Below are 227,185 nucleotides of genomic sequence, written 5' to 3'. Positions count from 1 at the left end.
TTAGCGGCACTCGCCTACCCACACCTGCACACCAAGAAAATACCTGGATAAGCGGGAAAACGCACCCTATCCTGAGGGCATGCGCGGAGGCCTCGAGCGATGGAAGCGAGGTGTCGAGTCCAGAGGGGTTCGACAGGCGATCGGCTACGCGCTCAAGGGCACCTGCGATGCTCACCTAGAGCACTCCCCCGGCTTTGACGCGCTCGAAGCGTACAGTGCCGCCTCCCGTTCGACCGTCTCGCGGTTCATCGTGGCGAACGGCGTCATCACCTCCGACGAGCTCTCTGCCGGCGGCCTTCGTGTCTGGCTCACCGGCCACGACCCAGTCACCGGGGAAGAGCATCGAGGTCGTCGAGCTGCAGCATCGGCGCTCGCGCGCACTGGACCCGCACATCCACCGTCACCTCTGGCTGAACATCAAGGTGCTCGGCGCGGACGGCAAGTGGTCGAATCTCGACTCGCGCGTCGCGATGAAACTCCACACCGTCGTCAACGCCGAGGGTGAGCTCGCCGCCCGCACGGATCCCGCCTGGATCGCCGCGCTCGCACGGCACGGTTACACGGTCGACGAGACTGGCGAGATCGCCGAACTTGCCGGCGCCGTCCGACCCGTCTCGCGTCGGTCGGCGCAAATCGAAGGCAACCGCGCGCGCCTGATCGCGGAGTGGTCGGCGGCGCACGGAGGATCTGCGCCGAGCGTGGAGGTGCTGCAGCAGATCGATCGCCGCGCCTGGGCGGTGTCGCGTCTGAACAAGCCGACCGATCTCGATGAGGCGGCTTGGGAGGCCCGCGTCCGCGACGAGATCACAGCAGTCGATCCGAGCCTGGTCACCCCGCGCGCACCCATCCAAGTCGCTTCAATCGATCCGCATGCCGTTGACCTGGATCTGCTCGCTGCACAGGCGGTCGTCGACGCGGACGAACGGTCCACATCGAGCGGCGGGAGGTTCAGCAGCTTCGACATCCGCGCGGGCGCAATACGCGCGCTCTCGCGCACGGGCGTCGTTGCAGAGCGAGACAGGCTCGACGGCGTGATCGCCGAGATCACGGAGCGCGCCACGCGTGCCGTCTACCGGCTCGTTGCGGAAGACCCGCCGGCGCACGTGAAGGCGTTCATGGCAACCGAAACCGTACGCGCCAAGGTGCGTCTCGCCGGCCGCTTGGACGTGCTCGCCCGGCCCGTGCGCTCCCTGCTGTCGGGCGAATTGAACCGGCTCGCTCCGAACGCGGATCTGTCGGCACTGGATGCCTCACAAGGCGCCGCCGCCTGCGCCATCGCCGGCACGGATGGGCTCGTAACTGTGACCGGCCCCGCCGGCACGGGCAAGACCACGATGCTGCGCGCCGCGTTCGCGGCGCTCACGTCGCAACGGCGGCGGATGCTTGTTATTGCTCCCACGCGAAAGGCGGCATCGGTGGCTTCTCGCGAGGTCGGGGCCGCGGCATCCAGTATTCATGCCCTTCTCTTGGACCACGGCTACCGATGGGCCACCGACGAGGCCGGCTCCAAGGTGTGGACCAGGCTTCGAGTGGGAGAAGTCGATTCCAGCACGGGCACCGCGTTCGGCGGGCCAACCCAGTACGTGTTGCGTTCTCGCGATCGGATCGTCGTCGACGAAGCCGGCATGGTCGACCTGCAGACGGCGAACGTCCTCGTCGAGCTCGCGATCGAGCAGGGTGTCGGGCTGGCGTTCGTGGGTGACACGCATCAGGCGTTGCCGGTCGGACACGCGGGCGCGGTGGGTTCTGCGATCCGGCACGCGAACGCTGCGATCGAGCTCGACACGGTGCACCGGTTCCGCGATCCCGACTACGCGGCGCTCACACTGCGGCTCCGGGATGCGTGTGATCGCGAGCGTGCGCTGGTGGTTGCGGGCGAGCTTGCCGAACACGGTCACGTCGACCGGGTCAACCATCACGACGCGGCCCGTGAGCGGATGATCGGCGCCTACTCCGACTGGCACGCACGCGCCAAGCGGGTGACGCTGGTATCCGGCACGAATGCCGAGGCGGATGCAATCAACGACGCCATCCAGCAGCGGCGAGTCGACCAGGGCGAGCTCGACGACTCCGTCGCCGCGTGGGGAATCGGGCAGCAGCGCATCCTCGTCGGCGACACCGTCCAGACGCGTCGCAACGACCGACTCACGGGCGTAGAGAATCGCGCGCAGTGGATCGTGCGCGGCATCCGCGACGAGTACTTGTCGCTTGTCTCCGTGAGCGACAGCGGCGAGGTGGCGCGAGTGTCCAGCGAGTACGCGCGCGAGCACCTGCAGCTCGCCTACGCGTCCACTGTGCACGGCGTGCAGGGCGACACCGCCGACGCGTCGATGGTCGGGCCGGACGTCGACGCCGCGGGGCTGTACGTGGGCCTCACGCGCGGTCGGCTGAGCAACGTCGCGATCGTTGTAGCACGGACCGATGCCGCGGCCCGCGAGTGCCTTGCCGAGTCGATGCAGCGCGGCACTCCGGAGTTGACGATGCAGGATGCTGTGCGCGCGGCGGAAGCAGAGGTGCGGCGTGCGGCGAGGAACCGCGAGGCGGCGATGGCGACAGGACCGGTGGTCGGGCCGCCGAGTACCGGGCGCGCGATCGGGATATAGAGCCCATCAATCGCGGTGAAGGGCTGGCCCCCGCGCGGGAACAGACGTGCGTCGGGCGATGGTCGGGCGTTCAAGGAGGAGAGACTCGGGCGCGCTATTCGGGCGGGATCAGCGCGGGTCTCGGCCTCGCTCATAGGATCTCCTCGTCTGTTGCCACGAACGACGGACTTTCGACGCTGCAAGCGCCTTCGATCGGTCGGTGAACTGGCAAGCTGGACCGGCTAAGTCCACGTGCCGGGTGCTTCGAGGGGATAAACAGTGAACCAGGAAGACCCAAGCCACGCGGAGCTTCTCGAAGGCGCGCTCGAAGCAATTAGCGATAGAAAGAGCGTTTCGGAAGCAGCCGACGCACTGCGTCGACTTTTGCGCGAAGACCAGTCCTTGCCAGCTCTGGCCGTCCTCTATGGTTTCAGTTTCATCCTGGTGCTCGAGAGGGACGGACAGCTACTAACTAGACCTGCCTTCGAACCTCGGTACGAGACGGCGGCGGGTGACTTTCCACCACCCATCGCGGAATGGGACGAGGGCGTTGAAGAGTTACTAGCCGAAGCTGCAGTTCATCCGAACGCGAGTGTCCTTGCTCGAGCACAGTTGGGCCATACACTTTGGCGGCTTAGACCCAGCGGTGCCAATCGACCATTAGCGGAAAGCGCTCTGGCCTCCGCGATAGAGTTCGGCACTGATCCTGGCTCCGAGATCTGGGAACGATATCGAATTCTTGCGTCCGCGCTTGACCTCGCCCGCCAGTTGAACGATGACGCGCGTCGTGCTCAAGCGCTGGCCGCACTGCTCGCGGCCGCGGATTCGGTGATTGAGCAGTCCAACCTGGTCGGACGTGGAAGCGGTACTGCGCACGATCTCCTTCGGTTGTTCCTCAGCAATGGTGGCGCGGCAATCCAGGCCGTGCCCCTAATCGAAACCGCGATCGTTGAGTTCCACGATCAATCGCGAGGACGAACGGAACTCGCAATGCTGCTGGAATCGACGGCTCCGGACAACGAAACGCGCAAGGCGGTCATGTCAGCGGAACTCGATCGCCTGATCAGCGAGGCTGACGAACATGCGGGACTCGTGAAAGACCAGCTCCTACGCGAGGCACAACAACTGGCGAGAACCCGCGGCCTCTCCGATCACATCCGTGCGATTGGGGTGCGGCTGGCCCAGCTGGAAGTGGCCGACTTTGATCTCCGCGAGCATGACATCCACATCGAGATTCCTGGGGAGGTTTACCGGTCCGTCATGGCACCGCTCGAAGTGGGACAGCCAGTGGAGGAGAGCCTGCGCAGGCTCGTCGGCTTGTTTCCCCCGTTCGAGCCGGCGGGAGAATCACGTGAGCGGTCCATTGTTGAACTGATCGCCTCACCGGTCCAGATCAGCCGACAGGGGCTCGTTACGCGTGCTCCTTCCTCGGCAGATGAACTTAGGGACTATTGGGAGCGCCACGACGAGGACACCTTGAGTCAGTTCTACGTGGGATTCCTAGACGCGGCTCTTCAAAAGGTCGTCACACGCGACGACTTTCTTGAGTTCGTATTCCTTCTGCTCGATGGCTGCGATCTGTTCAGCGCGAAGGGCAAGGAACGGGTGCGTCGAGCGCTCGCGGCCTACATCGTGGGCGAGTGGGATGTCGTCCTCGACACCTTGCCGACCGTAGAAGCAGCAATACGGGAGATGGCCAGACAACAGGGTGCGCTGACCGTGAATCCGGCCGGATCCTCCGGCAGCATGGCAAATCAGCAGAAGCTTCTAGGAGGGCTTCTTGAGTCCCTCATGAACTCAGTCCCGTCCTGTCGTCGCCTGTTTCGATACTGGGAGTTCATGCTTGTAGATCAGCTTGGGTGGAACATCCGTAACAACTACCTGCACGGTCTCGCCGAAGAAGGAACACGCGCAACAGCGGGTGTCTTGGTGCATATCTTCATTCAACTTCTCGTCCCCCTTCGCTAGGGGCCGTGCGCGGTGCGCGTCTCACATCGCGCACGCGTCAAGCAAGTCCAGCATCGATCCGAAAGTCTGCTCACAGATCCGTGGGCGACTAGCTTGACCCTGCCGCCGTAGAGGATGGCGCAAACTTGCCACATGCCATGCTCGGGCTGAGTCCGATTTCACACAGGCGGGTGCTTGAGAGCCCGCCCGCCAACATGATGAGGAGACCGAGAATCAGATGGGCTACGAGGACTTCACGAGTCGCTTTGCCGAGGCGAGAACGCAGTACAACGTGATGGCGTTGGTCGGCAATGGGTTCGATATTCAGGTCCTATCTGGCCTTGGGGCTCCAACAGACACGCGATACGAGTCGTTCTATCACTTCCTGAAATATCGAAAGTTTGAGCCCACCAATCTGATCCTGGAGCAGATGGAGTCGCTCCAAGCCGCTGGCGCCGAGAATTGGAGCGATGTCGAGAACGCCATCGAGACACTTCGGAGCGACGGCGGTGTCCCGGCGGGGCAGATCGTTGCCGACGTGAGGAAGATCCAACGAGAGTTCGCGAGCTTCCTCGACCAAGTCGCCACGCCGGACGTGCTCTCCAGGCTGGGTGACATCGCAGTGGCGCGCGAGTCGACCATCAACTCCTACATGGAGTTTCTGGGGGACATCGAAGACGCGGACGAGTACCACAAGATGAAGCTGACCCAGCGGGTGGACATCGGCGATATCTTCAATTTCCAGTTCATCAACTTCAACTACACGACACTGCTCGACGACTTCGTCTACCTCGACCAGGAGCAGTTCGATCCGCACCCGCACCGATGGTCAGACCGCAACATCAACTTCCATCCAAATCCTCGAGGACACTCGGACGCACGCGAGCGAGCATCGTTCTACATGGTCGCCAACCTCATATCCGATGTGGTCCATCCGCACGGTGTTCAGTACACGCCGCGATCACTGCTATTTGGCATCGATGAAGCGGACGGTGACGCACGCACGCTCTCCAAGCCGTACTGGGCACAGAACAAGGTGAAGTATGAAGCGCTGTTCCCCGAGAGTGACCTCTTCATCATCTTCGGCTGCTCACTCGGAGCCACGGATCGGTGGTGGTGGAGGGCGATCATCGATGGCTTGCGCGCCAATGGGGACGCTGACCTCATTCTTTATTGGCGACGCGGAGCGCACGACGCGACCTTGACGGCCGACGAGCTCAGAACAAGGTTCTCGGACGCCGCGGGATATGGGGCGGATGCGGGTATGCTCGCGCTCCTCAGGGAGAAGATGCGCGTGGTGCTTTACGACGATTCGTCTGAGCGGGCGTGGCTTAATACAAACTCTCTCACCGCGCCGAGCTGGGTCCTCCCCTAACCGTCCCGCGGCGGTTCTACGAGCGGGAAAATCGCGCTGCGCGGTCGCGGAGAGCCAGCCCTGACGCAGCCGTCCTCCAAAATCGCTACATACAATCACGAACCTCCATCTGTATGCGGAGATGATGGTCTCCCGTAACCCGCGACCTCGTCGAGCGGCACCATCGAGGACACGCCGTCCTCGCCGGCCCCGATGCGGGCGTCGAGCGCTGCAGCGATCGCGTGTGTCATCCGCGCTTCAACAAGCAATTCGGGCACGGTTTCGAAAGCGGCTGCTCCCGGCCGGCGGACTTCGATATCAGCGAGAGTACGCGGCGAGCCTTGCGTTTCCTGCGTAGACCAAGCGGTCTACGAGTTCCAGCCACGCGTTCCCGCTCCCGCGTGTGTCGGCCTCCACTTTGATGTCTACGAGCCACTCGTCCATGGGGTCATAGCTGACAATCTGACGGTCAGTCCGGGCCAGGCACAGGTCGCCAACCCAATCCAATCCCTCACTTAGTTGTTTCTCGATGGATAGTTGGCGCAAGAATCTGACGAGTTCGAGCAGACACGCACGCCTTCCCGCGGCATGGAGGAGCCACCGCGGAATGAACTTTGCGAGATCCTCCGGGCGCACCCATGCGAATGTCTGAAGGCCGATCTCGCCATGCATTGACTGTGTTGTCTCGGGGTGGTTCGGAAGAAGGTTGCCTAGCGCGTAGCCGACGAACGCATCAGGTTGGTCATACACGGCCCCGTTCTTCTCAACTTCGTCCAGCGCATGCTTGAACACGGTTGGCCACACCGTTCTTGCCGCGTCGGCGAGTTCCTGGGTCTCCGAGCCGACTACCGCCAGATCCTGCAGAAAGGAACTGAAGACGTGAGCCGTGGGGGTGATGGTCGTGATGTAGTCGAGCAGAAGCGCGTCGGCTGCACCCGTGTGCGAGGACCTGAGTAGCAGAGCGCGGGCAGCGGTTTGAGTTTGGGCGCCACGGTCATCGGCGAAGTAGATGTGCTCGGAAGATTCGAGCGCTGTCATCGCCTTCGCTTGCGCTCGGAGAAGTGTGTCCAAGTCTCCGTGGGCGGTCCTGGCGACGCAAGCGCTTGATGTCGCGGCCCGCCCGACTGCCCGGATGGTTGCGCTCAGGCGAGCGGTGTCGAGGCGGTGCGGCCGCACTTGGGGAATGTGGAGCATGACGTCGCCGACCAGCGGGACGTCTACAGCTTCCTGGAGGTCCTCATCGAATTCGCCGATCTCGCAGAAGCGCGCGAGGTCGAGCGCCCACTCATAGGCGGTCAGGTGAATGCACGGGTCACCTGTGCACAAATGGCTCCAGACGAGGTCACAGCCTCGAGCGAAGCTCAGGCATGTCTCGGTCGCGGCGAGCGGTCCGAGAGCATTGGCGGCTCCGGCGACGTCGTCCGAGGTCACGCTCGTCGCGGTGAGACTGTCCGTCAGCTCAGGAAGGAGCAACCATGGGATGGCTTCTGCCGCGGCTCGGCGCGTTCCGATGTCCGATTCATAGATGCGGGCATCGGGGTCGTCCGCGGCGTCGTCCGCGGCTTGCTGGAGTATCCCGATGACCGAGGTGATTGCGAAGGAGACTTGCTCGCCGAGTGCCTCGGCGTGACCCGTGACAGCGCTGCGGATGGCCTCTGCCGCGACGTGGGCGAGCGCAAGAGTCGGTTCGGTCCCAGAGTGCATAGGCGGGTTGTCGTGCAGCTCTTTGATCTGAGCGAGGTCCTGCGCAATCTCGGCCGCGGTCGGTGGCGTCCAGCCGGCCTTCTGCTCTCGTGGCGGAATCCAGTACTTGTTCTGGAGCCCAAGGAGAGTGTCGCCGCGCGCCAGGTCAGCTCGCACCGGGGCGAGGCCTCGCTCGATATCGTCCGGCTCTCTGACCGAAACCTGTACGCCACCCTGAACTCGCTCTGTCATCAAGTTATCGGCGTCGAATAGCAGTGCCCATCGCCGCATGGTGCTCTCTTCGACATCGAAGCGGGCACTGTTCTGGATAAGTTGGTCGCCCAAGCCTCTTAGCTCGTCGCGGCGCGAATCGTCCGCGTAGAACGCAAGGCTCGGGACCAGGTTGGGGAGATGCCAGGCGCGGCGGTCGGGGTTCGTGATCCCGTCGTCGGGTGAACGCATGAAGCCGATGGCTTCCTTCGTGGCGCGGTACTGCTCAAACTGCCAGACAAGAGGCTCCACTAGGTAGCGGTCGAGCGCCCGAGGGTCGTCGCCGAAGTGGCGGATGGCGGCGCCTACGACAAGGGCGGGCATCGCTAGGTTGTCGCAACCCTTCAGCAGCGCCGTGGCAACCGTCTCAATTGACGTTCCAGCGGCAACCGTTCGGTCAGCCCACCGTTCGACAGCCTGGAGCGCGCTGACGCAGGGGTACGGGCCGCCGGTGTTGCCTCTGTACCAGCCCCACACATTGCCATCGCCGACATAAGTCCGCTCGGTGCCGTCGATAGCCAGCGTGAAAGCGTAGTCTGACTCGACCGACCCCGAACCGTCTTCTGCGAGGCATTGGACATTCGCCGCGTGGTTCAGTATCCGGTTCACGACGGGGGCCCAGTCCGCGACGAGACAAAACTCCATCAGGACCCAGAACGACCCGTGTGTGGGGCCGTTGAGAGCGCGGGCGCCACGGGTCTGGTGGTGGCGGATGCCATTCCAAAGGGTGCCGCCACGGTCGTCTCGACTGTCGATGTAATAGGACTCGGTCAACTGAAGCAAGAGCGTCGGGTCGTGCAGGCTAATACCTAAAGCGCTCCAGTCGAGGTCGACAGCTGGTTGCAGACGTGACGGGGCGTGTACGGCGACCTCGGACAGGCAGGCGCTCACGTCGTCGTCGATGTCAGGCCCGAGCAGCGCGAGCAACCGGATGTACCGCTCGTGAGTTATCTCCCGGCCAAGCACTCTCGGTTGCCGGTGAGGTCTCGAGTAGTTGTCGAAAACGCTGTAGACGGTATCGTCGGCAGTCTTGCGAGATACCCCGTTCTCGGTCCCGGGAAGACGGTGCTTTCGCCAATGGTCGAGCAATCGTCCTCGTAGTGCCTGCCGAGTTGACTGACCTGCAGGCAGCCTCGCGAGCAGGGCGGAGTTGAGCCACTCGCAGACCAGCCGGAACCCGTCATCGTCTTGGTCCCACAGCTCGTCATTCTCCTCAACAAGGAGTCGCACGACTGGCTCACCCCGCGACACATCGACCATGCCGTCGTGCCGCTGATGAAGTGAGACCAATCTAACCAACTTCGCAAGATTGGCGGCGGACTGTCCCGAACTCGCATCTAGCATGTGCCGCAGCAGGTTATAGGCGTCCGACATCTCGAGCACCGCTTCGAGCGGCACATCTCGCCAACGCCCCGTCGACATGTCGCCGAGCGCGTTGAACTGGGTAACGAGCCCCGCGAGTTCCGCGTTCGCGTCGCTGGCGCCTGCGAGCAGGCCTTCGCATGCGAGCTTGGCTGCTGACATCGACCATCGCTTAGGCCCCGATGCCGTCAGCGTTTCAGTGATGGACGGGGCTCGCACCAGGCGCACAGCCGTCGCGAAGCGGCGGACCTCGTCGTGCGCGAAAGCGGGTTCCGCTTTTCTAAGGTCCTCGGGCGACACCAGACGGTCGGTTCGCAGCGCGTCGAGCGCGGCATACTCGACCCGAGAGCGTCGATCCGTCTCCGGTAGTTCGAGCTCTTCCTCGCTGATCGCGAGGAGAGTCTCGGTGCGCGCCGCAGCCGGGCTCCCAGGGGTAGCCCGGCCGATGAGTTTCGTCCAGACCAGCTGAAGGCAGTCCCAGTTCCCCAGTGGCTCCGTCACCTTGACCCCAGTGAGGGCAAGAAGATCCACGACCGCCAAGCGCCGGTACATCGACCGGGGCGGCAAGTTCTTCAGGGCACCAGCAATCGCCGGCACCGCCGTGCCCACGACACGTAACTCATCGTCATTGAGTCCCGCAATCTCGAACTTATCAAGTGCCGGGTACAGGTCATTGACGTAAGTCGCCACATCCTCGACCGCCGTATCTGCGGTCACCAGAACCAGTCCGAGATCGGCAGCGCGAGCCGCTACAGCGAGTTCGCGCAACAGCGCATGCCGCCCCTCGACGGCGGCGTCGGCGGCGTCAACAATCAGGATACGAGATGGTGCCGTCATCTCGCTGAGTACAGCGTGAAACGGCATTCCGAGGTCGGATGACAGCCCTGACACTGATTCACAGACCCGCCGCAAATTCATGGCTACGCACTGGAACTCGCTTGGTGTTGCGGCGAGTTTCTGCGCGGTCGATAACGTCAGAGCGCTCTTGCCCGTGCCAGACTCGCCAGTGATGAGCACGGCGCTCTTCGTCAGTCCCGCCTTGGCGAGCTCAATCTTGACTCTCGTCCGCACCTCAGTGCGTGGCAGTTCGAGTCCTCCAGCAATCGCATGGCGGACCGCGACCAGTGCCGAACGCTGTTCGACCTCCAACTTCGCCCATGCCTCCGATGACCGTCCTGCATTCGGCGCGAGGACAGAATGAGCCCTGCGTCGAAGAAGGTCACGGTCCACTTCCGTGCCCTTCTGGTCGAACTGGGCGGCAAGAGAGTAGAGATGGTCGCGCACCTCGCCGCCGCTCAATCCGGCCCGCGCGAGAGTGGTGAGTCGATTGCCAATAGCGACCCAGTCGGTCTCGTCGTCGGACTCGACGCGGAAGTCGAGTAGCCACAGGCGGCTGAGGAGCAACCAGACCAATGTTCGAAGCTCACTCGAGGACGACGTCGGTCGCGCTCTCCCAACCAGAGCGGTCAGGTGTTTGTACCGACCGGCGTAACCTGCGTGACGTCCCTGCTCGTGGACCTGGCCATGAAACGCGTGTTCGGAGGCGTTATCCCGTGCCAGCGACGCAAGCCCCTGGACCTCCCTGAAAGCTGGCGTCATGCCTGTAACCGCGACCGCGACGTACCTGCGTTCGTCGCTGCCGAAGAGCTCTACCTGATCCAACAAACTCCCGATGAGCGCCGCCGTCTTCTTGTGGCTTTCGACGAACTGCGGGGAGCGTCGAGCGGCAACATGAACTACGACCCGCGACGCCCCCTGCGCGGCCTCCACTCGCAAGTCATCGATGGGGTCTGTCGGGTTGGTCTGAAAGGAAAGCCGGACCACGGGTAGCTCATCGGTCTCGGGACGGCCAGCCGCGAGAAGCATGTCGGCGAGGTAACTCGTGGCCACCCGATGACCGAGCGTGCTGCCCCCGCCGCCGCCGGCATATGGGCTCACCACCGCCACGTGTTCGTCGGGGGCAGCCTGCTCGCGCGCGCCGTGGGCATCGGTCATGTGTCAAGTTTCGCCTGAGAGGTAGGCGTAGGGGAAATGGCCGAGTTGTCGACGAGCGCTGTGCATTCGACCGCGCGCAAGGGCACAGGGATCATCGACTCCTGGGATCAGAACTCCCGCTGCGTCGGGAGGCGCCATGGTGAGTTGTAACCCGCGCGGTTCACCGATGCGATTTGCGGTGACCCTACAAATCTGCTCGCGTTCTAATCTGCTGTGGTGACTGATGATGCGGCAGCAGAGGAGCCTCTCGGCGATGCGGACGACGCCGACCGCGAGGAGGGCAACGCCGACCGCGACGAGGACGATGAGGAGGACGGCGGCGTCGAGCTAACACCGGAGCAGGCGGAGAGTCTACGTCGCACCTTCGCGATCATCCGACAGGGGCTGACGTTTGATCCGCCGGCGGTCAAAATCCCCGAGGCGTTCCTGACAGGTCTCGTCGATGTCGCCAGAATTGTTGAAACGCAGCAGAAGATGCTCGCCACCTCGATCGAGCCAATCATCATCGCGCACGCGAACATTCGAGAGCAGATGGCAAAAGCCATCAGCAGCGATGCCGTCAGGAGCATCGTCCTGGCGCGAGCCGAGATTGGTCGTACGGTCGAGCAGCTCACTCGGAACATCGACTTCGCGGGTATCGCCGCGAAGGTCTCCCAATCCTTCGCCGAGGAGCAGTTGGCACTGCTCCAGAATCTCGGCCCGGCGCTCGAGGCGATGCGGGCAAGCTTCTACCCGCCCAATCTCAGGGAGATCTCCAAGCTCAAGATCGAGGCGGTCAACCAGGTTGTCATGGCCGAGGGAATCGCGCTGTATGGTCTGCCGCGCAGCTCAACGGCCGAAGCGCTTGTCCAAGCCAAGAATGCGCGGGCTCGCCGAGAAATCCTTGGTCGCCGCTGGAAAATGATCTCGGCAGACTGCCGTGCAGCAGTGCTGAGCTGTACCTCGGCTGCCGTAGCGCCCTATGTACCGTTCGCCGTGGCGGCGCTAGACGCTCTCGACAGCGGGCATTCAGCCGGTGCGCAGGCGCTGACCGGTTCGCTTATTGACGCGGTCGTAACAGGCTACTTCGGCAGGGACCGGTACAAATACACGCCGAACAAGAAGACGCCCACGAATGACGCGTACAACGAGTTTACGATTCGAGAGTTCATCGCGTTCGCGCCAATGTGGCAGGCGTATCAACAGTTCTACGTAAGTAACGGCGACAAGGTGCCGTCGACGTTCAGCCGCAACGCGACCGCACATACTGTGAGCCCTCGGCAGTTCAGCCGACGGAACGCTGTCCAGGGGTTGATGCTCGCATGCAGCCTGCTGTACCGGCTTGATGAGGAAGCCTCGTATGTCTAAGGACGCGTTGCCGCGGTCCACTCGGCGGAGGCGCCGGTGCACGCAGACAGTCTCGCTTCGTTCCGCGTCCGGTAGCGGATCAGCCGGTCGTCCAAAACAATGGACAAGACGATCAAAGGTTCTCGGACTGAATCCACGCCAGCAGCCCGCTGGTCACGTCGGACCCTCCACAGGCAGTAAGTCCCGGCGCCACGTGAGTATTCCGCGAGACCGTCCGCGGAGCCTCCAGACACTTTCACGCCGCCATGATCAGACCTTGGGTCAGGTGTGTGCGCCCCCTCAGCTACGGCATAACCCGCAGGCCCTGGCGACATGGCCCCCGTCAACGTACGATAGTTGACATATATGTCAACCGAGGGTTGGAGGAGTCGTGTCAGGAGACGGCGAGCTAGAAGTGATCGGTCAACCGGTGAGCGTCAAGAAGCTCGACAAGCGGACGGTCGCGCTGACCAACTTCGAGGCAGCGAAGACGACGATCCGCCTGCTCATCGACACGGAAGCTGGTGTGTACGAGGTTCAGGTGACCGGCGGGCTCGAGACCGCTCTGCAATCGGCCTTCACCTCCGGTTGGGCAGCACCTACCGGGCTCGCGGAGCTAGCGCGCGCGGCCAGTTTTAGACAAAGCAAGGCGGACGCCATACGAAGACTGCTGGAGCACGCGAAGCGCCCGAAGCGATCCGACTCTGGACTGAGCCAGTGGGACGACCTCATTGGGCCGTTCTACAAGGCGTCGGCGATTGCGAAGTGGCGCAACGAAACGCGGCAGAACGTGAGCAAGCTTACCGGGACCGGCTCGCTGCTTGGGCTCCGAACCTCAGACAACGCGCTGCTGTACCCGGCGTTCCAGTTCGATGAGGAGGGGCGACTTCCCCCACGCTTCAAGGAGCTCCTCCGCCTGCTCCGGAGCGAAATCACGGACGACTGGACCGTCGCGCTTTGGTTGAACAATCCACAACACACTCTCGACGGTCGTACCCCCATCGAACTCATGCGAGACCCCCAACAGGCCGACCGGGTCTTCGCCTTCGCGCACGACGAGATCGCGCGGCGGTCCGCGTGACTGGTGGTCGAGAGGAAGTGGCGCAGAAACCGCCGAGCATCCCGCTTGACGGATTCCCCATAGCGGAACTTTCAGTGGTCGATACGCTCTGGCGCGCTCATGGATCAGCAAATACGCCCGGTTGGTTCTCCTCAAGCGGGGAGGGGCGGTTCGATCTGGCCGCCCCGAGCGGAACCTGCTACCTGGCAGATTCGATGGGCGCCGCGATTCGAGAACGGCTTGGAGGCGCGATCACGCCGGGCGGTCTAGTGACTCAGTCAGATGCGGAAGGAATGACGGTAACGGAGATCGCCGGGCTCACCGGCTCCTACGGCGACGTTTCCGCGCAAGGGGCCGCCGACTTCGGCGTGACATCAGAGTTGACGTCCATGACTCCCTACACCGTCCCCCATGAATGGGCTGCCGCGTTCTCTTCCTACGGGCTGCACGGAATTCGATACACTCCGAGATTTACTCCCGGTGCTGTGGCGTGGGCGCTCTTTGGTCAAGCAGGAGCGCATGACGTTGGGACAACGTTTGCCGCCCTAGATGGAGTTACAGCTTGCGGTGAGGCTGGCCTCAAGATCCTTCCCGGCCCTCCTTCGGCCTCTTCCCTAACCGTGAAGAAGCGGCCGTCCCGCTGACGAATCACCATGATCGGGAGTTCCTTACCCGCGTGGACCCGCTCCAAGGTGGAGACGTGACTACGGAGCGAAGCATCCCCCCGCCGAACGTTTGACGACAGCAACGCCGGTGGGCAGTCGATGAACCCGCAGATATCCGGCAGACGACGACAGCACGGCAGCAGCGGTCGGCAGCGTGGTGATTGCGATCACCGGCGGCAACTTCACGCTGCATCACGATCCCTCGAGCACGTGAGTGAGGTGGATGCGTGTCGGCGGTGCCCCTTCTGTTCCCGGCACGCGGGGGCACCGACGGACGTGAATCGCGCGTGGGTGAATAGACTCGCTAGCCTTAATCCATGGCGAGCGAGGCAGAACACGACCGAACCGTACGTGCGGCTATCCGTCTATCGACGGAGTTGATGACAGCTCAAACCCTCAATGACGAGGAAGCGCAGCAGGCCTGCATGCAGAACATTGTCGATTTCGTCTTTGGGGAGCCGGAGCAAATAGAAGATCGGTTCAATGCCTACATCCGGGCGAATGCGCACATCTCGTCGTTCCTGGTTGACTTCGCCGCTAAGGCAACGGATTCGTCAGTGGAGTGGATGATCTCGTCTGTGGCGACGACCGTCATTACGCGCACCGACAATGACGAGTCTGACCCGCCCGAACGCTGATCCGCCGGCACAGCGCCCGGAGATCGGTCTGCCTTGTCACACGACATGACGGACCATCGCCCTCTTGAACAGGTCCGAATCGAACAGCCGAGGGCGCGTCCGCGGCCGCCCGCTGGCCGCCGAGGCCCGATCGCAAATAGGGGCCGAGCCTGCAGGTGCCTACACGCTGCGCAGCATGGCTCGTCGCACCACTGTCAGGCGTCGACGCCGAAGGCGCGCAGCAGCGGAGCGCGGGGGATCATCCGGCGCGGGCCGAGTTGGATCGTGGGGATCGTCCCGCTCTCGATGCCGAGCTTGATCGTGCGGTAGTCGACGCCGACGAGCTTCGCGGCATCCTTCATCGTCAGGGCTAGCGAATTCGGCGACGCGTTCATGACTTTCTCCTTCGCTGGATGTTCGATGTCATCACTTGCTCACGCAATGTACACCCGTGAGTGGTCGATGTCATCACTTGCTCGCACCTCCTGGAACTGGGAAACTCGCAGCATGCCTGCACTCTCGATCGAACTGATCGACGACGAGATCCTCGACGCCGGTGACGGCATTCACCTGCCACGATCGTGGGTCGCCGTCGTGACTGGCCTTCCCGACATTCCGGGTGCCGTACGCGCGCACGTCGTGTACGACCCCGCACTGCGGCGGGCAGCGGCTGAGTGGATCCGAGTGGATCGAAGCGGCCAGGGCGATGAGGTGACCACCACGCTGCTGCGCGACCTCCGAGTGCAGGCCATCGTCAAGTGGGCTGCGTCTCGCGTTGTCCGCATCGACGGTGGTCTGTCCGAGCTCGAGGCCTACGGACAGTACTTGAGGCGACTGCGGGCGGACGCGTCGCGCTCGGAGGACCAGAACCTGCGCGAGGCGGTCAGGCTGTACCGGCTCGCCTCGGTCATCAACGACGGTCCACTCAAGCTGGTCTCGGAAGAGCTCGGCGTCAGCGTCAGCACCGCGACGCGCATGATGAATCGGGCCCGCGTTGCGGGTCTTGTCGACGAGGCCACCGGTCGGGAGGTCCTCGTTCAGGCCCGCGAGCAGCAGCTCCGCGAGCAGTTCACCGGACCTGTCGTCCGCCCAGGTTCATCGGGGCCTTCGATAGGTCGCTGACATCATTGGGATGCGTTAACCCGCATTTGAGCACTCTGCTAGGCAAAACGAGCCCTTGCGTTCATACCGCCCAAAATCGCGCCCTTCAGGTTGTGGCCAATACCGGCTTGGCCGCATCCAGTTCTGGATGAGCCTGGCGCCCAGTCCAGGACTGGTAACTCTTGCCCGCATTTTGGCCGCATTGTATTCGCCGGTGGCTGTATTCGGACGTCGCTGGATGTCGCATCGATCTCCACAACCCGCGTAATTCCGCGGAAGTTGTCGTTCGACGTCGCTGTACAGAATGCTCAGAACGTGTTCGGGTCCCTCTAGGGGCGCGGAAGTGGCGCTTAGCGCAGAAGCTAGCAAGCCGGGTGGACGCTGGCGAGGCCCGAGTCAGCACCACGCCGCGCTTAAGGTGCCGGCTACGCACTCGCCGCCCGGGGTCGTACGCACGGCGACGGCACAACTCACACCGCCGCGATCGAGACACTCCACGTTACGCCGAACCGGTCGGTCAGCAGCCCGAACCCCGCGCTCCACGCCGAAGCCGCGAGCGGCTCGACGATCGTGGCATCCGTCAACAGAATGTCCCAGTAGCCATGCAATTCCTCGAGGGTGGGGGTGCTGATCGAGACGAACAGCGACTGATCGGTGATCGTCGTGTTGTTCGCGCGGTGGGTCGATCCGCCGCCGGCGATGCCGCCCTCGGTGCGGCCGGGGATGTCGTAGCCCATGATGCGGAAGCCGTTCTCGGCGGCGACCAGGCCGAAGACGACCTTGTCGGAGCCGGGGATCTCGGCCGGCATGCCGAAGTCGGCGTAGGTGTTGACGACGAGGTGGCCGCCGAAGACGGACTGGTAGAACTCGAGCGCCTGACGGGCATCGCCGCGGAAGTTCAGGTGGGTGGTGGTCTGCACGGGCATGTCTGCTCCTCGATGAATGGGCCGGGATCGGCTTCTGAGATCAAGTTCCCAGCCGTATAGGTCGGTTTCTGTCCTAGACCGCGACTACCGTCGAATGTATGGCCACGACGTCGCGATTGCTCACCCTGCTGTCGCTCCTGCAGGCCCGACGGGACTGGCCGGGCTCGGTGCTGGCTTCGCGGCTGGATGTCAGCGATCGCACGGTGCGGCGCGATATCGATCGCCTGCGTGAGATGGGCTATCGGATCGAGACGACGATGGGTCCCGACGGGGGATATCGCCTCGACGCGGGTGCCGAGATGCCGCCCCTGTTGTTCGACGACGATCAGGCGCTCGCGGTCGCGATCGCGCTACGTGCGGCTCCCGCGTTGGGCGCGGACATCGGCGAGGCGGCGGTGCGCGCCCTCACGACGATGCGACAGGTGTTGCCGTCGAGGCTGCGGCATCGGCTGGATGCCGTCGAGGTGACGGCGGTGGGCCGCCCCGGTGAAGCGCCGGTTGCTGCTGTTCCGCTCGACGTGCTGCTGACGCTGGCTCAGGCGGTGCGCGACCGGGTCACGCTGCGCTTCGATCATCTGCCGCGGGGCGAGGGGGAGCCTCGGCCTCGGCGGATCGAGCCGCATCACCTCGTGACCTCGCAAGGACGGTGGTACCTGCTCGGGTGGGATATCGAGCGCGAGGACTGGCGGCTCTTCTCGGCGGACCGCGTGCGACCCCGGGTTCCACACGGTGCTCCGTTCGTGCCGCGAGTGGTGCCGGGTGGGGATGTCGACGCGTTCGTCTCGGCGCGGTTCAAGGGGTCGGATACGAACGAATGGCCCTGCCGGGGCACCGTGCTGCTGCACGCGCCCGCCCGCGACGTGCTGCCCTTCGCGGGCGACGGCACCGTCACCGCCGTCACCGACGAGCGATGCACCCTTGAGGTCGGGTCGTGGTCGTGGGGGGCGCTCGCCGCGTCGTTCGGGCGGTTCGAGGTGGCGATGGAGGTCGTCGAGCCTTCGGAGTTGGCGGAAGCGTTCGCGGTGCAGGCGGCGCGCTTCGCGGCGGCGGCCTCTTCCACGGAAGAGTCTCGACGAGGAGGCTAGCGCTATGACCCAGCCCCTCCGCTACGCCATCAACGTCACCCTCGACGGCTGCTGCTCGCACGAGGCGGGCCTCCCGCCGGATGCCGAGTCCATGGCGTTCTGGACCGACGAGCTGCGCCGCTCCGACACGCTGCTCTACGGGCGCGTCACCTACGAGCTGATGGAGGGCGCGTGGCGCCGACCGGAGTCGGGGGAGTGGCCGGACTGGATGGATGCCAGTGAGGTCGCGTTCTCGGAGGTGATGGATCCGATGCGGAAGGTCGTGGCATCCGGAACCCTCGACGGAGTCGACTGGAACGCTGAACTCGTGCGGGGCGACGTCGTGGAGGCCGTTCGGCGGCTCAAAGAGCAGCCGGGGAGGGGGATCTCGCTCGGCGGCGTGAAGCTTCCGGCGACGCTCGCGGCGCAGGTGCTCATCGACGAGTACACGTTCATGGTGCATCCCGTGATCGCGGGGCGGGGGCCGCGGCTGCTCGAGGGGGTGGACATCGCTCTCGAACTCGTGGAGCGGCGGGAGTTCCCTTCCGGCGCGGTCGTGCAGCGGTACCGGCCGCTCTGACGCAGGGAGCCGCGCAATCCCGGGTGCGGAGCGGTCTCGCAGTCAGCTCCACTCGACGGGCGGAGCGACCGGAACGGCGATGCCCTCTCGCTCCCACGCCCGACGGGCGCCCCGTTTCAGGCGTTCGTTGCAGTGAACGCCGCAGACGTGCCGCTCGCGATGAACCCAATGCGCCTTTGCGGGCACCGACGAGCCACACCACACGCACGGCTCATCACCCCTTGCCGGGCCAGTGGGATGGGCGAGGGCCGCCCGGTACCACGTCCAGAAGTCATCGCTGCTCTCTCCGGAGGCGGCCTGCGTGATGACCCACTCGGGAACCTTCGACCGGCCTCCGCCGGCCGAGATCTTCGCGCGCAGCTCCTCCTCGCCGATTGACATCCGCGTGACGAAAGCGTCCTCGGTGAGGATCTCGAGCGCCTGCCCCCTCTCCACCTGCAAGAAGGCCCTGGCGAGTTTCGAAGTGAAGGCGGCGCCGGGGCGGAACGTCCGGTCATCGAAGTCTCCGGTGACGAGGATCGTCGTCGTGCGTGTGACGCCGTCCTGCCACGTGCCGCCCTGCTCAACGACGAGCTCGCGAGCCCTGCTTCGCACCATCTGCTTCAGCGCTCCGGTGAAGCACACGATTTCGCCGGCAAAGCCTGTTCCGACGATCGCATCGGGCTCCGCCGTCAGACCGTGGAAGAGCGCGTCGTCACGCTCGGTCCAGGTGCCGGTGGGGGCGACCGTGAGTCGTTTCAACAGCTCGTCGAGCGACGACGCAGTGGCTCGAGTGGCGAGGGCAATCAAGACGAGCGCGGACGTCCGAGCGTCGGCAAGCGGGTTGTGGTGTTCGAAACTCGGAAGTTCCAGATGTTCGGCGACCCACGGGAGCGAGTACGAGGGCAGGTGGAGCGCGGCTCGAGACAGTTGAAGCGTGCAAACGACGCTGAGTGCCGGGAGACCGATGTCGTAAGCGCCGCAGCTGTTGAGCAGAACCGAGATGTCATACGCCGCGTTGTGTCCGACGACGGTGTCGTCTCCGATGAATGCTCGCAGATCGGAATAGACCTGGGGCCACAGAGGTGCGTCGTCGACATCCCGAGCCGTGATGCCGTGGATACGCACGTTCACGGACTCGAACTCTTTATGTTCCTCCGGCGGTTGGATCAGCGTGTGAAATTCCTCGACGATGACACCGTCCCGAACGCGTACCGCACCGATGGCGCATGCCGAAGACGGCGACCTATTCGCCGTCTCCAAGTCCAATGCAACAAAATCGATCGTCAAAATGCCCCCCGGGTAGCAGAAACGAATTCCCAAACCTACGCCATCGTCTCGGAGAGGGAGGTCTCGCGATGAGGGGTGAACTGCGTTCCATGGTCAGCCTGGGTAACACAATCCGCCAGCTCTCGAGTCTGGCGAAATCGCACCCGGCTTGCGGGGTCACCCGAGCAAGCTCGGCCTGGCTCGCGTCGGCCGGTTTTTGTCTAGCTCAAGTGTTAACGGGCAGGATCTGAAGTGGGTGACCGCGGAGATGTGGGCGTGTTGCAGCATCATCGTCGCGACACCGCCTTGCTCGGCACCCGGCCGTCAATCCCTCAGGGACGAATAGCCCACGTCAGTGCGCTCATTCGCGTCGCGGCCGAGGGTTGGAGGCGCGGTGGTCTCGGCGGCGCCACGAGGCAGCGGTTGACTCCTTGGAGCGCTGCGCTCGGGGGTTGGCTGGAGGCGCAAGCGTCGACGCCTCCCCCACTCGTCTGCGTCGCTGGGGATGTGATGTTAAAAGGTTATGAATCGACCGGTAGCCGATCCGTAAAATTTCCAGGGCCCAGCTATCGTCTGGCGGGCGTTTTTTGCGGCTGCAACACCCGACGCAGCCTACAAGGGGGGATGTACTTTGACTGATTCAATATCCGCGTCTGCGCCTGCCGGATGGTTCCCGGCTGGCGTTCAAGGGCAGGAGCGCTATTGGGACGGCGCCGCATGGACTGAGCAGGTTCGCCCCGTCGGCGCGACGTCTAACGAGGTCAGCTCTTATCCCGACGGCTCTGAATTTCCCGCTCAAGGCAGGAGACCGCGCAATGTGCTGGGCATCATCGCCCTCGCGGTTGCCGCCCTCGGGTTCATTTTCGCCTGCGTTCCCGGCGCCTTGATCGTCGGTTGGCTCCTTCTACCGGTCGGCTTCGTCCTCGGCATCGTCGCACTATTCAAGAAGGGGAAGCCCAAGTGGCAGGGCGTTGCGGCGATCATCGTTTCCATCGTTGGCACGATCGTCGGTGTGATCGTGTTCATCGCGGTCGTTGCCGGCGCTGTCAGCACTGCGGTCGACGACACGGTCACCGATGACGTGGGGACCGCCGCAGTCGGCGAAGGGTCGTCGGTCGGTGAGGCCCCTGCGGCTGAGGAGAAGCCCGCCGTCGCCAAGGCACAAGAACTGGTGCTGGGGGAGACCGCGTTCGGTATGGACGCGGAGAGCGGCATGGGTTGGTATGCGGTGGAGTTGACCAACCCGAATGCCGACTACGTCTTCGGCCACGCAGGCATCGATGTAGAGGCCTACGACGCAAACGGCGTTCTGATTGACACCGATAGCAGCTACGGAACCGTCTTGACGGGCACGTCATGGTTCGTTGGTCGGTTCTTCGACATCGGATCGGCGCAAATCGATCACATTGAGGTTCGTGGGCCGACCGCGGCCGCAGCGACATACTCTCCGGCAGCTGAGACAGGATCTTTCACGCTCGGTGAGATCACGACGGGCTCCGAGTACGACTGGATGACTGTCAGCGGCACAGTGACCAGCAACTTCTCGGAAGATCAGGACCTGGTGCGCATCGATCTGATCGCGCGCGACGGCGGCGGAAAGATCGTCGGGGTCGACTTCACCTTCACCGACCGGGTGCCCGCTGGCGGTACCGCAGCTTGGAACGTCAGCCTGTGGAAGGTGCCGCTCGACAGCAAGGTTGAGGCCTTCCCTCACCTTTGATCGTGCACCTCACGTCGTAGAGAAGGCCCCGCGCGAAAATTTCGCGCGGGGCCTTTCGGCACGAATTCTTCAGTCCTTCAAGGTCGGGTAATCCGTATACCCACCCTCGCCGCCGCCGTACACCGTGGCCTGGTTCACCTCGTTCTCGTCGGCGCCCTGCTCCCAGCGCGTCACGAGGTCGGGGTTGGCGATGGCGGGGCGGCCGACGGCGACCAGGTCGGCGATGCCCTCATCGACGGCCGTGACGGCCTCGTCGCGCGTGGTCAACTTCGAGAAGCCGGAGTTGACGATGAAGGTGCCGCCGAAGGCGCGGCGGAGGTCCTGAATGAGGTCGCTCGCGGGGTCGGCGTGCAGCACGCTCAGGTAGGCCAGGCCGAGCGGGGCGAGGCCGGCAATGAGGGCCTCGTAGGTGGCGCGGGTCTCGGCGTCGTCCTTCTCCCAGACGTCCTGGATGTTGTGGGCGGGGGAGATGCGGATGCCGACGCGGTCGGCGCCGATCTCGGCGACGACGGCCTGGGCGACCTCGATCACGAAGCGGGCGCGGGCTTCGGGCGATCCGCCGTAGCCGTCGGTGCGCTGGTTGGAAGCGGGGGAGAGGAACTCGTGCAGCAGGTAGCCGTTCGCCGAGTGGAGCTCGACGCCGTCGATGCCGGCATCCACGGCCCGTCGGGCGGCCTTGACGAACTCGTCGCGGACGGTGGCGAGCTCCTCGGTTTCGAGGGCGTGGGGCACGGGGTAGGCGACCTTCGAGCCGTCGGCGAGGCGGGTGTCGCCCTCGATCGCGATCGCCGAGGGGGCGACGATGCGGTCGGTGCCGGTGATGTCGGTGTGGGTGACGCGTCCGCCGTTCATGAGCTGCATGAACACCACTCCGCCTTCGGCGTGCACGGCATCCGCGACCTTCGCCCAGCCGGCGGCCTGCTCGTCGGTGACGATTCCGGGCTGGCCGGGGTACGCCTTCGACTCGGCGCTCGGGAACACGCCCTCGGTGACGAGGAGGCCGATGCCGGCGCGCTGCTCGTAGTACTTCGCGACGATCGGTCCGGGAACGCCGTCAGCGTTCGCGCGCAGGCGGGTCATGGGGGCGAGCGAGACGCGGTTGCGCACGCCGATTCTGCCGACGGTGGTGGGGCTGAACAGGCTCACGGGAGTCCTTTCGTGGGGAACAAGGGCCACGCGACACCAACGGAGCGCGGCGCCGACCTATTCCACGCGGTGCACATGTGTGCGGCGTTGGGTTGACGGGGGCGGCCGCCGGGTGCTGGCGTCTGAGCGCGGGGCTAATTAGCGTGGGCTTTCGTCCATGGAGCAGCGCAGGGGGAACGCATGCCGATGTCGATTACGGTCGCACGGGTCGGAGCCGAACGGTGATGGCGCGCGCGCCCTGGAACCGGCCGGGCGAATCCGCTCAGACCCGCCGGCTGCGCATTGCGATGTTCTGGACCGCGGTGGTGCTCGTGGCGGCCGTGGCGGCGACGCTCGTGTACTTCGTTGTGCGGTCGGCCGGGATCGCGGGGCTCTGACAGTCGATCTCGTCCCGGGCGGCGGTCGGGCCGCGGTCGGACGCGCCGCGCATACGATGGTGCCCCCAGCGACGCTTCGGAGGACCGCGCGATGACCGAGAACCCCCTCGCCCACCGCCTCGACTACACGCTCGACGAGCTCGACGACGCCGCGCTGACGGCATCCCCGCTGGCGCTCTTCCAGCGCTGGCTGACGGAGGCCGCGGACCTGCCCGAACCGAACGCGATGGTCGTGTCGACGGTGGATGCCGAGCACCGGCCGACCTCGCGGACGGTGCTGCTGCGCGGAGTCGACGACGACGGCGCGCTGTGGTTCTTCACGAACAGGGACTCGCGGAAGGGGCAGGCGCTGGCGGGGAATCCGGCGGTGTCGATCCTGTTCCCCTGGTACGCGCTGCAGCGGCAGGTGATCGTGCTCGGCACGGCCATCCCGCTGCCCGCCGAGCGCGACGACGCCTATTTCGCGTCGCGGCCGCGCGGCTCGCAGCTGTCGGCCTGGGCGAGCCACCAGTCGGAGCCCGTGGCATCCCGTGCCGCGCTCGAGGAGCAGATGGAGGAGGTGTCGGCCCGCTTCGCGGACGACCAGCCCGTGCCGCGTCCGCCGCACTGGGGCGGGTATCGGGTGGAGCCGCGGGAGATCGAGTTCTGGCAGGGGCGTCCGTCGCGGTTGCACGACCGGATCGTGTTCGTGCGGGATGCCGCGGGCGAGTGGAGCGGGGTGCGGCGGCAGCCGTAAAGATACAAGAAGTTGCGATTCGTCCCGAGGAATGTCGAGCCGGGGTGTATCAATCGCTCACAGGGGGCCTGAAGCATGGATCTGAGTTATACGAAAGAGCGCGAGATTATTGATTTCGTCGCGAAGCAAGACAATCCGAGCGTCTGCTTCTACCCACAGGAGACGGAAATGGGCCACCGATTGCTCGCGTCCCTGAGAGGTAAGACGCTCGTAGAACGTGAGCGTCCGGATTTCGAAGACATCGAGGGTCGCTTGCTAATTGAGGTCATGCGGGTAGATGACCATCCTCGAAGAAGCGGCAAGGACGCCACTCGAGCGAGGGAGTCTGCCATTCTCCGGGAGATCGAGGCGGCGGGGTTTGCCGACCTGGCGCCCGGCGCCTCTGTCACTGTAATCGCGAACACGGGGCTTCCGACTGCGGATGACCATAGCTTTCGAGCGTATAAACACCATTTCGCGAAGGTCGTCAGGAACCATGCGGAAAAAGTCGACGCCTATCGCGCGGAGCGACCCGGGTTCGATTTGGCATTCGTCATTTTTGACGAGTCAACAGCGTACTTCGAATCAATGGGAGCGTTCGGCAAGGATGGGCTGAGTCGGCCTCACTTTCATTTCGCCGACAGGGATTTCGTTGCCATCCTCAAGGAGGCTCGGGTCGACTGCATCGCGTGGGTGACCCCTCACAAATGCCTGATGGCCGCCGAGGGAAAAGTGCCGCTTCCTCTGGTAACCATCATCGATCTGAACTGCCCGAGCCGCGAAGAACACCAGCACTACGACCCGCGGCGCATGCAGTCCGGCGAAGCGTGATCGATCCACTGGACGCCAGGCTGAAAGTCGCAAGCATCGACAGCACAAGGGGGCGGGCGAAACCCGTTCCGCGTCGCCCCGCCCCGTAGATTCGACACAACCTCATCCGCCGCGCGAGTCGCGGCATCCTGAGGCCGACGTTCGGGGAGGCGGGACCATGGCGAAGAAGAACACCGACGCGCGGCAGCTCGACGAGAAGGCCTTCATCGAGGCGACGTCGGAGGCGAAGTCGCGGTACGGCCGGTTCAACCTCGCGATCGTCGGCGCGTCGGGCGTCGGGAAGTCGTCGCTCGTGAACGCGGTGTTCGGGCGCGACTGGGCGAAGGTGGGGCGGGGGCTCCCGGTCACGCGGGGCGTGCACTTCTACAGCGACGACTCGCTCGGCATCTGGGACGTGGAGGGGTTCGAGATCGGCTCGCCCGTGCCGCCGGATCAGCAGCTGCGGAACCACTTGGATGCCATCGCCGCCCACCCCGGCGACCACCAGATCTCGGTCGTCTGGTACTGCGTGCGGGCCGCCGACGACCGGCTCACCCCCGCCGACATCGCGATGATCCGCGAGCTCGACGCGCGAGGGCTGCCGGTGATCCTCGTGCTGACGAAGGTCGACTGGATCAAGAACCCGATCACCGGGCACCAGGGTGTCGCGAAAGACCTCGAGGCGTTCGTCGAGTGGTTGAACGACCCGATCGATCCGAACACCGGTGAGCGGCTGCGCATCCCCTACCGGCAGGTCATCCTCACCTCGACCCGCGACAAGAACGGGAAGGGCAAGGGGCACGGCCTCGGTGACCTTGTCACGGAAACGCTCGAGCTCGCGCCCGACCGCGATAAGGACGCCTTTCGCATCGCACAGCGCCTCAACCTCCCGTGGAAGAGGGAGATGGCGCGGCCGATCATCGCCGCGGCGTCCGCAGCGGCCGCGGGGGCGGCATCCGTTCCGCTTCCTGTGTCGGATGCTGTCACGCTGGCGCCGATCCAACTGACGATGATGGGGCGCATCGCCGCGATCTACGACCTCGAGGTCAAGACGATGCTCTCCGCCGGAGCGCTCGCGCAGTTCGGCGTGCAGGTGGCCGGGCGGGCGCTCGCGACGAGCTTCTTGAAGCTGATCCCCGGTGCGGGCATCGTCGTCAACGCGGCGGTGGCGGCGGCGCTGACGGCGGCGACGGGCGAGAGCTGGCTGAAGATCTGCGAGCTGCTGCACACCGGCAAGATCGACGTGCGCAAGCTCGACCAGGAGTGGGCGAAATACGCCCCGAGCTTCATGGACGTGGCGCGGAAGCTCGTCGAGCGGCGGGTGGGGCGGAAGTAGGGCGCCCGGCGCCGTCGGGGGGCGGAAATAGCGCCCCGCCGTCGCAGGGCAGGGCGGCGGCGACGACCGCCGCGGCGACGGTTCGGGCGGTGGATGCCGGGGCCTCGGCATCCCGTCGGAGGTGCATCGCGAGATCGCCCGACACGACGAGCAGCAGCTGGTCGGCGAGAGCGCCGGGATCGGCGGCGCCGGCCTCGCGAGCGAGACGCGTGAGGCGCTCGCGGTAGGTAGCGGTCTCGCGCGCGAGCACCTCGGCGATCTGCGGCGGGGGATCGGCGAACTCGGCCGCCGTGTTGAGGAACGCGCACCAGCGCGCGCCGCGGGGGCCGGAGCGGAAGGCGTCGTTCGCGTCGAAGACCGACATCAGGGCCTGGGCCGGCGTCGTGGCGGCGGCGAGGGCGGCATCCCACTCCGCGAGCCACGCGGCATGTCGGCGGTCGAGGACCGCAGCGACGAGCACCTCTTTGCTCGGGTAGGCCCGGTAGAGCGTCGCCGACGACACCCCCGCGCGCACCAGGACAGCGTCGATGGGGGTCGCGGCGATCCCCTGCGTGAAGAACAGGTCTTCGGCCGCATCGAGAAGCTTCGTGAGGGTGGTCTGTCGCGACGTCACACGATCACCCTAGACTGCAAAAGTGAAACGATCGTTTTCGTCCGTGCGGGTCACGGGCGCGGCCCTGGCCCTCATCGCCGCGACCTACGGCCTCGTACGCCTGGCATTCGGGCTCGTGCTGCCCGATGCGCAGCGCGACCTCGGCTTCGACGACGCGCTGGGGGGAGCGATCTCGTCGGGAGGCTCCGGGCTGTACGTCGTCGCGGCGCTCGTCGGGTTCGTTGCGGCGGCACGGGCACCCCGCGCGGCGGTCATCGCCGCCAGCGCCTCCGCGGCTCTGGGTGCCGCGGGCATGGCGATGGCCCCTGACGTCGTGGTCTTCGCGGCGGCGGCGGTCCTCGGCTCGGCGGGCGCGGGCCTGGCCTCGCCCGCGGTCGTCGCGGTCCTGAAGAGTCACCCCGCCACGCGGGGCGATGCGCGCGCGCAGACCATCGCGAACTCGGGCACCGGGCCGGGCCTCGTGCTCGCGGGGGCGCTCGCCCTCGTCCTGCTGCCCGAGTGGCGCGTGGCGTGGGCGATCGCTGCCGTGTGCAGCGCGCTCGCGGGTGTGGCCGTCGTCGCGCTGTCGCGGGGAATCTCGACGGCGGGCGACCGGATGCCGCTTCCCCCGCGGTCGTGGTTCGCGCGACACGTGCGGCCCCTCACCGCCGCCCTGCTGTTCGGGGCGGGGTCGGCCGCGGTGTGGACGTTCGGGCGGACCCAGCTCGTCGACGCGGGGCTCGATGAAACGCTGTCGGTCGTGGCCTGGATCGGGCTCGGCGCGGGAGGCGCGTCCGTCGCCTTGACGGCGCGGCTTCTCGCGACGTGGGGGCCCCGGCGCGCGTGGGCGATCACGGTGGTGCTCGCGGCCGGGGCGACCGTGGCGCTACCGCTCACGGCATCCGGGATCGTCGGGGCCGTAGTCGTGGCCGCCGTCTTCGGCTGGGCGTACACCGCGGCCACGGGGGCGCTCATCGCGTGGACCACCGACCTGGATGCCGAGCGCGTGGCCGCGGGGACGGCCTTGCTCTTCGTGACGCTCGTGCTCGGGCAGGGCGTGGGCGCGGCGGTGCTCGGTCTGCTCGTCACGGGGGTCGGCGGGTGGGCGGCCTTCGCGGTCGGGGCGGGGGTGTGCGCGGCGGCGGCGGTGTTCGCGGGGCGGCGCGGGGCGCGGCGGCCGGTCGCGGTGTGAGGGGCGTCCGTCACAACGACCCTCGCCACCGCCCCGCGTGAAACCCTGGAACCACCATGACCGACACCCCCGCCTCCCGCCTGCGCGCGGCGCTCGCGCACCCCGACGCCTCCGCGCGGCTGCAGGCCGCGCTCGCCGCGGGGACGCGGCCCGACGACAGCTACATCGCCGAGCTCGTCGCGCGGTGCGCGGTCGACCCCGACTTCTTCGTGCGCGACATGCTCACGTGGGCGCTGACGCGGCACGACGCGGCGCGGGCGGTTGCGGAGCTGCTGCCGGAGGTGGCGTCCGAGGTCCCGCAGGCGCGGAGCCAGGCGCTGCACACGCTGTCGAAGATCGGCGATCCCGCCGCGTTCGCCGTGATCACCCCGGCGGTGCTGCGCGATCGGCATCCGGAGGTGGCGCGGGCGGCGTGGCGCACGGCATCCGGGCTCGTTCCCGACGACGCGCATGAAGCCCTCGCCGATGAGCTCGCGACCCAGTTCGGCCGCGGCGACCACGACACCCAGCGGAGCCTGAGCCGGGCGTTCGCGGCGATCGGATACCGCGCCGAGGCAGCCGTCGAGCGGGCGGCGGCCTCGCCGTACGACGTGGTCAGCGCGCACGCGCGGGCGACGGCGATCGTCATGGACGACCCCGACACCGAGTTCGCCGAGGCGGTGGTGGAGGCGCGCCGCGTGGTGGCCCAGAGGGCGCTTCCCGACGAGGACTGACGCCGGGTCAGCCGCGGCGCACCTCGACCGCACTCGAGAACAGGTGCACGAGGAACGCCCCGAGCGACAGGAATCCGCCGCCTCTGCCGCGTGATTCCGCGGAAACCCGGCGCGGGCGGCCCCGTCAAGCCCCCACCCCTCCCAGGTTCCTCCTCAACCCGGTCCAGTACCGTCTCACCCGGTCTGCGCGACTCCACGTGCTCAGGTCGACCCCGATGGCGTCGTCGACGAGCGCTTTAATCGCGTGCCGGACGAACGACGAGACGAGAGGGGACGACATGACCACGATGGCGGCACCCCGCGTCGAGGCCCGGCCGGTGGCATCCGCTGCCCCGATCGCCGCGCGTCACCTGCCCTCGTTGACGGGGCTCCGCTGGGCGACCGCGATGCTCATCTTCGGCCACCACCTCATGGCGGTCGAGTACTTCGGCGGCACCGCCGGCGACGTGTGGGCGTTCGTGTTCGAGGCGGGGAAGACCGGCGTCACGCTCTTCTTCATCCTGTCGGGCTTCGTGCTGGCGTGGGGCTACAAGCCGCAGCAGAGCGCGGGCTCGTTCTGGTGGCACCGCTTCGCCCGCATCTACCCCCTGCACCTCGTCGGCGTGGGCCTCGCGCTGGTGGCCGCCGCGACCCTCGTGCCCGAGATCCGCACCGACGGCGCCGCCCCGCTCGCGGCGAACGTCCTGCTCGTCAACGGCTGGGTGCCCGACTGGTGGCAGGCGGGCAATCCGGCCAGCTGGTCGCTGGTGTGCGAGGCGTTCTTCTACCTGAGCTTCCCGTTCCTCATCCGCCCGCTCGTGCGCCTGTCGGCCCGGTCGCAGACGATCGTCGTCGGCGCCGCCCTCGCGCTGGTCGCCCTGGCCCCGCAGATCGCTGCCCTCTCGCCGGTGCCGCTGTCGGCGGCATCCACTCCGCTGCTGCGACTGCCGGAGTTCGTCGTGGGCGTCACGCTCGCGCTGCTCGTGAAGCGCGGGGCCTGGATGCCGCCGCGCGTGCGCCTCGTGCTCCCGCTCGCGGTCGTCGGCTACGCGCTGTCGGAAGCGCCGACCCTGCCCGGCACCGACATCCACCCCGGTCTCGCCGTGACCGTCGGCGCGTTCGCGCTGCTCGTCGCGTCGCTCGCCTCCGCCGACGCGCATCGGGCGTCGACCTTCCTCGCGCGGCCGCTCTGGCAGGAACTCGGGCGCGTGTCGTTCGCCTTCTACCTCGTGCACCTGCTGGTCATCGCGTCGGTGTCGTCGGCGTGGCCCGACGGGCACCCCCAGCTGCCGTGGCGTCGTGCGGTGCTGCTCGCGCTCGCCGCGTTCGGCATCGCCCTCGCCCTCGCGTTCGTGATGCACAAGCTGGTCGAGGTGCCCGCGCAGCGGTGGCTGCTGCGGCAGGCCCGGGCGCGGACGGAACGCGCAGCGGCGATGGCCGGGGTGGGGGCCGCTCGCTAGGCTCGCCGGATGTACGGTGCGCACGGCCTCATCCTTCTGCTCGTATGGGGTCTCGGCCTCGCGGTCATCGGAGCGGCCCTGTACGTCGTGGTGCGCCTCGCCGTGCTGCACGCGCTGAAGGCGCACACGCGGTGGGTGGATGGCGGGAAGCAGTAGCGGGTCAGGGACCGTGCCGGTTGTTCCGGCTCGGGGTGCGCCCGCCGGTGGGGATCGCGCCGGCACAGAACCGATCGCCCCGGATCCGTCCTGTTCTCGCACGATCGCCTGTTCCCGTGGCTCCGCGGACCCGCCGTCCGTTTTCGCGACGCCCCGGGCCCTCGCCCACCCCCGCGACACGCCCGGCCCACCGGTCGTTCAGCAAGGCCCCGATACACTGCCCCGTGCCCGAAACACTGCTGAACCCCGACCGCGACGCCGCGCGGTCGACCGCGATCGACCCGGACGAGCTCGAGATCGCGCTGCGCGTCATCGACGCCGCCTCCTCGCTCGACCACGACGACCCCGCCTACATCGCCCTGCGCCGCCAGACCGGCAAGCTCTACAAGGACGTCAAGCGGCAGTCGCGCAAGCAGAAGCGCCAGCGCATCGCCGACGCCGACCGCGCGGTCGTCGCCGCCACCGCCACCGGCGCCCCCGATCGCATCGACGACGAGACCCGTGGCATCCCGCTGCAGGCCCGCACGGCCATGCCGTTCGCGGGCGAGCTCATCAAGGCGCGCGCCTGCTACATCTGCAAAGAGGACTACACCCTCGTCGACGCGTTCTACCACCAGCTCTGCCCCGACTGCGCGTCGATGAGCCACGAGAAGCGCGACGCCCGCACCGACCTCACCGGTAAGCGCGCCCTGCTCACCGGCGGCCGCGCCAAGATCGGCATGTACATCGCGCTGCGGCTGCTGCGCGACGGCGCGCACACGACGATCACCACGCGCTTCCCACGTGACGCGGTGCGCCGCTTCTCGTCGCTGCCCGACAGCGCCGACTGGCTGCACCGCCTCAAGGTGGTGGGCATCGACCTGCGCGACCCGGCGCAGGTGATCGGGCTCGCCGATTCCGTGGCATCCAATGGGCCGCTCGACATCCTCATCAACAACGCCGCTCAGACCGTGCGGCGCTCGCCGGGGGCCTACAAACCCCTGGTGGATGCCGAACTGGCACCGCTCCCCGACGGCCCGCTGCCCGAGCTCGTCACCTTCGGCCACACCAACGACGCCCACCCGCTCGCACTCGCGCAGTCGGTGTCGTCGCACCCGATCCTCGCCTCCGCCGCCCGCACGGCCGACGAGCTGACCGCCGAGGCGATGGCGGCGGGCTCGTCGTCGCTCGAGCGGCTGATGACCGGGACTGCGATCGACGCGGGCGGCCTCATCCCCGACGAAGACCGCGTCAACAGCTGGACGCAGCACGTCGACCAGGTCGAGCCGCTCGAGATGCTCGAGGTGCAGCTGGCCAACATGACCGCGCCGTTCCTGCTGGTCAGTCGCCTGCGCCCCGCGATGGCGGCCTCCACGGCGAAGCGGAAGTACATCGTCAACGTTTCCGCGATGGAGGGCGTGTTCGGCCGCGGATACAAGGGCCCCGGGCACCCGCACACGAACATGGCGAAGGCGGCGCTGAACATGCTCACCCGCACGAGCGCCCGCGAGATGTTCGAGGCCGACGGCATCCTGATGACCGCGGTCGACACGGGCTGGATCACCGACGAGCGCCCGCACTTCACCAAGGTGCGCCTGGCCGAGGAGGGCTTCCACGCCCCGCTCGACCTCGTCGACGGCGCCGCCCGCGTCTACGACCCGATCGTGCGTGGCGAGGCCGGCGAGGACCTGTTCGGCATCTTCCTGAAGGACTACCGCAAGAGCTCGTGGTGAGCCGGCGCTGACGCCCCGCCCGCCCGCCCGCCCGACGCCGGTGCGGCGAGCGGCGGGGTGGTATCGGCCTGTTGAGTGTCCAGGGCACGCCGGGTGGCGACCGTGCCGTGCGGCGTGTTGTGGACGCTCAACGCCCACGGGGGCGGCGAGCGGCGGGGTTGCGCCGGTCTGTTGAGTGTCCAGGGCACGCCGGGGCGCGACCTCGCCCCGCGGCGTGTTGTGGACACTCGACGGGTGGGCGTGCCGGGTGGACGCGTCAGGCGGGCAGGAAGTACTCGCGCGCGAGCGGGGCGATCTCGATCCCGGATGCCGTCTCGGCGGTGACCCAACGGAGCTCGGCGATCTCGGCATCCGGGGTCGGCTGCTGTGCGCCGATGTCGACGCGGAACACGTCGGCGACCACCTCGAAGCCGGGCTCGTTGGCCGCGGATGCGGTGAACTCGCCGAGCGGCTCGAGGGCGTCGGGGGCGACATCGACGCCGATCTCCTCGGCGAGCTCGCGCGCCAGGGTCTGCGCCGCGGTCTCGCCCGGTTCGGGCTTGCCGCCGGGCTGCATGAATGCCGTGGTCCCGGCCTTCCGCACGACGAGCAGACGGCCGTCAGCGTCGGTGATGACCGCGGCCGAGACGCGGATACGGCGTGGGGGAGTGGCATCCGGAAGCACTCCCGCACGGTAGCAGGCGCGGCCCGGCGCCCCGGCCGCGCTGGGCGTCGAGCCGCCGCGCGGGCGGGTTCGCGGGCGCATCGAGTGTCCGAGAAACCCGGACGCCACGAATATTCGTCCGGGTGTCTTGGACACTCGATGGGATGCCGCGCCCGTCGTCGACGGGGCGGGCACACGCGCAGCGGGGGCACGCGCGGCGTCCGGCCGCCGCGCGGGATCCGACGGCCGCGCTGGCGCGCGGCGCCCGCGAGAGGCGCGCGGCCCCGGGTCAGTGCGTCGAGCGGGGGACGGCCATCGAGCGCGGCTCGTCGTCGTCGGGGACGCCGTAGGAGGCGATCACGCGCTCGAGGTAGCGGGTGATGACGGCCTGCTCCTCGTCGCTGAAGTCATCGAGCACGGCGTCGACGCTCGCGATCATCGGCATGAGGTGGCCCATCGCGCGGGCCATCGACGTATCGGTCGGCACCACGAGCACACTGCGGCGGTCGGTGGGGTGCGGGGTGCGCGTGACGTGGCCGAGGTCGACGAGGCGGTCAATCGCGGCGGTCGTGGCGGCCGTCGTGAGGTCGAGGCGTCGCGAGAGCTCGCCCGGCGACAGGGGGCCCGACATGACGAGGTGGCCCATGGCATCCAGGCCGGTGGGGTTGACGGCGAGTTCGCGCTGCAGCGCCTTCTCGAACACCGACCCGGCGGTGAAGAGGTCGCGCACGAGCACGGTCGGCCGCCGCGTGGGCGGCACGGCGACGCCGCCGACGACGGGGGGTGGGGAGGAAGGGTTCGGCTCTTCCATGACTGGCACTCTACGCGAGATTGGGCTACCTTTCTCGTATCTCGATTATCGAGATACTCCAAAATCTAGCGAAGGCTCCCCATGACCGGATTCCTGCGTTTCCTCACCTCGGCCCGCACGTCGTGGATCGTGCTCGTCGTCGCCTTCGCCGGCGTCGCGGCGCTGTTCGCGCTCGGCTCGGGGGCCACGAGCGAGACCGCGCCCGCCACCGGGCTGCCTGACACGGCCGAGTCCGTGAAGGTGCAGAAGGTGCTCGACACGTTCCCCGACGCCGACACCACCTCGGCGCTCGTGGTCTTCGCATCCGACGACGGCGCGGCGCTCCCCGCCGAGACGGTGGCCGCGATCCAGCAGAAGGCCTTCGGCGATCTCGTCGATCTCACTCCCGAGGGCTTCATCCCGCCGCCGCAGGTGTCGGAAGACGGCACCGTCGCCCTGCTGATCGTGCCCCTCGCCCCCGAGGAAGACGTCGCGGCCCAGGCGGAGCGCGCCGACGAGATCCGCACCCTCGCCGCCGACGACCTCAACGGGGTGCGCACCTACCTCACCGGCCCCGAGGGCTTCGAGGTCGACATCGCCGCGGTGTTCGACGGCGCGGACTTCACCCTCCTGCTGACCACCGTCATCGTCGTCGCCGTGCTGCTGCTCATCACCTACCGGAGCCCCTGGCTCTGGCTCGTGCCGCTCATCGTCATCGGCACCGCCGACGCGTCGGCGGGGATCGTCGCGCGCCGGGTCGCGGCGGCGGTGGGGGTGCAGCTCGATGCGTCGATCACCGGCATCCTGTCGGTGCTCGTGTTCGGTGCCGGCACCAACTACGCCCTGCTGCTCATCGCGCGCTATCGCGACGAACTGCGCCTCGCCGAAGACCGTCGCGAGGCCATGCGCCGCGCCGTGCGGGGAGCCGGGCCCGCCATCATCGCGAGCGGCTCGACCGTGGCCTTGGCCCTCGCGACGCTGCTGCTCGGCGAGCTGTCGGGCAACCGCGCGCTCGGTCTCGCCTGCGCGGTGGGCGTCGTCGTGGCGATGGCGTTCGCGCTCATCGTGCTGCCGGCCGCCCTCGTGCTGTTCGGGCGCTGGCTGTTCTGGCCCTACATCCCGCGCTTCGGATCCCCGGATGCCATCGCCCGCAGCCCGTGGGGAAAGCTCGGCCGCGGGGTCTCGCGGCGCCCGGTCGTGGTCGCGCTGACCGGCGCAGTGGTGCTCGGCGCCCTCGCGAGCGGTCTCTTCTTCGTGCAGACCGGCCTGTCGCAGAACGACCGCTTCCTGCAGAAGCCCGACGCCGTGACGGGGCAGGAGGTGCTGGCCGAGGCCTTCTCGGCCGGGGCCACCTCTCCCGCGACCGTGGTCGTCCCGGTGGCCGACGCCGACGCGGTCGTCGAGGCCGCGGGCGGGATCGAGGGGGTCGACTCCGTACGCCTGGCGGAGGAGAACGGCGACTGGGCCCGCGTCGACGTCACGCTGTCGTCGGCGGCCGAGACGGCCGAGGCCTTCGCGACGATCGAACGTCTGCGGGCCGATCTCGACGCCGTGGGCTCCGGGGAGGCGCTCGTCGGCGGACTCGACGCCCAGGCGCTCGACGTCGCCGGTGCGCAGGAGCGCGATCAGGCGCTGATCATCCCGCTCATCCTCGTGCTCGTCTTCATCGTCCTGGTGATCCTGCTGCGGTCGCTGCTGGCGCCGGCTCTGCTGCTGCTGGCCGTGGTCGCGAGCTTCTTCTCGGCCGTGGGCGCCGCGTGGTGGCTGTTCCAGACGCCGCTGTTCGGCTTCCCCGCGATCGACACGAACGTGCTGCTGTTCAGCTTCCTGTTCCTCGTGGCCCTCGGCGTGGACTACAGCATCTTCCTCGTCACCCGCGCGCAGGAGGAGAGCCGCACCCTGGGCACCACACAGGGCATGATCCGCGCGCTCGCCGCCACCGGCGCGGTCATCACGAGTGCCGGCATCCTGCTCGCCGCGGTCTTCGCGGTACTCGGCGTGCTGCCGCTGATCACACTCACGCAGATCGGCATCATCGTGTGCATCGGCGTGCTGATCGACACGCTGCTCGTGCGCACGGTGATCGTCCCCGCGATGGCGTTCATCGCCGGCGACCGGTTCTGGTGGCCCCGCCGGCCGAAGGTGACGGATGCCGAGGCCGCCACCCGTACCGCCGAGGCGCCCGAGCAGGGCGAGGCACCCCCGACCCGCGCCGAACGCCGTAGGGGCGTCGGCGTTCGATGAGACCCGCGGGCCGGGAGGAGCCCCCAATAACCCTCCCGGTCCGCGGCCCCGCCCGGCCGCGCCCGCGGCGGACGGGGGTCCAGGGCTCAGGCCGTCTCGCGGCGGATGCCGTCGACGATCGGCCGCGTCGAGGCCAGCGCCGCGCGCACCAGCGCGAAGCCGCCGGCGAAGGTCGCGACGACGGTGAGCACCGAAAGCGGGGCGACGACCAGGCTGATGCCCACGATCGGGAACGCCATCACGAGCCCCAGCACGGCGCCCCCTCCGGCGGCCCACCGCAAGGGGACCATGACCGTGAGGCGACGCGCGCGCCGCAGTTCGGCATCCGGGATGCCGAGACGGTCGAGGCCGATGAGCAGCTCGCGCTCTTCGAGCACCGACGCCGCCTGCGTCACGCCCACCGCGCAGGCGAGCAGGAGGAACGCGATGCCGAGCGTCACGAGCACACCGGTGCGGATGTCGCTCATCACGAACGCGGTACCGGCATCGCCTGCCGCATCGACGATCGACAGCCCGCACCCGGCCACCACCGCGATGAACGCCACGATGGCCATGCCCGACACGCGCCGCCACGCGGGTCCGGCGTGCGCCGCGAGCTCGCGGCCCGCGATGAGCTCGGACGCCGTGCGCGCGCGGCGCACCAGAGCCCGACCCCGTGCGGCGACGATCGGCGCTCCGATGAGGTTGAGAAGGGCGAGCGCACCGGCGAAGACGCCGAGCAGCAGAGCAATCCCCACGGCGGGGCCGACCAGCTGGGCGACGACCGAGAAATTCGCCACGACCAGCACCACGGCCACGATCAGCACCCCGCCGACCACCAGGGCAGCCCGGCGTGACGGGGGAGCGGCGCTGCGGGTCCGTACTCCGAGCGGGGTCACGGCGACGCGACGCAGGCTCGCGGCCGCGCTCACCGCGCCGATCGCGATGACGCCGACGAGGACGCCCACGCCGAGCAGCGGGTCGATGGCCACGGCCCCGACACCGACGGGAGCTCCGAAGAACGGAAGGAGTCCCACGAGCGGCAGCAGTGCGGCGTAGATCGGCACCCCGGCGACGGCGCCGACGGCGGCCACGGCCGTCGCCTCGAGAACCGTCAGCGCCCACAGCTCGCGCGTGCTTGCACCGAGCAATCGCAGGGTGGCGAGGCGGTCGTTGCGTCGTCGGCTCGTGAGGCGGGCGGCCGCGGCTCCGAGCGTGATGAGCGGGATCGTGAGCAGCAGCAGAGCGAGCATCGCGAACACGCCGTACAGGCCGTTGCCGTCCGCCGCGCGCGGGTCGACGAGGAACATCCGCGCCCCGCCGACGACGAGGAGCAGCAGCGCGGTCGTGACGGCGAACGCGACGATCGGCAGCGCGACGGCGGCGCGGCCCTGTCGCGCGGGTCGCGTGAGCTGCCGGGCGAGGGGGAGGACGACGCTCATCGCCCGCCCCCGACGGAATCGACCGCGGCGGTGTCGCTGACCACGCGCCCGTCGCTCACCCGCACGGTGCGCGAGCATCGGCGGGCGACGTCGGCGTCGTGCGTGACGACGACGAGCGTGCGCCCCTGACCCGTGGTGGCGTGCAGCAGGGCGTCGAGCACCTCGGCCGAGGTCGCCGAGTCGAGCGCCCCGGTGGGTTCGTCGGCGAAGACGACCGGCGCTCCCGTCACCTGGGCGCGGGCGATCGCCACGCGCTGCGCCTGGCCGCCCGACAGCTGCCCGATCCGGCGCTCCTCGAGCCCGGCCAGCCCGAGCGCCGCCAGCCACACGGCCGCGTGCCGCTCGGCATCCTGTCGTTTCGAGCCCGTCAGCAGCAGGGGCAGGGCCGCGTTCTCGACGGCGGTCAGCTCGGGCAGCAGCAGGTGCTGCTGGAACACGAAGCCCAGGGTCTCGCGACGCACACGGGCGCGTTCGCTCTCGGAGAGCCCGACCAGCTCCTGCGCAACGGCGCCGGGGGCTGACAGCACGATGGAGCCGGAATCGGGCGCGATGACCGCCGCGAGGCAGTGCAGCAGCGTGGTCTTGCCCGACCCCGACGGTCCCATCACCGCGACCGACTCGCCGGCGCGGATGGTCAGCGAGACGTCATCGAGGGCCCGGAGGTCTCCGTAGCTCTTGACGAGCCCGCGGGCGGTGAGCACAGCAGAAGAAGTCATGCCTCCATCCCAGCGGCGGGCGCTCGCCGCGTCGTCCGCCCCGGGAGGTATGCGCGTCGTCCGCGCGGACGATTCCTCCGGGCCGTGGCGCCCCCGATATCTCGACGTCGGCGCACACGGAGGCCGCTCAGCCCCCGAGGAATAGACTGGATGCCAACGTCATTCGCCCGTCGGGAACCCTTCGTGACCACTCCTCCTGCTGAACGCGCCTTCGACCTGCGCCATCTGCAGCTCGCGCGCGCCCTCTTCGCCGCCGTCGCGGCCGCGATGATCACGTTCTCGTCGGACCACTCCGCCGTGCTCGGTCTGAGCGTCTTCAGCGGCTTCGCCCTCGCGACCGGCCTCACGCTCGCGCTGTCGGCGTGGCTGGTCTTCCCGGCGGGGCAGCGCGCCGTCCCCGTCACGCTCGCGGCCGTGTCGTTGGCGGCGGGTCTCGTCGCGAGCGTCGGGGCGTGGCGCACCACCGGCATGTTCTTCGGCGTGGTCATCACGTGGGCGATCGTGTCGGGCGTCATCGAGCTCGTCGGCGCGCTGCGAGACCGCAAGGCGGGCCGCACGGTCGGCGTGCGTGACGGCGTGCTGATCGGCATCCTGGGCATCGTCCTCGGAGCGGTTCTGCTGCTCACTCCGATGCAGTACGCGCTCGACTACAGCATCACCGGTGCGGGGTCCTTCACCCTGACCGGGATCACCATCGCCGTGGGCCTCTTCGGTGGATACGCGGCGGTCGTCGCCGTGTTCCTCGCGATCGCGGGCTTCTCGCCCCGCCGCACCGAGCCCGTTCCGGCCGTACCCTCCGAGGAGGCCGCGTCATGACCGACAAGCCCACCACCCGTAAAGACCTCATGAAGCCCGTCCAGCTGCTCGGCCTGGCGTTCATCGCCGCCCTGTTCGCCGGTTTCGTGACGCTCATGTCGATGGGGTTCTTCCAGACGCGTCCCGCCGACCAGATCCAGCGGGCCCTCATCGTCGCCCTCGTGGCGGCCGGGGCGACGTTCATCATCGTGCTCGTGAGCGTCGCGCTCATGCTCCTCGCCGTCGACCCCTCGAAGGTCACGACGACGGTGGACCGTCCGCTCCTCCTGCCCAAGGACGCTCCGGATGCCACCACCCCCGACGCCTCCGCCGAGCGTCCGGCCCCGCGGGCCGAGGGCTCCGCGCCCGGCAGCGCCACGCGGTCGGAGGGTGCGGTTCCCCCGCGTTCCGACGACGACGGCGACGCTCCGCGCGCCTGACCTCGCGCGCCGCGCTCAGGCGCGACGCGGGTCGATCATCGTCATGCCGGCCGGGGAGGCGGCATCCATCCGGGGGAGCAGCGCGGCGGCCTCGCCGAGACCGATCACGCGTTCGATGAGCTCCTGGGGGCGCAGGGCACCGCTGTCGATCAGGGAGAGCATCTCGGGGTAGTCGACCGCGGCCATGCCGTGACTGCCGAGCAGGTCGAGTTCCCACGCGATCACGCGCGCCATCGGCATGGCGGTCATGCCGTCCTCGGTGGGAAGCAGGCCGATCTGCACGTGCCGGCCCCGGCGGCGGAGGCTGAGCACCGCGTCGCGCGCGGTCCGGGCGCTGCCGACCGCGTCGACCGAGACGTGACTGCCGCCGCCGGTGATCTCGTGCACCGCGGCGGCGACGTCGGTCTCGCCGGCGACGAGGGTGTGCTCCGCGCCGAGCCGACGGGCGGCGTCAAGCGCGGCGGGCGTGCGGTCGACCACGATCACGCGTGCGCCGAGAGCGACGCCGATCATCACGGCGCTCAGGCCCACCCCGCCCGCGCCGACGACCGTGATCCATTCGCCGGCCTGCACCCGCGCGCGGCCGGTCAGCGCGCGGTAGGCCGTGGCGAAGCGGCATCCCAAGGCTGCCGCGGCCTCGAACGAGACGCCGTCGGGGATGCGCACGACGTTCGTGTCGGCGGCGCGCAGCACGACGCGTTCGGCGAAGCTGCCCCACTGCGTGAAGCCCGGCTGCTGCTGGTCGGGGCACACCTGCGCGTTCCCGCCGAGGCACCACTCGCACGCGCCGCAGCCCATCACGAACGGCACGGTGACTCGGTCGCCGACGTTCCAGCGCTGCACGCCGTCGCCCACCTCCACGATCACGCCGGCCAGCTCGTGACCGGGGACGTGCGGCAGGGCGACGTCGTCGTGACCGACCCAGGCGTGCCAGTCGCTCTTACACAGGCCCGTCGCGTGCACCTCGACCACCACGCCCCCGGCCGGAGCCGTCGGCGGGGCGACCTCGCGCACCTCGAGGGGCTCGGCCAGGGCGTCCATGATCATCGCGCGCATGTCACCCATTGTCCCGCCCGCGCGGTCGCCCTCGTGCCCCAGGCCGCTTGCGCTCCGCCGCGCGCGCCCGCCCCGCCCTGCGTCGCCCCACTTCCCCGTGTCGAGTGTCCGATACACCCGGACGCCTCGAGAAAACATCCGGGTGTTTCGGACACTCGACCCCCGGGATCTGGCGGCGCCGCAGCGGCGCCCGGTCGCCCCGGGCGCCACCCGGGCACGACGGCGGAGGGCTACAGCGAGTCGACCACCCGCGAGGCCAGGCCCGCGTACGCCGCGGGGGTGAGTGCGAGCAGGCGCTCCTTCGCGGCGTCGCCGATGTCGAGGCCGCGCACGAATTCGGCCAGCTCGGGGCCGCCGACGCGGCGTCCGCGCGTGAGGTCCTTCAGCAGGGCGTAGGGGTCGGTGATCTGCGAGCGGCCCGCGGCGATCTCGGCGCGCACGACGGTCTGGATCGCCTCGGCGAGCACTTCCCAGTTCGTATCGAGATCGGCGAGCAGCACGTCCTCCGCGAGCGAGATCTCGGTGAGACCGCGCTGCAGGTTGTCGAGCGCGAGCAGCGAGTGGCCGAAGGCGACGCCGATGTTGCGCTGGGTCGTGGAGTCGGTGAGATCGCGCTGCATGCGGCTCGTGACCAGCGTGGATGCCAGGGTGCCGAACAGCCCACCGGCGATCTCGAGGTTGGCCTCGGCGTTCTCGAACCGGATCGGGTTGATCTTGTGCGGCATCGTCGACGAGCCGGTCGCACCCGCGACGGGGATCTGGGTGAAGTACCCGAGCGAGATGTACGTCCAGATGTCGGTGGCGAGGTTGTGCAGGATGCCACCCGCGTGCCGCGCGCGGTCGTAGAGCTCCACCTGCCAGTCGTGCGATTCGATCTGCGTCGTGACCGCGTTGAAGCCGAGCCCGAGCGACTCGATGAAGGCGCGCGTCAGCTCCGGCCAGTCGACGTCGGGCTCGGCGGCCACGTGCGCCGACCACGTTCCGGTGGCACCCGAGAACTTCGCGAGGTACTCCCCGGCATCCAGCTGACGGATGACGCGCTCCAGGCGCCAGGCGAACACGCCGATCTCCTTGCCCATGGTGGTGGGCGTGGCGGGCTGGCCGTGCGTGCGCGAGAGCATCGCCGCGTCGCGGTGCTTCACCGCGAGCTCGGCGAGGGCGGCTGTGACGGAGCGGAGCTTCGGCAGCCACACGCGCTCGACGGCGCGCTGCACGGTGAGGGCGTAGGCGGTGGAGTTGATGTCCTCGCTGGTGCACGCGAAGTGCGTGAGCTCGGCGAGGGCGGTGAGCCCGAGGGCGTCGAGGCGGTCGCGCACGAGGTACTCGACGGCCTTGACGTCGTGGCGCGTCACGGCCTCCTTTTCGGCGAGCCAGGCGATCTCGTCGGCACCGAACTCCTCGTACAGCGCGCGGAGCTTCGCGCGGTCGTCGTCCGACACCGGCGAGGTGCCGAAGAGCGACCGGTCGGTCAGGGCGAGCAGCCACTCCACCTCGACCTCGACGCGGGCCCGGTTCAGGCCCGCCTCCGACAGGTAGTCGCCGAGTTCGGACACGGCGCCGAAGTAGCGGCCGTCGAGCGGGCTGAGGGGCTGCGGAGGCAGAGCGGACACGGGTCTCCCGGGGGTCGCGCGAAAGGGTCAGCCCGCGGAACGGATGGCGGGCTCGAGCTGCCGGAACAGGGCGCGGCTGGCGCGTTCGATCATACCGAGCACCTCGTCGAACATCGGCGGGCCCGCGTAGTAGGGGTCGGGCACGTCGAGGGTTTCGGCGTCGGGAAGGAACGACTGCAGCAGGGCGATCTTGTCGGCGTCGTCGTCGGTACGCGCCCATCCGCGCAGCACGCGTTCGTGGCTGCGGTCGAGGGCGACGACGAGATCGTTGCGGTCGAAGTCGGCGAACTGGAACTGCCGCGCGCGATGCGCGGATCCGTCGTACCCGAGGCGGTCGAGCGCGGCGATCGTGCGGTGGTCGGCGCGCTCGCCGACGTGCCAATCACCCGTGCCCGCCGACGTGGACGACACGTGCGCACCGAGTCCCGACGTCTCGGCGATGCGCCGGAAGACCACGTCGGCCATCGGCGACCGGCAGATGTTGCCGCTGCAGACGAACACGACGCGGAAGGGCGCGTCGGCACTCGCGGTCATCCCTCCATCATGGCGGGGAAGCGCTCGCAGCGCATCAGCGGGTGTGCGCTGAGATCGTCACCGTCGCGCGCGATCGTCGCGCCGGGGACGCAGGATGCCGCCGAGCACGGCGTTGATGATGCCGATGAGCAGGGCGGCGACCACCGTCAGCCAGAACTCGCCGGTGCGCAGGCCCCAGTCCCACCCGCTGGTGATGACGGCCGTCAGCCACAGCAGGAATCCGTTGATGATCAGGGAGATGAGGCCGAGGGTGAGGATGTAGAGCGGGATCGCGACGATCTTCACGATCGTGCCGATCACGCTGTTCACGATGGCGAAGATGAGGCCGACCAGCAGCAGGGTGAGCAGCACCTGGAGCCATTCGCCGGGGGCGAAGGGGACGAGACGCACTTGCAGCGCGGGCAGCAGGGTGACGATCCAGATGGCGAAGGCGTTGACGGCGACGCGGACGACGAAGCGCATGTCCTCATCGTGGCACGCGAAGTCTTCCCGCGGCAGACATCCGTCCACCTGGGGAGGAGCGGGGTCTGACGCGCGGAGACGTCGCGCGGTTAGGCTCGCGATGTGAGCGAAGACCCGGTCCTGCCTCGTATCCGTCCCGAGATCGCCGCGTTGCCCGCGTACCGGCAGGGCAAGCAGGCGAGCCCCGACGCCTTCAAGCTGTCGAGCAACGAGAACCCCTTCGAACCGCTCCCGGGCGTCCTCGACGCGGTCCGGGCCGCGGGCGCGTTCAACCGCTATCCGGATGCCACGGCCGCACGGCTCCGCGAGCGCCTCGCCGCGCGTTACGGCGTCTCGCCCGACGAGGTGCACGTCGCCGCCGGCAGCGTCTCGATCCTCGCCCAGCTGTTGCTGGCCACCTCGGGCCCGGGCGACGAGGTCGTCTACGCGTGGCGCTCGTTCGAGGCCTACCCGTCGCTCGTCGCGGTCGCGGGCGCCACGAGCGTGCAGGTGCCGCTGACCGCCGACTTCCGCCACGACCTGCCCGCGATGGCCGCCGCCGTCACCGAGCGCACGCGCCTCGTCATCGTCTGCAGCCCCAACAACCCCACCGGGCCCACGGTCGGGTACGACGAGTTCGCGGCGTTCGTCGACCGCGTGCCGCGCGACGTGCTCATCGTGCTCGACGAGGCGTACGCCGAATTCGTCACCGACACGTCGTCGGTCGAGGGTGGTCGCGTGCGCGCCGTCCTGGCCCGACCGAACGTCGTCGTCCTCCGCACGTTCAGCAAGGCGTATGGCCTCGCGGGCCTCCGGGTCGGCTACGCCGTCGGCCACACCGGGGTTCTCGATGCCGCGCGCAGCACCGCGATCCCCCTGTCGGTCACGGCCGCGGGCGAGGCTGCCGCGCTCGCGAGCCTGGATGCCGAGAGCGAGTTGCTTCACCGCGTCGCCGTCATCGCCGAACGGCGCGACCGTCTCGTCGAGCGCCTGCGTGAGACCGGGTGGGACGTTCCCGACGCCCAGGGCAACTTCGTGTGGTTCGCGGCCGGCGAGCGCACGACCGAGGTCGCGGCTGCCTTCGAGGAGGCCGGGCTCATCGTGCGCCCGTTCCTCGGCGACGGCATCCGCGTCTCGATCGGCGAGGAGGAGTCGCTCGATCGCATCATCGAGGTCGCGGCGGCCACCTCCCCGACCGCCCGGGCGTGACCGTGGCGCGTGGCGGCGGGAGCGACGTCGCCACGACCCCCGTCATCCCGGGCTTCTTCCCCGATCCGTCCGTGTGCCGGGTGGGTGAGGACTACTACCTCGCGAACTCCTCGTTCGAGTACGCCCCCGGCATCCCGATCTGGCACAGTCGCGACCTGCGCGCCTGGACGCAGCTCGGCAACGCGCTCGAACGGGACAGCCAGTTCGCGGCCGGGGCGTCGGCTGCGAGCCGCGGGATCTACGCCCCGACGCTGCGCCACCGCGACGGCACGTTCTTCCTGGTGGCCACGAACGTCGACGCTCCGGGCGAGCAATTCGTCGTGACGGCGACCGACCCGGCCGGACCGTGGTCCGACCCGATCGTGCTGGCCGGCCTCGGCGGCATCGACCCCGACCTCGCATGGGACGACGAAGACGGCACGTGCGTGCTGACGTACTGCGGACTCGATCCCGCCCTGCGTCCCGACGGCGGCGCCCTGCCGGTCATCGCGCAGGCGCGCGTCGACCTCGCGCGCGGCGGGGTGCTCGAGCCTCCTCGCATCCTGTGGGAGGGCACCGGACTCGCCCATCCCGAGGGGCCGCACCTCTTCCGCCGCGACGGCTGGTGGTACCTCCTGATCGCCGAGGGGGGAACCGAGCGCGGCCACACGGTCTCGATCGCCCGCTCGCGCGCGATCGACGGGCCCTTCGAGTCGGGGCCCGCCAACCCGATCCTCAGCCGGCGCAGCACCTCGTCCCCCGTGCAGAACACCGGCCACGCCGACCTCGTCGAGCGGCCCGACGGCACGTGGGCGATGGTGTACCTCGGCGTGCGTCCGCGGGGCGTCAGCCCGTCGTTCCACGTCAACGGCCGCGAGACCTTCCTCGCCCGCGTGGAGTGGGTCGACGGCTGGCCCGTCGTGCACACCGATGAGCCGCTGCCGGGCGCGGTCGACACCGCCTTCCACGACGACTTCCCGGGCCCGCTGCACCCCCGCTGGGTCTCGCCGGGCGCCGCGCTCGCCACCTTCACCGAGCGCGCACCGCGAGGGGGACTGCTCCTCCGACGCTTGGATGCCGCGAACGGGGCGCCCACGTCGCTCTCGGTGCGCGCGCGCGACCTGCGCTGGCGGTTCGAGGTCGAGGTCGACGCGACGGCGGGGCCGGTGGCTCTGCGGGTGCGCCTCGACGAGCGCCACTGGTACGAGGTCCGCCTTGACGCAGGCTCCCTGACGGTGGCTGCGCAGATCGGCCCCCTCACCGTCTCCGACGCCGTCGGCCGCGCCGACGGCGATACCGTGACGCTCGTCGTCGAAGCGGTGGATGCCACCACCGACGGCCCCGACGACCTCCGGTTCGCCGTGGTCGACGTCGCCGGCGAACGAAGTCGCGCGCAGAAGGACGGACGCTACCTCTCCACGGAGGTCGCCGGCGGGTTCACCGGGCGCACCCTCGGACTGCACGCGCTCGGCGCCGAGCCGGCGCGGGTTGTCGCGGTGCGGTACGTCCCCGTCGACGAGTGAGGCGTTTTGTCGCATATCAACCCCGGTTCCCGGCATCCGTTGTGCACCTCATGCGGTCTCGCGCATGGGCCGCGCGTTAGCGTGGGTGCATGACCCCGCTCGACGACCCCGCTCTCGTGCGCGTTCTGGCAGCCGACGGCACGCTGGCGCCCACGCCCGCGGCCGAGCGCTACCTGCCGCTCATCGACGCCCTCACCGACGCAGAACTCGAGACCTTCTACCGCGACATGGTCTCGATCCGCGCGTTCGACGTGCAGGCCACCAACCTGCAGCGCCAGGGCCAGCTGGCCCTGTGGCCGCCGTCCTTCGGGCAGGAGGCCGCCCAGGTCGGCTCGGCCCGTGCCGCCCGCGCCCAGGACCACATCTTCCCCTCGTACCGCGAGCACGTGGTCACCCGCATCCGCGGCGTCGACCCGCTCGACATCATCCGGCTCATGCGCGGGCTCACGCACGGCGGGTGGGATCCGACCGACCCGAAGAACGGCAACACGCACATCTACACGCTCGTCCTGGGCGCGCAGACGCTGCACGCGACCGGGCTCGCGATGGGACTCGTGTTCGACGGCAAGAGCGGAACGGGCGACCCCGAGCGCGACGAAGCCGTCGTCGTCTACTACGGCGACGGCGCATCCAGCCAGGGCGACGTGCACGAGGCGATGGTCTTCGCCGCGAGCTTCCAGACGCCCGAGGTCTTCTTCCTGCAGAACAACCAGTGGGCCATCTCGGTTCCCGTCGCCACGCAGTCGCGCTCGCCGCTGTACAAGCGCGGCGAGGGCTACGGCATCCCGAGCCTCCAGGTCGACGGCAACGACGTGCTCGCCAGCTACGCCGTGTCGAAGACAGCGCTCGACGAGGCGCGTGCCGGTGGCGGCCCGCGCGCGATCGAGGCGATGACCTACCGCATGGGTGCGCACACCACCAGCGACGACCCCACGAAGTACCGCACGTCCGACGAGGAGAAAGCGTGGGCCGGGCGCGACCCGATCGCCCGCATGCGCGCGTTCCTCGAGGGCCGCGGCGCCTCGCAGCAGTTCTTCGACGACGCGGATGCCGAGGGCCGGGCCCTCGCCGACGACGTGCGCGTGCGCACGAACGAGCTCGGCACGATCCCGCGCGCGCACATGTTCGACAGCGTCTACTCCGAGGCGCACGCGCTGGTCGCCGAGGAGCAGCGCTGGCTCGACGACTACGAGGCCTCGATGGAAGGGGGCGCGCAGTGACCGAGAACCTGCCCATCAGCCGCGCGCTGAACGCGGGCCTGCGCCGCGCCCTCGAGACGAACGACCGCGTCCTGCTCATGGGCGAGGACATCGGCCCGCTCGGCGGCGTCTTCCGCGTGACCGAGGGGCTGCAGAAGGACTTCGGGCCGCGGCGCGTGATCGACTCGCCGCTCGCGGAGTCGGGCATCGTGGGCACCGCGATCGGACTTGCCATGGGCGGGTTCCGCCCGGTGCTCGAGATCCAGTTCGACGGTTTCGTCTTCCCCGCCTTCGACCAGATCACCTCGCAGCTGGCGAAGATCACCAACCGCCACGAGGGCGCGGTGCGCATGCCCGTCGTCATCCGCATCCCCTACGGCGGGCACATCGGCGCGGTGGAGCACCACCAGGAGAGCCCCGAGGCGTACTTCACGCACACCGCGGGTCTGCGCGTGGTCAGCCCGTCGAACGCGAATGACGCTTACTGGATGATCCAGCAGGCGATCGATTCGCCCGATCCGGTCGTGTTCCTCGAGCCCAAGGCGAAGTACTGGCAGAAGGGGGAGGTCGACCTCGACGCCCCCGCTCTGCCGCTGCACGCGAGCAGGGTCGTCCGCCGGGGCACCGACGTGACCCTCGTCGGCCACGGCGCGATGGTCACGACGCTGCTGCAGGCGGCTGCCCTCGCCGAGAGTGAGGGCACGAGTTGCGAGGTCATCGACCTGCGCTCCCTGTCACCGGTCGACTATGGCCCGCTGCTGGATTCCGTCCGCCGCACCGGCCGTATGGTCTACGCGCAGGAGGCGCCGGGCTTCACCTCGCTCGGTTCCGAGATCGCCGCGACCGTCATGGAGAAGGCGTTCTTCGCGCTCGAGGCGCCCGTGCTGCGGGTGTCGGGCTTCGACGTGCCCTTCCCGCCTGCGAAGCTCGAAGGCACCTACCTGCCCGACGCCGACCGCATCCTCGAGGCCGTCGACCGGTCTCTCGCGTACTGACCCTTCCCTCCCGCATTCCGTTGCGGCGACGCCGGTGCAATGCTGGCTCCCGAGCAAAGGACACACCGTGACCGAGCAGACCTTCGTCCTCCCCGACGTCGGGGAAGGCCTCACCGAGGCCGAGATCGTGCAGTGGCGCGTCGCGCCCGGTGACACCGTCGCCGTCAACGACGTGATCGTCGAGATCGAGACCGCCAAGTCGCTCGTCGAGCTGCCCTCGCCGTACTCCGGGACGGTCGGCGAGCTCCTGGCATCCGAGGGCTCCACGGTCGAGGTCGGTGCGCCGATCATCACGATCGGAGCAGCGGATGCCGGCACCCCCGCGCCCGCGCAGCCGACCACCGTTCCCGAGCCCAGCGACCCCGGCGGAGCAGTGCTCGTCGGCTACGGCACGGGCGGCGCCGTGTCGTCGCGGCGTCGCAAGCCCGCCGAGCGGCCCGTGAAGGCGTCGGTCGGGGTGGTCGCGAAGCCCCCGATCCGCAAGCTCGCGCGCGACCTCGGCGTCGACCTCTCAGCCGTCACGCCGAGCGGCACCGCCGGCGAGGTGACCCGCGACGACGTCGTCAAGCACGCCGAGCAGGCGAGCGTCTTCCGCAACATCGAGACGCCCGCGTGGGGCGAGGTGCGCGAGGAGACGATCCCGGTCGCCGCCCCCGCCGCGCCCGCGCCGTCGGCATCCGCCCCCGTCGACGACGCGCGCGAGGAGTCGATCCCCGTCCGCGGCGTGCGCAAGGCCACTGCCAACGCGATGACCTCGAGCGCCTACTCGGCCCCGCACGTCTCGGTGTGGGTCGACGTCGACGCCTCGCGCACGATGGAGCTCGTGAAGCGCCTCAAGGCCTCGCCCGACTTCGCCGACGTGAAGATCTCCCCGCTGCTGATCATGGCGCGCGCGGTGATCTGGGCGCTGCGCCGCACCCCGATGATCAATGCCGCCTGGGTCGACACCGAGGACGGCGCGCAGATCCGCGTGCGCCACTACGTCAACCTCGGCATCGCCGCCGCGACCCCGCGGGGCCTGCTCGTGCCGAACATCAAGGACGCGCAGGCGATGAAGACCCGGGAGCTCGCCAAGGCGCTCGAGAACCTCACGCTCACCGCGCGCGAGGGCAAGACGAGCCCCGCCGACCAGACGGGCGGCACCTTCACGATCACGAACATCGGCGTGTTCGGAGTGGATGCCGGCACCCCGATCATCAACCCCGGCGAGGCCGGCATCATCGCCCTGGGCGCGATCCGGCAGAAGCCGTGGGTCGTCGACGGCGAGGTGCGCCCCCGCTGGGTGACCACGGTGTCGGGCTCGTTCGATCACCGCGTGGTCGACGGCGACGGGATCTCACGCTTCATCGCGGACGTGGCATCCGTGCTCGAGGAGCCGGCGCTGCTGCTGGACTGACGCTTCCGTCGCCGACGGGTCGCGACGACACCGTCGGCGCGTACCGTGGAGACATGGAGCGCGACGCGGAAAGCCCGGAGGATCGTGCGCTGCGTGCGCTGCGCGCGATCGATGACGGTGCCGACATCGGCGCCGAAGCCTTCGCTCTGTCGAACGAGTTCACCGATCGGCATACCGCACGTCTGTCGGCGTGGTTGCGTCGCCGCCGGCGGCCCTCCGTCGAGGACTAGCCCGGAAGCGAGGGGTGCTTCTCGGCGGCGGACGGCCGCGTCGGGATCAACAGTGCCAGCACGAGAGCGACCGCAGCCGCCCCGATGCCCAGCAGGAACGACACCTGGAACGCCTGTGCGGTCGGCACGCGGCTCTCGCCGTCTCCCGTCGACAGCGTCGCGAGCACGACGCCGACGATGGCGGCGGCGGTGCTCGTCCCCAGCGAGCGCGCGAGGGCGTTGAGGCCGTTCGACGCACCGGTCTCGCTGGGCGGGACGGCGCGCATGATGAGCATCGGCATGGCCGCGTAGCCGAAACCGATCCCGAAACCGATCAGGATGTTCGCCACCACGAAGTGCCACACCTCGGTCGAGAAGATCAGGCTGAAGCCGTAGGCGACGATGAGTGAGATCGCCCCCGCGATCAAGAGCACGCGGGGCCCGATCGTGCGCGCGAGCGTGCCCGAGATCGGCGAGAGCACCATCATGACCAGACCCGACGGCATGACGACGAGGCTCGCAGCCAGCAGCGACAGGCCCAGTCCGACGCCCGTCGCCACCGGTAGTTCGAGCATCTGCGGGTACGCGACGTTCGAGGTGAACAGGGCGAACCCCATGGCGATGGATGCCAGGTTCGTCAGCAGCACGGGACGACGCGCGGCGACTCGCAGGTCGAGCAGCGGGTTCTCGACGCGCAGCTCGAACCAGCCCCACAGCAGCAGCACGGCCACTCCGCCGATCGCGAGCGACAGCGTGAGCGGAGAGGTCCAGCCCCACGTGTTGCCCCGTGACACGGCGAGCAGGATGCCGATCAGGCCGACCGCCAGGCCCACCGCGCCGAGGTAGTCGAAGCGTCCGGCGGTGCGCAGCACACTGACCGGGACGATCCAGAGGATCAGCGCGAAGACGACCGCGCCGAGGGCTCCGGCGATCCAGAACAGCCAGTGCCAGTCGGTGTTCTCGGCCACCAGCGCGCTGATCGGCAGGCCCAGCGCTCCGCCGACCCCGAGTGTGGCGCTCATCAGGGCGATGGCGCTGTCGACGCGGTTCTCGTGCAGAACGTCGCGCATGATCGAGATGCCCAGAGGCACGACGCCGACGATCGCCCCCTGCAGGGTGCGGCCGACGATCATGCCGACGATGCCGGTCGACAGGGCGGCGACCACCGACCCGAGGATCATCACGACCAGCAGCACGAGCACGATGCGCCGTTTGCCGTACATGTCGCCGAGGCGGCCGGCGATGGGAGTGATCACCGCGGCGGCGAGCAGGGTGGAGGTCACCACCCACGCCGTGTCGTCACGGGAGGCGTTCAGCAGCTGCGGGAGCTGCGACTGGATGGGCACCACGAGGGTGAACATGAACGACGAGCACAGGCCGGCGAGGGCCAGCACCACGACGACGAGCCCCTGCGGACTGTTCCGGGAGAGTCTTCTTCGCGCGTTCTCATCCCGTGACATCCTTCTCAGGCTATCCGTCGGCGAGAAGGGCCGGGTCGCTCGCGGCGCCTCAGGCTCGCTCGACGTCGCGCGCCACGGGGAGTCCGCTGGTCGCGCGCACCCGCAGGGCGGGGGAGAAGACGCGACGCTGCGCGTCCTGCCTCCCCCCGATGCGTTCGAGCAGCAGCTGTGCGGCGGTGGCCCCCATCTCCTGGCCGTGCTGGTCGACCGTGGAGAGCCCGATGAGCGGGTGGCTGGCGATGGGGACGTCGTCGTAGCCGACGACCGCGAAGTCCGCAGCGCTCACTCGTCGTTCGGCGGCCACCTCGAGCGCCGTCAACGCCAGGGAGTCGTGGCCCGCGAACAGCGCCGTCGGCGGTTCCTCCCGCTCCAGAAGATCTTCGACGGTGTGACGGGCGTTGTGATCGGAGGGATCGATGCGGATGACGTCGGGATCCAGGCCCCGGTCTCGCATCATGCGCTCGTAGACGTGAAGCCGCCGAGGGTGGGGATCGGTGCGGGGTTCGACGAGGATCCGCTCGTCGTTGGTCACGTGGACGATCCGGGTGTGGCCGGCCGCGAAGAGATGCTCCATCACCAGGCGTGCTCCGGCGTCGTCGTCGCCGACCACGACGTCGTAGTGCTGCGGGTGGTCGTGCTGGCCGACCTGGACGAGCGGGACGCGTCGTCCGAGCCCCTCGAGCCAGGCCTGCGGAACGGCGGGGGCGACCGCGATGATGCCGTCGACCTGTCGGTCGTAGAGGCTCTCGAGTGCGGCCGTCCCGCTGACCGGGTCCGCCATCGGAGCGATGATCAGCCGATAAGCCGAGGCGTTGAGCTCCTGCACGATGCCGGTGAGGATGCGCGTGAAGAACTCGTTGTCGACCTGGGGGAGCTGCACGCCGATCGTCGCCGTCGAACCGCGCATGGCCCGTGCCGCCACGCGCGGGCGGTAGTCGAGGGCGGCGATGGACGCCGTCACCCGTTCACGCATCCGATCGCTCACACCGTACGCGTCGCGGATGACCTTCGACACCGCGGCCTTGGACACGCCGGCGTGCTGCGCGACGTCTTCGATCGTGGCGGCGCGGGTCGGCGGGCCCGCGGGTGATGCGTTGTCCAGCATCGAACTCCTTCGGTCGTTACCTCCAATGTAGATCGGTTGACGAAATCGCGCCAGTCGGTTTATTCTCGCTTCGTCGCCACGTGTAGATCGGTTTACACTCGATCGCGCACCTGAGTCCCGAGGCGTCGCATCGGCCGGAGTACCCGCACCCGGCCCCTTACAAGGAGGTAAGCAGTGTCCGCAATCATCACCCCGCGTCGGACGACGACCATCGTCGTCGGCGTCGGCCTCGTCGCCCTGGCTCTCGCCGGTTGCTCCGGCGCGACGGGGGGAGACTCCGCCGACGGCAAGGTCGAGATCACCTTCCTGACCACCAACGGCGAGGACTCCATCGCCACCGGTAACGCGCTCATCTCCGCGTTCGAGAAGGCCAACCCCGACATCACCGTCACCCTGAACACCCGCCCGGGCGGCACGGAGGGCGACAACCTGGTCAAGACCCAGTTGTCGACCGGCGAGATGGACGACGTGTTCTTCTACAACACGGGCTCGCTCTTCCAGGCGATCAACCCGGACCAGACGCTCGTCAACCTCGCCGACCAGCCCTGGGCGTCCGAGGTCACCGACAACTTCAAGACCGTCGTGTCCACGGAGAACGGAACCTACGGTGCACCCCTGGGTACCTCGATGGCCGGTGGCATCGCGTACAACACGAAGGTCTTCTCCGACCTGGGCCTCAGCGTGCCGACCGACTGGTCCTCGCTGGTCGCGGCCGCCGAGAAGATCAAGGCGGCCGGGATCACGCCGATCGAGCAGACCTACGGCGACACCTGGACGTCGCAGCTGTTCCTCCTGGCCGACTTCGGCAACGTGCACACGCAGGACGAGAACTGGGCCGACGACTTCACGAACAACAAGGCCAAGTTCGCGGAGGAGCCCGCCCTCGCCGGCTTCACCCACCTTCAGGACGCCTTCCAGAAGGGCTTGTTCAACACGGACTTCGCCACCGCGACGGCCGCCGAGGGCTCGGCTGCCCTCGCCACCGGCAAGGCGGCGATGTACCCCATGCTCTCCAGCGCGGTCCTCAGCAACATCAAGCAGTCGAACCCCGACGCGGTCGGCAACATCGGCTTCTTCGCAATGCCGGCGGACAAGGCCGCTGACACCACGCTGACGGTGTGGGAGCCCAATGCGGTCTTCATCCCCACGTCGACGGAGGGCGCCAAGCTCGACGCCGCGAAGAAGTTCGTCGCGTTCGTCAACTCGTCCGAGGGCTGCGACGTGCAGAACGCCAACTACGTCGCGGGAGGCCCGTTCTCCATCAGCTCGTGCTCGGTTCCGGCGGATGCCGCGCCCATGGTCGCGGAGATCCAGAAGTACGTCGACGAGGGCAAGAGCGCTCCCGCCCTCGAGTTCCTCTCGCCCGTCAAGGGACCGAACCTGGAGAACATCGCCATCAGCGTCGGGTCCGGTATCTCCAGCGCCCAGGACGGTGCGGCGGCGTACGACGACGACGTGAAGAAGCAGGCTCAGCAGCTCGGTCTCGCCGGCTGGTAACAACCGCGCTGATTCCAGCGCCCCGTGCGGTCGGCGCTCGACCCCTCCGCACATCGCGGGGCCGGAGCCCCAATCTCCGGCCCCGCACTTTCCCCCACGAAGGAGTGACCGATGGCCCAGACGTTCGTCAACGTGGTCCCGCCCCAGGTGCGGAACCGGCGTCGAGGCGCGCCCCCCGCCACGCGAGCGGGTCGCAAGATGCGCAGCATGTACCCGTCGTGGTTCTACATCCCTGCGGCTGCGCTCTACGTCGTGCTTTTCGCGGTCCCGACGTTCGCGTCGTTCTACTTCAGCCTCACGCGCTGGTCGTTGTTCGACGTCCAGTTCATCGGACTCGACAACTTCGTCCAGTTCTTCTCCGACCCGCAGCTGTCGCAGGCATTCCTGAACACCCTGGTCTACGCCGTCGTCACGAGCGGCCTGAAGGTGGTCCTGGGCCTCGCCCTCGCGGTGCTCCTGACCTCGGAGATCATCGGGCGCGGATATCTGCGGGCCGTCACGTTCTTCCCCGTGCTCGTCTCGACGATCGGGGTGGGTCTGACCTTCAAGGTGCTGCTCGATCCGTTCGACGGTCTCGTCAACGGCGCCCTGTCCGTCTTCGGCATCGAGGGTCCGGGGTGGCTCACCGACCCCAACCTCGCCCTGATCAGCGTGGCCCTCGTCGACGTGTGGAAGGGCCTCGGTATCGCGACACTCATCTACATCGCCGGCATCGTGGCGATCCCGCAGGAGTACTTCGAGGCCGCACGCGTCGACGGGGCCAGCGCCTGGAAGGTCTTCCGCAACATCACCTTCCCGCTGTCGTGGCCGGCGACGGGGACGGTCGTCATCCTTTCGCTCATCGGCGGTCTGCGCTCCTTCGACCTGATCTGGGCCATGACCAAGGGGGCCCGGGCTTCAGCTCCGACGTCATCGCGTCGGTGATCTACAAGCAGTACCAGGCGGGCTTCTACGGCCTGTCGACCGCCGGCAACGTGGTGCTCTTCCTCGTCGTGACGGCAGTCATGATCCCCATCTCGATGTTCATCAACAAAAGGAGCGTGGAGTCATGACCCGCCTCGCCGTGCGGCGGTGGACCGTCGGGACGATCGCGATCGTCGTGTCGGTCGTCGTCTTCCTCGTGCCGTTCGCTTTCATCCTCGTCACCGCGGCCAAGACCGCGCCCGAAGCGTCGATGCTCGCCTTCAGCTGGCCCACCGAGTGGAAGCTGTGGGACAACGTCGCCGCGGTCCTCGCCGATCGCAACGGCATCCTGGTCCGTGCTTTCCTCAACAGCATCGTGCTCACGGTCGCGAGCGTGGTGATCATGGTCGTCCTCGCGGCGATGGTCGGCTACGTGCTCCAGCGCAAGAAGTCGCGCTGGAACGCGGTCATCAACTTCTTCGTCCTCGCGGGCCTCATCGTCCCCCCGGCGGTCGTGCCGACGATCTGGGTGCTCCAGGGACTCGGGCTGTTCAAGACCCTCGGTGGGCTCATCCTCATCGAGGCGACCTTCGGTCTGTCGTTCTGCATCCTGCTGTTCCGGGCCTTCCTGTCGACGATCCCCCGGGAGCTCGACGAGGCCGCCCTCATCGACGGCGCGGGGCCGATCCGCCTGTTCTTCCAGGTCGTGCTGCCGCTGCTGAAGCCGGTGATCGTCACGGTCATCGTGGTGCAGTCGGTCGCGGTCTTCAACGACTTCGCCAACCCGCTCTACTTCCTGCCCGGGGACGCGAACGCGACGGTGCAGCTGACGCTCTACGCCTACGCGTCGAGCTCGACGAGCGCCGGGCAGCTCAACCTGCTCTTCGCCGACATCCTCCTCATCACCATTCCCCCGCTCGTCATGTACATCTTCTTCAACCGTCAGATCGTGGCGGGCATGACCAGCGGGGCGATCAAGGGCTGATCATGTTCACCACCGCTCGACTCATCTCCCCGGCCGCGCCCGTGGACGGCGCTCCCACGCTCGTCGGCCGCTTCACCCTCGACTCCGACCACGGCGCCCTCGTCCACGCCACCCTGCGATACTCGGCGCTCGGCGTCGTCGAGGCGAGCATCAACGGCGCCCGGGTCTCCGACGACCTGCTCACCCCCGGCTGGTCGAGCTACGAATGGCGGGTGCGTGTCGCCGAGACCGACGTCACCGCTCTCGTCTCCGCCGACTCGGTGCTCGAGCTCACGCTCGGCAACGGCTGGTACCGCGGGAGCCTGACCTGGATGGGGGCGACCGGTGTCTACGGCGACCGTCTCGCCGCGATCGCGGAGATAAAGCTCGTCTTCGCCGACGGTCACACCCAGGTCTGGGCGACCGACACGTCGTGGACGGTTCGCCCGACCGACACGGTGACGGACGACCTCTACCACGGGCAGACCATCGACGCCCGTCGTCGACAGGCCCCCGCTGTCGAGGCCGCGGTCGAGGTGCTCGACGCTCCCTCCGCGCGGTTCGAGCCCTACGTCGGGCCTCCCGTCGCCCCGGTCGAGACGCTTCCGGTGCGAGACGCCTGGCTGTCGCCCACCGGCCGCCTCATCGTCGACTTCGGTGAGAACCTCGTCGGCTGGGTGCGCGCCGAGGTCAGCGGCGAGCCCGGTCGCGTGGTGACGCTGCGGCACGCCGAGGTTCTCGAGGAGGACGAGATCGGCATCCGTCCGCTGCGTTCGGCCCGCGCCACCGACCGGTTCATCCTCTCCGGGGGCCCGGACGTCTTCGAACCCCGGTTCACCTTCCACGGCTTCCGCTACGTCGAGGTCGACGGGTGGCCCGGAGGGGTGGATGCCGTGCGCCGGGGCGGACTCGAAGCGGTGCGGATCAGCTCGCGGCTGCGGCGCACCGGCACGTTCTCGAGCTCGGAACCACTGCTGAACCGCCTGCACGAGAACGTCGTGAACAGCACCCTCGGCAACTTCGTCGACCTGCCCACCGACTGCCCGCAGCGCGACGAACGTCTCGGATGGACCGGTGACATCGCCGTCTTCGCGCCGACCAGCGCCTACCTCTTCGACGTCGGCGATTTCCTGCGGGACTGGTTGCGTGATGTCGTGGTCGAACAGGAGCACCAGGGGGGAGTGGTGCCGTACGTCGTACCCGACGTGCTCAAGTACGTCGGCGTGCCCGAGGACATCACCCCCGTCGATTCGACAGCGGTGTGGAGCGACGCGATCGTCTGGGTCCCGTGGGCCGTGTGGATGGCATCCGGTGACGCGCGCGTGCTCTCGGAGAATTTCGAGGGGATGCTGGCGCACCTCCGCCATGTCTCGTCGCTGGTGTCGCAGAGCGGCTTGTGGGACCGTGGGTTCCAGTTCGGCGATTGGCTCGACCCGGATGCCCCGCCGGAGGATCCCGCCGCGGCCAAGGCGGACCGCGGGCTCGTGGCCAGCGCGTGCCTGTACCGGTCGGCCGACCTCGCCGTGCGCGTCGCCGATGTCCTCGACCGCTGGGATGTGCGCGACGAACTCGAACGCCTTCGCGACGCGACGCGACGCGCTTTCCGTGACGCCTACGTCGACCTCGATGCGCAGCGGCTTCGCAACCACTGCGAAACGTCGTACGCGCTCGCGATCGTCTTCGGTCTGCTCGACGACGAGGAGCGATCGTGGGCGGGGGACCGTCTCGCGGAGCTCGTCGACGCCTCCGGCCATCGCATCTCGACCGGGTTCGCCGGTACCCCCTACATCCTCGACGCGCTGAGCGGCACCGGTCACCTCGTCACGGCCGGGCGCCTGCTCCTGCAGCGCGAATGCCCGTCGTGGCTGTACCCGGTGACCATGGGGGCGACCACCATCTGGGAGCGCTGGGACTCGATGCTGCCGGACGGCACGATCAACCCCGGCGAGATGACGTCGTTCAACCACTACGCCCTGGGTGCGGTCGCCGACTGGATGCACCGCGAATTGGCGGGGCTCGCCCCGGTGGAGCCCGGGTACTCCCGCGTGCGCATCGCGCCGCAGCCGATCGACGGGATCGATGACGCATCGACGTCGTACGACAGCGTGCACGGCCCGATCGCCGTGGCCTGGCGTCGCGAGGGTCCCCTCGTGCATCTCGAGGCGACCGTGCCCGAGGGTGTCGTCGCCGAGGTGCGGCTGGGTGAGGTCGACGCAGAAGTCGGAGCCGGTGTGCACCGGTTCTCCGTGGAGTTCGCACCGACCGTCGCGGTGTGATCGCCGTGGCAGGTCGCCCGTGACGGCGGGCGGCCTGCCACACCCCGATGGCGATGCCGCCGTCGGATTCTCGATGAAGAGGAGAAGAGACGTGTCCATCAGAAGAAACGCAGCCGTCGGCGCCCTGATCGGTGCCCTGGTGCTGGCGGGGGCGTCCGCGCCGCCCGCGGTGGCGGCCAGTTCCGTCACGTTCAGCGCGACGTACGGCACCGATGCGGGCCAGCAGCTCGACGACGCCCGGCTGCTCAACGGTTCTCAGGGCGGCTACGCCGTCACGAAGAACCTCCACCTGCTGCCCGAGACGCTCGGTCAGGTCAACTCGACCGGGGTGCGGTCGGTGCGCATCGACCACATCTTCGACGACGACTTCTACGGGCTCGTCTCCCGCAACGCGTCGGGAGCGCTGACGTTCGACTTCACCAAGCTCGACGCGGTGGTGCTGCCACTGTTCGATCAGGGCATGGTCCCGTGGTTCACCCTCAGCTACATGCCCGGGGCGCTGGCGAAGGACAAGTTCACCGCTCCCTCCAGTTACGCGGACTGGTCGACGGTGGTCTCGACCACCGTGAAGCACTATGCCGATCTGGGGCACACCGGACTCAACTGGGAGGTCTGGAACGAGCCCGACTTCGACTTCTGGAAGTCCGGGGCCTCGGCGTTCAACGACCTCTACGCCGCGTCGGCGAGCGCCGTGAAGAGCGCCGATCCGACGGCTCAGATCGGCGGGCCGGCGGTATACAACATCCAGGCGCCCATCATGGGCTCGTTCCTGGACTACATCGCGGCCAACCCGTCGGTGGCCTTCGACTTCGTCAGCTGGCACGACTACGGCGGCAACGACTTCTCGGAGTCGGCGACCGTGGCGGGGATGCTGTCGTCGCGCAAGATCCCGGCGAAGAAGCAGTACATCACCGAGTGGCACACCACGGCCGCGTTCGGCTCCACCCCCGGCGGGGACGCGGACACGAACGTGCTCGCCTCCTACGCGGCCCGCCGCCTGACCTCGGCGTTGCTGCAGCCCACCCTCAACGGGGTGTTCTTCTTCAGCCCGGTCGAGGGATGGAACCCCACCGCGGACTTCTCCACCGACCTCGGTCTACTGACCGTGGAAGGGCACCGCAAGGCCGTCGGCAACGTGTTCGAGATGGTCGACCTCATGCCGTCCACCGTGCTGACGTCCACCACGTCCGGAGCGCCCACCGACCGGTCGGTCGGCGCCATCGCCACCGGCGACACCGGCAGCAAGACGACCGCGTTCCTCGCCTGGAACGACGGCAGCGACGCCTCCACCGTCTCGCTGTCGGCGAGCGCGCTCCCGTTCGCGTCGTCGAACTTCTCGGTCACCCGGTACGACGTCAACGCCACGTCGGGCAATTACTACGCCGACTGGTCCGCCGGAACCCGCAACCGCACGACGGGCCCCAACGAACTGCTGCGCCCGTCCAGCGTGAACGTCTCCGCGCCGGCATCCACGTGGTCGTCGCAGGTGACCATGCCCGCCAAGTCGGTGTCGCTGTTCGTGCTGAGCCCGTCGACGCAGGCCGCGGGTGCCGTTGCGCTGAGCACGCCGACCTCGTCGACGAACGTGGCGCGGGCGAGCACCGTGACGAGCTCGAGCAGTTACACCGGTGGCGGGTGGGGTGGAGCGAAGCTCGTCGACGGCCGGCGTCACACGTACAACGCGTCCGACACCGGCGGGATCTCGCAGGGCTTCACCTCGGATGCCACGTCGACGGCGCAGGCGACGCAGTGGGTGCAGCTCGACCTCGGCGGCGCCAAGTCCTTCGACACGGCGACCCTCTGGCCGCGCGACGATCAGGATGCCGACGGCTCGAGCTTCCCGGTCGACTTCACGCTGGCCGGCTCGAACGACGGCTCGACGTGGACATCGCTGGTGAGCAAGACCGGCTACAAGGCGGGGCAGAAGGTGGTGGGACCCCAGGTGTTCTCGACCGGGAAGGCGTCCTACCGGTACGTCCGCCTCACGGCGACGAAGCAGGGGCAGCCGGTGACCGAGGGGGCGTCGCAGGTCTACCGTCTCCAGCTCGCGGAGCTGGAGCTCACCAACGCGGGCGTCCTGAACCCCGGGTTCGAGAGCGGCGACCTGAGCTCGTGGTCGGTCGAGGGTGCGGCATCCGTCGTCTCCACCAACGCCTACGACGGCCGTTACGCCGCGACCTTCACCGGTGCGGGCAAGGGCGTGTACCAGGTCGTGTCGGGACTGACACCGAACACGACCTACACGTTCAGCGGCTTCGCCAAGTCGGCGGGCGGTGAGCCCGTCTACGTGGGGGCGAAGAACTTCGGGGGCACCGAAGTCTCGACCCCGGTGACGACCAGCCGCTGGAAGCAGGCGTCGGTCACTTTCACCACCGGCCCTTCGGCGACGTCGGCGCTGCTGTACTTCTACAAGAACAGCGGTTCGGCGCAGGCCTGGGTCGACGGGGCGGTCATCACCGGCCCGTGATCGGTCGCGTCGGCCCCTCCGCTCCCGACAGAGGGCGGAGGGGCCGACGCGCATCCACGCCGACTCCCGGATGCCATCGAGCCCGCGATCTGTCGAATCGATGACGCCGTGTGACGACCGGTTACCGGCCGTAACGGTCCGGTTTGAGCCTCGCGCGCGCGCATGTTGACGTGGTGTCATGACTTCGCACCGCACCCCGCGCCTGGCCACGATCCTCGGCGCCTCCACCGCAGCCCTCCTCCTCGCCCTCACCGGGTGCGCCGGGGGAGCGGCATCCTCCGACGACTCCTCCCGCATCGTGCTGGGCGCCGACGACGGCAACGAGGCGCACTGGACGGTGCTGAAGCAGAAGCTCGCCGACGAGGGCATCGACCTCGAGGTGCGCACGATCAACGACGGCGTGCAGCTCAACCAGGGTGTGCAGGACGGCGAACTCGACGTGAACCTCTTCCAGCACCTCATCTACCTGTCGCAGTTCAACGTCGAGAACAACGGCTCGCTCGTGCCCGTCGGTGCCACCGCGGTCTACCCGCTCGCGCTGTACTCCGAGCAGTACACCGACGTGAAGGACCTGCCCGAGGGCGCGAAGATCGCGATCCCGAACAACCCCACCAACCTCGCCCGCGGCCTGCTCAACCTGCAGACCGCGGGGCTCCTCACGCTCAAGGACGGCGGCACGGCCCTCTCGACCCCCGCCGACATCGTGACCTCCAAGGTCGAGCTGCTCCCGGTCGACACGAACCAGACCGTCACCGCGCTGAAGGACGGCAGCGCCCAGGCCGCCATCGTCAACAACACGCAGGCGCAGAAGGGCGGGCTCGGAGACGAGCTCATCATCTTCAAGGAAGACCTGGACAACCCGCAGCTCGCGCCGTACATCAACGCCTTCGTCACGCGCGACGACAAGAAGGACGACCCGCGCTGGGAGAAGCTGGTCGAGGCGTACCACTCGCCCGAGGTCGAGGCCGCTGTCACCGAGCTCAATCAGGGCAACCTGCAGTTCAAGACCGAGTGGACAGGCGCGCAGCTGCAGGACGAGCTCACCAGCCTGGAAGACGCCCTCAAGGCCCAGAAGGGATGACCGCGGTCATCGAGCTGCGGGGCGTCACGAAGAGCTTCCGTACCGATCGTCGCTCCTCCACGAACGCCGTCGACGACGTCACGGTGAGCGTGGAGGAGGGGTCGATCGTCGGGGTCATCGGTTACTCCGGCGCGGGCAAATCGACGCTCGTGCGTCTGCTGAACGGTCTCGAGAAGCCGACCTCCGGCACCGTCGAGGTGCTGGGCGTGAACGTCGGGGATGCCACCGAGGCGAAGCTGCGCGACCTGCGGCGCCGCGTGGGCATGATCTTCCAGCAGTTCAACCTCTTCACCTCGCGCACGGTCGCGGCCAACGTCGCCTACCCGCTCAAGGTGGCGGGCTGGAGCAAGGCGGACCGCGCCGAGCGCGTCGCCGAGCTGCTCGACTTCGTCGGCATCGGCGACAAGGCGAAGCAGTACCCGCGGCGCCTGTCGGGGGGTCAGAAGCAACGGGTCGGCATCGCGCGCGCGATCGCGACGAACCCGCAGATCCTGCTCGCCGACGAGGCCACCAGCGCCCTCGACCCGCAGACTACGGCCGAGGTGCTCGGGCTGCTGCGCGAGATCAACCGGCGCCTGGGCATCACGATCGTCGTGATCACGCACCAGATCTCGATCGTGCACGAGCTGTGCGACCAGGTGATCGTGATGGACGGCGGACGCGTCGTCGACAGCGGCGACACCTACCGGGTCTTCGCGCACCCGCGGGCCGACCTCACCAAGCGGTTCGTGGCCGCGGTGACGCAGGGCGTGCCGGCGGGCGAGGCGCTCGAGGCGCTCGCCGCGGGCGGGGGCGACCTCGTCAGCGTCGAGGTCAACGAGTTCTCGAGCGAAGACGTCTCGGCCGTGTTCCACCGCCACGGGGCGCGGCACTCCGTCGTCTACGGCGGCGTGACCGACGTGCTCGGCAGACAGCTCGGCACCCTCACCTACCGCGTGCACGCCGAGGACCTCGCCCCGATCGTCGCCGAGCTGCGCGCGCACACCGACGTCGTCCTCCCCGTGACGGAGGTGTCCGCGTGAACAAGTGGGACACCCTCACCCCGGTGCTGCTGCAGTCGATCGGCGAGACCGTCTACATGGTCGCGGTGTCGCTGCTCATCGCGGGCGTCGCGGGGCTCGTCATCGGCGCCCTGCTGTACGCCACCCGCCCCGGCAACCTCTTCGAGAACCGCGTCGTCTTCTTCGTCGCCAACCTCGTGATCAACGTCATCCGCCCGATCCCGTTCATCATCTTCCTCACCGCCGTCGCTCCGGTCACGCGCGCGGTGACGGGGACGACCCTGGGGACGGATGCCGCGATCGTGCCGATCACGATCATGGCCACGGTCGTGATCGCCCGCGTCGTCGAGCAGAACCTCGTCGCGGTCGACCCCGGAACCGTGGAGGCTGCGCGCGCGGTGGGTGCGCGGCGCATCGGCGTCCTGTTCGGCGTCGTGATCCCCGAGGCGCTCGCCCCCCTCATCCTGGGCTACACGTTCATGTTCATCGCGGTCGTCGACATGTCGGCGATGGCCGGGTACATCGGCGGCGGCGGCCTGGGCAACTTCGCGATCATCTACGGCTATCAGCAGTTCAACCAGCAGGCCACGTGGGTGACGGTCGCGATCATCGTCGTGATCGTGCAGGCCGGTCAGCTGCTGGGCAACGCCCTCGCCCAGCGCATCCTGCGGCGCTGACGCGTCGCGGGCGCCGCGCCGTCTTCGCGCACGGCTGCGGCATCCCCCGCTCCAAGCTCGGTCCTTCGCGGCGCGGCTCCCGTGCCGCACCCGTCTCCTGATGAGTGTCCAAAACTCCCGAATGAATTCTGAGAGCGTCCGGGTGTTTTGGACACTCGGGCGTAGGGGACGGCGCTCACCCGACCCGGGAGCGGGCGCGAGCGGCCGAACTCGGCCATCCCCGCCTACCCTCGGGGGATGAGCCTTCCCCGCACCCTCGCCCGCTGGCTGCTCGGTGCCGCGCTCGTGTTCACCGGCACCGCGCACCTCACCTTCGCTCGCGACGCCTTCGTCGCCCAGGTGCCGTCGTGGCTCCCGATTCCGGTCGACGTCACAGTCGTGGCATCCGGGGTCGTCGAGATCGCGCTCGGACTCGCCCTCCTCGCCCTCCGCCGCTACCGCGTCGCCGTCGGCTGGATCGTCGCGGCCTTCTTCGTCGCGATCTTCCCGGGCAACATCGAGCAGTTCGTCCGGGGCACCGACGCCTTCGGCCTCGACACCGACCTCGCGCGCGGCGTCCGTCTGCTCTTCCAGCCCCTGCTGGTGCTCTGGGCGCTCTGGTCGACGGGGGCGTGGAAGGCCTGGCGAACCCGGCGACGCGCATCGGTCCGAGGCTGACACGGCCTCCGCCGGCGCTCGATCGGCGCCCAATCGGCGCTCCACCGGCGGTCGTCCGACGGGCGGACACCGGAGCGATCGGACGTTCGTTGCGATGGGGTGACCGGATGCAGGCTCGGTCTCGATTCCGTCTCCACATTTCCCGTTGGCGCATCGCGCGTTCGCAATCCGTCCCATTTCCTTTCGACACGGTCGGGTTGCCTACATTCCCCTGAATAGACTCGCGAGGTTGTCGGCCGGGGGGAAGGGGAATCCATGCGATTCCGGAATGCAGCGCTGCCAATGAACACGGCGGTGGCCGCGTGACGAATGTGACGCCGGGGTGGTACCCCGACACCGAGATTCCCGGTCGCCTGCGCTGGTGGGACGGCCGGCAGTGGACGAACGACGTCGCGCCGTTGCCGCCCGCTCCCACCGTGACCACCCCGCCGCCGCCGGCGACCCGCCGTGAGGCACGCAGCCGGCTCTCGCGCGTGCCGACCTGGGGCTGGATCGTGGCGGGGCTCGTGCTGCTCGTCGCCCTCTGGCTGCTCGCCCCCTTCGTCGCGATGGTCGCCCTCGTGGTGCTCATCACCGGAATCGTCGCGCTCGCGCGCAACGCTCCGACCTGGCTGCGGTTCCGTTCGCGCTCGAGCGCGGCGATCTGGACGGTCGTCGCCGTCGTCGCTTTCGCGATCGCAGGAAGCATCACCACGGTCACCTCGCCCGCGAAGACGACCCCGGTCGCCCAGCCGGCGCCCGTCGCCACCGCGTCGGCGACGCCGTCGCCCACAGCCACGCCCACGGCATCCGCCACCCCCTTCGCCGACGACCAGGCCGCCCTCGCCGCGTTCGCGGGGCAGGCGGGTACCGTCGCCGACGCCTCGGTCACCACCGACAAGATCGCGCTCGCGGCGCTCGACACCCTGGCCGTGAAGGGCCGCGCACCCAAGACGGGCTACGACCGCGACGAGTTCGGCCAGCGCTGGCTCGATGTCGACCGCAACGGATGCGACACCCGCAACGACATGCTCGGTCGGGATCTGACGGATGCCGTGCGCGCGGGCACCTGCCGCGTGACCGCGGGAACGCTCACCGACCCGTACACGGGTGCGAGCATCGCCTTCGTCCGCGGTCAGGGGACCTCCGAGCTCGTGCAGATCGACCACGTCGTGTCGCTCTCGGACGCCTGGCAGAAGGGGGCGCAGCAGCTCACCACAGACCAGCGCGCCAGCTTCGCCAACGATCCCCTGAACCTGCTCGCCGTCGACGGATCAGCCAACGCGCAGAAGGGCGACGGGGATGCCGCCACGTGGCTCCCCGCGCAGAAGTCCTTCCGCTGCACCTACGTCGCCACGCAGATCGCGGTCAAGGCCACGTACGGACTGTGGGTGACTGAAGCGGAGCGCGATGCGATGAAGCGGGTGCTCGAGGCGTGCCCCGACCAGAGCCTGCCGACCTCGAGCTTCGCGGCGCCCGCCCCCGCCCCCGCTCCCGTCGTCGAGCCCGAGCCGGTCGTCGCGCCCGAACCGGTGGTCGTCGAGCCGGCTCCGGCGCCCGCGGAACCCGCCCCGGCCCCGGTCGTGGAGGCACCCGCCCCGGCTCCCGACGTGTACTACGCGAACTGCACCGAGGTGCGTGCTGCGGGAGCGGCGCCGATCTACGCCGGTCAGCCCGGCTACAGTCGCAAACTCGACCGTGACGGAGACGGTATCGCCTGCGAGTGATCCCGCGGGGCTGGTCGCCGCGGGCGCCGGCGTCAGCTCCGGCCCGACTCCGCGTGCAGCACCTCGGCGAGCACGTCGAGCCCCCGGTGGGCGTCGGCGTCGCCGATCACGGCGGGCGGCACGACGTGCACCCGGTTGTCGGCGAAGAAACCGAGCACGCCGCGCTCGAGCATCGCGGCCTTGATGGCCCCGATCCGAGCGGTCGCGAGGGGCTCGCGCGTGGCCTGGTCGGCGACCAGCTCGACCGCCCAGAACACGCCGCGCCCGCGCACCTCGCCGATCAGCGGCGACTCCGCGGCCACCTGCCGCAGACGCGGTCCGATGACGTCGGCGCCGACGCGACGCGCGTTCTCGATCACGCCCTCCTCGGCCATCGCCTCCTGCGCGGCGATGATGGACGCCGCGGCGAGCGGGTGCCCGGAATACGTCAGGCCGCCCGGGAAGACCCGGTCGTCGAACACGTGGGCCACGGCATCCGAGATCACCACGCCACCCACGGGCACGTAGCCCGAGTTGACGCCCTTCGCGAAGGTGATCAGGTCGGGGCGCACGTCGAACGCGTCGAAGGCGAACCACTCGCCCGCCCGCGCGAACCCGGCCATGACCTCATCGAGGATCAGCAGGATGCCGTAGCGGTCGGCGATCGCGCGCACGCCGGCGAGGTAGCCGGGCGGGGGCACCAGGACGCCGGCGGTGCCGGGGATCGTCTCGAACAGGAATGCGGCGATCGTGTCGGGGCCCTCCGCCTGGACGGTGCGCTCGAGGTGGCGTAGCGCGCGCTCGGTCTCCTGCTCGGGCGTCTCGGCCCAGAACTCGGTGCGGTAGAGGTAGGGGCCGAAGACGTGGACGTGTCCGCGGGAGTACTCGTTCGGCATCCGTCGCCAGTCGCCGGTGGCGACGATGGCCGCTCCCGTGTTGCCGTGGTACGAGCGGTAGTGCGACACGATCTTGTCGCGGCCCGTGGCCAGGCGCGCCATGCGGATCGCGTTCTCGTTCGCGTCGGCGCCGCCGTTGGTGAAGAAGACCTTCGAGAACCCCTCGGGCGCGCGCTTCAGCACGAGCTCGGCGGCGTGCGCGCGGGTCTCGTTCGCGTGGGCGGGGGCGACCGTGGTCAGCTGCGCGGCCTGCTCCTGGATGGCCGCGACGACGCGCGGGTGCTGGTGCCCGATGTTGACGTTGACGAGCATGCTCGAGAAGTCGAGGTAACGTCGGCCGTCGGCATCCCAGACCTCCACACCCGAACCCCCGGCGAGGGGGAGCGGAGCGAGCGTGCGCTGCGCCGACCACGAGTGGAAGACGCTGCGGCGGTCGCGCTCGCTGATCTCGGCGTTGCGGGTGGTCGTGTCGGCAGTCGTCATGCCACCAGTGTGGGCGCGCCGCACCGTGTCGGGGAGCGCCGATCTGTCGGTAATCTCGCAGAACGATCGACAGTTTGGCCCGCCATGCCCGCGACCCTCCGCACCCTTCTCGACGACCAGTCGTTCCCCCTGCGCGTCTTGACCCGGCACGACGACGAGGCCCTCGATCGCCCACTGTCGTGGGTGCACAGCTCCGACCTGCTCGATCCCACTCCCTACCTCGAGGCGGGGAACCTGTTGCTGACCAACGGGGCCCAGTTCTCCGCCCATCCGGATGCCGCAGACGCCCTGGCCTACTGCCGACGTCTGCGCGCGCTCGGGGTCGCGGGTCTCGGCTTCGCGACCGACATCATCCACCATCGCGTGCCCGAGGCCGTGGTGCGTGCGGGGGAGGCCGCCGACCTGCCGGTCGTGGAGATCGCGGACCGTGCGCCGTTCATCCGGATCATCCGCTTCGTCGCCGACATCATCGCGGCCGAAGGCGCCGCGCGCCTGTCGTGGCTGCTCGACGCGCAACGCGCAGTGGCGCGCGCCGCGGTGCGCGACGACGGGCTGCGCGAGATCCTCGCCACGCTCTCGCGTCTGCTCGACGCGTGGGTCGAGCTGTACGACGCCGTCGGCGGGCGCCTGTCGTCGCCGGGTCTGCGCGCGGCGCCCCCCGACGTCGAGGCGGAGGTCGGCCGCGACGTGCGGCGCCTGCTCGAGCGGCGCACCGCGGCGAGTCTCGTCGTGCCGTCGGCCGGCCACGCGCTGGTGCAGACGATCGGGCAGAGCGGGCGGCTGCGCGGCGTGCTCGCGGTGGGCGGGCCCGAGCCGCTCGACCCTGCGGGGCGGGATCTCGTCGCCTCGGTGGTGGCGCTGGCGAGCATCGCGCTCGAGCAGCAGCGCGGACTGCAGTCCGCGCTGCGCGGGGTGCGCGCGGGCGTCATCGACCTGCTCGTCGACGGGCACGGCGACACGGCGCGGCGGGTGGCCGGGTTCGCGCTCGGCGGGCTGCCCGTCGAGCCCTACCTGGTCGGTGTGGTGCGCGGGGCCGGAGCGCTGCCGGGGCTGCTCGACGAGCTCGACCTCGTCTCGAGCGATCCCGCGCGCCTGTTCTCGGCCGAGCGCGGCGACGACGTCATCGTGCTCGCGGCCGACGGGGCGACGTCGGCGCTCGCGGCGCTCGTCGAGCGGCGCGGCCTCCGCGCCGGAACCGCGCGTCACGACGCGGGCGACGACCTCGCCGCGAACCTGCGCCGCGCCGCGCACGCGGCTCGCAACGCCGAAACCGGCACCCTCCGCGCCTACGACGAGCTCGCGGGACGCGGTCTGGTGGGGGCGCTGCGCGAACGCGGCGGCGAGGTGCTGGCGCGCTCCCTCCTGCAGCCGCTCGAGGTGGTTCCGGCTCCCGAGCGGGAGCGCCTGCTCGCGTCGGCGCGGGTCTGGCTCGACGCCAACGGCGCCTGGGATCCCGCGGCGCGGAGTCTCGGCATCCACCGCCACACCCTGAGGGCGCGCGTGGCCCACCTCGAGCAGGTGCTCGAGCTCGACCTGTCGAGCTTCGCCGCGCGAGCCGAGCTCTGGGCGGCGCTGGAGCTCGCCGAGGGCTGAGCGGACGCCCTCGCGCGCGTGAGGGGTCGCTGTCCGTCGCCCCGTCGCGCTCTCGGCGACAGTTCTCGACTCCTCACGGACCAGCCACGGCATCCGGACCGATCGCTCTGCGCCCTCGGAATCCGCGCGTGAGGGGTCGTTTTCTGTCGCCCCGGCGCGCTTCGGGCGGCACTTCGTGACCCCTCACGCGAGGGCCGGGTCCCGCTCGCGCGTGAGGGGTGTTTCTTGTCGCTTGGGCGCGTTCCCGGCGACACTTCTCAGCCCCTCACGCGCGAGAACGACGGATGCCGCGACCCCGCGCCGTCGAGGGGGCGGGGCCGCGGCATCCGGAGCGGGCGCCTCAGCTGTTCTGGGGGAAGCCGAGATTGATGCCGCCGTGGGTGGCCGGGTCGAGCCAGCGGCTGGTGACGGCCTTCTCGCGGGTGAAGAAGTCGAAGCCGTGCACGCCGTAGGCCTTGGCATCCCCGAACAGGCTCTTCTTCCAGCCGCCGAACGAGTGGTACGCGACGGGGACGGGGATGGGCACGTTGATGCCGATCATGCCGACCTGCACCTCGTGCTGGAAGCGGCGGGCGGCTCCGCCGTCGTTGGTGAAGATCGCGGTGCCGTTGCCGAACTCCCCGCTGTTGATGAGCGCGAGGCCCTCCTCGTACGTCTTCACGCGCACGACCGAGAGCACCGGGCCGAAGATCTCCTCGGTGTAGGCGCGCGAGGTGGTCGGCACCTCGTCGAGCAGCGTGGGGCCGAAGAAGAAGCCCTCCTCATGCCCGTCGACCGAGAAGCCACGACCGTCGACGACGACCGTCGCACCGTCGGCCTCGGCGATGTCGACGTACGAGGACACCTTGTCGCGGTGCGCGCCCGAGATGAGGGGCCCCATGTCGGGCTCATCGGCATCCGCGCCGTTGCCGATGCGCAGTTTCGCGATGCGCTCGGTCACCTTCGAGATCAGCTCGTCGGCGACGGGGTCGACGGCGAGCACCACCGAGACCGCCATGCAGCGCTCGCCCGCCGCGCCGAAGCCGGCGTTGACCGCGGAGTCGGCGACGAGGTCGAGGTCGGCGTCGGGGAGCACCAGCATGTGGTTCTTCGCCCCGCCGAGGGCCTGTACGCGCTTGCCGTTCTTCGACGCCGTCTCGTAGATGTACTGCGCGATCGGGGTGGAGCCGACGAACGAGATCGACTGCACCTCGGGGGCTTCGAGCAGTCCGTCGACGGCGACCTTGTCGCCCTGCAGCACCGTGAAGGCGCCGGCGGGGAGACCCGCCTCTTTCCACAGGCGTGCGAGCCAGAGCGAGGCGGACGGGTCCTTCTCGCTCGGCTTCAGCACGACGGCGTTGCCCGCGGCGAGGGCGATGGGGAAGAACCACATCGGCACCATCGCCGGAAAATTGAAGGGGCTGATGATGCCGACGACGCCGAGTGGCTGCTTGAGCGAGTAGACGTCGACACCGCTCGAGGCGTTCTCGCTGTACGCGCCCTTGATCAGGTGCGGGAAGCCGGTCGCGAGCTCGACGACTTCCTGGCCGCGGGCGATCTCGCCCATCGCGTCGGAGAGCACCTTGCCGTGCTCGGCGGTGAGGATCTCGGCCAGCTCGCTCTTGCGCGCGTTCAGCAGCTCGCGGAAGGCGAAGAGCACGCTCTGGCGCTTGGCGATCGAGTAACCGCTCCACTCGGCGAAGCCGCGGGTGGCCGAGGCGATCGCCGCCCGGATGTCGGCCTCGTCGGCCAGGGCGACGTGCGCCTGCACCGCACCGGTGGCGGGGTTGTACACGGGGGCGGTGCGTCCGCCCGTGGGGGCGCTCTCGGCGCCGTCGATCCAGTGCGCGATGACGGGGAGGTCGTGGTCGGTCATGCCCCCAGTAAACGGCCGTCGTCCGCGCGACGTGGCTGCCAATACGGCGCAGGGTCGCCGTGAGAGAGGACAGAACGGCAGAGGCCAGTCTGGGAGCTCGCGATGAACGTCGTGCTGATTTTGAGAACGATTATCAGCAGCGATACGGTTGTCCCCATGACCCGTCGCCTTCTCGCCCCCGTCGTCCTCGGGGCGGCCTCCGTCCTCGCCCTCGCCGGATGCGCCGGCACCACGGCCTCGAGCGGCTCCACCGCCGACGCCGCCGGAAAGGTCACCGTCGTGGCATCCACCGACGTCTACGGCTCGATCGCGGAGGCGGTCGGCGGCGACTTCGTCGATGTGCAGTCGATCATCACCTCGCCCTCGCAGGACCCGCACGAGTACGAGGCGAGCGCGCAGGATCAGCTCACGCTGAAGAACGCCGGCCTCGTGATCGAGAACGGCGCGGGCTACGACTCCTTCATGGAGTCGCTCATCGAGGCCAGCGGCACCACCGCCCCCGTGCTCACCGCGGTGGAGTACAACCATGACTACCCCGGCGCCGAGGGGCACGACGACAGCGGGACCCCCGAACCCGCCGAGAGCGCCGACGACCACGACCACGCGCACGACGAGGGCGACGGGCACGATCACATCGAGGGCTTCAACGAGCACGTCTGGTACGACCCGCACACCATCGAAGACCTCAGCGCGGCGATCGCGGAGCAGCTCGGCGAGCTCGCCCCCGACCACGCGGCCGACTTCACGTCCAACGCCGACGCGTTCACGCAGCAGATTGCCGGCCTCGAGGACTCCCTCGGCCAGATCGAGGCGACGGATGCCGGGGCGAAGGTGTTCGTGACCGAGCCGGTGCCCGTGTACCTCATCGAGGCGGCCGGTCTCGACAACGCGACCCCGAACGAGTTCAGCGAGTCGGTCGAGGAAGGCCAGGACGTGCCGCCGGCGACCCTGCTGGAGTCGCTGCAGCTCATCGACTCGGGTGAGATCCGCCTGATGATCGTCAACCCGCAGACCGGCGGCGCCGAGACCACGCAGGTCGAGGACGCGGCGAAGGCCGCGAACATCCCCGTGATCGAATTCACGGAAACGCTCCCCGAGGGTCAGACTTACATCTCGTGGATGCAGAGCAACATCTCGGCGCTGTCCGACGCGCTGGCGGCGTGAGCGCGGCCGCGCCCCTGCGCATCCGCGGTGCCGCCCTCGAACGCGGCGGTCGCGAACTCTGGGCCGGGCTCGACCTCGAGGTCGAGCCCGGCGAGCTCGTCGCCGTCCTCGGACCCAGCGGTTCCGGGAAGACCACCCTGTTGCGCGCGATCCTCGGCCTCGAGCGCCTGAGCGCCGGCTCGATCGAGGCGCTCGGTGCGCCGGTGCGTCGGGCCGGCAATCGCCGTATCGGCTACATCCCCCAACAGCGTCCCCTCCCTCGCGAGACGCCGCTGCGCGGGCGCGACATCGTCGGTCTCGGCGTCGACGGGCACCGGCTCGGCCTGCCGCTGTCGCGGAAGAAGGACCGCGCCCGCATCGACGAGCTGCTCGAGGCCGTCGGTGCGACGGACTTCGCCGACCGCCCGGTCGGGCTGCTCTCGGGCGGCGAGCAGCAGCGGCTGCGCGTCGGCCAGGCCCTCGCCGACGACCCCGCCCTGCTGCTGTGCGACGAGCCGCTGACGAGCCTCGACCTCGCCAATCAGCAGGCCGTCGTGCGATTGATCGACCGCCACCGTCGCGAGCGCGACGCCGCGGTCCTGCTGGTCACCCACGACATCAACCCGGTCCTGTCGCGGGTGGATCGCATCCTGTACATCGCCCACGGCCGCTTCACGCTCGGCACCCCCGACGAGGTGCTCACCACCGAGACCCTCTCGGCGCTCTACGGGGCGCCGGTCTACGTCGTGCGGGCGGGCGGGCAGCTCATCGTCGTCGGAGCCCCGGATGCCGACGAGGCCCACCACCATCACCACGACGAGGACGACGCATGAACTGGTCCGACGTCGGCGACGCCCTGTTCGGCGGGGTGAGCCAGTACGGCGCGATCCTCGAGCTCGTGCAGAACTCCGTTTACGCCGGCGCCATCCTGGGCCTCGTGGGCGGACTCATCGGCGTCTTCGTGATGCAGCGCGACATGGCGTTCGCCGTGCACGGCATCAGCGAGCTGTCGTTCGCGGGGGCGGCTGTCGCGCTGCTCATCGGCGTCGACGTCGTCTCGGGCTCGATCGTCGGCTCGCTCATCGCCGCCGCCCTCATCGGGCTGCTCGGCGCCCGCGCGCGCGACCGCAACTCGATCATCGGCGTGCTCATGCCGTTCGGCCTGGGTGTCGGCATCCTGTGCCTGTCGCTCTACAACGGACGCAGCGCGACGCGGTTCAGCCTGCTGACGGGCCAGATCGTGTCGGTGCAGAGCGGACAGCTCGGGTGGCTCGTCGTGATCGGTGTGGCCGTGCTCGTGGCGCTGCTGCTCATCTGGCGCCCGCTGCGCTTTGACTCGCTCGACCCGCAGTCCGCCGCCGCGCGCGGCGTGCCCACGACGGCGGTGTCGCTGGGATTCATGCTGCTGCTCGGGCTCATCGTCGCCGTCGCGGTGCACATCATCGGCGCCCTGCTCGTGATGGCGCTGCTGGTCACCCCCGCCGCGGCGGCCATGCGGGTGGCATCCGGGCCCCTGTCGGTGCCGCTGCTGGCGGCGCTGTTCGGGTTCGTCTCGGCGGTCGGCGGTGTGCTGCTGGCCGTCGCGGGCACCCTGCCGGTGAGCCCGTACATCACCACCATCTCGTTCGCGATCTACCTCGTCTGCCGCGTGATCGGCGCGCGCCGCGACCGCACCACGCGGGCGCTCTGAACGCGCGCACGACGGCGGGCCCTCCCGTGCGACGGAACGCGTCCCGCACCCAGGCGATTCACCGAACCGCTCGATAGACTCGCCGCCATGGTCCAGCGCAACACGTGGCAGCGCGAACGCGTGCGCGAAGCCCTTTCCGGCGCCGGCGGCTTCGTCAGCGCGCAGTCGCTGCACGCGACGCTGCGCGACGAGAACACCGGCATCGGCCTGGCCACCGTCTACCGCACGCTCGCCGGCCTCGCCGCGCGCGGCGACGCGGACTCCCTCCAGAGCCCCGACGGCGAGAACCTCTTCCGCGCGTGCGAGACCCGCGGCCACCACCACCACCTCATCTGCCGCTCGTGCGGCAAGGCGGTCGAGATCGCGGCGACCGACGTCGAGGAGTGGGCGCAGCGCACCGCGGCCCAGCACGGCTTCAGCGAAGCCGAGCACGTCGTCGACATCTTCGGCATCTGCACCGACTGCGCCCGTGCTCGGGCTCGCGAGCGTGGCGACGAGTAGTCGCACCGCGCCGCCCACGCGTCGGCGCTCCGCCGCCCCCCGCTCCGGCGGCTCCCGCACCCTCGTCGCCCTCGGCCTGGGTGTCGTCGTGGTCACCGCACTGTTCCTCGTCGACGCGTTGGCTCCCACCTTCTTCTCGCAGCCGCTGCCGACCCGCGCGCAGGACGGCCTGACGCTCGCGCTCAGCGTGCTCATCGAGTCGCTGCCGTTCGTCATCCTCGGCGTCGTGCTCTCGATCATCGTGCAGGTGTGGGTGCCGCCGGGCGCGATCGAGAGATGGATGCCGCGCGCGCCGTGGGCGCGCCGCGCGGTGCTGTCGCTGCTGGGCATGTTCATCCCGGTCTGCGAGTGCGGCAACGTGCCCTTCGCCCGCGGCCTGCTCATGCGCGGGTTCGGCGTGAGCGACACGCTCACCTTCCTCGTGGCGGCGCCGATCGTGAATCCGATCGTCATCATCTCCACGCACGCCGCGTTCGGCTTCAGCGACGGCATCCTCGTCGCACGTCTGATCGGTGGGTACCTCGTCGCCAACCTCATCGGGTGGCTGTACAGCCGGCATCCGGATCCCGACAAGCTGCTGACCGAGCGCTTCCTCGAGACGTGCGAGATCGTCGTGCAGGAGCGCGGCGACCGCGGCCGCCGCTCCCTCGCCCAGTTCGTCGTCGAGCTGCGGTCGGTCATGCCGGCGCTCATCATCGGTTCGCTCCTCGCGGGGGCGGTGCAGGTGCTCGTGCCCCGCAGCGCCCTGCTGGCGATCGGCTCGGACCCCGCCCTGTCGATCGCGGCGATGATGGTGCTCGCCCTCGTGGTGTCGCTGTGCTCGAACGTCGACGCGTTCTTCGCGCTGTCGTTCGCCTCGACCTTCACGCCCGGTTCGATCGTGGCCTTCCTGGTGGTCGGTCCGATCATCGACCTGAAGATGATGGCGCTGCTGCGCACGACCTTCACGACCCGCGTACTGGCGGGGATGACCGTCGTCGTGGTGCTCTTCGCCTTCGCACTCGGAACGGTGGTGAACCTCCTTGTCTAGAACCAGTGCGCTCGCGACCCGCTGGCTCGGCGTGGGGCTGACGGTCTGCCTGTCGATCACCACCATCACGCTGTGGGCGACGGGCCGCATGTCGCTGTACATCAATCCGGATTCGGCGTGGTTCGCGGTGGGCATGTCGGTCGTGGCGCTCGTGGGGGCGATCGCGTCGTTCGCCCTGCCGCTCGGCGCGGAGGCCGATCACGGCCACGACCACGAGCACGGTCATGCGCCGGCCGGCGCTTCGGCGCGCCGGGAGGCCTTCGCCCACGCCGACCACGAGCACAGCGATCCCCTCGACGACCACGATCACGCCGCGCACGACCACCTTGCCGCTCGTCCCCGCCTGACGCCGGGTGGGATCGCCGCGTTCACGGGAGGGGTGCTGGCCTCGGGCGCGGTGATCGCTGTGCTCCTGACCCCCGCGGCCTCGCTGTCGGCCGAGCTCGCCGTCTCGCGCGACATCGGCGCGCCGCCGCTGTTCGCCGGTTCCGACGTCGTGACCCTCGCGGCGTCCGGGGACACCTCGAAATTCGGCATCGGCGACTGGTCGGCCGTCTTCGCGCACGCGACGAATCCCGAGACCTTCGACGGCAAGCCCGTCACCCTCACCGGCTTCATCACCCCGGGCGGTGACGGCGCCACCTTCGACCTGACGCGCCTGGTGATCACGCACTGCGTGATCGACGCGCAGACCGCCCGTCTGCCGATCGCGGCCTCCGTCGACGCGCCCTCGACGGGGCAGTGGGTCACGGTGACCGGGACCGTGCGCTCGAGCGCCGACGGCGCACTCGAGGTGCGTGCCGACGAGGTCGCCGCGATCGACGAGCCGGCGGATCCGTATGAGTACTGACCGCCGGGCGGGGGAGTCCCGCCGCTCGCGCGCGCGCAAGAGGCGCGGCCGCGGCTTCGCGGTCGCCTTCGCGGCGGTGCTGGTCGGACTGATCGTCGTCGGCGGAGTAGGCGGAGTCGTCGCCGTCGCCCAGGGGCCGCGCGTCACCGACGTCCAGGTCGACCCGGCGGCCGGGGTGGCGGCTTCGGGCTCCCGTGTCATCCTGACCACGACCCAGTCGCTCGAGACGGTCGACCCCTCGCAGGTCGAGGTCGAGCCGGCGACCCCCTTCACCGTCGATACCTCGGGTCGCAGCGTGGGCGTGCGCTTCACCCTGCCCCTGCGCGACGACACCGACTACCGCATCACCGTCACCGGCGTGAACGGCCTCGGGGCGGGCCCCGCGTCCACCCTCACCGAGACCTTCCGCACGCCGCCGCTGCAGGCTTATCTGATGCAGCGCGGCACCCCCGAGGGTGACACGATCTTCCGTACCGACCTGAAGGGCGAGGCCGGTCTTCCCGTCTTCGTGCACCCGCACATCGAGGACTTCCGCGCGACAGCGAACCACCTCGTGATCTCGGTGCGCGACGGCGACACCGCCCGGGTCATCGTGACCGACCCCGACGGGAAGAACGAGCGCGACATCACCCTCCCGGGGCCCGGATTCGTCACGAACCTGCAGTCCGCCGACCGTGGCGAGCGCATCGGTTTCACCTTCTCGGACGCCGACCTGGGCACGGCGGGCGGACGCGAGAGCCGTCTGTTCACGGCGTCGGCCGCCGACGACGCCCCGCCCACCGAGGTCGGCCTGAACGGCGGCGACGTGCGCATCGCCGACTACCGCTTCGTGCCCGACACCGACAGCATGCTCGTGCTGACCTTCGACTCGCGCCTCCTGCTCACCGACGCCCAGGGTGGGAATGCGGCCCCACTGGGCAGTGCCGTGTCGATCGACGGCATCGCCCGCGGGTCGTCGGTCGCGGTCGTGGAGCGGCTGGAAGGCATCCGCGAGATCGACCTCACCGACGGCTCCGAGCAGGGACTCGTCGAGCCGGTCGATCCGCCGGGCCTCGCGGGCCGGGCCACCCCCGTGCCGGGCGCGGGAGCGGGCACCATCCGTCCGTTCGCCGACATCAGCTCCGACGGGGTGTCGCGCTCGACGATCGTGGCGCACGTCGACACCGACGGAACGGTCCGCCCGCTGCTGAACGTGCCGGGCTCCGACACGGTGCTGCAGACCTGCGTCTCGCCCAGCGGACGCTATGCCGCCGTGCTGGTGGCGCCGCGCGCCGTGGACAACCCCTTCGACCGTTACCAGCTGCCGCTTCCGCAGCGTCTTCTCACCCACCTCGTCGAGGTCGACACCGGCCAGGAGGTCGTGGCGCTGCAGGGCTTCGACCTCTCGTGGTGCCAGGTCCCGCCGCAGTGACGCACCCCGCGACCCGCGCCGAGCTCGCCGACCTCCCCGTCGAGGTCGCGCCGCGGTTGCTCGGCGCCCTCCTCGAGACCGTCATCGAGGGGGAGCGCGTCGTCGTGCGCCTCACCGAGGTCGAGGCTTACCACGGGCGCGGAACGGGCGACCGGCCCGATCCGGGCTCCCACGCGCGCATGGGCCCCACCGCGCGCAACGCCACGATGTGGGGGGAACCCGGCCACCTGTACGTGTACCTGAGCCATGGCATCCACTCCTGCGTCAACGTGGTCTGCGGGCCCGACGGGGTGGCCGGCGGAGTGCTGCTGCGCGGCGGCGAGATCGTCGAGGGCGCGGAGATCGCCGAGCGGCGCCGTCTCGAACGCCGCGGCGCCGTGCGGGCGGCGCGTGATCTCGCCCGCGGCCCCGGACGCCTCGGCGACGCGGTGGGCCTGCGGCATCCGGTGCACGACGGCATCGACGCGGTCACCGGTGCAGAGCGGGCGGGGGCGCGAGCGCGACTGCTGCTGCCCGACGCACCGCCGGCGGTCGTGGCGACCGGACCCCGTGTGGGCGTGGCGGGCATCGCCGGCACCCATGCGTTCCCGTGGCGCTTCTGGATCGAGGGGGATGCCACGGTCTCGGCGTTCCGTTGGGGGCGCGGAGCCGCCGAAGCAGCCGAAGGAGGGGGCTGAGCGCGCCGAAGCCATCGGTGGTCGTGGGGTCCGGTCCCTTCGGCGGGCGTAGGACCCCGGTTCGATGGCCTGATCAGGTCAAGCCGACACGCCGTGCTAGACTGACCCCTTGTCTGCGCGCACTCCAGCACGCAGTTCGCATCCCACCTTCTGATCGCGGTGTTCGTCCGTGCGCAGACGGGGTGCAGACAAGGGATCTTGGGTGGCACCGTCCGGTGTCACGGTACAGAAGGAGACATCACCATGGCAGCAGTGTGCCAGGTGACTGGAGCGGTTCCCGGCTTCGGTCACAACATCTCGCACTCGCACCGCCGGACGAAGCGCCGCTTCGACCCGAACGTGCAGAAGAAGACCTACTTCGTTCCGTCGCTGGGTCGCAACATCAAGCTCAACGTTTCGGCGAAGGGCATCAAGGTCATCGACGCTCGCGGCATCGAGTCCGTCGTCCGTGACCTGCAGGCGAAGGGCGTGAAGCTGTAATGGCGAAGAAGGCTCAGGACGTCCGTCCGATCATCAAGCTGCGTTCGACCGCCGGCACGGGATACACCTACGTGACGCGCAAGAACCGCCGCAACAACCCCGACCGCATCGTGCTCAAGAAGTACGACCCCGTGGTCCGCAAGCACGTCGACTTCCGAGAGGAGCGCTAAGCACATGGCTAAGAAGAGCAAGATCGCGCGCAACGAGCAGCGCAAGGTCGTCGTGGAGCGCTACGCCGCGAAGCGCGCCGAGCTGAAGAAGACCCTGGTCGACCCCACCGCGACCGACGAGGCCCGCGAGGCCGCCCGCGTGGGTCTGCAGAAGCTGCCCCGCAACGCGTCGCCCGCGCGCGTGCGCAGCCGCGACGTCATCGACGGCCGCCCCCGTGGTGTCCTCACGAAGTTCGGCGTCTCGCGCGTCCGCTTCCGTGACATGGCCCACCGTGGCGAGCTGCCCGGTGTGACCAAGTCCAGCTGGTAAGCACCAGCGATCCGTTCGAAGGGCGGGGGTTCCGAAAGGGCCCCCGCCCTTCGGCGTCTCGACGGGGCTCGGCCGCGGGCGGGTCTCACCTCTCGAGGCGGGTCAGCCGCTCGACCGCCTCCGCGCGAGTTCGGACATCGAGTTTGTGGTAGATGGAGCGCACATGGCTCTTCACCGTGTTCAGCGAGACGCGGCGCTCCCGTGCGATCTCGGCGAGACTGACCGGGGTCGCCAGAAGTGAGGCGAGGGCGCGCTCGCTTGGAGTAAGCGACGCGGAGGCCGCCGTGGCGACGCGTTCCGAGTCGGGTAGGGCTGCGTGGGCGAGCGCGGCGCGGAGTGCCGGTGCGACGGCCAGGAGCTCGTCGTGCCCGTCCATCGCAATGTCGACGAGGACTTGTGTCTCGTGACGGGGAAGCATCAGAAACGGCGCCGCCGGCAGACCGGTGCGTGCGATGAGGAGAAGTGCTGCTTCCATCGTGTCCCTGGCGCGGCGAGGATGACCGAGACGATTCAGGGCCAGCGCGCGTCTCGTGAGGACGGGAATCAGCGTGCGCAAGCAGTGGTCGGTGCCCGACGCTGCGCAGGCTTCGGTCTCGTTCAGCAGGTCGCGCTCGCGTCCGAGGTGCAGGAGAGCCGCCGCTCGCTGCATCGAGAAGCAGATGCTGTGTCCCTCGGGACTCTCGTACGGCTCGAGCATGGCGAGTGCCTGGCGATGCTCGCCCTGGGCGACCAGCAGGTCGGACGTCGCGCACACCAGGGAGTGACGCACCATGCGGTGGCTGCTGTGCCGGAGAGTGCCACCGAGGAGGCGTCGACTCCCCGCGCGTCCCGCGGCGAAGTCGCCGCTGAGCATCTCGGCGACGGCGTCCATCGCGTCTGCCGAGAACGCTGTGTGCGGATCGTCGGACCGCGCCTTCGCCATCCTCGTCGACGCGCTCCGCAGTCGGGGGACGTCGATTCGTGCGGCGGCGACGTATGCGTGCGCGAGCAGCAGCAGGTAGTCGGTCTCTTCGTGCGGCCAGCCCTCGTTCCCGAAGAGTTCCTCCGCCGTGGCGATGTCGGATTCCGCCGACTGATACTCGCCGTTCAGGGCGTGTGCGAGTGCAGCGAGGGACAGCGCCCGATAGCGCAGCGAGAGCGTATCGGCGAAGAGAAGGGCCTGGACGCTGAAGCGCGCCCCCATCTGCGGCCACCCGATCGCGCTGCAATACTCGCCCGCGCTCGCGTACAGCTGAGATCGCACACCCGAGCTCAAGGTACCGGGGCGGGTGAGTCGCCCGCCCTCGAAGTGGCGGGTGATGAGATTCATCCCTCCATCGAGTGCGTCACGACGGGCACGTGCAGCGAGGCACGCGGCGAGATCGATCGCGTTGGCGTCCGTCCACGACACCGGCGGGGCCGGCGGTTGCGTCTCAGCGAGCAGCGCCAGATCGCGAAGGAGGGGGACGCCGTGACCCGGGGCGAGACGGGCGACGGTCGCGATCGACGCCGCTTCGAGGCCGGCTCCCGGCTCCCCCGGCGCCCGTTCACCGGCCATGCGAACTCCTTCGCGCCGCGTCGATGTCGAGCGCGCATCCCGTCACAGAGCCTCCGACGCGCCCCGCTATGCGGCCGTCGGGCCGACTGCCGGACCGACCGCGGAGAACCCGGCGGGTCGCGGTACGTCCCGCGGTTGCCCGGCCGGCGCGGCGGCCACGTCGGTAAGTGGGCGTCATCTCTCGAGTGAGCGGGAGAGGACCTCGACCGCTGCGCGACGCCCGCCGACTCCCAGCTTCGTATAGATCGACCTCGCCTGGCTCTTGATCGTGTTCACCGACACCCCGCGCGCGTGAGCGATGTCGGGCAGGCTCATCGGCGTCGGCAACATCGCGGCCAGTTCGCGCTCGGCGGCCGTGAGCCCTGCATCCGCCCGGGTCGCGGGTGCTGCCCGGGGCGGTGCGGCGACCCTGTGCAGGGCACGGCGGATCTCGGTGATCTCGTCCTGCAAGGCGGGGCGGGAAACGGCGACCGCGTCGAGGAGCGTTCGCACCTCGTCGTGGGGCAGCATGACGAACGGCAGGAGCGAGACACCCGCCCGTCCGAGGAGCAGCAGTGCTGATTCGAAGCTCTGCGTCGCGCGTCGCGTGTCTCCCAGGCGATGGAAGGCCACGGCGCGGCGGACGAGGAGAGGGACGAATATTCGCAGGTTGTGGTCGTCCTCGTCGGTCGCGCACGCCTCCGTCACGGCCAGCACCTCGCGTTCTCGTCCCAGACCCAGCAGGCTCGCCGCGCGTTGCGAGGGCAAGCAGATGCCGTGCACCGGCATGCTCTCGTGCTGCTCGAGCAGGGAGAGGGCCTGCGCGAACTCCCCTCGCGCGACGAGGATGTCGCTGTGGAGACACAGGAGGTTCTGCCGGGGGAAACTGTGGCTGCTGAGGCGCCGACTGCTGTGGAGCAGCGCCGAGCTCAACGCGAAAGCCTCGGCGAATTCGCGTGCGAACAGATGAGCGGTGACGTCGGCCATCCCGGCCGTGAAGATCCAGTAGGGGTCATCGGGGTGGGTGGAGGTCATCTGACTACTGGCCTCCCGCAATCGCGTGACGTCGGCACGAGACGTGGCCACGGCGATCTCCGCCGCGAAATGTCCGTAGTTCTGCTCCAGCGCCGGCCACCCCTGGGATTCGAAGATCTGCTGCGCGTGACGGATCTCCGTGTCGGCGGCGGCGAATTCCCCGTTCATCGCCTGATGAAGGGCGATGAGGGTCGTCGTGCGGTAGAGGAGGGCGGGAGTGTCGGCGAACAGCCGGGCTTCCGCGGCGAAACGAGCGCCCATGAGGGTCCACCCCAGGGCGCCGCTGTATTCCGCGACGCAGGCGTAGAGGTCACAACGTACGCCGGCTGACAAGGAGGCGGGCTGGCGCAGACGCACGCCGTCGAAGTATCGGGAGACCAGGTGTGAGCTTTCGCCGAGCGCATCCTGACGCGATCGCGCCACGAATTGGGTGGCGAGGGTCAACGCCGCCGAGTCCGTCCAGACGGCGGGCGTGGGGATCGGCTCCGACTCGGCGATGAGGGCGAGGTGGCGGACGGAGGGCACGCCGTTTCCGGGCGGGACGCGTGCGGCCGTTGAGGCGATCGCTGCGTGCAGTACGCGGCGCGCGTCCATGGACGACGGGGATCCGGGCATCCGTACCTTTCGGATGGGGTCTGCTGTCGAATTCCAAGGGCCTCGACGTGGTGGCGACATACTAGCGTCGCCCCTCGGCTGCTCGTGACCTCGATGCGGGCGGCGGGCGGAACAGTGGGTGGAGCCTGCCCGAACCTCGCCCAGGGATGCCGCGCAAATCACCCGGTAAGGCGCAGGAGTCCCCCGAGTCGAGTCGGTGAGCGTCATCGCAAGGGCCGCCGGAGACCCCCGCGGCGGTGTTCCACCTCTGTCGTGCCGTGACACGCCGAAGAGAAAAAGTCGGAGATCGCTCAAGATCCGCGTGATTCCGCGGTTCGGTTGATACTGTCGAGGCGGTCTCCCGACCACCGAGGAGAATTCCTCCTCGTCCGCGTAACGAGAGGCGACGCCCGTCGTCGCCTGGAGGACAAACCACATGGCCGACAAGTCCATCACCAAGACCGAGCTCGTCGCGAGCATCGCCAGCGCGACCGGGCAGAGCCAGTCCGCCGTGTCGGGCGTGCTCGACTCCCTCTTCTCCACCGTCTCCGAGGCGGTCGCCAAGGGCAGCAAGGTCTCGATCCCCGGCTGGATCGCCTTCGAGCAGGTCGCCACGTCGGCTCGCACGGGCCGCAACCCGCAGACGGGTGAGGAGATCTCCATCCCCGCCGGCAAGCGCGTCAAGGTCACCGCGGGTTCGAAGCTGAAGGCCGCCGTCAAGTAAGACGACACCGAATCATCGAGGGGGGATGCTCAGTGGCATCCCCCCTTCGTCGTCCCCGCGCGACGTAGGCTGGCAGGGTGAATCCCCGACTGCTGCGCGTGGCGGGACCCGGCATCCTGATCGTGGTCTCGCTGATCGCCGTCGTCGCGGGCCTCGCCTATGGCGGGGGAGCGGTGGCGCCCCAGCTCGCCGACCCCGGACCGGTGGTGCGATGGGGGCTCCCGATCGCCACGGTGGGGGTCAACCTCGCGGCGGCAACCATGGTCGGCTCTCTCGTGCTGGCGCTGTTCGCTTTGAAAGCCGGGGAGCGCCCGTTCGAGATCGCCCTCGACACGGCCTCGATCGGTGCGGCGGTTTTCACCGTCGCCGCAGCGGTGACGGGCTATCTGACGTTCCTGAACGTCCTGAACGCCAAGCCCACGCTCGATGCGGTCTTCGGCCAGCAGCTCGGGCGGTTCCTCGTCGAGAGTTCCGTCGGCCAGGCATGGCTGGTCACCACCATCGCGGGCGCGGTGCTCACCGTGCTGACCTTCGCCGTCCGCTCCTGGATCCCGACGATGCTCGTGGCGATCCTCGCGCTCGCCGCGCTCGTTCCGATGGGCACGCAGGGGCACACCGGCGCCGAGACCAGCCACGACGCCGCGGTCACCTCGCTCGTGCTGCACATCATCGCCGCGGCCGTCTGGCTGGGCGGCCTCGTGCTCCTCGTCGTCCTGCGGCCCGCGATGACGCGGCCGCAGCTGCAGACGGTCCTGCTTCGCTACTCCTCGCTCGCCCTCGTCGCGTTCATCGTGGTGGCGATCTCGGGGACCGTCCGCGCCTCGATCGGCCTCCAGGGGCTGCAGAACCTGTGGTCCGCCTACGGTGTGCTCGTCCTGGTCAAGGTCGGGGCGCTCCTCGCGATGGGCGTGCTCGGCGCCTGGTACCGCCGCCGTCTCATCTCCCGCATGGGCGGAGAGAACGGGTCGCGCCGCTTCTGGGGCGTCGTGTCGCTCGAACTGGTGTTCATGGGGATCGCCAGCGGTGTCGCCGCCGCTCTGGCGCGCACCCCTCCTCCCGGCGAGGCGTCGCTGGTGGGCACCTCGCCCGCCGAGGTGCTGACCGGGAGCCCGCTGCCGCCCGATCTCACCTTGGAGCGCTGGTTCACCGCGTACAACGTCGACCTGCTGTGGACGCTCGTCGTGGTGGGCGGGCTGTTCTTCTACCTCGCGGGAGTGTGGCGGCTGCTGCGCCGCGGCGACTCGTGGCCGGTCTACCGCACCGTGCTGTGGTGCCTCGGCATGCTCGGCGTGTTCTGGGTGACGTCCGGGCCGGTCAACGTCTACCAGGACTACCTGTTCAGCATGCACATGATCGGGCACATGCTGCTGTCGATGGCGATCCCGCTCATGCTGGTCGCCGGGGCGCCGGTGTCGCTCGCGGCCCGCGCGATCCGCAAACGCGACGACGGCACCCGCGGCGGCCGGGAGTGGATCCTGTGGGCCGTGCACAATCCGGTCGCGAAGGTGCTGACCAACCCCTATGTCACGGCGGGTCTGTTCATCGGCTCGCTGTGGGCGTTCTACTACACCGACCTCTTCCGCTGGTCGCTCTACGACCACGTGGGACACATCTGGATGGTCGCGCACTTCCTCGTCGTGGGGTACCTGTTCGTGCTCAGCCTCATCGGCATCGACCCCGTCCCCTACCGGCTGCCCTACCCGATGCGCCTGCTCATGCTGATCGCCGTCATGGCGATGCACGCCTTCTTCGGCATCGCGATCATGATGAACTCGGGGTTGATGGTCGCCGAGTGGTTCGGCGCAATGGGACGCACCTGGGGAGCGACCCCGTTGCAGGACCAGTACGTCGGCGGCGGCGTCGCGTGGTCGGTGGGCGAGATCCCGACGCTCATCCTCGCGATCGCGGTGGCCATCCAGTGGAGCCGCAGCGACGAGCGTCAGCAGCGGCGTCGCGACCGCCACGTCGATCGCGTCGGCGATCTCGAGCTCGACGCCTACAACGAGGAGCTCGCCCGTCTCGCCGAGCGCGATGCGCGGGTAGCTGCGCACGGCGGCACCTGAGCCCGCTCAGTCGGACGCGCCGCCCACGAGGATCGACGCGGTTCCGTCGGGGAGCACGCTGATCTGGCCGTCGACGCGGAATGGCACGTCCTCCTCGACGGTGCGGACGCTGCCGTCGAAGATCGAACGGATGTCGACGTCGATGTGCGCGACGGCCTTCGCCGAGGGGATGCGCCATCCGGCGCCGTCGGGGACCACGGTCACGACCGGCTGCTCGACGATCGACCACGTCGGCGCCCCGTCGATCCGGTTGCGCACGGTGTAGCCGAAGGGGCACCCGGTGGGCTGCAGCACCTTCTGCTCGGCGCAGGCGGTGAGGAAGTCCTCGACGCGGTCCTGCACGACCTCGATGAACTCCTCGGTGGGTTCGGCCTGGACGTCGATCGGGATGCCGGCCAGCGGCGCATCGGCGAGCACCGCGACTCCCGGGGTCGCGGAGATCGCCGTGTCGACGGCGACCGAGTAGAGACCGGGGGAGAACACGAGCAGGGGCACCGCGGCCGAGGGGTCGGCGTCGGCCTGATCGATCGACACCTGCCGTTTGTCGACCTCGAAGCCGTTTACCGAGAAGCGCATCGAGCCCAGGACGGTCAGCTCCATGACGGACAGGGGACTGCGGGCGAACCGCCACCGGGGGAGCACGCCCTCGCCCGGATCGTGCTCGATCGCGAAGGTCGTGGTGCCGGCGTATCCGCCGGCGGTGTAGGTCACCGTGACCCGCGTCTCGTCTCCCGCCACCGTCTCATCGGTCACGGTGGCATCCGTCAGGGGCATGAGGGCCTCGGGGCGTAGGAGCGCCTCGGAGGCGGTGGCCGGAAGCCCCAACGCCTCCAGCTCGGCGGAGTCCACGGCCACGCCCGGCACCGCCAGGGCCTCAGCGGTGCGGCGGTCCTGCAGCAGTTCGAGGTAGTGCAGCACGAAGGCGCGCGGGCTGTAGAACTCGCGGTACAACGAGGCGGCTCCCGCGCCGAGAGCGGCGACGAGCAGGGCTGCGATGAGGATCATCACGGGGATCTCGCGTCGCAGGCGCGAGCGCGCACCGACGACGCTCCTGGGCGTCGCGGGCCCCCCGCCTGCGTTGTCCACGCCCCCAGTGTAGGAAGTGCGGCTGGGGAGGTGCCGCGCGCGTCACCGCGAGACGCGCGATTGCACCACGGCGACGGCCGCGAGCTGGCCGCCCGCGATGGCGGCGGCGAGGGAGAACAGCGGGCCCGGGAGGTGGTCGGGCTGCGCGATGTCGCCCACGGCGTAGACGCCCTCGACGCTCGTGCGGCCGAACGCGTCCGTCCGCACTGCCCCGGAGTCCTGCCGCTGCACGCCCAGCCGCTCGAGCAGATCGCCGCGGGGTCGCGAGGTCGGAGCGACGAACGCCCCCGCGACCTCGAGCGCGGAACCGTCGTCGAGGACGAGCCGCAGACCCTCCGGTTCGCCGACGACCTCGCGCACACCGGCGGGATCGACGATGTGCACCTCGGATGCCACGGGCTCGAGCATGCGCGCCAGGACCGACGCGTGATCGGACCCGTTGACGACGGCGACCGGGCGTCCGGCGAATTCGTGGCCGTGGCAGAAGGGGCAATTGGCCACCGTGTCGCCCCAGTGCGCGGCGAGGCCCGGGATCGGCGGGAGCTCGTCGGCCACCCCCGTGGCGAGGATGACGGCGTGGGTGCGGTGCTCCTCGCCGTCGACGACGACCCGCAGGTGGCCGTCGCCCGGCACGACGTCGGCGGCGACGGCATCCCTCGTCTCGACCGTGTCGTAGGCGGCGATCTCGGCGCGCGCGATGCGGCGCAGCTCCGCCGGGTCGCGGCCGTCGTTAGTGAGCAGGTTGTGCGCGTGGCGCACGGTCGCGTTGCGGTATTCGCCCGAGTCCAGCAGCAGCGTGCGCCGGTGCATGCGTCCGAGGGTCAGGGCCGCCTGCAGTCCCGCGGGGCCGCCTCCGATGATGATCGCGTCGTACACGATGAGCTCCTTCCGGTTGCGTTCCGCTCCATCGTGTGACTTCATGTCGACATGAAGTCAAATGGCGAATCCATCGGCGATGCGGCCGCGCGGTTCGGCCTCGACACCCACGTGCTGCGGCACTGGGAGGACGAACGCCTGCTCGATCCCGCGCGCGACGCGGCGGGGCGACGCCGCTTCGGCGAGGACGACATCGTGCGCATCGCGGTGATCCTGCGCAACAAGGCGGCGGGTCTGTCGCTCGAGCAGATCCGCGTCCTGCTCGACGAGGGGGCGCCCGACCGGCACCGCGTGCTCGAGGGGCACATCGCCGAGCTCGATCGACGCGCTGCCGACATCGCCGAGGCGCGCGCGATGACCGAGCACGCGCTGCGGTGCCGGTCGCACGACATCACGCAGTGCCCACGTTTCCGCAGCCACGTCGCCGACGTGCTGTCGGGCCAGGCGCGGTGGCTGCTGGACCGCACGGAACCGCGGGGCGGCCCGCTGCCCGCGTGAGATCGACCGGCACCCGAGGAGATCGGGTGCCGGTCCGCATCCCGACGCCCGCCGCGCCGTCGGCGCCCGGAGGAGATCGGGCGACGGTCCACAGGGCCGCCCGCCGCGCGCGGCGCGAACTAGCATGAACCGGTGACCACGCCGCCCCTCTCCGCCGAGCAGCAGGCGCTGTTCCGGCTGATCGAGGACACGCGCGAGCACGTCTTCGTCACCGGCCGCGCGGGCACCGGCAAGTCGACGCTGCTGCAGCACCTGGCGTGGAACACCAAGAAGCAGATCGCGGTGTGCGCACCCACGGGCGTGGCGGCGCTCAACGTCGAGGGCCAGACGATCCACTCGCTCTTCCGCCTGCCCATCGGTCTGATCGCGAACGGCGACATCGACCAGAACGACGCGACCCGCAAGATCCTCAACGCGATCGACACGCTCGTGATCGACGAGATCTCGATGGTCAACGCCGACCTGATGGATGCCATCGACCGTTCGCTCCGGCAGGCCCGCGGTCGTCGTTCGGAGCCTTTCGGCGGCACGCAGATCGTGATGTTCGGCGATCCGTACCAGCTGGCGCCGGTGCCCCCGCGCGGAGACGAGGCGCGCTACATCAGCGACCACTACCGTTCGTTCTGGTTCTTCGACGCGAAGGTGTGGTCGGGCGAGGCCGCGACCGACGGGCTGATCGACATCGGCCGACACGGGGCCGACCTGCACGTCAACGAACTCGTCGAGATCCACCGGCAGTCCGACCCGGGATTCAAACAGCTGTTGAACGCGGTGCGCTACGGGCGCGTCACGGCCGAGATGGCCGGCATCCTGAACACCGCGGGTGCGCGCACGCCCCCGCATCCGGCCGACGGCGAGCACCCGATCATCACGCTCGCCACCCGCAACGACCGCGTCAACACCATCAACCGTCGCCACCTCGACGAGCTCATCGGGCGCACGCAGACCGCGAACGCCGAGATCTCGGGCGACTTCGGTCGGGGCGAGGCCAACTACCCGGCGGAGATGGAGCTCACGCTGAAGGTCGGGGCCCAGGTGATGTTCCTGCGCAACGACGGTGCCCCGTTCGGCGAGGCCCCGCGGTGGGTCAACGGCACGATCGGTACCGTCACGCGCATCGCGGGAGACAGCGTGCGCGTCGAGGTCGACGGGGTCGAGCACGACGTCGAGCCCGCGGTGTGGGAGAGGTACCGCTACGCCTACGACCCGGGCACGAAGAACCTCTCCCGGGAGATCGTCGCGGAGTTCACGCAGTTCCCGCTGCGTCTGGCCTGGGCCGTCACGATCCACAAGTCGCAGGGCAAGACCTACGACCGCGCGGTCGTCGATCTGGGCGCCGGCGCCTTCGCCCCCGGCCAGACGTACGTCGCCCTCAGTCGCCTCACCTCGCTCGACGGGCTGTACCTGTCGCGGCCGCTGCGCCCGAGCGACATCCGCGTCGACGAGGACGTGCGCCGCTTCATGAAGCAGGCCTGGCTCGCGCGCCAGGACGCGGCCGCGCAGAAGGCATGACGGCGTCGCGTTGTAGGGCGGGGTCGCACGCCGGAGCGCCCGCGCGGACGCGGCCGCGCAGAAGGCGACGCCTCAGGCGACCTGGTGGGCCTTGGCGCGAGTGAGGTCGGCGAACAGCTCCGTCGTGAAGCGGTAGGCGACGAGCACCTCGGCGATGACGCGCTCCTTCTCGTCGTCGTCCCAGGGGGCCGCGTCGAGCTGCTCGCGGTAGACGGTCTTGAACGCCCGGGGGTCGGCGATGTCGCCGAACAGCAGGAACCCGATACCGTTCGTCTCGAAGCCGAAGCGCCGCTGCATGAGCCGCCCGATGGACGGGCCGCCGGACAGGTCGCCGAGCAGACGCGTGTAGTGGTGGGCGACGAACCCACCCGGCCACGTCGCCGCGACCCGGCGGATGCGCGACACGTAGGCCTGCGTCGTGGGCAGGGGGCGGATGCTCTCGCGCCATCCGGGCCCGATGAGGAACGCCAGATCGGATTCGAGCGCGGGCAGACGCGAGTGCCGATCGCGCAGGAAGACGGATGCCACCGGGTCGAGGCGCATGCGGACGGCGGCGTCCTCGAGGGCGGCGTAGATGAACCAGTGCTGCGCGAGGAGGGCGATGTAATCGTCGCGCGTGCCGGCGCCGGTCAGCAGGTCGGTCATGAACCCGTCGCACTCGCTCGAGGAGTGCGCGCTGCTGGACCGCTCGCGCAGGGCGAGGGAGAACGGGACCACGGCGTTCATGCGGCCATCATACGCACTGACTTAGGTTGACCTAACCCCTGATTCGCTCCGAGTCGCGAGGAAAAGCCGAGTCGTGATGCAGACGTGACGGGCGAGCGGTGCAAGGGGCGATTCCGCTCAGGTGCCGTGTGTTTGAATCGTGGGAGAGCGCGCGTGTCCGCGCGTGGAACTGCTGGGGGTCACCACATGGCGAGATGGCGTCGTTCCGCGGCGATCGCGATCGCGACCGCGGGAGCACTGGCCCTCGCGTTGAGCGGTTGCACGCCGCAGGGGTCGGTGTCGATCGACGTCCCGGCGCAGGTCGACGCGCCACTGCCCGAGGCCACGGTCGCGGAACTGCAGGATGCCGTGAACGCGGCGATGGTCGCGACCGGTTCGTCGGGTGCCATCGTCGGCGTGTGGGCTCCGTGGAGCGGCAGTTGGGTCGCGGGCCTCGGGACCCAGGGCCCCGGGGGCGGCGAGGTCGCCAGCGACCTCACCTTCCGGGCGGCGGAGGTGACGGGCGCCATGACGTGCGACGCCCTGTACGTCCTCGACGCCGACGGAACCCTCTCGATGAGTGACCCCATCGACAAGTGGGTCAGCAACCTCCCCGGCTACGACGACATCACGCTGCGTCAGCTGTGCGACGGGACGTCGGGGATCGCCTCCTACACCTCGACGCTCGAGGGTGCGGTGCTCGCCAACCCCGACCGCGTGTGGAACGCCCGCGAGCTGATGGCCTACGGCATCGCGCGCCCGCGCCTGAACGCGCCCGGCGACGCCTACGGGACGTCGGCGACGAACTACCTCATCGCCGGACTCGCCGTCGAGCGGGCGACGAACGAGACCCTCTCCGCGGTGATCGCGGAACGCGTCGCACAGCCGCTCGGTCTGTCGGCGACGTCGCTGCCGGCCCCCGAGTCGGCGACGCCCGGCCCCACCCCGCTGTCGGGGTACTGGTCGCAGCCGAACGCCGAGGGCGTGTGGAACTGCACCGACCCGGCCGATTTCACCGAGATGTCGTCCAGCTACGGCGGCGCCGCCGCCGGGGCCGTCACCTCGATCACCGATCTCGGCCGCTACGCCCAGGCACTCGCCACGAAGGCCCTCCTGCCCGCCGACAGCGACCGCTTCGCCAACCCCGTGCCGGTCGGTCCCGACCAGCCGACGTGGTTCACCGCCACCGGAGGAACCTTCCAGGCGGGCTCGCTCATCGGACAGTTCGGCTGGACGCCGGGGTACATGACCGCCGCTTTCGCCGACCCCCAGACGGGCATGTCCGTCGCGGTGGTGCTGAACAACTCGGGCGGCAACAAGTTCACGGGCGCGTGGCTGGCGTGGGAGCTCGCGGCGATCGCCTCGAAGTCCCCCGCCGCCGAGGGGCAGACGCTGCCCGAGGCGGGCCTGCCGTGGACGGCCGAGCAGATGCGCGACAGCATCGCCCAGAACGCGATCTGCGCGCCGCCCGCCTCGTGACCGAGCGATGACCGCGCGCGGCGGGCAGGGCTCGGCCGCCGCTCTCGTGTTCGTCGGCCTGGCCTGCCAGGAGGTGGGCGCGTCGTTCGCGGTGATGCTCTTCCCCGAGACGGGGCCGCTCGGCATCGTCATGCTGCGCCTGGTCTTCTCGGCGCTGCTGCTCCTCGTCATCGCGCGCCCGAGCCTGCGGGGACACACCGGTGTCGCCTGGCGGTCGGTGGTCGTGTTCGGCGTGGTGCTGGCATCCATGAACGGGCTCTTCTACCTGGCGCTCGAAAGGCTCCCGCTCGGGGTCACCGTGACGATCGAGGTGCTCGGACCGTTGACGCTGTCGATCCTGACCGCGACGGGGGCGGCTCGGTGGCTGTGGGCGGGTCTCGCGCTCGCCGGAGTGGTCGTGCTCGGCGCCGGCGGCTGGGACCGTCTCGACGCGCTCGGGGTGATCTTCGCCCTCGGCGCGGCGGTCAGCTGGGCGCTGTACATCGCGTCGTCGGCGCGCGTGGGGCGGCAGTTCCCGCGCCTGGACGGTCTCGCCCTGGCGATGGCGGTCGGTGCGTGTCTGGCCCTGCCCTTGGGCCTGTGGCAGGCGGGGTCGGTGCTGCTGCGGGTGGACATCCTCGCGCTGGGGGCGGCGGTCGCGCTGCTGTCGTCGACCATCCCCTACGCGCTCGAACTCGTGGCGCTGCGCCGCCTGCCGGCCTCGGCGTTCGCGATCATGATGAGCCTCGGCCCCGCGACGGCGTCGATCGCCGGATTCCTGCTGCTGGGACAGAGGCTGTCGTGGCTCGAGGTGGTCGGCATCGCCCTGGTCATCGCCGCCAGCATCGGCGCGGTGCTCGCCGCCGCGCGCCGCAGCGCGGGCGCACGGCATCCGGGGCCGGACGCGGACGAACCGCTCAGCGAGCCCGTCGGCTGACGGGCGGATGCCACGGCGTCGCCGTCGACGCAAGGGGGCCTTCGTGCTGACGCACGCTGGACAGGATGACGGCATGAGCGACGACGACCAGACCCGCAAGGACTTCGACGATGCGGTCAACATGACCGCGAGCGAGCTGAAGAAATGGCTGGCCACCGACGAGTCGAAGTCCGTCGGGCAGAAGAAGGACGGCGGCGAGTCGACCGGTCACGAGAGCGGCCGGCACATCGTGGGCATCCTCGAGAAGAAGAAGGCCGACCTCACCGAGGACGACCTGGGCCACATGCGCAAGGTCGTCGGGTACGTGAAGCGGCACAGCGCGCAGAAGCCGAAGGGCGACATCACCGACACCGACTGGCGCTACTCGCTGATGAACTGGGGCCACGACCCGAAGAAGTGACCGCGGCGCCGGGGGCCGCGTCATCCCTGGTCCGTCCGGGAGGGGTAGAACGGTAGACATGCCCATCATCGACAGCGCGGTCTACGTCGACGGTCGCCGCATCGAGAACCCCTCGAGCCTCGACCAGACCTTCGAGTACATGGAGGCGCACGGCGGGATGGCCTGGATCGGGCTGCTGCGTCCGTCTCCGCACGAACTCGAGCGCGTCGCGGCGGAGTTCTCGCTCCACCCCCTCGCCGTCGAGGATGCGCTGACGGGCCATCAGCGCGCCAAGCTCGAGCGGTACGGGCAGAACCTGTTCACGGTGCTGCGCCCCGCGCGCTACATCGACGAGACCGAGACCGTCGAGTTCGGCGAGCTGCACGTCTTCATCGGCGCGGACTACGTCGTCACGGTGCGTCACGCCGAGGTGCCGGATCTGGCGCGGGTGCGCCGGCGGCTCGAGGACAACCCCGACCTGCTCGCGCGCGGCCCGGAGGCGGTGCTGTACGCGATCCTCGACGAGGTCGTCGACCAGTACGACCCCGTCGCCCGCGGCCTGCAGAACGACGTCGACGAGATCGAGGACGGTCTGTTCGGCGACGGCGGCACCGACCTCACCCAGCGCATCTACCAGCTCGCGCGCGAGGTCATCCACTTCCAGCGGGCGGTCGAACCCCTGCGCGACATGCTGGAGGCGCTGCTGCGCGGCGCCGACAAGTACGGCGTCGACCTCGAGCTGCAGCGCTCGCTGCGCGACGTTCTCGACCACGTGCTGCGCCAGGGCGAGAAGCTCACCGCGCTGCGGGCCATCCTCGACAACGCCCTCACCGTCAACGCGACGCTCGTGACGCAGCGGCAGACCGAGACCTCGCTCGAGCAGAACGAGCAGGTCAAGAAGATCTCGGGATGGGCGGCGATCCTCTTCGGTCCGTCGCTGGTGGGTGCGATCTACGGCATGAACTTCCGCAACATGCCCGAGCTCGATTGGACCTTCGGCTATCCGATGGCGCTCGGCCTGATGGCCGCGACCTCGTTCGGCCTCTGGCTCACGTTCAAGCTCAAGCACTGGCTCTGACCCGGTTCGTTCTCCGTTCACGGCTGCGGATGCCGCGCTTCGCGGCGCGCTTCCTGGACAGCCGCTGCGCGAATCGCACGATGGGGAGGTGAACGACACCACCCCGGGCTCCGGCGACGCGGCAGCGCCCATCCACACCTCGACCGTGCAGCTCGAGGACAGCGGCTACCACAAGCGGCTGACCGCGCGTCAGGTGCAGATGATCGCCATCGGCGGCGCGATCGGCACCGGGCTCTTCCTCGGCGCGGGCGGACGCCTCGCGCAGGCCGGTCCCGCGATCGTGCTCTCGTACGCGGTGTGCGGCCTGTTCGCGTTCTTCATCCTGCGCGCGCTCGGCGAGCTGGTGCTGCACCGGCCGACCTCGGGCTCCTTCGTGTCGTACGCGCGCGAGTTCTTCGGCGAGAAGGCCGCGTTCGTCTCGGGCTGGTTCTACTGGATCAACTGGGCCACGACCACGATGGTCGACATCACCGCGGCCGCGCTCTACATGAACTTCTTCGGGAAGTACGTGCCGTGGATCGCCGCGGTTCCGCAGTGGGTGTGGGCCCTGGCCGCGCTCGTCACCGTGCTCGCCGTGAACCTGGTGTCGGTGAAGGTGTTCGGGGAGCTCGAGTTCTGGTTCGCGCTCATCAAGGTCGCGGCTCTCGTGGCGTTCCTGCTCGTGGGCATCTACTTCGTCGTGTTCGGCACCCCCACGGGCGCACCCGTCGGCTTCTCGCTCATCGCCGACAACGGCGGCTTCTTCCCCAACGGCATCCTGCCCGCGATCATCCTCATGCAGGGCGTCGTCTTCGCGTACGCGTCGATCGAGCTCATCGGCACCGCCGCGGGCGAGACGAAGAACCCCGAGAAGGTCATGCCGCGCGCGATCAACTCGGTGATCATCCGCGTGGCCGTGTTCTACGTGGGATCCGTCCTGCTGCTGTCGCTGCTGCTGCCCTTCACCGCGTACTCGAAGGACGAGAGCCCGTTCGTGACGTTCTTCGCCTCGATCGGCGTGCCCGGCGTCGATGTCATCATGAACCTCGTCGTGCTGACCGCGGCGCTGTCGTCGCTGAACGCCGGCTTGTACTCCACCGGCCGCATCCTGCGCTCGATGGCGGTGGCGGGTTCCGCGCCGGCGTTCGCCGCCCGCATGAACAAGGCGGGCGTGCCCTACGGCGGCATCGCGATCACGGCGTTCGTCGCCCTCTTCGGCGTGGTGATCAACTACGTCAATCCCAGCGACGCGTTCGAGACCGTGCTGAACGTGGCCGCGGTCGGCATCCTGGTCACGTGGGCGACCATCATCGTGTGCCAGATGCGCCTGAAGCAGCTCGCCGACCGGGGTGAGCTCGTGCGCCCGTCGTTCCGGTTGTTCTGGGCGCCCTACACGGGGTACCTGACGCTGGTGTTCCTGGCCGTGGTGCTCGTGCTGGTGTTCATCGACTCGCCGGCGACGCTCGTGGTGGCCGTCGTGGCGGGCCTGCTCATCACCGCGGGCTGGTTCGCGTGCCGCAAGCGCATCGCCGAGCTCGCCGCCGAGCGCGAGGGCTACACCGGCACGGTGCCGGTCGTGCCCAGCCCGTTCCCGCAGCCGCGCGACGGGAAGGACTGAGTCCCGGTCTCTTGCCATTCGACGCTCGTGCTCCGGCGCGGCCGCGCTGCCTCACGCGCGCGAGCGTGCGTGCCGGGCCAGGAAGTACAGGCCCACGCCCACCGCGAGCAGCACCGCGCCGAAGATCCACACCGTGGCGCTCTGCTGGCTCAGCAGCAGGAGGCACGAGGCGATGCCGAGGACGGGAACGAAGGTCCACACGCGGAAGTGATCGTGCTCGACCTCGTCGCGACGCAGCACCAGCACGGACACGTTCGCGCTGAGGAACACGAAGAGCAGGAGCAGCACGACCGTCTCGGCGAGGAGGGTGAGGTCGCCGACGAGGGTCAGCAGCATGGCCACGAGCGTCGTGGCAAGGATCGCCACCCAGGGGGTACGGCGCCGTGGCAGCACGCGCGACAGGACTCGCGGCAGCAGACCCTGCTCGGACATGCCGTAGGCGAGGCGGCTGGCCATGATCATCGTCAGCAACGCGCCGTTCGCGACCGCGATGAGAGCGATGAGGCTGAAGACCCAGGAGGGGATGCCGACACCGCTGGCATCCACCACGGCCAGCAGGGGCCCGCTCGAACTCGACAGCTCTTCGCTCGGCACCGCGATGCTGCTGGCGAGGCCCACCAGGACGTAGACCACACCGGCCGTGAGCAGCGCCGCGAACAGGGCGCGCGGGTAGACACGCGACGGGTTCTTGACCTCTTCGACCATGTTCGCGGAGGTCTCGAAGCCCACGAACGAGTAGTAGGCGATGATCGCACCGGCCAGCACCGCCGTCGCCGGGCCGGTGCCCTCGGGGAGCTGCGTGACGCGGGAGATGTCTCCGCCGCCGCCGGACACGAGCACGCCCACCACGACGACGACGATGACGAGTCCGCTCACCTCGATCGCCGTCATGACGAAGTTCGCGCTCATCGACTCCCGGATCCCCCGGGCGTTGAGCGCGGCCACGACGGCGAGGAACACGATCGCCGCGGGGACGGCGGGAGCGCTGAGGAACGTCTGCAGGTATTCGCCGGCGAACGCGAGCGACAGCCCCGCGGCGCTCGTGACTCCCGCCGCGAGCATGCAGAACCCGACGAGGAACGACACCAACCGGTTCTTGAACGCGCGCTCGGCGAAAACGGCGGCGCCGCCGGCGCGCGGATACTTGGTGACCAATTCGGCATACGATCCGGCGGTGAGCAGCGCCAGGAGGAGCGCCGCGACCAGCGGGGCCCACAGCATCCCGCCCACCCGCTCGGACAGGACCCCCATCAGGGCATAGATCCCGGCGCCGAGGACGTCGCCGAGAATGAAGGCGAAGAGCAGCGGACCGCTGATCCCGCGTCGGAGGGTGGACGGTTCGGAGGTCTCAGTGGTCACCGCAGGACCGTATGGTCCCCGCGGGCGATCTCCGAAGCGGGTTGACAGTGCAGCGTCGCGAGAGGGCTTCGGAAGCGGAGGAGCCGCAGGCGCACCCGCGACCCGTCCGCGCGGCGGGTCAACGCCGGTGGAACGGGCAGCCCGACGGTGCGTCCGCGCGGCGCACGCGACCGCCGGAGCGCGGCTTCGTCGGCATCCGTCGCCGGTTCACGTCGAGGCCATGGGTGGAGATGCGCAGGCGCGGGTCGCTGAGCACGGCGATGGATGCCGCGAGCCCGGCGATCGCGAGCTTCTCGCCCGGGCAGCGGTGCCCGGTGCGCACGTCGGCACCGCCGTGCGGGACGAAGGCGCGGATCGCCTCGTAGTCGTCGACGCCGATGAAGCGTTCGGGGTCGAAGGCGGAGGGGCGCTCCCACTCGCGCGTGTCGGTGTCGGTGCCGAGGATGTCGAGCACGACGCGGCCGCCCTTCGCCACCCGCTCGCCGTCGAGCTCGACGTCGGTCTCGGCCCAGGCCGGCAGCATCGGCACGAAGGGGGCGGTGCGGCGGATCTCCTGCGCGAACGCCGTCGCCAGCTCCCCGCCGACGAGCGATCCACGCGAGGCGGTCTCGGCGGCGATGCGCTCGCGCCACTCGGGCCGGTCGTGCAGCTCCTTCGCGGCGAAGGCGACGAAACGCGAGACGGCGATCATCGGGCGGAAGCTGTTCTGCAGCTCGACCCCGGCGCGCTTCGCGGGCAGCAGCTCGCCGGAGCGGTCGCGGTGCCATGCCCAGGCGTGCAGGGCCGTGCCCTCGGCCGGGTCGAGCGTGCCCTCGCGCACGGCGTCGATCAGCTCGGCGGCATGGCGGTCCGACCAGCGGCGGTTGGCCAGGGCCAGCAGGAACTCGGGCGAGTACGGCACGCCGAAGCCGTCGACGATCTGCGCCTGGCGCTTCGCCCACCGCGTCTGGGCGGCGGCCGTGCCCGGGATGCCGGCCCAGCGCATGATCGCGCGGCCGAGTGCGCCCACGGCGGCGTCGTACGCCGATCGGTCACCGCCGGCGACCCACGCGTCGAGCTCGCCCTGCCACTGCCGGTCGAGCTCGGGCAGCAGGCGCACGACCTCGGCATCGTCGTACAGCACGTCGACGAACGTCGCCTTGCGGTGGCGGTGCTCGTCGCCGTCGAGGCTGTGCACCGAGCCGTGGCCGAACAGCGACTCCTGGATGAACGCGGGCATGGCACCGTGCCGGCGCGTGCGGGACTCGTCGTAGAAGAGCGCCACGCCCTCCTCGCCCCGCACGAAGAGCGCCTCGCGCCCGAGCAGGCGGAACGGTACGGCGCGTGCACCACGGTCGGCGCGGCGCCACAGGTGCGCACCGAAGCCGTAACCGCGGATCAGGAGCGAGAGCGAGTCGTCACGGAGAAGGGCGAGAGGGGATGCCATGCCCCCACGGTTCCACGGGTGCCAGAAATGGTGGAGGGGGCGGCGCGCGCCCGGCCCGTGTGTTAGTCGGCGTGATTCGCCAGGATTCGTCGCCTCTCCGCCCGCCGAAGCGACGATATCCGGCGACTCACGCACGGGCCGGTGAGTGGCATCCGCTGGCGATAATGGTCCGATGGAGCCGTGGGAGATGCGGGAGTGGTTCGCCGACTTCCTCGAGGCGCTGAACCGTCATGACGTCGAGCGGGTCCGGGAGTTCCTGCACCCGTCCGTGCGCCGGGCGCACCTGCCCGCGGGTGCCGACGCGTGGATCGCCGACTACGTCAATCTGCTGCACGGCTTCCCCGACTGGCAGTGGAAGCGCATCCAACTCCTCGTCGAAGACGACCGCCTCGCCGTCCATCTCCGGGGCGGCGGAAGTCACACCGGCGCTTTCGCGTTCGTCGCGCCGACTCGCACGCGCGTGAGCATCGCGTCGTTCGCCATGTACCGGGTGCAGCGCGGGGTCATCGTCGAGGCCAGCGGCACCGACGATGCGGCGCAGATCCGCGCCGCGATCGCCTGAGCGGGCCGATGCGCGGGCTCCCGATGCTGCGTGCAGTCGGAGTGTTCGGTGGCGGGGCTTACTGCGACAGCTCCCGGTCGAGACGGTCGAGGAGCGATTCGAGGGAGACCTCGAACTCCTCCTCGGCATGGTCCTCGCTCAGCAGAGCCCGCAGGTGTCGCACCGTGGGGGCGTCATCGAGCGTGCTGTCGCCGTCGCGCGCGGGGATGTCGGCCTCGCCCTCGTCGAGCGGCTCCTCCGCCGGTCCCGTCTGCGCGCCCCGGACCGCGGACTCCAGCAGCAGTTGCCCGAGCAGGAAGCTGCTGAACGCGCGATAGGCGCTCGCGGCCTGGACGTCGCTGAAGCCCTGAGCCAGAAGCGTGGACAGGAAGATCTCGACGACCTCGACACTGCGCAGCGGGGGTCGTAGCCACGGAGCGGCCGGATGCCGCGTCGCGACGAGCGGGAAGGCCCGGGGGTGCTCCACGGCGATGCGTCGCACTTCATGCGCGGTGATCTGCAGGAAGCTCTGCCAGTGCTCCGTCGACGCGTCCTGGAGAGCCGTCAGCAGGTCGTGCATCAGGAGCCGGACGATCGCCTCGAGCAGGTCCTCCTTGCCGTTGACGTAGCGGTACAGCGACATCGCCTCGACGTCGAGTTCCTGTGCCAGGGTGCGCATCGACAACCCCGAGGCGCCCCGACTGTCGACCTGCGCGAGCGCGGTGGCGACGATGAGGTCACGACTGAGTTTCCGCGCGCTCGATCGGTGCGTGTTTCGCGTTTCCTGGGACATCGCATCCACCTCCGGACGCTCCAGTCTGACACTCCTCGCCGGCCGACGATCCGCCGCGCACGAGGATCGCGATCGGGAGGAGAAGGCTTACGCTGTAAGGGTTTTCCCCCGGTGGGCGGCGTTTTCGCCGGCACGCCGCTCCCCGCGGCTTGGTCGCTGCGGGCGCCCATGGCCCGCGGCTCGGGACGAGCATGCCCGCGTCGCGCGATCTGTCAAGGGCGGACGGGTGTCGGAGGGCCCCGATACGGTCGCTCGTGCCCGTTCTGCGTCTCGGGCGGAAGGAGCGGTGAGCATGATGTCTCCCGACCGCCCCGGTGCCGGAGTGATCTGGGCCCGCGTCGAAGAGGGTTTCCACGTCGGCAGCCGAAAGGGCATGTTCCTCGGCTACATCGACCGTCAGACCGACGGAGGCTACCTCGCGTTCGACGGCTCGTCGCGCGTCGTCGGCCGTTTCCGCACTCTCACGGCGGCGATGGCCGCGGTCACGAACGGCCAGCCCCCGCAGGACGAGGTCATCACCCTCGAGCAGGTCCGCGTTCCGGCTCCGCGCACCGTCGAGGAGGGCACCGCATGAGCGCCCCGCTGACCGCCGTGTCGTACGTCAGTCGTGCCGTCGAGGAGTTCGACGACGCTCGTCTCGCCGACCTCCTCGCCCAGAGCCGCCGCTCCAACCACGAGCACGACCTGTCGGGCATGCTGCTCCACCGCCGTGGGAGGTTCTTTCAGGTGTTGGAGGGCCCGAAGGATGCCGTGGACGAGCTCATGACGAAGATCCGCCGCGATTCGCGCCACGACGAGGTCCGGGTGCTGCTGACCGAGCAGATCGAGGAGCGCCGCTTCAACGAGTGGACGATGGGGTACGAGCCCATCGGCGTGACCTCGACACCGGTGCCCGAGGGCTTCCGAGACACATTCGACGACCTGGAGTCCGACGACGACGATGCGAGCATCCGCGCGGTGCGCGAACTGACGGTCTGGTTCCGCGCCCGCACCGCCGCCGCCTGAGCATCCGCGCGGGGTTCCGAGGCCGGTAAGCGCCGTTCGGGTCGCATTCCGGCGTTCGGGGCGTGAATCGCGTGCCCGAACGGAAGAACACGCCCCGATTCCCGACGGTCAGAGCGGCGGATCGAGGGCGCGCAGCGCGGCATCCATCCGCTCCGCCATGACGGCGTAGCCGATGTCGTTCGGGTGGAGCCCGTCGGCCGCCATCCAGCTGACCTGCGCGGTGGCATAGTGCCCGTCGAGCCAGTGGCTCGCGCCGCTGATGTGGTCGGCGCCGATGCGGGCCGCGGCGTCGTCGACCCACCCGGCGATGACGTCGACCGAGGCGGGCCTGTCGTCGGTGTACCAGAACGGCTCGACGACGACGATCCGCGCCTCGGGCAGCCCGTCGCGCAGGCGTTCGAGGTCGCTGTCGATCCGAGTGTGGATGTCGTCGGCGCGCGTGTCGTAGCTGAAGTTGTCGTTGAGGCCCATCGTGACGAACACGATGTCGGGGTCGTCGGCGATCACGAGAGCGGGGATGTCGTCGAGCCCGCCGAGCATGGAATCGCGGCGGTTCACGAAGCCCAGGCCGTTCTCGCTGCGGTTGATCTCCTGCCAGCCCCGCTCGGCCGACACGATCGTCGACCATCGCCGCTCCGACGAGCTCGCGCCCGTGCCGCGCGTGTACGAATGGCCGTAGAACGACACGACCGGCCCATCCGCCGGTGCGGTGGTGTCCGCAGGGGCGGCGGACGGCGAGGTCGGCGCCGGACCGGGATCCGCGCACGCGACGAGCCCGAAGAGCACGGATGCCGCGAGCACGACACCGAGGGACCGTCGCACGCGCATGAGGTCATTGTCCCCCGGTGTCGGACGGCGGGAGCGGTTCAGCCCGCTCAGTCGCCAGAGCCGCGACGTGGCGGGAGATCCGCGCCGCGCGCACGGGGTCGGTGGTCGCCGTCACGATCGGGTGCAGCACCGAGTAGCGCTCGGCCTTGGTGAGCGCCGCGAACGCGCGCGCGGCGGCCGGCACGGCGTCCAGAGCCGCCCGCAGGTCGGCGGGCACCTCGATCGTGGCCGATCCGGCGTACGCGCGGTCCCAGCGTCCGTCGGCCCGCGCGCGGGCGATCTCGTCGGCGCCGCGCGGGCGCATGCGGCCCTCCTCGGCGAGGCGCGCGACGATGTCGACGTTGCGCGCCGACCACATCGACCGGGCGCGGCGCGGGGTGAAGTGCTGCCGGAAGGTGGCGGCATCCTTCGACTGCTTGCGCCCGTCGATCCACCCGCTGCACAGCGCTTCGTCGAGGGCCTGGGCGTAGGTAAGGGTGGTCGGCGACGTCGTGCCCTTCTTCGCGAGCACGAGCCACACCCCGTCGCTCTCGCTCTCGTGGGCGTCGAGCCAGGCGCGCCAGGCGGTGACGTCGGCGACGGTCAGCTCGGGTGCGTCGGCCATGGTCTCTGCTCCTTCGCGATGCGTCGATCCACGATGCTTCGGACCTTAGCGCGAGCCTCCGACACCGCGCCTCTATCGGATGGGCCCCGCGGGGGCAAGCGACCCCCTCGCGAGCGACGCTGCCCCCAGCATGAGGGGATGCGATGTGTGACGTACGCCGGCGAGACCGTGACCACGACCGATGACGTGGCGGAGGCGCTCGTGCAGCTCACCGCGTCGATCGCCGCCGACGGGCAGGCCGAGGCGGTCAGCATCCCGATCGTCACCGAGGCGGGCGACGCCGAAGAGGCCGAGCTGGTCATCGGCGTCGGCAACGACGTCTTGAGCGCCCCGGCCCACGACTTCACCGGTGAGGAGCCCGACTTCTCATGGGCCGCCGAGGAGCTGCGACAGCACAAGCGCTTCCCTCAAGCCCCGGCCATTGCGCACGAGCAGACCATCGACACCGACAACCCCGATGCGTTCTGGGACCCCGACCTCGACGGCTTCACCCGCGCCTGACGGCGGCAGTCCTTCCGTTATCGGGCGGGCCGCCGGTACGCCGTCGCTGCGGCGATCATCGCCGTCGCCCTCGGCGCCGTGATCCTCGCCCGCAGCGGCGAGCCGACCCCCGCATCTCCGGGGTGAGCTCGTCAACCCCACCTCCGCCCCTCACCACGGACGTAGCGTGGGCCCTCCACACCGGATGCGACCGGTCATCGTCCCGGTGTGCGAGCCCCGGACAGTCCGGGTGGTGCCGCCGTTTCGCGCGTGCCGCCCGGACGCTCGGAATCCCGCAGGATGGATGCATGCAGCATTCCCTCGTCACCGGCGCATCGCGCGGAATCGGCCGGGCCATCGCCGTGGCGCTCAGTGAGAGGGGCGACCGCGTCGCGGTGCACTACGGCTCCGATCAGGATGCCGCCCGCCAGACCCTCGACCTCCTTCACGGCGAGGGCCACATGCTCGTCGACGGCGACCTGTCCGACCCCGCGATCGCGCAGCGGGCGGTGGACGAGGTGCTCGCGTCGTTCGGGCGCATCGACGTGCTCGTCAACAACGCCGCGATCGCGCCGAGTCCCGAGACCTCGCACGCGATCGACGCTGCCGACTACGCCACGTGGAACCACGTGTGGGAGCGCATGCTCGACATCGACCTGCGCGCCCCCGCGAACATGACCTTCCTCGTCGCACGGTCGCTGATGGACCGCGGCCTGCCCGGCGCGATCGTGAACGTCGGCTCGCGCGGAGCATTCCGCGGCGAGCCGGAGTTCCCCGCGTACGGCGCCGCGAAGGCGGGGCTGCACGCGATGGGGCAATCTCTCGCGGTCGCCCTCGCCCCGCACGGCATCGCCGTGACGAGCGTCGCACCCGGCTTCGTGGGCACCGACCGGCAGCAGCAGAAACTGGCCGGCCCGCAGGGCGACGGCATCCGGGACCAGAGTCCGTTCGGCCGTGTCGCGACGCCCGAGGAGGTGGCGGATGCCGTGGTCTACCTCAGCTCGCCGCGCTCGCAGTGGGCGTCGGGCGCCATCCTCGACCTGAACGGGGCCTCGCACCTGCGCAGCTGAACCGGCACCCAGGCACCGCGGCGGTGAGAGGGTGGGGAGCATGCAGCCCGTCCTCGTGATCATCGACATCCAGCGCGACTACTTCGCCGGCGGACGCCACCCCCTGGTGGCCCCGGATGCCGCGGCCGACGTCGCCGCGCGGGTGCTCGCGCGTCACCGGGCGCTGGCCGCGCCCGTCATCCACGTGCGCCACGAGAGCCCGGTCGGCGGGGGTTTCCTCGAGGTGGGTACCGACGGGGCGGAGATCGACCTCCGCGTCGCGCCCGACGCCGACGAGACGGTGATCGTGAAGCACGCGCCGAACTCCTTCATCGGCACGGACCTGGACGAACGCCTGCGCGACCTCGGCGCGCGGGAGCTGCTGGTGGTCGGCATGATGACGAGCATGTGCGTGGATGCCACCGTCCGCGCCGCCCTCGACCTCGGCTACGCCGCGACGGTCGTCGGCGACGCGTGCGCCGCCCCCGGTCTCGCCCACGGCGGGGTCGAGGTGCCCGGCGAGGCGGTGCACGCGGCGTTCCTCGCGGCGCTCGGGGGAGCAGGAGCGCGGGTGGTGGAGAGCGCGGAGCTGCCCGCGGACGCGTGAGTCGGGCGTGACCGGGGCCGCGTAGGCCCCCGGAGGGTTCGTTTCTCGGCAACACGAATGCCCTCCCGCGCGGCGGGTGGCCGCCCGTGAGGGCATTGGAAGGCTGAGGGGAATCGTCCCTACCGCCCCTCCACGGCCCGACTGCGTCGGCCCGCGGAGCCTCCGCGGCAAGGGCCCACCCAAGGGTTCGCTTCACGGCAACACGAAAGCCCTCCCGGGCGGCCGATGGCCACCCGGGAGGGCTTTGGAGGGGCTGACGGGAATCGAACCCGCGCTGTCTGCTTGGGAAGCAGAAGTTCTGCCATTGAACTACAGCCCCGTGCGCCTCGCGGCGACCCGGCCAGCATAACAGCGTCTCCCGTGGCATCCGCGTCCCGTTCCCGCCCACCCACGCGCCGAGGTCACGCGCTCGTGCCCGAGTGACCTGCTGTGACGGGTGCGCGGGCCCGGATCATGCGATCTCACGTGAATTCGCGGGCGGCACCGGTGAGGCCGCATCCCATCGCCGAGAACGCATCGTTCTGTACGCGATCGCGTGCGTCCTCGCGAATCGCATGCGGTCGGGGCGGTCGCGCGCTGTCCGGGCGAATGGATCCGCGACGGCCGGACCGGAGCGATCCCACGCCCTAGGCTGAACCCGTGCTGCTCTCCGATCGCGACATCCGGGCCGAACTCGACGCGAAGCGCCTCGGGCTCGACCCCTACGACCCGGCGATGGTGCAGCCGTCCAGCGTCGATGTGCGTCTCGACCGGTACTTCCGGCTGTTCGACAACCACAAGTACCCGTTCATCGACCCCGCCGAGGACCAGCCCGAGCTCACGCGCCTCATCGAGGTTCAGCCCGACGAGCCGTTCATCCTTCACCCGGGTGAATTCGCGCTCGGGTCGACCTTCGAGCGGGTCACCCTGCCCGACGACGTCGCCGCGCGCCTCGAGGGCAAGTCGTCGCTCGGGCGCCTGGGCCTGCTCACCCACTCGACCGCCGGCTTCATCGACCCGGGCTTCTCGGGCCACGTGACCCTCGAGCTCTCGAACGTCGCGACCTTGCCCATCAAACTGTGGCCGGGCATGAAGATCGGCCAGGTCTGCTATTTCCGCCTGACGTCTCCCGCCGAGAACCCGTACGGCTCCGGCCCCTACGGCAACCGCTACCAGGGCCAGCGCGGCCCGACGGCATCGCGCTCGGCCCTCAACTTCCACCGCACCGACGTCGGCACGACCGACGCGGGGTCGGCCGGCCGCTGACCCCGCCCGCAACAGAGCAGCCCCGCCGAGTCGACCTCGACGGGGCTGTTCCGTTGTGCGCTCCGGGTGCGACGCGGGCTCGGCGATAAACGCCGTTCCTCCTCAGAAACACGTTGAGCGCGCGTTTCTCGCCACGCAGAGCGTTTATCGGTGATCACGCGGATGCCGGCGCGTCACCGGATGCCGATGCCTCGCGGCCGCGGCTGAAACCGGCGTCGAAGCCGCGCTCGTAGGCGCGCTGCGCCCACCGGCCGTCGTCACGGCGGTGTCCGTGGTGGTGTTCGCGCCCGTGCGCGGAGCCGTCACGGCGCGGGTCGCACCCGCGTCCGTGGCCGGCGCGGTCGTGCTCGTCGTGGCCATGGGCGCCGTGGCCCGCCTCGCCGCGGGAGGAGCCGTGCAGGCCGCGTTCGCCGCGGGCGAGACCGTGCCCGCCGCGCTCACCGTGCGCGCCGCGCGCGGAGTCGTGCCCATCGCGCCCGCCAGGGCCGAAGCCGTGCTCGCCGTGCTCGCCGCGCGCGACGCCGTGCTTCTGCGGTCCAAAGCCGTGCTTCCGCGGCCCGAAGCCGTGCGCGCGCGGGCCGAAGCCGCGCATCCCCGGTCCGAATCCGCGCCCGAACGGGCCGAAATCCCGGCCGGCGCCGAGCCCCTCGGGGCTGTCGGTGCGCGAGCCCTCGTCGTCGGTCTCGTCGACGCCGATGGCTGCCGACACCGCGTCGAGTGCGGTGGTCAAGCGCTCCAGCTCGTCGGCCGGAACGTCGGCGAGCAGCGCCGCGCGGGCGGCATCCACGCGATCGAGGACCGCACGGCCCTCGTCGGTGAGCGCCCAGCCCTCGTCGCCGCGGCCGATCCAGCCCCGGGTGACGAGCGAGTCGATGCGCTTGCCGCCGCGGGCGAGGCGCGCGCTGACCCACGGTGCGTCGACGCGGCCGTCGACGGCGCTGAGCAGGAGAACGGTCTTGGGATGGATGCCGCTGTCGCGCAGCTGGGCGAAGAGGCGGTGGTGCAGCGCGTGCCCGACCGTGGTGAGGCGGTGGGCGAGGCTGCGAGCATCCAGAGGTGTGGAGGTGGTCATGAGAAGTCCTTTCGTCGGCGGGCGATCCGCCTTTGCATGTCATGTGACAATGAATGTACTGTGACATGCATTCCCGATGCTTGTCAAGACACATGTAAAGTCGGGGCATGGCATCCGACCCCGCCGACGACATCGCCGCGGCGCTCGCGCGATTGCGCGGTCGACGCCCGCGCCCACCGTTCCCCCCGGACCGGCACCACCACCCGCATGGCGGACACGGTGGACACGGCGGGCCGTGGGGCCGCGGCGCTCCGCCGTGGGCCGATCCCGCACAGGGGCGGTTCGGCGGCCCCGCACGCGTGAGGCTGCTCGACGCGCTCGTCGCGGCATCCGGTCCGCTTTCGGTCAGTCAGATCGCCGAGTCGATCGGCGTCGATCAGCCCCGCGCGTCGCGACTCGTCCAGCAGGCCGAGCAGATGGGCCTGGTCGCGCGCGAGCCCGACCCCGACGACGCGCGCCGAACGCGCGTGAGGCTCACGCCCGAGGGGGAGGGCCTGGTCTCCGGCTTCCGCGGTCGGCGGCGGGACGCCGTGCGCTCCGCACTCGAGGGATTCACCGACGCCGAGCGCGCCGAGCTCGCGCGCCTGCTGGCGAAGTTCGCCGACGCCTGGCCGCGCGACTGAGCCGGCGGCGTCCGGGTCAGCGGATGACAGCCGCCCTCGTCTTCACCGGCAGCAGCAGCAGCAGCCCGGCGCCCAGGATCAGCACGATCCCGAGGATCCCCAGACGCGTGTCGCCCGTGATGCCGACGAACAGCGCGAACAGACCAGGGGCCAGGAACGACACCGCGCGACCGGTCGTCGCGTAGAGCCCGAAGATCTCGCCCTCGCGTCCCTCCGGCGCCACGCGCGCGAGGAACGACCGACTCGCCGACTGCACCGGCCCGACGAAGGCGCACAGGCCCAGGCCGACGATCCAGAAGGCCGTCTGCGACGTCCCGATGAAGAGCATGACCGTCCCGAGCACGATGAGGCAGGCGAGGGATGCCAGGATCACGCGCTTCGGGCCGAACAGGTCGTCGAAGCGCCCGGCGACGAACGTGCTGATGCCTGCGACGACGTTCGCCGCGACGGCGAAGTAGAGCACCTCGGTCGAGCTGAACCCGAACACCTGTGCCGCGATGATCGCGCCGAAGGTGAACACACCCGTGAGGCCGTCGCGGAAGACGGCGCTGGCGATGAGGAACAGCAGCACCTGCCGACTGTCGCGCCAGAGCGAGCGGAGCGTCCCCCACAGCACGACGTACGAGCGGAAGAAGCCCACGCGCACCTGGCGTCGCTGGGCCGGGATCTCGGGCACGCGCACCAGCACCGGGATCGCGAACACCGCGAACCAGAGAGCGGATGCCAGGATCGCGAGCCGGATGTTCAGGCCGCCGTCCTTGCTCACGGCGAGGACGCCCCCGGCATCCGGATTCCCGAAGCCCTGGATGAACAGCACCAGGAGGAGGAGCAGGAGAACGATCCCGCCGACGTATCCCATGCCCCAGCCGAAGCCCGAGACGCGGCCGATGTTCTCGCGCGTGGAGACATGGGTGAGCATCGCGTAGTAGTTGACGCTCGCGAACTCGAAGAACACGTTGCCGACGGCCAGCAGGGTCGCGCCGAGGATGAGGTAGGCGGGAGTCCCCTCGACGAAGAACATCGCGGCCATGGCGAGCACCACGACCCCGGTGTTGATGCCGAGCCAGAGCTTCCGGCGACCCGTGCCGTCGGAGCGTTGGCCGAGCACGGGCGCCACGAGCGCGACCACGATGCCCGCGATCATGAGCGCGACGCCGACGAGGCTGGCGTTCTCGGCGAGGGCGCGCACGAGTGCGGGATTCGACTCGTCGCCTCCGGCGGCGGAGACCACGGCCGGGTCGACGAACAGCGAGCTGGCGAGATAGGTGCTGAACACGAACGTCGTGACGACGGCGTTGAACGCGGCCGACCCCCAGTCCCAGAGAGCCCATGCCAGGACGGGACGCCGGCCGGCGGCGGGAGCGGGAGCGGTGCCGGGGGCGGACGACATGTCGGTCACGGTAGGGCCTCTCGGTGAACGCCGGGTGCCCCGGCACGACACGGCGACGGCGACGTCGCGCGGGATCAGGCTAGACCCGGGCCCACGGCAGAGCGCGCAGGAGACTACCGTGGAGTCATGGCATCCGAAACCCCCGTCGACTCCGCTGAGGCTGAGACCACCCCCGAAAAGCTCACCTTCGCCGACCTGGGACTGGATGCCGCCGTGCTCAAGGCCCTCAAAGACGTGGGGTACGAGACTCCCTCCGCTATCCAGGCGGCCACCATCCCCGTGCTGCTGCAGGGCCGCGACGTCGTGGGCCTGGCCCAGACCGGAACCGGCAAGACCGCCGCGTTCGCGCTGCCGGTGCTGTCCCAGATGGAGACCGGCCACAAGAACCCGCAGGCCCTCGTGCTCGCCCCCACGCGCGAGCTCGCGCTGCAGGTCTGCGAGGCGTTCGAGAAGTACGCCGCGCACATCAAGGGCGTCTCGGTGCTCCCCGTGTACGGAGGACAGGGCTACGGCCAGCAGCTGTCGGCCCTGCGCCGCGGCGTCGACGTGATCGTCGGAACCCCCGGCCGCATCATGGACCACCTCGACAAGGGCACGCTCGACCTCAGCGAGCTGAAGTTCCTCGTGCTCGACGAGGCTGACGAGATGCTCAAGATGGGCTTCGCCGAGGATGTCGAGACGATCCTCGCCGACACCCCCTCGACCAAGCAGGTCGCGCTGTTCTCGGCCACCATGCCGGCGCAGATCCGCCGCATCTCGGCGCAGTACCTCAACGACCCCGAAGAGATCACGGTCAAGACCAAGACCACGACCTCGGCCAACATCACGCAGCGTTACCTCGTGGTGTCGTACCAGCAGAAGATCGACGCGCTCACGCGCATCCTCGAGGTCGAGAACTTCGAGGGCATGATCGTCTTCACCCGCACGAAGAACGAGACCGAGACGGTCGCCGAGAAGCTGCGCGCCCGCGGGTACACCGCCGCCGCGATCAACGGCGACATCGCCCAGGTGCAGCGCGAGCGCACGGTCAACCAGCTGAAGTCGGGCAAGCTCGACATCCTCGTCGCCACCGACGTGGCAGCGCGCGGTCTCGACGTCGAGCGCATCAGCCACGTCGTCAACTACGACCTGCCCATCGACACCGAGTCGTACGTGCACCGCATCGGCCGCACCGGTCGCGCGGGCCGCACGGGAGACGCGATCAGCTTCGTCACTCCGCGCGAGCGCCGCATGCTCACCGCGATCGAGAAGGCCACGCGCCAGCCGCTGACCGAGATGTCGCTGCCGAGCGTCGACGACGTCAACGCCACGCGCCTCACCCGGTTCGACGACGCGATCACCACCGCCCTCGAGGACACCGCCGCGATCGCGACCTTCCGCGACGTCGTCGCCCACTACGTCGCGCACCACGACGTGCCCGAGGCCGACGTGGCCGCAGCTCTCGCCGTGGTCGCCCAGGGCGACACCCCGCTGCTGCTCGAGGAGGAGACGATCCAGCAGCCGCGCTTCGACCGCGACCGCGACCGGCCGGGCCGTGAGGCGCGCGACGGTGGTGACCGCGGCGACCGTCGTGGTGGCGGCGGGCGCTTCGCGACGTACCGCATCGCGGTCGGCCGTCGCCAGCGCGTCGAGCCCCGCCAGATCGTCGGCGCCCTCGCCAACGAGGGCGGCCTGCGTCGCAACGACTTCGGGGCGATCCAGATCCGTCAGGACTTCTCGCTCGTCGAGCTCCCCGCCGATCTGTCGAACGACACGATCAACCGTCTCGCCGACACCCGCATCTCGGGCCAGCTCATCGACCTGCGCCTCGACCAGGGCGGCCGCTCCGCGAAGCGCAGCGACCGGCCGCAGCGCCGCGATCGCGACCGCGACTGAGCCCGGGCCCGGCCACCGCGCCGGGCTCGCGGCATCCGTTCGACGCCCCCGTTCCCCTCTGGGGGCGGGGGCGTCGTCGTGAGGATCCTTCCCTTCGGTTCGGGGCGGGAGATATCGCGCCCCGAACGGCATTGCGCGCCTCGAAACCGGAGGAGGGACGCCGAAACCGCAATCCTTCGCTGTCCATGGACCGCGGCATCCGGAAGTTGAGCCAATTCATATCAAGTCACCTTGACCTCCCGACGGGGGTTCGATAACCTTGAGTCATCGCGGCTCAACCCGCGCAAAGACTTTCACTAGAACCCCGAGTGCGGCACCGGCCGTGCTCACAAGCAAGGAGACACATATGCCCCGTGCAGTGGGAATCGACCTCGGTACGACCAACTCCGTCGTGAGCGTGCTCGAGGGCGGCGAGCCCAAGGTCATCGCCAACGCCGAGGGTTTCCGTACGACCCCCTCGGTCGTCGCGTACACGAAGGACGGCGAGGTGCTCGTCGGCGAGACCGCGAAGCGCCAGGCCGTGACCAACGTCGACCGCACCATCTCCAGCGTCAAGCGCCACATGGGCACCACGTGGAGCTTCGACGTCGACGGCAAGAAGTGGACGCCGCAGGAGATCTCGGCCCGCATCCTGCAGAAGCTCAAGCGCGACGCCGAGGAGTACCTGGGCGACAGCGTGACGGATGCCGTCATCACGGTGCCCGCGTACTTCAACGACGCCGAGCGCCAGGCCACCAAGGAGGCCGGTGAGATCGCGGGCCTCAACGTGCTGCGCATCATCAACGAGCCCACCGCCGCGGCCCTTGCGTACGGCCTCGACAAGGGCAAGGAAGACGAGCTCATCCTGGTCTTCGACCTCGGTGGCGGAACGTTCGACGTCTCGCTGCTCGAGGTGGGCAAGGACGACGACTTCTCGACCATCCAGGTGCGCGCCACCTCCGGTGACAACCGTCTCGGTGGAGACGACTGGGACCAGCGCGTCGTCGACTACCTGATCAAGCAGTTCAAGGACACCACCGGTGTCGACGTCTCGGGTGACAAGATCGCCCTGCAGCGTCTGAAGGAAGCGGCCGAGCAGGCCAAGAAGGAGCTGTCGAGCTCGACTTCGACCTCCATCAACCTGCCCTACCTGTCGCTCACCGACTCGGGCCCCGTGTCGCTGTCCGAGACGCTGTCGCGCGCCAAGTTCGAGGACCTCACCAAGGACCTCCTCGACCGCACCCGCAAGCCCTTCTCCGACGTCATCCGCGAGGCCGGCGTGAAGGTCGACGACATCGCCCACGTGGTGCTCGTCGGTGGCTCGACCCGCATGCCCGCGGTCGCCGAGCTGGTGAAGAAGGAGACCGGGAAGGATGCCAACAAGGGCGTCAACCCCGACGAGGTCGTGGCCGTGGGCGCTGCCCTGCAGGCCGGTGTCCTCAAGGGCGAGCGCAAGGACGTCCTCCTCATCGACGTCACCCCCCTGAGCCTCGGCATCGAGACCAAGGGCGGCATCATGACCAAGCTCATCGAGCGCAACACGGCCATCCCCACCAAGCGCAGCGAGACCTTCACCACCGCCGACGACAACCAGCCGTCGGTCGCGATCCAGGTCTTCCAGGGCGAGCGCGAGTTCACCCGCGACAACAAGCCGCTCGGCACCTTCGAGCTCACCGGCATCGCCCCGGCTCCCCGGGGCATCCCGCAGGTCGAGGTCACCTTCGACATCGACGCCAACGGCATCGTCCACGTGTCGGCGAAGGACAAGGGCACCGGCAAGGAGCAGTCGATGACCATCACGGGCGGCTCGTCGCTGCCCAAGGAGGACATCGAGCGCATGGTGCGCGAGGCCGAGGAGAACGCGGCCGAGGACAAGAAGCGCCGCGAGTCCGCCGAGACCCGCAACCAGGCCGAGACCCTGTCGTACTCGATCGAGAAGCTGATCAAGGAGAACGAGGACAAGCTCCCCGCCGAGGTCAAGACCGAGGTGCAGGGCGACGTCGACGCGCTCAAGACGGCTCTCGCCGGTGACGACGACGACGCGGTCAAGACCGCGTTCGACAAGCTGAACGCCAGCCAGGGCAAGCTCGGCGAGGCGATCTACGCCTCCTCGCAGGCCGCGGGCGAGCCCGCCGACCCGAACGTGGGTCAGCCGGGCAACGGCGAGACGCCGAACCCCGAGGAAGACGTCATCGACGCCGAGGTCGTCGACGACGAGAACCCCGACGAGAAGAAGTAAGCAGAGAACATGGCACACAAGGACGACGAACAGCCCACGGGCTCGGGCGCCGGTCCTGACGAGACGGGGCCGGAGGAGAACACCTCCGGCCCCGCGCCGTCGGGCGAGCAGTCCGAGACGCAGGCCCCGGATGCCGAGGGCCTGACCATCGACGACATCCTCGGCGCCGAGCAGACGCCCGAGGCGGCCGCAGAGGGAGCCTCCTCCGACAAGGAGGCCTCGCTGCTGATCGACCTCAAGCGTCTGCAGGCCGAGTACGCCAATTACCGTCGGCGTACGGAGGAGCAGCGCGAGCGCGAGATCGAGCGTGCGAAGGGCGAGGCCGTGAAGGGTCTCCTCCCCGTCATGGACGACCTCGACCGCGCGGCCAAGCACGGCGACCTCGTCGAGGGCAGCCCCCTCGCCGCGATCGGCGACAAGGTGCGCGCCGTGGCCGAGCGCCTCGGCGTGGTGTCGTACGGCGCCGTCGGCGACGCGTTCGACCCGCAGCAGCACGAGGCGATCTTCCAGGCCCCGACTCCGGGCGTGACCGAGACGACGATCCTCGAGGTCGTCGAGGTCGGGTACCGCCTCGGATCGGTGGAGCTGCGACCGGCCAAGGTCGTCGTGGCTGTGCCGGCCGAATAGGAGGACGCATGGCGAGTCAGGACTGGTTCGACAAGGACTTCTACAAGGTCCTCGGTGTCGACAAGAGCGTCAGCGCTGCCGATCTGAAGAAGACGTATCGCAAGCTCGCGCGCCAGTACCACCCCGACTCGAACCCGGGTGACGCGAAAGCCGAAGCGAAGTTCAAGGAGATCAGCGAGGCCTACTCGGTGCTCAACGACCCCGAGCAGCGCGAGGAGTACGACCAGATCCGGGCCATGGGCTCGGGGGCGCGCTTCTCGGCTCCGGGGGCGGGCGGCGGCGGCGGTTTCGACGACGTCTTCAGCCGGTTCGGTCAGGGTCGCGGCCAGCCCCAGGGCGGCTTCGACGACTTCTTCACGATGTTCGACCAGCAGGGCGGCGGGGGCTTCGGCTCCGGGCGCTTCGGGCAGACGACGGGCGGATTCCGCGGTTTCGGCGGTCCCCAGCGCGGGGCCGACGTCACGGCGCGGACGACGATCGATTTCGTCACCGCGGCGAAGGGCGAGACCATCACCCTGCAGGGCGAGGACAACGTCCCGTTCAAGGTGAAGATCCCGGCCGGCGTCTCGGACGGGCAGAAGATCCGCCTGCGCGGTCGGGGTCGCAAGTCCCCCGACGGCGGGGAGAGCGGCGACATCGTCGTGACCGTGGCGGTGCGCCCGCACCCCGTGTTCACGCGCGACGGTCTCAATCTGCGGGTGGCGGTCCCGGTCACCTTCACCGAGGCCGCCCTGGGCGCCACGATCGAGGTGCCCACGCTGGGTGGCGACACGGTGCGCCTGCGCGTGGCCCCCGGCACCCCCTCGGGACGCGTGCTGCGCGTCAAGGGTCGCGGCATCTCGACCGCCAAGGGCACCGGCGACCTGCTCGCCGAGGTGCAGGTGGTCGTACCCGCGCACCTCGACGACGCGGCCCGTGAAGCCCTCGAGCGTTTCCAGGCGCTCGAACCGAAAGAGAACCCCCGCGCCGACCTCATGGCCAAGGCGCGGTAGACACTCGCGCGTCGCCGCGGTTCTCGGCATCCGATGAGTCAGGATGCCGAGAACCCGGCGCCGCACCCGCCACGACGGAAGAAGGTGAGACGTGGCAGATAGAGAGATCGACGAGGACGCCCCGATCTTCGCCATCGCCGCCGCGGCGGAACTGTCGAACATGCACCCGCAGACGCTGCGGCAGTACGACCGCCTCGGTCTCGTGGTGCCCGCGCGCACCCAGGGCGGTTCGCGGCGGTACTCCAGCCGCCACGTGCAGCAGCTGCGGGAGGTCGCGCGCCTCTCGGCCGAGGGCATGAGCCTGCCCGCCATCGCCCGCCTGCTCGCCCTCGAGGAACGCGTGCACGAACTCGCCCGTCGGGTGAACGACCTCGAGCGTCAGCTCTCGGTCGAGCGGCAGTCGCGACCCGGTGCGCGTGTCTTCGCGGCGGGCGCGACCGGTTCGGTCGTGACCCTGCGCCACGGCGCGCGCGTGCGTCGCGCGACCGACGTGGTGCTGTGGCGTCCGCTGGGCCCGTTCGAGCACGACGACTGAGGCGGGCCGGTCGCGGGTCAGGCCGGATCGATTCGCAGCACGGTCGGCGACTCGCCGACCTGCAGATCGTCGACCACGCGGAGCGTGCGGGCGACGTCATCCACCGCGCCGATCACCGTGCCGAAGCGCTCACGATCCGCGCAGACCGCGGTGACGGTGACGAAGTGCGAGCCGGTGTCCCAGGTGTAGGTGGCGAACGGCGGGGTCTTCGCGTCACTCGGCAGCGGCATCGCCAGCTTCTCGCCCACGCCCAGGTAGGGGTTCCGGAACGACTCGGTGTCGTCGTACTCCATGGGCATCATGGCGCGGGCCGTGCGCAGCTGGGGCGTCGCCTCCTGCAGCTGCGCCATCACGACCAGCAATTCGGGGTCGCTCTTCCACACCCACACGAGCACGCGTCCGGCCGCGCGCCGCATGAGCAGTGGAGCCGCCTGACTCAGGATCCACGCGAAGGCGCCGCCGCCGGGGCGCGGTGCCGCGCCCGTCGCCTGGTTCGCCTGGCTCAGCAGCATGCCGATGGCCGCCTTGCGGTGGCGTCGGCCACGGAATCCGAGGGAACCGGTCATCGGCACCCAGAGGTCGGCGGGGGCGTCGGCCTGCAGTCGGGACATGCTCCACAGCCTACGATCCGCCCCCTGGGAGAGGGATGCCGGATGTCGGCGTTCGCGAGCAGAGAACGCTCCCACGCGCGAAAGGGTCGCCGATGTCGGAGGTCGGTGCCAGGCTGGGATCTGCGGTCATCGCGACCGCACTCGAACACCCGGAGGTCCCGTGCTCGGCAAACTCCTCATGCGCTATCTGTCGCGGTACCGCTGGCTGCTGGTCGCCATCCTGATCTTCCAGGCCGCGTCCGCCCTGGCGACGCTCTACCTGCCGCGCTTGAACGCCGACATCATCAACCTCGGCGTCGCACGGGGCGACACGGGCTTCATCTGGTCGCGCGGCGGATTCATGCTCGCCATCTCGCTGGGTCAGATCGTGGCATCCGTCATCGCCACCTACTTCGCGGCGCGCGCGGCCATGGCCGCCGGCCGCGACATACGCCGCGACGTCTTCGAGCGCGTGAGCGGATTCTCCGAGCGCGAGCTGTCGCAGTTCGGCGCCGGATCCCTCATCACCCGCAACACCAACGACGTGCAGCAGGTGCAGATGCTCGCGATGATGGGCGCCACCATGCTCGTCAGCGCGCCGCTCCTCGCCGTCGGCGGCGTCATCATGGCGCTCCAGCAAGACGTCGGGCTCAGCTGGCTGATCGCCGTCGCCGTCCCCGTGCTGCTGGTCGCGGCCGGTCTCATCATCGCGCGCATGGTGCCCCTGTTCCGCAGCTACCAGTCGAAGCTCGACGGCGTGAACCGGGTCATGCGCGAGCAGCTCACGGGTGTGCGCGTCGTCCGGGCGTTCGTGCGCGAGCGCATCGAAGAGGAGCGCTTCCGGCGGGCCAACACCGACATCCTCGTGGTGGGCCGCAAGGTCGGCTCCCTCTTCGTGCTGCTGTTCCCGCTGGCGATGCTCGTGCTCAACGTCACCGTCGTCGGGGTGATCTGGTTCGGCGGCATCCAGGTGGACGCCGGCGGGGTCGAGATCGGCACCCTCTTCGCCTTCATCCAGTACGTCGCGCAGATCCTCGGCGGCGTGCTCATGGCGAGCTTCATGACCGTGATGATCCCGCGCGCCGCGGTGTCGGCCGAGCGCATCGGCGAGGTGCTCGACAGCAGGTCGACGCTGCACCGTCCCGACGATCCCGTGCGGTCGTTCCCCGAGGCCGGCGCCGTCGAGTTCGACGACGTGTCGTTCGCCTATCCGGGCGCGGAGGCGCCGGTCGTGGCGGGCGTCACCTTCCGCGCCGATCCGGGCGAGACCGTCGCGATCGTCGGGTCGACGGGGTCGGGCAAGACCACGCTCGTCTCCCTCATCCCGCGCCTGTTCGACGTCACGGGTGGCGCGGTGCGCGTCGGCGGTGTCGACGTGCGCCAAGCCGATCTCGACGAGTTGTGGAAGGGCATCGGCCTCGTGCCGCAGCGGCCGTTCCTCTTCAGCGGCACCGTGGCATCCAATCTGCGGTTCGGACGGGAGGACGCCACCGACGACGAGTTGTGGCGCGCCCTCGAGATCGCGCAGGGGCGCGACTTCGTCGAGGCCATGGACGGCAAGCTCGAGGGGCGCATCGCCCAGGGCGGCACCAATGTCTCGGGCGGTCAGCGGCAGCGCCTCGCGATCGCGCGGGCGATCGTGCATCGGCCCCGCGTGCTGGTCTTCGACGACTCGTTCTCCGCGCTCGACCTGACCACCGATGCGCGCCTGCGGGCCGCCCTGTGGCAGGAGCTGCCCGAGGTGACGAAGATCGTGGTCGCTCAGCGCGTGTCCACCATCACCGGGGCCGACCGCATCGTCGTCCTCGAAGACGGACGCATGGCCGGACTCGGCACGCACGACGAGCTCTTGCGCACGAGTCCCACGTATCGGGAGATCGTTGAATCGCAGCTGGGAGTGGAAGCATGAGCGCGCCCGACGCCCTCACCGACGAAGACCGCGCCGAGCTCGAGCTCGCCGAGCAGGCGCGGCAGAACTCCGGCGACTGGAACAGCGTCGCCCCCGGCAAGGCCGCGGCGTTCGGGCCCAGCTTCCGGCGTCTGATCGGACTCCTCCGTCCCTACGCGTGGGCCTTCGGTCTGGTCTCCGCGCTCGGTGCTCTCGGAGTGGTGCTCGCCGTTCTCGCGCCGCGCGTGCTGGGAGACGCGACCAACATCATCTTCGAGGGCGTCGTGTCGCGCGGCTTGGGCGAGGCCTTCCCCGCCGGCACGTCCAAGGAAGCCGTCGTCGAGGCGCTGCGCGCGTCGGGGCAGACCGACGTCGCGAACATCGTCTCGGCGATGAACTCCTTCCAGGTCGGCGCGGGCGTCGACTTCGACGCGCTGCGCGTCGTGATCGTCACCGTGCTCGCGATCTACGTGGGATCGTCGCTGCTGTCGTGGATCCAGGGCTACGTCATCAACGTGATCATGGTGCGCACGATGTGGCGGCTCCGCGAAGACGTCGAGGCGAAGATCAACCGTCTGCCCCTGTCGTACTTCGACAAGGTGCAGCGCGGCGAGTTGATCTCGCGCGTGACGAACGACATCGACAACATCACCCAGACCATGCAGCAGTCGCTCTCGAGCGCGCTGACGTCGGTGCTGACGGTCGTCGGCGTGCTCATCATGATGTTCACGATCTCGTGGCAGCTCGCGCTCGTGGCTCTGGTGTCGCTGCCGCTCATGGCCGTCATCTTCGGCGTCATCGGCCCCAAGTCGCAGAAGGCCTTCGGCGAGCAGTGGAAGAAGGTCGGCCGCCTCAACGCCCGCGTCGAGGAGTCGTTCTCCGGCCACGCGCTGGTCAAGGTCTACGGACGCGAGAAGGACGCGCGCGAGAAGTTCGAGCTCGAGAACGAAGAGCTCTTCCAGGCGAGCTTCAAGGCGCAGTTCCTCTCCGGCATGATCATGCCCGGCATGATGTTCATCGGAAACCTCACCTACGTCGGCATCGCCGTCCTCGGCGGCCTCATGGTGGCGGGTGGACAGATCCGGCTCGGTGACGTGCAGGCCTTCATCCAGTACTCGCAGCAGTTCACGCAGCCGCTGTCGCAGCTGGGCGGCATGGCGGCCGTCGTCCAGTCGGGCACGGCTTCGGCGGAACGCGTCTTCGCGCTCCTCGACGCCCACGAGCAGGAGGCCGACGCGGTCGACGCCCCCGACGCCCCCGAGGGTCGAGGCGTCATCGAGTTCCAGAACGTGCGGTTCTCGTACACGCCGGAGCGGCCGCTCATCACCGACCTGTCGTTCCGCGTCGAGCCGGGCCAGACCGTGGCCATCGTCGGCCCCACCGGCGCGGGCAAGACCACGCTGGTGAACCTCATCATGCGGTTCTACGAGCTCGACGGCGGGCGGATCCTCCTCGACGGTCAAAACATCGCCGAGCTGCGCCGCGACGACGTGCGTTCACGCACGGGCATGGTGCTGCAGGACCCGTGGCTGTTCGCGGGCTCCATCCGCGACAACATCCGCTACGGCCGCGAGAGCGCGACCGACGACGAGATCGTCGAGGCCGCGGTGGCCACGCGCGTCGACCAGTTCGTCCACTCCCTCCCCGAGGGCTACGACACCGTCCTCGACGAAGACGCGGCCAACGTCTCGGCGGGCGAGAAGCAGCTCATCACCATCGCGCGAGCATTCGTGGCGCGGCCGTCGGTGCTGATCCTCGACGAGGCGACCTCCTCCGTCGACACGCGCACCGAACTGCTGTTGCAGCAGGCGATGGCGGCGCTGCGCGAAGGCCGCACGTCATTCGTCATCGCGCACCGCCTCTCCACGATCCGCGACGCCGACCTCATCCTCGTGATGGAGCACGGCGACATCGTCGAGAAGGGCACGCACGACGAGCTCATCGCCGCGCAGGGGGCGTATTACCGGCTCTACCGGTCGCAGTTCGAGCAAGCCGCAGCCGACCTCGACGTCTCGGGGGCGGAGCCGGAGCACTCCGGCGCATCGCAGCACACGCCGGTCACCGGCGACAGCGAGGTGGTCTCGGCGATGGCGGCGGCGGCATCCGAGGTCGTGGTCCCGGCCGGAGTCGATGGACCGCCGCGTCCGGCGAATGGTTCCCCGTCACCGGACGGTCGCTGAGGGGGCGCTGTCCCCGGCCCCCTTCGTCGAGCGTCGCGCGTCGACCGCTACAGAGGCGGTCGCCCAGCTCGCAGACCGTCCCCGCTGTCGCCCCGCGGCCCACCGCGCCCCCTCCGGCTCGCCCCGTCTCTGCCGGTGCCGGCGCCCTGACCTCCGCCGGCGCACCCGTGCCCCGCCGGTTCACCCGCCCTGCCTGCGAGCGCCTCCCGGGTGGGGAAAACCCGCCCGGGTACAGTGGACGGACGCACGCACCGCACGGAACCGTGCGAACCGCCCGCCGCACAGATAGGCCTCACCACACGTGACCACTCCTGCGACGCCCGCCGACAACCCCGCGCCCGCCGCTGAGTCTTCCGGCTCGTCCGCGTCCGCCGACCGCCCGCTGAAGATCCTCATCGGCGCCGACACCTTCCTGCCGCACGTGAACGGGGCGGCCCGGTTCGCCGAGCGTCTCGCGGCGGGTCTGGTCGCACGCGGCCACGACGTGCACGTCGCCGCTCCGAGCGTCGGCCACCGCAACGCCGGCACCGCGATCGAGACGATCGAGGGGCAGCCGATGATGATGCACCGGCTCCCGGCCTTCCGATTCCTGCCGCACGACTGGATCACCTACGTCCTGCCGTGGCGGTCGAAGCACTACGCCCGCATCGTCCTCGACGAGGTCAAGCCCGACGTCGTGCACATCCAGTCGCACATCGTGATCGGCCGCGGCCTCGCCCGCGAGGCACGCAAGCGCGGCATCCCGGTCGTGGCGACCAACCACGTGATGGCCGAGAACATCCTCGACTTCACGACCCTCCCCGACTGGCTCGACCGCATCTTCGTCAAGCTCGCATGGGCCGACGCCGAGCGCACGTTCAAGATGACGCGCGCCGTCACCACGCCCACGCGCAAGGCGGCCGACTTCCTGGAATCGACCATCGACATCGACGGCGTCATCCCGATCTCCTGCGGCATCGACCGGTCGAACTACCGCCCCGATCTCACCCCGCGCGACGCGAACCGCATTCTCTTCGTCGGTCGACTGACCACCGAGAAGCACATCGACGTGGTGCTGGCGGCGCTCGCCAAACTCGATCCCGCGCTCGACGTCACCTTCGACATCGTCGGCGGCGGCGACCAGCGCGCCAAGCTCGAGGCGCTCGCCGAGCAGCTCGGCGTCGCGAAGCGCGTCACGTTCCACGGCCATGCGTCCGACGACGACCTCCGCGACCTGTACTCGCGCGCCAGCGTCTTCGCGATCGCCTCGATCGCCGAGCTGCAGTCGATCGCGACGATGGAGGCGATGGCATCCGGTCTGCCCATCGTCGCCGCCAACGCCGTCGCTCTGCCGCACCTCGTGCACGAGGGGGAGAACGGGTACCTCTTCACCCCGGGCGACGCCGACGAACTCGCCGCGCGCCTGACGGACGTGCTCACCGCGTCGCCCGACGAGCGCCGGCGCATGCAGCAGGCGTCGCTCGACGAGGTCGCCGTGCACGACATCACCCGCACCCTCGACACCTTCGAAGCGTTGTATCGCGGTCGCCCGCTGCCGGAGTGACCGCGTGCACGTGGTGATGTTCGCCGACCAGCACCTCGAGTCGCTGGGTGGCGCGCAGGTGTCGATGCGGCTGCAGAAGCGCTTCCTCGAACGCGCCGGTCACGTCGTCACCGTCGTCGCCCCGCGCCTGCATCGTCCGGCATCCGATGATCCGGCGTACCTCGACCTGCCGTCGATCGCGATCACGCCCGACCGCGAATACGCGTTGACCTGGCCCGGCTCGCGGACGGATCGATTCCTGGATGCCGAGATGGGCGCGCGTCTGCCGGTCGACGTCGTGCACGTGCAGGCCGACTTCTGGGGGGCCTTCATCGGCCACCGCTTCGCCGCGCGACACGGGCTGCCGGTCGTGCACACGATGCACAACCGCGTCGACGTCGGGATCGAGGCGACCGCGCCCTTCCCGGGGCTGGTGCTCCGCGCCCTCAACGCCTGGGCTCGCCGGGCGCTGCCCGCCGTTCGTCAGGGCGGCGGCTCCTCGCACGGGGTCGGCGCCGATCCGCGCGGTTCTACGGACCCTGGCGGATCCTCGCCGAACGTTCCGGCATCGCGCGTCGACGGGTGGGCCTTCCTGCACCGGCTCGCGCGCCTCTCGCGCGCCGTGACGGCACCGTCCGGTCACTTCGCCCGCCGCCTGGAGCGGCACGGGGTGGCGCCGTCGGTGGACGTCATCTGGAACGGCATCGACGACGACGTGCTCGACGCCGCCCTGGCGTTCGGTGCGTCCACGCGCCGCCCCGGACGCCCGCGTTTCGTGTGGCTCGGCCGGATGAGCCCCGAGAAGCGTCTGCTCCCCTTCCTCGAGGCCGTCGTGGCATCCGGGATCGACGCCGACGTCGAGATCATCGGAGGGGGCGCGCAGCTCAAGGCCGCGCAGCGCCTCGTCGAACGCAGGCGACCTGGGGCCCGCGTGACCTTCGCGGGGCGGCTGCCCTACGCCGAGACGCTCGCGCGCCTCGCCGACGCCGACGCGGTGGTGCAGACCTCGATCGGGTTCGAAACGCAGGGCATGACGGTCTTCGAAGCCGCCTCCCTCGGCACACCCGCCGTGGTCACCGATCCGGACATCGCCGCCGAGCTCGGGGGAGGGACGTGGACGGTGGCGGATGCCACGGTCGCCGCGCTCGCGGAGACCCTGCGTCGCGCGGCCGCCGACATCGCCGCGGGCTCGCCCGTGCGCCCCGAGTCGTCGATCGCCGAGCGGTTCCGCCAGTCATCGCGCACCGCGGCGATGGTCGCCGTGTACGAGCGGGCGGTCGCCGCGGGTCGCTGACGGATCGCCGTCCCCGGCGCGCGCGCTTGCGACCGCGGCGACGGTGCGGGGCGGCGGCCGTGGTGCACGACGGCGGGTGCCTCGTGCGACACGCCGCGGTGCGGCGACCGGGGGCCGGTGTGTCGCGGGTGCGGCCCGCCGTCGTGTCCGGGGCGACGGGCCGGTCGGCCGTCAGGCCAGGCGGCTGCCGGTCTGCGCGAGGGAGATCGTCGCCGTCGTGGTCGTGGGCTTCGCCGGCTGCGCGACCGACGCGGCGGGTGCGGCGTCGTCCCTCTCGCGCGGCGGCACGCGGGACGGGTCGGTGGGGATGCGGCCGTAGCCGTCGGTGCGCACGAGCCAGGCGGTGCCGACGATACCGACGAGGGACAGGATGCCGAGAGCGATGAAGTAAGCCATGGCAGGAAAGCTACGGGTAGAGGAATCATGCCCACGAGTGGCATGATGGACGCACACCGCAAGATTTCTGCCACACCGGAGGTGTGCATGCGCTCGGTCGCCGTCGTCGTCCAACCCGGGTTCGCCCCGTTCGAGTTCGGTCTCGCGTGCGAGGCGTTCGGTCTCGACCGCAGCGACGACGGCATCCCGAACTTCGACTTCCGCATCGTGGCCCCCGATCCGGGGGTCGTGCCGTCGAACATCGGCTTCTCGATCAACGTCGACCACGGTCTCGATGCCGCCGCCGACGTCGACATCCTCGTGCTCGCGCCCATCCCGCGCGCGCAGTGGGACAGGGTCGATGAGCGGGTCCTCGAGGTGGTCCGCGCAGCGCACGCCCGCGGCGCGTGGTTGCTCAGCGTGTGCAGCGGATCGTTCGTGATCGCGGCATCCGGGGTTCTCGACGGCAAGCGCGCGACCACGCACTGGCGCTACGCCGACACGATGGCGCGCATGTATCCGCAGATCGACGTCGATCCCGACGTGCTCTACGTGCAGTCGGGCACCATCATCACCAGCGCCGGCACGGCCGCGGGCCTCGATGCCTGCCTCCACCTGCTCCGGCAGGAGCTCGGCTCCGAGCTGGCGAACCGCATCGCGCGGCGCATGGTCGTCGCCCCGCAGCGCGACGGCGGTCAGGCGCAGTTCATCGCCTCGCCCATTCCGGTCGACACCTCGCTCTCGCTCGCCCCGGTGACCGAGTGGATGCTGCAGAACCTGGATGCCGAACTCTCGGTCGACCGCCTCGCCGCCCGCGCCCACATGTCGCCGCGCACCTTCGCCCGGCGGTTCAAGGCCGACCTTGGCGCCACTCCGGCCGCGTGGCTCGCGCGGCAGCGACTGCTCCACGCGCAGCGCCTGCTGGAGGAGACCGACCTCGGCCTCGACCGCATCGCCGCGGAGTGCGGCTTCGGGTCGGCGGCGGTGCTGCGACAGAACTTCGCCCGCACGATGGGGCTGACGCCCACGGCGTACCGCGCCCGCTTCTCGTGCGCGGAGGCCGACGTGCGGGCCGGGGTGCCGGCATCCGTTCCCGCGCCGGAGGCGGTTCCGGTCTGAGCGATGGCGGCCTCTCGGCGCCAGGTCGCCGTCGCGGTGCCTGTCGGTCTCGCTCGGTGCGGCGCCCGTCGGCGCGGGTCGTATCCGCGCGGGTCGTGCCAGCATGGGTCCCTGCCGGCGCGGGTTAAGTCGGCGCGGTCCCTGCCGGCGCGGGTTGAGTCGGCGCGGTCGGATGCCGGCGGGGGTTGCGCCGGGGCGGGTGCATGCCGAGATCGGCCCTATCTGCCGAGATGACACGATGTCGGCGAGAAAAGCGGGTGATTTCGTGCGCATCGCGTGATCTCGGCGCTTCGGGCGGACCGGCGGCATGTGCGCCAGGTGCGTCGGCATCGCAGGCGTCGCGGGGGCCGTCGGCGTGCGCTCCGGGTGGGCCGCGAATGCAGGCTCCGGGCGGGCCGGTGACGCGCGTGGCGGGCGGTGGGGCGCCGGACGATTGCGAACACCTGCCCAAGCTCGTGCCGACGCACTCGCTCGTGCTGACGCACTCGCGCGTGCCGCCGCAGCGCGCGGGGTTGCGGCATCCATTGCCCTCGAGTCGCTGCGCTGCTAAACTTGAGTCAACGCCGCTCAAGTTTGAGCGAAGCGGACACACTTCCAGGAGAACACATGAACGCCACACAACAGCCGGGGCAGGAGGACGCGCGCAGCGCCCTCGAGCAATTCGGCATCAACCTCACCGACCGGGCCCGCCAGGGCAAGCTCGACCCCGTGATCGGACGCGACGGCGAGATCCGCCGCGTCAGCCAGGTGCTCACCCGACGCACGAAGAACAATCCCGTGCTCATCGGCGAACCCGGCGTCGGCAAGACCGCCGTCGTCGAAGGGCTCGCCCAGCGCATCGTCGCGGGCGACGTCGCCGAGAGCCTCAAGAACAAAGAGCTCGTCTCGCTCGACATCTCGGCGCTCGTCGCCGGCGCGATGTACCGCGGACAGTTCGAGGAGCGCCTCAAGAGCGTCCTCAAGGAGATCACGGAGTCCGACGGGCGCATCATCACCTTCATCGACGAGCTGCACGTGCTCATGGGTGCGGGCGGCGGCGAGGGCTCGGTCGCGGCCAGCAACATGCTCAAGCCCATGCTCGCCCGCGGTGAGCTGCGCCTGATCGGCGCGACCACGCTCGACGAGTACCGCGAGTTCATCGAGAAGGATGCCGCCCTCGAGCGCCGCTTTCAGCAGGTGTACGTCGGCGAGCCCACCGTCGAGGACACCGTCGCGATCCTCCGCGGCCTCAAGGAGCGCTACGAGGCGCACCACAAGGTCGCCATCGCGGATGCCGCGCTGGTCGCCGCCGCGGCGCTGTCGAACCGGTACATCCCCTCGCGCCAGCTGCCCGACAAGGCCATCGACCTGATCGACGAAGCGGCATCCCGGCTGCGCATGGAGATCGATTCCGCCCCGCTGGAGATCGACGAACTGCGTCGGCACGTCGACCGCCTCAAGCTCGAAGAGCTCGCGCTGAAGAAGGAGAAGGACGACGCGTCGAAGGAACGCCTCGCCGCGCTGCGCGAGACCCTCGCCGCCGAGCAGTCCAAGCTCGACGAGCTGCAGGCCCGGTGGGAGCGCGAGCGCGCCTCGCTGAACCGCGTGGGTGAGCTGAAGACCCGCCTCGACGCCGCCCGCGTGGATGCCGAGCGCGCGCAGCGCGAGGGCAACCTCGAGCGAGCCTCGCGGCTGCTCTACGCCGAGATCCCGGCCCTCGAGCGCGAGCTCATGGTGGCCGAGCGCGAGGAGCCCGCCGGCGACCGCATGGTCAACGATCAGGTCACCGATGAGGACATCGCGGCGGTCATCGCCGCGTGGACCGGCATCCCGGTCGGCCGCCTGCTGCAGGGCGAGACCGAGAAGCTGCTGCACCTCGAGCGCGAGCTCGGCAAGCGCCTGATCGGGCAGAAGGATGCCGTGAAGGCGGTGTCCGACGCGGTGCGCCGCTCGCGCGCGGGCATCAGCGACCCGAACCGCCCGGTCGGCTCCTTCCTGTTCCTCGGCCCCACGGGCGTCGGCAAGACGGAGCTCGCGAAGTCGCTCGCCGACTTCCTCTTCGACGACGAGCACGCCATGGTGCGCATCGACATGTCGGAGTACGGCGAGAAGCACTCCGTCTCGCGCCTGGTCGGTGCCCCTCCGGGGTACGTCGGGTACGAGGCCGGCGGTCAGCTGACGGAGGCCGTGCGCCGGCGCCCCTACAGCGTCGTGCTGCTGGACGAGGTCGAGAAGGCCCACCCCGAGGTGTTCGACGTGCTGCTGCAGGTCATGGACGACGGTCGCCTGACCGACGGCCAGGGCCGCACGGTCGATTTCACGAATGTCATCCTGATCCTCACCAGCAACCTCGGCTCGCCGATCCTCATCGATCCGACGATGTCGATGGATGCGAAGCGGGAGCAGGTGCAGGCGCTGGTGCGCCAGGCGTTCAAGCCCGAGTTCGTGAACCGCCTCGACGACATCGTGATCTTCCAGGCCCTGAGCCAGGACGACCTCGCGCAGATCGTGGAGCTCGCCGTCGACGCCCTGCACAAGCGCCTGCGCGAGCGTCGGCTGACCCTGGCGGTCACCCCCGACGCGCGGTCGTGGCTCGCCGAACGCGGCTACGACCCGGTGTACGGCGCCCGGCCGCTGCGCCGGTTGATCCAGTCCGAGATCCAGGACCGCCTGGCGATGGCGATCCTCGCCGGCACGGTGCGCGACGGCGACCTGGTCAAGGTCGACGTGGCCAGCGACGGGGATTCGCTGATGCTGGTGAGCACCGGACCCGCGACCGAGGAGCCCGACGACGACGTGATCGAGGCCGAGATCGTCGAGTAGTGCGAACGGGAGGGGGTGCCGCGCGGGAGGCGCGGCATCCCCTTCCGCGTTTCCGCGCCCGGTCAGGGGCAGGGCGAGAACCAGGCCTTGACGAAGGCCGCGCTCTGGTACGCGTACTCGTACACCCAGTCGAGGAGCGTCAGGTCGGTGTCGACGCCCACCACGGTGACGTCACCGGCGTAGCACTTCGCGAAGATGAAGCGGGTCCGGGCCACGTGCGGCGTGAAGGTGACGACCACGGTCCTGCCCGTGTCGTGCTCCGTCGCGTAGTGGCGGAGGAGTCGGGTCTCACCGGCGGTGGTGAACGGGTCCGGGGTCGCGCAGGTCACCCCGCGTCGACGGCACACCTCGAGCGTGGACGCATCGAAGCGCTGCTCGCCGCGGCCGGCGCGGGAGTCGGAGACCGAGATCAACAGGGGCGCGTGAGAGTCGACGGCGCGGATCGCCGCGGCGAGGGCGAGCCGCTGCTGCTCGGGCGGACCGATGACGTAGACGAGGTCGGCATCCGTCGGGTCGCCCTGCGGGGGGAACACGTACACCGGCAGGCCCGCAGCGGCGGCCGCGAAGATCGCGATCGCCGGGGACAGGGCGAGGTGGAGCAGGCGGGACCCCGGGCTGTGACTGCCGACGGCTCGCCGACGCGCTCGCGCCGTTCGGCCACGGGGGGAGGAGGTCGTCACTCCGCGAGGCTAGGCGGCCGTGCGGTGCCCCCTCCGGTCGGCGGCGCACGGGGCGACGGGTGAGGGACGCGTCGGCACGCAGGTCCGCCCCCGCCCCGCGGATGCGGAACGAGGGCGGACGGATGCGGCGGGGCGGCCTCCGGGCCGCGGTGACTCCGGCGACGGATGCCGCGGCCGAGCGACGCGTCAGGCGTCGAGCAGCAGCGACTCGGCGAGCGGACGACGCACGCGGGGTGCGGACTCGCGCGAGCGGACGGCCTCGTCGGCGGCATCCACGTCGCCGAACGCGCCCACCGCGATCACGGTCACGGGCGTGAAGCGGTCGTCGATGCCGAAGGCGGTGCGCAGGTCGTCGGGGGAGAAGCCGCCCATCGTGTGCGTGGCGAGGCCGCGGGCGTGGGCCTCGATCGTGAAGAACGCGGCCGCCTGGCCGGCGTCGTACGTCGCCCACGGGCGGGCGTTACCCTCCTCGTCGCTGTTCTCGGCGAGGATGACCAGCAGGGCACCGGCCGCGGGCGCCCAACCCTGGTTGAAGCCGACGAGCGAAGAAACGACCTTCTCGTGGGCGTCGGTTCCACGACGGGCGAGCAGGAAGCGCCACGGCTGCGTGTTGTTCGCCGACGGGGTCCAGCGTGCAGCCTCGAGGGCCGCGCGCAGGGCCTCCTCGTCGATCGGGGCCTCCGCGTCGAAGACACGGGTGCTCCAGCGCTCGGCCAGGACGTCGAGGATCGGGACGTCGGTCTGCGCGGTGCGGTCGAGAACGTGGGACATGGAAATACTCCTGAGGGTGAGAACGATGTCGGGACGCCGTTGACCCGCACCATCCAACGCCGATGCCAAGCCGGGTGTTCCCGTGTGACCTCATGCGTCTGCGCAGAGCGGGCTTCGACGGATGCCGTGGGGTGTCGGCGCACGCGCGGCGCAGGTGCCGCCGGTCACGCGAGGAGCGTGCGGACGGGTCGCCGGGGACGTGCGGCGGTGCCGGTCATGCGGCACCGCGCCTCGGTGGGCTCAGGCGCGCCAGGACGCCGGCCCGGCCGTTCCGGCCGGGTACTCGTCGAGCGGCACCTCGTCCTTGCGCCACGCGTCGATCACCGGCTGCACGATCCGCCAGCACTGCTCGGCCGCGTCGCCGCGCACGGCGAGCATGGCGTCTCCGTCGAGGATGCCCGAGAGCACCTCGCCGTAGGCCTTGAGGGCGCCCTCGCCGAGGTCGGCGGCGAGCGTCACGCGCTCCAGTTCGAGGGGGTCGTCGGCACCGTTGACGTTCAGGGCGAGGCTCATCGTGTCGGGGCCGAGGGAGAAGACGAGCTGCGACGGCTCGCTCTCGCCGATGAATCCCGCCGGCAGGCGTCGGACGGGCTTGAACGTGACGGTGACCGCGCGTTCTCCGGCGCCGAGCGCCTTGCCTGAACGCAGGACGATCGGCACGCCCTGCCAGCGCGCCGTGCGCACCTCGACGGTCATCTCGGCGAGCGTCTCGGTGCCGCGCGCGGCGTCGACCCCGGGCTCGTCGACATAGGAGGGGAAGTGACGCTCGCCCACGTCGCCGGCGGTGTAGCGGGCGCGGCGCGAGTTCTTCACCGGGTCGTCGTCCCAGACGTGGGTCGCGCGCAGCACCGCGGAGGTCGCGTCGCGCAGATCGAGCTGGTCGAGGGCGGACGGCGGCTCCATGGTGACGAACGCCATCACCTGCAGCAGGTGGCTCTGGATCATGTCGACCAGGGCGCCCGCGGCGTCGTAGTAGCCGGCGCGACCCTCGAGGCCGAGCGCCTCGGGGAAGTCGATGAGGATCGAGGCGATGTCGTCGGCAGACCAGACGCTCTCCATGAGGCGGTTGGCGAAGCGCACGCCGAGGAGGTTGAGGACGGTCGAGCGCCCGAGGAAGTGGTCGATGCGGAAGACCTGGTCTTCGGGTACGAGCGTCGCCAGCTGCCGGTTGAGGGTGCGCGCGCTGGCCTCGTCGGTTCCGAACGGCTTCTCGAGGGCGAGGACCGTGCCGTCGGGGATCTTCACGTCGCTGAGCGCGAGACACGACTTCTCGGTCACCGCCGGTGGCACGGCGAAGTAGAGCGCGGGGCGGCCCTCGGCGTCGTCGAGCAGCTTCTGCAGATCGTCGGCCTTCGTGATGTCGGCCTGCGAGTACGTCGTCTCCTCGACGATGGGGAAGGCGTCCTCGGCATCCATCGTCTGGAAGGCCTTGCGCACCACTTCGCGCCAGTGCTCGTCGGTCCAGTCGTCCATGCCCGCGCCGTGCAGGCGCACTGAGCGGCCCGGTTCGCGCGTCAGCAGCTGGCCGAGGGCCGGCAGGAGCAGTCGCGAGGTGAGGTCGCCCGAAGCGCCCAGGATGATCAGAGTGGTGTCCGCCGCCATGCGGCCACCGTAACGTCCGCCACCGACATGCCGGAGGTGCTTGCAGCCGGCGCAGGGATGCCACTATCGGGATCCACGGCCGCGATGTCGGCGCCACCTGTCATGATCCGAGGGTGACGACTCCGATCGAGGATTACGCCGTCCTCAGCAACTGCCGCTCCGCCGCCCTCGTCTGCGCCGCGGGGAGCGTCGACTGGCTCTGCCTGCCGCGGTACGACAGCGGGTCGATGTTCGGCGCGCTGCTCGGCGACGAGTCGCACGGCTCGTGGTCGCTGCGGCCGGCCGATCCCGAGGCGCGGGCCACGCGTCGCTACGACGGCGACACCTTCGTTCTCGTCACGCGCTGGGAGACGGCGACGGGGATCGCCGACGTGTACGACGCGATGCCGGTCGACGAGGGCGTCGAGGCGCTCGTCCGCCGCGTCGTCGGCGTCTCGGGCGCCGTCGACTTCGTCAGCGAGGTGCGCCTGCGCTTCGACTACGCCCGCGCCGTGCCGTGGGTGCGGCAGGTGGGCACGGGCGGCTCCCACGCCATCCTCGCCGTCGCGGGTCCGGATGCCGTCATCCTGCGCGGTCCGCGACACATCGCGGTCGACACCGCCCACCGGGGGCTGTGGACCACCGCCGCGGGGGAGAGCGTCGACTCCGTGCTGGCCTGGGGCCCGTCGTGGCAGGAGCCGCCGGCGACGTTCGACGTGGAAGCCGCGCTCGAGCGCACGCGCGAGTGGTGGGCGGCATGGGCCGACCGCGTGCAGGCGGCGGGAAGCCACGCAGCCCTCGTGACCCGCTCGCTGATGGTGCTGCGGGCGCTCACACATTCCGAGACCGGCGGGATCGTCGCCGCCGCGACGACGTCACTGCCCGAGGCCTTCGGGGGCTCGCGCAACTGGGACTACCGCTACGTCTGGCTGCGGGATGCCGCCCTCACCCTCAGCGCCTACATCGAGCACGGCTACCTCGACGCCGCGCACCGCTGGCGCAACTGGCTGCTGCGGGCCATCGCGGGCGACCCCGCCGACGTGCAGATCATGTACGGCATCGCGGGGGAGCGCGATCTGCCCGAGCGGGAGCTGACCAGCCTGCCCGGCTACGGCGGGGCGAGCCCGGTGCGCATCGGCAACGGCGCGGTCGACCAGTACCAGGCCGACGTGATCGGCGAGGTGATGGTGGCGCTCGACGCCGCTCGGCGCGCGGGCGTCGCGGAGACGTCGTTCTCGTGGGGCCTGCAGCGAGCCCTCCTCGCGCAATCGGTGCAGTGGTTCGACCGTCCCGACAACAGCATCTGGGAGATGCGCGGCGACCCGCACTTCTTCACCCACTCCCGCGCGATGGTGTGGGCGGCGTTCGATCGTGGCATCCGGGCCGTCGAGGAGAACGGCGTCGACGGCGACGTCGAGACCTGGCGCACGCTGCGCGACCGGGTCCGCGCCGACATCGACGCGCACGGGGTGCACGCGGACGGGTGGTTCACGCAGCACTTCGACACCGACGAGGTCGACGCCTCGCTGCTCGTGCTGCCGCAGGTGGGCTTCTGCGCCTACGACGATCCGCGCATGCTCGCCACCGTCGCGCGCATGGAGCAGACGCTCATGCCCGACGGATGGCTGCTGCGCTACCGCACGACCGGGGTCGACGGGCTGAGCGGCGACGAGCATCCCTTCCTCGCGTGCTCGTTCTGGCTCGTCGGTCAGTACGCCCACAGCGGTCGTCGAGACGACGCCGAGGCGCTCATGCGGCGTCTCACCGGGGCCGCGAACGACCTGGGCCTGCTGTCGGAGGAGTACGACCCCATGACGGGTCGCCAGGCAGGCAACACCCCCCAGGCGCTGTCGCACCTCGCCCTGGTGGGTGCCGCCGACGCCCTGGAGGCCACGGCCCCGCGCTGAGCCCGCCCCGGGTCCGCGGGCGAGGTGGCTGAGGTCGTCGAAGCCTCCGGTGTCTTCGACGAGCTCGGAGACCCTGCGCCGCGTACCGGGAACGCGGAGCCCGCCCCGACCGGCCCGCGCGGTCATAGAGTCATCGCATGGACGACGACGTCGAGCTGCGGGGTCTGCGCGAGCGGATCTACGGCGCCGACGGCGCGAGTGCGACGCCCGAGATGATCTCCCGGCTCGCCGAGCTCGAGGAGCGGCGTCGCGCCGAGCCGGCGTCGATCGCCGCCGGCGCGCCGGAGCCGCCCGGAAAGGATGCCGCGTCACCGGAGGCCGACGTCTCGGAGTCCGAGCGTCCGGACGCGGGTGCGCCGCAGGAGCACCCCGGAACCGCCGCGAGCGGGCGCCGGCCCCGCGCGCTGCGATGGGTTCTGGCCGGCGCCGGGGCCGCGGCGCTCGTCGGACTCGGCATCGCGATCGGCGCCAACTTCGCCCCGCCCGCGGCTTCCGCCGACCCCGCGTCGGCCGCCTATCCCGAGCTGACGTTCCCGCAGACGGTGGAGGACGTGATCTCCGCCGACATCCTGCGCGACAGTGGGATCGACCCCTCCAGCACCCGGTACGTCGCGACGGTCAGCGACTTCCGCGTCTACCTCGCCCAGCCCGATGACGGCGACGGCATCTGCATCGCGACGTTCACGTCATCCGACAATCGACCGTGGTCGGTCGGCTGCGCCTCCGGGAGCGCCGGTCCGTCGGCCGCGTTCGGGATCGACGGCGATCTGACCGTCGCGGTCGGCGACACCGACCCGTCGTCCGTCGACGGCATCCCCATCCGCCTGTCCGACAGCGTCACGGCGTACGTGGCGCGCTGATGCAAGGAGAACCATCATGTTCCAGCCCGACGGCGCCTTCTCCGGCTTCGCGGTCGACGACCTCGACGCCGCTCATCGCTTCTACGCCGACACCCTCGGTCTCCGCGTGGAGGTGTTCGAGGGATCCGGCTTCCTCCGCCTGCACCTGGCATCCGGGGGCAGCATCCTCGTCTACGGAAAGCCCCACCACGAGCCGGCGTCGTTCACGGTGCTCAACTTCCCGGTCGCCGACGTCGCCGCGGCCGTCGACGACCTGCGGGCCCGGGGCGTCGAGACGAAGATCTACGACGACGCCGATATCCCCACCGACTCGCGCGGCATCATGCACGAGGGCGGTCCGCTCATCGCGTGGTTCCGCGACCCGGCGGGCAACGTGCTCGCCGTCCTGGAGGAGTGAGCTCCCCACCCGCGCACGCAGAAGGGCGGATGGATGCCGGAAGCCACGGCATCCATCCGCCCCGTGACCGGGCCCGAACCGGTCAGCCCCGCAGCGCGTCCGCCAGCTTGACGCGGGCCCCCATGCGCAGCAGGGAGTTCTGGTAGATCCGCGCGGCGACGGCGATGGCCGCGACGCACGAGGCGAGCAGGACGAGCAGCGACAGCACCGGCTCCCACCACTGCGCGTCGCCGAGGTACATGCGCAGCGGCATGCCCACGGGAGCCGAGAACGGCACGTACGACATCACGGTGAGGACGACGGGGTTGTCGTTGAAGAAGATCACCAGGAAGTACGGGGCCATGATCAGCATCGTGATCGGCGTGGTGGTCGCTCCGATGTCCTCCTGTCGCGACACCATCGCGGCGGCCGCGGCGAATAGCGCCGCCAGCAGCACGAAGCCGAACAAGAAGAAGATCGCGAACCAGGCGATGGGGGCGCCGAGGGCGTCGAGCACTCCCGCCTGATCGGTCACCGCGAGCCCGATGACCGCGACCGCAGCGAGCAGCACGATCTGCGCCATCGCGAGGATCGTGTTGCCCAGCACCTTACCCGCCAGCAGGGCCCGCACGGGGATGGCCGAGATGAGGATCTCGACCACGCGCGTCTGCTTCTCCTCGACGACGCTCTGCGCGATCGTGCCGCCGAAGGTCGTCGCGGCGATGAGGAACACGATGCCGAAGGCGAGGGCGATGAAGTACCGCAGGATGTCGGCGGCATTCGACCCGGGCTCGATGCGATCGACCGGCGGGGTCTCGCTCAGCATCTGCAGCAGTGTCGAGGGCACGCTGTCCTTCACCACGACGGTGAAGTCGAACGACGCCTCCGACGATCCCGAGACCAGGGCGGCATCCACCGTGCCGTCGGCGACGAGGGCGCGGGCCGCGTCGTCGCTGTCGGCGACCGTCACCTCCAGGCCGTCGAGGCCCGAGACGGCGCTCTGGGTCTGCGAGGTGACGGCGACCGGGATGCCGCTGGACGCGGCGTTGCCGGCCGTGAACCCGCCCCACAGCACCGAGGCGAGGGCGGCGAGGATGAGCACCGCGGTCGAGATGACGAAGGCCTTGCTCCGCAGCTTGGAGCCGATCTCTCGCTCGGCGACGAGCCAGATGCTCAGCGCCTCACCGGGCGCGCGGCGGGTGGGGGTGGTGGTGCTCACTGGATGACCTCCTTGAAGATCTCGGCCAGGGTCGGTCGCTGGGGCGCGAAGCTCGCGACGTCGCCGCGCGAGACGGCGCCCTGCAGCACGCGCTGCGCCGTGGTGTCGTCGTCGGCGTCGAACAGGGCGTAGCCGCCGTCGAAGTCGATGACCGTCACCCCGGGCTCTTCGCGCAGCCACCCGGCGTCGCTGCGCGACACGAGCTCGTAGCGGTGCGTGGCGTGCTGGGCGCGGAGGTCGTCGCGGGTCCCCGCGGCGCGGATCGTGCCGCCGGCGATGATCACGAGGTCGTCGCACAGGCGCTCGACGACGTCGAGCTGGTGCGAGGAGAACAGCACGGCCGTTCCGGCCGCGGCTTTCTCCTGCAATACGCCGGCCACCACGTCGACGGCGAGCGGGTCGAGGCCCGAGAACGGCTCGTCGAGGATGAGCACCTCGGGCTCGTGGACGAGGGATGCCGCGATCTGCGCGCGCTGCTGGTTGCCCAGCGACAGGGTCTCGACGAGGTCGCCGAGGCGCTCGCCGAGTCCGAGGCGTTCGAGCAGCGCCGTCGCCTTCGTCGTCGCGTCGGCTTTCGAGAAGCCGTGCAGGCGGGCCAGGTAGGCGATGTGCTCGGCGACCTTCATCTTGGGGTAGAGCCCGCGCTCTTCCGGCATGTACCCGAAGCGCCGGCGGTCGGCGGCCGTGACCGGCGCGCCGGCGAGGGTGACCGACCCCGCATCCTTGCCGAGCACGCCGAGGGCGATGCGCATGGTGGTGGTCTTGCCGGCGCCGTTGCCGCCGACGAAGCCCGTCAGCCGCCCGGGGGCGACGGTGAAGCCCACGTCGTCGAGCACGCGGCGACCGCCGTAGCTCTTGGTGATGCCGTCCAGTTCGAGCACGGTGCATCCCTTCTTCTCGTTGTCTTCCACGCTAGGGATCGGGATGCCGCCGCGCCTCCGTCCCGGGACGGTGATGCCGCTCCGCCTCGCGGGGGAGGGGGTCCCGCGGTCCTCGTTCGCGAGGTCCCTGAGCTCGTCGAAGGGGCCGGGACCGGCGGGTGGCGGAGGCAGGCTCAGATCCCTCGGTTCGCTGGGCATCAGGTCCCTGAGCCTGTCGGAGGGACCGCAACCGGCCGCGCCGGCTCCGTGCGGTGTCAGGTCAAGCCGTGCCGGTGCGCGAGTACCACGGCCTGCACGCGGTCCCGCGCGCCGAGCTTCTGGAGCACGTTCGACACGTGCGTCTTCACCGTCGCCTCGCCGATGAACAGTCGCGCGGCGATCTCGGCGTTGCTCAGCGCCTCGGCCATCCGGCGCAGCACCTCGGCCTCGCGTTCGGTCAGCGGTTCGAGCAGCGGCAGCGGCAGTGGCGATGGACCCGCGGGGGCGGGGGATGCCGCGGCGGAGGCGTCCCCCGCGGCGAAGCGTTCGATGACCCGACGGGTGACCTCAGGGGCAAGCAGCGCGTCGCCGGCGCCGACGATGCGCACCGCCGACACGAGCTCCTCGGGGCCGGCGTTCTTGAGCAGGAAGCCGCTGGCCCCCGCCGACAGCGCGGCGAAGAGGTAGTCGTCGCGGTCGAACGTGGTGACGATGAGGATCGCGGCATCCGAGTCGGGGTCCGCGGTCAGCAGGCGGGTCGCTTCCAGACCATCCATGTCGGGCATCTGGACGTCCATGCAGATCACGTCGGGGCGCAGCCGTTCCGCCGCGGACACCGCCTCGGCACCGGTCGCGGCCTCGCCCACCACCGCGATGTCGGGCTCGAGCGACAGGATCGTGCGGAAGCCCGCGCGCATCATGGCGTGATCGTCGACGAGGAGCACGCGTAACTCACGCATGGGCCACCTCCGCCGGGGCCAGCGGCACCCTTACCCGCACGAGCCACCCGCCACGCGCGCGGGGACCGATCTCGATGCTGCCGCCCGACACGGCCGCCCGTTCGCGCATGCCGAGCTGACCGAGGCCGGGGGTCGACGAACCGGGGCGTCCCGTGTTCGCGACCTCGAGCTCGACGGCGTCCGCGGCGAAGCGCAGGCGCACGTCGGCCGTCGCGCCGGGACCCGCGTGTCGACGGGCGTTCGTGAGGGCCTCCTGCGCGATGCGGTACAGGTTGACCTGCACGAGCGGGGGCGGGTCGACGACGGGTTCGCCGACGACCGTGAACGTCGTGGGGAGCCCCGCGGCATCCGCCTCGTCGACGAGCGCGCGCATCGAGGTGAGACCGTGCGTGGTGGGAGCGGTGTCGGGCGCCGCCTCCGACCCGGGCGAGCGCAGCGTCTCGAGCAGCTGGCGCAGCTCGTGCAACGACTCCCGCGCCGACCCTTCGATGCTCGCGAGCGTGTCGCGGGCGGCATCCGGATCGCGGGAGAGCAGCGACCGGGCCACCCCCGCCTGCACGCCCATGAGGGAGACGTGGTGGGCGACGACGTCGTGCAGTTCGCGGGCGATGCGCACGCGGTCGAGCGCCACCGCCTGGGCCGCGGTCACCTCGCGCTCCGACTCCAGCTCGGCGGTGCGCTCCTCGAGGGCGGCGCGCTCGCGCATCTGCTGGTGCGACCGGTCGCCGAAGTAGTAGGCGCCGCCGAAGAACAGCGCGTTCACCCCGATCATCAGCAGCTGGTACGCGACGAAGGGCGAGAAGGCGCCGACGCGCGAGAACGCCCCCTCGACCGCGGGGTCCACCGGCTGCGTCGCGTCTTGGAACATGACCACGAAGAGCCACGCGAACATCCCGACGATGATCGCCACGCGCACGATCGTCGCGCGCCGGCGATTCGGCTCCCACGCGCCGACCGTGTACAACGCGATGAACATGGCGATGTTGCCCGCGTACAGTTCGGGGATGCGGAAGGTGACGGCGAAGAAGTAGGCGACCGACACGACCACCGCCGTGACCGACGGCCAACGCCGGCGCACCGCGATCGGCACGGCGAGCACGGCGACGTACACCAGGGCGATCGCGAGGGAGCCCTGCTCGTCGCCATAGATGCCCGAGATGGACGACAGCACCGCGCTGAGCATGCCGCCGAGGAACAGCACGAGCGCGAGGATGACGTCGCCGCGCTGCTGTGTGCGGGTGAGCCGTGGCATCCCTCCACGCTAGGGCGGGTGGTGGGCCCCCGCATCCCCCGCGAGACGGAGTCAACCCCGCGGTGGAATACGGGGTCGGCGGAAAAGCTTGCACCTGAATGCACTCGGGCGCCCCGCGCCCCCGTCAGCACAGAGAGGATCACCGTGACCGACTACACGATCGGCTACATCGTCGGCAGCATCTCCAGCACCTCCATCAACCGCCGCCTGGCCAAGGCGCTCGAGAAGGTCGCGCCCGAGGGCGTGACGCTGAAGGAGATCCCGATCAAGGACCTCCCCTTCTACTCGCCCGACTACGACGGCGACTTCCCCCAGGTCGCGAAGGACCTCAAGAGCGCGATCCAGGATGCCGACGGCGTCTTCATCGTGACACCCGAGTACAGCCGGTCGATCCCCGGCGTGCTCAAGAACGCCCTCGACTGGTCGGCCCGCCCCTACGGCGAGGCGTCGTTCAACGACAAGCCCACCGCCGTCATCGGCACCTCGCAGAGCGGTATCGCGACGGCGGCCGGCCAGCAGCACCTGCGCTCGGTGCTCCTGCACTACAACGCCCTCGTTTTGGGGCAGCCCGAGGGCTACATCCAGTCCACCCCCGGCCTGTTCGAAGAGGACGGCACCGTCACGAACGAGGGCACGGCCGAGTTCCTGCGCTCGATCATCGAGGCCCTCGTGACGCTCATCTCGCGCACGGCGCCCGCCGAGGTCCCCGCGGCCTGATCTCCGCGTGCGACGGCGGGGTCGGGGCGCGCCTCGGCCCCGCCGTCGTTCCCGGTGGCGTCGACGGGCTCAGCCACCTGTGTCGTGGCCCAGGTCCCTGAGCCGGTCGAAGGGCCCGGGACCCGTGCGCGCGTCACGGCGCCAGCGCCTCGGCCTTTCGCCGCAGCAGGGCGGCCTCGCGCTCGTTGCGGGTGAGGCCCGCCGCCGCGAGCAGCTCCTCGCGCGCCTCGCGGGTGCGCCCCAACCGCGACAGCAGCTCGCCGCGCACCGAGGGGATCAGGTGCGAGCCCCGCAGAACCCCGTCCGCGGCGAGTCCGTCGACGACCGCGAGCCCTTCCAGAGGACCGGATGCCATCGATACGGCCACCGCGCGATTGAGCTCGACGACGGGACTCGGTGCGACCCGGCCGAGCACCTCGTACAGCAGCGCGATGCGCTCCCAGTCGGTGGCCTCGACGCTCGACGCCTCCGCGTGACACCGCGCGATGGCGGCCTGCAGGTGATACGGCCCGCGCCCGCGCGCGAGGGCGTCGGCGCGTGTCAGCAGCGCCGCCCCGCGGGCGATCGCCGAGTGGTCCCAGCGCCGCCGGTCCTGGTCGGCCAGGAGCACGGCATCCCCGTCCGCATCGACCCGGGTGGCGAACCGCGAGGCCTGCAGCTCCATGAGGGCGCCGAGGCCGAGGACCTCTGCTTCGCGGGGGAGGAGGCCCGCGAGCACGCGCCCCAGGCGGATCGCCTCGTGCGCCAGCTCGGTGCGCAGCACTGCGTCGCCGGAGGTGGCGGCGTAGCCCTCGGTGAAGACGAGGTAGATCACGCTGAGCACGCCGCCGAGTCGCGTCGGCCACTCCGCCGGATCCGGCACCTCGAACGGCACGCGCGCGGCGCCCAGCGTCTTCTTCGCGCGGACGATCCGCTGCTGCATCGTCGTCACCGGGACGAGGAACAGCCGCGCGATCGCCTCGGTGTCGAGGCCGCCGACGACCTTCAGGGTGAGGGCCACCTGCGCCTCCCGGGAGAGCGCGGGGTGGCACGCCGCGAACATCAAGCGCAGCACGTCGTCGTCGATCGGCTGCCATTCGGCATCCGCCGTCACGTCGATGTCCGCACCGATCAGCCGATACTTCTCCCCGAGGTTCTGCGCCCGACGCCAGCCGTCGATGGCGCGCCGCTTCGCGACAGCCGTCAGCCAGGCGCCGGGGTTCGCGGGGACGTCGTCGCGCGGCCACTGCGCGAGTGCTTCGGCGACGGCGTCCTGGGCCAGGTCCTCGGCGGTGGGGAGGTCACCGACGACGCGCGCGAGCGTCGCGACGATCCGGGCGCCTTCGATGCGCCAGATCGCCGCGACGCGCCGCGCGACGTCGGGGTCGCCGTCGGCGTCAGGACCGGGGGCGGGGCTCACCGCGAGGACTGCTCCTCGCGCCAGCCCTCCTCCTTCTGGATGTACTCGTTGTCGGCGAAGGCCGCGAAGTCGGTCTCGTCGGTCACCCGGCGCACCTCGAGCGTGTTGCCGGCGATCAACGGCGCACGTCGCGCCCACTCGATCGCCTCGTCGCGCGTGGACACCTCGATGATCCAGAAGCCGTTGAACAGTTCGTGCGTCTCGCCGTAGGGGCCGTCGGTGACGACCGGGGTCTCGCCGCCGAACTCGACCACGAAGTTCTGACTCATGTCCTCGGCGAGGCCGTCGCCCGCGACGAGCACTCCCGCGGTCATCATGGACTCGTTGTAGGCGCCCATGTCGTTGATGATCTGCTCGAACGGGATCTGCTTGTACGCCGCGTACGCCTCGTCGGTACCGCGCATGATCAGCATGAACTTCATCGTGGACTCTTCTCGTCGGTGCTCTCGCGAGCGATCTGAGGGGAGCGAATGCCTGCCCCTACTATCGCGTCGAACGGCGACGAGCGGAATCGACAGGGCGCGGGAAAAATCCCGGATGCCACTGCCGCGGCGCTCAGCCGAAGATCATCGGCAGATCGTCGTCGTCGTCGGCGCCCGACAGGTCGAGGTCGGCGACGACGGGGACGTGATCGCTGGGGACCTCGCCCTTGCGCTCGTTGCGGTGGATCTCGGCGCCCTGCACGGCGTCGGCGAACGCCGGCGAGCCGAGGATGAAGTCGATGCGCAGGCCCTCGTTGCGGGGGAAGCGCAGCTGCTTGTAGTCCCAGTACGTGTAGCCGGTGGGGATCAGCGGACGCACGACGTCGCTCAGGCCCGCGGTCTCGAAGGCACGGAACGCCTCGCGCTCGGCAGGGGAGACGTGGGTGGTCGCGCCCTCGACGACGGTGGGGTCGCCGTTGTCGTCGTCGGTGGGGGCGATGTTGAAGTCACCGGTGAGGGCGAGCGGCAGGTCGGGGCGCGCCGCGAGCGTGTCGGCGGTGTACTGGCGCAGCGTGTCGAGCCAGTCGAGCTTGTAGACGTAGTGGGGGTCGTCGAGCCCGCGGCCGTTCGGCACGTACAGGCTCCACACCCGCACGCCGTTCACGGTCGCGCCGATCGCCCGCGCCTCCTGGGGCAGGTCGGGCCCCTCCTTGCCCTTCTCGAAGCCCGGCATGCCGGGGAAGCCGATCTCGACGTCTTCGAGCGGCTCGCGGCTCGCGATCGCGACGCCGTTCCACTGATTCAGGCCGTGGGCGGCGACGTGGTACCCGGCCTCTTCGAAGGCCGCGTACGGGAACTGCTCCGTCTTGCACTTGATCTCCTGCATCGCCAGCACGTCGATGTGCTCGCGCACGCAGAACTCGACGGTGCGGGTGACGCGGGCGCGGATGGAGTTGACGTTCCAGGTGGCCAGGCGCATGGCATCCAGCCTACTTTCGGCGGACGACATCGCCGTGCGTCCGGCGTCCCCGGCTCCCCACCGCGTACAACGGCGGGAGTCGTGCGCGACACGCCGCCCGTCGCCGCCCGCGGCGTGCCGTGTCGGCGGCCCGCCGTTGTGCTCGGCACGCGCGAGGCCGCGACGGGAAGCCCGAATAGACTCGACGCCGTGACCACCGCCTCCACTCCCGAGCTCGAAGCCGACCGTCAGGCCCTCATCGGCCTCATCAACGCCGAGGCGGTGTTCCACGGCGACTTCACCCTCTCGAGCGGCAGGAAGGCGACGTACTACGTCGACATGCGCAAGCTCACCCTCGACCACCGCGCCGCCCCCGCGATCGGGCGCCTCGTGCTCGACCTCGTGAAAGACCTCGACGGCGTCGTGGCCGTGGGCGGTCTGACGCTGGGCGCCGACCCGATCGCGAACGCCGTCATGCACGAGTCCGTGAACGCGGGTCGCCCGCTCGACGCCTTCGTCGTGCGCAAGGAGCCCAAGGACCACGGCCGCGGACGCCAGATCGAGGGCGCTGACGTCGCCGGCAAGCGTGTCGTCGTCGTCGAGGACACCTCCACGACCGGCCAGTCCGCGCTCAAGGCTGTCGAGGCCCTGCGCCGCGAGGGCGCCGAGGTCGTCGCCGTCGCGGTCATCGTCGACCGCAAGACCGGCGCGCAGGCCGCGATCGAGGCCGAGGGCCTGCAGTGGCTGGCATCCATCGATCTCGACGACCTGGGGCTCGCGCCGCAGTAAGGTCGCCGCGGTCCTGCCGAACGCGGGGCCGTTCCTCGAGAACAGGGCATCGTTCGAGAACAGGGCGTTCTGCCGCTCGGCGACCCTGTTATCGCGCGATCTCCTGTTCTCGTGAGGCCGCGGGCGACCGCGCGCGGCGATGCGCCCGGATGCCGTTCGTTGAGATCCGGCCGGCCGCGCCCGGGGTGCCCGCCCGGTGCGTCAGCGCGCGTCGTCGCCCGGTCCGGGCCCGTCGAAGGGGTCGCGGCCGCCGCCTCCGCGGCGCGAACGTCTCCACTGCACGATGAACGCGACGAGCGTCCCGGCGGTGATGAAGAAGGCCGTGATCAGCCACAGGGTGCGGTCGTCCATGGCATCCATCCTCCCCGACCGGCGACGGGCGGCGTCAACCCCTGGCGGCCCGGTCGCTGTCACCGCGGCCCGTCGTCCAAGCGGACCGTTCTTCGAGTGGCTCGCTGTCCGGGCAGGCGGGTGGGCGTGGCCGTCTCGGTCAGGGTCGACGATTCTCCGCGGCATCAGCGACGATCTTCGCAATCCGCGCCGCCCGTGTCTGCGGGCGGACCGCCATGGCGATCTGCGTGAGGCCGAACTTGCGTGCGGAGGGAGGGAACGCGTCCCACCGTGCCCGCGCGACCGGCACCGCGTCGAGCGCGACGGTGAGGTCGGCGGGCTCGATGCCGGCCTCGGGTCCGTCGAGCACCTCCCAGGCGCCGTTCGCCCGCGCGACGTCGATGACCCGGCGTCCCGCCGGTCGCAGACGCCCCTCGGCTTCGAGACGGGCGACCCGGGCCTTGTTCGTCGCCGCCCAACCGCTGGTCGCGCGACGCGGCGCGAACCAGAGGCCCGAACTCACGTCGTCGAACACGCGCACCGGACCGTCGATCCAGCCGAAGCAGAGCGCTTCGCACACGGCATCCTCGTAGTCGACGTAGCGGCCCGCGTCAGCCCCGCGGCCCCGCAGGAGCCACGCCCCCCTCGAGGATTTGTGGTTCCGCTCGAGCCACGCGCTCCACGCGGCAACGTCGACCGCCGCCACTTTCTCGCCGTCGTCGAGCGCGCCCATGATCAGAGCCCGGCTTCGAGCCCCTCTTCGCCGTCTGCCAGCTCGGTCTCGAGCGGCTCGTCGCGCACGAGCTCGGCCACCGAGCCGAGGATCTCGTCGGGACGGAAGGGATAGCGCTCGATCTCGCGCTGGTCGCTGATGCCGGTCATCACGAGCACGGTGTGCAGGCCCGCCTCGATGCCGGCGACGATGTCGGTGTCCATGCGGTCGCCGATCATGCCGGTGTTCTCGCTGTGGGCGCCGATGCGGTTGAGGGCGGAGCGGAACATCATCGGGTTCGGCTTGCCGACGATGTAGGGCTCCTTGCCGGTGGCCTTGGTGATGAGGGCGGCGATCGCGCCGGTCGCGGGGAGCACGCCCTCGGTCGAGGGGCCGGTGGCATCCGGGTTGGTCGCGATGAAGCGCGCGCCGCCGCGGATGAAGCGGATCGCCTTGGTGATGGCTTCGAACGAATAGTTGCGCGTCTCGCCGACCACGACGTAGTCGGGGGTGGTCTCGGTCATGATGAACCCGGCCTCGTGCAGCGCGGTGGTCAGTCCCGCTTCGCCGATGACGAAGGCGGAACCGCCCGGCATTTGCGACCTGAGGAAGTCGGCCGTGGCCAGCGCCGACGTCCAGATCGACGATTCCGGGACCTCGAGCCCCGACGCTCGCAGACGGGCGCTGAGATCGCGCGGGGTGAAGATCGAGTTGTTCGTGAGGACGAGGAACGGCGTGCCCTCGGACCGCCACTGCGCGAGCAGTTCGGACGCGCCCGCGATGGGCGTGTTCTCGTGGACGAGCACGCCGTCCATGTCGGTGAGCCAGCACTCGATGTCGCCGCGGGTCCTCATGCCGCCCAGCCTAGACCCGGCCTCTGACACGCCCCCGGAAACACAGGAGGGCGGGCGCGATCCGGTGATCGCGACCCGCCCGTCCGCGGTGGCGGCGACTTACTTGAAGGTGTCCTTCACGTTCTCGCCGGCCTTCTTGGCATCCGCCTCGACCTGGTCGGCCTTGCCCTCGGCGGCCAGACGGTCGTTGTCGGTGGCGTTGCCGATGGCTTCCTTCGCTTGCCCACGATGTCCTGAGCGGCGTTCTTGATCTTGTCGTCCAGACCCATGATCGGACTCCTTCTCGTTTCGACGACGTCGGCGGCGGATGTCTCGTCGCGACGGAGCGGGGTGCTCACAGGTGTGACGCATCCCGCGCGAGATTCGTCACGCCGTTCCGCACGAAACTTTGCGGATGCCGATATGCCCGGAACGGAATGAACCCGTGACGGCGACGCCTCATCTCGTTAGGGTCGAAGGGTGACGCGCAGCGAGTGGGACCCCGAGAACCTTCCCGACCTCTCCGGACGCTCCTACCTCGTGACCGGCGCCACCCGCGGACTCGGCTATTTCGCGTGCGAGCAGCTCGCCGCGGCGGGCGCTCATGTCCTGCTCACCGGACGCAACCCGCATAGTCTTTCCGCCGCCAAGGCCGCCGTGAAGCGGTCGATCCCGGATGCCGCGGTCGAGACGCTCCTGCTCGACACCAGCAACATGGGCTCGGTGCGGGCCGCCGCGGCGACGGCGCGGGCGCGAGGGCGCCTCGACGGACTGCTGCTCAACGCGGGCGTGGTCCACCCGCCGAAGCAGCGCGAGACCGTGGGAGGTCACGAGCTCGTGTTCGCGACCAACGTGCTGGGTCACTTCGCCCTCGCCGGTGAACTGCTCAAGCCGCTCGCCGCCGCACGCGGACGCATGGTGTGGGTGGGCAGCATGTCGACGTCGCTCTGGCGACATCTGCCGACCGACCCGGAGTTGCGCGAGGGCTACACACCCTGGAAGGCGTACGTGCAGTCCAAGGCCGCGACCACCGCTCTGGCCCTCGAGGCCGACAAGATGCTGCGTGCCCACGGCGTACCGGTCGAGAGTCTCGTCGCGCATCCGGGCTACTCCACGAGCGGCCGCACGCGGGGTGTGCGGGGCGTGAACGAACCCAGCCGCCTCACGCGCTTCGTCGACAACCTGCAGGCGCCCATCACCCAGTCCAAGGAGCAGGGCGCGTGGGCTCTCGTCCGCGCTCTCGTCGACCCGCATGCCGAGGGCGGTTCGATGTACGGTCCCGCGCTGGTCGCCCGCGGTGCGCCCCGGCGGGCCACCCCGGCGCGTGCAACGCGGCGCGGCGGCCTCGGCACCGACCTGTGGCGCGCGTGCGAGACCGCGACGCACGTGAAGTGGCCCTTCGAGCGGGCCCGGCGCGCGGCATCCTGACCGTGGATGCGGCGCTGCGCGTCAGCGCGTGAGCCAGACTGAGCCACCGGCGCCAGCGGGCAACGACATCTCCACGCCGTCGGCCCGCACGACCTCGTCGGAGACCACCTCGAGCTCGTGGCCGACGTCGATTCCGCGCTCGACGAGCGCGCGCAGCAGCTCGGGGTCGCGATCGCTCACCCGCAGCACGCGCCCGGCGTGCCCGACCGGCGCTTCCGCCAGCAGGACGAAGGCTTCGCGGTGCACCGCTCCCTCAGCATCCGGGATGGCGTCTCCGTGGGGGTCGAACCGGGGGCGGCCCAGCCGCTCGTCGATCCCCTCGAGCAGCCGGTCGCTGAGCGCGTGCTCGAGCACCTCGGCCTCGTCGTGCACCTCGTCCCACGTGTAGGCGAACTCGCGCACGAGCCAGGTCTCGATGAGGCGGTGACGGCGGATCACCCCGGCGGCACGTCGCTGCCCCGCGGGCGTGAGCGACACCGGTCCGTACGGCCGGTGGGTGACGAGCCCCTGCGCGGCGAGCTTCTTGACCATCTCGGTCACGCTCGAGGGGGCGAGGCTGAGGACGCCGGCGAGCTGCGAGGGCGTGATCGGGGTGTCCTGCCACTCGGTGTGGTGGTAGATCGCTTTGAGATAGTCGTCTGCCACGGGCGATTCCACGCCGTCAGCCTATCCGCCGGTGAACACCAGCCACAGGAGCACGACGTTGAGCGCGATGAGGAACGCGGATGCCAGCACGCCGGCGATCGTGGTGGCGCGGCGGTTGCGGTGGTCGCCGAGCACGTCGGCGCGCGCGGTCAGCGCGACCAGCGGCACCAGGGCGAACGGGATGCCGAACGACAGCACCACCTGGCTGAGCACGAGGGCGAGGGTGGGGTCGACGCCGACTCCCAGGATCGCCAGTGCCGGCACGAGCGTGACGAGGCGCCGCACGACGAGCGGGATCCGCGCCCGCAGCAGCCCGTGCATGATCTCAGCGCCGGCGTAGGCGCCGACCGAGGTCGAGGCGAGGCCGCTCGCGAGCAACCCCACGGCGAACAGCGTCGCCACGAGCGGGCCGAGTCCGTCGCGCAGCGCCGCGTAGGCGCCTTCGAGGCTGTCCGTGCCGTCGACGCCGGCGAGGTTGGCCGCGGCCAGCAGCAGGATCGCGAGGTTGACAGTGCCCGCCACCGCGAGGGCGATCGTGACGTCCCAGCGGGTCGCCCGGAGCAGCCGCGGCGTCGAGATGCCGCGCGCGCGCTCCAGCGCCGCGCGTGAGGCCGGCGTCCCCACCGCGGCGGGGAGAGCTCCCGCCGAGCGGGCCGATGCCGTGTGCTCGACGGCCGCGGGGGTCGTGGCATCCGGGGCGAAGCGATCGCGCGCCAGGGCGGAGTGCGCGTAGATCGCATGGGGCATGATCGTCGCGCCGAGGATGGAGGCGGCCAGCAGCACCGAGTTCGTGCCCTCGAAGCGCGGCACGAGGCCACCGGCGACGCCCGCCGGGTCGGGGGGAGCGATGAGCAGGCCGAACGAGAAGCCCACGGCGATGATGACCAGCATCCCGATGAGGACCGTCTCGAAGGCCCGCGCGCCGCGCCGGGTCTGCACCAGCAGCAGGCCCATCGACACGAGGCCGGTGAGCGCTCCTCCCCACACCAGGGGGATGCCGAAGAGCAGGTGCAGCGCCACCGCGCCGCCGATGACCTCGGCGACGTCGGTGGCCATCGCCACCGCCTCGGCCTGCAGCCAGTACAGCCGCCGCGCCCAGGGGCGGTGCATCCGGCGGCCGAGGATCTGCGGGAGGCTCTCGCCGGTGACGATGCCGAGTTTCGCGGACAGGTACTGGATCAGCCACGCCATGACGTTGCCGAGCACCACCACCCACACGAGCAGGTAGCCGAAGGCCGCGCCCGCGGTCATGTTGCTGGCGACGTTGCCGGGGTCGAGGTACGCGACGCCCGCGACCATCGCCGGGCCCAGGAGCCACAGGGCACGGCCGGGCGCATAGCGGCGGGCCACGGCATCCTGAGTTTTCGGCATGCCGAAACCATACTAATTTTTCGGGTAACCGAAAACGGTGTGCACGATCCGTCGCTCCGTGCACGCCGGGCGGGGTGCAGCGGGTGATCTCACGCCGACCCTGTGCTCGGGGCCTCCCCGCCCTGTCGGCGGTCGTCGAGTGGCGCGCCGGATAGCCTGGATCGGTGACGGATGCCGACGACCCGACGACGGCGCGCGGCGGTCAGGCCTCGGCGCCCGACGCGCAGCCCCCGGTGCTCGGCGAGAAGCTGCCGGCCCCCGGCGCCCAGACCCCGGCGCTCAGCGCACAGGCCTCGAGTCACGACGCGCCGTCCCCGGCCGACGACGCGCAAGCTCCGACGCACGGGGTCGGGCCATGGCCCGGGGGCCCCGACGAGTGGCCCGACGACCCGCGGTACGACCGCGAGCTGCTCGCGGAGGGAGACCGCCGCAACGTCGTCGACGCCTACCGGTATTGGAGCATGGACGCGATCGTCGCGGATCTGGATGCGAAGCGGCATCCGTTCCATGTGGCGATCGAGAACTGGCAGCACGACCTCAACATCGGCACGATCGTGCGGAGCGCGAACGCATTCCTCGCCGCCGAGGTGCACATCATCGGCAAGCGCCGGTGGAACCGCCGCGGCGCCATGGTGACCGACCGGTACCAGCACGTCCGCCGCCACGAGGACGTCGCCGCGTTCGCCGCCTGGGCGCGCGCGGCCGGCCTGCCGGTGATCGCGGTCGACAACGTCGACGGCTCGGTCCGGATCGACCGCGCCGACCTGCCGGAGGCGTGCGTGCTGCTGTTCGGTCAGGAGGGTCCGGGGCTCTCGCCCGAGGCGATCGAGGCGGCGGCCGGTGTCGTCGAGATCACGCAGTACGGCTCGACCCGCTCCATCAACGCGGCCTCCGCCGCCGCCGTGATCATGTACGAGTGGTGCCGCCGCTGGGCCTGACGGCGTGCGAGGGTGGGGGGATGCCGAAGGCCGTCACCCTCATCCGTTCGGCGTCCCTGTCGGGCGTCGCCGAATACGCGTACGCGGCGACCGCTCCCGCCGAGGCCCGTCTCATCTTCCTGGCCGGTTCCTGCCCGCTCGATGCGGAAGGGGCGACGGTCGGTGTCGGCGATGTCCGCGCGCAGGCGGCGCGATGCGTCGCGAACCTGAGGACGGCGCTCGCCGACGCCGGGGCGCAGCTCACCGACGTGATCAGCACGCGCGTGCTCGTGACATCCGCTCGACAGGCCGACCTCGTGGCGGCGTGGGAGGTCGTCCGCGACGCGTTCGGTTCGCACGACGTGCCGAGCACGCTGATGGGCGTCACCGTGCTGGGCTACGACGATCAACTCGTCGAGCTCGAGGCGGTCGCCGCGGTCCTCGACGACTGACGCGAGCGCGGTCGCGCGCCCGATGGGGATCACCCGGTGCCGCCGAGGGCGCGGGTCTGGTCGGGGTGCACCCGGTGCCGACGAGGGCGCGCCGGGGTCGCGGGTCAGCCGCCCGCGGTCATCCATGCCCGGCCGCGTACGCGGAGGCCGAGCGTGAACGCCCGAGCGAGCATGTAGACGCCGAAGAACGCGGCGGCGAGCCACGCGAGCCCAGCCGGGCCGCCGCCTGCGAACAGGGCGACGAGCGCGAGCGCCGGCGCGTAGGGGACGAGGTTGAGCACTCCGGCGAGGGCCAGGTAGCGGGCGTCTCCTGCGCCGATCAGCACTCCGTCGAGCACGAAGACGAAGCCGGCGAGCGGCTGCGCCACGGCCAGCACCATCAGAGCGGGCTGGACCAGTGCGGCGACCGTGGCGTCGCCGGTGAAGGCGAGCCCGATCACGCCCGAGGATGCCGCGAGCGCGGCGCCGACGCCCACGCCGAACCAGATGCCCCAGGCGCTCGTGCGTCGGAGGACCCTCCGCACCGTTTCGGTCTCGTTCGCGCCCAGGGCGTGACCGATGAGCGCCTGGGCGGCGATCGCCAGGGCGTCGAGGGCGAACGCCGCCGTGGAGAAGATCGTGAACGCGATCTGCCACCCCGCCAGTTCGGCCGAACCGAGCCCGGTGGCGACGGCGACCGTGGCGAGGAAGGCTGCCCGCAGGCTGAGGGTGCGCAGGAACAGCCACCCTCCGGATCGCGCCGTGCCACCCCACCCCTCGCGCTGCGGCCGGATCGACGCGTCATGGCGACGGGCCAGGGCGCGCACGACGAGCACGTACGCGCCGACCATGCCCCATTGCGCCGCGACGGTGCCGACTGCGGATCCCGCGATGCCCCACCCGAAGCCGTAGATGAACAGGGCGTTGAGCGCGGCGTTCGCCCCGAAGCCGACGCCGGCGATCCAGAGCGGGGTGACCGTGTCTTGCAGGCCGCGCAGGAGGCCGGTGGCCGCGAACACCACCAGCATCGCGGGCAGGCCCCACATCGAGATCGAGAGGTAGACGCGCACGTTCTCGGCGACGTCGGGGGCGGCGCCGAAGAGATCGATCACGAGGGGGGTGAAGATCGACCCGACCGCGGCGAGCACCGCCCCCAGCGCGAGCGCGAGCCACATGCCGTCGATGCCCACCGACACCGCGCGCCCGGTTTCGCCCGCGCCGAACCGGCGCGCGACCGCCGGGGTCGTCGAATACGCGAGGAACACCATGAGCCCGACGATGGTCTGCAGCACAGCCCCCGCGATGCCCAGACCCGCCAGGGGAGCGACACCGAGATGCCCCACCATCGCGGCATCCACGATGAGGAAGAGCGGTTCGGCGATCAACGCCCCCAGGGCCGGCACCGCGAGCCGCAGGATGGAGCGGTTCAGCGTCGCGGGCGGGGTCGTCACGGTTCGAGCCTAGGCCGGGCCTCCGACGTCGCCCGGCGCAGGCCGGCGCACGGGCGATGCGCGGAACGGGGAGGGTGTGCGTTCCGCGGACAGGGCGTGGCGCGCCCCGCGTTCCGAGCCCGCACGGATGTGGGGCACTTATCCTGTCTGCATGACCGACACCCCCCGCTCCGGTCTCGCGCTCGACGAGCTCAGCGACGAGATCCGCCCGCAGGACGACCTGTTCCGCTACGTGAACGGCCGCTGGTTGGAGCGCACCGAGATCCCCGACGACAAGGCCCGCTGGGGCTCGTTCCACCTCATCGCCGAGCAGGCCGAGGCGGACGTGCGCACCATCGTCCAGGAGTCGCAGGACGCCGAGCCGGGCAGCGAAGCCCGCAAGATCGGCGACCTGTTCGCGAGCTTCATGGACACCGACCGCATCGACGCCCTCGGCGGCGAGCCGCTGGCCCCGCAGCTCGCGGCCGTCGACACCGCGACCGACATCCCCTCCCTGCTCCGGCTCATCGGCGAGCTCGAGCGCGACGGCATCAGCGGCCTGCTGACGCTCTTCGTCGAGCCCGACCCGGGCGACCCCACCCGCTACGTGCCGGTGGTCTACCAGGGCGGCATCTCGCTGCCGGACGAGAGCTACTACCGGCTCGAGAACTTCGACGAGACGCGCACCGCCTACCGCGCGCACATCGCGCGCGTGCTCGAGCTCGCCGGTGTCGCCGAGGCCGCGGCATCCGCCGATCGCGTGTTCGCGCTCGAGACCGACCTCGCCGCGCACCACTGGTCGCGCGAAGACAGCCGCGACGCGGTGAAGACCTACAACCTGAAGACCTGGGACGACACGCTCGCCCTGGCCGGAGTCGACCTCGAGCCGTGGCGTGCGGGGGTCGCCCCGGGTCACGAGGACGCACTCGCCGAGGTCGTCGTCTACCAGCCGAGCTTCGTCGAGTCGCTCGGCGGCCTGCTCGTGGCCGACCGTCTCGACGACTGGAAGGCCTGGCTGCGCTTCAAGATCGTGCACGCGGCGGCGGCGTTCCTGTCCGACGAGTTCGTGGCGGAGAACTTCGCGTTCTACGGCACGCAGCTGACCGGCGTGCCCGTCAACCGCGAACGCTGGAAGCGCGGTGTGAGCCTCGTCGAGGCGGCGCTGGGCGAGGCGGTCGGCAAGGTGTACGTCGAGCGGCACTTCCCGCCGGCGGCCAAGGACGCGATGGACGGCCTCGTCGCCCATCTCATCGAGGCCTACCGCCGATCGATCCGCACGCTCGAGTGGATGACCGAGGAGACCCGAGAGCGCGCTCTCGCGAAGCTCGACGCCTTCACGCCCAAGATCGGCTACCCCGTCCGGTGGAAGGACTACTCCGACCTCGAGATCGAGGCCGACGACCTCGTCGGCAACGTGCGCCGCGCGCACGTGTGGGAGCACGACCGCCAGCTCGCCAAGGTGGGTCAGCCGATCGACCGCGACGAGTGGTACATGACCCCGCAGACGGTCAACGCGTACTACAACCCGCTCATGAACGAGATCGTGTTCCCCGCGGCGATCCTGCAGTACCCCTTCTTCGACGCCGAGCGCGACGCGGCCGCGAACTACGGCGGCATCGGCGCGGTCATCGGGCACGAGATCGGCCACGGCTTCGACGACCAGGGCAGCCGCTTCGACGGCGACGGGTCGCTGCGCGACTGGTGGACGGATGCCGATCGGGCGGCCTTCGAAGAGCGCACCAAGGCCCTCATCGCCCAGTACGAGGAACTCGTCCCCCAGGGTCTGAGCGCCGAGCACCACGTCAACGGCGCCCTCACCATCGGCGAGAACATCGGTGACCTGGGCGGGCTCGGCATCGCGATCGCCGCGTACCGTCTGTTCCTCGAGGAGCAGGGTGAGGCCGAGGGCGAGGGTCCCGTCGTCGACGGGTTCACCGGTATCCAGCGCCTGCTGCTGAGCTGGGCGCAGATCTGGCAGCAGAAGGGCCGGGATGCCGAGACCATCCGCCTTCTCACGATCGATCCGCACTCGCCGAACGAGTTCCGCTGCAACCAGATCGTGCGTAACATCGACGCGTTCTACGACGCGTTCGAGGTCACCGAGGGCGACGCCCTCTGGCTCGACGCCGACCAGCGCGTCACCATCTGGTGAGACGGCGTTTGTTGTCCTGCTGACCCGGAAGGAGCCACGCTCGTGGGCATGCCCCCGCTTCCCGAGCCCGCCCTGCCCGAGCCCGCCGGAGGGCCGGTGGAGTCGTCGAGACGCGACGCTCCGGCCCTCCGCGGAGCGGGACGCAAGGGTCCGAAGCGACTGCCCCGGCGGGCGGCGGCCGGCCGCCGCTCCTTCACCGCGACGCTGCGCTCGCTCGACGAACTCGCCGCCTCGGGAGCGAAGGTCTCGGTGCGCATCGACGACCTCGACGGCGGCACGGCGGTGCTCTCGGGCGACGATTTCGTGACCCTGCCCGTCGGCGGCCTCGGCGTCGTGCCGCTGCTCGTCGAGACGGCGGCGTCGTTCGAGTCGGGTCGGCTCGATGCGCTGGAGATCGTCGACCGGGCTGTGGTGGCGGGCGCCGCGCACGGCGGGACGTGGCAGCACCTCAAGGCTCCCGCGCTGCCGCTGACCGACCTGGCCCTCCTCGCGGCGTCGACGGGCGACGCCCTCGCCGCGAACGCCCTGCTGCACCGCGTCGGGCTGCAGTCGGTCCGCGCGCGCATCGAGCAGCTGGGCCTGCGGCGCACCGCGTTGCTCGACCGCTTCCGCGACGATCGCGGACCCGACGACGCCCCGCACGTGGCGTTGTCGACCGCGCGCGAGATGGCTCAGGTGTTCGCGGGGCTGGTGAACTCGACGATCGTCTCGCCCGGCGTCAGCGCCCAGGTGGCGGAGTGGCTGAGCCTGAACCACGACCTCTCGCTCGTGGCATCCGCCACCGGCCTCGATCCGTTCGCGCACGAGAACGATCAGCACGGACTGCTGTTCGTGAACAAGACCGGTCGCGCGCCGGGCGTGCGCGCGGAAGCGGGCGTGCTCGGCGGTCCGCGCGCCGGCGTCTCGTACGCGCTGATCGTGAACTTCGACGACCTCTCGATCGCGCACCGGCTGCGCGCTCACGACGCCTTCCGTGTCCTGGGCGTCGAGCTGATGGAGTACGTGTACTGACGCTCAGTCGGCGCGGATGCCCCACACGCTCCGCGAGCACGTCGCGGCGAGCGTGGCGACGACGATGATCGCCGCGCACCCCAGCAGCACCGGGGAAGCGCCCGAGCGCTCGGCGAGCGGGCCGACGACGATCTCGCCCACCGGCACCGCGACGAACGACCCGACCATGTCGTAGGAGTACACCCGCGACAGCGCCGCACGAGGGATGTGCGTCTGCAGGGATTGGTCCCACGCGATCGCGAAGAGCTCGATCGCGACGCCGCCGATCGCGAAGGCCGCGATCAGCACAGGCACGACCGGCGCCACCCCGAGGGCGGCGGCCGGAAGGGCCGCGAAGGCCATCGCCGCGACACCGATGCCGAGGGCCCGACGCGGTCGCCAGCGCAGCGCGATCACCGCCCCGAGGGCGAGCCCCGCCGTCTGCGCGGCGATCACCACGCCCCACGCGCCGCGGCCGAAGCTCTCGTCGGCCACGAGCGGGCCGAGGACGGTGGTCGCGCCGACGAAGGCGGCGTTCAGCACGGCGAACTGCAGCACCACGATCCAGACCCAACGCCGGGTCGCGAATTCGCGCCAGCCCTCGCGCAGGTCGTCCCAGACCGAGGCGCCGTCGCCGGGCGCGGCATCCCCCGTCGCGGGAAGCCGTAGGCGTGAGAAGAGCAGGGCGGCGGTGGCGAAGGCGGCCGCGTCGATCGCCAGGCCCCACCCCGGGCCGACGGCGGCGACGACCACCGCCCCGACCGAGGCGCCCACGATGCTGCCGCCGTTCAGCCCGAGCCGCAGCAGCGCGTTGGCGGGTCGCAGGAGCGGGGCGGGGACCGTGTCGGGCACGAGCGCGGCGGCCGCGGGGAGGCTCACGGCGGCGACGGCGCCGTTGACGACGCTGAGGATCACGAGCACCGGGATGCCGGCGGTCCCCGTGAGCACGAGGGCGGCGATCGCCCCCTGCGTCAGTGCCGCGGCCACCGACGAGCCCACGAGCACGGCCCCGCGGGGCAGACGGTCCGCGATCACTCCGCCGAAGAGCAGCATCGCGACATTGGCGACCGAGCGCGCGGCGACCACGAGTCCCAGATCCGCGGCCGACCCGGTGAGGTCGAGCACCGCGAAGGCCAGCGCGAGCGGGGCGACAGCGTTGCCCACGATCGCCGTCGTGCGTGCGGCGAGCAGCCAGCGGAACGGCGCGAGGGCGAGGGGACCCGTCACGCGGGGTTCCCGGGAACGGATGCCGGGCGCGGCGGCGTGGCGCGCACGGGGAACAGCGCGGCGGTCATCGACACCGGGAGGGTGCCCGGGGTGCGCGGTGGCCGGGCCGCGGCGTGCAGCAGGGCCGAGGCCTCGCCGATGTGCTGCACGATCCGGCGCCAGACGGCGGGGTCCACCCACAATTCCGCGTCGGTGGAGATCGCGGGACCGTCCGCGCGAAGAGCTGCGCGGCGGCGCAGTTCGTCGACGATCGCCTCGACGTACTCGCCTTCCCCCTCGCGCGAGCGGGCGCCGAGGTGCGCGTCGGGATCGAAACGCTGCGACGACGACTCGTGACGGTACCGTTTGGCCTCGCCGCCGCGGAGCCGGACGACCTCGACCACGCGCACGAGGTGCGCCCGCTCGAGCACGCGCAGGTGGTAGCTCGCGGACGCCTGCGACACCCCCAGTTCGCGCCCCGCCTCGGCCGCGCTCATCGCCGCGCCGGTGAGGAGGGACAGCAGGCGCAGGCGTAGCGGATGAGCGGTGGCGCGGAGTTCGTCGAGGCGCGACATCCCCCCATCGTCCTGCCCGCACCCACCACCGTCAAATGACTCTTTGGGGGTCGGTCGAATGGTGCCCCAACCCGGGCTTCGACGCAATCCCTCCTCACCGGGTTCACGGCGCTGGGACCCTGGTGGCCTCGAAACGAAAGGAAGGACCGAAGCCATGTCCGACACTCCTGCCACCACCGACCCGTTCGCCGACTCATCCGGCCCCGAGGGCCACTCGATCACCGACTGGACCGATCTCGGCCGCGAGATGTGGTCGTACCTCACCGGCCGCGGCGCCGCCGTGAACTACTCGTTCGTCGACATGACCGTCGAGGTGCCGCGCGACATCGGCCCCGACGCGCCCCGCGCGACGTGGAAGCTCAACGGCACCCTGCGCGTCACCACGAGCGACGACACCGCGGCCGGGTCCGACCCGTACCGCGGCAACTGAGGGGCGGCGCCGTCATGGTGCGCCTCGACATCGACCTCGCCTTCTCGGAGCAGGAGGCGGGGGATGCCGACACCCCGCCGTTCGAGGGGACCATCACGGCCTCCGGCACCGAGGTGCGCATCGTCGTGAGCGACCCCTCGCGCCTGCCGGGGAACGGCCGGCGGACGCTCGCCGAGCTGTCCACGGTCGCCGACGCCCTGGCATCCCGAGGCATCTCGGTGAAGCTCGAGGGGCCGGACGGGCCGATCCTTCAGCTCGGCGACGTCAAGAGCGGCGCGCTGCAACGCGTCATCACCGGGTCGAAGCACATCCGGCTCGGTTCCGTGGCGGCCGTCGCTCCGCTGCTCGTGCGCCGCAACGGCGATCGCACGCTGACGTTCCCGGTCCCGCCGGAGACACCGCTGCCGCTGGTGCCGACCATCAACCGCACGGTGCGCCGCCGGATCACGACCACGCACTACACCCCGGGGTCGGGCCGGCCGCGGCTCATCTTCGCGGTGGGGGATTCGTCGTGGGACGGCTCGCGACCACGCGAGTTCGACCTGCTGCCCACCACGACCGTGATCGGGTCCGGCGAGGAAGCCGATCTGCGCCTTCCCGGACTCGCCCCCGTGCACGCCGAGATCCGGCACGAGGGCGATGACGAGTACGTGCTGTACGGGTTCGAGGCCGTCGGCGGCGGCGGCGCGCGCGACCAGGGTCCCGGGCGAGGCGGCGGGGGACGCATCCTCCGCACCGGTGCCCGCATCGAGCTCGGCGACTGGCGGCTGGCGTACTTCCGCGCGGAATTCGCCGATCACGGCCGTCCGTACGGCGGCCGGCAGGGCGGCGAGTTCGCGCGTCAGCGCAAGCAGCCCCCGCGCGGCGGTTCGGGCCCGCTCAGTCGCGCGAGCGACCCGGACTGACGGTGCTCCGCCGGGTCCGCCCCTCTGCGGGGTGGCCCGGTGCGGCGGCGCCGGGGCCGAGGACGGGTGACATCGCCGAGGACGCAGACGTTCGTCGAGCCCGCATGTGTTCGTCGTCGGCGGCGTGCGACCTCGGCGAACGGATGCGGTTGCGGCGCGGATGCCGCGCGACGCGGCCGCGGGCGATCAGAAGACGATCGTGTGGTTGCCGTGGCGGATGATGCGGTCCTCGGCGTGCCACAGCACGGCGCGCGAGAGCACCTGGCGCTCCACGTCGGCGCCCCGGCGCGCGAGCTCGGCGGCGGAGTCCGCGTGCGTGACGCGGACGGTGTCCTGCTCGATGATCGGGCCCTCGTCGAGATCGCTCGTGACGTAGTGCGAGGTCGCGCCGATGAGCTTCACTCCGCGCTGCTTCGCCTTCTTGTAGGGCTCGGCGCCGATGAAGGCCGGCAGGAACGAGTGGTGGATGTTGATGACCGGTACGCCGATCTTCTCGAGGAAGTCGGGGGAGAGAATCTGCATGTAGCGCGCGAGCACGACGAAGTCGACGTTGCCGACGAGCAGCTCGAGGATGCGGGCCTCGGATGCCGACTTGTCGGGCCCGGGCGTCGAGGGCACGTGGAAGAAGGGCACGCCGAACGAGCGCACGTCCTCCGCGGCGGTGGTGTGGTTCGACACGACCATCGGGATGCTCACGGGCAGGTCTCCGCGACGGTGACGCCAGAGCAGATCGAGCAGGCAGTGGTCCTGCTTCGAGGCGAGGATCGCCATGCGCTTCGGGGTGGAGAGGTCGGTGAGCGTCCACTCCAGGTCGAAGCCCTCGCCGAGGGTCGTGGCGATGTCGGCCTCGATATCGGGCAGCGCGACGGCCAGGTTCGGGCGGTGGAACACCACCCGCTGGAAGTACGCGCCCCCGCGCGGGTCGTCGGAGTACTGGTCGAAGGCGACGATGTTGCCACCCTGGCGCGCGATCAGGGCCGAGACCGCGGCGATGATGCCGGGGGTGTCGCTGCCGTGCACGATGAGGCAGGCGTGATCGGGCTGCAGGTGGGGGCTCGCGGAGACCATCGGACCATTCTGCCGTGCGGAAGTGGCGCCCGCTGACCAGGGTCGTCATGTGCCAGGCGCCGTTCCCGTCGCGATCAGAGGCGCACGACCACCTTCTCCGCCGAGACGCCACTCCGCTGCCGATCGAGGGCGCCCTGAATGGCTCCCAGGCCCTCGCCGACCACGAGCGGCGCCGGTGCCGGACGCAGCGAGCCGTCGGCCAGCATCCGCGGCACGACCTCGCCCCACAGCCGCGGACCCATCTCGTCGTCACGCAGGCTGCTGCCCCAGACGAACCCCGCGCGGATGCCGAGGCGGCGGGCGCGCAGGCTCGAGCGCACCGTGGCGAGGCCGATGCGCATGAACACCGGCAGCATCGCGGGGAACAGGCGGCGGCGCCCCACGAGGGAGTCGAGCGACACCGGCGTGCTCGCCATCGCCAGGCGGGTTCCACCGACCCGCGACAGCACCTCGAGGCACGCTTCGGTCGATCCGGCGCCGAGGGCGACGGCGCCCGCGACGGGCCGTCCGCCGATCGCGGCGACCAGGTCGGCCACCGCCGACGGCGACCGGTGATCGACCACGGCCTCGGCGCCGAGGGCGCGCACCGTCTCGGCGTTCTTCGCGGATGCCGTGCTCACCACGTCGTACCCCGCGGCGCGCGCGAGCTGGATCGCGTTCATCCCGACGCTCGTCGACCCGCCCCAGATCACCACGACCTCCGGAGCGGTGACGGATGCCGGGGTTCCCGGCATCCGGAGTCCGAGGTGGTGCGGCTGGAAAAGCGCGCAGGCGGCCGTGGAGAGGCCGAGGGGGAAGACGGCGGCCTCCTCGTCGGAGAGGGCCTCGGGTATCGGGGCGGCGAGGCGCTCGAGCAGGACCGAGCACTGCTGGAACGCCCCTTCGCGCAGGGGGTCGCGCCCACGATCGGTGCCCGTGGCGAGGCCGAAGACGCGTTGGCCGACGCGGAAGCGCGTGACGTCGGCGCCGACGGCGATGACGTCGCCCGCGATGTCGGAGCCGAGGACCGCGGGCGTACGCAGCCACCGGTAGGTGATGCGACCCGTGCCCTGGATGACCCAATCGACAGGGTTGACGGCGACGGCGTGCACCCGCACGAGGACCTCGTCGGCGGCCGGGGTCGGCGTCGCGATCTCGGTGACGGTCAGCGGAGCGCGGGGGGCGGCGAGCGTCGCGGCGGTGTGCGTGGTCATGGGCGGCCCTTCGACGTGATGACACGGAGTGTCTTCACTATAGACGTGATGACACTGAGTGTCGTCACGTAGGATCGCCGCATGGCGAGATGGGCCCCCGATACGCGCGAACGGTTGCGCGCGGCCGCGCTCGAGCTCTTCGCCGAGCGCGGGTTCGAGGCGACGACGATCCCCGACATCGTCCAGCGCGCCGGAGTGACGCGGCGCACGTTCTTCCGGCACTTCGGCGACAAGCGGGAGGTGTTCTTCTCCGGCGACGAGATCCCGCGCCTCGCCGCCGACATGCTCGCCGCCGCCCCCGCCGGGGTGGCGCCGTTCGCCCTCGCCTGGGGCGGCTTCCAGGCGCTCGCCGGCGAGCGGTTCGAGCCCCGCCGCGCCGAGATCGCCGCCGCCCGCCGCATCATCGCCGCGGAACCCGCGCTCCGCGAGCGGGATCTGCAGAAGCAGGCCGACCTGCGCGAGGTCCTGACGGCGGGGTTCCGCGCCCGGGGCGTCGAGGCGCTCCGGGCACGGGTCGTCGCCGGGCTGGCCGTCGACCTGCTGCAGACGGCGCTCGAGCGGTGGGCCGACGACGACACGGGCACGCCGCTCATCGACCACCTCGAGCGGGTCCGCGCGGAGATGTCGGCCGTCTTCGACACCGACCTGCCCGCGGGGAACCCCCGCGGGCGAATGCCACCCCCCGCCGGTGTCGGTGGGCGGGACTAGCCTGGACGATGTGACCAGCACCCTGCGCCTCGACCGGCCGGGCTGGCGCACCTGGACGCTGTGGGCGGTCGGCGTGCTCGCCTACGTGGTATCGATCGTCAACCGCACCTCGCTGTCCGCGGTGGGGGTCGACGCCGCTGTGCGCTTCGGCGCCGACGCGTCGGCGCTGTCGATGTTCGCCGTCATCCAGCTCTTCGTCTACGGCGCGATGCAGATCCCCGTCGGCCTGCTGCTCGACCGGTTCGGCGCGCGCCCGATGATCGCGATCGGCATGGTGCTGATGGCGGTGGGGCAGCTCGTGATGGCCTTCGCGGATGCCGTGGGGATCGGCATCCTGGCCCGGGTTCTGATCGGGGCGGGCGATGCCGCCATCTTCCCGAGCGTCCTGCGCGTGATCGCGACGTGGTTCCCCGCGCAGCGGGCGCCGCTGCTGGTGCAGCTCACGGGCATCATCGGCCAGATGGGCCAGATCGTCGCCGTGGTGCCGCTCGCGGCCCTCTTGCACGCGACGAGCTGGAGCGTCGCCTTCGGCAGCGTCGCAGGGCTCGGCGTGCTCTTCGCGATCCTGACCTTCGCGGTCATCCGCAACCGTCCGCCCGAACGTCGAGCGGATCCGGTCGACACCTCCGTCGACACGCAGACGGGCGCCATCCGGGTGGTGCGTTCGGCGCCGGATCTGCGGCAGGGGTTCCGCGAGTCGTGGGCGCACCCCGGCACGCGGCTCGGCTTCTGGTCGCACTTCGCCACCCCCTTCGCGGGCACGGCGTTCATGCTGCTGTGGGGCTTCCCCTTCCTGACGGCGGGCGAGGGACTCGAACCGGCGGCGGCGTCGGGCATCATGACGCTGTTCGTGCTGTTCGGCATCGTCAGCGGTCCCGTGATCGGCGCGCTGTCGAGCCGCCACCCGCGGCGCCGGTCGCGCTGGCTCGTGCTGCCGACGGTCGTCTTCCAGGCGCTCGTGTGGATCGCCGTCGCCGCCTGGCCGGGGCCCGCCCCCCTGTGGCTGCTCATCGTGCTGATGTTCGCCCTGGCCACCGGGGGACCGGCGTCGATGATCGCGTTCGACCACGCGCGCACCTTCACGCCGAGCCACCGCCTCAGCACAGCGACGGGCATCGTGAATGGCGGGGGATTCCTCGCCGCGCTGCTGGCGATCCTCTTCATCGGCATCGCGATGGACGTGCAGGGCGCCGGGAGTCCTGAGACGTATTCGCTCGACGCGTTCCGCATCGCGTTCCTCACGCAGGTGCCGCTGTGGCTCATCGGCGGCATCGCGATCGTCGTCGAACGCGGGCGCACCATCCGCCACGTCGGCGGCGTGCTGCCGCGCTGACGGTGACGGCCCGCGGTGCGAGGATCGAGGGCATGAGCTCCATCGACATCCGCACGCTCGACACCGTCGAGGCCGTGCACGAGGCCTCCCGCGTGCTGGACCGGGTCTGGGGCGACCGCGGCACGATGCCGGCCAACATCCTGCGCGCCCTTGAGCACGCCGGGAACTACGTCGTCGGGATCTACGACGGCGACGCGATGATCGGGGCGTCGGCGGCGTTCTTCGGCCCGCCCGCCGCGCGCTCGATGCACTCGCACATCACCGGGATCATCGACGGCCACCAGGGTCGGGGCCTCGGCCGACGGCTCAAGGACCATCAGCGCGAGTGGGCGCTCGCCCGCGGGGTAGGGCACATCACGTGGACGTTCGATCCGCTCATCCCGCGCAACGCCCACTTCAACCTCGCGGTGCTGGGCGCGCGCGTCACCGACTACCTCGTGAACCAGTACGGCGAGATGGACGACGACGTCAACCGCGGCGACGAATCCGACCGGCTCCTGGTGTCGTGGGCGCTCGCCGAGCCGCCCGTTCCCACCCCGACGGATGCCGAGATCTCGGCCGTCGTGGCCGTGCCCGACGACGTCGAGGGGCTGCGCCGCAGCGATCCGGCGGCCGCCGCCGCCTGGCGCGTGCGCGTGCGGGACGAGATCCGCGGGCACGTGGCATCCGGTCGCCGGATCGGCGGGTTCGACCGCCGCGGATACCTGATCGTGGAGTGATCGCATCCCCGCGCGGACCGCGGGGATGACCACGTCACCTCACTGCTCGGTGATCGGTTCGTCCTTCTCGGCCGCGGGGTCGCCCTGACCCGGACCCGGACGAACGGCGGCGTCGTCGCGCACGTCGATGCGCGTCACGCCGTCGTGCTCGGTCACGTCGAAGCGGGGCGCGGCGTCCGCCTCGGTGGCCTTCGGGGCGCTCATGAGCTGGTCGTGGCGGTTCTCTTCGAAGCTCTTCTCGTCGCTCACGGTCGTCACTCCTTCTCGCCGGCCGAACGCCACGCGTCGGACTCCATGTGTGAGCCCGCCTGCGGGCCCATCTGCAGCATCCCGCCGTCGACCACCCAGCTCGCGCCCGTGACGTACGAACCCGAGGGCGAGGCGAGGAAGCGGATGACGTCGGCGATCTCCTCCGGCTTGCCGGGGCGACCGAGGGGGATGCCGGGGCGGTGGGTGCGATCGGCATCCTCGGCGGACATGTCGTTGATGGGCGTGGCGATCTCGCCCGGGGCGACGGCGTTCGCGGTGATTCCGTACTGACCGAGCTCGAGGGCCATCGTCTTGATGAGCCCGCCGACGCCGTGCTTCGCGGCGACGTAGGGGGCCGACCCGACGCGGGGCTGATGCTCGTGCACGCTCGAGACGACGATGAGGCGGCCGCCGTTGCCGGCCGCCACCATCCGCTTCGCCGCGGTGTGGAGGGCGAGGAACGCGCCGTCGAGGTTCAGGGAGATGTCGGTGCGCCACGTGTCGAAGTCGAGGTCGAGGAACGAGCCCCCGATCCCGCCGCCGGCGTTGTTGACGAACACGTCGAGGCCGCCGAGCTCGTCGGCCATGGCGTTCACGGCATCCGAGACCGCGTCGAAGTCGGTCGCGTCGAACTGCGCGACGATCGCGCGCACGCCGCGCTCGCGCACGGCTGCGGCGGTCTCCTCCGCGCCGTCCTTGTCGGAGTGGTAGGTGACCGCGACGTCGATCCCGGCGTCGGCGAGGGCGAGGGCGGTGGCCGCGCCGATGCCCGAGTCGGAGCCGGTGACGATCGCGTGGCGGGGGGTGAAGTCGTCGCTCATGCGGGCGACGCTACGCGCGGGTCGCCGCGGGGTCGGCGGCCTTGCCAGGGTCGCGCGCGGGCGTTACGGTCGCGCTTCGCCGCGGCGCCCCGTGCCGCACTCCGGAGAAATCGGTGTCCTCGGAGCGCGGGAGGCCGGAGCGGCTGCTCGAACGTCGAATTCTCCGGAGTTTGGCACGCCGCTGCCGCGCGCCCGCCCCGCGCGCCCGCCGGATACCCTGCCCTCATGCCGCCCCGCGCCCCCGCCGCCCCCGTGACCCTGGATGCCGTCGAACTGCGTGTCCTCCACATTCCGCTCGTGTCGCCCTTCACCACGTCGTTCGGCACTGAGACGGTGCGCGAGGTGATCATCGTGTCGGCCGAGACGTCCGACGGACGCGGCTGGGGAGAAGTGGTGACGCAGTCCGAACCGTCGTACTCGAGCGAGTACACGCAGGGCGCGTGGGACGTGCTCTCCCGCTTCCTCGTGCCGGCGCTGCTCGAGCGCCGCACGTTCGCGCCGGAAGAGGTCGCCGGCGTCCTGCGACCCGTCGTCGGGCACCGCATGGCCAAGGCCGGTCTCGAGCTCGCGGTGATCGACGCGGCGCTCCGCGCCGAGGGGCGCAGCTTCGGACAGTACCTCGGCGCCGAGAAGGACCGGGTGCCCTCGGGCGTCTCCGTCGGCATCCAGCGCGATCCGGCGGCGCTGGTCGAGGCCGTCGGCGGCTACCTCGACGAGGGCTACGTGCGCATCAAGATCAAGATCAAGCCCGGCCGCGACCTGGACGACACCGCGGCCGTCCGCGAGGCGTTCGGCGGCATCCCCCTGCAGGTGGATGCCAACTCCGCCTACACCCTCGCCGATGCGGACACGCTGGCGGAGCTCGACGCCTTCGACCTGCTGCTCATCGAGCAGCCCCTGCAGGAGGACGACCTCGTCGACCACGCGACCCTCGCGAAGCGTCTGCGCACACCCGTGTGCCTCGACGAGTCGATCGTCTCCGACAAGGCCGCCGCCGACGCGCTCGCGCTCGGCTCGGCGGCGATCATCAACATCAAGGCCGGCCGCGTCGGCGGCTACCTCGAGGCCGTGGCGATCCACGACCGGGCGCGCGCCGCGGGCATTCCCGTGTGGTGCGGCGGCATGCTCGAGACCGGAATCGGCCGCGCCGCCAACGCCGTTCTCGCCGCGCTCCCGGGGTTCTCGCTGCCCGGCGACATCTCGGCATCCGCCCGGTTCTACACGCAGGACATCGTGACCGAGCCGGCCGTGATCGAGGACGGGCACGTGCGCGTACCGACCGGCCCGGGCCTCGGCGTCGAGATCGATGCCGCGGCGCTCGAGCGCTTCACCGTGCGTCGCGAGCGGATCACCCGATGAGCGGCGGACGGTCAGGACTTTCGGAAACCGAGAGCGACGACGTGCCCTGGGGGCGGGCGCCCGTCGACGGCATTCCGCTCCCGCCGTTCGCCGACGCCGCGGAGCACGGCGCCTACGTGCGCGCTCTGCAGACGTTCCTTCTGATGCTCGATCGGGAGGAGCCGTCGGCCGCGACGATCGCGCTGGCCGCGGCCCTCGAGGCGGAGCTTCCACGAACCGCGCGCGAGGTGCCGGAGCGCCTGTCGCCGCTCGCACTTCGCGTGAGCCTGTCGACGTTCTTCCCGGCGCCCTGGACGCCCGAGGCGCTCGCCCTCGCCCTCGACGGCTTCGGGTACGGCGTTCCCTCCCGCGGTCGGATCGGCTGGGTCTGGGGAAGTGACCCCGATTACGCCGCGCGGCTCACCCGGCAGGGCTGGGAGATCGAGAGGCACGAACGCGGATCCCGCTCGCACGCGACCCTGCCGCACGAGGGCGACCTCGTGCTGCTGTGGATGGACATGTTCCGCAACCGCTTCCCCTACCCGATCGCGCACACGCCCGTGCCCTCCGTGCCCACGCCGGACGCGCTCACCGCCGCCGCGGAGGCGACCCTCGCCGCCCACGCGACGAACGTCGCGATGCCGTACCTGCAGAACTGGGTGCGCGAGCGGGACCGTGGCCGCGACGGCGGGCCGGGCGGGGCGGGATCGCTTCGATAAACTGGATGCCGCGCCCTCGCGCTCGATCCCCACACTTTTGCCGACCATTGGAGCCACCGTGGCCGAACAGTCCCGCCTCGACAAGGTCATCGCCCTCGCCCGCCACCGCGGGTTCGTCTTCCAGGCCGGTGAGATCTACGGCGGTTCGCGCTCCGCATGGGACTACGGCCCCCTCGGCACGGAGCTGAAGGAGAACATCCGTCGTCAGTGGTGGCAGACGTTCGTGCGCGGTCGCGGCGACATGGTGGGCCTGGACTCGAGCATCATCCTCCCCAAGCGCGTGTGGGAGGCGTCGGGCCACGTCGCCACCTTCACCGACCCGCTCGTGGAGTGCCTGAGCTGCCACAAGCGCTTCCGCGCCGACACCCTCATCGAGGATTTCGAGGCCCGCAAGAACCGCAAGGCCGAGAACGGTCTGGCCGACATCCCGTGCCCGAACTGCGGCACCAAGGGCCAGTACACCGAACCGAAGTCGTTCTCGGGCCTGGTCAAGACCTACCTCGGCGTCGTCGACGACGAGTCGGGCCTGTACTTCCTGCGCCCCGAGACCGCGCAGGGCATCTTCGTGAACTTCTCGAACGTGCTCACGGCATCCCGTCGGAAGCCCCCGTTCGGCGTCGGCCAGGTGGGCAAGGCGTTCCGCAACGAGATCACGCCGGGCAACTTCATCTTCCGCACGCGCGAGTTCGAGCAGATGGAGATCGAGTACTTCACCCCGCCCGCCGAGGCGAACGAGTGGTTCGAGCACTGGGTCGAGGCGTGCTGGAACTGGTTCATCGAGCTCGGCATCGACCCCGAGAACATGAAGCGCTTCGACGTTCCCGAAGACGACCGCGCGCACTACTCCGCCGGCACGATCGACGTCGAGTACCGCTTCGGCTTCCCGGGCAAGGAGTGGGGCGAGCTCATGGGCGTCGCCAACCGCACCGACTACGACCTGAAGAGCCACTCCGAGGCATCGGGCCAGTCGCTCACCTTCTTCGACCAGGCGTCGGGCGAGAAGTACACCCCGTACGTGATCGAGCCCTCGTTCGGTCTGACGCGCGCGATGATGGCGTTCCTCGTCGACGCGTACCGCGAAGAAGAGGTGCCCAACGCCAAGGGCGGCACCGACACCCGCACCGTGCTCAAGCTCGACCCGCGCCTCGCGCCCGTCAAGGTCGCCGTGCTGCCGCTCTCGCGCAACGAGCGCCTGTCGCCGCTGGCCCGCGAGACGGCCGACACGCTCCGCGCGGCCGGCTGGAACATCGACTTCGACGACGCCGGCGCGATCGGTCGCCGTTATCGCCGGCAGGACGAGATCGGCACCCCGTTCTGCGTGACGGTCGACTTCGACTCGCTCGACGACAACGCCGTGACCGTGCGCGACCGCGACACGATGGGCCAGGAGCGCATCGGCCTCGACGCCCTGCACGGCTACCTCGCGGAGCGCCTGCGCGGCGCCTGACGCCGTCGTCCGGACTCGGAAACACCCTCCGCGTCCCCTCCTGAGACGAAGCACGTCAAGACGTCTTTCCGAGACAGCCGACGCCCCGAGAATCCGGATCCGTTAAGTGTGGTGAGACCGCGGAAGGCACGTCTCAAAAAGCTGCTGCTTTTTGAGATGCCGCGTGAAGTCCGTGTCATCCCGACTGGCCGGGGCCGTCGGCGACGCAGTGCGGAAGAGCGGATGCCGTGCGCCTTCGGGGGTGGCGGCGGGTTGTCGCCACCCCCTGCGTATTCAGCCGGCACCGGCTCAGATGGCGAGTCGTCCGCAGACTCCACCGTTCGGAACGATTGCCTGGATGCGGGCAAGCTCATCGCTGGTGAGGACGAGATCCGCGGCCGCGGTGTTCTCCGCGACTCGGGTGATGCTGCGGGAGCCGCGGATTGGCGAGATGTCGTCCCCTTGCGCTACGAGCCGTGCCCGGGCGGGCTGCGAACTCATTTGTCACAGGAAGGTGACGACGACCTTGCCGCTCTCGCTTTCGGCAGTGGTGTGAGCGTCAACGATTGCCGTCAGGTTGAACTCGTGATCTACGCGGGGCACCCAAGAACCGGCCGCTCCGAGGGCGGCTGCACGGCGCAGGAGCTCGGAATCGTTGCGGGCGTTGGCCTGCACGGCGCCCAGTCGCGCCGCGCCCTGACTGTCGACAACGGTGACGACGCGAGAGGCGTCACCAACGATCGCGACGAGGTCCTCTAAAGAGTTCGACGGAGCGGAGTGCACCGCGGCGTCGACGCCGTTCGGCGCGAGTGCGGCGACCCGCTCCGCGAGGCCGGCGCCGTACGTCGTCGGGATGACGCCGATTTCGTGAAGGGCGGGATGGCTGCTCTCGCGTCCGGTCCCGATGACGGTGGCGCCGGCGGCTCTGGCGAAGGCCGCTACGGCGGTGCCGACAGCGCCGGAAGCGCCTTCGATCAGGAGCGTCGCGCCCGTCAGGTCGCCCAGTGCCTCGATCGCGGCGGCCGCGGTCGCGCCGGCAAGGCCTGCTGCAGCCGCCTGGGCGATCGACCACTTCTCCGGCACGGCACTCCATGCGGTCAGGACTGCGAACTCAGCGGTCGTGTCACTCACGCCGCCGAGCCCGAAGACGAGGTCACCAACCTCGGTGCCGGTCACTCCTGGTCCGACCTCGTCGACCACGCCAACGGCATCCCGGCCGGGGACGGCAGGGAGGTCAAGCGGCAAGAACTCGGCGAGTTGTCCGGCGCGGAGGAGAACGTCGATCGGATTGACGCTGGCGGCCCGGACTGCGATGCGGATCGCGCCGTCACCGGCGTGAGGTTCAGGAGCATCCTCGACGTTGAGGACGTCGGGGGCTCCGTAGGAGTGGAATCGGGCAGCTCGCATGACGGGGATCTCTCTTCTAGGATCGCAGCAGCTAATGCTTGCCACGGAAAGGAACCATAGCGCTGTCTAGTTTCCGCGGCAAGGGAATTAGACTGAGGACGTGCCCGACGACCGCCTGTCCCCGCAAGAAGACCGCACCTGGGCTCTACTGGTCGGGGTAATGATGTGGCTCCCCGCCGAACTCGACATCTGGCTCGAGGGGGCTGCTGATCTCAGCCACGCAGAGTTCGGCGTCCTGCGCTGTCTCTCCACGAGTGAGGATCGCGAGATCCACATGAGCCGGCTTGCAGCGACCGCGAGTGTCACCCCGTCGCATCTCTCGCGCATCGTCGGGCGACTCGAACGTCGGGGGCTCTTGAGCAGGAGTACGGACCCGGAAGATGCCCGGCGGACGCTCGCGCGGCTGACGGGGCCGGGAGCGGAGCTTCTGAACAAGGTGGAGCCCGGCTATGTGGCCGAGGTGCGCGCTCGTGTCTTCGGCCTGCTCGATGCTGATCAGAGGAACCAGCTCGAAGACCTGGCCGAAACGATCCTCACCCCGCTGCGCGGCGAATGCATCACGCTACTGCCACCGCGCTCTGCGCGTCCCTGATGGACGCCTGGCGCCTCGAGAGCGCCTGAGCGGCACCACAATCACCTCGGCCGAGAAAGCCGCGCAAACCTCTACCGTCACCAGCAGTTCAACGCGTCCCCGCGAAAGCGCAGCGATGTGGCGGGCAAGCGCGCTCGTCGTCGGCACCTCCGACACAAAGCGGTCACAGAACAGCGCCGCGAAGCTGCCAACTCCACAGATTTCGCGGAATCCGTATCGCCAGCCCGCCGGCCCCTGTCGTACCGGATAGCGATCCCCATTCGGACACCTATCGCATTGGACTTTTGCATCACATCAACCGCCCGAACTCCGGCACCTCATCTGAGACCTCACGGTTGGTGCGAAACCCATCGGTTTCGCACCAACCGGGGGCCCAGCAGCAGCGACGCTACATTCTGCAGTCAATCTCGCACCGAGTACCTTCGGGCGATTGACTTCGTGCCTGGGCCTAGAGCCCGACGGGGTCGGGCGACAGTCTCCACGTCACGAACGGCTGTTCGTCCGGTCCGACGCGCAACCGGCCCGTGGGGACCCAACCGCGTGCCTGGTAGAAGCGCTGTGCACGTTCGTTGCCTTGCCATACCTCGAGTTCGGCTTCTCGCCCACCCAGCGATCGACCGAACTGGATGTAGAGCGTGGAGCCTATTCCCTGTCCGATCCGCTCGGGGTCCACATATAGCCCGACGAGCTCGACGGGTTCCGTTTCTTCCGGCGGGACGCGGAAATGGATGAAGCCGGCCATACCTGTAGGCGTGTCGACCACGAAAGTCTGTCGGTACGGTTCCGCTAGGAACCGTGTCCACATATTCAAGCGACTCCGCTCGGCGTCGCTATTCCGAAGCGACTCACCGTAGTAGAAGGCTCGTGAGGCCGCATGGAGAGCCGTGATGGTCTCAGCGTCCTCCCGTCTTGAGGGCCGGACAGAAGGCGTCATCCAGAAATTCAACCATCACCCGAACTTGGCTCTCTGTCACGCGATACGTGATGCAAAACCGATGGGTTTCGCACCATCTGAGCGCGAGATGACGCGCTCAGCCCAGGAGTGAGCTCTGCTCGGTGCTGGACTCCGAAGGTTCGGGGACGACGTGCAGGCCTGTGGGCTGTTTGCGGTGTGCATGAGGGATTCGAGCCACGCGCGATTGACGGCGGGCGCCCGGCCGCCACTGAACTTGAACCTGCACGATGCCCCGCGGTGTACCCATACCGCGGTGCGGCCACCGCCGACGGACTGGTCCTCCTTCCACGTCAGGTAGAAGGGCTCACCGCGGCGGAGCTTGTTGCCGATGACGATCTGGAGATGTGCCAGGAGTCGGTCCTCGAAGTCGACTCGCACTTGTTCGTTTCCCGTCCCCCGCGCAGTCTCGGTGGCCTCCGTCTAGGCGGCGTCGGCTTCGGCCATTAGTTCGCGTACGAGTGGTGCGACCTTGGTGCCGTAGAGCTCAATGCTGCTCATGAGTTGGTCGTGGCGTACCGGTCCGTTGCTGTAGCGCAGGTCGAAACGGGTCGCGCCGAGCGCGCGCAGGTTGTGGACGATCTTGCGGGCGACCGTCTCGGGTGAGCCGATGTAGAGCGCGCCTTCGGGGCCGACGCCGTGCAAGTATTGCGCGCGGGTGGCGGGCGGCCAGCCTCGTTCCTTCCCGGCTTTCTCCATGAAGGCCATGTGATGCGGGTAGATGGTCTCGATCGCCTCCTCGTCCGTTTCGGCGATGTACCCCGAGGAGTGGATGGCGATCGGCTGCGGCGCCTTGCCGAACTGGTCGAGTGCTCGCCGGTAGAGATCGGCGTGGCCGGCGAAGTTCGCCGGCTTGCCGCCGATGATGGCGATCATGAGGGGCAGCCCGTAGTGGGCGGCGCGGACGACCGATTCGGGTGAGCCGCCGACGCCGACCCAGGTTTTCAGGGTGCCACTTTCGGGGCGCGGGTACACCCACTGGTTCTCCAGGGGACTGCGCTTTGTGCCGCTCCACGTGACGGGGGCGTCTTTGAGCAGTTCTGCGAAGAGCTGGATTTTTTCCTCGAAGAGGATTTCGTAGTCGGAGAGGCTGTAGCCGAAGAGGGGGAAGGACTCGGTGAATGATCCTCGCCCGAGGACGACTTCAGCCCGGCCATTGCTGAGGGCGTCGAGGGTGGCGAAGCGCTCGTAGACGCGGACGGGGTCGTCGCTGCTGAGGACGGTCACGGCCGAACCCAGCTTGATGTGCTGGGTCCGGGCCGCAATGGCCGCGATGACGACTTCCGGGGCGCTGACGCCGAATTCGACGCGGTGGTGCTCGCCGATGCCGAAGAAGTCGAGGCCGAGCTGGTCGGCGAGGACCGCCTCTTCGACGACGTCGCGGATGGACTGGGCGTGGGAGACGAGGGTGCCGTCAGCCGTGGCCGTCACGTCGCCGAACGTGTCGAGACCGAGCTCGAGCGGGTGGTCCATGATGCTTCCTCTTGGTGGCGAGTTAGTAGGCGACGGAGAACCGCTGGCGGGAGTGCTGGGGCTGCTCGATTTCATCGACGAACGCGATGGCGTAGTCGGCTCCGGAGATGTCCGACTGGCCCTCGTCGTCGGCGAGGAGAACGTCGCCGCCAAGGCGGAAATGCCCGGTCCGCTCACCCGGTGCCCACGCGCCGAATCCACCCGCGGGGCTGAGGTAAAACCAGTCGAGGTCTCCCGTCGAGGAGCGCAGCGCGTCGAGAACGGCTGCGTGCTGGCGCGCCTCGGGGCGGTATGCCTCGGGGAACTGGTCGAGGTCCATGACCTGCGGGCCGCCCTCGTAAGCAAACAGAGATCCTGCTCCGCCCACGACGGCGAGTCGGGCGCCGGCCGACACGACCGCGTCAACAACTGCGGGGATCGAGTCGATCAGGGCCGGGCCACCCTGCTCGGCAGTCTGCGCGGGCAGGGCCACGACGACGACGTCGGCACCGGTCACCGCTTCACGGACGAAGTCGGCATCGTGAAGCGAACCGGTAGCGAACGAGATGTCTGCCGGTGCGTGCGCGGGCTGGTGGCGGGCAATGCCAGCGACGGAGTGACCGCGGGAGGTGAGCTCGGTGGCGATATGACCGCCGGCGTAACCGGTGGCGCCGAAGATGACGATACGGGACATGAAGTGCTTCTTTCTGTGGGAGTGAGGTGGGGTCTGATGGGTTGCGTCTGTTACGGGACCGACGAGGTTCGGGGCGTCACACGAAGGCCACGAAGCCGAGGACGGCGACGACGATCGACAGGAGGGTGAGGATCGCTGGGGCCACGACGGATTCCTTGCGGCGGGCGTGCACGACGACGGCACCGAGCATGAGGGCAGCGAGAGCGACCGCGGCGATGGGGGTCAGGATCGGAGCGATTCCCGTCGTCAGCGGAAGGATTAGGCCCAGCGCGCCGATGACCTCGAGGAGGGCGATGGTCTTGATCGAAGGGGAGGTGAAGTCCGCCGCCCACGGCATCCCACTGTCGATGAGGGCACTACGGGGCTTGGTGAGCTTCATGACCCCGGCGCCGAGGTAGGCGACGGTGAGGAGGATGGTAATGATCCAGAGTGCGATGAGCACGGGCGTGTTCCTGTTCCGAGATGACGAGTAGTTGCGAGAGAGGGCGGGCGTTCAGGGGCAACCGGAGCCAGACCGGCCCTGCAGGTGCTGACGCAGGGCTGTGGTCGCTGTGTGCATTGCCTCGAGTTGTTCCGGCGTGAAGGCGTCGATGAACACCTCACGCACAACGCGAAGGTGCGAGGCGGAACTCTTGCGGAACAGTGCCGCGCCGTCCGCGGTCAACTCGACGGCGGCGCCCCGAGCGTCGCCGTCAACGCGCTGACGGGCAAGGAGCCCGCGCTCTTCCATGCGCCGAAGATGGTGCGAGAGCCGGCTGCGTTCCCAACCGACGACGTCAGCCAGTTCGGATGACCGCAGTCGTCGATCGGGTGCTTCGCTGAGCGCGAGGAGGACCCCATAGTCGCCGGGCGTGATGCCCGACGTGGCCTGGAAATCCGCCGCCAAAGAACGCTTCACGGCCTCTGACGTCTCGACGTAATCGCGCCACACGGTGAGCTCGTCCTGGTTGGGCGAACGGCGTTTGCGGGCAGCCCCGGCGCGGTCTGTCACGGTTTCCTCTTCCTGTCGGTTAGTAATGTACGCGTCAACTGTTGATGTGTCAACCACATGCTATTTGTCGGTCTTGTAAAGGCTATGGAGACCTCTCCTGGCTCCCCGTCTAGTCGAGAGCGGGGCGTCAGGGCCACGTCCACTGATGCGCGCTGAGACGCGTGATCTGCGCCAAGGCTTCACCTTCAGTCGCAGGGCGCGACGTTGACACGTGCATCTGACCTCGCGATAATTGATGTATCAACTACTTACGGGGTTCTTCGTCAGTCTCCGGCGTAACGATGGACGTGCGCCCGGCATCTGTTCTCGTCATCGGTGGGGGGCAAGCCGGGCTCTCGGCCGCTTACCACCTGCAACGGCGCGGTATGTCATCTGCTCTGGACGACTCGGCGCGAGGGCGGACGTTCGCTGTCCTCGACGCGGGCGATCGCCCAGGAGGTGCGTGGGTGCATCGGTGGGACACACTCCGAATGTCGACCGTGAACGGAATCTTTGCCCTCCCCGGCATGCCGGTACCGACGATCGATCCCGACGAGTCCAGCAACACGGCCGTGCCTCGCTACTTCGGCTCGTACGAAGCAGAGCAACGACTCCCCATCCTCCGGCCACGCACCGTTCAAGACGTTGTTTCGCTAAGCGATAGCCCGGGGGCCCCGTTGCGCGTGACGACAGATAAGGAGACCTGGCAGGTCGAGGCGATCATCAACGCCACTGGCACCTGGGACAACCCCGTCACCCCCGATTTTCCCGGCCGCGCCTCGTTCCTGGGCCGTCAGCTGCACACCCGGGACTATGCGCAAGCTTCGGAGTTCGCCGGTCAACGGGTGGCGGTGGTGGGCGGCGGTATCTCGGCGGTCCAGATCCTCGAAGAGATAAGCCGCACCGCCGAGACCTTTTGGTACACCCGACGTCGGCCTGTGTTCCTCGAACACGAATTTGCTCATGAGAGAGAAGGCGTCGATGTCGAACGGCGAGTCGGTAGCGACGCCGCGAAGGGGATACCTCCGCGAAGCGTGGTCTCCTACACGGGGCTCGGTTGGACGAGCTACGCGGTAGCGGCCCGTGAGCGCGGTGTACTCGACCCCCGCCCCATGTTCACGGCCGTCAGTGCACACCACCTAAGCGAAGCAGACGGGACCTCCACCGCTGTCGACGCCATCGTTTGGGCGACGGGGTTTCGGCCATCGTTGGCTCATCTCGCCCACCTCGACCTGTACGGCCCACTCGGGGGGATCCCCGTCGTGGGCACACAAGCAGCCCGCGACCCTCGCATTCACCTCATCGGCTACGGACCCTCACAGTCGACCATCGGTGCGAATCGGGCAGGCCGCGCTGCGGCAGTAGCCCTCACCACCCCGACATAACGGGGTTCAGCGTCCACCGAACAACTTGCCACGACGATCCCACCAGTCAACTCGGTACGGGGCTCCGGGTGAGGCAAAGCCGATCTGTTTCGCACCACGCTCGAGCCCGTCCACGAGATGCCGGAAATCCGCCGACCGCCGCGGTGCAATGTCAGGGGGTTGAACCCGCGGCGGCTTTTGCATCCTCCGCGAGGCGTTCGCGCCGCTGTCGGTTCAGCTTGGGAGCAAGGAGCGCGACGGTAATAGCGCCGATGAGGCCGGGTGCGAGCAGCAACAGGAACAGCGGCAAGTTCTCCATCCCTTGACGGTACGAGAGCGGGCTCGTGTGCACCTCCCCCAACAGGTGGAGGTGAGTCCCCGCCGCGGGGCGGACACCCACCTATCAGTCGCTGAGGGCCTCGGAAGGCGAGGGTTGTTCGGCGGTTGCGGTGCCGGAAGAGAGTGGTGGTGGCGCCGCCGACCCATACGGTGCCGTCCAGTCAGCGGTGATGGTGATGTGTCCAGCGCGGCCGAGCTTTCATCCTTGGGCGACGGTGTAGCCGTGCTTGGCTTCCCCAGTGTGAGCAAGATTCGGGTGGCCGTCTAACGGTGGTGCGAAGCAGATCGGCTTGCCCAGTAGAGCGCAGCTTCAACGTCACTCACAAGCCGCGTGGACAAGCTGCGTCAACTCCGAGACGGATTGGTCACCGCGCGGCGGAGTGCTGACCAGCGCATTCGTTCGTCTTCTGCTGGAGGAACGTGCACAGGTCGGCCACGCCGTCCAGCTCGCGACACAAGTCATGAAGCTCTTGAGGAGTGAGCTCAGTGATCTCAGGCTGCGCCTCGATGGTGACGCGCCACTCTGGTGCGCCGGTCGTGACAGGTCGAATGAAAACGGAGGTCGTCGCGTTGCGCAGCGGGAAAATTACGAGGCCGCTGTCGCGCCCATCGGTAGGTTCCTGATCCGCGACATAGGGTGCGGCGACAGCATTGTCACGCACCGCGGCGAACTCACGCAACCAATCCTGCAACGCTTCCTTGCTGCTAAACGGCACCACCTACCACCCTTGGACGTGCGCTACCAGCTGAGCTACTTCGTCCACCGCATGGGCCGCACCATCAAGCGCAAAGCCGGTCTTGTCGCGGGCGGCGTCATGGAGAAACTGACTACATGGGCAAATTTATCTATCGCGAGCAGGTGCGCGCAGACTTCGAAGACCGCCTCCTCGCGCACCTTTAAATCGTGATCGGCAACAAGCTACGCCGAGGGGAACCGTTCTACTTCTCCGGCGAACCTTCCGGCCTCACTTGAGAGGAAACGTCCAATGCGCCGTTGGACATGTAGAGCGGTGCTGCATCTCTAGAACGATGCGCGTCGGAGGCGTCGGCGCTGGCCGAGTCATGTTGGGCCTGGAAGGCGATGTAGACGTTCGGTCCGTAGACGGTGCTAGTTCAGATCGTCTTCCAGGCGAGCCCCCCGCGCCCGTGAATCAGATCGTCCAAAGATTTTTGGGACGTGCGTGTTGGGCCGCGGCGGGTGACCATCGGCGTGGAGTAAATGGCGGAGCGCTCAATTATGGGATAGAGGTCGAGATACTCTCGGCCCACATTTTGGCCCGCATATGCCACTAGCGGATGCCACGATCCCGCGGGGTCATGGCATCCGGTCTCCGTCGTTTTCGGGGCGTCGCCCGTCTCGTCTCGAGACGGCGCCCGGCTGACGATTCGTGGTCCGGCGCTCGTCCGCGGCGCAGCGCCCTCTCACGCCGCGGACTGCTCATGGCCGCGCCGCAAGCGCACGGCGCCCGGGGTGGGGAGGAGGCGTCGGTGCGGGTCTGTGGGCACAACCCGGGGGCTGTCGGCGGGTTCGCTAGCCTGGGGCGACGACCGACGCCGAGGGGGCACGATGACGGACGTGACGAGCGGGACACCCCGCGCGGGCATGGCGTGGCCGGCGCAGCCGGGCGTGCTGACCGACACCACCCGGTGTCCGTCGTGCTTCACGACGATCTCCACGACGCCGTGCACGGCATGCGGGCTCGACCTCACCGACGTGCGCACCGCGCGCGTGCTCGAGCTGTCGAGGCGCATCGTCGAGCTGAGCGACCAGCGCGCCGACGTGCTGTTGCGGATACGTCAGGATGCCGCGGCGGCGGCCGCCGGGTCGCACGGTGACGTGGTGGCCCCCGCGTCTTCCCCCGCGACCGTTCCGGCCGCGACACCCGCGTGGGCGGCGCCGAGTCCGGCGCGGGTCACGGACGGGGCTCCGCTCGCGGTCGCGGAGGGCCCGGGTGTACTTGCTCCTCCTGCGTCAGGCGCTGCGACGCCGGCCTCGACCGGTGCGTCCTCGTCGAAGGATGCCGTCGAGCCGGGCGCTGGCGCTCCGGGCCCCGCCGCTCAGGACGCTCTCGCTCCAGGCGCGGTTGTTCAGGACGCTGTCGCTCCGGCCGCGGTTGTTCAGGACGCTGTCCCTCCGGGCGCCGCCGCTCCGCCGACGAAGGCGACCGCGCCGGTGGGACCCGGGACGCTGAATCCCGCCGCGCCGCCGGCCGATCCTTCCCCGTCGGTCGATCCGCCCGCTCCGGTCGTTCCCATCTCCTCGGCCGGCCCGGTTCCGTCGGGCGGGTCCGTGCCCCCGAGCGGCACGGCAGCGCCCGAGGGCGTCGCGACGGATCCGGCGAAGCCGCGACGGTCGGGCGTGCAGGTGTTCCTGCTGTCGGCGGGCGTTGTGCTGCTCGCCGTCGCCGCGGCCTTCTTCCTGACCGTGGCGTGGGTGGCCGGCGGGCTCGTGCTCCGCTCGGTCGTCGTCGCCGTGGCCACGGCGGGGGTCGTCGTCACGGCATCCCTCCTGCGTCGTCGCGGACTCACCGCCACGGCCGAGGGCATCGCCCTCCTAGGCATCGCCCTGATCGCGCTCGACGTCTGGGCCGTCCGCGCCAACGACCTCGCGGGAGCCGCTGCGGTGGGCGCGCGCGTGTACTGGGGCGTGGCGGCGCTGATCGCCGGGGTCGCCTTCGTGGGGTGGGCCCGTCAGTCGCGGCTGCGCTCACCGCTGTCGGTCGGGGCGATCGCGCTCGTGCTCGGTCCGGCGTCGGTGGCTGCCGGGATCGCCGGCGACGACGCGGCGGTCGCCTGGTACGCCGCGGCGGTGACGACTCTCGCCGTGGCCCTCGCCGCCCCGCTCCTGCCGCGGCTCGCCCGTCCCGATGCAGGCTCCCTGCGCGTCGAGACGGCGGTCATCCGCGGACTCGCCGCGATCGGCGCCGTCGTCGGGCTCGCGGCCGCCCTCGTCCGCGACCCGGGCGCGACGTGGGCGCCCGTCGCGGCGACGCTTCCCCTCGCGCTGCTCGTCGCCGCCCATGCCGCGATCGCCGCACGCCGGGACGAGAGCGCGACGGCGCGCGTGGCCGCTCCCCTCGCGGTGGTCCTGCTGGGTGCGGGGGTCGCCGCGACCGCGATCCGATCGACCGATCCCGCCGCCGCTGTCACCGTTCCGCTGCTCGTGGCGACGGTGGTCGCGCTGGGCCTCGATCTCTCGCGTTCCCGGGCACGAGCGGGGTCCGGGCGCACCGCGCTCTCGGCTGCCGCCCTCGCGGCGGGCGTCGCGGCCGGGCTCGCGGCTCTTCCCCCGCTCGGATGGGCGTTGTTCGCCTGGGTCGCGCCGATCGTCGGTATCGGGCGCGTGTTCGCGAGGTCGGCGTCCGAGGTCGACGTCCCGGATGCCACCAGCTCCGCCTCCGTCCTCTCGCTCGCGGCCGTGGTCGTTCTCGCGGCGATCGCGTGGCGATGGGGTAGTCCTGGCGCGGCGCGGCGGCCCGCTCTGCTCTGGGCTGGTGCCGTCGTGGCTCTGCTGGCGGGACCGCAGCTGCGCATGATCGGCGCGGTCGTGCTGTGGAATCTGGCGCTCGCGGTCGTCGCCACTTGGCTGCTTCTCCGCCGCCGCGGACCCGTTGCCGTCGCAGCGACTGGTGGTCTCGTTGCCGCGGTAGCCGGGTGGGTGCTGTCGTTCAGTTCGCCCCTGACCTGGGCGGTGGCGACGGTGGTCGTCGCGGCGCTGCTGTGGACGGTGGCCCCCGCGGCGCGTGCGACCCGCGTCCCCGCGGTCGTGGCGTTCACGCTCTTCGTCCCGCTCAGTGCGGTGCTCGTCCCCTCTGTGGTGCAGAGCGGTCTCAACGTGCGGCTCGACGAACCGCACCCCCTCACGGCGGGGGCGGCGGTGGCGGCGGTGCTGCTCGCCCTCGCGGTGCTGCCCTCGCGCTCCGCGACCCGGCTCACCGTCGCGCAACGCGAGGCCATGGTGCTGACGGGTCTCCTCCTCGTCGTCGCCCTGGGCCTCCCTGCTCTCGTCTGGGCGCGCGGCGGTCTCGCCGCGACGGTGTGGCTCGTGGCCGTCGGTATCATGACCGTCGTCTCGGCGGCCGCGATCGTGATGCGACGGGCCTTGGTCGACGCGACCGTCGTCCGTCCGGTCGCCGCGCTCCTCGTGCCGATCATCGCCGCCGCGACCGTGCTGACCGGGGTGCGCGAGGCCGAGCCGACCCCGTTCGCGCGGAGCGTGCTCCTGGCATCCGTCGGGGTGGTGTGCGCGGCCGTTGCTCTCTGGCGGCTGCGTGCCGATCGCCTCACACGCGGCCTCTTCGACGCGGGAGCCGTCGTCGTGGGCCTGGCGGCCGTCGTCTCCGCGATCTTCACCGCGGGCGTCGCGATGCCGTTGCTCCTGCTGGCCGTCGTCGTGCTCATCCAGGCGGTCGATGCGGACGGGCTCTTCGCGTCGCGGGGTTCACGGCGCCACCTCGTCTGGCTCGCGCTCGCGCTCGCGGCCGTCGCGCTGTGGACGCAGCTGACCGCAGGGCGGGTCGAGGCGGTGGAGGCCTTCACCCTCCCCGTCGCGGCGGCGCTGCTCGCGATCGCCACCGCCGAGGAGCGGGCGCGCCGTCGGGTCGCGACGCGTCCGGCATCGGCGCCCGCCGTCATCGCATTCGCGGGAGTCGCACTGGCGGTGCTGCCGACAGCGGCATCTGCCGGCGACGAACCGGTGCGGGCGGTCGTGTCGATCGCCGTCGGCGCGGCGCTGGCGGTCGCCGGCGCCTGGGTCAGACCGCCTCGCACGCCCGAGCCGCTGCCGCTCGCCGTCGCGACGGCCGGGGCGCTGGGGCTCGTCGTCGCGCTCGGCGCCTGCCTGATCGAGGCGTCCGCGCGCGGCGTCGCCACCGGGGGCGTGCTCGACGCGACGGTGGTCGTCGTGACCGCGGCCCTCCTCGCGACGGCTGCCGGGATCGCCCGACGCGAGCCCGCGTGGTCGCGAACGGTCGCCGGTGGTGTCGTGGCCGCGGGCGTCGTGGTGTTCACCCTCGGCGAGGCGGTACTGATCGGCATCGCCGAAGGCCCCGTCGCACGCGCGACGATGGCGACGCTGCTGCTCGGCGCGGCGGGAGCGGCGGTCCTTCGCAGTGGTGCTCTGACGCGCGTCGTGCCGGGCGCCGACCCCGCCGTGACCGGGTTCGCGGCGCTGGGGGGCACGGCTCTGCTCGCCGTGGTCGGCATCGGAGCGGGCGTGCGTCCCCTCGAGGCCCTGACGGTGCCGCTGGCGCTCGCCCTCCTAGCGGCCGCCGTTCCCGGCCGCGCCCGGCCCGTGACCGCTCAGGGCGGAGTCCTCGTGGCGGCGGGATTGGCCGTCGGGCTGCTTCCCTCCGCCGTACTGGTGTCCGACGATCTGGGGCGCACGATCGTCGTGCTCATCATCTCGGGCGTGCTCACGGCCGTGTCGGCGCTGCGTTCGCCGTCGCGCCTCGCGCCGCTCGTCCCCACGGTCTTCGGCGTCTCCGCCGCTGCGCTCGTGCTCGCGGGTGTCATCCGTTCCTTCGCCGATCTCGACCGCCCGATCTTCGACCTGTGGGTGCCGCTCGTCATGCTGCCGCTGTCGGTCGCCGCGGTGCTGCGCCGTCACGCGAAGACGCCACCGGTGTGGCTCGCCGCCGTCTCGGCATCCGTCGCTCTTGCCGTGTTCGCGCTCACCACGATCGCGCGCATCGTCGTGACACCAGATGAGGGCACGATCCGCGCGGCGATCACGGTCGCGGTGGTGGCGGGCGTCGGTGCCGCGTGGCGCGGGGTCGGGGAACGGACGCTGGCGGCGGTCGGCCTCGGCCTCGGGTTCGTCGTCGCCGTGAGCGGCGCGGCCTTCGGCGTCGTCGACCCGATCGAATCGGTCACCGTGCCCCTGGCGGTCGGCGCGCTGGTCGTCGGCGGGCGAGCGCTGCGCCGGCGCGAGACGCTCCGCAGCTGGCCTGCACTGGGCGCGCCGCTCGCCCTGCTGCTGGTGCCTTCGCTGCTCTTCGACTTCGGCGGCGGCAACGCCCTGTGGCGGATCGTCGCCCTCGGCGTCGTCGCGCTGGCCGCCCTGCTGCTCGGCGTCCGCTTCCGCCTGCAGGCGCCGGTGCTGCTCGGTGGAGTCGTGCTGATCGTGCACGCCGTGGCGCAGCTGTGGCCGTGGATCGCGTCGATCTACGAGAGCGTCTCGGGCCTGTGGTGGCTGTGGATCGGTGTCGCCGGCGCTCTTCTCGTCACGGTCGCGGCGACCTACGAGCGTCGGCTGCGGGAAGTGAAGGCAGTGGGGCTGGCGATCCGCGCCCTCCGGTGATGTGCGATCCGTCGCGCTGGCTGAGTCAGCCGGGGAGGCGGCGTTTCAGCCCTGGGCGGGAGCAGCCCGCGCGGCGGCGCTTCAGCCCTTCGACTCCTTCGCCGCCGCCTTCGCCGCGCGCTTGTGCTCCCGCACCTTCGTCAGCGACTCGGGGCTGACGATGTCGGCGACCGAGCGGAACGACCCGTCCTCGCCGTACGGTGCCGAGGCCTCGCGCCATCCGGCGCCGTCGAAGCCGCGCTGCTTGCCCAAGAGGGCGAGGAAGATCTTCGCCTTCTGCTCGCCGAACCCCGGCAGGGCCTTGAGCCGCTTCAGCACCGTCGCGCCGTCGGGGGTGTCGCGAGTCCAGATGTTCGCGGCGTCGCCGTCCCAATCCTCTTCGACAGCGGCGCACAGCGACTGCACGCGCTTGGCCATCGACCCGGGGAAGCGGTGCACCGCCGGCGACTGCGAGAACGCCGCCGCGAAGGCCTCGGGGTCGTCGTGCGCGATGGTCGCGGCATCCATCGACCCGGTCCGCTCCTGGATCTTCAGCGGGCCGGCGAAGGCGGTCTCCATGGCGACCTGCTGGTCGAGCAGCATCCCGACCAGCAACGCGAGGGGGTTCGTCGACAGCAGTTCGTCGGCGGCGGGGTCGTCGGTGATGCGCAGGCTCATGCGTTCATTCTCGCGCGCCCTCTCGGGGAGGGGTTGCTGTCCGGCTCGATACCGCGTCTTGGATCGCGATGAGTCGGATGCCGCCTCACCGTCCGGCCCTCGGCAGGCGCCGCTCCAACGCGGTCACTCCGGCGCGGCGATCCACTTCCGCGCGAAGGGCACGGCATCCATCGCCACGAGGTCGAGCGTGATCTCGTTCAGCTGTGACCGGAAGTCATCGACGTCGCCAGGAGGAAGGCGCTTCACCAGCGACCCGTCCACGCGCCGGATGACGACCTCGCTCACCGCCGGGGCGCCACCGCCCGCGTCGAGCAACCCGAGCACCACGGTCGCAGCCCACCGCAGTCCGTTGCGGGCGCGGTCTTCGCCCGCGACGACGTAGACCTCGGATGCCGGTGTGCTCACGGCATCCATCCTGCCCGAGCTCGTGGCGTCGGCGATCACCGGCCCACGCGCGCCGGACGGGCGCCGTCGCGCCCGTCGGAGGGTCAGCCCGCGTCGGCGATGTCGCGACGCGGGGCGGCGGAGTCCGCGGGGCCTTCGACCTCGATGCCGAACAGCGCCGACAGGGCGTCGATGTACTCGTCGGCGCGGCCCGTCTCGGCCAGCTCGTGCGCACGCGTGGTGGGGGTGTGCAGCAGCACGCCGACCAGGTGGCGCAGGGCCTGCTCGGTCTGACCGCCCTCGTCGCCGCGGGCGCGCACCCGGGCCACCTCGGCGTCGAGCACGCCGAAGACGTGGGCGCGCAGCGCGACGACCGCGGGGGTGATGTTCTTGCGCTCGCCCACGGACGCGAAGCGGCGAGCGGCGTCGCGCACGAGGTCGCGCGCGGCGTCGGTGGCCTGCAGCTCCTCGAGCGGGGCGTGCAGGCGGATGGTCTCGAGGTCGAGCAGGTCGACGCCCGGCACCGTTGCGACGTCGGGGTCGACGTTGCGGGGGAGGCCGAGGTCGATCACGAGACGGCGGCCCGCGTGGTCGACCGGGCAGCCGGCGGCCGCGGTCGTCTCGGCGCCGGTGCGTCCGGCGGCGAAGGTGGCGGCGCTGACGACGTGGTGCTCGCTCGTGGTGCACGTGATGACGAGGTCGGCGTGCGCGACGGCGGAGGGGAAGGTCTCGGCTGAGATCGCCCGCAGTCCGTGCTTCGCGGCGAACTTCGCGGCGCGGCCCGAGGGCGAGTGCACCGAGATGTCTTCGGCGCCCTGATCGCGGAGGGCGGCGACGGTGGCGGCGGCGTACGCGCCGGTGCCGACCAGCAGCACGCGCTGCGTCGACCAGTCGGCGATGCGGCTGTCGGCGAGTTCGAGGCCGAGGCGCACGAGCGAGCGGCCCGCGCGGCCGATGGCGGTGGAGTTCTTCACGCCGCGCTGCGCCTCCGACGCACGCTGGAACAGTCGCTCGAGCTCGGCGGAGGTGGTGCCGAGCTGCCTCGACTCGGTGAGCGCGCGACGCACCTGGCCGGCGATCTCGCCCTCGCCCACGACGACGGATTCGAGGCCCGAGGCGACGGAGAAGAGGTGCTCCGCGACGTCGTCGCCGCCGAGCACGGTGTACGAGCCCTCGAGTTCGCGAGCGGGCACGCCGGTGGCGGCCTCGATGGCGCTCAGGGTCGCGTCGACGCCCAGGGCGACGGCGGCGGTGACGGGTTCGTCCATGTCGACGTACGCCTCGAAGCGGTTGCAGGTGGCGACGACGACCGCGCCCTGCACGAGCTCGGCGTGCTCGGCGATCAGGGGGGCGACGGGGGTGCGGGGTACGCTGAGCCGCTCGAGGAGCTCGAAGGACGCGGTCTTGTGACTCGCGCTGACGCACAGCAACACGCTCATATTCTACGCCCGGGCGCCTCGGGGTATTCCGGACGGCCTCTCGACGTCAAGGCATCCCCCGCGCGCGCAGGGGCTGAATGGGAGGATGGATGCCATGGCCTCCCTCGACGCTCCCCTCCTCCGCGCCCTCCGAGGCGACCGTCCCGAGCGTCAGCCGGTCTGGTTCATGCGGCAGGCGGGGCGCTCGCTGCCCGAATACCGCGAGCTGCGCGTGGGCACGCGCATGCTCGACGCGTGCCTGACGCCCGATCTCGCGGCGGAGATCACGCTGCAGCCCATCCGTCGTCACGACGTGGATGCCGCCATCTTCTTCAGCGACATCGTCGTGCCGTTGCGACTGGCCGGTGTCGACGTCGTGATCGAGCCGGGCCGGGGCCCGGTCTTCGCCGATCCCGTGCGCACCGCCGACGACGTCGCGCGGGTCACCGCGATCGACCCGGCCGACGTGGCCGCCGCCGCGGAGCCGGTGCGCGAGGCCGCCCGCCGCGTCACCGCCGAGCTCAGCGATCAGGTGCCGCTCATCGGCTTCGCCGGCGCGCCGTTCACCCTCGCCGCGTACCTCGTCGAGGGGGGACCCTCCAAGGAGCACCTGCGAGCCCGCGGCATGATGCATGCCGACCCGGCCTCGTGGCACCGGCTGGCCGGATGGCTGGCGAAGGTGTCCCGCGCCTTCCTCGACGCGCAGATCGAGGGCGGCGCGCAGGCTGTGCAGTTGTTCGACTCGTGGGCGGGTTCGCTGTCGCCGGCGACCTTCCGAGAATTCATCGCTCCGCACTCCACCGAGGCGCTCGAGGGGATCGAGGTGCCGCGCATCCACTTCGGCGTCGGAACCGGCGCCTTCCTCGACGACATGCGCCTGGGCGGGCTCGCCGACGCGGTGGGGGTCGACTGGCGGATGCCGCTCGACGAGGCCGCCGCGGTCGTCGGCCCCGACGTGACCCTGCAGGGCAACATCGACCCGGCCCTGCTCGGAGCGCCCTGGCCCGTGCTGGCCGCGCATGTCGACGACGTGCTCGCCCGGGGCCGCACGGCGCGCGCGCACGTGCTCAACCTCGGCCACGGCGTGCCGCCCGACACCGACCCCGACGTGCTGACCCGCATCGTCGCCCACGCGCACGCCGCCCCCGCACACGAGGTGTCCGTCGCGGGAGATCAGGCGTGAGCGAGCCCCTCGACCGTCTCGTGCAGCACGCGCACGAGACGCGCGTGATCGTGATCGGCGGGGGCGTCTCGGGTCTGGTCGCCGCGCGCGAGTGCGCGAAGGTGGGCCTACGGGTCACGGTGCTCGAGGCCGCCGATGTGCTCGGCGGCGTGGTGCGCTCGGCCGAGGTGGGCGGGATGACGCTCGACGTGGGCGCCGAGAGTTTCGCCACCCGCGGCGGGGTCGTGCGCGACCTGCTCGACGAGCTCGGGCTCGGTGCCGACGTGGTGTCGCCGAACCCGGCGGGAGCGTGGGTCGCGGGCGTTCCCGGCGTGGGCGCCGCACCCCTGCCGAAGGGGGGCGTGCTCGGCATCCCCGACAACCCCTTCGCCCCCGACGTGCGTCGCGTCATCGGCTGGTCGGGGGCCTGGCGGGCCTACGTCGACCGCGTGCGGCCGCCGCTCACGATCGGTCACGCCCACAGCCTCGGCAAGCTCGTGCGCTCGCGCCTGGGTGCGCGCGTGCTCGATCGCCTGGTCGCCCCCGTCACGAGCGGGGTGTACTCCGCGCGGCCCGACGACATCGACGTCGACCTGGCCGCCCCCGGACTCAACGCCGCCCTCACCCGCACCGGTTCGCTCACGGGCGCCGTCGCCGAGCTGCGCGCCCGTCGCCCGCAGACGCGTCCGGCCGACGCCCCGGCATCCGATGTCCCGGTCGTGCCCGGCGCCGCGAAGGCTCCGGCGCCGGGCGGGGCCGTGCAGGGGATCGTCGGGGGCATGTCGCGGCTGGTCGATGCTCTCGTCGCGGGGCTGCGCGACGCCGACGTCGAGGTGCGCACCGGGGTGCGAGCCGGAGAGCTCAGCCGCGTCGACGGCGAGTGGGCGGTGTCGACGTCCGCCGACGACGAGCCGCTGCGCACGCACGCCGTGATCGTGGCCCTGCCCGAGGGGCCGGCGCGGCAGCTGCTCGCGCCCGTCGTGCCGGGTCTCGATCTGGGCGATCCGATCGCGCCCGTGGTCGAGGTTGTGACGCTCGTGCTCGAGGCGCCCGTGCTCGACAGCGCCCCGCGGGGGACCGGCGTGCTCACCGTTCCCGGCAGCCACGTGGCCAAGGCCCTCACCCACTCGAGCGCCAAGTGGGACTGGGTCCGGGATGCCGCAGAGCCCGGCGTCCACGTCGTGCGCGTGTCGTTCGGTGCGCAGGGGGAGGAGCCCGCGACCGCGGCGCTCGACGACGCCGCCGCGGCGGACCTCGCCCGGTCGGAGGCGGCCCTCCTGCTCGGCGTCGAGCTGCCGGCATCCGCCCTGCGCGCCGCGCACCGGGTGCGCTACGTGCAATCGCAGCCCGCCGCCACGATCGGCCGGGCCGCCGTCACGCAGGCCGCGCGCGGGGCGATCCGCGCCGTGTCGGGGCTCGGTGCGACGGGAGCGTGGCTGTCGGGGACGGGACTGGCGCAGGTGATCCCCGACGCGCGGGACGAGGCCGACCGCCTGCGCAGCGCCGCGCTCTGGCAGAGCTGACCGCTGTCACCGTCGGCCATGCGACGCCGCCTGTCAAGGGCGGATGCCGGACGCGGCATACGTGACTACTGTGAGAATCGACCAGCACCAGATCGAGCGTGAGGAGACCCCATGCGGGGCAAAGCAGCACTCGTCGTCGGACTCGTGGCGGGCTACGTGCTCGGAGCACGCGCCGGCCGCCAGCGGTACGAGCAGATCAAGGAGCAGGCCGACAAGGTCTGGAGCCAGCCCGTCGTCCAGGGACAGGTCGAGAAGGTGAAGGCGCTCGGCGTCTCCGCCCTCAAGTCCGTCCCCGGTGTGGTGTGGAAGGGCGCGAAGTCCGTCACCAGCGCAGCGTCCGGATCGGGCACCGTGCAGGAGCGCGCCGAGCGCGCGGGCCGCGCCGCCAAGCAGTCCGCCGGTGAGGTGGCCGATGTCGTCGAGGACGCCGTCGACGACGCCGCGCAGGCGGAGAAGTCGGCGACGACCCGCGCTCGCGCGGCCAAGAGCGGCTCCACCTCGTCCGGGAGCTGACCGCATGACCACTCCGCGCGGATTCCGCGATCGTTCCGACGACAGCCTGTTCACCCTGCTCGGCGACATCCCCGAGCTGGTGCGCAACCTCGTCGTCGCCGAGATCAACGGCGCGAAGGCGTGGGCCCAGCGCACGGCGAAGGATGCCGGGATCGGCGCCGGCTGGTTCGTCGGCGCCCTCATCGTGCTGTTCTGGGCGATCCCGGTGTTCTTCGCGTTCGTCATCGCCGGGCTGTCGTCGTGGTGGCCGGTCTGGCTGTCGGCCCTCGTCGTCTTCGGCGTGATGGTCGTGATCACGGCGATCCTGGCGCTGCTCGGCTACCTGCGGTTCAAGAAGCTGTCGAACCGCGAGAACCCGGGCAAGGCCATCGCCGAAGACGTCCGCATCGTCAAGGAGGCCCGCGATGAGTATTGAGCGTCCCGTCCCCGTGCCCCGCACCGCGGTTCCGTTGGGCATCACCGACCCGGTCGAGTCGGCCCGCGCCGAACTGAAGGCCGCCCTCGCGGCCATCGAGGTCAAGGCCAATGTGCCCCGCCGCGCGAGCGACGCCGTCGACCGTACGGTCCACGACATGCGCGAGAAGGCGCAGCGCAACCCCGGTGCCGCCGCCGCGGCGGTGGCGGGCGTGGCCGCCCTCGTCGGCTTCGCCGTGTGGGGCCTCGTGCGCGCCTACACGCGCTGATTCCCGTCGAAGCGGCCCGTTCCCTCGCGGGGCGGGCCGCTTCGACGTTCCCTCTCGCCTTACAGCTGAGGTGGCTGAGCCCGTCGAAGCCACCGGTGGCTCGTCGGCGCCGGATCCTTTCGACGAGCTCAGGGGCCGGCGCGCCCTCGGTACGGCCGAGGTGGCTGAGCCTGTCGAGGCCAGCGGGGGTTCGCCGCCGCCGGACCCTTCGCCAGGCTCAGGGGCCGGCCGCCCGGCTCACGGCTCGTTCAGGAAAAGACCGCTCAGCAGGTCTTCGAAGTACTCCGGCGTCACGGCGATCGGTCCCGCGTAGGCGTGGTCGAAGCCGGCGATCGCGTACAGCAGCAGCGCCACGAAGAGGGCGAGCAGGCTCGACATGAGCAGGTGCACGCGCAGGTTCCGCACCTCGATGAGCGCGATGAGGATCGCGTTCAGCACGGCGCCGACGCTCAGCACGATCCACAGCACACTGGGCAGGGCCAGGTGGGTCAGCGCGATGCGATCGCGGCGGTTCTCGACGAGCAGCTGGAACTGATCCAGCGACTGCTGCACGTACAGGGTCTCGGCCGCCGTCGACGGCTGCACCTGCCCGATGGCCTGCTGCATGGCCGAGATGTTGGCATCCGTCTCAGCCGGGATCTCCAGGCGCCGCTGCATCGGCCAGTCGAGGTCGATCACGTTGCGCGTGTACTGCACGATCTGGTTCTGCAGCTCGTCGCCCTGCGGATCGGGGAGCAGTGCGGCCGTTCGATAGAGGGATGCCAGCGACGACGACTCCTGGAGCACGACGCCGTCGACCTCGGTGAAGTTCCCGTAAGCGGCCGCCGCGATGAGGGCGAGCGTCACGCCGTAGAAGACGCCGTACGCGCCCACCGCGTAGCTGAGCACGCGATCCCACTCCTCGCCCTGCGGGGCGACGCGGAACACCCATTTGCGCAGGATGAGCAGGATCACGCACGACCCGCCCACCACCAGCACGATGAACAGCGGCAGACCCACGGACATGGGCAGGTCGTACAGCCACATGCGGCACCCCTTCGAAAGGCGTCCCCCGACGCCGTCAGCGCACGATACCAACGCGTCGCTGCGGGTGAAGGTGCTTCATCGGCGAGTCAACGGGTTTGGCCCGCCGCCCGGGCGAGACGAGACTAGGAGTCATGTCCCACGACAGCTCTTCTTCCGTGTACACGCTGTGGGCGGTCTTCCGCCGCGACCCCGAGAACCCGGTGACCGCCGCGGAGTCCACCGAGCTCGCCGACCTCGTGTCGCTGATCGAGGCCGACGGCGTCACCGTCCGCGGCTTCTACGACGTCAGCGGTCTGCGCGCCGACGCCGACCTCATGGTCTGGCTCCACGGCGAAGACCCGCAGGCGCTCCAGCGCGACCTGCGGCGCCTGCGTCGCACCGATCTGCTGAAGAACCTCCTGCCCACCTGGAACGCGATGGGCGTGCACCGGGACGCGGAGTTCAACCGCTCGCACGTCCCCGGCTTCCTCCGCGGTATTGAGGCGCAGCAGTGGCTGTGCCTGTACCCCTTCGTGCGCAGCTACGAGTGGTACCTGCTGCCCGAGGAGGAGCGCCGCGAGATGCTCATCGAGCACGGCAAGAAGGGCAGCGCCTACAAGGGCGTCATCGCCAACACGGTGGCATCCTTCGCCCTCGGGGACTATGAGTGGCTCCTGCCGATGGAGGCCGACGTGCTCACCGACCTCGTCGACATGATGCGCCACCTGCGCTACACCGAGGCCCGTCGGCACGTGCGCGAGGAAGTGCCGTTCTACACCGGCCGTCTCGTCACGCTCGACGAGATCCCCGAGATCCTCCAGTGAGCGCGCCTCTGCGGCTCGGAACGCGTCGCAGCACCCTGGCGATGGCGCAGTCGCAGATGGTCGCCGACGCCGTGGCCGCGGCATCCGGACGCCCGGTCGAGCTCGTGCCGATCGTGTCGGAGGGCGACGTCAACCGCGCCTCGCTCTCGCAGCTCGGCGGGCGCGGCGTGTTCGCGAACGGCCTGCGTGAAGCGCTCGCCGCCGACCGGTGCGATTTCCTCGTGCATTCGCTCAAAGACCTGCCGACCGTGCAGCCCGACGGGCTCGTGATCGCCGCGACCCCGCCGCGCGAGGACGCCCGCGACGTCGTGGTGACGCGCGACGGCACCCCCCTGGGCTCCCTCGCTCCGGGATCGCGCGTCGGAACCGGCTCGCCCCGCCGCATCGCGCAGGCGCTGCGTCACAACCCGCGCCTCGACATCCGCGACATCCGCGGCAACGTCGACTCGCGTCTGGCGCGGGTGCGGGACGGAGAGCTGGATGCCGTGATCCTGGCCGCCGCGGGCATCTCGCGCCTCGGCGGAGACCTGGGCGGCCTGCACGCCGAGGCCCTGGGCCTGGCCGAATGGCCCACCGCGCCCGGGCAGGGCTCGCTCGCGGTCGAGACCCGCAGCGACATCGATCCCGAGATCCACGCCGCCCTCGCCCGGCTCGACGACGAGGACACCCGCGTAGCGATCACGGCGGAGCGCGTGGTGCTGAATGCCCTGGATGCCGGGTGCAGCGCACCGGTCGGCACGCACGCGTCGCTGGCCGGGGGCGACCTGCGGCTGCGGGCCGTGGTCTACGCCCTCGACGGGACGCAACGGATCGGTATCGACCGGACCGTGCGCCTCGCCGCGGGGTATGGTGGGGAAACGGGCAGTGGCAATGGAGCGGATGCTGCCGACGACGGGGGACCGATCGCGCGAGCGGCGCGAGCGGGCCGAGAAGCCGCGCGTCGGTTGCTCGAACGTGGGGCGGCCGACCTGGTACCACGAGAGTCGACCACATGAATGAAGGCCACTGGCACACGCCGAACCCGACCACGGGCAGCGTGCCCAAGCCGCTCGCCGGCCGGCGCGTCCTCGTGCCGCGCGGCGGGCCCTGGGGCGACGGTGTGGCGGCGAGCCTGCGGCAGCTGGGCGCCGTCCCGGTCATCGCCCCGCTGATCAACTTCGCGCCCACCAACGATCAGGCGACCCTCGACGAGGCGCTCGCCGATCTCGCGGCCGGCGCCTTCGACTGGCTCACGCTCACCAGCGCGACCACCGTCGACGTGCTCTACGCGTACAAGGCCGTCATCCCGGCCGAGACGAAGGTCGCGGTCGTCGGTGAGACCACCGCCGCGGCGATGCAGGCCGTCGGCTACCGCGTCGACCTCGTCCCCGAGCGCGACAATTCGGCGCAGGGCATGGCCGAGCAGATGATCGAGATCGAGACCGAGCCGCGCAAGGTCCTGACCCTCCGCAGCGAGATCGCCAAGCCCGTCCTCACGCGCCTGCTGATCGAGGCCGGCCACGACGTGCGCAGCGTCGTGGCGTACCGCACGGTCGGCGTGCCGGTGACCGAGAAGATCGCGACCGACGTTCACTCGGGCCGCATCAACGCCATCCTCGTCACGAGTGGTTCGGTGGCGGAGCAGGTCGTCGAGCAGTTCCCCGACATCCCGGCATCCACCGTCATCGCCGCGATCGGCCCGCGCACCGCCAAGGATGCCAAGCGCGCCGGACTCAGCGTCGACGTCGTCGCCGAGCGCCAGACCGTCGACTCCCTCATCGAGGCGGTCGCCCGCTTCCCCCTGACCACCGACGAATCGACCCCATGAGCTTCCCCGAGCACCGCCCGCGGCGTCTGCGCCGCACCCCCGCCGTCCGTCGCCTCGCCCGCGAGACGCACCTCGTGCCGTCGCAGCTCGTGCTGCCGATGTTCGTGCGCGAGGGCATCACCGAACCGAGCCCGATCGGCTCGATGCCCGGCATCGTGCAGCACTCGATGGATTCGCTCCGCCGCGCGGTCGCCGAGGCGGCCGAGCAGCGCATCGGCGGGGTCATGCTCTTCGGGGTGCCCGAGGTGCGCGACGCGGTCGGTTCCGGAGCCGACGACCCGAACGGCATCCTGAACCGCGCGACCGAGGCCGTCGTGGCCGAGGTCGGTGACGCGGTGGTCGTGCAGACCGACCTCTGCCTCGACGAGTTCACCGATCACGGCCACTGCGGCGTCCTGCGGCCCGACGGCGCGGTCGACAACGACGCGACGCTCGAGCGCTACACGGCGATGGGCCTGGCGCAGGCGCGCGCGGGCTCGGCCATGCTGGGTCTGTCGGGGATGATGGACGGCCAGGTCGGCGCGGTGCGCGAAGCCCTGGATGCCGAGGGCTTCACCGACACGCTGATCCTGGCGTACTCCGCGAAGTACGCCGGAGCCTTCTACGGTCCGTTCCGGGAGGCCGTCGACTCGCAGCTGAAGGGCGACCGTCGCTCGTACCAGCTCGACCCCGGCAACGGCCGGGAGGGCGTGCGCGAAGCGCTGCTCGACGTCGAAGAGGGCGCCGACGTGGTCATGGTCAAGCCGGCGCTGCCGTACCTCGACGTGCTCGCCGACGTGAAGGCGTCGGTCGATGTGCCCGTGTGGGCGTACCAGGTGTCGGGCGAGTACGCGATGGTCGAGGCCGCCGCCGCCCACGGCTGGATCGACCGCCGTGGCGCGATCATGGAGAGCCTGCTCGGCATCCGTCGCGCCGGTGCCGACGCGATCCTCACGTACTGGGCGCTCGAGGCCGCCCGCTGGCTGCGCGAAGAGCTCTGAGCCCCGCCCGCTGACGCGCCCTCGCGCGTTGGCGCGCCTCGCGCGCCCGCGCGGTGGCGCGAGTCGCCACAAATCGTCGCTTCGACCGCCTCTGAGGCGACGAATTCTGGCGACTCACGCGGTTGAGTTGCCGGGAAGCCGACCTGGGCGGAGCCGATACCCGCGCGCGCCCGGAAGAATGGATGCCATGACCGATCTCAACGACCAGTGGTTCGCCCGTGCCAAGGACGTCATCCCGGGCGGGGTCAACTCGCCCGTGCGCGCGTACGGGTCCGTCGGCGGCACGCCGCGATTCGTGCAGTCCGCCTCGGGACCCCGGATCACGGATGCCGCGGGTCGCGAGTACGTCGACCTCGTCGCGTCGTGGGGTCCGGCACTCCTCGGTCACGCGCACCCCGAGGTGGTCGGCGCGGTGCAGGCCGCGGCATCCCGGGGTCTGTCGTTCGGCGCGCCCACGGGCGCGGAGGTGGAGCTGGCCGACCTCGTCGCACAGCGCGTACAGGTCGGCGATCTGAAGCCCATCGAGAAGGTGCGCCTGGTCTCGACCGGTACCGAGGCCACGATGACGGCGATCCGCCTCGCCCGCGGCGTCACCGGTCGCGACCTGCTCATCAAGTTCGCCGGGCACTACCACGGGCACTCCGATGGGCTGCTGGCCGCGGCGGGCTCCGGTGTCGCGACCCTCGCGCTCCCCGGGTCGGCGGGCGTCCCCGCGCCGATCGCCGCGCAGACCCTCGTGCTGCCCTACAACGACCTCGACGCGGTGCGCGAGGTGTTCGAGGTGCACGGTGAGAACATCGCGGCGATCATCGTCGAGGCGGCTTCGGCCAACATGGGCGTCGTGCCGCCGCTGCCCGGCTTCAACGCCGCTCTCGCCGACATCGCGCACAGCCACGGCGCGCTGCTGATCATGGACGAGGTGCTCACCGGCTTCCGCGTGCACCCCGCCGGCTTCTGGGGCCTGCAGGCCTCGCAGGGCGAGCGCTACCTGCCCGACATCCTCACCTACGGCAAGGTCATCGGCGGAGGGATGCCGCTGGCCGCCCTCGCCGGCCGCGCCGAGGTCATGGACCACCTCGCGCCCCTGGGCCCGGTGTACCAGGCCGGCACGCTGTCGGGGAACCCGCTGTCGGTCGCCGCGGGCCTCGCGACGCTGCGCCTGGCGACGCCCGAGGTGTACGCCGCCGTCGATGCCGCAGCCGCGCGGGTGTCGGAGGCCCTCGATGCCGCCCTGACCGCCGAGGGCGTGGTGCACGCCGTGCCGCGCGCCGGGTCTCTGTTCGGCGTCGCGTTCCTGCCCGAGGTGCCGCGCGACTACGCCACCGCGCTCACGCAGCAGTCGTACCGCTACGCCCCGTTCTTCCACGCGATGCTGGATGCCGGCGTCTCGCTGCCCCCGAGCGTGTTCGAGGCCTGGTTCCTCACCGCCGCCCACGACGACGTCGCCCTGGAGCGCGTGCTCGACGCGCTGCCGGTGGCGGCGAAGGCGGCCGCGGAGGCGCTGGATCCGACGCTGCTCGCGCAGTGATCGGGGCCGACTCGACGGCCTTGCCCTGGAGATCGACAACCGCATCGGACTCCGGGTCGGTCACGGCCGGCGACGGTGCGGCGGGGGTCGTCGAGGGATGGAACCTCGGGGACGGCGTCTCGAGTCGCCCGACGACGCGACACGCGACCCCGCGACGGTGACGGCGAGTCTGCGCTGCGAATAACGCCGACCCGGTCGCAGGTGATCGCGGGATGGAAGACTGGAGCGATGCTCTCTCCCCAGCCCCGTGTCGTCGTCCTCGCCGGTGGAGTCGGGGGGTCGAAGTTCACCCTCGGAGTCCGTGCCGCCCTGCGTCGGCTCGGCGCTCGCGAGGCCACGGTGGTGGTCAACACCGGCGACGACCTCTGGCTCTCGGGCGTCCGGCTCCAGCCCGACATCGACTCGATCACCTACGCTCTCGCCGGGGTCAACGACACCGTCCGCGGCTGGGGTCGCGCGGGTGACACCGAGCGCGTGAATGAAGAACTGCAGGCGTGGGGCGCCGGGTGGCCGTGGTTCACCCTCGGCGACCTCGACCTCGGCACCCACCTCGCGCGCACCGGCTGGCTGCGCGAGGGCCACACGCCGACCGAGGTGCTCGGTCGGATGGCCGAGCGCTGGCCGCTCGGCATCCGGATGCTGCCCATGACCGACAGCGAGGTCGACACGCACGTGCTGCTCGAGGACGGGCGCCGACTGCACTTCCAGGAGTGGTGGACGCGCCACCGCGCTCAGCTGACTCCGCGCGCGTTCGAGAACCCCGGAATCTCGGATGCCGTGCCCGCACCCGGAGTGACGGATGCCATCGCGGCGGCCGACGTGGTGCTGCTGGCGCCGTCGAATCCGGTCGTCTCGATCGGTCCGATCCTCTCCGTCCCCGGCATCCGGGAGGCGCTGCGCGCGAGCTCGGCGCGTGTCGTCGGGGTCTCGCCGATCATCGGCGGCCGGGTCGTGCGCGGGATGGCCGACGTGTGCCTGACGGCGATCGGAGTGAAGACCTCGGCGGCAGCCGTCGCGCGGCACTACGGCGCCCGCTCGGCCGATGGGGTGCTGGATGCGTGGCTGCTGGCGGAGGAGGATGCCGCGTCGGCGGCGGACGTCGAGGCGGCGGGGATCCGCGCGGTCGTGCGGCCGCTGTGGATGAGCGACGACGACGCGTCGGCCGCGATCGCCGAGGCGGCGCTGGGGGCCTGAGGCGCCCAGCGGGGTTCCGCCGGCGCGCGGAAGCAGAGCGGCGGATGCGGGCGTCGCGGGGTATCCCATCCGAGAACGTTACGGATCTCCGGATCCGCGTCGAGGCGTGCGCCCCTGGTCAGGCCGCCGCCGCGAGCACCGCGGCCGTGCGCGGGCCGACGCCCAGGGCGACGGCCTCGGCGAGCTGCACGGCGGTGTCGACGTCGCGGCGCAGCGTCGAATCGCGGGGTACGGCGAGGTCGGCGCACCCGAGCAGGCGGTGACGCGCGGCGGAGTCGGCGCCGAACGCCGACACCCACACCGCGCCCGGTCGGGCCGTGACGAGGGTGGAGCCGGTGCCCTCGGCATCCGGGACCAGGCCCCGCTCCACACGACCGGCCAGTTCCAGGGCGGCGTCGAGGTCGTGCGGGGTGAGCGCCGGGACGTCGCCGAGGAGGGCGGCTCGGGGCGTGCCCTGGCCCGCAGCCTCCGCGCCGAGGGCGATCGCCGCGTCGAGGCCGCGGACGTCTCCCTCGCTGACCACGTCGACCGCGGGCCACTGGTCCACCAGTCGGGAGATCTCCGCATCGTCGGTGACGACGACGACGCGCGCGACTCGGGGCGTCGCGGCGGCGGCTGCGATCGTGTCGAGCGCGAGGGCGCGGGCGAGCGCCTCGCGGTCGGAGACGCCGGTCAGGCGCGATTTGCCGATCGCCGCGGGTTTGACCGGGACGATGATCGACCATCCGTCGCGGATCTCTGGGGTGCTCATCGGCTCCATTGTGCGTCGAACCATGGACATCCGTGGGCGGGGGTAGCGGTGGGCCGAGGTTTCGTGCTGCGACGGCGTCCGCCGCGACCGGCCCGAGCCCGGCGGGAGCCGCCGCGCCTCAGCCGAAGCGCTTGCGCAGGCGGGGGAGGATCTCCTCGCCGTACATGTGCAGGAACTCCTTCTGGTCGTGTCCGGGGTCGTGGAACACGAGGTGGCGGAAGCCGAGGTCGACGTAACGCGCGATGCGCTCGACGTGCTCGTCGGGGTCGGTCGACACGATGAAGCGGGAGGCGACGCGCTCGATGGGCAGCTCGTTCGCGAGGCGCTGCATCTCGAGCGGGTCGTGCACGCTCATCTTCTCGTCGGGGGTGAGGGCCAGCGGTGCCCAGAAGCGCGTCTTCTCGAGGGCGGTGTCGTGGTCGGGGTGGTACGAGACCTTGACCTCCATGAGCGTGTCGACGTCGTCGCGGGTGCGACTGGCCTTGGACAGGCCGTCGTCGAGGGCGGGGAGGAGCTTGTCGGTGTAGAGCTCGGGGTCTTTGCCGCTCGTGGTGATGTAGCCCTCGGCGATGCGGCCGGCCAGACGCGTGGCGGCGGGCCCGGAGGCGCCGATGTAGATGGGCACCTTCTGCTCGGGGCGGTCGTAGATGGTGGCCTCCTTCACCGAGTAATAGGTGCCCTCGTAGGTGACCCGTTCGCCGGCCCAGAGCTCGTTGATGATCGTGATGGCCTCTTTGAGCCGCTGGAAGCGCTCGGGCGGCTCGGGCCAATCCAGGCCGAGGGTGACCTCGTTCAGCGCCTCTCCCGTGCCCACGCCCAGGACCACGCGGCCGGGGTACATGACGCCGAGCGTGGCGAACACCTGGGCGATCACGCCCGGGTGGTAGCGGAAGGTCGGGGTGAGCACGCTCGTGCCGATCATCACCCGCTCGGTGCGCGCACCGAGGGCGCCCAACCACGGCAGGGCGTTGGGGGCGTGGCCGCCGTCGTGCATCCAGGGCTGCAGGTGGTCGGAAAGGAAGACGGAGTCGAAGCCCATCTCCTCGGCGAGCACGCCGAACTCGAGCAGTTCGTTCGGGCCGAACTGCTCGCTCGACGCCTTGTAACCGAAACGCAGGGGAATGGTCATCGCTGTCTCCTAGCCGTGCGGGTGGGTGGGGATGGAACCGGTGACGGGCGTGCGGGCGGGCTCGAACTCCGACCCGTCGGCGCCGGCCAGTCTCTCGTGAAACGCCTGCACCGTGCCGGGCCACAGCAGCGTGAGGCGGCCCGAGCGGTGGTCGACGTACCAGTTGCGGCAGCCGCCGGTGAGCCAGGGGGTGGATGCCGCGGCCGCGGCGATCTCGTCGGTGTACGCGGTCTCGGCATCCGGGCGCACCCGCAGCACGAGATCCGGGCGCCGGTCGCGCTCGCACAGCGCGCGCACGACGTAGGCGGCCTGCTCCTCGGCCATGAGCACGGCGGAGTTGTGTCCGAGGCTCGCGTTGGGGCCGTTCAGCACGAAGAGGTTGGGGAAGCCGACGACCACCGTGGACCCGAACGAGGTCATACCGTCGGACCAGTGCGCCGCGAGCGTTCCCTCCTCGCCGTGCACGAGGTCGGCGTAGGGCTGCTGCGCCGAGGCGAAGCCGGTCGCCAGCACGAGAACGTCGGCGTCGTGACGCGCCCCGCTCGCGGCCACAAGCGTCGAGCCCTCGACCGAGACGAGCGCCGTGGGCTCCAGGGTCACGGCATCCGAGGCCACCGCGGGGTAGAACGCGTCGGAGAGCAGCACGCGCTTGCATCCGAAGGCGTAGTCGGGGGTCAGCGCGTCGCGCAGGGCGGGGTCGGCGACCTGGGCGTGCAGGTGGTCGAGCGCGATCTCGCGGGCGGCGGCGGATGCCGCGGGCTCACCCGAGCGGGAGGCGAAGCGCTGCTCGCCCTCGGCGTAGAGCTCCGCCCGCAAGCGTGCGAGGTCGCCGGGGTGATCGGCGAGGCGTTCGCGCTCGTCGACGGGGATGTCCCCGCCCCCGCGCGGGACGATCCACGCGGGCGTGCGCTGGAAGAGCGTGACGTGGGCGGCGCGGCCGGCCAGTTCCGGGACGAGCTGCACGGCGCTCGCGCCGGTGCCCACCACGGCGACGCGTTTCCCGGCGAGGTCGACGTCGTGATCCCACCGAGCGGAGTGGAACAGGGCGCCGTCGAACGACTCGAGCCCCTCGATCGCGGGCACGTGCGGCTCGGTCAGGCGCCCGCAGGCCAGGACGAGGGAGCGGGCCGTGACGGGTTCCGCACCCGTGTCGAGGTGCCAGACGGCGCGATCAGCATCCCACCGCGCGCCGAGGAGCGGGGTGCGCAGGCGCAGGCGCTCGCCGAGGTTCTCGCGAACGGCGACGTCGCGCAGGTATCGCTGGATCTCGCCGCCCGCGGCGAAGGTGCGCGTCCAGTGCGGGTTGGGGTGCGCGGCGAGGCTGTAAAGGTGGGCGGGCACGTCGCACGCGACGCCGGGGTAGGTGTTGTCGCGCCACGTGCCGCCCACGTCGTCGGCGCGTTCGAGCACGACGATGTCGTCGCGGCCGGCCCGGCGCAGGGCGCCGGCCATCGCGAGGCCGGCGAAACCGGCGCCGACGATCGCGACGTCGACGACTCTCACGCGTGGGCTCCGTCGGGCGTGCGGGCCCCGTCGACGGGCAGGGGGAAGCGCGTGCCACCGCTCGTCACGATGTACGGCGTCGCTGCGTCGGTGACCCGGTAGTCGGTCGTGCGCAGCCGGAACGGCCGCATGAGGCTGCGCGCGAGCCGCTCGGCGGCCGGCACGGGCAGCTCGAGGCCCTGCTCGATCCCGGTGTCGGGGAGCACTCGCCCGTCGTACAGCGTGCCGCCCAGATCGTCGCCGCCGGAGCGCAGCAGCACCGCCGCGGTCTCACGGCCGACGCGGGTCCACGGGATCTGCACGTGCGAGATGCTGCCCGACAGCAGCAGCCGCGACACCGCGACCATCGACCGGTGCTCGTCGACCGGTGCGCGTCCGGCCACCAGCGGCACGTCGCCGCCGGGCAGGGGGATCGGGACGAACTCGGCGAAGCCGTGTGTCTGGTCCTGGATCGCGCGCAGACGCCGCAGGTGGGCGATGCGCTCTTCGGCGGTCTCGACGTGCCCGTAGAAGAGCACCGAGGTCGAGCGGAGGCCCGTGAGGTGCGCGGCGGTGATGGTCTCGATCCACGCGTCGGTCTCGAGATCGGCCGGAGCGACGAGGGCGCGAACCCGCTCGCTGAGCACCTTGACGCCCGTTCCGGGCACGGTGTCGACCCCGGCGGCGTGCATCGCGGCGAGCGCGCCGCCCAGGCCGAGGCCGCCACGTTCGGCGAGATCGCGCACGTCGAGGGGACGGTAGGCGTGCACGTGGATGCCGGGAGCGGCACCCTTCACGGCCCGCACGAGGTCGAGATACCCGGCGGGGTCTTCGCTGCCGGGCAGCGCGCCCTGGATGCAGATCTCGGTCGCGCCGAGGTCCGCGGCATCCACGGCGATGGCCGCGGCGTCGTCGAGGTCGAACTCGCCCGGTGCCGTGCGCCCGCCGCGGCGCAGCCCGGTCGAGGTGAGGTTGCGGTTCTGCACGAGCGTGACCGGCTCGCCGACCGTGTAGCGGCGGGCGTCGTCGGCGACGGCGGTGAGGTCGTCGAGCTCGACGCCGGTCGCGTGCAGCAGTCGCGTCCAGTCGGCGTCGTCGAGCGAGAGGGGAGCGGATGCCGCCCGCTCGGCGAGCCGGCGCACGCCGGGGTCGGAGGCCGTGACGAAACGGTCGACGCGAACCCCCACGGCGGCCCCCGCGCCGACCGGCGCGACCGCAGCGGCGAGGCCGTCGGCATCCGCCAGGGCACGCAGGGGCGCGTGCAGGGCCGGATCGATCCAGGTCTCGGCATCCTGAACGAACTCGGGATGCGCTGTCAGCCGCTCGCGCAGCTCGTACCCGTGCGCGGCGGTGTGGGCGGCCAGGTCGTCGATCTGCGGCCAGGGTCGCTCGGGGTTGACGTGGTCGGCCGTCAGCGGAGACACCCCGCCCCAGTCGTCGATGCCGGCGGCGACGAGCAGCCCGAGCTCGCGCGGGTCGGAGAGGTTCGGCGGCACCTGCACCCGCATGTCGGGACCGAGCACGAGACGCGCCACGGCGACCGCCGCGAGGTACTCGCGCATGTCGGCGTCGGGTGCGCCCTGCATGGCGGTGCGGGGCTTCGCGCGGAAGTTCTGCACGATGACCTCTTGCACATGGCCGTGCCTCTCCGCGCTGTCGCGAAGGGCGACCAGCGACTCCGCGCGGTCGCGGACGGTCTCGCCGATGCCGACCAGGATGCCGGTGGTGAACGGGATGCCGGCGGCCCCCGCGTCGTCGATGACCTTCAACCGCAGCGCCGGGTCTTTGTCGGGGGAGCCGAAGTGCACCTGACCGGGCTCTTCGTACAGGCGCCGCGAGGTGGTCTCGAGCATCATGCCCATGGAGGGCGATACCGGGCGGAGCGTCGCCAGCTCGTCGGGGTGCATGACGCCCGGGTTGGCGTGCACGAGCATGCCCGTCTCGGCGGTGATGAGGCGGGAGATGTGGGCGACGTAGTCGATGGTGGAGGTGAACCCGTGCTCGTCGAGCCACGCGCGGGCCTCGGGCCAGCGCTCCTCCGGACGGTCGCCCAGGGTGAGCAGTGCCTCTTTGCAGCCGAGGGCCTGCCCCTGCCGCACGACCGTGAGCACCTGCTCGGGCGTCATGTACGCGGGCTTGCGCAGCAGCGCGAGCTGGCCGGGTGTGTCGACGAAGATGCAGTAGTGGCAGCGGTCGCGGCAGAGCGTCGTCAGCGGGACGAAGACCTTGCGCGAGTACGTGATGACACCGGGACGGCCCGCCCGTTCGAGGCCCTCGTCGCGGAGGGCCGCGGCCACCGGGAGGAGGGCGTCGAGGTCGACCTCCAGCAGCGTCTCGGTCTCGTCGACGTCGGGCCGGTGTCCGGCGGCCACGCGCGCGAGGAGGTCGTCGATCGACGTGCCCCGGGCCGGTGCGACTCGCGGCGCAGCGCTGCCCGTGCTCATCGCTCCAGGCTATCCCCCCGCTCCGACATCAGGGCCGGAGGGTATGCGGGCCGGACGTCGTGGCATCCGTTGCGTTCGATCGTTGCCGTCCTGTGAGGTGCCCGGCCGATCCGCGTGCGGCGACGCTGGCAGGATGGAAGGCATGGTGACCCTGCTGCTCGATTCGACGCAGCTCGAGGTCGTGCTCTCGCCGACCGAGCGGGCTCTGTCGTTCCGCAAGACCAACATCGTCGTCCCCCGCGAGCACATCGACCGGGTGCAGCTGACCGACGACGCGTGGACCTGGATCCGCGGGGTGCCGAACCCCGGAATCAACTTGCCCGTCGCGGTCGGCGCCGGCACGTGGAAGTCCGCCGGCGGCAACGACTTCGTCATCATCCGCGGGCGAAAGCCGAGCGTGGTCGTCGACCTCGTCGGTCACGACGAGTTCGAGCGCCTGGTGCTCACCACCAAGCACGGCGTGGCCCTGGTGAAGGCGCTGCGCCTCGACGTGGCATCCGAGCCGGAGGACGTGGCCGACATCGTCGCCTGAGCGGCGCCGGCAGCGCCAGAGCGCCGGCCCGTGCTCGCGCCCGCCGGCCCGTGCTCGCGCCCTCCCGCGCCGGCCCGCGCTCGCGCCCGCCCTTGGTCGCGCCCCCGCGCCCGCCCCGGCTCGCCCTCCGCACGCCCGCGGCGATCGAGTGTCCACGACACGCGGACGAACTTTCGCGCCGTCCGGGTTTCTCGGACACTCGACCGGCGCGAGCGGCGCTGCGCTCAGCTCGTGAACTGCACCACGGTGTCCCACGCGAGCTTGACGATCAGGATCGACAGGGTCACCAGGAACACGATCCGCACGAAGCCGCTGCCCCGGCGCGTGGCCATGTGGGCGCCGATGAAGCCCCCGGTGATGTTCATCACGGCCATGGCGAGGCCCAGCGCGAGGATGATCTCGCCGTGGACGCCGTACACCGCGAGGGCCGCGAGGTTGGTGGTGAGGTTGGCGATCTTGGCGTTGACGCTGGCCTGAAGGAAGCCGTAGCCCAGCACGCCCACGATGAGGATGACGAAGAACGAGCCCGTCCCCGGACCCAGGATGCCGTCGTAGAAGCCGACCAGCAGACCGATCGCCCCCGCCCTCCAGGCGACGGCCGCGCGGGAGTCGTGGCGCGGTGCGTGCTCGAGGCCCATCTTCGGCTTGAACAGGGTGTACAGCGCGACGGCCACGACGGCCACGAGCACGATCGGCGTCAGCACCTCGCGCGGGACGAAACGCGACAGGGCGGCACCGACCGTCGATCCGGCGTACGCGCCCGCGACGAGCGGCACGAGGAGCACGAGCTGCACCCGGATGCGTCGCAGGTACACCCAGCTCGCCGAGAGCGTTCCGAAGAACGACGACAGCTTGTTGGTGCCGAGGATGAAGGGCGTCGCGACGTCTTTGGGCACGCCGATCACGAGCGCGGGGAGCTGGATGAGTCCGCCCCCGCCCACCACGGCATCGACCCAGCCGGCGACGCCCGCGGCGACGAGCAGCAGGACGAGCGCGGCCACCGAGACGGGGAGCCACTCGGCGATCACCGGTCCATCGAGCACGGTTGATTCTCGCCGCTGCGGACGGCGCCGACAAAAAGCGCAGCGCCGGGCGGGTCAGTCGATGTCGCGGCGCCAGGTCGTGAACAGGCCGATGACGAGCAGCACGACGGCATAGCCGAGCAGCACGAGACCGCCCGCCCACCACTCGAGGGTGCCGCCGCCCGCCGTGCCCATCGCGCCGAAGATGGTCTGCCCCACGAGCGCGTCGCTCGCGGCGCTGGGGAACCACTTCACCACGTCGCCGAAGCCCTCGACGACCCCGCCCAGGGTGCGGATGATCGGCTCGACGAACAGCGTGACCGCGAGCACGATCACGATGGCGGCGACCTGATTGCGCACGACCGTGCCGACGCCGATGCCGACCACGGCCCACAGCGCGAAGGCCAGCAGCATGCGGCCCACGAGCACCCACGTGTCGGCGGAGGTCAGCTCCGCGTCGATGCCGAAGATGCTCAGAACGCCCGCCCCCGTCGCGATCGCCGCGAGGGAGCCCAGGATGCCGTACAACAGCCCGACCAGGATGCCGACGACGAATTTGCCCGCGAGCACGACGCCGCGCCGCGGCGTCGACAGGAAAGTCGGGGTCAGCGTCTTGTGGCGGAACTCCGTGGTCACCATGAGGGTGCCGATGAGCAGGGGGAAGACGTAGCCGACCGCCGAGGCCGTGCTGTAGACGAGCGGCGGGACGCCGTCGGCCGACATCGCCGGACCCGACGACCCGGTGAGTCGGCCCGAGGCCACCCCGCCGAACACGAACGCGAGAAGGCCCGCGGTGAAGGCGACGTAGACGATGAGGACGATGCCGAGCACCCACCAGCCGGCGGTGGTGAATTGCTTCGTGTACTCGGACCGCGTGGCGGACAGGAGCGTCATCGCGACACCTCCTGCTCGCGACGGGTGCGGTGGTCGTCGGGCGCGGCGCCGTCGGGCGTGGCGCCGTCGGAGGCATCGGCGGCGGGCGCGCTGCCCACGGGCACGATGTCGATGACCCCGGTCGACGCCACCGCGTAGGACGGACGGGGCCCGTCGGCGACCTCGGCGCGGGCCGGGGCGGCGGGGGCCGAGGCGGCGGGAGCACCCGCGGCGGGGGCGATGACCGCGACCAGCGCCGTGGACGGGCGGGGTTCGTCGGCGACGCGGTCCTCGACCGAGGGCGGGGCGTCCTCGACCGGCGGGGCGTGCTCGGCCGCAGCCGCGGGGGCGTCTGCCGCCACGACGGCCGCAGCGACCTCATTGGCGGCCGGGGCGTCCTCGGACGCGGGGGCCGTGGCATCCGTCGTCTGGAGCGTGGTCCCCCCGGCGCTCGCGTGCACGCGGACGCCGCTCACGAGCTCGAGGAAGATGTCCTCCAGGCTCGCTCCCTTGCTCTGCAGGTTCGACAGCGCGATGCCCGCGCCGGCGGCCAGAGCGCCGACCTCGACCGGCTCGTGGTGGCGGATCGTGAAGCCGTTGCGCAGCAGCTGGTACTCGATGCCGCGCTCGTCGAGCAGGCGCGACAGCGCGGCGCGATCGGGGGAGTCGACGACGGTGGCGTACTCGTCGGGGTCGGCGAGGTCTTCGATGCCGCCCTGGAACACGAGCCGGCCGCGCGAGATGATCAGCAGCGCGTCGACGGTCTGCTGCACCTCGGCGAGCAGGTGCGAGGAGATGAGCACCGTGCGTCCCTCTTCGGCGAGGTGGCGCAGCAGGGAGCGCATCCACCGGATGCCCTCGGGGTCGAGGCCGTTCGACGGCTCGTCGAGCACCAGCACGCCCGGGTCGCCCAGCAGCGCCGTGGCCAGACCCAGGCGCTGGCGCATGCCGAGCGAGAAGCCGCCGACGCGGCGTCCGGCGACGTCGGCGAGGCCGACCAGCCCCAGCACGTGATCGATGCGGGCGGTGGGCAGGTTCGCCGCGCGGGCGTAGACCTTGAGGTGGTTCGCGGCCGACCGGCCGGGGTGGAAGCTCGAGGCCTCCAGGGCTGCGCCCACCGTCTGCAGCGGCGAGGCGAGGTCGGCGAACGCCTTGCCGCCGATCGTCGCGGTCCCCGACGAGGGACGCACGAGGCCGAGCAGCATGCGCAGCGACGTGGTCTTGCCGGCACCGTTCGGGCCGAGGAATCCGGTGACCTGTCCCGGTTCGATGCGCGCGGAGAGATCGTCGACCGCCGACACCGCTCCGAAGCGTTTGGTGAGGCCGGCGAGCTCCAGCACCTGTCCGTCGGGCATTCGGCACCTCTCGTTCGGTGGGCGTTCTGTCCATCTTCCCCGATCCGGGGCCGAAAACCCATCTCGGGGCGTGTGTAACGTGGCACCGTGCACGCACAGCGATCCGCAGACGACAGCGTCCTCGTCGGGGGTCGTCGCGGCCTCGGCCACCTGACCCTCAATCGGCCCCGCGCGATCAACGCCCTCGACCTCGACATGATCCGGGCTCTCAATGTCACCCTCGACCGCTGGGAGCGCGACACCGATGTCGACGTCATCCTGCTCGACGGGGCCGGCGACCGCGGATTCTGCGCGGGTGGCGACGTGCGGGCCCTGCACGAGATGGTCACCGCCGGTCGCGTCGAGGAGGTGCACGCGTTCTTCCGCGAGGAGTACGCCCTCGACCACCGCATCGCCACGTCGCGCAAGCCGATCATCGCCATCGCCGACGGCGTCTGCATGGGCGGCGGCATCGGGTTGGCCGGCCACGCCGCGATCCGCATCGTGACCGAGCGCTCGCGCCTGGCGATGCCCGAGACGCGCATCGGGTTCACGCCCGATGTCGGCGGGTCGTGGCTGCTCGCCCGCGCCCCGGGCCGCCTCGGCGAATATCTGGCCCTGACGGGCGGGACGATGGATGCCGCCGACGCGCTGTATGCGGGATTCGCCGACCACATGGTGCCCACGGCCCACCTCGAGGCGCTGTACGAGGCGCTGGAGAACCGCGCCGACCCCTCGAGCCCGACCGAGCTCGTGCTGCTGTTCGACGAGAGCCCCGAACCCTCGCGCCTCGAGACGGCGCGGGAGTGGATCGACGACGCCTTCGCCGCCGACGACGTGCCGGCGATCATCGACCGTCTGCGGGCGCGGTCCGAGCCCGAGGCCCGCGAGACCGCCGACCTGCTCGCCTCCTCGGCGCCGACGGCGGTGGCGGTGACCCTCGAGGCGGTCCGTCGCGCCCGCGCCCTGCCCTCCCTGCGCGCCACCCTCGCGCAGGAGTACGGCCTCGTGCTGTGGTTCGCGTTCACCCAGCCCGATCTCGTCGAGGGGATCCGCGCGCAGGTCGTCGACAAGGACCGGTCTCCGCGCTGGACGCCCCCGCGGCTCGACGAATTGCCCGGCGACCGGGTGGCGGAGGCCTTCGCGTACGAGCCGGAGCCGGAACTGTGGTGACAGCCCCCGCTCCGACGACGGGGTCGATCGGGCCATGACCCCGCCGCGGCGCCGCTGGTCGTTCGGTCGAGCCCTCGACGGGTTCTTCTTCGTCTTCGCCGGTCTCGCCGCGATCTGGCTCGCCTACCTCGGCTTCACCGAGTCTTTCTCGCTCGGCTGGGGCGGGGTGGCCATGGCGATCGCCTTCTGGGTGCTGCTCGCGTATCTCGTGCTGCCGCGGCTGCATCGCATCCTGACCGCGATCTACGTGCCCGACTACTTCATGGGGCGCACCCGCACGTCCGACGGGCTGCTCGGCGACCCCGTCAACCTCGCCTTCCTCGGCGAGCGCGCGCAGATTCAGGCGGCGATGGCGCGGGCCGGGTGGATCGCGGCCGACCCGGTCGACCTGCGCTCGTCGTGGCGCATCATCGCCTCGACCCTCCGACGACGGAGCTACCCGCGGGCGCCGGTGAGCCCGCTGTTCCTCTTCGGGCGGATGCAAGACCTCGCGTACCAGCAGGAGGTCGCGGGGTCTCCCGCCCAACGGCACCACGTGCGCCTGTGGCGGTGTCCCGACGGGTGGCTGCTCCCGGGCGGGCGCCGCGTGGACTGGCTCGCCGCCGGCACCTTCGACCGTGCGGTGGGCCTGTCGCTGTTCACGCTCCAGGTGACGCACCGCATCGACGCCGACACCGACATCGAGCGCGATCACATCGTGGGAAGCGTGATCGCGGTGCCGGGGGTGGAGGTCGACGTCATCCGGGACTTCTCGACCGGGTACCACTCGCGCAACGGCGGCGGAGACAGCATCTCGACCGACGGCGATCTGCCCATCGTCGATGTGCGGGCGGTGTCGCCCGGCGGTCACGAGCTGTCCGCCGGTCGGGACGTGTCCGCGGGTCGGGACCTTCCCGCCGGTCCGGACCTTCCCGCCGGTCCGGACCTTCCCGCCGGTCGGGAGAAGACGCCGTGAGCGAGCAGCGGCACCCGCGCAAGCGCGCGGCGTTCGAGCCGCCCCTCGACCCCACCACGGCGGATGCCGCGATGCGGCGGCCCGCGGCGACCGTCGCCGGCGCGGTGCTCGTGCTGCTGCGCGCGATCGCGGGAGCGCTCTGGGCGGTGAGCGTGGCGTTCTCCCTCCCGCCGTGGCTGCAGCAGATCGCCGGCGCCGCCAGCGGAGACGCGAGCGCCTCGACCGACCCGGAGCTCGCTGCGTTCGCCGACCTCGGGCTCGGCACGGCGATCTTCCTGAGCGTCATGGGCCTTCTGTTCGTGGTGCAGGTGGCGCTCGGCATCCGGATCCTGTTCGGCGGCAACCTGTCGCGCGTGCTCGTCATGCTCATCTCGGTCGGCTCGATCAGTGCGAGTTTCGTGGGCTGGTGGGAGCTGGGGCTCGAGATCACCGTGCGCACCACGCTGCTGACGCTGAGCCTGGACATCCTGGTGCTGCTGGCCCTGTCGAGCCGCGATGCGGCGGCGTACGCGCGCCGCCCGCGCCCACGCCGGACGCACGGATCCCGTACAGCCGCGGCGCGTTAGCCTGAGAAGCGCCGCGCCCGTGCGGCGGAACGGATGACGCACGTGTTCGACAGCCCCATGTCGTCCTCGGCATACGAGGTGCTCCGCGTCGCGGCCGACATCGACGACGAGGGCCTGCGCCGCGCCTACCGCGTGCGCCTCCGCGAGACGCATCCCGACACCGGTGGCGACGCCGCCCTGTTCGTGCAGGTGCAGCGCGCCTGGGAGCTCGTCGGAACGCCCGAGGCGCGCAGCGCCTACGACCGGGGTCAGGGGACGACGGCGACCCGGGACTGGGGCGGCGCGCCGTCGGCATCCGCCCCCTCCCGCCCCGCCGACACGCGCCCGCGCGCGCGATCGCACGGCCAGCCCGGCGGATGGCGCCGCGAGCGCTACCTCGACCTGATCCGCGAGTGGGTGGGGCGCGGGGTCGACATCGCCGACCCCTACGACCCGGCGCTCGTCCGCTCGGCGCCGCCCGAGATCCGCCACATTCTGGCCGACGCGCTCGCCGAGGAGGAGACCGCGCGCCTGGTCTCGGAGCTCGGCATGGGCTACACCGTGTGGCACGACGTCTTCGCCGACCGCGACGGCGTGGATCCCGAGCAGAAGATCGACCACCTCGTGCTCGGCCCGAGCGGCCTGTACGCCCTGCTCAGCGAGGACTTCGGCGGCCCGGTCGGCGTGCGCCGCGGCGAGATCACCGGACCGAACGTCATCGGGGCGCCGGTGACGGAGCTCGTCTCGCGGGCGCGGGTCATCGCGCGGGCCGCGGGCGTGCGCTTCAGCGGCGCGATGGTCGTGCTGCCCGACGACGACGTGTTCGACGCGATCACCGAGCTGGGCAAGGTGCGCGGCACCCCCGTCGCGCTGGTCACACGCAGTGCCCTCACGACGCTGCTGCGCCGCGGTATCACGGGCGCGCGCGAGGTAGGGGGTACCGAACTGTTCGACATCCGTACGCGTCTGCAGCAGCGGGTGCGGCACGTCTGATCCCTGGCCCGGGCGGGAGAGCCTGCCTAGGGTGGGGGCATGAGTACCGACGAGAGCTCGGATGCCACGGCATCCGACGAAATGAAGCGCAAGTTCAAGGAAGCCCTCGCCAAGAAGAACGGTCAGCAGCGGTCGGGCCAGGCGCATCTCGACGGCCACTCCGCGGTGCAGGGCACCCACGCGGCCGTCACCAAGCGCGAGTTCCGTCGCAAGAGCGGCTGACCCTCCGCGGCGCCGCGCGAGTCGCCAGGAATCGTCGCCTCCGATCCCTCGAAAGCGACAGAATCCGGCGACTCGCGCGGCGTGAGGTCAGCGCAGGGGCGCCTCGAAGAACGCCAACTCCAGGCGCATCGAGCGGTCGTACGTCGCGGCCATCTGCTCCCGGACGGCGGGGGGTGCCGCTCGCGCGGCGGCGTCCACGATCGTCGCCGCCTCGGCGGACGACGCCGCGAACGCTTCGTCGCCATAAGCGGTGAGCCAGTCGGCGTAGGCGTGGTCGGGGTCGAACGTGCCGCGCCAGCGTGCGCCGATGTCGGCGTACAGCACGAAGCAGGGGAGGATCGCCGCCACCAGTACCGCGTACGACCCGGCGGTCGACGCCGCGTGCAGGTGGTCGGTGTAGTCGAGGGTGGATGCCGCCGGTTCCAGACCCTCGGGATCGACGTGCGAGCGGTGCAGTTCCGCCTCCTCGGCCAGGCACGACACCGACGCCGCGGACCAGAAGCGCTGCTCCTCGACCGTGGGGGCGAGCGCTGCGGCCCGGGCCAGCACGCGCGCGTACTCGCGCAGGTAGAGCAGGTCCTGGCCGAGGTACCAGGCGAACGCCGCGCGGTCGAGGGTCCCGGATGCCAGGCCCCGAACGAACGCGCAGGCATCGACCTCGGCGCGGGTCGGGGCCGTGGCATCCCACCGCTCGGCGCTCCACGACCGGCCGAGGTCGATGTGCGGGCGCAGCTCGTGCAGGTGGTCGATCGGGCCGTTGCCCCGGCCGACGTGCAGCGCCCCGGCGTGCTCGAGCGCGCCGGTGAGCCAGCGCTTCGCGCGCGTGAGGGCTTCGGGCCACGACAGCCCGTGCCCGGCGAGGGTGGCCATGGCCGACGACAGCGAGCATCCCGTGCCGTGGGTGTGCGGGGTGTCGACGCGGCGTCCCGCGACCGGGGTCACGCCGGAGCCGTCGACGATGGCATCCGGGCTCTGCTCCCCGTCGAGGTGGCCGCCCTTGAGCAGGACGGTCGTGCGAGCGCCCTCGGCGAGGAGCTGCGCCTGGGCGACGGCGGCCTGCCAGGTCGTGGCGCGCGGCTGCCCCACAAGCACGGCGAGCTCCGGGAGGTTCGGGGTGACGAGGTGGGCGCGCCGGCAGAGGGCGCGCACGGCTTCCTCGGCGTCGGGGGCGAGCAGGCGGTCGCCGCTGGTGGCGACCATGACCGGGTCGAGCACGACGATCGGCGGCTGCACCTCGGTGAGCCAGGTCTCCACGGTCGCCGCGACCTCGACCGAGCCGAGCATGCCGATCTTCACGGCGTCGATCTCGACGTCATCGCTGACGGCGCGCAGCTGCGCGGCGAGGAACGCGGTGGGCGGCACATGCACCTCGCGCACGCCGAGCGTGTTCTGAGCGACGAGGGCGGTGACGGCGGCCATGCCGTATCCCCCGAACGCGGCGATCGACTTGAGGTCGGCTTGCACGCCGGCGCCTCCCGTCGGGTCGGTTCCGGCGATGCTCAGCACGCGCGGGCTCACGCTCCCGCCTCCCATCCGGCGCGGAGCTCGCGCACGACGGCGCCGGGGTCGTCGGCGCCGCACACGACCGACACGACGGCGATGCCGGCCGCCCCCGCCCGGCGCAGAGCGGCGACGTCGTCGACGTCGATCCCCCCGATCGCGACGCACGGCAGGGGGGTGGATGCCGCGAGCGCGGCGAAGCCATCGACGCCGAGCGGGTGCGGGTGGTCGGGCTTGGTGGCGGTGGCGCGGATGACGCCGACACCGAGGTAGTCGACGGTGCCGGGAGGCAGCGCGGCGGCGGCCGAGAGGTGGGCGGGAGTGTTCGCCGTCCAGCCGATCAGGGCGTCGGTGCCCAGGAGGGCGCGGGCGGCGTCGACCGGGAGGTCGCTCTGTCCGAGATGGATGCCGTCCACCCGCGCCCCGCGCTCGCGGGCGGCGAGCGCGACGTCGACGCGGTCGTCGATCACGAACGCACACCGTCCGGCGACGACGTCGGCCAGGTCGAGGGCGCGGGCGAAGAGTTCGGCGCCCGTGGCCACCTTGTCGCGCAGCTGCACGACGGTAACCCCCGCACTGACGGCGGCATCGACGATCTCGCGGAGCCGGGCGAAGGGGACGCGGTGGTCGGTGACGAGGTGCAGCGAGAGGTCGCGACTCATCGCGCGATCCCCGCCACGACGGTGTCGGGTCGGTCGATCTCGATGTCGACCGCTCGCAGGCCGGACGGCTCGAGCGCGGCCAGCTCGTCGAGGAAGGCGACAGCGAACGAACCGGGACCCCGAGAGACGGATGCCGCCCGCTCCGACGCGATCGCCCAGACCGCGCTCGCGGCGACCGCCGCATCGAACGCCCTGGTGACCGCCGCGAAGGCCGCCATCGCCGCGCCGAGGGCGCAGCCGCCGCCGGTGACCCGGGTGAGCAGGACGCTGCCGCCGGTCACGCGCGCCGTGCGGTCGGCGTCCACGATGAGGTCGACCTCGCCGGACACCGCGACGGTCGCTCCCGTCCCCCGCGCGAGGGCGCGGGCCGCCTCGACGGCGTCGTCGGGCGAGTCGGTCGCGTCGACGCCGCGGCCGCCCGCTCCCGCGCCGGCGAGGGCGAGGATCTCGGAGGCGTTTCCGCGGATGATCGCCGGCCGTGCGGCGAGCAGCTCGTGGGCGAGGGCGGTGCGCACCGGCAGGGCGCCGACGGCGACGGGATCGAGCACCCACGGCGTGCCGGCTGTCACGGCCTCGCGGGCGGCATCCCGCTGCTCGGCGGTGGGGGTGCCGAGGTTCACCAGCACCCCGCCCGCGATGCCCGCGAACATGCCCGCCTCGCCGGGGATGTCGCACATCGCGGGAGCGGCCCCGAGGGCGAGCAGCGCGTTGGCGGTGAAGTTGGTCACCACCGCGTTGGTGATGCACTGCGTGAGCGGCGCGGCCCGACGCAGGGCCTCAAGGCTCTCGGCGGGGATGGACGGAGACGACGACGTGCGAACGACCATTCGCGACATCCCTTCGCTAGTACGAACTAGATCAGGTTCGACGGGTGTGTTCTCAGCCCTGACGGGCACCCCGTGTCACTGGGGGTGACGCTAGCACAGGGCGCGACGGGGTCGAGGGGGGCGTTGCACGCGCGGAAGTGCCGGTCGGTCGCGGTGGAGCTCGATGCCGGGCTGCTCACGCGCGGCGACGCCGTCGGCGCCGCGGGTCGCTTCACTGCTCGTGCTGCGCGGGTCGTGCAGCGCGGTCCGTGCGCGGGTGTTGCGGCGCGGTACGGTGCGCGGGTCGGTTCAGAACCGTGCCGAGAACCCGCCGTCGGTGTGAAGGAGCTGCCCGCTGACCCACCGGCCGGCGTCGGACAGCAGGAACGCCGTCACTCCGGCGATGTCGCGGGGCGTGCCGAAGCGGCCGAGCGGGTGGTGCCCGGCGAGGCCGTCGCGGGTCTCGTCATCCATCCATCCGGTGTCGATAGGCCCGGGGTTCACGACGTTGGCGGAGATGCCCCGGGGGCCGAGCTCGCGGGCGGCTGAGATGACGATGCGGTCGAGAGCGCCCTTCGAGGCGCCGTAAGGGAGGTTGCCGGTGGTGTGATCGCTGGTGAATGCGACGATCGCCCCTCCCGTCTCGTCGGCCTGTCGGGCGAAGGCGGCGATCATCAGGAGGGTCGCGCGCGCGTTGACGGCGACGTGGAGGTCGAAGCTCTCCGCCGTGGTGTCGAGGATGCCGGATTCCACCCCGTGCGCGTGGCTCAGGACGAGCGCGTGGATCGGCCCGCGATCGTTCGACACGTGCTCGATGAGCTGCGTGGGTGCCGTGGGGTCGGCGAGGTCGCACGGGTAGTCGCCGGAGTCGATCTCGCTGGTGACGACGTCCCACCCGTCGGCTCGCAGGCGGGGGATGATCCCGGCGGCGATGCTGTTCGCGCGTGCGGCACCGGTGACGAGGGCGAGGGGCATGGAAGGAGGCTACGCCGCCGATGCACGGACAACGGGCTGTGGGACGGGGCCGGGCATCCGCTCGTGCGTTCTCGAGCGGGATGCGGCGGGGTCGGCCATCCGCTCGCGCGTTCCCGCGCCGGATGCCGCGGGGCCGGGCCGGGCCGGGTCGGGGTGAGTCGGGTCGGGTCGGGTCGGGTCGGGTCGGGTTGGGTCGGGTCGGGTTGGGTTGAGTCGGGTTGGGTTGGGTTGGGTTGGGTTGGGTTGGGTTGGGTCGGGTCGGGTTGGGTCGGGTCGGGTTGGGTTGGGCAGGGTTGGGTCGGGTCGGGTTGGGTTGGGCAGGGTTGGGTCGGTTCCGGTTGGGTTGGGCAGGGTTGGGTCGGGTCGGGTTGGGGTGGGCAGGGTTGGGTCGGGTCGGGTTGGGTCGGCGGGGAGTCGGGTGGGAACGTGTCGGGTCGGGCCGGTCAGAATGCGGCGGATTCACGCCGTGAGCGAGGCACAAGGGGGTGGCATCCGACACGGGGCGAGAGATGGCGCGCGCGAAGACTCGTGCTCTTGCGGTGTCGGCGACGCGCGCATTTCGGCCGGCGCGAAAGGAGCCCGTGGTCTCACGAGGGTGGTCGGATCGATATCACGGCGACCGCGGCAGCGATGACGCGGGTCCGGTCATCGGGCGCGCTGCTGCGCTCCACGACCGGGCGGCGTTGTCGCCGGGCGACGAATGCGGAGGTCAGAACGGCGCGAGACCTTCCTGCGGATCGGGTGGCGCGGGATCGTCGGGCAGGAAACGGACCGCGGGGGAGTAGGGCAGCGGTTCGTCGGTGTAGGTGCGGCCGGTCGGCGAGGTCCACTCGAGGACTCCGCCGGGGAGTTGTCGCACCTTCCAGCGCGTGAATTGCTTCTGCGTGTGGTGACGCTGGCACAGATGGGCGAGGTTGGTGACGGTGGTAGGGCCGCCTTGAGCGTGATCGACGGTGTGGTCGACTTCGCAGCGGACGGCGGGCACGACGCAACCCGGCCAGCGGCAGTGCCGGTCGCGCGCGCGGAGGTGGCGATCGATCGCGGATGTGCGGTGGTAAGTATCGGTGTGGAGCACGGCACCGGTGACGGGGTGCGTGACGACGCGGTCCCACGGGGTGGTGGTGGACTCCGCGAGATCGCGGGCCGTGCGCGCATCGATGGGACCGTGCCCGACCAGGTCGGCGGGGTCGAAGTTCTCGCTGTGCGGGTCGAGGATGCTGAGCGCGGGCACCACGACCTGCACGCGCGCGCGGATGGCGCCGAGGGTTCCCGGTCCATCATCCGTGCGGGTGGGGTCGGCGCCGGGGGCCGCGGTGAGGAGGAGGTCGGCGAAGATGTCGGCGCGCAGCTGCGCCGTGGTGCGCTCGTCCGTGACGACCGTCGGCGCGGGCGCGATGGCGCCGCTTCGTGTGGCGCCGCCGACCGGGGTCGCGGCGCCGGCGGCTGAGCCCGCCCCGCCGCCCACCGCGGCCGCCCGAGGAGCCCCGTCGAGAGCGGCGATGCCTGCGCCACCACCGCACGGATGCACGTGAGCGCGGTCGTCGTCAGCCGGATCGGCGAGACCGAGAGCCGATCCCGCCCGGTGGTCGATGACGGCGCGGGCTTGCTGGGTCAGCCGGTCGTAGATGCCCACGGCCAGGACGGTGGGGAGCGTTGCGACGAGGTCGGACATGCCGTCGACGCCGGTGACGATGCGCACGCAGCGGGTGTCGCGGCCGCGCTGGTGGCGTTCGGTGAGGGTCGTGGGGTGGAGACGTTCCGCCAGAACAGCGAGGCGGGAGCGCAGGCGGCCGGGGCTGAGCCCGGGCGCGTGAGTCACGGCGAGCTGGTCGAGATCGGCGCGCACGGCGCCCGGGAGTGCCTGCCCGACGTCGGCGATGACGTGCGCGTGCGTGCGGCTGATCGTGCCCGCCTCCCACGCGGCGAGCGTAGAGGGGTAGTCGTCGACCAGGGACATCGCGCGGGTGATCTGGCGTTGCAGCGACCGATCGGAGAGATTCTCGGCCGCCGCGAGTTCGGACGCCACCTCGCGCAATGCCAACTCGGCCGTGCGCGCAGAAGTGCGCTGGCCGGCCATCACGTCGAGGGCGAGGTGTCCGGCCTCGGCGAGAGCACGGGCGCGGGCGACCTCTGCGGCGGCCAGGACCCTTCCCGTGCGCACGACCTCGTCTCGCACCGCGGACAGGGGCCGCGTCGGGCTGTCCGGGGTCGAGGGGGAAGTCGCATCGTGCATGTGTGCATGCTATCGCCGACCTCCGACATTACCCCCGGTCAGAGGCGCCTTCTGTGGATAGATCCTCGCATCCGGAGTCTGGGGAGGAGGGGTGGATCGCTCGGCTCCGCCGGGCCTCGGTCGACTTTCTCGCGACGCGCCGAGACCGGCGTTGCGTGACGCCTCCGGGTGAACCACCCGTCGCGTCGTGTGGACGTCCCGCCCCGCACTCGGCCCGCCCCGGCCGCCGCGCGCTCGTACGCTCCGCACGTCGCGCGCCCGTACGCGCCCCACGCAGCGCGCTCGGCCCGTCCAGCCCCGCACTCGGCCCGCCCCGGCCGCCGCGCGCTCGTACGCTCCGCACGTCGCGCGCTCGTACGCGCCCTACGCAGCGCGCTCGGCCCGTCCCGCCCCGCACTCGGCCCGCCCCGGCCGCCGCGCGCTCGTACGCTCCGCACGCCGCGCGCTCGTACGCGCCCTACGCCGCGCGCTCGGCCCGTCCCGCACTCCTCGCGCTCAGCCCTCCCCGAACGCCGCGCGCACCAGCGCCACCGCGTCCGCCGAGGAAACCCCGAGGCTCCGCACCGTGTCGACATACGTCTTCGCCGCCTGGGCAGCGCGCGACGCCGCCGCATCGCCGCCCCGCACGATCGTGCCGGCCCGGCCGCGCGTCTCGACGTAGCCGGCCTCCTCGAGCTCCTTGTAGGCCCGGGCGACCGTGTTGGCGGCGAGGTTCAGCTCAGCGGCCAGGGTGCGGACCGGGGGCAGACGCGTCCCCGCGACGAGAGAGCCGTCGTCGATAGCGGCGATCACCTGCGCGCGTACCTGCTCGTACGGCGGGGTGGGCGAAGCGGCATCCAGGGAGAACTTCATGGGTCAGTTGTTCACCCCGAACAGGTCGAGCGGATGCGTCAGCCGCCACCAGGGGCTCGGTGGCTCGATCTCGTCCGCGAGCTGCACGTCGACGGTGGCCGCGTCGACCGGACCGGTGGCGGTCAGGGTGCCGACCGTCTCGCCCGGTTCGCGCGCGTCGCCGAGGTCGAAGCGGGTGGACGTCTGCGCGGTGGCGCCGTTCCACAGCACGACGGTGGCGTCCGATGCGCTGACGAGGTCGATGTCGTCGCTCCAGAGCGTCTCGACCTTGCCGACCACGGTCCCCGCGGTGACCGACGGACTCGGCTGCAGCTCCTCCTCGAGCTGTGTGAAGAGGTCTCGCGTCGCCTCATTCCGGGTGTCGGGGCCGGGCTGGCCGAGCACCGCCGCGTAGGCCCGCACGGTCGCGCCGCCCACGGTGATGTCCTTGGCGGTCAGCAGGTTCCAGGCGTCGAGGGTGCCGGTCTTCACGCCCACCACCCCCGGGTCGCCGAGGAGCGCGTTGCCGTTGCGGAACGTGCCCGCCCCGGGGAGAGTCAGCTCGGGGGTGCGCACGATCTCGGCGATCACGGGATTGGCCAAGGCCCGCTCGGCGAGGGCGATGAGCGCCGCCGGTGTGGCGGTGTTGCCCGCTTCGATCCCCGTGGGATTGACGATCGTGATGCCCTCGATGCCGCGCTCGGCCAGGTACGCGTTCGCGGCGGCCGAGAATGCGGCATCCGTGCCGAAGAGGTCGGATGCCAACCGCTGGGCGTAGTTGTTGGCGGAGGCGATGAGCATGCCCTGGAGCATCTGCAGCTGGGTGAGACTGCCGTCGACGGGCACGTCGAGCGAGGACTCGCCACGCGCGCGGTACTGCCAGTAGTCGGCGCTGTCGGCCTGGGTGAAGGCGTAGCTCTTGCCCTGCTCGCCGGGCGCGAGCGGCAGCCGGTCGAGCACGACGAGCGCGGTGACCACTTTCGTGATGCTCGCGATCGACTCGGGTGCGCTGGCCGACGACGACAGGGTTCCGGGAACACCGTCGATCGCGATCGCCGCCTCGCCCTCGGCGGGCCACGCCGGTTGGGCCGCGGGCGCCGACGCGGGTTGCAGGGCGACCGCGCGGGTGGTGGGCCGCACGGCGTTCAGCGGCCACAGCAGGGTCGTCGCGACGTACGCGGCGAGGATGAGCACCAGCAGCACCGGAGGGATGACGGTCGCGGGCCGGAGTCGACGGCGGCGCGCGCCGGAGAGCAGATCGGCCTGCCTGCTCGTCGTTCCCGACACGATGAAGGTCGGTGACGGCCGCGGAGCCGACGCCTCGCCCGGATCGACCCACGCGAGCGCGCCGGTGGGCGCGGGGGTAGATGCCGGAGCGTCGGCGCCGGGGCGGGGCGCGGACGGCGCATCCCCGCTGCCGGGTGCCGGCGCGGATGACGGTGCGCCGGTGCCGGAGGCGGTTCCGGCGGGAGCCGTCACGGCTCCGCCCGCACCCGCGCCCGCACCGTCTTCGTCGGGCGCCGACATCTCGGCATCCGTCGTGTTCTCGAGCGAGGCCTCGGCCGGATCGCGCGGCGCGCGCCTCGTGGCCGGGATCTGCTCGTGCACCCGCCCACGCTACCCCGGTCGCCTGTCTATACTCTTCAGCACAACCACGGGAGTCCGGTGAGCCGGGCTGAGAGGAAGCGAATCCACGCTTCGACCGTCGAACCTGATCCGGATCATGCCGGCGCAGGGAGGAGATCACATGCACACGTCCACGTCTGCCCGCACGGCCCCCGCTTCGGCCGCGCTCACCGCCGACCGTTTCCGCTGGCGGGTCGTCGACATCGTCGTCGCCGCCGTCCTCGGCGTCGCCATCGGCCTCATCTTCTGGGGCTGGAACACCGTCGGCGGCATCTGGTTCGGAGCCATGGATGCCGTGACCCCCGGCCTCGGCGGCATCGCGGTGGGCATCTGGCTCCTCGGCGGCGTCGTCGGCGGACTCATCATCCGCAAGCCGGGTGCCGCGCTGCTCGTCGAGCTCATCGCGGCCGTCGTCTCGGCCCTCATCGGCAACGTCTGGGGTATCACGACCATCTTCTCCGGCCTGGCGCAGGGCCTCGGCGCGGAGCTGATCTTCCTCGCCTTCCTGTACCTGCGCTTCACGCTCCCCGTCGCGATGCTCGCCGGCGCCGGTGCGGGCATCGGCGCGTGGCTGCTGGAGCTGTTCCTGACGCCGAACATCGTCAAGTCGCTCGAGTTCAACCTCATCTACCTCGGCACGCTCGTGGTCTCGGGCGCCCTGCTCGCGGGAGTGGTGGGCTGGTTCCTCGTGCGCGCGCTCGCCGCCACGGGCGCCCTGAGCCGATTCGCCGCCGGGCGGGAAGCACGCCGCGACGTCTGATGGCGCATCCCGCACGCGTCGACGTCGAGGGATGGGGCTGGCGCTACGCCGGTCGCCGGCTGCCCGCGACGCGCGAGGTCGAGCTGCGCATCGAGCCGGGAGAGCGGGTGCTCCTGCTCGGAGCCTCGGGCGCCGGCAAGTCGACGTTGCTCGCGGGCCTCGCCGGACTCCTCGGCGGCAGTGACGAGGGCGAGGCGACCGGGCGCATCCTCGTCGACGGGCAGCAGCCCGAGGCCCAGCGCGGCCGCATCGGGCTCGTGCTGCAGGACCCCGAGGCGGGGATCGTCCTGTCGAAGGTCGGCGACGACGTCGCCTTCGGCTGCGAGAACCTGGGCGTGCCCGCGGCCGAGATCCCGTCACGGGTGGCCGAAGCGGTGGCATCCGTGGGGCTCGCCGTGCCCCCCGACCGGCCGACGAAGGCGCTCTCGGGTGGCCAGAAGCAGCGCCTGGCGCTCGCCGGCGTGCTCGCGATGCGCCCCGGACTGCTGCTGCTCGACGAGCCCACGGCCAACCTCGACCCGGTGGGCGTCGCCGAGGTGCGCACCGCCGTCGAGCGGGTGGTGACGCAGGAGGGGACGACCCTCGTGCTCATCGAGCATCGCACCGCCGTGTGGGCCGACCTCATGACGCGCGTGGTGGTGCTCGCCCCGGGCGGTGGTGTGCTGGCCGACGGCCCGCCCGACCGCGTCTTCGCCGAGCACGGCGATGCGCTCGCCGCAGCGGGGGTGTGGGTACCGGGACGTCCGGTCGACCTGCCCGTGCTCCCCGCGGCGGGAGGGGTGGATGCCGCGCTCTCGACGCGTGCGCTGTCGATCGGGCGCGAGAAGCGCACGGTCGTGGCATCCGGGCTCGAGGTCGCGATCCCCACCGGAGCGGGCACGGTGGTCACTGGACCCAACGGTGCCGGGAAGTCGACACTCGCGCTGACGCTCGCGGGCCTGCTGCCCGAACTCGCCGGCGAGGTGACGGCCGCGGCACCCCTCGCCGCGCGCGGGATCACGCGCCCGTCGCGGTGGCGGTCGAGGGAGCTGCTGACGCGCATCGGCACGGTCTTCCAGGAGCCCGAGCACCAGTTCCTCGCACCGACCCTGCGCGACGAACTCGCCGTTGCTCCGCGCGCGCTCAAGCGGTCGGCCGCGGAGGTCGACGCGATCGTCGACGAGCTGCTGGAGCGGTTGGATCTGGCATCCCTCGCGCTCGCCAACCCCTTCACGCTGTCGGGCGGGCAGAAGCGCCGCCTGTCGGTGGCGACGGTGCTCGCGGCCTCTCCCGAGGTCATCGTGCTCGACGAGCCGACGTTCGGCCAGGACCGCCGGGGCTGGAGCGAGCTCGTCGCGCTGCTGCAGCGCGAGATCGCGCGCGGACGCACGATCGTCGCCGTCACGCACGACGCCGACGTGGTGCGTCATCTCGGCCAGCACCGCGTGGTCATGGGTGACGCCGCGTGAGCGGCGGGAGCGCCCCGGCGGGCCGGGTCGAGGCCGGGATGCCGACGCATCCGCGTGCGGTCTGGCTCGACGCGGTCAACCCGGTCGCCAAGGTGCTGGTCGCGCTCGTGCTGGCCGTGCCGCTTCTCGCGACGCTCGACGCGGTGAGCGCGAGCACCGCCCTCGTGCTCGAGCTGCTGTGCGTGCCGCTGACCGGGCTGTCGTACGCGGTCGTGCTCCGGCGGCTCGTGCCCGTGCTGGTGTTCGCCCCCGTCGCGGCGATCAGCATGCTGCTCTACGCCCGCCCAGAAGGAACTGTGTACGGCGCCTTCCTCTTCGCCACCGTCAGCGACGGCTCGATCGTCCTGAGTCTCGCGGTGCTGCTTCGCGTCATCGTGCTGGCGCTGCCGATGATCCTGCTGTTCGCCCGCACCGACCCCACCGAACTCGCCGACGCGCTCGCGCAGGTGGCGAAGCTGCCCAGCCGCTTCGTGCTGGGAGTGCTGGCGGGAGCCCGCACCGTGGGTCTCTTCGTCGACGACTGGCGGACGATGGCGCTCGCGCGTCGCGCGCGCGGCCTGGGGGACCGCGGCGCGCTGCGGCGGTTCTTCTCGATGGCGTTCGTGCTGCTCGTCTTCGCGGTGCGCCGTGGCACGAAGCTCGCGACGGCGATGGAGGCCCGCGGCTTCGGCGCCGACGTCGAGCGCACGTGGGCGCGCCCCTCGACGCTGTCGGCTCGGGATGCCGTCGCCGTCGGCGGAGCTGTTCTGCTCGTGGCCGTGGCGCTCGGCGCGGCGGTGGCGACGGGGGCGTTCCGGGTCGTGGGGACCTGACCCTCCCGCCCGTCGAGTGTCCAGGAAACGCCGCGTCCAGCCGAGGTGAAGCGGCGCGTCGTGGACACTCGACGGGAAGGGGCGGGCTGTGCGGCTCAGAACACGTACTCGAAGCAGAGCGAGCGCGGCATCGTCTCGATATACGGCTCGTACACCGGGATGGGTGTGAAGCCCGAGGCGGCGTACATGGACAGCGATTCCGGCTGCATGCGGCCGCTCTGCAGGATGACGCGAGTCGCCCCGCCACGACGGGCGAGGTCGACGACCTGTGCGGTCAGCGCGCGCCCGACGCCGCGCCTGCGCGCGGTGTCGCGCACGATCAAGCGCTTCAGTTCCCACTCGTCGCCGAGGCGGCGCAGCATGACATGACCGATGGGTGTGTCGTCGTGGTCGATCGCGAGCAGGGTCGCCACGATCTGCTCCGGGTGCACGGCCAAGGCGGCGGTGCGCTTCGCGGCGAACTCGGGGGTGTCGTCGGCGTCGGCGTCGCGGTAGCGCTCGTCGAGATCCTCGTCCAGGATGCCGCGCAGACGGACGGCGCGGGGATCGTCGACGTCGACGGATTCGAGGCGGAAGGTGGGCAGGTTCACCCGTCGAGCCTAGGCGGCGGCCATCGCGCCGATGTCGGATCGCCGCTCTACGGGTGCGTCCGGCGCGTCGCCGCCGGGCTCGGACCCACCCGGCAGAATGAGGAGGGGGAGGTGCTGGTCGATGGAGCTCGCGGTGGGGTTGTTGGCGGTGAGTGCCGCCGTCGCGACGGTCGTGCTCCTCGTCGCGCTGCCCCGCATCGGCATGCCCGGCCGCACCACCCTGTTCCTGCGCTTCGCCGCCGTGGCGGGTGTCAGCGCGGTCGGCTCGAGCTCCATGTACTTCATCTACACGGCGGGCGGCGGCATCCTGAGTCTGGTGCTGGGGGACGTCGCGATGGTGCTCGCCCCCTCGCTCCTGCTCGTCGCGGTGAGCGTCCTCGAGGGTCGCGCTGCCCTGCGCACCTCGCTGGCGGTCGTGGCGCTGGCTCTGATCGTCGCGGTCGTGACCGCCACGGTGCCCCTGCCCGGATCGCTCGTCGTCAAGGCCCTCGCCCTCGCCCTCGCCTGCGCGGCGTGCGCCGTGGTGGCATTCCGTGCCGACATCGACCCCTTCGCCCCCGTGCGGCTCATCGCCCTGACCACCGCGGTGTTCGCGCTGTACTGCGTCGCGCGGGTGATCGTCGGGGTCACCGCGGGCTGGACCTCGGCGCTGTACCTCGTCGGGTTCTCGTACGCGCCGGCGACGGTGCTGGGCGGTGTGGCCGTGGTCCTCGTCGGGGCCGCCGCCGTCCGTCTGCGCTTCGGTCGCCGTGAGCCCGTCGAAGAGATCGTTTGCCCCAACGGTGCGGCCGTCGTCGTCGGCGACTGGGATCTGGCGGTCGCCGCCTACGGGTCCGACCGCGTGCACGAGCTCGTCGCCCAGCTGCGACAGGCGGCCCGCGATCTCGACCCCCGCGCCCTCGACGTGCCCCGGGGAGCGGAGCTGACGACCCCCGATCCGCTCGAGGCGATGGGCGCGCGGTTGCGGGCCGAGTACGGGTGGGAGGCGGAAGACGTGATCCTGCTCGTCGACGGGAGCTCGACGGCGGCGATCCGCACGCAGACCGGACCCGTCCGGCGACAGCGGTGGTGGCACCTCGGGCGGTCCTGAGTCTCGGCTAGGGTGGGACCGGGTTTCAGCTTTCGAAGGAGAACGCATGGATATCGCAGGAGCCTCCGCCCTGATCACGGGTGGTGCCTCGGGCTTGGGTCTGGCCACCGCCCGCCGCCTCGCGGAGGCCGGCGCGCACGTCACCGTCGTGGATCTGCCCTCGTCCCCGGGTGAGGCAGTCGCAGCGGACCTCGGCGGATCGTTCGCCGCCGCCGACGTGACCGACGCGGACCAGGTCGCCGCCGCAGCCGCCCGCGCCGCCGAGGCCGGCCCGCTCCGCGTGGTGGTGAACTGCGCCGGGATCGCACCGCCCGCGAAGGTGCTCGACCGCGACGGTGCGCCCTCGCCGCTCGCCGACTTCGAGCGCGTCATCCGCGTCAACCTCCTCGGCACCTACAACGTCATCGCCCAGGCTTCCGCCGTGATGGCGAAGACCGATGCGACCGACGGCGGCGACCGCGGCGTCATCGTCAACACCGCGAGCGTCGCCGCGTTCGACGGGCAGATCGGCCAGCCCGCCTACTCCGCGAGCAAGGGCGGCGTGCACGCGATGACACTGCCGATCGCGCGCGAGCTCGCGCGCCACGGCATCCGGGTGTGCACCATCGCGCCGGGCATCATGGAGACGCCGATGCTGAAGGGCCTGCCGCAGGCGGCGCAGGACTCGCTCGGCCAGCAGGTGCCCTACCCCTCGCGCCTGGGCGCCCCCGACGAGTACGCGCGCCTCGTGCTCGCGATCGTCGACAACGGCTACCTGAACGGCGAGACCATCCGTCTCGACGGAGCGATCCGGATGGCGCCGAAATGACCGACGGCATCCTGCTGCACGTCGAGGGCGGGCTCGCGCGCGTCACCTTCGACCGCCCCGCGTCGCTGAACGCGATGGACTTCCCCATGGCCCGCCGCTGGCGCGATGTGGCGCACGAGGTCACTTCCGACTCCTCGGTGGGAGCGGTGATCCTGGATGCCAACGGCCCCGCGTTCTGCGCCGGCGGCGACGTGGTCGCGATGTCGACGAGCGGATCCACCGGCGCCGAGGTGACGGAGACGGCCCGCGCGATCCACGACGGCATCCGCACCTTCGCCGAGGCGCCGCTGCCGATGGTCGCGGCCGTGCAAGGCGCCGTTGCGGGCGGGGGCCTCGGCCTCATGCTCACCGCCGACTACGTCGTGGCGAGCGAGAACGCGCGCTTCGTCAGCCGCTACGCCGACATCGGCCTGACCCCCGACCTCGGCGTCTCGACGCTGCTGCCCGCGGCGATCGGGCAGCGGCGCGCGCTGCAGCTGCTGCTGCAGGACCGGATGCTGTCCGCGGCCGAAGCCCGGGACTGGGGCCTCGTCGCCGAGGTCGTGGCATCCGCCGAGCTCTCGGCGCGGGTCGACGAGATCGCCCGTTTCTGGCTCGACGGCGCGACAGCCGCCTTCGGACAGGCCACGCGTCTCGTGCGCGTCGGCGCGGGGCGTGCGTTCGCCGAGAACCTCGACGACGAGGCCGCCACCATCGGCGCCGCGTTCGACACCCCCGAGGCGAGGGCGCGCGTCCAGGCGTTCGCCGCCGCCTCCGCGAAAGGACCGCGCTCATGACGCTTCAGGGAAAGACCGTCCTCATGTCGGGCGGCAGCCGCGGCATCGGCCTCGCCATCGCGCTGCGCGCGGCGCGCGACGGCGCGAACATCGCGATGCTCGCCAAGACCGACACCCCGCATCCCAAGCTCGAGGGAACGGTCCACACCGCGGCCGAGGCAATCCGCGCGGCGGGCGGTCGGGCGCTGCCCATCGTCGGCGATGTGCGCGACGAGGCATCCATCACCGAGGCCGTCATGCGCACGGTCGGTGAGTTCGGCGGCGTCGACATCGTCGTCAACAACGCCAGTGTCATCGACCTGTCCGGGTCGCTCGAGCTGTCGACGAAGAAGTACGACCTCATGCAAGACGTCAACGTGCGCGGCACGTTCCTGCTCTCGCGCGCGGCGGTGCCGCAACTGAAGGATGCCGAGAACCCGCACATCCTCTCGCTCTCGCCGCCGCTGAACGTCACGCCGAAGTGGCTGGGCGCGCACACCGGGTACAGCCTCGCCAAGTTCGGCATGACGATGGCGACGCTGGGGCTGGCCGAGGAGTTCCGCGGCGAGGGGATCGCGGCGAACACCCTCTGGCCGCGCACGACGATCGCGACCGCAGCGGTGCAGAACGTCATCGGCGGCGATCGGCTCATGGCCGTCTCGCGCACGCCCGAGATCTACGCGGATGCCGCGTACGAGGTGCTGTGCGCGCCGGCGGGCGAGCTGACCGGGCGGACGTTGATCGTCGAGGACGTGCTCGAGGCCGCCGGGGTGACGGACTTCTCCGGGTACGCCGCCGTGCCGGGCACGCCGGACGAGGCGATGTACCCGGACATCTTCCTGGACTGACGCGGGCGCCGCGCCGCCCTGACGCCCGCCTCGCGCCTCGCGGAACGGGCGGGCCGGCCGGCGGTGACGCGCCCTCGCGCCTCGCGGAACGGACGGGCCGGCCGGCGGTGACGTGCCCTCGCGCCTCGATAAACGCCGATCCTGCCGAGACACGTCATGCAGCCGCGTGTCTCGGAAGGATCAGAGTTTATCGGTGCCGGGTGCCGGGTGCCGGGTGCCGGGGGTCCGGGGGCCGGGGGTTCAGATCAGGCCCAGCTCCGCGAAGGCGTTGTGCACGCCGTCGTCGAGCACGGACGTGGTGACCCGGCCGGCGAGGTGCTGCAGCTCGGGGACGGCGTTTCCCATCGCGACGGGGGTGCCGACGACCTCGAACATCTCGACGTCGTTCCAGCTGTCGCCGATGCCGATGGCATCCGCGGCGGAGAGGTCGAGGTGCGCGAGCACCTCGCTGATCGCCGAGCCCTTCGTCACGCCGGACTGACCGATCTCGCCGTTCGAGCCCCCGGGCAGCGGGATGGACCCCGGGATGACGTGGAACCCGTCGCCGAGGGCGGCGGACGCGTGGACGATGGTGTCGGTCGAGGGGCTGACGAAGACGGCCTTGGCGACCGCGTCGCGGTCGACCTCCGACACCGGACGCGGCTCGCGCCACAGCGGCTGCTCGGGCGGCAGGCCCTGAGCCGCCAGCTCGGCGGTCCGGCGCTCGTGCCGTTCCCGCCGGTACTCCGTCATGACGGGGCCCATGCCCTCGCTGGCATATACGCCGCCGTGGGTCTGAAGGAAGTAGTGGATGCCGTGGGCCTCGAAGTACGCCTCGAGCGTCTCGACGTCGGCGCGGGGCAGGGGGCGGTCGACGACGAGGTCGTCGTCCAGGGTGGCGTAGGCGCCGCCGTTCGTGATGGCCCCGTCGAAGCCGATGGCGAGGACGTCGGGGTGGATGTCGCCCGCCGATCGACCCGTGCAGAGCCACACGAGGTGCCCGTTCTCGCGCGCCCGGCGCACGGCGCTCACGGTCGAGGGGGCGATGACGGAGCCGTGCTCCAGGATCGTGCCGTCGACGTCGAGGAAGGCGATGCGGGTCATGTGCGCTCCAGAGGGGGACCGGCCGCGTCTCGTGCGGGCGGGGCCGATCCGATCGAGGGAAGAGATGCGTCAGGGGTGCGCCCGCGCGGGGGCGCCGCCTTCGTCACCGTATCGCGTTCCGCGGAGGCGGGGCGCCGGGCGGTTCGGCATCCGCCGAACGTCGTGTACAGTCACCGGTGGACATGTGACTGGTCATGCAGGCAGGATCCGAACGCAGTGCGCGAGCACCGCCTTCGGGTCCTTTTTTGTTGCCCGGGCGGCCTCGGAGTCGACGTCGCGGCACGTGTCCTTCGAACCAAGGAAGGACTTCGATGACCACTCAGGACAGCGCCCGCGCGATCCTCGAGCACGTCGGCGGAGCGGCCAACGTGGCCTCGCTCCACCACTGCTCGACCCGCCTCCGCTTCACGCTCGCCGACGACTCGCAGGCCGATGAGGCCGCCCTCAAGGCCACGCCCGGCGTCATCGGCGTGGTGCTGGGCGCGCAGACCCAGGTGATCGTGGGCTCGGGCGTCAACGACTACTTCCGCGAGATCGAGAAGATCCGCACCGGGACCGGCACCCGTGCCGAAGCGCGCGTCGACGCCGCCAAGCCCAGGCTGACGGTGAAGCGCGCCGGGTCGGTGTTCATGGACTTCGTCGTCGGCGTCTTCACCCCGATCATCCCCGCCGTCGCCGGCGCCGGGATCTTCAAGTCGTTCCTCATCCTCGCCGTCGCGCTCGGCTGGCTGCAGACGACCGACCAGACCTACCAGGTTCTCACCGCGATCCCCGACGCGGTCTTCTTCTTCCTGCCGCTGCTGGTGACCTACACCGCCGCGAAGAAGCTCGACGTGAACATCCCGCTCGCGCTCGGCATCGTCGGCCTGCTGGTGTTCCCGACCTTCGCGGGTCTGCTGACGCAGGAGGGCGGCATCGCCCTGTTCGGGTTGACCGTGCCCGCGATCGCCTACAACGCGCAGGTGTTCCCCCCGATCCTCGCCGTGCTGCTGCTCGCCGTCGTCGAGCGCTTCGCCCGTCGCATCAGCCCCAGCGTGATCAGCACCTTCCTCGTGCCGCTGATCTGCTTCGTCGTCGTGGCGCCCGCGACGATCTTCCTGCTCGGTCCGCTCGGCTTCTTCCTCGGCACCCTGCTGACCGGAGCGATGCTGTGGCTGTACGGCACCCTCGGCTGGATCGCCGTCGCCCTGATGGCCGCCGCCCTGCCGTTCATCGTCTCGGTCGGCATGCACAAGGCCTTCATCCCGCCGACGGTGGCCACGATGGCATCCGCAGGCAAGGAGAGCTTCTACCTGGTCGCTTCGCTCGCCCACAACCTCGCCGAGGCGGGCTCGAGCCTCGCCATCGCCGTGCGCACCAAGAACAAGACCCTCCGCGGGACCGCGATCTCGTCGGGCATCTCGGCCTTCTTCGGCATCACCGAGCCGGCGCTGTACGGCGTGACCCTGCAGAACCGTCGCGCGATCGTGTCGGTGGTCATCGGCTCGTTCGTCGGCGGCGCCTACCTCGGCATCGCGGCGATCTCGGCGTTCGCGCTGGTCAGCCCGGGGGCGGCGTCCATCTCGATGTTCATCGACATGGCGAACCCGTGGAACCTGCTGCACGCCGTCATCGGCGCGCTCGTGGCCATGGCCGTCTCCTTCGTCGTCTCGCTCGTGATCTGGAAGGACTCCGACTCCGCGACCGTGCGTCTGCTCGAGCAGCAGTCGGGTGCGGCGGCTCCGGTCGAGACCGCCGCCGGTGGGGTCCTGGCTCCGATGACCGGTGAGGTCATCGCCCTGGACGCGGTCGACGACCCGGTGTTCTCGGGTGGCATCCTCGGACCCGGCGTGGCCATCCGTCCCACGGACGGCGAGGTGCACGCCCCCATCAGCGGCATCGTGTCGAGCCTCCTGCCCTCGCGTCACGCCCTCGGCATCCTGGGCGACGACGGTCTCGAGGTGCTGGTGCACGTGGGACTGGACACCGTCCGCCTGGAGGGCGCCCCGTTCACCGCGCACGTGACCCAGGGCGACCGGGTCGAGGCGGGCCAGCGCGTGCTGACCGCCGACCTCGCGGCGATCGAAGCGGCGGGTCTCGACATCACGACGCCCGTCGTCGTGCTCAACGGCGACGCATACGACGTCGCCCCCCTCGCCACGGGACGCATCGCCGCCGGCGACGCCCTGCTGGCCACCGACGCGAAGGAGACCGCGAATGGGATTGCCTGACGGATTCCTCTGGGGCGGCGCCCTCGCCGCCAACCAGGCCGAGGGCGCCTGGAACGAAGGGGGCCGCGGCCCCGCCGTGTCGGACGTGGCGAAGTACCGTCCGAACGTCGACCCGCGCGAGTACGCGGTGCACCACCAGCACACGCTCGAGAGCATCGCCGCGGCCATGGCCGACGACGACATCGCGCTCTACCCGAAGCGTCGCGGCATCGACTTCTACCACCGCTACCGCGAGGACCTCGCGCTGTTCGCCGAGATGGGCTTCACGGTGCTGCGCGTCTCGATCGCGTGGTCGCGCCTGTACCCCACCGGCGAGGAGCTCGAGCCCAACGAGGAGGGGGTGGCCTTCTACCTCGACCTCTTCACGGAGATGCGCCGTCTCGGCATCCGTCCGCTGGTGACGCTGTCGCACTACGACCCGCCGCTCGCGCTCGCGCTGAAGAACAACGCGTGGGTGGACCGCGGGACCGTTGCCCTGTTCGAGCGGTTCTCACGCACCTGCTTCGAGCGATTCGGGCACCTCGTCGACCTCTGGCTGTCGTTCAACGAGATCGACGGGATCATCCGCCACCCCTTCACTTCGGGCGGCATCATCGACGAGACCGTCGAGGGATCGCTGGAGCAGGCCTGCTACACGGCGCTGCACCACCAGTTCGTCGCGTCGGCGTCGGTGACCAAGATGCTGCACGAGCTGTGGCCCGCCTCGGAGATGGGGTGCATGCTCACCATGCTCACCACCTACCCGAACACGTGTCACCCCGACGACGTCGCGGCCACCCAGGCCAAGGAGCGGATGCTGTACCTCTGCACCGACGTGCAGGCCGGCGGCGCCTACCCCCGCCTGGCGCTGAAGGCCCTGGAGGCGAAGGGCATCGTCATCCCGTTCGAGGACGGCGATGTCGAGCTGCTGCGCGATCACCCCGTCGACTACATCTCGTTCTCCTATTACATGACCCTCACCGAGTCGGTGAGACCGGATGCCGAGCGCACCCCCGGTAACACGGTGCTGGGTGTGAAGAACCCGTTCCTGGCATCCAGCGAGTGGGGCTGGCAGATCGACCCCGTGGGCCTGCGCATCTCGCTCATCGATCTCTACGACCGGTACGGCAAACCGCTGTTCATCGTCGAGAACGGTCTCGGCATGCGGGACGAGCTGACCGACGAGGGCCTGATCCACGACCCGTACCGCATCGACTACTTCCGGTCGCACTTCGCGGAGATGATCCGCGCCGTGGACGAGGGCGTCGATCTGCGCGGGTACGCGAGCTGGGCGCCGATCGACATCATCAGCGCGTCGTCGTCGCAGATCTCGAAGAGGTACGGTTTCATCCACGTCGACCAGGACGACCTCGGCAACGGTACCGGTGAGCGACGTCGCAAGGACTCGTTCTTCTGGTACCAGAAGGTCATCGCCTCGAACGGGGCCGACCTGGCGTGATCGCCACCTCGGCGCATCCCCCGGGGTCGACGGAGACACCCATGCAGATCATCAAGAAGGTGCTGAACTCCAGCGTCGTGCTCGTCGAGGACGAGCGCGGCGTGGAGCGCGTCCTGCTCGGCAAGGGCATCGGATTCGGTGCCAAGCCGGGCGCCACCGTCGCGCCCGAGGACACCGACCGGGTGTTCGTCGCGCTCGACGACGCCGACCAGCGCAACCTCGTCGAGCTGCTCGCGCAGATCCCGGGGGAATTCGTCGAGGTCACGAGGGCGATCGTGATGGATGCCGAGGCCAGCGGCATCCAGCTCGATCCGCACATCTACCTGACGCTCACCGATCACCTGCACTTCGCGGTGGAACGGTTGCGTCGGGGGCTGCGGGTGACGAACCGCCTCGCCTGGGAGGTGCGCACGGTCTACCCGATGGAGCACGAGGTGGGTCTGCGCGCCCTCGCGCTGCTGCGCGAGCGCACGGGCGCGGCGCTGCCCGACGAGGAGGCGGCCAACATCGCGTTCCACCTCGTCAACTCCGAGGTGGGGCGGCCCGCCGTCGATTCCATGCGGGTGGTCGGGCTCATCTCCGACATCACCACGATCGTGACGCACTCCGGGGGAGTGGCCCTGGATGCCGACGACCTGCACACCCGCCGATTCCTCACGCACCTGCAGTTCTTCGCCGAGCGCCTGTTCTCCGACCGGCTCGCGGCGCAGGACGACGACCTGCTGTTCGCGACCATGACGGCCAAGCACCCGCGCGCGGTCGCCACGGCCGAGCGCGTCCGCGCGTTCGTGCTCCGCGAGCACCAGGTCGCGATCTCCGACGAGGAGGTCGGCTACCTCGCCCTCCACATCGCTCGCGCACAGTCGAGCTGAACCCCGAAAGGTCCCCCATGGCACAGCGCACCGCCGTCTTCGGCTCCTCCTCCGGCCTGCACTCCCGCCCCGCCGCCACCCTCGCCAAGGCCGCGGCCGCGTCGAAGCACGCGGTCACCCTGTCGGCGGGCGACGCCTCCGTCGACGCCCGCAGCGTGCTGGCCCTCCTGCAGCTGGGCGTGAAGACGGGCGACGAGGTCGCCCTCGAGGTCGACGGACCCGAGGCCGACCGCGTCGCCGACGAGCTCCAGGCCCTGCTCGAGCAGGACCTCGACGCCGCCTGACTCCGATCGCGTCTCTCGCTCGTGTGAGGGGTCACAAACTGTCGCCTACGGCCTCGCCAGGCGACAGTTCCTGACCCCTCACGCGGCGGAGGCCGTCCAGCCGCGACGCAGGCGCGCCCCGGTACCCTGGAAACCATGACCGACCAGCCCCCCGTGCGCACGACCACGCCGCCGGTGCGCCCCGCGGGGGCGCCGGCCGACACCGGCATCCGCGAAACGGCGCCGAAGAACACCGGCATACGCGAGACGAAGCCGCGGACCGCTCCGGCACGCCAGGTGCGCCCCGCGACCGAAGGATGGCAGCAGGCCAAAGACGACACGGGTCGTCCGCTGCTGCAGTTCGCGAGCCCCAAGCGCGGCAAGCCACCGGTGCACCTCGCCGACCTGACCGTCGACGAGCGCGTGGCCAAGGTGAAGGAGCTCGGCCTGCCCGGCTTCCGCGCGAAGCAGCTCGAGAAGCACTACTTCACGCACTACACGTCCGACCCGGCCGCGATGACCGACCTGCCGGCATCCGGTCGCGAAGAGCTCGTCGCCGGCATGCTGCCTCCGCTGCTCACCGAGGTGCGGCGCCTGGAGACCGACCGCGGCGACACCATCAAGTTCCTGTGGAAGCTGCACGACGGCGCCCTCGTGGAGTCCGTGCTCATGCGCTACCCCGGCCGCATCACGCTGTGCGTGTCGAGCCAGGCCGGCTGCGGCATGAACTGCCCGTTCTGCGCCACCGGTCAGGCGGGACTCACGCGCAACATGTCGGCGGCCGAGATCATCGAGCAGATCGTGCGCGCCAACGCCCTCATCGCCGCCGGCGGACTCGGCGGCAA

General features: G+C 70.5%; 211 protein-coding genes, 1 tRNA gene, 2 pseudogenes and 2 riboswitches (1 of these 216 only partly in view). Of the genes and pseudogenes, 130 read left to right on the top strand and 84 right to left on the bottom strand.

What is annotated here, in order from left to right; translation table 11 throughout:
- The first annotated feature begins 299 nt into the window (after positions 1-299).
- The 3 genes from B0B15_RS02060 to B0B15_RS02050 all read left to right on the top strand — a co-directional run bounded on the left by B0B15_RS02060 (position 300) and on the right by B0B15_RS02050 (position 5,904).
- On the top strand, positions 300-2,603 hold the full coding sequence (locus tag B0B15_RS02060) for an AAA family ATPase (RefSeq protein ID WP_256334145.1): 2,304 nt from the start codon (positions 300-302) through the stop codon (positions 2,601-2,603).
- Positions 2,604-2,861: 258 nt separating this feature from the next.
- Positions 2,862-4,550 (top strand): hypothetical protein, encoded by a 1,689-nt coding sequence (locus B0B15_RS16115; RefSeq protein WP_143016315.1) that lies wholly within the window; start codon positions 2,862-2,864, stop codon positions 4,548-4,550.
- A 217-nt stretch (positions 4,551-4,767) separates the two neighbouring features.
- Entirely contained in the window at positions 4,768-5,904 is a 1,137-nt protein-coding gene (locus tag B0B15_RS02050; RefSeq protein WP_076673056.1) for an AbiH family protein, read from the top strand.
- A 297-nt stretch (positions 5,905-6,201) separates the two neighbouring features.
- On the opposite strand, the gene B0B15_RS02045 is transcribed toward B0B15_RS02050, so the two are convergent.
- A complete protein-coding gene (locus B0B15_RS02045) occupies positions 6,202-11,193 on the bottom strand; it encodes a hypothetical protein (RefSeq protein WP_076673055.1) in 4,992 nt (1,663 codons plus the stop codon).
- A 216-nt stretch (positions 11,194-11,409) separates the two neighbouring features.
- Here B0B15_RS02045 and B0B15_RS02040 point away from each other — a divergent pair, with 216 nt between their 5' ends.
- The 3 genes from B0B15_RS02040 (at position 11,410) to B0B15_RS02025 (ending at position 14,882) form a co-directional block, all read left to right on the top strand.
- Positions 11,410-12,540, top strand: coding sequence for a hypothetical protein (locus B0B15_RS02040; RefSeq protein ID WP_143016314.1), 1,131 nt, complete (start codon positions 11,410-11,412; stop codon positions 12,538-12,540).
- Positions 12,541-12,910: 370 nt separating this feature from the next.
- Positions 12,911-13,600 (top strand): antitoxin Xre/MbcA/ParS toxin-binding domain-containing protein, encoded by a 690-nt coding sequence (locus B0B15_RS02035; RefSeq protein ID WP_176776545.1) that lies wholly within the window; start codon positions 12,911-12,913, stop codon positions 13,598-13,600.
- 961 nt (positions 13,601-14,561) lie between these two features.
- Positions 14,562-14,882, top strand: coding sequence for a hypothetical protein (locus B0B15_RS02025; protein ID WP_143016313.1), 321 nt, complete (start codon positions 14,562-14,564; stop codon positions 14,880-14,882).
- A gap of 194 nt (positions 14,883-15,076) precedes the next feature.
- Here B0B15_RS02025 and B0B15_RS02020 read toward each other — a convergent pair whose 3' ends face one another.
- Positions 15,077-15,256, bottom strand: a complete 180-nt coding sequence (locus B0B15_RS02020) for a helix-turn-helix domain-containing protein (protein WP_256334139.1) — start codon at positions 15,254-15,256, stop codon at positions 15,077-15,079.
- 112 nt (positions 15,257-15,368) lie between these two features.
- On the opposite strand from B0B15_RS02020, the gene B0B15_RS02015 reads away from it, so the two are divergent.
- Positions 15,369-15,983 (top strand): hypothetical protein, encoded by a 615-nt coding sequence (locus B0B15_RS02015; protein WP_076673050.1) that lies wholly within the window; start codon positions 15,369-15,371, stop codon positions 15,981-15,983.
- Positions 15,984-16,432: 449 nt separating this feature from the next.
- Here B0B15_RS02015 and B0B15_RS02010 read toward each other — a convergent pair whose 3' ends face one another.
- Positions 16,433-16,888 (bottom strand): VOC family protein, encoded by a 456-nt coding sequence (locus tag B0B15_RS02010; RefSeq protein ID WP_076673049.1) that lies wholly within the window; start codon positions 16,886-16,888, stop codon positions 16,433-16,435.
- 98 nt (positions 16,889-16,986) lie between these two features.
- On the opposite strand from B0B15_RS02010, the gene B0B15_RS02005 reads away from it, so the two are divergent.
- Positions 16,987-17,973, top strand: a complete 987-nt coding sequence (locus B0B15_RS02005; RefSeq protein ID WP_076673048.1) for a helix-turn-helix transcriptional regulator — start codon at positions 16,987-16,989, stop codon at positions 17,971-17,973.
- Between the two features lie 4 nt (positions 17,974-17,977).
- On the top strand, positions 17,978-18,532 hold the full coding sequence (locus B0B15_RS02000) for a dihydrofolate reductase family protein (RefSeq protein WP_076673047.1): 555 nt from the start codon (positions 17,978-17,980) through the stop codon (positions 18,530-18,532).
- 42 nt (positions 18,533-18,574) lie between these two features.
- Here B0B15_RS02000 and B0B15_RS01995 read toward each other — a convergent pair whose 3' ends face one another.
- On the bottom strand, positions 18,575-19,774 hold the full coding sequence (locus tag B0B15_RS01995) for an exonuclease domain-containing protein (RefSeq protein WP_256334250.1): 1,200 nt from the start codon (positions 19,772-19,774) through the stop codon (positions 18,575-18,577).
- Positions 19,775-20,411: 637 nt separating this feature from the next.
- Here B0B15_RS01995 and B0B15_RS16110 point away from each other — a divergent pair.
- Both B0B15_RS16110 and B0B15_RS16695 read left to right on the top strand, forming a co-directional pair.
- Positions 20,412-20,519 (top strand): annotated as a pseudogene (locus B0B15_RS16110) (DUF2510 domain-containing protein); the annotation flags it as partial.
- A gap of 78 nt (positions 20,520-20,597) precedes the next feature.
- Entirely contained in the window at positions 20,598-21,500 is a 903-nt protein-coding gene (locus B0B15_RS16695; protein WP_256334249.1) for a YybS family protein, read from the top strand.
- A gap of 69 nt (positions 21,501-21,569) precedes the next feature.
- On the opposite strand, the gene B0B15_RS01980 is transcribed toward B0B15_RS16695, so the two are convergent.
- Positions 21,570-22,646 (bottom strand): alkene reductase, encoded by a 1,077-nt coding sequence (locus tag B0B15_RS01980; protein WP_076673045.1) that lies wholly within the window; start codon positions 22,644-22,646, stop codon positions 21,570-21,572.
- 224 nt (positions 22,647-22,870) lie between these two features.
- Between B0B15_RS01980 and B0B15_RS16395 the strand changes: the two genes are divergently transcribed.
- From B0B15_RS16395 to B0B15_RS01965, 4 genes are all read left to right on the top strand, one after another.
- The gene (locus tag B0B15_RS16395; RefSeq protein WP_176776543.1) at positions 22,871-23,023 is read left to right on the top strand and encodes a hypothetical protein; all 153 of its coding nucleotides are present in this window, start codon (positions 22,871-22,873) and stop codon (positions 23,021-23,023) included.
- Between the two features lie 91 nt (positions 23,024-23,114).
- Positions 23,115-23,759 (top strand): pyridoxamine 5'-phosphate oxidase, encoded by a 645-nt coding sequence (gene pdxH, locus B0B15_RS01975; protein ID WP_076673044.1) that lies wholly within the window; start codon positions 23,115-23,117, stop codon positions 23,757-23,759.
- A gap of 75 nt (positions 23,760-23,834) precedes the next feature.
- Entirely contained in the window at positions 23,835-24,569 is a 735-nt protein-coding gene (locus B0B15_RS01970) for a hypothetical protein (protein ID WP_076673043.1), read from the top strand.
- A 157-nt stretch (positions 24,570-24,726) separates the two neighbouring features.
- On the top strand, positions 24,727-25,884 hold the full coding sequence (locus B0B15_RS01965; protein ID WP_076673042.1) for a GTPase family protein: 1,158 nt from the start codon (positions 24,727-24,729) through the stop codon (positions 25,882-25,884).
- On the opposite strand, the gene B0B15_RS01960 is transcribed toward B0B15_RS01965, so the two are convergent.
- Positions 25,835-26,497 carry a TetR/AcrR family transcriptional regulator gene (locus B0B15_RS01960; RefSeq protein ID WP_076673041.1) on the bottom strand — a complete coding sequence of 221 codons (663 nt, stop codon included), beginning with the start codon at positions 26,495-26,497 and terminating at the stop codon, positions 25,835-25,837. The genes B0B15_RS01965 and B0B15_RS01960 overlap by 50 nt on opposite strands.
- A gap of 22 nt (positions 26,498-26,519) precedes the next feature.
- On the opposite strand from B0B15_RS01960, the gene B0B15_RS01955 reads away from it, so the two are divergent.
- The 5 genes from B0B15_RS01955 to B0B15_RS01940 all read left to right on the top strand — a co-directional run bounded on the left by B0B15_RS01955 (position 26,520) and on the right by B0B15_RS01940 (position 31,688).
- Positions 26,520-27,668: an MFS transporter gene (locus tag B0B15_RS01955; RefSeq protein WP_076673040.1), complete on the top strand. Its 1,149-nt coding sequence runs from the start codon at positions 26,520-26,522 to the stop codon at positions 27,666-27,668.
- A 56-nt stretch (positions 27,669-27,724) separates the two neighbouring features.
- Positions 27,725-28,381 carry a HEAT repeat domain-containing protein gene (locus tag B0B15_RS01950; RefSeq protein ID WP_076673039.1) on the top strand — a complete coding sequence of 219 codons (657 nt, stop codon included), beginning with the start codon at positions 27,725-27,727 and terminating at the stop codon, positions 28,379-28,381.
- 278 nt (positions 28,382-28,659) lie between these two features.
- Positions 28,660-29,820: an acyltransferase family protein gene (locus B0B15_RS01945; RefSeq protein ID WP_176776542.1), complete on the top strand. Its 1,161-nt coding sequence runs from the start codon at positions 28,660-28,662 to the stop codon at positions 29,818-29,820.
- Positions 29,821-29,829: 9 nt separating this feature from the next.
- Positions 29,830-29,976 (top strand): hypothetical protein, encoded by a 147-nt coding sequence (locus B0B15_RS16390; protein ID WP_176776541.1) that lies wholly within the window; start codon positions 29,830-29,832, stop codon positions 29,974-29,976.
- Between the two features lie 224 nt (positions 29,977-30,200).
- Positions 30,201-31,688, top strand: coding sequence for an SDR family oxidoreductase (locus tag B0B15_RS01940; RefSeq protein WP_076673038.1), 1,488 nt, complete (start codon positions 30,201-30,203; stop codon positions 31,686-31,688).
- A gap of 256 nt (positions 31,689-31,944) precedes the next feature.
- On the opposite strand, the gene B0B15_RS01935 is transcribed toward B0B15_RS01940, so the two are convergent.
- A complete protein-coding gene (locus tag B0B15_RS01935; protein WP_076673037.1) occupies positions 31,945-32,352 on the bottom strand; it encodes an NUDIX hydrolase in 408 nt (135 codons plus the stop codon).
- A 268-nt stretch (positions 32,353-32,620) separates the two neighbouring features.
- A complete protein-coding gene (locus B0B15_RS01930; protein WP_083708806.1) occupies positions 32,621-33,142 on the bottom strand; it encodes a MarR family winged helix-turn-helix transcriptional regulator in 522 nt (173 codons plus the stop codon).
- Between the two features lie 81 nt (positions 33,143-33,223).
- On the opposite strand from B0B15_RS01930, the gene B0B15_RS01925 reads away from it, so the two are divergent.
- Positions 33,224-35,365 (top strand): MMPL family transporter, encoded by a 2,142-nt coding sequence (locus B0B15_RS01925; RefSeq protein WP_076673036.1) that lies wholly within the window; start codon positions 33,224-33,226, stop codon positions 35,363-35,365.
- Between the two features lie 86 nt (positions 35,366-35,451).
- Here the strand turns inward: B0B15_RS01925 and B0B15_RS01920 are convergent, their stop codons facing one another.
- Both B0B15_RS01920 and B0B15_RS01915 read right to left on the bottom strand, forming a co-directional pair.
- Positions 35,452-36,786 carry an FtsX-like permease family protein gene (locus B0B15_RS01920; protein WP_076673035.1) on the bottom strand — a complete coding sequence of 445 codons (1,335 nt, stop codon included), beginning with the start codon at positions 36,784-36,786 and terminating at the stop codon, positions 35,452-35,454.
- A complete protein-coding gene (locus tag B0B15_RS01915) occupies positions 36,783-37,502 on the bottom strand; it encodes an ABC transporter ATP-binding protein (RefSeq protein WP_076673034.1) in 720 nt (239 codons plus the stop codon). The genes B0B15_RS01920 and B0B15_RS01915 overlap by 4 nt, the downstream gene beginning before the upstream one ends.
- A gap of 183 nt (positions 37,503-37,685) precedes the next feature.
- Between B0B15_RS01915 and B0B15_RS01910 the strand changes: the two genes are divergently transcribed.
- Together B0B15_RS01910 and B0B15_RS01905 are read left to right on the top strand one after the other, a co-directional pair.
- Complete coding sequence (locus B0B15_RS01910) at positions 37,686-38,318, top strand: acyl-CoA synthetase (protein ID WP_256334138.1); 633 nt, start codon at positions 37,686-37,688, stop codon at positions 38,316-38,318.
- Entirely contained in the window at positions 38,315-38,737 is a 423-nt protein-coding gene (locus tag B0B15_RS01905) for an amino acid transporter (RefSeq protein ID WP_256334137.1), read from the top strand. Before B0B15_RS01910 ends, B0B15_RS01905 begins: the two co-directional genes overlap by 4 nt.
- Positions 38,738-38,752: 15 nt before the next feature.
- On the opposite strand, the gene B0B15_RS01900 is transcribed toward B0B15_RS01905, so the two are convergent.
- From B0B15_RS01900 to B0B15_RS01885, 4 genes are all read right to left on the bottom strand, one after another.
- Positions 38,753-39,793 carry a zinc-dependent alcohol dehydrogenase family protein gene (locus B0B15_RS01900; protein WP_076675080.1) on the bottom strand — a complete coding sequence of 347 codons (1,041 nt, stop codon included), beginning with the start codon at positions 39,791-39,793 and terminating at the stop codon, positions 38,753-38,755.
- A gap of 230 nt (positions 39,794-40,023) precedes the next feature.
- Positions 40,024-41,403, bottom strand: a complete 1,380-nt coding sequence (purB, locus tag B0B15_RS01895; RefSeq protein ID WP_076673032.1) for an adenylosuccinate lyase — start codon at positions 41,401-41,403, stop codon at positions 40,024-40,026.
- Between the two features lie 27 nt (positions 41,404-41,430).
- Positions 41,431-41,937 carry a low molecular weight protein-tyrosine-phosphatase gene (locus B0B15_RS01890; RefSeq protein WP_076673031.1) on the bottom strand — a complete coding sequence of 169 codons (507 nt, stop codon included), beginning with the start codon at positions 41,935-41,937 and terminating at the stop codon, positions 41,431-41,433.
- Between the two features lie 57 nt (positions 41,938-41,994).
- On the bottom strand, positions 41,995-42,399 hold the full coding sequence (locus tag B0B15_RS01885; protein ID WP_076673030.1) for a phage holin family protein: 405 nt from the start codon (positions 42,397-42,399) through the stop codon (positions 41,995-41,997).
- A 102-nt stretch (positions 42,400-42,501) separates the two neighbouring features.
- On the opposite strand from B0B15_RS01885, the gene B0B15_RS01880 reads away from it, so the two are divergent.
- From B0B15_RS01880 to B0B15_RS16385, 6 genes are all read left to right on the top strand, one after another.
- Entirely contained in the window at positions 42,502-43,587 is a 1,086-nt protein-coding gene (locus B0B15_RS01880; RefSeq protein ID WP_076673029.1) for a histidinol-phosphate transaminase, read from the top strand.
- Positions 43,584-45,089 (top strand): glycoside hydrolase family 43 protein, encoded by a 1,506-nt coding sequence (locus tag B0B15_RS01875; protein WP_091366288.1) that lies wholly within the window; start codon positions 43,584-43,586, stop codon positions 45,087-45,089. Before B0B15_RS01880 ends, B0B15_RS01875 begins: the two co-directional genes overlap by 4 nt.
- Positions 45,090-45,178: 89 nt before the next feature.
- Entirely contained in the window at positions 45,179-46,309 is a 1,131-nt protein-coding gene (locus B0B15_RS01870; RefSeq protein ID WP_076673028.1) for a thiamine pyrophosphate-dependent enzyme, read from the top strand.
- Positions 46,306-47,283, top strand: coding sequence for an alpha-ketoacid dehydrogenase subunit beta (locus tag B0B15_RS01865; protein ID WP_076673027.1), 978 nt, complete (start codon positions 46,306-46,308; stop codon positions 47,281-47,283). The genes B0B15_RS01870 and B0B15_RS01865 overlap by 4 nt, the downstream gene beginning before the upstream one ends.
- 67 nt (positions 47,284-47,350) lie before the next feature.
- Positions 47,351-48,679, top strand: coding sequence for a dihydrolipoamide acetyltransferase family protein (locus tag B0B15_RS01860; protein WP_076673026.1), 1,329 nt, complete (start codon positions 47,351-47,353; stop codon positions 48,677-48,679).
- 53 nt (positions 48,680-48,732) lie between these two features.
- Positions 48,733-48,909, top strand: a complete 177-nt coding sequence (locus tag B0B15_RS16385) for a hypothetical protein (protein ID WP_176776540.1) — start codon at positions 48,733-48,735, stop codon at positions 48,907-48,909.
- Here B0B15_RS16385 and B0B15_RS01855 read toward each other — a convergent pair.
- Positions 48,906-50,348, bottom strand: a complete 1,443-nt coding sequence (locus B0B15_RS01855; protein ID WP_076673025.1) for an MFS transporter — start codon at positions 50,346-50,348, stop codon at positions 48,906-48,908. The two genes, B0B15_RS16385 and B0B15_RS01855, sit on opposite strands and share 4 nt — an antisense overlap.
- 49 nt (positions 50,349-50,397) lie before the next feature.
- Positions 50,398-51,453 carry a LacI family DNA-binding transcriptional regulator gene (locus B0B15_RS01850; RefSeq protein ID WP_076673024.1) on the bottom strand — a complete coding sequence of 352 codons (1,056 nt, stop codon included), beginning with the start codon at positions 51,451-51,453 and terminating at the stop codon, positions 50,398-50,400.
- Between the two features lie 174 nt (positions 51,454-51,627).
- Between B0B15_RS01850 and B0B15_RS01845 the strand changes: the two genes are divergently transcribed.
- The 11 genes from B0B15_RS01845 (at position 51,628) to B0B15_RS01800 (ending at position 64,682) form a co-directional block, all read left to right on the top strand.
- Entirely contained in the window at positions 51,628-52,950 is a 1,323-nt protein-coding gene (locus B0B15_RS01845) for an ABC transporter substrate-binding protein (RefSeq protein ID WP_083708805.1), read from the top strand.
- A gap of 111 nt (positions 52,951-53,061) precedes the next feature.
- Positions 53,062-53,874: a carbohydrate ABC transporter permease gene (locus tag B0B15_RS01840; protein WP_371113229.1), complete on the top strand. Its 813-nt coding sequence runs from the start codon at positions 53,062-53,064 to the stop codon at positions 53,872-53,874.
- Positions 53,871-54,002 (top strand): hypothetical protein, encoded by a 132-nt coding sequence (locus tag B0B15_RS16905; RefSeq protein ID WP_371113228.1) that lies wholly within the window; start codon positions 53,871-53,873, stop codon positions 54,000-54,002. The genes B0B15_RS01840 and B0B15_RS16905 overlap by 4 nt, the downstream gene beginning before the upstream one ends.
- Entirely contained in the window at positions 53,999-54,838 is an 840-nt protein-coding gene (locus B0B15_RS01835) for a carbohydrate ABC transporter permease (RefSeq protein WP_076673023.1), read from the top strand. Before B0B15_RS16905 ends, B0B15_RS01835 begins: the two co-directional genes overlap by 4 nt.
- Before the next feature lie 2 nt (positions 54,839-54,840).
- A complete protein-coding gene (locus tag B0B15_RS01830) occupies positions 54,841-57,093 on the top strand; it encodes an alpha-L-rhamnosidase (protein WP_076673022.1) in 2,253 nt (750 codons plus the stop codon).
- 91 nt (positions 57,094-57,184) lie between these two features.
- Positions 57,185-59,560 (top strand): GH39 family glycosyl hydrolase, encoded by a 2,376-nt coding sequence (locus B0B15_RS01825; protein ID WP_076673021.1) that lies wholly within the window; start codon positions 57,185-57,187, stop codon positions 59,558-59,560.
- Positions 59,561-59,738: 178 nt separating this feature from the next.
- A complete protein-coding gene (locus B0B15_RS01820) occupies positions 59,739-60,641 on the top strand; it encodes a MetQ/NlpA family ABC transporter substrate-binding protein (protein ID WP_076673020.1) in 903 nt (300 codons plus the stop codon).
- Positions 60,638-61,663, top strand: coding sequence for a methionine ABC transporter ATP-binding protein (locus B0B15_RS01815; RefSeq protein WP_076673019.1), 1,026 nt, complete (start codon positions 60,638-60,640; stop codon positions 61,661-61,663). Before B0B15_RS01820 ends, B0B15_RS01815 begins: the two co-directional genes overlap by 4 nt.
- A complete protein-coding gene (locus tag B0B15_RS01810; RefSeq protein ID WP_076673018.1) occupies positions 61,660-62,319 on the top strand; it encodes a methionine ABC transporter permease in 660 nt (219 codons plus the stop codon). The genes B0B15_RS01815 and B0B15_RS01810 overlap by 4 nt, the downstream gene beginning before the upstream one ends.
- Positions 62,320-62,556: 237 nt before the next feature.
- Positions 62,557-62,976 (top strand): DoxX family protein, encoded by a 420-nt coding sequence (locus tag B0B15_RS01805; RefSeq protein WP_076673017.1) that lies wholly within the window; start codon positions 62,557-62,559, stop codon positions 62,974-62,976.
- 302 nt (positions 62,977-63,278) lie between these two features.
- Positions 63,279-64,682 carry a GmrSD restriction endonuclease domain-containing protein gene (locus tag B0B15_RS01800; protein ID WP_076673016.1) on the top strand — a complete coding sequence of 468 codons (1,404 nt, stop codon included), beginning with the start codon at positions 63,279-63,281 and terminating at the stop codon, positions 64,680-64,682.
- Between the two features lie 32 nt (positions 64,683-64,714).
- On the opposite strand, the gene B0B15_RS01795 is transcribed toward B0B15_RS01800, so the two are convergent.
- Positions 64,715-66,040 carry an aspartate aminotransferase family protein gene (locus B0B15_RS01795; RefSeq protein ID WP_076673015.1) on the bottom strand — a complete coding sequence of 442 codons (1,326 nt, stop codon included), beginning with the start codon at positions 66,038-66,040 and terminating at the stop codon, positions 64,715-64,717.
- 84 nt (positions 66,041-66,124) lie between these two features.
- On the opposite strand from B0B15_RS01795, the gene B0B15_RS01790 reads away from it, so the two are divergent.
- Positions 66,125-67,633 carry a PucR family transcriptional regulator gene (locus tag B0B15_RS01790; RefSeq protein ID WP_076673014.1) on the top strand — a complete coding sequence of 503 codons (1,509 nt, stop codon included), beginning with the start codon at positions 66,125-66,127 and terminating at the stop codon, positions 67,631-67,633.
- 340 nt (positions 67,634-67,973) lie between these two features.
- Here the strand turns inward: B0B15_RS01790 and B0B15_RS01785 are convergent, their stop codons facing one another.
- Complete coding sequence (locus B0B15_RS01785; protein ID WP_076673013.1) at positions 67,974-69,488, bottom strand: CoA-acylating methylmalonate-semialdehyde dehydrogenase; 1,515 nt, start codon at positions 69,486-69,488, stop codon at positions 67,974-67,976.
- Between the two features lie 156 nt (positions 69,489-69,644).
- Between B0B15_RS01785 and B0B15_RS01780 the strand changes: the two genes are divergently transcribed.
- From B0B15_RS01780 to rpsN, 11 genes are all read left to right on the top strand, one after another.
- Positions 69,645-70,652 (top strand): metal ABC transporter solute-binding protein, Zn/Mn family, encoded by a 1,008-nt coding sequence (locus B0B15_RS01780; protein ID WP_076673012.1) that lies wholly within the window; start codon positions 69,645-69,647, stop codon positions 70,650-70,652.
- On the top strand, positions 70,649-71,464 hold the full coding sequence (locus B0B15_RS01775) for a metal ABC transporter ATP-binding protein (RefSeq protein WP_076673011.1): 816 nt from the start codon (positions 70,649-70,651) through the stop codon (positions 71,462-71,464). The genes B0B15_RS01780 and B0B15_RS01775 overlap by 4 nt, the downstream gene beginning before the upstream one ends.
- On the top strand, positions 71,461-72,321 hold the full coding sequence (locus B0B15_RS01770) for a metal ABC transporter permease (protein ID WP_076673010.1): 861 nt from the start codon (positions 71,461-71,463) through the stop codon (positions 72,319-72,321). The genes B0B15_RS01775 and B0B15_RS01770 overlap by 4 nt, the downstream gene beginning before the upstream one ends.
- Before the next feature lie 87 nt (positions 72,322-72,408).
- On the top strand, positions 72,409-72,822 hold the full coding sequence (locus B0B15_RS01765; protein WP_076673009.1) for a Fur family transcriptional regulator: 414 nt from the start codon (positions 72,409-72,411) through the stop codon (positions 72,820-72,822).
- Positions 72,809-73,852 (top strand): permease, encoded by a 1,044-nt coding sequence (locus B0B15_RS01760; protein ID WP_076675075.1) that lies wholly within the window; start codon positions 72,809-72,811, stop codon positions 73,850-73,852. The genes B0B15_RS01765 and B0B15_RS01760 overlap by 14 nt, the downstream gene beginning before the upstream one ends.
- Positions 73,845-74,702 carry a TIGR03943 family putative permease subunit gene (locus B0B15_RS01755; protein ID WP_076673008.1) on the top strand — a complete coding sequence of 286 codons (858 nt, stop codon included), beginning with the start codon at positions 73,845-73,847 and terminating at the stop codon, positions 74,700-74,702. The genes B0B15_RS01760 and B0B15_RS01755 overlap by 8 nt, the downstream gene beginning before the upstream one ends.
- On the top strand, positions 74,692-76,113 hold the full coding sequence (locus B0B15_RS01750; RefSeq protein ID WP_076673007.1) for a hypothetical protein: 1,422 nt from the start codon (positions 74,692-74,694) through the stop codon (positions 76,111-76,113). The genes B0B15_RS01755 and B0B15_RS01750 overlap by 11 nt, the downstream gene beginning before the upstream one ends.
- A complete protein-coding gene (locus B0B15_RS01745) occupies positions 76,110-76,790 on the top strand; it encodes a DNA-3-methyladenine glycosylase (RefSeq protein WP_076673006.1) in 681 nt (226 codons plus the stop codon). Before B0B15_RS01750 ends, B0B15_RS01745 begins: the two co-directional genes overlap by 4 nt.
- A gap of 243 nt (positions 76,791-77,033) precedes the next feature.
- Positions 77,034-77,270: a 50S ribosomal protein L28 gene (rpmB, locus tag B0B15_RS01740; protein ID WP_055832508.1), complete on the top strand. Its 237-nt coding sequence runs from the start codon at positions 77,034-77,036 to the stop codon at positions 77,268-77,270.
- The gene (gene rpmG / locus B0B15_RS01735; protein ID WP_013584775.1) at positions 77,270-77,440 is read left to right on the top strand and encodes a 50S ribosomal protein L33; all 171 of its coding nucleotides are present in this window, start codon (positions 77,270-77,272) and stop codon (positions 77,438-77,440) included. The genes rpmB and rpmG overlap by 1 nt, the downstream gene beginning before the upstream one ends.
- Positions 77,441-77,444: 4 nt before the next feature.
- Positions 77,445-77,750 carry a 30S ribosomal protein S14 gene (gene rpsN / locus B0B15_RS01730; RefSeq protein ID WP_013584776.1) on the top strand — a complete coding sequence of 102 codons (306 nt, stop codon included), beginning with the start codon at positions 77,445-77,447 and terminating at the stop codon, positions 77,748-77,750.
- 85 nt (positions 77,751-77,835) lie between these two features.
- Here rpsN and B0B15_RS01725 read toward each other — a convergent pair whose 3' ends face one another.
- Entirely contained in the window at positions 77,836-79,287 is a 1,452-nt protein-coding gene (locus B0B15_RS01725) for a helix-turn-helix transcriptional regulator (protein WP_076673005.1), read from the bottom strand.
- A gap of 174 nt (positions 79,288-79,461) precedes the next feature.
- Positions 79,462-80,916: a helix-turn-helix transcriptional regulator gene (locus B0B15_RS01720; protein WP_179078790.1), complete on the bottom strand. Its 1,455-nt coding sequence runs from the start codon at positions 80,914-80,916 to the stop codon at positions 79,462-79,464.
- A gap of 415 nt (positions 80,917-81,331) precedes the next feature.
- Here B0B15_RS01720 and B0B15_RS01715 point away from each other — a divergent pair, with 415 nt between their 5' ends.
- Positions 81,332-81,619, top strand: coding sequence for an HU family DNA-binding protein (locus B0B15_RS01715; protein ID WP_013584778.1), 288 nt, complete (start codon positions 81,332-81,334; stop codon positions 81,617-81,619).
- Between the two features lie 77 nt (positions 81,620-81,696).
- Positions 81,697-83,682 carry a bifunctional copper resistance protein CopD/cytochrome c oxidase assembly protein gene (locus B0B15_RS01710; RefSeq protein WP_076673003.1) on the top strand — a complete coding sequence of 662 codons (1,986 nt, stop codon included), beginning with the start codon at positions 81,697-81,699 and terminating at the stop codon, positions 83,680-83,682.
- Between the two features lie 6 nt (positions 83,683-83,688).
- On the opposite strand, the gene B0B15_RS01705 is transcribed toward B0B15_RS01710, so the two are convergent.
- Positions 83,689-84,768 (bottom strand): hypothetical protein, encoded by a 1,080-nt coding sequence (locus B0B15_RS01705; RefSeq protein ID WP_076673002.1) that lies wholly within the window; start codon positions 84,766-84,768, stop codon positions 83,689-83,691.
- 42 nt (positions 84,769-84,810) lie between these two features.
- Positions 84,811-85,689 carry an NAD(P)/FAD-dependent oxidoreductase gene (locus tag B0B15_RS01700; protein WP_076673001.1) on the bottom strand — a complete coding sequence of 293 codons (879 nt, stop codon included), beginning with the start codon at positions 85,687-85,689 and terminating at the stop codon, positions 84,811-84,813.
- A 6-nt stretch (positions 85,690-85,695) separates the two neighbouring features.
- On the opposite strand from B0B15_RS01700, the gene B0B15_RS01695 reads away from it, so the two are divergent.
- Together B0B15_RS01695 and B0B15_RS01690 are read left to right on the top strand one after the other, a co-directional pair.
- A complete protein-coding gene (locus tag B0B15_RS01695) occupies positions 85,696-86,142 on the top strand; it encodes a MerR family transcriptional regulator (RefSeq protein ID WP_076673000.1) in 447 nt (148 codons plus the stop codon).
- A gap of 132 nt (positions 86,143-86,274) precedes the next feature.
- The gene (locus B0B15_RS01690) at positions 86,275-87,654 is read left to right on the top strand and encodes an ATP-dependent DNA helicase (RefSeq protein ID WP_076672999.1); all 1,380 of its coding nucleotides are present in this window, start codon (positions 86,275-86,277) and stop codon (positions 87,652-87,654) included.
- A gap of 72 nt (positions 87,655-87,726) precedes the next feature.
- Here the strand turns inward: B0B15_RS01690 and B0B15_RS01685 are convergent, their stop codons facing one another.
- Complete coding sequence (locus tag B0B15_RS01685) at positions 87,727-88,380, bottom strand: biliverdin-producing heme oxygenase (RefSeq protein WP_076672998.1); 654 nt, start codon at positions 88,378-88,380, stop codon at positions 87,727-87,729.
- Between the two features lie 186 nt (positions 88,381-88,566).
- Here B0B15_RS01685 and B0B15_RS01680 point away from each other — a divergent pair, with 186 nt between their 5' ends.
- The 5 genes from B0B15_RS01680 (at position 88,567) to B0B15_RS01660 (ending at position 93,808) form a co-directional block, all read left to right on the top strand.
- Positions 88,567-89,838, top strand: coding sequence for a serine hydrolase domain-containing protein (locus B0B15_RS01680; RefSeq protein ID WP_076672997.1), 1,272 nt, complete (start codon positions 88,567-88,569; stop codon positions 89,836-89,838).
- 7 nt (positions 89,839-89,845) lie between these two features.
- Positions 89,846-90,754 carry an EamA family transporter gene (locus B0B15_RS01675; protein WP_076672996.1) on the top strand — a complete coding sequence of 303 codons (909 nt, stop codon included), beginning with the start codon at positions 89,846-89,848 and terminating at the stop codon, positions 90,752-90,754.
- 73 nt (positions 90,755-90,827) lie between these two features.
- Entirely contained in the window at positions 90,828-91,154 is a 327-nt protein-coding gene (locus B0B15_RS01670; RefSeq protein ID WP_076672995.1) for a DUF3140 domain-containing protein, read from the top strand.
- Between the two features lie 58 nt (positions 91,155-91,212).
- Positions 91,213-92,211: a magnesium and cobalt transport protein CorA gene (locus B0B15_RS01665; RefSeq protein ID WP_076672994.1), complete on the top strand. Its 999-nt coding sequence runs from the start codon at positions 91,213-91,215 to the stop codon at positions 92,209-92,211.
- Between the two features lie 130 nt (positions 92,212-92,341).
- The gene (locus B0B15_RS01660; protein WP_076675074.1) at positions 92,342-93,808 is read left to right on the top strand and encodes an amino acid permease; all 1,467 of its coding nucleotides are present in this window, start codon (positions 92,342-92,344) and stop codon (positions 93,806-93,808) included.
- Positions 93,809-93,859: 51 nt separating this feature from the next.
- On the opposite strand, the gene B0B15_RS01655 is transcribed toward B0B15_RS01660, so the two are convergent.
- Together B0B15_RS01655 and B0B15_RS01650 are read right to left on the bottom strand one after the other, a co-directional pair.
- On the bottom strand, positions 93,860-95,167 hold the full coding sequence (locus B0B15_RS01655; RefSeq protein WP_076672993.1) for an APC family permease: 1,308 nt from the start codon (positions 95,165-95,167) through the stop codon (positions 93,860-93,862).
- Between the two features lie 118 nt (positions 95,168-95,285).
- Entirely contained in the window at positions 95,286-96,593 is a 1,308-nt protein-coding gene (locus tag B0B15_RS01650; RefSeq protein ID WP_076672992.1) for a cytochrome P450, read from the bottom strand.
- A gap of 172 nt (positions 96,594-96,765) precedes the next feature.
- Between B0B15_RS01650 and B0B15_RS01645 the strand changes: the two genes are divergently transcribed.
- The gene (locus B0B15_RS01645; protein ID WP_076672991.1) at positions 96,766-97,155 is read left to right on the top strand and encodes an ester cyclase; all 390 of its coding nucleotides are present in this window, start codon (positions 96,766-96,768) and stop codon (positions 97,153-97,155) included.
- 58 nt (positions 97,156-97,213) lie between these two features.
- Here the strand turns inward: B0B15_RS01645 and B0B15_RS01640 are convergent, their stop codons facing one another.
- Complete coding sequence (locus B0B15_RS01640; protein ID WP_076672990.1) at positions 97,214-97,927, bottom strand: TetR family transcriptional regulator; 714 nt, start codon at positions 97,925-97,927, stop codon at positions 97,214-97,216.
- A gap of 292 nt (positions 97,928-98,219) precedes the next feature.
- On the opposite strand from B0B15_RS01640, the gene B0B15_RS01635 reads away from it, so the two are divergent.
- Together B0B15_RS01635 and B0B15_RS01630 are read left to right on the top strand one after the other, a co-directional pair.
- On the top strand, positions 98,220-98,501 hold the full coding sequence (locus tag B0B15_RS01635; RefSeq protein WP_176776538.1) for a hypothetical protein: 282 nt from the start codon (positions 98,220-98,222) through the stop codon (positions 98,499-98,501).
- Positions 98,498-98,932 (top strand): BLUF domain-containing protein, encoded by a 435-nt coding sequence (locus B0B15_RS01630; protein WP_076672989.1) that lies wholly within the window; start codon positions 98,498-98,500, stop codon positions 98,930-98,932. The genes B0B15_RS01635 and B0B15_RS01630 overlap by 4 nt, the downstream gene beginning before the upstream one ends.
- 108 nt (positions 98,933-99,040) lie before the next feature.
- On the opposite strand, the gene B0B15_RS01625 is transcribed toward B0B15_RS01630, so the two are convergent.
- The gene (locus B0B15_RS01625) at positions 99,041-99,760 is read right to left on the bottom strand and encodes an SGNH/GDSL hydrolase family protein (RefSeq protein WP_076672988.1); all 720 of its coding nucleotides are present in this window, start codon (positions 99,758-99,760) and stop codon (positions 99,041-99,043) included.
- Between the two features lie 4 nt (positions 99,761-99,764).
- Positions 99,765-100,364, bottom strand: a complete 600-nt coding sequence (locus B0B15_RS01620) for a YdeI/OmpD-associated family protein (protein ID WP_076672987.1) — start codon at positions 100,362-100,364, stop codon at positions 99,765-99,767.
- A 138-nt stretch (positions 100,365-100,502) separates the two neighbouring features.
- Here B0B15_RS01620 and B0B15_RS01615 point away from each other — a divergent pair, with 138 nt between their 5' ends.
- From B0B15_RS01615 to B0B15_RS01605, 3 genes are all read left to right on the top strand, one after another.
- Positions 100,503-100,865, top strand: a complete 363-nt coding sequence (locus B0B15_RS01615) for a hypothetical protein (RefSeq protein WP_076672986.1) — start codon at positions 100,503-100,505, stop codon at positions 100,863-100,865.
- Between the two features lie 287 nt (positions 100,866-101,152).
- Entirely contained in the window at positions 101,153-101,914 is a 762-nt protein-coding gene (locus tag B0B15_RS01610; RefSeq protein ID WP_076672985.1) for an SDR family NAD(P)-dependent oxidoreductase, read from the top strand.
- A 40-nt stretch (positions 101,915-101,954) separates the two neighbouring features.
- A complete protein-coding gene (locus B0B15_RS01605; protein ID WP_076672984.1) occupies positions 101,955-102,500 on the top strand; it encodes a cysteine hydrolase family protein in 546 nt (181 codons plus the stop codon).
- A gap of 245 nt (positions 102,501-102,745) precedes the next feature.
- Here the strand turns inward: B0B15_RS01605 and B0B15_RS01600 are convergent.
- Positions 102,746-102,819, bottom strand: a tRNA-Gly gene (locus B0B15_RS01600).
- 320 nt (positions 102,820-103,139) lie between these two features.
- Here B0B15_RS01600 and dcd point away from each other — a divergent pair.
- Positions 103,140-103,745: a dCTP deaminase gene (gene dcd, locus B0B15_RS01595; RefSeq protein WP_076672983.1), complete on the top strand. Its 606-nt coding sequence runs from the start codon at positions 103,140-103,142 to the stop codon at positions 103,743-103,745.
- A 154-nt stretch (positions 103,746-103,899) separates the two neighbouring features.
- Here dcd and B0B15_RS01590 read toward each other — a convergent pair whose 3' ends face one another.
- Complete coding sequence (locus tag B0B15_RS01590; RefSeq protein WP_076672982.1) at positions 103,900-104,817, bottom strand: hypothetical protein; 918 nt, start codon at positions 104,815-104,817, stop codon at positions 103,900-103,902.
- A 107-nt stretch (positions 104,818-104,924) separates the two neighbouring features.
- Between B0B15_RS01590 and B0B15_RS01585 the strand changes: the two genes are divergently transcribed.
- Complete coding sequence (locus B0B15_RS01585) at positions 104,925-105,440, top strand: MarR family winged helix-turn-helix transcriptional regulator (protein ID WP_076672981.1); 516 nt, start codon at positions 104,925-104,927, stop codon at positions 105,438-105,440.
- 16 nt (positions 105,441-105,456) lie between these two features.
- Here B0B15_RS01585 and B0B15_RS01580 read toward each other — a convergent pair whose 3' ends face one another.
- Complete coding sequence (locus tag B0B15_RS01580) at positions 105,457-106,830, bottom strand: MFS transporter (protein ID WP_076675071.1); 1,374 nt, start codon at positions 106,828-106,830, stop codon at positions 105,457-105,459.
- A 126-nt stretch (positions 106,831-106,956) separates the two neighbouring features.
- Between B0B15_RS01580 and B0B15_RS01575 the strand changes: the two genes are divergently transcribed.
- The 5 genes from B0B15_RS01575 to B0B15_RS01555 all read left to right on the top strand — a co-directional run bounded on the left by B0B15_RS01575 (position 106,957) and on the right by B0B15_RS01555 (position 113,077).
- Positions 106,957-108,705 (top strand): DEAD/DEAH box helicase, encoded by a 1,749-nt coding sequence (locus B0B15_RS01575; RefSeq protein WP_076672980.1) that lies wholly within the window; start codon positions 106,957-106,959, stop codon positions 108,703-108,705.
- A gap of 346 nt (positions 108,706-109,051) precedes the next feature.
- Positions 109,052-110,923 carry a molecular chaperone DnaK gene (dnaK, locus tag B0B15_RS01570; RefSeq protein ID WP_076672979.1) on the top strand — a complete coding sequence of 624 codons (1,872 nt, stop codon included), beginning with the start codon at positions 109,052-109,054 and terminating at the stop codon, positions 110,921-110,923.
- 9 nt (positions 110,924-110,932) lie between these two features.
- Positions 110,933-111,550 (top strand): nucleotide exchange factor GrpE, encoded by a 618-nt coding sequence (locus tag B0B15_RS01565; protein ID WP_076672978.1) that lies wholly within the window; start codon positions 110,933-110,935, stop codon positions 111,548-111,550.
- A gap of 8 nt (positions 111,551-111,558) precedes the next feature.
- Entirely contained in the window at positions 111,559-112,542 is a 984-nt protein-coding gene (locus B0B15_RS01560) for a DnaJ C-terminal domain-containing protein (protein WP_076672977.1), read from the top strand.
- A gap of 91 nt (positions 112,543-112,633) precedes the next feature.
- Positions 112,634-113,077 carry a heat shock protein transcriptional repressor HspR gene (locus B0B15_RS01555; RefSeq protein WP_076672976.1) on the top strand — a complete coding sequence of 148 codons (444 nt, stop codon included), beginning with the start codon at positions 112,634-112,636 and terminating at the stop codon, positions 113,075-113,077.
- 17 nt (positions 113,078-113,094) lie between these two features.
- Here B0B15_RS01555 and B0B15_RS01550 read toward each other — a convergent pair whose 3' ends face one another.
- The gene (locus B0B15_RS01550; RefSeq protein WP_076672975.1) at positions 113,095-113,688 is read right to left on the bottom strand and encodes a hypothetical protein; all 594 of its coding nucleotides are present in this window, start codon (positions 113,686-113,688) and stop codon (positions 113,095-113,097) included.
- 160 nt (positions 113,689-113,848) lie between these two features.
- On the opposite strand from B0B15_RS01550, the gene B0B15_RS01545 reads away from it, so the two are divergent.
- From B0B15_RS01545 to B0B15_RS01530, 4 genes are all read left to right on the top strand, one after another.
- The gene (locus B0B15_RS01545; RefSeq protein WP_076672974.1) at positions 113,849-115,576 is read left to right on the top strand and encodes an ABC transporter ATP-binding protein; all 1,728 of its coding nucleotides are present in this window, start codon (positions 113,849-113,851) and stop codon (positions 115,574-115,576) included.
- Complete coding sequence (locus B0B15_RS01540) at positions 115,573-117,735, top strand: ABC transporter ATP-binding protein (protein ID WP_256334132.1); 2,163 nt, start codon at positions 115,573-115,575, stop codon at positions 117,733-117,735. Before B0B15_RS01545 ends, B0B15_RS01540 begins: the two co-directional genes overlap by 4 nt.
- Positions 117,736-118,036: 301 nt before the next feature.
- Entirely contained in the window at positions 118,037-119,278 is a 1,242-nt protein-coding gene (locus B0B15_RS01535) for a glycosyltransferase (RefSeq protein WP_076672973.1), read from the top strand.
- A 4-nt stretch (positions 119,279-119,282) separates the two neighbouring features.
- A complete protein-coding gene (locus tag B0B15_RS01530; RefSeq protein WP_076672972.1) occupies positions 119,283-120,551 on the top strand; it encodes a glycosyltransferase in 1,269 nt (422 codons plus the stop codon).
- 171 nt (positions 120,552-120,722) lie between these two features.
- Here the strand turns inward: B0B15_RS01530 and B0B15_RS01525 are convergent, their stop codons facing one another.
- A complete protein-coding gene (locus B0B15_RS01525; RefSeq protein ID WP_076672971.1) occupies positions 120,723-120,947 on the bottom strand; it encodes a hypothetical protein in 225 nt (74 codons plus the stop codon).
- An 87-nt stretch (positions 120,948-121,034) separates the two neighbouring features.
- On the opposite strand from B0B15_RS01525, the gene B0B15_RS01520 reads away from it, so the two are divergent.
- Together B0B15_RS01520 and B0B15_RS01515 are read left to right on the top strand one after the other, a co-directional pair.
- Entirely contained in the window at positions 121,035-122,045 is a 1,011-nt protein-coding gene (locus B0B15_RS01520; RefSeq protein WP_076672970.1) for a GlxA family transcriptional regulator, read from the top strand.
- Between the two features lie 606 nt (positions 122,046-122,651).
- On the top strand, positions 122,652-124,847 hold the full coding sequence (locus B0B15_RS01515; RefSeq protein ID WP_076672969.1) for an ATP-dependent Clp protease ATP-binding subunit: 2,196 nt from the start codon (positions 122,652-122,654) through the stop codon (positions 124,845-124,847).
- Between the two features lie 62 nt (positions 124,848-124,909).
- On the opposite strand, the gene B0B15_RS01510 is transcribed toward B0B15_RS01515, so the two are convergent.
- The 3 genes from B0B15_RS01510 to B0B15_RS01500 form a co-directional block, all read right to left on the bottom strand.
- Positions 124,910-125,527 carry a hypothetical protein gene (locus tag B0B15_RS01510; protein WP_076672968.1) on the bottom strand — a complete coding sequence of 206 codons (618 nt, stop codon included), beginning with the start codon at positions 125,525-125,527 and terminating at the stop codon, positions 124,910-124,912.
- 186 nt (positions 125,528-125,713) lie between these two features.
- Positions 125,714-126,298 carry a nitroreductase family protein gene (locus B0B15_RS01505; RefSeq protein WP_076672967.1) on the bottom strand — a complete coding sequence of 195 codons (585 nt, stop codon included), beginning with the start codon at positions 126,296-126,298 and terminating at the stop codon, positions 125,714-125,716.
- A 240-nt stretch (positions 126,299-126,538) separates the two neighbouring features.
- Entirely contained in the window at positions 126,539-127,900 is a 1,362-nt protein-coding gene (locus B0B15_RS01500; protein WP_076672966.1) for a glucose-6-phosphate dehydrogenase, read from the bottom strand.
- Between the two features lie 113 nt (positions 127,901-128,013).
- On the opposite strand from B0B15_RS01500, the gene B0B15_RS01495 reads away from it, so the two are divergent.
- From B0B15_RS01495 to B0B15_RS01485, 3 genes are all read left to right on the top strand, one after another.
- Positions 128,014-129,786 carry a glycoside hydrolase family 15 protein gene (locus B0B15_RS01495; RefSeq protein WP_076672965.1) on the top strand — a complete coding sequence of 591 codons (1,773 nt, stop codon included), beginning with the start codon at positions 128,014-128,016 and terminating at the stop codon, positions 129,784-129,786.
- 137 nt (positions 129,787-129,923) lie between these two features.
- A complete protein-coding gene (locus B0B15_RS01490) occupies positions 129,924-130,646 on the top strand; it encodes a hypothetical protein (protein ID WP_076672964.1) in 723 nt (240 codons plus the stop codon).
- Positions 130,647-130,662: 16 nt separating this feature from the next.
- Entirely contained in the window at positions 130,663-131,043 is a 381-nt protein-coding gene (locus B0B15_RS01485) for a VOC family protein (protein ID WP_076672963.1), read from the top strand.
- Between the two features lie 82 nt (positions 131,044-131,125).
- Here the strand turns inward: B0B15_RS01485 and B0B15_RS01480 are convergent, their stop codons facing one another.
- The 4 genes from B0B15_RS01480 to B0B15_RS01465 form a co-directional block, all read right to left on the bottom strand.
- Positions 131,126-132,241: an ABC transporter permease gene (locus B0B15_RS01480; RefSeq protein WP_076672962.1), complete on the bottom strand. Its 1,116-nt coding sequence runs from the start codon at positions 132,239-132,241 to the stop codon at positions 131,126-131,128.
- Complete coding sequence (locus B0B15_RS01475) at positions 132,238-133,122, bottom strand: ABC transporter ATP-binding protein (RefSeq protein ID WP_076675069.1); 885 nt, start codon at positions 133,120-133,122, stop codon at positions 132,238-132,240. Before B0B15_RS01475 ends, B0B15_RS01480 begins: the two co-directional genes overlap by 4 nt.
- Before the next feature lie 254 nt (positions 133,123-133,376).
- Entirely contained in the window at positions 133,377-134,060 is a 684-nt protein-coding gene (locus B0B15_RS01470) for a response regulator (RefSeq protein ID WP_076672961.1), read from the bottom strand.
- Positions 134,053-135,312, bottom strand: a complete 1,260-nt coding sequence (locus B0B15_RS01465) for a sensor histidine kinase (RefSeq protein WP_076672960.1) — start codon at positions 135,310-135,312, stop codon at positions 134,053-134,055. The genes B0B15_RS01470 and B0B15_RS01465 overlap by 8 nt, the downstream gene beginning before the upstream one ends.
- Before the next feature lie 144 nt (positions 135,313-135,456).
- On the opposite strand from B0B15_RS01465, the gene B0B15_RS01460 reads away from it, so the two are divergent.
- Positions 135,457-136,029, top strand: a complete 573-nt coding sequence (locus B0B15_RS01460; RefSeq protein ID WP_076672959.1) for an NADPH-dependent FMN reductase — start codon at positions 135,457-135,459, stop codon at positions 136,027-136,029.
- Positions 136,030-136,162: 133 nt separating this feature from the next.
- On the opposite strand, the gene B0B15_RS01455 is transcribed toward B0B15_RS01460, so the two are convergent.
- From B0B15_RS01455 to B0B15_RS01445, 3 genes are all read right to left on the bottom strand, one after another.
- A complete protein-coding gene (locus tag B0B15_RS01455) occupies positions 136,163-137,428 on the bottom strand; it encodes an RNA polymerase sigma factor (RefSeq protein WP_076672958.1) in 1,266 nt (421 codons plus the stop codon).
- On the bottom strand, positions 137,425-137,850 hold the full coding sequence (locus tag B0B15_RS01450; RefSeq protein WP_076672957.1) for a YciI family protein: 426 nt from the start codon (positions 137,848-137,850) through the stop codon (positions 137,425-137,427). The genes B0B15_RS01455 and B0B15_RS01450 overlap by 4 nt, the downstream gene beginning before the upstream one ends.
- A 133-nt stretch (positions 137,851-137,983) precedes the next feature.
- Complete coding sequence (locus B0B15_RS01445; RefSeq protein WP_076672956.1) at positions 137,984-138,829, bottom strand: exodeoxyribonuclease III; 846 nt, start codon at positions 138,827-138,829, stop codon at positions 137,984-137,986.
- Between the two features lie 189 nt (positions 138,830-139,018).
- Here B0B15_RS01445 and pyrE point away from each other — a divergent pair, with 189 nt between their 5' ends.
- Positions 139,019-139,597 (top strand): orotate phosphoribosyltransferase, encoded by a 579-nt coding sequence (pyrE, locus tag B0B15_RS01440; RefSeq protein ID WP_076672955.1) that lies wholly within the window; start codon positions 139,019-139,021, stop codon positions 139,595-139,597.
- Between the two features lie 201 nt (positions 139,598-139,798).
- Here pyrE and B0B15_RS16380 read toward each other — a convergent pair whose 3' ends face one another.
- The 4 genes and pseudogenes from B0B15_RS16380 to B0B15_RS01425 form a co-directional block, all read right to left on the bottom strand.
- Complete coding sequence (locus B0B15_RS16380) at positions 139,799-139,948, bottom strand: hypothetical protein (protein ID WP_176776537.1); 150 nt, start codon at positions 139,946-139,948, stop codon at positions 139,799-139,801.
- A gap of 139 nt (positions 139,949-140,087) precedes the next feature.
- Entirely contained in the window at positions 140,088-140,660 is a 573-nt protein-coding gene (locus B0B15_RS01435) for a YdeI/OmpD-associated family protein (RefSeq protein WP_076672954.1), read from the bottom strand.
- Positions 140,661-140,662: 2 nt separating this feature from the next.
- The gene (locus B0B15_RS01430; RefSeq protein WP_076672953.1) at positions 140,663-141,493 is read right to left on the bottom strand and encodes an HAD-IIA family hydrolase; all 831 of its coding nucleotides are present in this window, start codon (positions 141,491-141,493) and stop codon (positions 140,663-140,665) included.
- Between the two features lie 99 nt (positions 141,494-141,592).
- Positions 141,593-141,762: pseudogene (locus tag B0B15_RS01425) on the bottom strand (CsbD family protein).
- A gap of 190 nt (positions 141,763-141,952) precedes the next feature.
- Here B0B15_RS01425 and B0B15_RS01420 point away from each other — a divergent pair.
- On the top strand, positions 141,953-142,900 hold the full coding sequence (locus tag B0B15_RS01420; RefSeq protein WP_076672952.1) for an SDR family NAD(P)-dependent oxidoreductase: 948 nt from the start codon (positions 141,953-141,955) through the stop codon (positions 142,898-142,900).
- A 21-nt stretch (positions 142,901-142,921) separates the two neighbouring features.
- Here the strand turns inward: B0B15_RS01420 and B0B15_RS01415 are convergent, their stop codons facing one another.
- Positions 142,922-143,557 carry a metal-dependent transcriptional regulator gene (locus B0B15_RS01415; RefSeq protein WP_076672951.1) on the bottom strand — a complete coding sequence of 212 codons (636 nt, stop codon included), beginning with the start codon at positions 143,555-143,557 and terminating at the stop codon, positions 142,922-142,924.
- Positions 143,558-143,566: 9 nt separating this feature from the next.
- Positions 143,567-144,916: an Nramp family divalent metal transporter gene (locus B0B15_RS01410; protein ID WP_076672950.1), complete on the bottom strand. Its 1,350-nt coding sequence runs from the start codon at positions 144,914-144,916 to the stop codon at positions 143,567-143,569.
- Positions 144,917-145,080: 164 nt separating this feature from the next.
- Between B0B15_RS01410 and B0B15_RS01405 the strand changes: the two genes are divergently transcribed.
- On the top strand, positions 145,081-145,854 hold the full coding sequence (locus tag B0B15_RS01405) for a TrmH family RNA methyltransferase (RefSeq protein WP_256334131.1): 774 nt from the start codon (positions 145,081-145,083) through the stop codon (positions 145,852-145,854).
- A gap of 20 nt (positions 145,855-145,874) precedes the next feature.
- Complete coding sequence (locus B0B15_RS01400; RefSeq protein WP_076675066.1) at positions 145,875-146,285, top strand: RidA family protein; 411 nt, start codon at positions 145,875-145,877, stop codon at positions 146,283-146,285.
- Between the two features lie 104 nt (positions 146,286-146,389).
- Here B0B15_RS01400 and B0B15_RS01395 read toward each other — a convergent pair whose 3' ends face one another.
- Entirely contained in the window at positions 146,390-147,715 is a 1,326-nt protein-coding gene (locus tag B0B15_RS01395; RefSeq protein WP_076672949.1) for an MATE family efflux transporter, read from the bottom strand.
- Between the two features lie 151 nt (positions 147,716-147,866).
- Here B0B15_RS01395 and B0B15_RS01390 point away from each other — a divergent pair, with 151 nt between their 5' ends.
- On the top strand, positions 147,867-149,846 hold the full coding sequence (locus B0B15_RS01390) for a M13 family metallopeptidase (protein ID WP_076672948.1): 1,980 nt from the start codon (positions 147,867-147,869) through the stop codon (positions 149,844-149,846).
- 48 nt (positions 149,847-149,894) lie between these two features.
- Positions 149,895-150,857 carry a serine hydrolase gene (locus B0B15_RS01385; protein WP_076675064.1) on the top strand — a complete coding sequence of 321 codons (963 nt, stop codon included), beginning with the start codon at positions 149,895-149,897 and terminating at the stop codon, positions 150,855-150,857.
- Positions 150,858-150,860: 3 nt separating this feature from the next.
- Here the strand turns inward: B0B15_RS01385 and B0B15_RS01380 are convergent, their stop codons facing one another.
- Together B0B15_RS01380 and B0B15_RS01375 are read right to left on the bottom strand one after the other, a co-directional pair.
- Positions 150,861-152,063, bottom strand: coding sequence for an MFS transporter (locus B0B15_RS01380; protein ID WP_076672947.1), 1,203 nt, complete (start codon positions 152,061-152,063; stop codon positions 150,861-150,863).
- A complete protein-coding gene (locus tag B0B15_RS01375; RefSeq protein ID WP_076672946.1) occupies positions 152,060-152,617 on the bottom strand; it encodes a winged helix-turn-helix domain-containing protein in 558 nt (185 codons plus the stop codon). Before B0B15_RS01375 ends, B0B15_RS01380 begins: the two co-directional genes overlap by 4 nt.
- Before the next feature lie 154 nt (positions 152,618-152,771).
- Between B0B15_RS01375 and B0B15_RS01370 the strand changes: the two genes are divergently transcribed.
- Together B0B15_RS01370 and B0B15_RS01365 are read left to right on the top strand one after the other, a co-directional pair.
- Positions 152,772-153,047, top strand: coding sequence for a hypothetical protein (locus tag B0B15_RS01370; protein WP_076672945.1), 276 nt, complete (start codon positions 152,772-152,774; stop codon positions 153,045-153,047).
- Between the two features lie 14 nt (positions 153,048-153,061).
- Positions 153,062-153,952 (top strand): FHA domain-containing protein, encoded by an 891-nt coding sequence (locus tag B0B15_RS01365; protein ID WP_076672944.1) that lies wholly within the window; start codon positions 153,062-153,064, stop codon positions 153,950-153,952.
- Between the two features lie 186 nt (positions 153,953-154,138).
- Here the strand turns inward: B0B15_RS01365 and purU are convergent, their stop codons facing one another.
- Positions 154,139-155,020: a formyltetrahydrofolate deformylase gene (gene purU / locus B0B15_RS01360; protein ID WP_076672943.1), complete on the bottom strand. Its 882-nt coding sequence runs from the start codon at positions 155,018-155,020 to the stop codon at positions 154,139-154,141.
- 74 nt (positions 155,021-155,094) lie between these two features.
- Positions 155,095-156,213, bottom strand: a complete 1,119-nt coding sequence (locus tag B0B15_RS01355; RefSeq protein WP_076672942.1) for a zinc-binding alcohol dehydrogenase family protein — start codon at positions 156,211-156,213, stop codon at positions 155,095-155,097.
- 81 nt (positions 156,214-156,294) lie between these two features.
- Here B0B15_RS01355 and B0B15_RS01350 point away from each other — a divergent pair, with 81 nt between their 5' ends.
- The 3 genes from B0B15_RS01350 to B0B15_RS01340 are packed head-to-tail and all read left to right on the top strand — an operon-like array spanning position 156,295 to position 158,973.
- Entirely contained in the window at positions 156,295-156,921 is a 627-nt protein-coding gene (locus B0B15_RS01350; RefSeq protein WP_083708803.1) for a TetR/AcrR family transcriptional regulator, read from the top strand.
- A 10-nt stretch (positions 156,922-156,931) separates the two neighbouring features.
- Positions 156,932-158,254: an MFS transporter gene (locus B0B15_RS01345; protein WP_076672941.1), complete on the top strand. Its 1,323-nt coding sequence runs from the start codon at positions 156,932-156,934 to the stop codon at positions 158,252-158,254.
- A 32-nt stretch (positions 158,255-158,286) separates the two neighbouring features.
- Positions 158,287-158,973, top strand: coding sequence for a GNAT family N-acetyltransferase (locus tag B0B15_RS01340; protein ID WP_076672940.1), 687 nt, complete (start codon positions 158,287-158,289; stop codon positions 158,971-158,973).
- Positions 158,974-159,012: 39 nt separating this feature from the next.
- Here B0B15_RS01340 and B0B15_RS01335 read toward each other — a convergent pair whose 3' ends face one another.
- Together B0B15_RS01335 and B0B15_RS01330 are read right to left on the bottom strand one after the other, a co-directional pair.
- On the bottom strand, positions 159,013-159,222 hold the full coding sequence (locus B0B15_RS01335) for a multidrug transporter (RefSeq protein ID WP_076675063.1): 210 nt from the start codon (positions 159,220-159,222) through the stop codon (positions 159,013-159,015).
- A 5-nt stretch (positions 159,223-159,227) separates the two neighbouring features.
- On the bottom strand, positions 159,228-160,043 hold the full coding sequence (locus B0B15_RS01330) for an SDR family oxidoreductase (protein WP_076672939.1): 816 nt from the start codon (positions 160,041-160,043) through the stop codon (positions 159,228-159,230).
- Between the two features lie 225 nt (positions 160,044-160,268).
- Here B0B15_RS01330 and menC point away from each other — a divergent pair, with 225 nt between their 5' ends.
- From menC to B0B15_RS01315, 3 genes are read left to right on the top strand one after another with little or no spacing between them, the layout of a single operon-like run.
- Complete coding sequence (gene menC / locus B0B15_RS01325; RefSeq protein ID WP_076672938.1) at positions 160,269-161,402, top strand: o-succinylbenzoate synthase; 1,134 nt, start codon at positions 160,269-160,271, stop codon at positions 161,400-161,402.
- The gene (locus B0B15_RS01320) at positions 161,399-162,100 is read left to right on the top strand and encodes a hypothetical protein (RefSeq protein ID WP_076672937.1); all 702 of its coding nucleotides are present in this window, start codon (positions 161,399-161,401) and stop codon (positions 162,098-162,100) included. Before menC ends, B0B15_RS01320 begins: the two co-directional genes overlap by 4 nt.
- A 58-nt stretch (positions 162,101-162,158) precedes the next feature.
- The gene (locus B0B15_RS01315) at positions 162,159-163,547 is read left to right on the top strand and encodes a glycine--tRNA ligase (protein WP_076672936.1); all 1,389 of its coding nucleotides are present in this window, start codon (positions 162,159-162,161) and stop codon (positions 163,545-163,547) included.
- 483 nt (positions 163,548-164,030) lie between these two features.
- Here the strand turns inward: B0B15_RS01315 and B0B15_RS01310 are convergent, their stop codons facing one another.
- The gene (locus B0B15_RS01310) at positions 164,031-164,933 is read right to left on the bottom strand and encodes an alcohol dehydrogenase catalytic domain-containing protein (protein WP_076672935.1); all 903 of its coding nucleotides are present in this window, start codon (positions 164,931-164,933) and stop codon (positions 164,031-164,033) included.
- A 100-nt stretch (positions 164,934-165,033) separates the two neighbouring features.
- Here B0B15_RS01310 and B0B15_RS01305 point away from each other — a divergent pair, with 100 nt between their 5' ends.
- Complete coding sequence (locus B0B15_RS01305) at positions 165,034-165,525, top strand: MarR family winged helix-turn-helix transcriptional regulator (RefSeq protein ID WP_076672934.1); 492 nt, start codon at positions 165,034-165,036, stop codon at positions 165,523-165,525.
- Between the two features lie 448 nt (positions 165,526-165,973).
- On the opposite strand, the gene B0B15_RS01300 is transcribed toward B0B15_RS01305, so the two are convergent.
- The 5 genes from B0B15_RS01300 to B0B15_RS01275 all read right to left on the bottom strand — a co-directional run bounded on the left by B0B15_RS01300 (position 165,974) and on the right by B0B15_RS01275 (position 169,614).
- Entirely contained in the window at positions 165,974-166,459 is a 486-nt protein-coding gene (locus B0B15_RS01300) for a GNAT family N-acetyltransferase (protein ID WP_076672933.1), read from the bottom strand.
- A 441-nt stretch (positions 166,460-166,900) separates the two neighbouring features.
- Positions 166,901-167,950: an LLM class flavin-dependent oxidoreductase gene (locus tag B0B15_RS01290; protein WP_076672932.1), complete on the bottom strand. Its 1,050-nt coding sequence runs from the start codon at positions 167,948-167,950 to the stop codon at positions 166,901-166,903.
- A 22-nt stretch (positions 167,951-167,972) separates the two neighbouring features.
- Positions 167,973-168,623: an NAD(P)-dependent oxidoreductase gene (locus tag B0B15_RS01285; RefSeq protein WP_076672931.1), complete on the bottom strand. Its 651-nt coding sequence runs from the start codon at positions 168,621-168,623 to the stop codon at positions 167,973-167,975.
- Between the two features lie 76 nt (positions 168,624-168,699).
- Positions 168,700-169,065 carry a DoxX family protein gene (locus B0B15_RS01280; RefSeq protein ID WP_076672930.1) on the bottom strand — a complete coding sequence of 122 codons (366 nt, stop codon included), beginning with the start codon at positions 169,063-169,065 and terminating at the stop codon, positions 168,700-168,702.
- Positions 169,066-169,116: 51 nt separating this feature from the next.
- Positions 169,117-169,614, bottom strand: coding sequence for a MarR family winged helix-turn-helix transcriptional regulator (locus B0B15_RS01275; protein ID WP_076672929.1), 498 nt, complete (start codon positions 169,612-169,614; stop codon positions 169,117-169,119).
- A gap of 281 nt (positions 169,615-169,895) precedes the next feature.
- On the opposite strand from B0B15_RS01275, the gene B0B15_RS01270 reads away from it, so the two are divergent.
- Positions 169,896-170,978 carry an NAD(P)-binding domain-containing protein gene (locus B0B15_RS01270; RefSeq protein WP_076672928.1) on the top strand — a complete coding sequence of 361 codons (1,083 nt, stop codon included), beginning with the start codon at positions 169,896-169,898 and terminating at the stop codon, positions 170,976-170,978.
- Positions 170,979-171,129: 151 nt separating this feature from the next.
- On the opposite strand, the gene B0B15_RS16375 is transcribed toward B0B15_RS01270, so the two are convergent.
- Entirely contained in the window at positions 171,130-171,276 is a 147-nt protein-coding gene (locus B0B15_RS16375) for a hypothetical protein (protein ID WP_176776536.1), read from the bottom strand.
- Between the two features lie 385 nt (positions 171,277-171,661).
- Entirely contained in the window at positions 171,662-172,012 is a 351-nt protein-coding gene (locus B0B15_RS01260) for a hypothetical protein (RefSeq protein WP_076672926.1), read from the bottom strand.
- 851 nt (positions 172,013-172,863) lie between these two features.
- On the opposite strand from B0B15_RS01260, the gene B0B15_RS01250 reads away from it, so the two are divergent.
- Positions 172,864-177,597: an SCO7613 C-terminal domain-containing membrane protein gene (locus B0B15_RS01250; protein WP_176776535.1), complete on the top strand. Its 4,734-nt coding sequence runs from the start codon at positions 172,864-172,866 to the stop codon at positions 177,595-177,597.
- A gap of 81 nt (positions 177,598-177,678) precedes the next feature.
- On the opposite strand, the gene B0B15_RS01245 is transcribed toward B0B15_RS01250, so the two are convergent.
- The 3 genes from B0B15_RS01245 to B0B15_RS01235 all read right to left on the bottom strand — a co-directional run bounded on the left by B0B15_RS01245 (position 177,679) and on the right by B0B15_RS01235 (position 180,071).
- Positions 177,679-178,254 (bottom strand): HhH-GPD-type base excision DNA repair protein, encoded by a 576-nt coding sequence (locus tag B0B15_RS01245; RefSeq protein ID WP_076672924.1) that lies wholly within the window; start codon positions 178,252-178,254, stop codon positions 177,679-177,681.
- Between the two features lie 123 nt (positions 178,255-178,377).
- Positions 178,378-178,659 (bottom strand): hypothetical protein, encoded by a 282-nt coding sequence (locus B0B15_RS01240; protein ID WP_143016308.1) that lies wholly within the window; start codon positions 178,657-178,659, stop codon positions 178,378-178,380.
- Positions 178,660-178,742: 83 nt separating this feature from the next.
- Positions 178,743-180,071 (bottom strand): glutamyl-tRNA reductase, encoded by a 1,329-nt coding sequence (locus B0B15_RS01235; protein ID WP_076675061.1) that lies wholly within the window; start codon positions 180,069-180,071, stop codon positions 178,743-178,745.
- 100 nt (positions 180,072-180,171) lie between these two features.
- Here B0B15_RS01235 and hemE point away from each other — a divergent pair, with 100 nt between their 5' ends.
- The 5 genes from hemE to B0B15_RS01210 all read left to right on the top strand — a co-directional run bounded on the left by hemE (position 180,172) and on the right by B0B15_RS01210 (position 183,937).
- Positions 180,172-181,239: a uroporphyrinogen decarboxylase gene (gene hemE, locus B0B15_RS01230; RefSeq protein WP_083708802.1), complete on the top strand. Its 1,068-nt coding sequence runs from the start codon at positions 180,172-180,174 to the stop codon at positions 181,237-181,239.
- Positions 181,236-182,741, top strand: a complete 1,506-nt coding sequence (hemG, locus tag B0B15_RS01225; protein ID WP_076672921.1) for a protoporphyrinogen oxidase — start codon at positions 181,236-181,238, stop codon at positions 182,739-182,741. Before hemE ends, hemG begins: the two co-directional genes overlap by 4 nt.
- A 111-nt stretch (positions 182,742-182,852) precedes the next feature.
- Positions 182,853-183,254: a hypothetical protein gene (locus B0B15_RS01220; RefSeq protein ID WP_076672920.1), complete on the top strand. Its 402-nt coding sequence runs from the start codon at positions 182,853-182,855 to the stop codon at positions 183,252-183,254.
- 4 nt (positions 183,255-183,258) lie between these two features.
- Positions 183,259-183,669: a phage holin family protein gene (locus B0B15_RS01215; RefSeq protein ID WP_076672919.1), complete on the top strand. Its 411-nt coding sequence runs from the start codon at positions 183,259-183,261 to the stop codon at positions 183,667-183,669.
- Entirely contained in the window at positions 183,659-183,937 is a 279-nt protein-coding gene (locus tag B0B15_RS01210) for a hypothetical protein (RefSeq protein WP_076672918.1), read from the top strand. The genes B0B15_RS01215 and B0B15_RS01210 overlap by 11 nt, the downstream gene beginning before the upstream one ends.
- Positions 183,938-184,174: 237 nt before the next feature.
- On the opposite strand, the gene B0B15_RS01205 is transcribed toward B0B15_RS01210, so the two are convergent.
- A complete protein-coding gene (locus B0B15_RS01205) occupies positions 184,175-184,963 on the bottom strand; it encodes a bestrophin-like domain (RefSeq protein ID WP_076672917.1) in 789 nt (262 codons plus the stop codon).
- A gap of 131 nt (positions 184,964-185,094) precedes the next feature.
- Here B0B15_RS01205 and hemQ point away from each other — a divergent pair, with 131 nt between their 5' ends.
- From hemQ to cofD, 6 genes are all read left to right on the top strand, one after another.
- Positions 185,095-185,766 (top strand): hydrogen peroxide-dependent heme synthase, encoded by a 672-nt coding sequence (gene hemQ / locus B0B15_RS01200; RefSeq protein WP_076672916.1) that lies wholly within the window; start codon positions 185,095-185,097, stop codon positions 185,764-185,766.
- Positions 185,763-186,761 carry a hydroxymethylbilane synthase gene (hemC, locus tag B0B15_RS01195; protein ID WP_076672915.1) on the top strand — a complete coding sequence of 333 codons (999 nt, stop codon included), beginning with the start codon at positions 185,763-185,765 and terminating at the stop codon, positions 186,759-186,761. The genes hemQ and hemC overlap by 4 nt, the downstream gene beginning before the upstream one ends.
- Positions 186,758-187,573: a uroporphyrinogen-III synthase gene (locus tag B0B15_RS01190; RefSeq protein ID WP_076672914.1), complete on the top strand. Its 816-nt coding sequence runs from the start codon at positions 186,758-186,760 to the stop codon at positions 187,571-187,573. The genes hemC and B0B15_RS01190 overlap by 4 nt, the downstream gene beginning before the upstream one ends.
- A complete protein-coding gene (gene hemB / locus B0B15_RS01185; protein ID WP_076672913.1) occupies positions 187,570-188,553 on the top strand; it encodes a porphobilinogen synthase in 984 nt (327 codons plus the stop codon). The genes B0B15_RS01190 and hemB overlap by 4 nt, the downstream gene beginning before the upstream one ends.
- Positions 188,554-188,740: 187 nt before the next feature.
- Positions 188,741-190,081: a glutamate-1-semialdehyde 2,1-aminomutase gene (gene hemL, locus B0B15_RS01180; RefSeq protein WP_076672912.1), complete on the top strand. Its 1,341-nt coding sequence runs from the start codon at positions 188,741-188,743 to the stop codon at positions 190,079-190,081.
- A 228-nt stretch (positions 190,082-190,309) separates the two neighbouring features.
- Positions 190,310-191,275, top strand: a complete 966-nt coding sequence (gene cofD / locus B0B15_RS01175; RefSeq protein ID WP_076672911.1) for a 2-phospho-L-lactate transferase — start codon at positions 190,310-190,312, stop codon at positions 191,273-191,275.
- Positions 191,276-191,393: 118 nt separating this feature from the next.
- On the opposite strand, the gene cofC is transcribed toward cofD, so the two are convergent.
- From cofC to cofG, 4 genes are all read right to left on the bottom strand, one after another.
- Entirely contained in the window at positions 191,394-192,026 is a 633-nt protein-coding gene (cofC, locus tag B0B15_RS01170) for a 2-phospho-L-lactate guanylyltransferase (protein ID WP_076672910.1), read from the bottom strand.
- Between the two features lie 118 nt (positions 192,027-192,144).
- Positions 192,145-193,155 carry a glucose-6-phosphate dehydrogenase (coenzyme-F420) gene (fgd, locus tag B0B15_RS01165; protein WP_076672909.1) on the bottom strand — a complete coding sequence of 337 codons (1,011 nt, stop codon included), beginning with the start codon at positions 193,153-193,155 and terminating at the stop codon, positions 192,145-192,147.
- A 9-nt stretch (positions 193,156-193,164) separates the two neighbouring features.
- A complete protein-coding gene (locus B0B15_RS01160) occupies positions 193,165-194,658 on the bottom strand; it encodes a flavin-containing monooxygenase (RefSeq protein ID WP_076672908.1) in 1,494 nt (497 codons plus the stop codon).
- Positions 194,655-197,081 carry a 7,8-didemethyl-8-hydroxy-5-deazariboflavin synthase CofG gene (gene cofG / locus B0B15_RS01155; RefSeq protein ID WP_083708801.1) on the bottom strand — a complete coding sequence of 809 codons (2,427 nt, stop codon included), beginning with the start codon at positions 197,079-197,081 and terminating at the stop codon, positions 194,655-194,657. Before cofG ends, B0B15_RS01160 begins: the two co-directional genes overlap by 4 nt.
- 142 nt (positions 197,082-197,223) lie before the next feature.
- Here cofG and B0B15_RS01150 point away from each other — a divergent pair, with 142 nt between their 5' ends.
- Entirely contained in the window at positions 197,224-197,613 is a 390-nt protein-coding gene (locus B0B15_RS01150) for a hypothetical protein (protein ID WP_076672907.1), read from the top strand.
- Positions 197,614-197,837: 224 nt separating this feature from the next.
- Here the strand turns inward: B0B15_RS01150 and B0B15_RS01145 are convergent, their stop codons facing one another.
- Genes B0B15_RS01145 through B0B15_RS01135 form a run of 3 tightly spaced genes read right to left on the bottom strand, consistent with a single transcriptional unit; the run spans position 197,838 to position 200,863 of the window.
- Positions 197,838-198,656 (bottom strand): sulfite exporter TauE/SafE family protein, encoded by an 819-nt coding sequence (locus B0B15_RS01145; protein WP_076672906.1) that lies wholly within the window; start codon positions 198,654-198,656, stop codon positions 197,838-197,840.
- A gap of 54 nt (positions 198,657-198,710) precedes the next feature.
- A complete protein-coding gene (locus B0B15_RS01140) occupies positions 198,711-199,529 on the bottom strand; it encodes an ABC transporter permease (protein ID WP_076672905.1) in 819 nt (272 codons plus the stop codon).
- The gene (locus B0B15_RS01135; RefSeq protein ID WP_076672904.1) at positions 199,526-200,863 is read right to left on the bottom strand and encodes an ABC transporter ATP-binding protein; all 1,338 of its coding nucleotides are present in this window, start codon (positions 200,861-200,863) and stop codon (positions 199,526-199,528) included. Before B0B15_RS01135 ends, B0B15_RS01140 begins: the two co-directional genes overlap by 4 nt.
- 87 nt (positions 200,864-200,950) lie before the next feature.
- On the opposite strand from B0B15_RS01135, the gene B0B15_RS01130 reads away from it, so the two are divergent.
- Genes B0B15_RS01130 through B0B15_RS01110 form a run of 5 tightly spaced genes read left to right on the top strand, consistent with a single transcriptional unit; the run spans position 200,951 to position 204,730 of the window.
- Positions 200,951-202,015 carry an enoyl-CoA hydratase/isomerase family protein gene (locus B0B15_RS01130; RefSeq protein ID WP_076672903.1) on the top strand — a complete coding sequence of 355 codons (1,065 nt, stop codon included), beginning with the start codon at positions 200,951-200,953 and terminating at the stop codon, positions 202,013-202,015.
- A 34-nt stretch (positions 202,016-202,049) separates the two neighbouring features.
- Positions 202,050-202,970: an LssY C-terminal domain-containing protein gene (locus tag B0B15_RS01125; RefSeq protein WP_083708800.1), complete on the top strand. Its 921-nt coding sequence runs from the start codon at positions 202,050-202,052 to the stop codon at positions 202,968-202,970.
- Positions 202,967-203,536, top strand: a complete 570-nt coding sequence (locus B0B15_RS01120) for a hypothetical protein (protein ID WP_076672902.1) — start codon at positions 202,967-202,969, stop codon at positions 203,534-203,536. Before B0B15_RS01125 ends, B0B15_RS01120 begins: the two co-directional genes overlap by 4 nt.
- 42 nt (positions 203,537-203,578) lie before the next feature.
- Entirely contained in the window at positions 203,579-204,508 is a 930-nt protein-coding gene (locus B0B15_RS01115; protein WP_076675060.1) for a DnaJ domain-containing protein, read from the top strand.
- Between the two features lie 39 nt (positions 204,509-204,547).
- Positions 204,548-204,730 (top strand): DUF5302 domain-containing protein, encoded by a 183-nt coding sequence (locus B0B15_RS01110; RefSeq protein WP_076672901.1) that lies wholly within the window; start codon positions 204,548-204,550, stop codon positions 204,728-204,730.
- Positions 204,731-204,817: 87 nt separating this feature from the next.
- Here the strand turns inward: B0B15_RS01110 and thiD are convergent, their stop codons facing one another.
- The 7 genes from thiD to B0B15_RS01075 form a co-directional block, all read right to left on the bottom strand.
- Positions 204,818-206,248: a bifunctional hydroxymethylpyrimidine kinase/phosphomethylpyrimidine kinase gene (thiD, locus tag B0B15_RS01105; protein WP_176776534.1), complete on the bottom strand. Its 1,431-nt coding sequence runs from the start codon at positions 206,246-206,248 to the stop codon at positions 204,818-204,820.
- Positions 206,245-206,892: a thiamine phosphate synthase gene (thiE, locus tag B0B15_RS01100; RefSeq protein WP_076672899.1), complete on the bottom strand. Its 648-nt coding sequence runs from the start codon at positions 206,890-206,892 to the stop codon at positions 206,245-206,247. Before thiE ends, thiD begins: the two co-directional genes overlap by 4 nt.
- Positions 206,889-207,719 (bottom strand): hydroxyethylthiazole kinase, encoded by an 831-nt coding sequence (gene thiM, locus B0B15_RS01095; RefSeq protein WP_076672898.1) that lies wholly within the window; start codon positions 207,717-207,719, stop codon positions 206,889-206,891. The genes thiE and thiM overlap by 4 nt, the downstream gene beginning before the upstream one ends.
- Positions 207,711-207,802, bottom strand: a riboswitch (TPP riboswitch). (Overlaps the previous gene by 9 nt.)
- A gap of 205 nt (positions 207,803-208,007) precedes the next feature.
- On the bottom strand, positions 208,008-208,673 hold the full coding sequence (locus tag B0B15_RS01090; RefSeq protein WP_076672897.1) for an SDR family oxidoreductase: 666 nt from the start codon (positions 208,671-208,673) through the stop codon (positions 208,008-208,010).
- 709 nt (positions 208,674-209,382) lie between these two features.
- Positions 209,383-210,906, bottom strand: a complete 1,524-nt coding sequence (locus B0B15_RS01085; RefSeq protein ID WP_083708799.1) for an HNH endonuclease — start codon at positions 210,904-210,906, stop codon at positions 209,383-209,385.
- Positions 210,907-211,401: 495 nt separating this feature from the next.
- Positions 211,402-211,758 carry a GntR family transcriptional regulator gene (locus B0B15_RS01080; protein WP_076672896.1) on the bottom strand — a complete coding sequence of 119 codons (357 nt, stop codon included), beginning with the start codon at positions 211,756-211,758 and terminating at the stop codon, positions 211,402-211,404.
- A gap of 3 nt (positions 211,759-211,761) precedes the next feature.
- On the bottom strand, positions 211,762-213,345 hold the full coding sequence (locus B0B15_RS01075; protein ID WP_083708798.1) for a D-alanyl-D-alanine carboxypeptidase family protein: 1,584 nt from the start codon (positions 213,343-213,345) through the stop codon (positions 211,762-211,764).
- 36 nt (positions 213,346-213,381) lie between these two features.
- Positions 213,382-213,492, top strand: a riboswitch (TPP riboswitch).
- Here B0B15_RS01075 and B0B15_RS01070 point away from each other — a divergent pair.
- From B0B15_RS01070 to B0B15_RS01060, 3 genes are all read left to right on the top strand, one after another.
- Entirely contained in the window at positions 213,485-214,123 is a 639-nt protein-coding gene (locus B0B15_RS01070) for an ECF transporter S component (RefSeq protein ID WP_076672895.1), read from the top strand. Its footprint overlaps the riboswitch before it by 8 nt.
- On the top strand, positions 214,123-215,571 hold the full coding sequence (locus tag B0B15_RS01065; protein WP_076672894.1) for an ABC transporter ATP-binding protein: 1,449 nt from the start codon (positions 214,123-214,125) through the stop codon (positions 215,569-215,571). The genes B0B15_RS01070 and B0B15_RS01065 overlap by 1 nt, the downstream gene beginning before the upstream one ends.
- Before the next feature lie 38 nt (positions 215,572-215,609).
- Positions 215,610-216,383 carry an energy-coupling factor transporter transmembrane component T family protein gene (locus B0B15_RS01060; protein WP_076672893.1) on the top strand — a complete coding sequence of 258 codons (774 nt, stop codon included), beginning with the start codon at positions 215,610-215,612 and terminating at the stop codon, positions 216,381-216,383.
- A 95-nt stretch (positions 216,384-216,478) separates the two neighbouring features.
- Here B0B15_RS01060 and B0B15_RS01055 read toward each other — a convergent pair whose 3' ends face one another.
- Complete coding sequence (locus B0B15_RS01055; RefSeq protein WP_076672892.1) at positions 216,479-216,973, bottom strand: GNAT family N-acetyltransferase; 495 nt, start codon at positions 216,971-216,973, stop codon at positions 216,479-216,481.
- Between the two features lie 121 nt (positions 216,974-217,094).
- Between B0B15_RS01055 and B0B15_RS01050 the strand changes: the two genes are divergently transcribed.
- From B0B15_RS01050 to B0B15_RS01035, 4 genes are read left to right on the top strand one after another with little or no spacing between them, the layout of a single operon-like run.
- Positions 217,095-218,063 (top strand): hypothetical protein, encoded by a 969-nt coding sequence (locus tag B0B15_RS01050; protein WP_076672891.1) that lies wholly within the window; start codon positions 217,095-217,097, stop codon positions 218,061-218,063.
- A gap of 46 nt (positions 218,064-218,109) precedes the next feature.
- Positions 218,110-218,871 (top strand): SDR family NAD(P)-dependent oxidoreductase, encoded by a 762-nt coding sequence (locus B0B15_RS01045; protein ID WP_076672890.1) that lies wholly within the window; start codon positions 218,110-218,112, stop codon positions 218,869-218,871.
- Positions 218,868-219,647: an enoyl-CoA hydratase/isomerase family protein gene (locus tag B0B15_RS01040; RefSeq protein ID WP_076672889.1), complete on the top strand. Its 780-nt coding sequence runs from the start codon at positions 218,868-218,870 to the stop codon at positions 219,645-219,647. Before B0B15_RS01045 ends, B0B15_RS01040 begins: the two co-directional genes overlap by 4 nt.
- A complete protein-coding gene (locus B0B15_RS01035; protein ID WP_076672888.1) occupies positions 219,644-220,474 on the top strand; it encodes an SDR family oxidoreductase in 831 nt (276 codons plus the stop codon). The genes B0B15_RS01040 and B0B15_RS01035 overlap by 4 nt, the downstream gene beginning before the upstream one ends.
- 240 nt (positions 220,475-220,714) lie before the next feature.
- Here the strand turns inward: B0B15_RS01035 and B0B15_RS01030 are convergent, their stop codons facing one another.
- Positions 220,715-221,557, bottom strand: coding sequence for a Cof-type HAD-IIB family hydrolase (locus tag B0B15_RS01030; RefSeq protein WP_076672887.1), 843 nt, complete (start codon positions 221,555-221,557; stop codon positions 220,715-220,717).
- A gap of 311 nt (positions 221,558-221,868) precedes the next feature.
- On the opposite strand from B0B15_RS01030, the gene B0B15_RS01025 reads away from it, so the two are divergent.
- The 5 genes from B0B15_RS01025 to rlmN form a co-directional block, all read left to right on the top strand.
- On the top strand, positions 221,869-223,767 hold the full coding sequence (locus B0B15_RS01025; protein WP_076672886.1) for a beta-glucoside-specific PTS transporter subunit IIABC: 1,899 nt from the start codon (positions 221,869-221,871) through the stop codon (positions 223,765-223,767).
- Entirely contained in the window at positions 223,754-225,205 is a 1,452-nt protein-coding gene (locus tag B0B15_RS01020) for a family 1 glycosylhydrolase (protein ID WP_076672885.1), read from the top strand. The genes B0B15_RS01025 and B0B15_RS01020 overlap by 14 nt, the downstream gene beginning before the upstream one ends.
- A gap of 41 nt (positions 225,206-225,246) precedes the next feature.
- Positions 225,247-226,077 (top strand): PRD domain-containing protein, encoded by an 831-nt coding sequence (locus tag B0B15_RS01015; protein ID WP_076672884.1) that lies wholly within the window; start codon positions 225,247-225,249, stop codon positions 226,075-226,077.
- Positions 226,078-226,094: 17 nt separating this feature from the next.
- Positions 226,095-226,361, top strand: coding sequence for an HPr family phosphocarrier protein (locus B0B15_RS01010; RefSeq protein ID WP_076672883.1), 267 nt, complete (start codon positions 226,095-226,097; stop codon positions 226,359-226,361).
- Between the two features lie 135 nt (positions 226,362-226,496).
- A protein-coding gene (gene rlmN / locus B0B15_RS01005; protein ID WP_256334126.1) for a dual-specificity RNA methyltransferase RlmN crosses the window boundary here: on the top strand, positions 226,497-227,185 show its 5' portion. It continues 652 nt past the right edge of the window; the window shows 689 of its 1,341 coding nt (coding positions 1-689); the start codon lies at positions 226,497-226,499; the stop codon falls past the right edge of the window.

The organism is Microbacterium sp. RU1D (genome assembly GCF_900156435.1).
In the GTDB taxonomy this organism is placed as follows: Bacteria; Actinomycetota; Actinomycetes; order Actinomycetales; family Microbacteriaceae; genus Microbacterium.
Note: the sequence above shows the minus strand (reverse complement) of the source record. Positions and strands in the feature narration are given on the sequence as shown.

Coding starts and splice junctions, on each gene's coding strand:
- B0B15_RS01680 (WP_076672997.1), top strand. CDS start 88,567: ATGGCGAGATGGCGTCGTTCCGCGGCGATCGCGATCGCGACCGCGGGA.
- B0B15_RS01580 (WP_076675071.1), bottom strand. CDS start 106,830: ATGTCGTCCGCCCCCGGCACCGCTCCCGCTCCCGCCGCCGGCCGGCGT.
- rpmG (WP_013584775.1), top strand. CDS start 77,270: ATGGCGAAGAAGGCTCAGGACGTCCGTCCGATCATCAAGCTGCGTTCG.
- B0B15_RS01220 (WP_076672920.1), top strand. CDS start 182,853: ATGCGGGGCAAAGCAGCACTCGTCGTCGGACTCGTGGCGGGCTACGTG.
- B0B15_RS01355 (WP_076672942.1), bottom strand. CDS start 156,213: ATGACCACGCACACCGCCGCGACGCTCGCCGCCCCCCGCGCTCCGCTG.
- B0B15_RS01630 (WP_076672989.1), top strand. CDS start 98,498: ATGAGCGCCCCGCTGACCGCCGTGTCGTACGTCAGTCGTGCCGTCGAG.
- B0B15_RS01140 (WP_076672905.1), bottom strand. CDS start 199,529: ATGACGCTCCTGTCCGCCACGCGGTCCGAGTACACGAAGCAATTCACC.
- B0B15_RS01020 (WP_076672885.1), top strand. CDS start 223,754: ATGGGATTGCCTGACGGATTCCTCTGGGGCGGCGCCCTCGCCGCCAAC.
- B0B15_RS01310 (WP_076672935.1), bottom strand. CDS start 164,933: ATGCGAGCTGCCCGATTCCACTCCTACGGAGCCCCCGACGTCCTCAAC.
- B0B15_RS16385 (WP_176776540.1), top strand. CDS start 48,733: ATGGAGCGCGACGCGGAAAGCCCGGAGGATCGTGCGCTGCGTGCGCTG.
- B0B15_RS02050 (WP_076673056.1), top strand. CDS start 4,768: ATGGGCTACGAGGACTTCACGAGTCGCTTTGCCGAGGCGAGAACGCAG.
- B0B15_RS01945 (WP_176776542.1), top strand. CDS start 28,660: ATGACCACGATGGCGGCACCCCGCGTCGAGGCCCGGCCGGTGGCATCC.
- B0B15_RS01650 (WP_076672992.1), bottom strand. CDS start 96,593: ATGGCATCCCCTCTCGCCCTTCTCCGTGACGACTCGCTCTCGCTCCTG.
- B0B15_RS01045 (WP_076672890.1), top strand. CDS start 218,110: ATGGATATCGCAGGAGCCTCCGCCCTGATCACGGGTGGTGCCTCGGGC.
- B0B15_RS01245 (WP_076672924.1), bottom strand. CDS start 178,254: ATGAGCCTGCGCATCACCGACGACCCCGCCGCCGACGAACTGCTGTCG.
- hemE (WP_083708802.1), top strand. CDS start 180,172: ATGGCCTCCCTCGACGCTCCCCTCCTCCGCGCCCTCCGAGGCGACCGT.
- B0B15_RS01110 (WP_076672901.1), top strand. CDS start 204,548: ATGAGTACCGACGAGAGCTCGGATGCCACGGCATCCGACGAAATGAAG.
- hemB (WP_076672913.1), top strand. CDS start 187,570: ATGAGCTTCCCCGAGCACCGCCCGCGGCGTCTGCGCCGCACCCCCGCC.
- B0B15_RS01840 (WP_371113229.1), top strand. CDS start 53,062: ATGGCCCAGACGTTCGTCAACGTGGTCCCGCCCCAGGTGCGGAACCGG.
- B0B15_RS01675 (WP_076672996.1), top strand. CDS start 89,846: ATGACCGCGCGCGGCGGGCAGGGCTCGGCCGCCGCTCTCGTGTTCGTC.
- B0B15_RS01915 (WP_076673034.1), bottom strand. CDS start 37,502: ATGACTTCTTCTGCTGTGCTCACCGCCCGCGGGCTCGTCAAGAGCTAC.
- B0B15_RS01750 (WP_076673007.1), top strand. CDS start 74,692: ATGAGTACTGACCGCCGGGCGGGGGAGTCCCGCCGCTCGCGCGCGCGC.
- fgd (WP_076672909.1), bottom strand. CDS start 193,155: ATGACCATTCCCCTGCGTTTCGGTTACAAGGCGTCGAGCGAGCAGTTC.
- B0B15_RS01015 (WP_076672884.1), top strand. CDS start 225,247: ATGCAGATCATCAAGAAGGTGCTGAACTCCAGCGTCGTGCTCGTCGAG.
- B0B15_RS01815 (WP_076673019.1), top strand. CDS start 60,638: ATGACCGCGGTCATCGAGCTGCGGGGCGTCACGAAGAGCTTCCGTACC.
- B0B15_RS01830 (WP_076673022.1), top strand. CDS start 54,841: ATGTTCACCACCGCTCGACTCATCTCCCCGGCCGCGCCCGTGGACGGC.
- B0B15_RS01855 (WP_076673025.1), bottom strand. CDS start 50,348: ATGTCACGGGATGAGAACGCGCGAAGAAGACTCTCCCGGAACAGTCCG.
- B0B15_RS01290 (WP_076672932.1), bottom strand. CDS start 167,950: ATGGACCACCCGCTCGAGCTCGGTCTCGACACGTTCGGCGACGTGACG.
- B0B15_RS01835 (WP_076673023.1), top strand. CDS start 53,999: ATGACCCGCCTCGCCGTGCGGCGGTGGACCGTCGGGACGATCGCGATC.
- B0B15_RS01465 (WP_076672960.1), bottom strand. CDS start 135,312: ATGCCACGGCTCACCCGCACACAGCAGCGCGGCGACGTCATCCTCGCG.
- B0B15_RS01795 (WP_076673015.1), bottom strand. CDS start 66,040: ATGACGACTGCCGACACGACCACCCGCAACGCCGAGATCAGCGAGCGC.
- B0B15_RS01370 (WP_076672945.1), top strand. CDS start 152,772: ATGTCCGACACTCCTGCCACCACCGACCCGTTCGCCGACTCATCCGGC.
- B0B15_RS01500 (WP_076672966.1), bottom strand. CDS start 127,900: ATGGCGGCGGACACCACTCTGATCATCCTGGGCGCTTCGGGCGACCTC.
- B0B15_RS01590 (WP_076672982.1), bottom strand. CDS start 104,817: ATGACCACCTCCACACCTCTGGATGCTCGCAGCCTCGCCCACCGCCTC.
- pdxH (WP_076673044.1), top strand. CDS start 23,115: ATGACCGAGAACCCCCTCGCCCACCGCCTCGACTACACGCTCGACGAG.
- B0B15_RS01970 (WP_076673043.1), top strand. CDS start 23,835: ATGGATCTGAGTTATACGAAAGAGCGCGAGATTATTGATTTCGTCGCG.
- B0B15_RS01090 (WP_076672897.1), bottom strand. CDS start 208,673: ATGCCCCTCGCCCTCGTCACCGGTGCCGCACGCGCGAACAGCATCGCC.
- B0B15_RS01525 (WP_076672971.1), bottom strand. CDS start 120,947: ATGGCTTACTTCATCGCTCTCGGCATCCTGTCCCTCGTCGGTATCGTC.
- B0B15_RS01515 (WP_076672969.1), top strand. CDS start 122,652: ATGAACGCCACACAACAGCCGGGGCAGGAGGACGCGCGCAGCGCCCTC.
- B0B15_RS01505 (WP_076672967.1), bottom strand. CDS start 126,298: ATGTCCCACGTTCTCGACCGCACCGCGCAGACCGACGTCCCGATCCTC.
- B0B15_RS01070 (WP_076672895.1), top strand. CDS start 213,485: ATGCACACGTCCACGTCTGCCCGCACGGCCCCCGCTTCGGCCGCGCTC.
- B0B15_RS01890 (WP_076673031.1), bottom strand. CDS start 41,937: ATGACCGCGAGTGCCGACGCGCCCTTCCGCGTCGTGTTCGTCTGCAGC.
- B0B15_RS01665 (WP_076672994.1), top strand. CDS start 91,213: ATGCCCATCATCGACAGCGCGGTCTACGTCGACGGTCGCCGCATCGAG.
- B0B15_RS01695 (WP_076673000.1), top strand. CDS start 85,696: ATGAAGTCAAATGGCGAATCCATCGGCGATGCGGCCGCGCGGTTCGGC.
- B0B15_RS01030 (WP_076672887.1), bottom strand. CDS start 221,557: ATGACCCGCATCGCCTTCCTCGACGTCGACGGCACGATCCTGGAGCAC.
- B0B15_RS01635 (WP_176776538.1), top strand. CDS start 98,220: ATGATGTCTCCCGACCGCCCCGGTGCCGGAGTGATCTGGGCCCGCGTC.
- B0B15_RS01390 (WP_076672948.1), top strand. CDS start 147,867: ATGACCGACACCCCCCGCTCCGGTCTCGCGCTCGACGAGCTCAGCGAC.
- menC (WP_076672938.1), top strand. CDS start 160,269: ATGCCGCCCCGCGCCCCCGCCGCCCCCGTGACCCTGGATGCCGTCGAA.
- rpmB (WP_055832508.1), top strand. CDS start 77,034: ATGGCAGCAGTGTGCCAGGTGACTGGAGCGGTTCCCGGCTTCGGTCAC.
- B0B15_RS01930 (WP_083708806.1), bottom strand. CDS start 33,142: ATGGAAGAGCCGAACCCTTCCTCCCCACCCCCCGTCGTCGGCGGCGTC.
- B0B15_RS01470 (WP_076672961.1), bottom strand. CDS start 134,060: ATGCGTGAGTTACGCGTGCTCCTCGTCGACGATCACGCCATGATGCGC.
- B0B15_RS01900 (WP_076675080.1), bottom strand. CDS start 39,793: ATGCGCGCGATGATCATGGACGCCCTGGCCGAGCCCCTCGAGGTGCGC.
- B0B15_RS01365 (WP_076672944.1), top strand. CDS start 153,062: ATGGTGCGCCTCGACATCGACCTCGCCTTCTCGGAGCAGGAGGCGGGG.
- B0B15_RS01645 (WP_076672991.1), top strand. CDS start 96,766: ATGGAGCCGTGGGAGATGCGGGAGTGGTTCGCCGACTTCCTCGAGGCG.
- B0B15_RS01615 (WP_076672986.1), top strand. CDS start 100,503: ATGCGATGTGTGACGTACGCCGGCGAGACCGTGACCACGACCGATGAC.
- B0B15_RS01190 (WP_076672914.1), top strand. CDS start 186,758: ATGAATGAAGGCCACTGGCACACGCCGAACCCGACCACGGGCAGCGTG.
- B0B15_RS01725 (WP_076673005.1), bottom strand. CDS start 79,287: ATGGCCGGTGAACGGGCGCCGGGGGAGCCGGGAGCCGGCCTCGAAGCG.
- B0B15_RS01080 (WP_076672896.1), bottom strand. CDS start 211,758: ATGAAGTTCTCCCTGGATGCCGCTTCGCCCACCCCGCCGTACGAGCAG.
- B0B15_RS01885 (WP_076673030.1), bottom strand. CDS start 42,399: ATGCGCTTCGTCGTCCGCGTCGCCGTCAACGCCTTCGCCATCTGGATC.
- B0B15_RS01720 (WP_179078790.1), bottom strand. CDS start 80,916: ATGCCCGGATCCCCGTCGTCCATGGACGCGCGCCGCGTACTGCACGCA.
- B0B15_RS02005 (WP_076673048.1), top strand. CDS start 16,987: ATGGCCACGACGTCGCGATTGCTCACCCTGCTGTCGCTCCTGCAGGCC.
- B0B15_RS01950 (WP_076673039.1), top strand. CDS start 27,725: ATGACCGACACCCCCGCCTCCCGCCTGCGCGCGGCGCTCGCGCACCCC.
- B0B15_RS16390 (WP_176776541.1), top strand. CDS start 29,830: ATGTACGGTGCGCACGGCCTCATCCTTCTGCTCGTATGGGGTCTCGGC.
- thiE (WP_076672899.1), bottom strand. CDS start 206,892: ATGAGTCGCGACCTCTCGCTGCACCTCGTCACCGACCACCGCGTCCCC.
- hemL (WP_076672912.1), top strand. CDS start 188,741: ATGACCGATCTCAACGACCAGTGGTTCGCCCGTGCCAAGGACGTCATC.
- B0B15_RS01585 (WP_076672981.1), top strand. CDS start 104,925: ATGGCATCCGACCCCGCCGACGACATCGCCGCGGCGCTCGCGCGATTG.
- B0B15_RS01340 (WP_076672940.1), top strand. CDS start 158,287: ATGAGCTCCATCGACATCCGCACGCTCGACACCGTCGAGGCCGTGCAC.
- B0B15_RS01925 (WP_076673036.1), top strand. CDS start 33,224: ATGACCGGATTCCTGCGTTTCCTCACCTCGGCCCGCACGTCGTGGATC.
- B0B15_RS01625 (WP_076672988.1), bottom strand. CDS start 99,760: ATGCGCGTGCGACGGTCCCTCGGTGTCGTGCTCGCGGCATCCGTGCTC.
- B0B15_RS02015 (WP_076673050.1), top strand. CDS start 15,369: ATGCCTGCACTCTCGATCGAACTGATCGACGACGAGATCCTCGACGCC.
- B0B15_RS01920 (WP_076673035.1), bottom strand. CDS start 36,786: ATGAGCGTCGTCCTCCCCCTCGCCCGGCAGCTCACGCGACCCGCGCGA.
- B0B15_RS01085 (WP_083708799.1), bottom strand. CDS start 210,906: ATGCACGATGCGACTTCCCCCTCGACCCCGGACAGCCCGACGCGGCCC.
- B0B15_RS01135 (WP_076672904.1), bottom strand. CDS start 200,863: ATGCCCGACGGACAGGTGCTGGAGCTCGCCGGCCTCACCAAACGCTTC.
- B0B15_RS01285 (WP_076672931.1), bottom strand. CDS start 168,623: ATGTCCCGTATCGTCATCTTCGGCGCCACCGGTTACGCCGGCGGTCAT.
- B0B15_RS01550 (WP_076672975.1), bottom strand. CDS start 113,688: ATGTCCCGACTGCAGGCCGACGCCCCCGCCGACCTCTGGGTGCCGATG.
- B0B15_RS01350 (WP_083708803.1), top strand. CDS start 156,295: ATGGCGAGATGGGCCCCCGATACGCGCGAACGGTTGCGCGCGGCCGCG.
- rpsN (WP_013584776.1), top strand. CDS start 77,445: ATGGCTAAGAAGAGCAAGATCGCGCGCAACGAGCAGCGCAAGGTCGTC.
- B0B15_RS01610 (WP_076672985.1), top strand. CDS start 101,153: ATGCAGCATTCCCTCGTCACCGGCGCATCGCGCGGAATCGGCCGGGCC.
- B0B15_RS01400 (WP_076675066.1), top strand. CDS start 145,875: ATGCCGAAGGCCGTCACCCTCATCCGTTCGGCGTCCCTGTCGGGCGTC.
- B0B15_RS01485 (WP_076672963.1), top strand. CDS start 130,663: ATGTTCCAGCCCGACGGCGCCTTCTCCGGCTTCGCGGTCGACGACCTC.
- B0B15_RS01215 (WP_076672919.1), top strand. CDS start 183,259: ATGACCACTCCGCGCGGATTCCGCGATCGTTCCGACGACAGCCTGTTC.
- B0B15_RS01780 (WP_076673012.1), top strand. CDS start 69,645: ATGACCCGTCGCCTTCTCGCCCCCGTCGTCCTCGGGGCGGCCTCCGTC.
- B0B15_RS01330 (WP_076672939.1), bottom strand. CDS start 160,043: ATGAGCGACGACTTCACCCCCCGCCACGCGATCGTCACCGGCTCCGAC.
- B0B15_RS01435 (WP_076672954.1), bottom strand. CDS start 140,660: ATGGGCGCGCTCGACGACGGCGAGAAAGTGGCGGCGGTCGACGTTGCC.
- B0B15_RS01870 (WP_076673028.1), top strand. CDS start 45,179: ATGACCCCGCTCGACGACCCCGCTCTCGTGCGCGTTCTGGCAGCCGAC.
- B0B15_RS01050 (WP_076672891.1), top strand. CDS start 217,095: ATGGAGCTCGCGGTGGGGTTGTTGGCGGTGAGTGCCGCCGTCGCGACG.
- hemQ (WP_076672916.1), top strand. CDS start 185,095: ATGTCCCACGACAGCTCTTCTTCCGTGTACACGCTGTGGGCGGTCTTC.
- thiM (WP_076672898.1), bottom strand. CDS start 207,719: ATGGTCGTTCGCACGTCGTCGTCTCCGTCCATCCCCGCCGAGAGCCTT.
- B0B15_RS01040 (WP_076672889.1), top strand. CDS start 218,868: ATGACCGACGGCATCCTGCTGCACGTCGAGGGCGGGCTCGCGCGCGTC.
- B0B15_RS01010 (WP_076672883.1), top strand. CDS start 226,095: ATGGCACAGCGCACCGCCGTCTTCGGCTCCTCCTCCGGCCTGCACTCC.
- B0B15_RS01300 (WP_076672933.1), bottom strand. CDS start 166,459: ATGACGCCTTCTGTCCGGCCCTCAAGACGGGAGGACGCTGAGACCATC.
- B0B15_RS01565 (WP_076672978.1), top strand. CDS start 110,933: ATGGCACACAAGGACGACGAACAGCCCACGGGCTCGGGCGCCGGTCCT.
- B0B15_RS01125 (WP_083708800.1), top strand. CDS start 202,050: ATGACCCCGCCGCGGCGCCGCTGGTCGTTCGGTCGAGCCCTCGACGGG.
- B0B15_RS16375 (WP_176776536.1), bottom strand. CDS start 171,276: ATGGAGAACTTGCCGCTGTTCCTGTTGCTGCTCGCACCCGGCCTCATC.
- B0B15_RS01520 (WP_076672970.1), top strand. CDS start 121,035: ATGCGCTCGGTCGCCGTCGTCGTCCAACCCGGGTTCGCCCCGTTCGAG.
- B0B15_RS16395 (WP_176776543.1), top strand. CDS start 22,871: ATGGCGCGCGCGCCCTGGAACCGGCCGGGCGAATCCGCTCAGACCCGC.
- B0B15_RS01715 (WP_013584778.1), top strand. CDS start 81,332: ATGGCCGACAAGTCCATCACCAAGACCGAGCTCGTCGCGAGCATCGCC.
- B0B15_RS01700 (WP_076673001.1), bottom strand. CDS start 85,689: ATGAAGTCACACGATGGAGCGGAACGCAACCGGAAGGAGCTCATCGTG.
- B0B15_RS02025 (WP_143016313.1), top strand. CDS start 14,562: ATGGCGAGCGAGGCAGAACACGACCGAACCGTACGTGCGGCTATCCGT.
- B0B15_RS01490 (WP_076672964.1), top strand. CDS start 129,924: ATGGACGACGACGTCGAGCTGCGGGGTCTGCGCGAGCGGATCTACGGC.
- B0B15_RS01790 (WP_076673014.1), top strand. CDS start 66,125: ATGCCCGCGACCCTCCGCACCCTTCTCGACGACCAGTCGTTCCCCCTG.
- B0B15_RS01205 (WP_076672917.1), bottom strand. CDS start 184,963: ATGTGGCTGTACGACCTGCCCATGTCCGTGGGTCTGCCGCTGTTCATC.
- B0B15_RS01450 (WP_076672957.1), bottom strand. CDS start 137,850: ATGAAGTTCATGCTGATCATGCGCGGTACCGACGAGGCGTACGCGGCG.
- B0B15_RS01250 (WP_176776535.1), top strand. CDS start 172,864: ATGACGGACGTGACGAGCGGGACACCCCGCGCGGGCATGGCGTGGCCG.
- B0B15_RS01035 (WP_076672888.1), top strand. CDS start 219,644: ATGACGCTTCAGGGAAAGACCGTCCTCATGTCGGGCGGCAGCCGCGGC.
- cofC (WP_076672910.1), bottom strand. CDS start 192,026: ATGAGCACCCCAGAGATCCGCGACGGATGGTCGATCATCGTCCCGGTC.
- B0B15_RS01770 (WP_076673010.1), top strand. CDS start 71,461: ATGAACTGGTCCGACGTCGGCGACGCCCTGTTCGGCGGGGTGAGCCAG.
- B0B15_RS16380 (WP_176776537.1), bottom strand. CDS start 139,948: ATGGACGACCGCACCCTGTGGCTGATCACGGCCTTCTTCATCACCGCC.
- B0B15_RS01025 (WP_076672886.1), top strand. CDS start 221,869: ATGACCACTCAGGACAGCGCCCGCGCGATCCTCGAGCACGTCGGCGGA.
- B0B15_RS01385 (WP_076675064.1), top strand. CDS start 149,895: ATGCCCCCGCTTCCCGAGCCCGCCCTGCCCGAGCCCGCCGGAGGGCCG.
- B0B15_RS01210 (WP_076672918.1), top strand. CDS start 183,659: ATGAGTATTGAGCGTCCCGTCCCCGTGCCCCGCACCGCGGTTCCGTTG.
- B0B15_RS02000 (WP_076673047.1), top strand. CDS start 17,978: ATGACCCAGCCCCTCCGCTACGCCATCAACGTCACCCTCGACGGCTGC.
- B0B15_RS01430 (WP_076672953.1), bottom strand. CDS start 141,493: ATGAGGACCCGCGGCGACATCGAGTGCTGGCTCACCGACATGGACGGC.
- B0B15_RS01765 (WP_076673009.1), top strand. CDS start 72,409: ATGGTCCAGCGCAACACGTGGCAGCGCGAACGCGTGCGCGAAGCCCTT.
- B0B15_RS01820 (WP_076673020.1), top strand. CDS start 59,739: ATGACTTCGCACCGCACCCCGCGCCTGGCCACGATCCTCGGCGCCTCC.
- B0B15_RS01575 (WP_076672980.1), top strand. CDS start 106,957: ATGGCATCCGAAACCCCCGTCGACTCCGCTGAGGCTGAGACCACCCCC.
- B0B15_RS01065 (WP_076672894.1), top strand. CDS start 214,123: ATGGCGCATCCCGCACGCGTCGACGTCGAGGGATGGGGCTGGCGCTAC.
- B0B15_RS01785 (WP_076673013.1), bottom strand. CDS start 69,488: ATGACCGACCACGACCTCCCCGTCATCGCGCACTGGATCGACGGCGCC.
- B0B15_RS01320 (WP_076672937.1), top strand. CDS start 161,399: ATGAGCGGCGGACGGTCAGGACTTTCGGAAACCGAGAGCGACGACGTG.
- cofD (WP_076672911.1), top strand. CDS start 190,310: ATGCTCTCTCCCCAGCCCCGTGTCGTCGTCCTCGCCGGTGGAGTCGGG.
- B0B15_RS02045 (WP_076673055.1), bottom strand. CDS start 11,193: ATGACCGATGCCCACGGCGCGCGCGAGCAGGCTGCCCCCGACGAACAC.
- B0B15_RS01375 (WP_076672946.1), bottom strand. CDS start 152,617: ATGTCGCGCCTCGACGAACTCCGCGCCACCGCTCATCCGCTACGCCTG.
- purU (WP_076672943.1), bottom strand. CDS start 155,020: ATGGTCTCCGCGAGCCCCCACCTGCAGCCCGATCACGCCTGCCTCATC.
- B0B15_RS01965 (WP_076673042.1), top strand. CDS start 24,727: ATGGCGAAGAAGAACACCGACGCGCGGCAGCTCGACGAGAAGGCCTTC.
- B0B15_RS01150 (WP_076672907.1), top strand. CDS start 197,224: ATGGTGACCCTGCTGCTCGATTCGACGCAGCTCGAGGTCGTGCTCTCG.
- B0B15_RS01060 (WP_076672893.1), top strand. CDS start 215,610: ATGCCGACGCATCCGCGTGCGGTCTGGCTCGACGCGGTCAACCCGGTC.
- B0B15_RS01850 (WP_076673024.1), bottom strand. CDS start 51,453: ATGCTGGACAACGCATCACCCGCGGGCCCGCCGACCCGCGCCGCCACG.
- B0B15_RS02020 (WP_256334139.1), bottom strand. CDS start 15,256: ATGAACGCGTCGCCGAATTCGCTAGCCCTGACGATGAAGGATGCCGCG.
- B0B15_RS01670 (WP_076672995.1), top strand. CDS start 90,828: ATGAGCGACGACGACCAGACCCGCAAGGACTTCGACGATGCGGTCAAC.
- B0B15_RS01620 (WP_076672987.1), bottom strand. CDS start 100,364: ATGGCCGACGCACCCGAGCTGACCGTCGCCGACGTCACCGCCTGGCGC.
- B0B15_RS01805 (WP_076673017.1), top strand. CDS start 62,557: ATGAGCCTTCCCCGCACCCTCGCCCGCTGGCTGCTCGGTGCCGCGCTC.
- B0B15_RS01270 (WP_076672928.1), top strand. CDS start 169,896: ATGGACGTGCGCCCGGCATCTGTTCTCGTCATCGGTGGGGGGCAAGCC.
- B0B15_RS01685 (WP_076672998.1), bottom strand. CDS start 88,380: ATGAACGCCGTGGTCCCGTTCTCCCTCGCCCTGCGCGAGCGGTCCAGC.
- B0B15_RS01640 (WP_076672990.1), bottom strand. CDS start 97,927: ATGTCCCAGGAAACGCGAAACACGCACCGATCGAGCGCGCGGAAACTC.
- cofG (WP_083708801.1), bottom strand. CDS start 197,081: ATGAGCACGGGCAGCGCTGCGCCGCGAGTCGCACCGGCCCGGGGCACG.
- B0B15_RS01540 (WP_256334132.1), top strand. CDS start 115,573: ATGAGCGCGCCCGACGCCCTCACCGACGAAGACCGCGCCGAGCTCGAG.
- dnaK (WP_076672979.1), top strand. CDS start 109,052: ATGCCCCGTGCAGTGGGAATCGACCTCGGTACGACCAACTCCGTCGTG.
- B0B15_RS01605 (WP_076672984.1), top strand. CDS start 101,955: ATGCAGCCCGTCCTCGTGATCATCGACATCCAGCGCGACTACTTCGCC.
- B0B15_RS01410 (WP_076672950.1), bottom strand. CDS start 144,916: ATGCCGAAAACTCAGGATGCCGTGGCCCGCCGCTATGCGCCCGGCCGT.
- B0B15_RS01905 (WP_256334137.1), top strand. CDS start 38,315: ATGACCGACAAGCCCACCACCCGTAAAGACCTCATGAAGCCCGTCCAG.
- B0B15_RS01445 (WP_076672956.1), bottom strand. CDS start 138,829: ATGCGCCTGGCCACCTGGAACGTCAACTCCATCCGCGCCCGCGTCACC.
- B0B15_RS02010 (WP_076673049.1), bottom strand. CDS start 16,888: ATGCCCGTGCAGACCACCACCCACCTGAACTTCCGCGGCGATGCCCGT.
- B0B15_RS01560 (WP_076672977.1), top strand. CDS start 111,559: ATGGCGAGTCAGGACTGGTTCGACAAGGACTTCTACAAGGTCCTCGGT.